Origin of the sequence: Emticicia sp. C21 (assembly GCF_003418935.1) — a bacterium.
Lineage (GTDB): Bacteria > Bacteroidota > Bacteroidia > Cytophagales > Spirosomataceae > Emticicia.
Genome location: NZ_QVMT01000001.1, coordinates 461374 through 692059, shown reverse-complemented (window position 1 = coordinate 692059; position 230686 = coordinate 461374). Strand labels below are relative to the sequence as shown.

The following is a 230686-nucleotide window of genomic DNA, read 5'->3' as shown; positions in this document are numbered from 1 at the left end:
CTATCTGGCTGATGAAAAAATACAGGCTCAATTGCTGGATTTCCAGAGTGAGAGCATAAAGAAGGTAACTTTGTTTATTCCGGCTATACATTGTAGTTCTTGTGTTTGGTTGCTTGAAAACTTCAATAAGATTCAGACAGGTATCTTTACGGCGAGGCTCAATTTCCTGCGTAAAGAATTATCATTAAGCTATGACCCTGCAAAAGTCAATTTACAAACTATCATAGAGCTACTGGCTACGCTAGGCTATGAGCCATTGATAAACCTGCAAAGCGCCGAGCATCAGCCTAAACAAAATAAAGTGCAAAGGCGATTGATTTTACAGATTGGGGTAGTGGGATTCTGTATGGGTAATATAATGCTCCTCAGTTTTCCCGAATATTTTAAATTAGACCTTAATAATCTGGTTGATGCTGCCTATCAGCGATTCTTCTTATATCTCAACTTTTTGCTATCACTCCCTGTCTTCTTCTTTGGTGCTTCTGACTATTTGAAAGGGGCGATTATTTCTGTTAAAGAAAACCTGAAACGTAAAACCAATGTCCTGAGCGTTGATATTCCTATTGCTTTGGGTATTACCGCATTATTTGTCAGAAGTAGTTTTGAAACCTTTGTCAATCATTCGGCTGGATACTGGGATAGTCTGGCCGGATTGGTTTTCTTCTTACTGACAGGAAAATGGGTGCAGCAGATGACTTATAATTATTTGTCTTTCGAGCGTAACTATAAATCTTATTTCCCATTGGCTGTGAAAGCCAGAGGTGGTTACAAGAATGTATCTGAACTACAAAAGGGTGATATAATAGATATACATAATCAGGAATTGATACCGGCTGACTCGCTTCTGATTTCAGATAGAGCTTATATTGATTATAGTTTTGTGACAGGTGAATCGGAACCTATTAAAAAAGAAAAAGGGGAGTTGATTTATGCAGGTGGCAGATTAATTGGCGAGAAAGTGTATCTGACCGTACAAAAACAGGTTTCGCAAAGCTATCTGACTGAGTTGTGGAATAATGATGCCTTTAAAAAAGAAAAGAGAACGCCTACCATAGATTTAGCCAATGCCTTTAGCAAGTACTTCACTTATACTGCATTATTGATTGCTTTAGCTACAGGTGTTTACTGGTATTTTGTTCAACCAGAATTGATCTGGAAAAGTGTAACTGCAGTATTGATGGTTGCCTGTCCATGCGCACTCACATTATCTATGCCTTTTACAATGAATACCACGATGGGTATTTTTGGCAGAAATAAGTTTTTTGTAAAAAATCAGATGGTTGTCCAGCTATTAACCGAGATAAACGAGGTGGTATTTGATAAAACCGGAACACTTACAGAAAATAAAAATGGACAATTGCATTTTGTAGACGGACAATTAAAAGAGCAGGAGAAAAGCTGGATCGGACAATTAGCTGCCCAATCGGTGCACCCACTTAGTAAAATGATATATCAATATTTAGGGGTTGGCAAAGGAATTATCAGCTATTATAATGAGATAAAAGGAATGGGGGTTGAGGGGATAGTTGATAGGAATTTCATCAGATTAGGTAATGCTGAGTTTCTAGGATTACCGATTAGTGGAGTGAGTGCCAGTCAAGTAAATGTCGAGATAAATCGCGAGTATAGGGGTTATTTTACTATAAAATCGGAATACCGGAAAAACTGGAAAGAGGTTTTACAACAGATACAGAAAAATTTCAAAATGGCTTTGGTATCTGGCGATAATGATGAAGAAAAAGAAAACCTGAGTCCGTTTTTTGATAAGTCGCGACTGTTGTTTAATCAGAAACCACAGGATAAACTTGATTATATTAAAAGAGAACAGGAAGAAGGTAAACATGTATTGATGATAGGAGACGGCCTGAACGATGCAGGAGCATTGCGCCAGAGCAATGTAGGCATAGCCCTGAGTGAAGATGTGCAGGCATTCTCGCCAGCCTGTGATGCTATACTGGACGCTTCGCAATTCAATAGATTAACAGATTTTCTGGGCTTTAGTAAAAAGGCTTTGCGGATTGTAAAGGCCAGTTTTTTATTATCAGTAATCTATAATTTTATAGGTATAGGTTGGGCGGTATCAGGTAAACTATCGCCAGTTATGGCAGCTATCTTTATGCCTTTGAGTTCGTTATCAGTAGTATTATTTGCGGTAGGGATGACCTATCTTTTTGCCAAACTTAAAAAATTGATCTAGCCATGGCAGTCATTATATTTTTAGTAATAGCAGCGTTATTGGTGGCCGGAGGCTTTCTAATCTCATTCTTCTGGGCTACCAATGATGGGCAGTTTGATGATACCTATACGCCATCAATCAGGATTTTATTTGACGAAGAAAAACCTGCCGAAAATCATAAGTCGGCATGAGGTAAGATAGATTTTAGTTGAGTAGAGCGCCTTAGCTTTGTTCATCTAATCAATCATCTATCATGAAGTCTAAATCGCATAGAAACATCTATCAGTATATTAAGAAGTCAGTCACTTTCGTACTCGAATCAAGTGCTTTTGTTGGTATTCTAATATTAGTAATTTTTTTCTTTATTGCCCAAAACTGCCATGCACAGGTTGATTTCTCGAAAATACCTGCCAATGAAAAGTTTATTAATAATAGAGCTTCTATTGCAGTAAAAAATGTATTGTTGGTTCAAAGAGATGAAGAATTAGATTGTACCTGGAAAACTTCTCATGCCCAGTTAAGTGGAATGTTGGATACACAAACACAGGATTTTCTGAATGATTGGTTATCAGGCATGACCTACTTCGGTAATTGTGAGGGAGATAAAGAGTGTTATGATTTTCAGTCGTACCATTATTATTATAAAGCAACCAGAGTAACCCATCTGCAAAACGACTTATTAGGTTTTTATCTGCACGAAGGTAATTGCAAGGATGAAAAGTCCTATTGCCTGGAAAATCAGGACTGGGAGATATATGACCTGAGAGGAAAAAGATTTTTGCAGGAGGGTGATATTATCAAACAGGATGAAAAATCACAGGCTGCCTTTTTTACCGCCATCGAAAAGAAGGTAAATAAACAAAAGCTCAATCTGGTGAATGACTGGAAGGCCTATACCCGTCAACTGGGTTTAGCTAATAATAATCTGGTGGTATACCTCAACAACGATATATTAAACAGCAGCAAAGGAATTGTATTAAAATTCAGGATAGATGAAGTTGAAAGTTTACTTGTGCCCTGCTTTGCCAATAGATTGAAGAATACAGCTTGCGAAGAGTTTAATCAACCCATTATCGGACATCATTTAATGAAAAAATAGAATTTTCTTAGAATAGAAAATTTAGGTTCGTGTTGACAGAAAAAGACGGGTACTGCCTGTCTTTTTTTCTGATATATATCATATTAGTATGTCTATCTGCTCATAAAATGCCTATGAAGGCTCCGTTAATTTTGTAGTATCAAATTAATCGAAACCAACATGAAAAAGATACTTCTTCCAACCGATTTCTCTGAGGCATCAGACAAAGCCATTGCCTATGCTTTCAACCTGTTTAGTCATACCCCTTGCGAGTTTACCCTTATGCACGCCTATGATACTTTCCCCGGAGGTGGCATTCCTGAATTGGCTTATGTGCTGATTGATGAAATGTATAACCGGGCGAAAAAGGAAATAGGAGAATATATAGAAGCTGCCAAACAATTGGACACCGAAGGAATACACACTTTCAAGGCTGAACTGGTTTCCGGTTCTCCGGCCAGTGCTATTCAGATTCTTAATCAGCAACATGATTATGATTTTGTCATAATAGGTGCTACAGGCACAGGTGAAGATATTTGGTTTGGTAGCACTGCTACAGATGTGGTGCGAAACGTACCTGCCAACACCATTATAATACCTGTAAAAACGCAACTAGAACCAATCAGAAATATCGTATTAGCTGTCGACTATAAAACTATCAACTCATTCACTGAATTCGATGGTTTAAAAGAACTATTGCTTAAAGAAAATGCTACGCTCACCTTATTGACCATACTGAAAGACGGACAGTTTCCCACCGAACTGGATGGTTTGTTGAAATATGAATATCACGATTATTTCAAGGGTGTAGGTATTATAGATTACCAATTGCATGCAGACAATGTGGAAGAAGGTATCGTTGAGTATCTGAGCTCCCATGAAGCCGATATGCTGGTAATGCTTACCCGCCATCATTCATTTTTCGATGTGCTCTTCAATCGCTCTGTTACACGTAGGTTTGCGTTCAATCCTATAGTCCCTTTGCTGAGCATATATGATTATGCTCAGGAAGAAGTACCGGAGAATGAATTGGTTACTTTTTAATTAGCCTTTCATATTGATAACCTAAAATTCTAAAACATGAACAAGTACTCTCAACTAAGCCATACGCATTTTCAATACAGTTTGTGGCGGAATGAATTAGAAATGATGCAGAAAGAAACAGATTTCTTCCTGAGCATTATTGAAGAGATTGCCGCGCTTGAAAAAACAACCGGAAAAACCGAACAGAACTGGTTCATTAATCAGTTTCATCATTTTCAGCGATTAATCAAACAGATACAGGAAGAATTAAGAAGTGTTGAGAAGGGTGTGGCTGAGGGAGTGCTTCATGATAATATTCTTGATAAAGAACAAAAGCTTGATTTTCAGTATCTGAAAGAAGAAATGGACTATTTTGAACAAGACTATCGGTCTGTAAAGTCTAAGTTCAGAACATTTATCGCTAATTCAGAGACAATCGGTATTGGCTAAACACGCCCCCAATCTCAAAGGAAATTATGACAAATGTCATATTTCCACAAAACTCTGGTCATGTTTTAGGCATGAAGCCAGAGGTAATTTTGCCCCATCAAAGTTTTTTAAAACTCTTTCAATTATGCAGTATATTACGCAGCCTGAACCAGTAGGGACATTAGAACGATTTGAATACGATAATAAAATCGTGAAAGCCTTTCTGATCGTAACAGTCATATTTGGTTTAGTTGGTATGTTAGCCGGACTAACCCTGGCCATACAGCTTTTCTGGCCCGGAGCCAATTTTGAAAACCCTCACGTGACCTTTGGGCGTCTCAGACCTTTACACACCAATGCCATTATTTTTGCTTTTGTAGGTAATGCCATGTTTGCGGGTATTTACTACTCATTGCCGAGACTATTAAAAACCGCCATGTATAGCCAGGCGCTTTCATGGATTCACTTCTGGGGCTGGCAATTAATTATTCTGGCAGCAGCTATTACCTTGCCTTTAGGGATGACTACCAGTAAAGAATATGCCGAATTGGAATGGCCAATTGATATTGCTATCACTGTAATATGGGTAGTTTTTGCCATTAATATGTTTGGTACGATCATCAAACGTCGCGAACGCCACATGTATGTAGCCGTTTGGTTCTATATAGGTACAGTGGTTACGGTAGCTTTATTACATATTGTCAACTCTTTGGAGTTACCGGTATCGTGGACAAAAAGTTATTCGTTATACGCAGGTGTACAGGATGCGCTGGTACAATGGTGGTATGGTCATAATGCCGTAGCATTCTTCCTGACAACTCCTTATCTGGGTTTGATGTACTACTTCTTACCGAAAGCAGCTAATCGCCCCGTATACTCCTATAAGTTATCAATTATTCACTTCTGGTCTTTGATATTTATTTATATCTGGGCCGGGCCTCACCACTTGTTATATACCTCATTACCTGACTGGGCACAAAGCCTGGGAACAGTGTTCTCAATTATGCTCATTGCACCATCCTGGGGAGGTATGTTAAACGGTCTGTTGACTCTACGTGGTGCCTGGGATAAAGTACGTGAAGACCCTGTTTTGAAATTCTTTGTGGTAGCTGTTACCGCCTACGGTATGGCTACATTCGAGGGCCCGATGCTATCGTTGAAAAACGTAAACGCCATCTCTCACTTTACTGACTGGACAATTGCCCACGTACACGTTGGGGCACTGGGTTGGAATGGTTTCATGATATTCGGTATCTTATATTATCTGATACCTCGCATGTATCAAACCAAACTTTACTCTAAAACTTTGACTAATACGCACTTCTGGCTAGGCACTTTAGGGATTATTTTCTATGCTTTGCCGATGTACTGGGCCGGGTTTGTTCAAAGTCTGATGTGGAAAGAGTTTACACAAGATGGCTTTCTGGCTTATCCAAACTTCCTGGAAACTGTAACACAAATTGTGCCTTTATATATGATGAGAGCGGTGGGTGGAACGATGTTCCTTTTGGGTACGCTGGTAATGATTTATAACCTGATTAAAACTGCGCAACAAGGTACATTTGTGCCTGCCGAATATGCTGAAGCCCCTGCACTTGAAAAACATGTGCGAGTAACAGGTGGCAACTGGCACTCAGTATTAGAACGCAAACCCGTAATATTTACTGGATTAGCCCTCATTGCTGTGATTATAGGTGGTGTAATAGAGTTTGTGCCAACTGCGCTGATAGACTCTAATATACCAACAATTGAAGCTGTAAAACCTTACACCCCTCTTGAGTTGACTGGCCGTGATATTTATATAAAAGAGGGATGTGTAGGGTGCCACTCGCAGATGGTTCGTCCTTTCCGTTCAGAAACCGAGCGTTATGGCGAATATTCAAAGGCCGGAGAATTTGTCTATGACCACCCGTTCTTATGGGGTTCAAAACGTACAGGTCCTGATTTGCACAGAGTCGGTAAAAAATATCCTGATAGCTGGCACTATAACCACATGATGGACCCGACTACCATGTCGCCCGGTTCAATTATGCCGCCTTACCCCTGGCTTTTGGAGAATGATTATGATAAGGAGCTGTTGCCTGCCAAGATAAAAGCGATGCGTACATTGGGTGTACCATACCCGGATGGTTATGAAGATATAGCTGTAGCAGAAGCAGAAAAACAAGCCAATGAAATCGCCAAAAGTCTGGCAGATGCAAAAATCAAGACTAATAGTGATAAGGAAATCATAGCTCTGATTGCTTACTTGCAAAGACTAGGTACAGACATTAAAACAACAAAGTAGGCCTGTAAACCTATTTTAAACAACACTACGACCATGTTTAAACATTATTTCGAGCAAATGGATGGGGTAAGTATTTACCCGATTTTCTCCCTACTGGTTTTCTTTTTCTTTTTTCTTGGTTTGGGTTGGCACGTGTTCAGATTCGATAAAAAGAAACAACAGCACATGGAAAATCTGCCATTAGATGAATAAAGCCTTTTAGGCTAAATAGAAGCATTCAAGAAATTTAAATCAATATCCATTCATGGGAACATTCATTAAATCAGGCGAAGAACTCATTCAACTCCTGATACTTATTATATTGATTCTTACGGCTGTTGTACTACTGTTTATAGTACTGAATATGTACAGTGTCATACATAAAATCATAGCCGAAAAAGAGGGGAAAATTGTTGAGCCTTTCAGTTTTAAAAAATGGTGGCAAAAAGAATCGGGTACAAGTGTTTCGGTAGAGAAAGAAGAAGCCATCTTATTACACCATAGTTATGATGGTATTCAGGAACTCGACAACCATTTGCCGCCTTGGTGGGTAAAAATGTTCTACGCGACTATTGTGTTTTCCGTGATTTACATAGGCATTTATCATATCTGGAATATCACACCTTTGCAGGATGAAGAGTACAGAATAGCAATAGAAGAGGGTAAAAAAGAAGTGGAACTGTACCAATCTAAAACTGCCAATAGTATCGACGAAAAAACGGTGAAACTATTGGTAACTGATAGTAAAACTGTGAGTGCAGGTAAAGATATTTTTACAGGTAAATGCGCAGCCTGCCACGGACAAGCCGGCGAGGGTGGGGTAGGACCTAACCTGACAGATGAATACTGGCTACATGGTGGAACAATCAACGATATTTTCAAGACCGTGAAATATGGCGTGCCTGAAAAAGGGATGATTGCCTGGCAGGCAACCTTAAAACCAAATGAAATACAAAGCGTAAGTAACTATATTTTGTCGATTCAGGGTACAAAACCTGCTAATGCTAAGGCTCCGCAAGGCGATAAAGCTACAGCTGGTGTTGATTCAACCAGTGCCAAACCCGTTGCAAGCTTATAAATATTACCATCTCGTTGACTGCTAACATGAGTGTATCAGATAGAAATTGGAGAATTAAAACGCAGCAAAAGTGAGCAATTTAGATTTTATAGATGAAGCCTATCGCGACAGTATCGCCACGGTAGACAGTGAGGGGAAGAGGGTATGGGTATATCCGAAAAAACCGAGTGGTCGTTACCATAACTACCGTGTGATAGCTACTATCATATTCTTAACCGTGTTTTTCGTGGGGCCATTCGTTAAAATCAACGGACAACCACTGTTAATGATTAACGTCTTTGAGCGTAAGTTTGTCTTATTTGGGCAATTATTCTTACCTCAGGATTCGGTCATTTTTAGTGTAGGTCTGCTTACTTTCTTTGTTTTCATTATCGTATTTACGGTAGTCTATGGGCGTTTTTGGTGTGGTTTTGCTTGTCCGCAAACAGTATTCATGGAAATGGTTTTCCGCAAAATTGAATACTGGATTGAGGGCGACCGCAAACAGCAGATAGCTCTCAACAAAGCCCCGTGGACTACCGAGAAGATACTGAAAAAAGGGGGTAAAAGACTGGTATTTCTTCTGATTTCTATTCTGATTGCTCATACTACGATGGCTTATCTGATAGGCCTGGAGGCAACCAAAGAAATTATTACCCAGTCTCCGACTGAACACATGACAGGCTTTATTGGTTTGGTGGCGTTTACTGGTATTTTCTATTACGTATTTACGGTGCTTCGCGAGCAGGTTTGTATCTCTATTTGTCCTTATGGCCGTTTACAAGGAGTGCTAATGGGTAGAAATACCGTTAACATTATTTATGACTGGATACGTGGGGAGCCTAGAGGAAAACTTAACAAACATGAACCTGCGGGCATTTCAATTCCTAAAGGCGACTGTATCGATTGTAAATTATGTGTGCAGGTTTGTCCGATGGGTATTGATATTCGAAATGGGGCACAATTGGAATGTACTAACTGTACAGCTTGCATCGATGCCTGCGACGATGTGATGATTAAAATCAATAAACCAACAGGCTTAATCAGATATGGGTCAGTAGAGAGTGTAGAGAAAAGGATACCTTTCAAGCTATCTTTCAGAGCCTATGCATATTCGGCAGTTTTATTACTCCTGGTTGGCATCGAAGCATTTTTATTATTGAGCCGCTCTGCGATAGAAACTACTGTGATGCGTGTACCGGGGCAAATGTATCAGGAACAAGCCAATAATAAAATCAGTAACCTCTACAATGCTCAGATTGTCAACAAGAGCAATAATGAAATGGTAGTGAGTCTGAAAGTGGAGGATAATAAAGGCTCTATCAGGTTGATTGACGGTAAAAAGACAATAAAAGTACGTAAAGAAGGCAAAGCAGATGTCGTATTCTTTTTAGAAATGGATAAAGCTGCTATTAAGAAAATAAAAACTAATTTGGCAATTGAAGTATGGCAAGGTGAGGATAAGTTGGAGACTATTAAAACGACATTTTTGGGAACAATTGAGTGAATTATAGAAATAATCAATCAATCCAAGAAACAGCTCATATACCTCACTGCTAAATTATTGTACAAAACGATTAATCACTCATTCACTAACTCACTCAATCACTAAATATTTAAACTCATGAACTTCGGACATAAAATCGGGATTTTTTATATGCTATTTGTAATCTTCATGGTTACATTGGTAACGCTCTGTGTCAAACAGAAAGATATCTCGCTGGTGAGTAATGACTATTACAAACAGGAGATTGACTATCAGGCTGAAATTGAGAAGCAAAACAATGCTGAGCAGTTGGCAACTCCTGTACAAATTACTTATGCAAGTGAAAAACAACTGGTAATTGTGAGTTTTCCGGAAGAGCAAAAAGGCGCTACTGGTAAAGTAAAATTCTATCGCCCATCAGATGCTAAAAAGGATTTTGCTGTTGATTTAGCTTTGAAAGAAACTGCCGGGCAGGAAATATCTGTGAATCATCTGACCAAAGGATTGTGGGTAGTTAAACTCGAATGGGAAAAGGCCGGAAAGACTTATCTGAAAGAACAAAAAATCATTTTATAATCATGTTGTATTCTGCATTGATATTAGGCCTGGCGGGGAGTTTGCATTGTATGGGAATGTGCGGGCCAATCTCTATGCTATTACCCGGTGACAAATCAAAACGTGGCAGATATATTGTAGGGAGATTGATTTATAATTTGGGTAGGATTGTCACATATAGTATTTTAGGGCTTTTAATAGGCTTACTTGGTGAACAAATCGTTCTTTTTACTTCTCAAAAAGTCCTTTTTATTATTGTCGGTACCCTGATATTACTTGCATTCGTTTTACCCAAAAGTTGGTTAAAATCTTTAGATGTATTGCCTTATGCAAGCCGACTCAACAATTTTATTAAATCTTCTTTATCTGTCTTCTACAAAAAACATACATTATTCGCACAATTAGTCTTTGGTATACTGAACGGAATATTACCTTGTGGTTTAGTTTATGCCGCCTTAAGCGGTGCTTTTCTGATGAGTGAAGTTTGGGAGAGTGCTTTATTTATGATATTGTTTGGATTGGGTACTTTGCCCATGATGCTTGGCTTTGCATTTTTAGGTAATAGTCTTCGTAAATGGATTAGCTTTAAACCTAAAGCTGTCTATACTTTCTCATATATTATCTTGGCCATCTGGCTTATATTCAAAGGCGTTAATTTACCCGCCAATAATTTGGGGCATCATGATGTGAATGGGATTACTGTTTGTCATGGGAGGTAAGATTTAGTGTGTATGACGATTTTTCAAATCGTCAAAATTCGGTAGAATTTTATCATTTTACTATGACATGAGAAGTTGGAATTATATCTCATAATCTATGAATAACGATTTGAAAAATCGTTTTACATTGGGTATAATCAATTAGTCTCTTTCAAATACTGTTTTTTATATTCCAAAGGTGTAATCCCCTTCACACTCTTAAAATGTCTGTAAAAATTAGAGAGATTATTAAAGCCACTTTCAAAACAGATAATTTCTATACTTAACCTGTTTTCAACTAATGCTCTACAGGCATGGCTTACTCTGATTTCGGTCAGGAAATCATTATAGGTCTTATGGGTCATTAACTTGAAATAACGGCAAAAAGAGGTGGTACTTAGATTGGCTATGGCTGCAATATCTTCTAATCTGATGTCTTTAGCGTAATTGGCTAAGGTATAACTACAAACATTATTCAGCCGTACTGTCTCCATTTCGTTTGATTGATAGAAAGTGTTAGCATCCGTAATCATTTCTGTTTCATCTGATTCTGTAAGCAGTTCCAGAATAGATAATAGGACTATCAGGCGTTGTAAGGGGCTTGCCAGCAAGGCTGACTGCATCAGATCTTTTAATTGCTGTGCTGATTCTCCTTTAATGATTAAACCTTTTTTCGCTTTTTCATATAGCTTTTTAATGGCATAGGCTTCACTCAGATTCAGAAATTCATTGCCCAAACAATCAGTTTTGAACTGCATCACAATAGCTTCTATCTGCAAGTCTGCATTGCCTTGAAAATATTCCTGGTTGCATCGCCAGGTATGCGGTAGGTTTTCACCTAAAAGCAATACTTCTCCTGCTGTAAAGTTGCTGACATTGTCACCGATAAACCGCACACCCTCGCCTCTGATTACATAGTGTAATTCCAATTCTGGATGGTAATGCCATATTGTACCAAAATTGGGTTTAATATCATGCCTGATGCTAAACGACTGCTCGGTATTACTTGGTACTTTATGAAAATGAGGTTTCATTACTAGAAATATTTATGATAATATCGTACAATGATTGGTAAATTGTCTATAAAAAGCTTGTGTTTTTATCTGTTATCTTTGTAAAGTTAAATAAAATATTCGCCTGATTATAGAAAATACACATTTGCTTAAAATTGAATGTATATTTTTAGCATTTTATGTGGCGTTTCACCGACTGAAGTCGGTGGCTAAAATAACAAAGGATTATTTAGTAGTGAATTCGGACTTAAGTCCGAATATGAAAGTAAAAATACCTTTGTTATCTTAGGCGGCGACTTCAGTCGCTGATACTTTATAATACTGTCGAACAGCTTATTTGTCCTATTGAATCTTTTGAAACCTAACACATGAATTTAAGATCGCTCCCGGTTATTGACTTAGCCATCATTTTTGCCTATCTGGCCGGAATGATTATCATAGGAGTTTATTTCTCAAGAAAGAACAAAAACGCTGACCAGTTTACCACCGCATCTGGTAAGATTCCAGGTTGGGCCATTGGTATATCAATTTATGCCACTTTTTTGAGCAGTAATACCTTTCTGGGAGTGCCAGGGAAAGCTTTTGGGAGTAACTGGAATTCATTTGTGTTTAGCTTGTCAATGCCCATTGCAGCGTGGGTGGCGTCTCGTTATTTCGTGCCGTTCTACCGGAATACCGGAGAGGTATCGGCCTATACCCATCTGGAGCATCGTTTCGGGCCTTGGGCAAGAACCTATGCCGTAGTGTGTTTTCTGCTCACGCAGCTGGCTCGTATGGGGTCAATTTTCTTCGGTATCGCTTTGAGCTTACAGGCTCTTACAGGCTATTCGATGGAAAGTGTTATGATTGTAGTTGGTGTATGTATTATTATATATACCGTAATGGGTGGCATGGAGGCCGTCATCTGGACGGAAGTAGTACAAGGGGTGGTTAAAACTCTTGGTGCATTAATTATACTGGTGCTGGTCGTTCAGGGAATGCCCGGAGGCGTCAGTCGTATTATAGAAATCGGTCAGGCAGATGATAAATTCAGCCTGGGCAGCCTTATTCCCGACTTTACTCAATCCACATTCTGGGTAGTGTTATTATATGGTTTCTTTATGAACCTTAATAATTTCGGTATGGACCAGAATTACGTGCAGAGGTACCATACTACTACCTCTGTCAAGGAAGCCACCCGTTCAATATGGCTATGTGTGTATTTGTATCTGCCAGTTTCGTTAATGTTTTTTGTCATTGGCTCATGCCTCTATGCTTATTACCAAAGCAATCCTGATTTACTGAACCAGGTAAGGATGCAGGTAGCTACCGAACGCCTGCCAGGCGGTAGTAGCGATGCTATTGGCCAATTAGCCTCAACTTTAAGTGCCGCCGATATTGGCGATAAAGTCATGCCGCATTTTATGGTAAATAAAATTCCGGCTGGTTTGTTGGGGTTAATTATAGCAGCTATTATGTCGGCGGCTATGAGTACCATTAGTTCTGGTATGAATGCTTCTGCTACGGTTTTCTCGGTAGATATCTACCAACGTTATATCAAACCGGATTTAACGGCTAAACAATCATTAAGACTTTTATACATTGCTACCACTATGTTTGGCGTATTAGGTATGCTTACCGGCGTAGCCATGATTGGAGTCAAGAGTGTATTAGACATCTGGTGGATGCTCTCAGGTATTTTTGCAGGAGGTATGTTAGGCTTATTCCTTTTAGGTATGATTGTTAAAAAAGCAAAGAATGCTGAAGCGATCATCGCAACAATCATAGGCGTACTGGTTATCTGCTGGATGACCTTCTCGAAACAAATACCAGATGAATTTGCGGCTTTACGTAGCCCTTTCCATCAGAATATGATTATGGTAATAGGTACCCTGAGTATCTTTCTCACAGGAGTACTGATAACCAGATTGAAAACAAAGTAAGATCCCCTCCAATTTTTTGAAAAGATAAGATTATGGCTTCCACCAATTCACTACCACAAGGCTTTATTCCTGTTATGCTCACGCCCTTTACAGAGTCAGGAGCAATTGATCATGCAGGACTTTCGGTTCTGACAGACTATTATATGCAGGCAGGCTCAGCCGGATTGTTTGCCAACTGTCTGTCGAGCGAAATGTATGAATTAACTAACGAAGAGCGTCTGACTATCACCAAACAGGTAGTTGACCAGGCAGCAGGACATATTCCAGTAGTATCTACAGGTACCTTGGGCGGAACGATAGCCCAACAGGCAGATTTTGTGAAAAGAATTTATGACACAGGCGTTCAAGCTGTCATCGTGATTACAAGCCAGATTGCAAAAGCTGACGAGTCGGATGATTTATTTGTTGAGCGAATGGAAGAACTCATGCATCTGACACCCAATATTCCTTTAGGTTTTTATGAGTGCCCGGTTCCTTATAAGCGTTTAATCAATTATGATACTTTAGCGAAATTATTGCCATCTAAACGCCTGATTTATCATAAAGATACTTGTCTGGATGCCGCTGAAGTAGAACGCAGACTGGCAGTAGCACAAGGCTATAATTTTGGATTATATGATGCCTATATGGTAAATGCCACTTCGTCTTTGAAAGCAGGTGCAGCAGGTTTATCATGTATACAAGGCAATATTTATCCTGAATTGATTGTATGGATTTGTGAGCATTTCAATGATAATTCTGCTGAATCACAAAAAGTACAGCAGTTTTTCAATGACTCTATGGAAATAGTCCACTCTGCTTATCCAACCATTGCCAAGTATAGCCTGATGAAAAGAGGCTTCCCGATTTCAACCTATACCCGCAGACAAGTTGAGCCATTGACGGATGATTTGAAAGTGAGAATGGATGAGCTTTTGGTTACCATAGATAATCTGCATGATGAACTAGGAATTAAACCTGTTTATCAACAATCTGCAGCTTTAGTTTCTTAATATTTGGATTACCTACCTCTTTTTTAATACGTTTTGTTTCTTAGCATAATCTCCGGTACCAAAGTGCCGGAGATTTTTTATTGGTATATTTTTGTATAGTAACTTCAGGTAACGAATTGGAATTAATTTGTGTTAGTAAGCAAAAGACCGAATGAAAAATGAGTAAACTGAAATTAGGAGTATTAGACCAATCGATAGTCACACAAGGGAAAACAGCTATACAGGCTGTAGAGGAAACAATTGCTACAGTAAAATTAGCCGAAAAATTAGGGTATGGCCGTTTCTGGGTATCCGAACATCATAATTCCACCTTTATTGCAGGTTCAACACCGGAAGTATTGATGGTTAAACTAGCCGATGAAACCAAGCACATCCGCATTGGTTCAGGTGGGATAATGCTGCCTAACCATAGCGCTTTAAAAGTAGCTGAGAATTTCAGAATGCTGGAAACACTCTTTCCCGGACGGATTGATTTAGGCATGGGCAGGGCACCGGGCGGAGATAGAATCACAGCTGCTTTGCTGAATCCGTCTAACGATTTCAATGAAGAGAGTTATCTGCAACAATTAGAATACCTGCAACACTTTTTCAGAGATACAGCTGCTACCAAATATGGACCGATTCTAGCTGTTCCGCAAGCGCCAACTATGCCTACGCAATGGATATTGAGTTCGAGTGGTGGCAGTAGTAAAATTGCCGCGCAGTTTGGTATGGGGCTGGCCATTGCCCGATTTATTAATGGATTTGCCCAGCCGGATATTGTAGAAACTTACCGCAAGAATTTTGAACCATCATCTCAATTCTCAAAACCCCATGCATTGATGTCAATCTCGGTTCTATGTGCTGAAACTGAGGAAGAAGCCCGAAAAATGAGGAAGTTTTTAGACTATGTTCTGGTACAATTTGAGCAAGGTAAATTTGATAACTTTGGTGATGATGCCTTTATACAGAAATACCAGTTTTCGTTGGCTGAACAGGAGCGTATCAATCGCAACAGAGGTAGAGTCATATCTGGTACAAAAGAGGAAGTAAAAGAAAAATTATTGGCACTTGCCAACGATTTTGGTGTGGATGAAGTCATAGTATCTACAATGGCTAATAACTCAGTAAATCGCAAACGTTCGTTTGAATTATTAGCAGAAGCCTTTGATTTAAAACCGCTGGCATAATTTTTTAGTTATATAGAATAGGGGATTGCACCATGAGAGCTGTCTTGAAATAAAGGCAGGTAAAAACGTTTAAAGGAATCGTTTAATAATACTTAAATTTCAAATTAGTTTTTAATTAAAAATGATGATTTAATACTGATTAGAAAAGTTTTCTGAGTAAATTCGAAAAGTCAAACGTGCTTTTGCCTGTGAATCGCTCAAATTCACACACTATAAAAAATCCTATTATGACATCCAAAATCCTTAAAGTAGTTCTTATTATTTCGGGAAGCTTTATTTTGCTCTTGGCTGGGGTGGGGTTTTGGGTATATTATAATCAGGGAAGTCTTTTTATACGGTTAAAAGACCTCATAAATGAAAAGATTGACGGGACACTTGAAGTAAGAGATTTTAAATTTACTCCCTTTCAGAATGGTGTCGGATTCACTTTCTCATTAATGGGAGTAAAACTCAAAGATAAATACTTTAATCAGCATAAAACTTATCTGGTTGATGCCGCCTCAATTAATGTTACATTAGAAACACAGTCTTTATTCAGAGGCAAGGTGCTGATACATAGTATGAAATTTGCTAATGGCAAACTGAATATCTTCAAGCGAAAAGACGGTTTTACAAATCTTTCTATTTTCTCTCCCGCTAAAAAAGATTCTGCTACAAGTACAAAAAAGACAGATACTGGTACCCTTAGAGATTTAGAAGAGGTATCTTTTACCGATTTTCAGGTGTATTATGCCGATTCGTTAAAAGAGAAGTTTTATGGTGCAGATTTTCATCAGTTTATCAGCAAAGTAGCGTATGAAGATGAAGTCTGGAATATGGATTCGAAAGGAAGTGTATTTTTTAAAGGGTTAATTTTTAATCCAGATAAGGGAGGTTTTCTGACCAATCAGGAAGTGGAACTTCGTTTATCTACACTTTATAAAGAAAAAGAGAAGAAATTGGTTATTGCTCCTTCTGAAATTGAATCAGCTACTAAAGATAGAATACAGCTATCAGGGGAGTTCGATTTTAGTCACGAAGATAGAGTTATCCGTTTAAATTTTAAAACAAAAGAACTCCGCTTAGCCAATGCCAGAAAATTATTGACAGAACATCTTTCGAATACATTAGACCGTATTAAAATAGATCCGCTTGTCAGTGCAGAAGTTCATCTTAACGGAAAACTAGGTGAGCGAATCCCGAAAATAGACATTAATTTCGATGCCCGTGATTTTGAATACCGGCTTCCGGTAGGATTGCTGAAAGAGCTAAGCACCCAAGGTACTTTTACTAACCATGCTGATAGCACTAAACCTGCAGAAGATGCTAATACAAGAATTACAGGTAACAATGTGAGAGGATTGTTTGAAACGATTCCGATACATGGGAAAATAGTCGTCAACGATTTAGAGCAGGCATTAGCAGATATTGATTGTACTTTAGATGCTAGCCCATCCTCTTTGAATGACTTACTTGATCCCGAACGCTATAAGGTGAGAAAAGGTAATGCGCAAATGAAACTTACCTATAAGGGTAATATCAAATCATTCTTTAACAAAGAAACTAAAAAACTCAATGGGTTGCTGTATGGAAGCGTTTCCTTAAACGATTTGGCAATTAGCTACTTACCCCAGAAAGTGACCATTGAGCAGATTAGGGGAGATATAGCTTTTACAGGCGAAGAGGTAAGAATACCTAATATTCAGATATTTGACGGACAGAATAACCTCTACGTTAATGGGCGCATTACCGGAGTATTTCCTTATCTCTATCTGGAAAATAGTCCGCTCAAAGCATTGGTTAATATCAAAATACCGGACTGGCAATTGAATTGGTTAAAAGTATTGTTGAATCTTGATCATTCCCGACCTAAACGGAGTGGCAATTCTAAGTTTACCTTATCGGCCCTATTAGATAAGGCCATTGATAATATTGAGGTAGATGCCACATTGGAAGCCAAACGATTCAGATATAATCGCCTGACTGCTCAGAATCTTAAGGGAAGAATGACTTTGAGCACAGATAAGATTCATTTGCGTAATTTTTCTATGAATGCTTTTGGTGGTACATTTCAGGTATCCGGCGATGTGAATCAGTTACGTTCGGGTAGACCTGTTCAGTTGAATGTGGATGCTAAGTTGACAAATACTGATGTAAAATCTGTTTTTTCTTCTTTCAATAATTTTGGTCAATATACTATGACTGACCGAAATATTCAGGGCAAACTCAGCAGCACTTTTAAGTTCAGTGCTGAATTGAAAAACGATGTTTCTTTAATTCAGAACTCCGTTGATGGAACCTTAACTGTCGATTTAAGAGAGGCAGAAATTATTGATTTTGATCCTTTGCTGAAAATGAAAAAACTGATTTTCAGAAAGCGTCCGTTAGAACATGTGCAATTTGCACCTATCGTGCATGACTTTGTGATTAAAGGAAAAGAGGTAGAAGTGAAAAAAATGCAGATAGAAAGTAATGTGATGACTTTCTTTGTAGATGGCATTTATAGCTTAGGTGATAAAACCGACCTGAATATCCAGATTCCTTTGAGTAATCTGCGTAAAAGGGATTCTACCTACCAGTTCAGAGACTATGACCCGGATAGTATTGGCTCAAATATCTTTTTGAGAGCCGTAGATGAAAACGGGAAAGTAAATATTAAGTACGTGATGAAAAAGAAAGCCCGAAAGATACCTTTCAGAGCTTTCCGATAAATATCTGCTTGGCTTTACCTATCAGTCGATTAAAAGCAATCGTTTTCCCATCGTGTGAAATCACTAAATTCGTTGGCGATGGAACGGTAGACTCTGTTAAGACTTTGTGGCGCTTTTCAAAACCTTCATCGCCCGTTTCACAACTTACGATACTACCATTCCAGACATAATAAATGGTTTTGCCAGATGGGTGCCATCGAAAAAATCCATCCACTTTGCTTGGGTGAAAAGTAAGTTGCGTCAGATTCCTACCCTCAGGGCTAATCGTAAATATTTGTAAATTACCCTTATCGTCTTTAGCTAAAAACGCTATTGATTGTCCATCAGGAGAGCTTCTGACTATACCTACACAACCAGGTTGGTTTGTATCGGCAGTATGCGTAAGGCGTCGTTGAATGGTATTCTTGGGGGGCATAGGCATTGTAGTAGCGGTGCCCTCTAATGGCCCGGATTCACCGGGTACATCAATGGCCTCTGGTATATCTACAATAAAAACCTCATCCACATTTTTACCGTTTTTGTCTTTTACAATTCCGATAAAGGCCCTTGCGATTTGTCTGTTTCCATCAGGTTTTGCGTATCCTTTTGTGCCTACCCAACTATCACCCGCCGCATGGCTGATTTCATCTGAACCGGGTGTAGGATTCGGTGTTACTTTTACTACCAGCGCACTATACCATTCACCCGAAATATTTTCGCCGTGTGCATCTTTCTCTACTACTACCGGATTGATTTTTTTTGATACACCAATAGTACGGAGATTGTGTTTTTCGCCCGTTGAGTCTTCTAAAGCTTTCATCACAGCATCGTTGTAGGTATAGCCAATCCATTGACCATCACCGCTCCATTCGTGACGGTGCGTACCACCTCTTAAAGCCCCTTTGGTATAAGGTGAGGTAATATCACGGGCATCCATAAAGATGCGCTTGCCAGCAATATTTTCATCAATAATTACCCCTGTGCGTCGCCATTGTTGATAAGGATTTTCTTTAGTAATGCTTGGCAAACCATGAATAAAAACTACTGCGTTCTCAAGAGGGGAGTAGCTAACCGCTCCAGCTCCCGGCCCCCAAAGCTGATTGTTTGGGATTTCGTAAATAATTTTCTTTTCGCCTGTTGAAATATTTACTTTTTCAATACGGCCAGATTCCGCAATGCCTCCATCATCTGTTCTTGTATCATACACTAACCATTGATTATCTGGTGAGAAATTATCATTCTGATCTAAATCATGCTGATAGGTGGCATCATCGGTTATTTGTTTCTCGGTCATATACTTCATAGTAGTGCTGCAAGCTGATAGTGAAAAAATAAAGGCCAAAAGTAAATATTTCATAGGTCGCTATTGAAATTTTCTGCAATTACTTCTCTGGTGCACTAATCACACCTTGATATCTCCCGAGCCAATAAGGCAATAACCAGATGTCTCCGGCACTATGCTCTGAAGTGCCGTTGCCACCTTTACGGTCTAGGTTGAACGTATTGCCATTATGACGTTGAATCGGGCTTTCGTCAGGGGGTAAAACTTCTTTAATGGTCTGATTACGGAAGTTAGGCGCAATTTTCTCAATATCTTTGCGGTTGCTGTTCACAATCACCCAATCAACTAAATCTAATGGGTATTCTCTTAAATACCAGGCAGCTTCATTTAAATCAAAGTTTTTAGTGCCTGTCAATGCCGTGAAGATATTCCATGCACCTTCTTTTTCAGGGCGTTCAGCTTCCCAGTGGTCAATAATAGCTCTTTTGTAAGCGGCTTTCAGGGTATCATTAAAGGCATAGCGATACAAACCCCAATAACCTACAAAATACATTTCGTCATCAGAGTGATTCCAACCGTCTGACATGTTTTTGGCATGTGCGTCAGCATCGTCTGCTGCTCTGCCAATAACACTCATCGGGCGCATCAGGTTTTCATAGTAGCCGTGTTTCTTCATCAACTCAAAAGCCTTTTGCTTATATTTCTCCTTTTTAGTGAAATGATAGGCTGTTTGTAGCATAGCTACTATATTCGACGAATTCAATTTTCTATCACCCACATTAATCGGGAAAGAATTAACATATTCAGGATTCCAACGACCCCATTGCGTAGGCTTGCCGTTATAGTCAATCATATACATATTGTTCTTAACGATATGGCTCATTAAGGTATCTATCAAAACAACCGCACGTTTTTTAATCGTTGGCTCTGATATTAATTCGGCCATGGCACCAAAAGCAAAAATATGTCCGATGGCTTCATCGCTACTGGTGGTTGCTTTCCAGTCCCATTCGGCCTCGGGTGAGTGTTGCCAACGCTCCGGGTCAGACAATTGTTCAATATAACCTCTTCTTTCAAATGAGCGCGACGGGAATCCGGGAATACCATTTACCGTATACAAACGTTCCATGGCATCCAATGACTCAATACAGTTTTGTAGCGCCTCGGGGTCTTTAGTAACAGCATATCTGAATATCTCACCTCCCAGATACATTGATGTCCAAAGTCCATCATTATCAGAATCAGACAAATAACCTGTACTTAAATTACCTCTTTCCATGCGGCTAAGGGAAGCATTGAAACCATTGCGAATATGGCGGCTACGCACTTGTTTATCGTAGAACATGGCTTTATCATGTAGCGTCATTTTTTTGAAGCAAATCTGTCCCAGGCCTTCGGTAGTTAATATCAATACCGAATTTTCAGGGCCTTCGGCAATATTAGTTACTATATTGCCCGGTAGCCAGCGCTCGCCATTATAATAATCAAACTTGCCATCGGTACGTAAGGCAAATGCGCCATTGGTTGAGCCAAACCAGAATTTATCTCCAATCGCTTTTACATCGGTGATTTCAGTCGATGGCAATTTCTGGTTTTTACTGCTGATTTGCTTTTTAGTAGCATCCAGTGTAATAATACCGTCATTCGTACCTATGATGAGCTTTTTACCATTGGTATCAAAAGAGGTAAAGCCAGTTCCTTCATAAACTCTGGTTAGTTTTAAACCTGCCAGGGTGGATAAAGACTTTTTGCCCAGAATCCAGAAAGTATCTGTATTAGCCTGATAGCGGATGCTCACTACTTCGTCACCACTTAAAGAACCTTTCCAAAGCGTAGTGACATCTTTTATTAATTGCAGAGACTTACCATCTGAAACAAGAAAGGTAAAGTCTTTGCCTCCTGCAAAGAGACTGGCGTTACCTAGTTCATGTTTGCTGAGTAATTTACCTGCCCAGGCATTGCTTAAAACTGTTTTGTTATCAAGCAATACAAACTGATTCTGGTAGCTGCTTAAGCCTTGTATTTTTTTGTCGCCAAGAGTACGATAGGTTTTATCAGCTACGATAGTGCCGGGATATAGGAATTGTCCATCATGAGGTTGTAGCAGTCCTTCCGACGAAAATATTTTGATAGAACCATTTCTATCGCTGGCCACCTCAATCAGTTTGGTATTATTTGACTTCAGGTAATATTTTATACTATAATCCTGCAAGAAAGGTTTATCACGATACACGGGTTGTGTTGTCTTTGGAGTCAGGTTTTGCGCATAGGAGGCAAAGCCTATCATCGATAATCCAATGAAAATGTAAGAAGAAAACTTCATAAGTATGTAAGGTAATTGATTAATGTGTGCGTTAACAGGACTATTTGATTTTCTGTGGGTCAACCACAGCATATTTAATTGATTTCTGATTCTTTTCTACATGATGCGAATATGTCATATGCAAAAGACCATCTTTTGTCTGAATCAATGATGGATAAGAGAATCCACCTTTTTTAGGGTCATGGTCTTCCATCCGTATTTTCCATTTCCAGGTTTTGCCCTCATCGTCTGATAAAAACAGACTCAGACGATAGCGCCCGTCATAAATATCATTACCTAAAAATGCCCATCTGCCATCCTTCAATACCAATAACTCTACACTGGCAGTATTTGGAATATCCATTTTAACCGATGCAGACCAGGTTTCACCTTTGTCACTCGATTCGCTATAATGTACTCGTGGTGGACTATCTCCACTGTCACGCATATAGGCTACCAGATTGCCATTTTTCTTTAGTACTATAGCGGGCTGAATTGGGCCACGACCTACCAAAGGCAGACTTGACCGCCAGGTTGTTCCATTATCTTCTGATATTGCCATCATCGACATATTGAAACCATCAGAGTAAAGGGGTAAAACAATGCGCCCGTTAGGCATCAATAACGGTTTAATTCTGGTCATCCACCCGATGCTGCGTTTGGTGGCATCTTTGCTGGCTTCAATAATCATATTATCATATTCAGGCGCATAGCCTGCCCATCCATGGTGAGTGTCGGGTAGGCTTTTCAGTTTAGCTGCTACTTCATTAGCAAAATCATCGTTTGGCTTTAACAGAATATTATCCTGCCAGTTCCATATAGGTGCATCACTTTGATTATAGTCAGTTGATGTTTTAAATCTGAGAATTGATTGTTCCCATTTATTGGCTTGTACGGCAATCCAAACCAGAAACAATTTATTCTCCTGATTGAGGAATAAGACGGGGTTACAATCAGGAATATTAGGCGTATCAGCCATCAAAAAAGGTTCACTCCAAGTTGTTGCGCCTTTCTTTAACCTTGCGCCCAGGATTCTGACATCATCAGCGGTTCGTTCGCCACTTCCCTGAAACCAGACTGCCAGAAAATCACCATTAGGTAAACCGACTATGCTGCTACCGTGTACGTGTTTTTCCTGTGGAGGGAAAATCAACATTGAATTGATAATTGCAGGGTTTTGTGCCTGTAATTGTTGAGAACAGACGATTATGAATAGGATGTATGAAAGCGTTTTTTTCATTAAAACATCAATACAATTAAAAATGGATTTATTTATTTCACCTTCTTACGTCTCTCCAACAATTCGCGGAAAGTAGTCAGAATAATGCCCTCTGATTCGATATAAGCCTTTAATTCTGGACTCATCATCGATAGCATATCTGCATATCTTGAGCCACCCGAACCACTGATTTGTTTAAACTCATCGGTAATATCGCTGCTATGGACAATTAACATGGCCACGCCAGGTTGCATGCTTTTAAGAGTCTCAATAAATTTCTGTGCTTTGTATCTCCCCCATTCTTCGGGCGTGGCATTACCTTCCGGTTTCCAGTCTCCGCTGAAAGTGTGTAGGTCGTCCAAGACTGGCAGACCGGCTTTCCATATCATTTCGCCAACTGGTTTAGTTTGTTTAAGCATGGCTGGTACGGGTAGTTCCATGCCCTCTTTCCATTGCCCTTTCGCTTTCAGACTTTTGATTAAAGGGGCATTCTGGCACTCAATCAATAATTTATTATTGCCTCCCGGAAACATGACCGGAATGCCATACTCAACACCGACTTTTATATAACGCTCCAAAAAGGCCTGACTGGCAAAGAGCGTACCCATGTGCGAATCCAGGTGTGTAGGTTTCAAACCGATTTTCAAGGCTCGTTCCACCTGAGCTCTGATTTCCTTTTCTACCTCGTCAGCCGAAGCATTTTTTACTACCTGCTCTACGGTGTGCCACATACAGGCTTCTTCATCTACCAGACCTGGGGCATGCTGGAATCCGGCTACAGGTGCCCAGCGATAATCTTTCCATTCTGAGGTCAATGTAAGGTGAAGTCCTGCATCCAGATTCGGATTTTTTTTCTGAATATAGTTTTTAATGAAGCTAGGTGCCCATCCGCAAGGCATCATGATGCTACAGGAGGTAGCTACTCCTTGCTCGATGGACTTAATAGCTCCCTGATTGGAAGAGTAAGACATTCCACAATCATCTACATGGAAAATCACTACTTTTTTACCTTTCGGAAAGCCGAGCTTTTCAGCATAAGTTTCCTGGGCTTGGGTATGTATAACTGATACCAACAAAAAGCAGAGTAATAATTGAATTTTTAGCTTAATCATGAGTGTAAAAATTATTTATTGAATCATATCTAAATATCGTCCCATCCAGTAAGGTAGTAACCAAAACACCGGTTCTCTTTCTACCTGTGGGTCGCCGCCTCTTGCATCCCACGGATTTTTATCCCAACGAACAGTTTTTCTGATACTGGCAGGTGGTAGCTTTGAAACCTGTAATTCATCCAGAACAATACTTCTTACCAGTTGAATGTCTTCGCGTTTGGTATGGTCTATATGCCAATCTACCAGGTCAAGCGGCGTATCCTTCAGAAATTCTACTGAATTCGCAATTTCTGTTTGTTTATTGCGTGAATAGCAATAGATGAAATTAATCAAAGGATTATGATCGGCTTTTCGTTTTTCAAACCATTGGTCTATATGTTTCTCAAAGAAAGCTTTACGCTCCGGGTCAGTTTCACATTTCAATAGTATAGGATAAAGGTAAGCCTGCAGAATAGTATCGAAATATATAAACCATGCCCTATTCTGATTGGGTACCTCGGCCATATTCTCCAGATAATGCTCTTCATTTATTAATCTCAGATAATGTTTCTGATACTTTTCGTCTTTGGTGATATAATGGGCGAATTTCAGAAAAGTCAGCATTTCCATTGAGTTCTGTGCCTTATCTGGTGCCCATTCAGGATCTCGATTCAACTGGTCTGGCGACCAAACAGACCAACGGGTTGGCTTGCCATCAATATCTATAAAATTGAAATTATGTTTAATCAGATAATCGACAATGTTTGACACATGCTTTCTGATAATTGCCTTTTCGGCTTCATCGGCTACTAATTCATAATAAAAGAAATAGCCAAACATATGTCCGCACATTTCGTCGCTGCTGGTATCACCCTTCCATAACCATTTTCCATCTTTAGATTTTCTCCATCGTACTTCAACAGGTTTAAAGCGCGGTTCTTTAACAGATTCATCTGCCAATTGGTGAGACGTAAAAGTTCGGTTGCCATCATGTACAAAATTCCAGGTGGATGGTACGATGGTACGGGCAAAGAAACCTTCAGTATCCGTAACTTCCTGCAGGAGTTTTAAGAAACTAAATGCTTTTCGGGCATTTTCTTTAGCTTCCGGACTTTTCGTAGCAGCATATCTGAAAGATTCCATTGCCAGATAATTACCAGTATATTCACCATCATTATCATCATCTTCCGGCTGCCATGACGTAGTATCACCTGGAATGCGTAAATGCGCTTGTCCCGCAATCCATGGGGCACGGATATGGCGCCTCATGGTCACATCCATGAAAAAATCATTCTTTTGTGCCAATGTCATTTGTCTTCTTTTAATGACACTTACACCCTTTGGTGTGGCAACCCAAGCATTACCATTCGCATCAAAAGCTATATCGTTTACATGATCATCTAACAACCATCTTCGGCTAAAAAGCATAGAATAAGTACTATCGGGCTTGTCACTATGCGGTTTATAACGTACAAGCCCCTGTTCTGTGCCGACCCATAAAGTGCCATCAGGGGCATTGTCTATACAGGTGACAAAAACTGTAGGCAGACCTTGCTGTGGTGTAATCTCTCTTAATTTAGTTTCATTTTGAATGATACTTACGCCACCTAAACCACCTGCCCAAAGATGCTGATTGCTATCTAATGCAACACCTTTGATATATCCGCTTATTACTTTGTCCTTATTACGGTAGTATTTGGTTTCTTTAGCAGAGGTATGATATAAACCTACATCACTGGCAATCCATAAACCACCTTCATTATCAGAAATAACATCTCTGATAGAGCGGGGTAGTTGGTAATCCTCTTTATTTGATTGAGGCTTGTTGAATGTTTTTCCATCAAATAGCCAGATGCCATTTGGGCTTAACGCATATACACCCTCTTTTGCTATACATATAGCTGAAACAGGAGCAGTTACACCTGTCAGCTTTTCTAATTTAGTGTCTTTATATCTATAAATGCCATTCCATGTACCTATCCATATATTTGATTCTGCATCTTCTTCTACTGAATAGGCCGGGCCTTTATCTTCTCCGGTTTGGATAGATGTCCAGATCAGTTCATTTGGTTTTTTCATAAAAATACCCGAAGCTGTGGCCGCCCAGACATTTTGCGCCTTGTCAACCGTTATGCTTCTTACCTCATTTTCTTCTGCATCAGTGCTTATCGGATAGGCTTCATGATACTCCTGCCAGAATGGTTGGTCTTTATAAGTTGTTTCTATGCTTTGTTTCTCTGATGATTTGCAGGCGTACATAGAAAAAGCTACTCCTATACTTAGAGTTAAGTAGAGAAGAGTTTTTTTACAGGTGTTTTTCAGAGAAATATGCATATTATTATTCAAAATTTATGTTTAACTACAGAGTGACACTAAGCGAACGTCGCCCGATTTGCACAAGTAGTAATTGAACAATCCCTAAATCACTCAATTATTTACTAAATGAATATGGCAGCGCGTCCCTGCCTATACCCCAGGATTTATTGGGTGTTGCTCCCATCTCAAAAACTAATTCACCCCCTGCCATAATCTCCGACTGGTCGATATAAGTACGGTTGAACGGCTTACCATTCAAAGTAGCCGACTGAATATAAATATTTTTGGCGCTATTGTTTTTGGCAACTATGCTGAATGTTTTATTGTCCTTTACTTTGATTTCTACTTCTTCGAATAATGGGCTGCCGATGACATATTGGCTACTACCAGGAGTAAATGGATAAATACCCATACTACTCAAGACAAACCAAGACGATAGTGAACCCATGTCCTCATTTCCACACAACCCACCCGGACCGGTGCGATAGAGTTTTTGCATGATTTCACGGGTACGCATCTGGGTTTTCCAAGGGGCAGAGGCATAGTTATAAAGATAAGCTACATGATGTGATGGTTGATTACCCTGCACATATTGTCCGATAGTTCCTACTACGCCCACATATTTAGGCTCACTGATAGAAGCATCCATTTCGAAAAAGGTATCCAGACGTTTGTTGAAAGCTTCCTCACCACCTAAAAGATTTACCAGACCTTTCGCATCATGCTGAACAGACCATAGGTATTGCCAGGCATTTGATTCGGTATAATGGCGCATCGGGCGACGACCAACCAATAGAGGGTCGAAATATTGGTAGTATCTGTGATTGCCAACAAACACGGTATCTTGTTCGTTATTGCCTTTTTCCGGTAGCCATGATCCATCTTTTTTACGTGGGCGCATGAATTGGGTGTCTGAGTCATACACATTTTTGTAGTTTTGTGCGCGCTTATAGAATAGCTCGGCATCTGCTTTTTTGCCCAAAGCTTCTGCCAATCGGGCAATGCACCAGTCGTTGTAGGCTAATTCTAAGGTGTTAGGGACTGATTCGGTGACCACATCACAAGGGGCATAGCCTACGCTCATATAATCAGTCAATCCCGAGCGGCCTGCTGATGCCGGGAATGGAGCAGGTGGAAGCTCCAATGCCTTGCGTTTCATAGCGTTGTAAAGACCTTCAATATCCCAATCTCTATATCCTTTTATATAGGCATCTACAATTACAGGCACCAGATGGTCGCCGACCATGCCTTGTCCGAATACATTTCTGAAATGCTGCGCCGGTAACCAACCGTATTCTGAAGTTTTAGCCGCAATAGATTTTACGAGGTCATTTACATGATTCGGAGCGATGATTGTCAACAAAGGGTGCTGGCTTCGATAAGTATCCCAGCAGGAGAAGTTGGGATAGAAGTCGTAGCCTTTGGCCGTATGCACTTTGTTATCCATACCCATATATTGCCCGTCTACATCTTGCCCGATGTACTGAGCTAAAATGCTACGATATACGGCTGTATAGAAAATTTGTTTCTGTGCCTCGTTATCGGTAGTAACCTCTACTCTCTGTAATTCTTCATTCCATGCTTTACGAGCATCATCTTTTACTTTGTCAAAATCCCAGTCGGGCAATTCAGTTTGCAGATTCTTTCTGGCACCTTCAAGATTGACGAATGAGATAGCCACTTTGACTAATATCTGTTCATTTTCTTTGGTTGTATAGCTGACAAACGCCCCTACATTCAAACCTTTTTCTTCATTCTTATAAGGCCAGAAACCCTCTGCCGATTCGGGTGTATTATAGTCTGAATCCCAGGTGCCATAGTAATCAAATGGTCGGCTGAATTTGGCTACAAAATAAATTATTGTCCCATTGGCATCTTTATAGCCCTCAATGGTTGAATCGCCAACGATTTTAAACATTGAATAGCCACTCTTATCATCATTCCCAATCTCATGACCCAGGTCCAGCAAAATATTAGAACGTCTTGCTTTCGGAAAAGTATAGCGGTGCATACCTACACGTTTGGTAGTTGTCAGTTCAGCTTTGATATGGTCGTCTTTGAGTAATACACTATAATATCCCGGGGAAGCACTTTCATCTGCCTTATTATATCTTGACCGATAGCCAGAATCAGGATTTTCTTTTGAACCCGGACTAGTCTGAATTTTATCATTTACGGTAGGCATTAACAAAATATCACCTCCTGATGTCATACCCACACCACTGAAATGCGTATGACTGAATCCCATAATCGAGCTATCGGCATAACTATAGCCGCTGCTGTAGGTCCAGCCTTGGGTATCATGGTCGGGGCTTAACTGCACCATCCCAAAAGGCGTAACTGCCCCGGGAAAAGTATGTCCGAAATAATCTGTACCTATAAATGGGTCTACATAATCAACGGTTTCTTTATCAGCTTCGCCAGAGCAGGATTGGATACTTAAAGCAACAGCGATACAGATAACAGAGAGCCATATAAAGCGTATTTTTTTTAGGATTGAATATTTTTTAGGACTGGTGTTCATACAAAGCAAGATAGCTTAGGTGGTTTGTTTTAGATTAATTACTTCAACAAGGCGATTCAAGACTATTGATTGAAGAAAAAAAACAATAATTCCGGCGTTTTGGAGTTGATAAAAAGAATTGAGCGATTTAGCGAATGAGCGATTGAGTGATTAAAATTGTAAGAATTACTGACTATATCTCTGTTAAGCCTCGTATACTATTCCCTTTTCTATTTTTTAAACTTAAGCTATGATTATTAAACGTATGCATCAAATATTTTTAAGCCTTGCTGTTGTTATGTTAGCTTCTACCCAAACATGGAGCAAAAACTTTGAGAATTTTTTCGGACAGGATACTACTTATATCCAACATCTGAATTTAAAATATGGTCCTGCTGAGGGTAATGGTAATTTATTAGACCTTTATCTCCCTAAGACTCATTCAGCCAATACAAAGCTGATAGTGTATGTACATGGTGGTTCCTGGAAGTGGGGAAGTAAGAATGATTTTCCGAAGATATTGGTTAGTACCCTTACTTCACAAGGCTATGGGGTGGCGGCTATCAATTATCGTTTGTTGAGAGAGGGGAAAAACCGTTTCCCTGCGCAAATTGAGGATGTAAAAAATGCGATTGCTTTCCTGACAGCCAAAGCATCTAACTATGGTTACAATGGTAAAGAGTTTGCTCTATTGGGTGTGAGTGCGGGGGCACACCTTTCCTTATTATATACTTATAAACATGATACCCAAAAGCAGATAAAGACGGTAATAGATATAGTAGGGCCAACGGATTTAACTGATAAGATTTTTAGAGACAATCCAACAGCTAGTAATACAATTAATCAATTCTTAGGTGATACTAATCCACAGGCAACTATTGCCATTGATGCCAGTCCTATTTATCACCTGAAAAAAGAAACGGGTGTACCCACCATAATTTTTCATGGCGAAAGTGATGAATTGGTAAATGTGAATCAATCGAAAGAATTGTATAAGAAATTACAATCATTAGGCATCAAATCACAATTGGAATTATATCCTGGTGAAACGCATGAAATGCGGAAGAGTTTGTTTAGTATTTATACGAAATTGGGAGCTTGGTTGCAGCAGGTCTATCAGGCGAAATAAAATTATATTATTTTGTAGAGACGTATTGCTATACGTCTCAAGGGCCTATGCAATCTAATAGATTGGATATGGATAGACGCGAAACCAGAAGATAATTCATTGTTACTGATATATCTTTGGAGACGTATTGCAATACGTCTCTACTATTTTTTCTCATCTAATCTATTATATTTCTTCATAATAACTTTCAGTCTATCATGAGGAATACCAAAATATTTATTACCATTAATGCCCTCCATATCTTCGGCGGCTACTAAGGCGTTGATGATAGCTTCTTCCGTGGCCTGAACAGTTGCTTCAAAAACAGGGTCAAGCTCCCATTTCGGTAGTACTTTCCAGGTTTCTGTCTTATCCTTATTATATATAGGCGTGGCAGTAGAAAAAGCCAGAAAAATTTCACCTGAACCATGATGCGAAAATGTACCCGTGCGGGCAATGCCATGTGTTACTCTTTTGGCTATCAGTTTTAATTGATTGGGTAGAAGCGGAGCATCTGTTCCAACAATGGCTATGATAGACCCATCTTTGCGGTTCTCACGATTGACAATGGGCTGTAAATCCTGAATTTCTTTGCCTACAGGTACGCCTGCTACAGTCAACTCATCCCGTCTGCCGAAGTTGGCTTGCACAAATACCCCTAATGTATATTGAATAGAATCAATAGTAAATACTCTTGAAGCCGTGCCATTACCACCTTTAAAGCTATAGAGCGCCATACCTGTGCCACCACCCACATTGCCTTCCGCTATTTTCCTGTCTTGGGCTTTATCTAAGGCTTCAAATACATGCTCCTTTTTTACATGAAAGCCGCTTATGTCATTCAATACCCCATCCCATGTTTCGCCTACGGTTGGGAGTCCGAACGAAAAATCGACAAAATCTCCTTTTGAGAACTTTTTATAACTCCATTCGCCAATCGCATCTTTTACGATACCCACGCTATTCGTGTTGGTAATGCCAATAGCTCCATAGCCAGTACCAAAATCATCAATATAGGGTAGACCAGTCAGTTCGCCATCACCATTCAATGAAAACCAAGCGGCCGGGTAGTTTGCATCTGTTTTGCCTTTGGGTAGAATAACTGTAACACCGGTTCGGACTGGGCCTTTTCCTACTTTTAATTCGCCGGAGCCACTGATTAATGTTTTATAGCCGACTTCAACACCAGGGACATCGGTAATAGCATTGTAGGGCCCGGTTATTCCATCGAACGGAATACCTAAATCTCTTGCTCTGGGTTTCTGAGCTAGTAATTGAGAGGAAAGAATAGATAGTAATAAAAAGAGTAAATATGATTTTTTCATAGTTCGTCGTGATACAGTTTTATAGTTTATGTATTAAAGATAACAGAAATGTTCTGAGCTGAAAAGATTAGGTAATTTCCTTTATTAGACGGCGTTAATTTTATCAAACTATTACCAAAATATCTTCCAATTTTAGGTAAAAGTTAATTATTGAGGGTCGTGCGCTTTTTGAGGATTATTTTACGTAATATGCGAATATAGTCTATCAAAAACCTAGTATATTTATTTCATAATTATTCAGCCTTAGTTTAGTAAAGCCAAACACAGAGTATCAACTGCCAATTTTACAGGTCTCTTAGTAAATAATCATTGTGTTTTTATAGCCTTTTAAAAATTTCGCATCTCATGCAATGGCAAATTTACGGTTGAATTGATTTAGTATTATTGTGAGATTATTTTGTATTTATTTGCGTTTACCTGAACACTCTTTTTATCAATATAATTTTAACACCTATCCTTAAATATAGCTTACGCATGGAAGCACTAGATCACATAATTATGAAAGTCGCCGAGGGTGACAGTACGGCCTTTACTAAATTATATAATCACTACAAAGAGCCGGGTATCCGATTTTCGATGGCTATTGTGAAAGATGAAGAGGAAGCAGAAAATATGCTGCATGAAGTTTTTATCAAAATCTGGAATCGCAGAGAACAGATTAATCCTGAGCTGAACTTCAATTCTTATATCTTTACCTGCTTACGCAACCTGGCTTTCGATTATCTGAAAAAAATGGAAAGAAGCCAGACCATGCAACATCAGTATCTACAAATGATGGAAGATGACCACCACAGAAACTCAGATACTGAAGAAGCAAAAATAGTTTTGCTGCGTAATGCTATGAATAGTCTTCCGGCTAAACGTAAGATGATTCTGAAACTAAATGTGGAAGACGGGAAGTCGTATCAGGAGATTGCCGAAATGATGCGAATCTCTAAGAATACCGTTAAGAATCAGCTGGTTAAGGCAAAGCAGTACCTGCGTGGCAGCGTAGATCTGGCTTTAGCTCTCTAATGTATTTCTTCTATTTAAAATTTATATAATCATTACACAAACCCAGTAGTACATTTTACCACTTAAACAGTAATTCAGTTAAATTCAAAAATAAACTTGAGTTACAATTCTATCTTCACTTTAAAAAATTATATTATGAAGTTAAACTTTACTCTCCGAAGCATGCTTAGGGGGCTGGTTTTTTTCGGTTTCCTGTTAGGAGCTTGCGCTCCGACAGTATGGGCTCAGACCCGGACTGTTACAGGTAAAGTAACATCCAAAGAGGATGGAGCTGCCATGCCCGGTGTAAACGTCCTGTTAAAAGGTACTCAAAAAGGTACAAGCACTAATGCTACCGGAAACTACTCTATCGAAGTAGGTAGCAATGCTGTTTTAGTTTTTTCATTTGTTGGTTATGAAGCCACAGAAATTCCGGTAGGAAACAGAAGCACTGTTGATCTAGCAATGGATTTAAGTGCTGAAAGTCTGAAAGAGGTGGTTGTAACTGCCTTGGGTATCAAACGTGAAGAAAAATCGCTTGGTTATTCTGTAGGTAAAGTAGATGGCAAAGATCTGAGCCGTATTTCTAACGAAAACGTGTTGAACGCTATGTCGGGTAAAGTTGCCGGAGTAGCTATCAACTCAACTGGTGCAACTGGTTCGTCGGTAAGTATGGTTATCAGAGGTGCCAAATCGTTGAGCAACGATAACCAACCATTATTTGTGATTGACGGTGTACCTATTATCAATACCCTGAACAACGTAAGCCAGATTGGTGGTGATAACCGTGTTGACTACGGTAATGCGATTTCTGACTTAAACCCTGAGAACGTTGAAAGTATCTCTATCCTGAAAGGGCCAAGTGCGGCTGCCCTTTATGGTTCAAGAGCGGGTAATGGTGTGGTAATCATTACTACTAAGAATGGCTCGAAAGCGAAGAAAATGACTGTAAACCTGACTACTAATACAGTTTTTGATAATCCGTACCGTTTCCTTGATTTACATTCTAAATATGCAACTGGTATTCTTCCTTTCACACCAGATAACAACCCTTATCCGGGTGGTGTGTTAATCATTGATGAAGGTTCAGCCGGTGGTGTGGGCCCTGAGTTGGACAAAGGCTATAAAGCTATTCAATGGAACAGCCCTAAAGATGCCAATGGTAAACAAATTCCAACTGAGTTGGTTTCTCACCCAAATAACATCAGAGATTTCGTTCAGACAGGTATCACTACTACTAATGGTATCTCAATTGCTAACAGCAATGATTTTGTAAACTACCGTGTGGCTTACTCAAACATGACTAACCGTGGTATTATTCCGGGTTCTGATTTGTTCAAAAACTCATTAGCCGTTGCTACTTCATTGAAATTAAGCAATAAATTAAGAATAAGCACTAATATTGATTTAAGTCGTAACAACTCTAACAACCGTCCGGCAGGTGAAAGAGGTGCTAACCCATTGCAATGGGCCTACGCAGTATCTCCGCATATCGACATCAATGAGTTGAAAGATTATTGGGTTCCAGGACAAGAGGGTTTGCAACAAAAATCACAATCACCTAAAAACTATAACAATCCGTGGTTCCTGGCGCATGAAGTAAGAAACGCTTTTGAAAGAAACCGTTTGTTTGGTAACATCAAAGCAGATTACCAGATTACTCCTGAGTTAAGCTTAATGGGTAGATACTCAGTAGATACTTATGGTGAAGAGCGTGAAACTAAAATTGGTAATAGCTATACTGCAGAGCCTCGTGGTGCTTATGGGGTTATTAATCTGAAACGTTTTGAAAGCAACGCCGATGTGTTGGCCACTTATAACAAAAACGTGAAAGATTTCTCATTTTCAATATCAGCAGGAGCCAACGCACGTAATACCAATTATCAGGATGTTACGAATAGAAGCCGTAATGGTACTGGTTTGATTATTCCGGGCTTGTATACTTTACAGAATATTTCTCCTGCTAACCTTGACTATTCAAGTTTTCTTTCAAGAAAAGTGGTTTATAGTGCTTATGGAATGGCAAATATCGGTTTCAAAGATATGTTATTCTTAGACCTGACCGGAAGAAACGATTGGTCGAGTACTTTGCCTGCTTCTAATCGTTCTTATTTCTACCCTGCGGCTTCATTGAGCTTATTAGTGAACGAATTGTTCCAGACTTCATCTCAGAATCTTAATATGTTGAAAGTAAGAGCGGGTGTAGCACAGGTAGGTAATGATACAAACCCTTATGCCTTGTTGAATACGCTGGCTAATAACGAAGCATGGAACGGTATTACCCGTTTGTCGAAATCAGGTACTATTCTATTACCTGACTTGAAACCTGAAATCTCTACTTCGTATGAAGTTGGTGCCGATTTAACTATGTTCAAAAACAAGTTGAGAGTATCTGGTACTTATTACATGGTTGAAAACAGAAACCAAATTATCCCAACCAAATTGCCTCCATCAACAGGTTATACTTCTAAAAACATCAACGCAGGTTTATTAGTAAGTAGAGGTACTGAGATCACAGTTGGAGGTACTCCATTTGAGAAAAATGGTTGGAGATTGGATCTGACTGCTAACTTCTACAGAAACAGAACGGTTATCAAAGAATTAAGCCCTGGTCTTGATTTTTATACACTTTGGACAGATGCTAAAGGTGGTGCATGGACATACGTAGGCGAAACTATCGGTGATATCTATGACTCTGAATTAGTAACAGTTAAAGACCCATCTTCTAAATATTTCGGTTATCCTATCTTAGATGAAAACGGTTCCTGGCAGGCAGTTAGTGCGAGCAATACCCGTAACAAAATCGGTAACTTCAACCCTGATTTTATCTTAGGCTTTCAGGCTTCACTGACTTATAAAAACTTCAGCCTGAATGCTACATTCGACTGGAGACAAGGTGGTGACTTCGTTTCTCAAACGTATCGTTATGGTGAGTCTGACCTGAAATCTCAACGTTTCCTGGATAACCTGATTAATCCAAACGGTTTAACAGGCGATGCGCTTCGTAACTATCTGGTTGATAACGATTTAGTAAGAGTAGTAGGTAACAAATTTAATATCGTAGGTGGCCCTACTGCTGCTTATGGTGGTTATCCTTTCGAATACGGTGGCAATACTTATATGTATGGTGTGTTTAACCCTGGCGTAATTGCTCAATACAACGAAGCTGGTCAAATCACTGGCTATACAGAAAACTTAGGTGGCCCTGGTACTAAAATTATTCCTTACGGAGATAACTATCCTTGGGATTTCACAAGAGCTGCCTTGTTTGATGCTTCTTATATCAAATTAAGAGAGATATCATTAGGCTACGAAATACCAAGCGGTTTCGTAAAGAGATTAGGTATGCAAAGTGCTAATATCTCGGTATATAGCCGTAACATCATGCTTTGGACAGCTGCTAAAATCGGTATCGATCCAGAAATGGCGTTCCAACCGCAAGCAGGTGCGCAGGCTGGTACTCAGTTCAAACAAGGTATCGAAAGATATAACGTTACTCCTTGGGTGATTCCGGTTGGATTTAAACTTGGTTTAACATTCTAAAAATCTTAAACATTGAAATAGATGAAAAGGAGTTATAAAAAAATTATTGCATTAGTCTTTCTGTTTACGAGTTTCTTCTCTTGCGAAGACCTGACAGAAGTGAACAATAACCCGAACGGGATTCAACCTGATTTGGTGAACCCGAACCTTGTGTTGCCAACTGTATTGACAGAAGCGGCAAAAGCCTATGTAAACCTTGGATATCAGGATATAGCAGGTGTAGTACAACACACACAAAAAGATGCATGGTCGTCTGGGCATAATGATTATGACTGGGGTGGCAATCAAAGCTGGAGCGGCTACTACGATATTTTGCGTAATAACCAACTGGTATACGACAGAGCGGTAGCTGAGAAGCTTGAGTTTCATCAAGGTGTAGCTTTAGTAATGAAATCTTTCATGTTTGGTTTAATTACCGACTTGTGGGGTGATGCACCTTATAACACTGCCTTAAAAGGTGAGTTAGGTAAAACTGAAGATATTCTACCTGCTTTCGATAGTCAAGAAGCTATCTACACAGGTATTCTGGCTGATCTGGAAAAAGCGAATACACTTCTATCAAAATCAAAAGCTGAGTATTCGAGTATTGTAGACAACGTAGATGTTTACTTTGCAGGTGACCCTACTAAATGGAGAAAAATGGCTAACTCTTTGGCATTACGTTATTATATGCGTATTTCAGCTAAAAAAGCAGATGTAGCTAAAGCAGGTATTGAGAAGATTGTTGGTAATGCCGCACAATACCCGATCATGACTGTAAACTCTGATGATGCAACGATGAGCTTCCCGGGTACAAGTGATGGTACTTCGTGGCCGGCTAATGCAGTTTATGATGCCAGTGGTAGCAATTACCGTCGTATCAAAATGGCAGGTACATTTGTTGAAACATTACAAGCTTTAAAAGACCCACGCTTAGCTATCTGGGCTAATAAAGTTGAGGTACCGTTAGTAGTAGATGCGAAATTGCCTGCAGGTACTGATAAAATCGAAGGTGGTAAAAGATATTTATCGCCTGATAAAGTGGGTAACACAGTAGTTGATACCGACCCTGAGTATGTAGGTATTCCTACCAGCTTCTCAGCGTTGCCATCAGCTTATAACCTGAACCCAACTCCTGGTCAAACTTCGTTTAACCCGCACGTATCATTCCTGAACGATATTTACAAAGCAGCTACAGGCCCATTATTAAAAGCCCGTTTGATATCGGCGGCTGAAGTAAACTTCATTCTTGCAGAAGCAGCGTTCAAAGGCTGGAATGCAGGTGATGCAAAAGCACGTTACGAAGCAGGTGTAAGAGCCTCATTAAATACCTGGACAGTAGGTGGCACAGCTAACGCTTATCTGGCTAATCCTGGTGTGGCTTATGATGGTACTTTAAAACAAATCATCGAACAAAAATGGATTGCAAGCTGGACAGCCGCTACTGAATCGTGGTTTGATTTCAGAAGAACAGGTTTACCTGCCTTGAAAGCCGGCCCTGCTGCCAAACGTCAGGCATTACCGGTTAGATTCTATTATATGCAAGACGAGCTGAATATTAATAAAACAAATACAAGCGCAGCTTTAGACAAACTAGAAGTAACCAACTTCTCGCAAGCTGACGGAAAAAATAGTGCATGGTCGAAACCTTGGATTGTTCAAGGTACCGGAAAACCTTGGTAATAGTAGATTGTTTTAAAATAAAGATTAGGGGCGGTACTTTGTGACCGCCTCTAATTTATTAAAGAGCAGGTTTTGAAATGCTCTGAACCTAAACCTCTGAAATATGAATTTTATCAGCAAAAAGATATTCACGATTTTTTGTTTTTTTATTTGTAGTAGTAGTTTCCACACAGCTTTTTCTCAATCCCATAGTCATCCTCATCCGCATGACCACGCTGCATCGCTGAACATGGACGTAAAAGTCCTGTTTCCGTCAGCCACACCAGACCGCATTATACTAAATCTGACCGCAACGCCTGAAACTTCGATAGGAGTGAACTGGCGTACAGATACCACTATTACCAAAGGCGAAATACAAGTAGCCATAGCCACAGACGGCACACAGTTTCTGAAAAATGTGCGTACCATTTATGCTACCTCAGAATACCTCAAAGTCAAATATCAGCAGGAACCCGAAGTGCAAGCCTATTACCATTCTGGCGTTATCGAAAATTTAGAACCGGGTGGTTTGTATGTGTATAGGGTGGGGTATGAGAAACAATGGAGCGAATGGTTCCAGTTTCGTATGCCATCGAAAGACCCAAATCGCGCAATTTCGTTTTTGTACTTTGGCGATGCCCAGAACGATGTAAAATCATTATGGTCAAGAGTTATCAGAGAGGCTTACAAAACTATGCCTGAAGTGAATTTTATGTTGCATGCCGGAGACCTCATTAACCGCAACGACCACGATGTAGAGTGGGGCGAGTGGTTCTATGCAGGTTCATATATCCATTCAACTGTACCAAGTGTGATGACACCGGGTAACCACGAATATGGCAAAGGTAAATTATCACCACAATGGAGACCGCAATTTACACTACCAACTAATGGACCAAAAGGTCTGGAAGAAACCTGCTACGAGGTGAATTATGCTGACCTGAAAGTGATTTCTCTGAATGCTGAAGAGATTGATGAATCAGAGCATTATGCTACTGCACAAGCTAAATGGTTAGACTCGGTATTGAGTCATAACCCGCGTAAATGGACTGCGATTACACTTCATTATCCATTTTATTCAACCAAACCTAATCGTGATAATATAGAATTACGTAAGCGATTCAAGCCAATTCTCGATAAACACAAGGTTGATATAGTATTGCAGGGCCACGACCATGCTTATGGGCGAGGAATGGTAAGTAATACGGTAAACGTACAAGGCAATAAAAATCAGGCATCAGGCACAGTATATGTTGTATCAGTTTCAGGGCCTAAGATGTATGATATATCTAATGACCCCTGGATGAGCCGCAAGGCAAGCAATACTCAATTGTTCCAGTTGCTTACGGTAAAAGGGAATGTATTGACTTACAAAGCTTTTACGGCTACCGGAGAATTGTATGATGCTTTTGATTTACAGAAGCAACCGGGTAAGGCTAATCTTTTAGTGAACAAAATTCCTAAAACGCCTGAGAAGAATTGATTTTAGCGAAGTTATGATTGGGGATAGGGGATAACTTCTATCCCTTTTTTATTCTAAATCCTTGAGGAGAGTTCAAACCCATTTATTTTTCTGAGCCAATTGTACTGCCTCTAATTTAGAATGCACATGCAATTTCTGGTAGATATTTTCAGTATGTTTCCGGATGGTTTTGGCAGAGACAAATAAGCGGTCGGCAATTTGGGTATAACTTAATCCATTGGCAATATTCTCCAGAATTTCAATTTCCCGTTTTGATAAATTAAATGATTCGGGTGTTACATATGCTTCTACTTTAGCTGCTACAATAGGCTCTTTACGAAGTATTTCCAATGTTTTAGCGGCTATAATTGGCGACATTGGTGCTCCTCCATCCATCAATTCTTCTATACTTTTCAGAATCTTGCCGGGTTTTTCATCTTTCAACAAATAGCCTGATGCTCCGGCTTTAATGGCTTCAAAGATTTTGTCTTCCCTGTCGAGTACTGTAAGCATCATAATTTTTTGTGAGGGATTCCTCTTTTTTATCTCACGTGTAGCTTCAATGCCATCCATCAAAGGCATTTCAATATCCATCAGAATAACATCCGGGTTATGTTTAGTGAGTTTCTCTAAAACATCTACTCCATTGATGGCCTTAAAGTCAATGCGTAATTCTTCAAAAACCGAGAGGTTATGACTGATATTGTTCAATAAAGCTGGATTGTCGTCTACTAGACCTACGCTGATTACACTCATACAAGCGAATAATATTCAATGCAAATAACTGATTTATTTATCACTTATTCAATAAGGCAATTGCCGTATAAATCGGGAGTTCTATGTAGATAGTAGTACCTTCATTGGCTATCGATTCAATTCTTAGCTCTCCTTTGATTTCGGCTATTCTATCACGCATATTCCTGATTCCATACGAGTCCGTACTTTTTGTCTCGATTTCTACCATGCCTCTGCCATTATCAGCAATAGCTATGCTTATTTTTTCCTCGGTTTGTTCGCAACTGATGTTGATTTGTGTGCCCTGCGCGTGTTTGAGTATATTCTGTGTCGCTTCCTGAATGACCCTGAAAAGATTGATGGCCTGCATAGAACTGATAGTAATAGCGGGATTAGTCGAAGCGAATTGGATTGATACCTCTAGTTTGTCGTCAACGGCATTCAGGATATAATTACGCAGGCGTTTATCAAAATTATCAAGACTAATGGTAGACTGATGCGTTGCCCAGATAGTATCCCGTAGATTCTGCACAGCTTCACGAACGTTTTCATTGATTTTTTCGAGTTTCTGAGGTTCCAGTTTTTGTTTATGTGCCAGATATGTAGCTGCATCAAGGCTGGTAGCAACTATAGTGAGTTGAGAACCTACACTATCGTGCAGGTCGCGGCTGATTCGCTCTTTCTCATATTGCAGGGTCAATTTATTTTCAAGAGCCAGGCGGGCTTGTTTTTCTTTTTCTTCGCGCAATTGTCTGTACCGAAGACCCAATCCAAACATCAGGACAATGATATCAAACACTACACAAATCACCTGTACTTTCTGGTCGAGCAGCCAGCTGTGCTCAATAAACTCAAAAGTACGAAAATAGGAGAGAGTACCAAAAATAAAGAAAGGCGTAATGCCTATCAGATAATTTTTGGCCAGTGAAGTGTTGATTTTGTTGATATAACTGTATACAACAAAGTAAAAAGTAAAGCTGATGGCCATTAAGAAGCTACAGACCATAGTTATCAATAGCATGTATGGTGCCAGCCCTTTGGTGACTTCAAAATAAATCACGGCTATCTTTTGGGGGACCATCAGGAGCAATGAGCCTATTGCCATTCTCCAGATTAGTAGATTTCTACGGTTTAAAGTATGTCCGCCCATCACATAATCTTTAATGAAAAGCATCAGAAAAACCAATGAAATCCAAAGCAGCCAGTTCCGGAGTTCTGAAGCTGAAATGATACCAAAACCTTGTTGGTAGAACGGTAGAAAAAAACCTATGCCCGTTAGTGTATAACCTAGTCCAAACAACACATAGAGCGCATAATAAAGGTAAACCCTGTCTTTATTAGTAAAAAAGACAGCCATTGAGAAGATAAAAACTATGGCTACAATGCCCGTAAAGAAGCTATAAAAGCTTGTGTCAAAAATGCGGTCAGAGAAAAATGCCTCTTCGTTTTCGATACTTACCTCTCCTTTAATCAACATTCGTCTTTTATAAAATCTGGCATAAACGGTAGTGTCGCTTTGTGGTTTTAACAAAACAGGGAGGATGAAGTACCGATGCGGGTAAAGCCTTTCCGGGAATGGTGTTTGCCACGTGAGGGCATTGATGAGTTTGAAATCTTGCTGATAGAAATAAACAGAGTCAAACCATACGAAGCCTATTTCAAAGAAGTATTTTTCGTAATGAGCACTATTATTCCGTATATGTACCTTAAGCCAGTGATTGGCACTATCCTCCCCGAAATTGATGTGATTATCCTCAAGTTTCTGAAATGGTTTGTCTGCAACTGCGCTGAGAGGCAACTGCCGACTAGCATCTCTGAAATAATCAATCCTGTTTTGGGCATGTATACTACCCGAAAAAATGGTAATAATCAGCACCCAATAAAGTACCAGTGACTTCATTTAGGGTTATTTATAGGTTTAAAACAGGGTAATTGCCTGAAGTTTAGAATCAATTTTTTTATTCAACTCTGTTTTTTCGCTGAAATGATTGGCATGATTTCAGAATTCAGGGGAAGTTAATAAATGGAGTGGGATTTTCAGGAATAAATCTGAAAAAACTTATGTCAACAATAGTACTATTATCAGTGCAGCTAGTATAAAGGATGCAAGCGATAGAGACAATTATGTGAAATCTAATCTGGAGTCAGTTGGATTGTGATTTTAAAAAGCGCAAACCTGATATTTAAACTACCTATGACACAAATGAAAAAGTATTCCTTAAGCATTACCCTTATTATTTGTTGCCTTTTTAACATTTCTATTGGTTATTCCCAGACCTTGAAGGTAGGAGCTGCGCTCAGAGTCATTACACCTAATCCCTTATTGCCTGCTTCTGGTGGTATTGGTACGCCTAAACCTACTAGTGAGAAAAAAGGTGACCTGTTTGCACGGGCAATGGTTTTTGAAAAGGGTTCTACCCGAATTGCTATTGTTAATGTGGATAATCTTGGTTGGACATCTATCTTAGGCAATAAATCAAGGGCTTTAATCAAAGGAATACCACCTGAAAATATTCTGATTGGGGCTACTCATACACATAGTGGTCCTGATGCCTATGCTTTTCCGGATGCAACCGGAAAATCTTCTGCCGATTTAAAATATCTTGATTGGTGCATTCAACAGATTGCTGATGCTGTCAACGAAGCCATTAGCAAACTAGAGCCTGCTTCCTTAAAAATTGCTGTTGACGAAGCTAAGGGTAAAATAGCTTATAACTACTATGCTCCTGCACTTTATGACCCTCGTTGTGGAATTATTCAGGCCATTGCTACTACTGGTAGCAAGCAGGGGAAAGCGATTGCTACGTTGGTAAATTATGCTGTTCATCCGGAAGTGATTGGTTCTGGCAGAAGCATTTTAAGTCCGGATTTGTGTGGGCCATTATATGACCGTATTGAATCAAAAGCAGGAGGAATAGCATTATTTATGAATGGGGCACAAGGCGGGATGGTAACAGCCGATACCCGACTGGAATATGGCAAAGAGGGAGCAGGGCAAAAAGAAGCCAATACCTGGGAGGAATGCATCAGAATCGGAGAATTATTAGCTGATGAAGCACTACGAATTGTAGAAAAGGCACCGGTATTGGAGAACCCGAATATCTATTGTGTGGCGCGTAAAATAGAGTTTCCGGTTGATTCAGAAATTATGCGATATATTCTGAAAAACTCGCCTTTAAAACATGATTTGAATAAAGAAAATACAGTAAGTACGCAATTAAACTTGTTGAATATAGGCCCTGCACAGATTCTGACTATACCAGGGGAGGCGTTGCCAAACATTGGCTATTATGTAAAACGTAATATGAATACCAAATTGCCGTTTTTATTCGGGTTAACGAATGATGCCTTTGGGTATATGCTTACTAAGGTAGATTTCAATAGTTTTAAACGATATGAATATGTCAGCCGCACAAGTTTAGGCGAAATGACCGGAGAAATTTATATCGAACAGGCCCTTAAATTGGTAAAAGATAGTCCAAAACCATAATAAATTTTCATCAAGTATTTACAGATTAAAAACCTCATCTATGAAAAGCACTTTAGTAAGATTGATTACGCTATGTACAGCCCTTGTCATGACATCGGTATGTATTTATGCACAGAATTCAATTACCCCCGAAACAGCCCTTAAAAGTTATATCAACAACGGAGACAAGTCCTTTAAATGGGAAGTAAAAGACTCATTGACCAAAGACAATGTAACGATGTATAATCTGGTATTGACATCGCAGAAATGGAGAGAATTTACCTGGAGACATCAATTGACTATCTTTGTGCCTAACAACAAGCAATATGATGGGGCTTTATTGTTTATTACAGGTGGCTCAAACAAAAACGAACAACCAAACTGGAGCAAAGACGATAAACTGTGGCCGTCGTTGGCGGGTATGGCAGAGAAAACCAAAGCTATCGTTGCCTTGATTAAGCAAGTACCTAATCAACCATTTTTTGGTGATCTGACGGAAGATGCGTTGATTTCGCATACACTTCATAACTTTAAAAAAGATAATGATTATTCATGGCCTTTACTTTTTCCGATGGTGAAATCGGCGGTGAAAGCGATGGATGCAGTGCAGGAGTTTGCTAAGAAAAACAATAATTTTACGGTAAACAGATTTGTGATTTCGGGTGCCTCTAAACGTGGTTGGACAACCTGGTTATCGAGTGCTATTGATGATAAACGTGTGGTAGCAATCGGGCCAATGGTCATTGATATGCTGAATATGCCTGCTACTCTTGATTATCAGTTTAAAACTTATGGTGAATACAGTATTCAGATTGAAGATTATACCAAACTGGGTATTCCACAGAGCACAGATACAAAAGAAGGGAGAACGCTTACAACCATGATAGACCCTTATTCGTATAGAGCTAAAATGAATATTCCGAAGATTATATTTATTGGTACAAATGACGAATATTGGACGGTGGATGCTATCAAACATTATTATGACCAGATTCCAGGTAAAAATATGATTCATTATACCCCAAATGCAGGCCATGATTTAGGGGGTGGCAAACAGGCGTTTGAGTCTCTGACAGCATTTTTTGGTTTGACCTTGCAGAATAAAGAATATCCGGCTAATACCTGGACAACAACCAATAACAAAGATGGTGTAGAGCTGGCAATTAATGCGCAACAAACTGATTTGGTAGGTGCTACCATCTGGCATACGACTTCATCAGACCGTGATTTTCGTAATAATTTATGGTTGAGTCATAACCTGAAATTAACCAAAGAACCGGTTGTAAAAGTAACAGTACCTTACCCAACCAAAGGCTTTGCTGCCTTTTATGTTGATTTGAAATACAAAGATCCTAATGGCGGTACTTATACTGTAAGTACTAGGGTATTTGTTACTGATGGAAATAAGGTGTTATAAGTGATATTATTTAACCACGGAGCTACACTAAGTTTCGCACGGAGTTACATGAAGTTTATATTTCATTACTCTGTGCTGTACTCGGTGTCACTCCGTGGTTAAACTTTCGCAATTGATGGAAAAGACAGAATATTCAGTACTCAACCTAAAAGCTACATGGAGCGCTCTCGTCCTGATTATTTAATGGATAAACTTATCAACAATCAACTCTCCAAGGAAGAATTGGCAGAGCTATTGGCTGATATAGGAGAAACCGAGATGTCGTCGGAGTACTCAATTATCCTTGAACGTTATTTTAATCAGCTTCTTTCCGAAGCATACCTTAATAAAAGTACAGTGTCTGGACAAGACCAATAAAACTGCTCATGAAATCGTTCACAAAGTCTATTACACTTTTCATTACAATTAGTATTTTCTACATCAGTGCTTTTATTCCTGCTTCTACCCTGAATAAACTTTCGCAAACAGGAGCAGACTCATCTAAAGCTTTAAAAGAGAAGTATCATCTGGGTTTATCGGCACACAGAGGTAGTTCAATATTAGCCCCTGAAAACACGCTGGCTACATTTAAGAAAGTGTTGGAAATGGGCGTTGATTACATCGAAATAGATGTTCGTACTACCAAAGACGGGCAATTAGCAATCTTACATGATGGTATGCTGAATCGGACAACCAATGGTGAAGGGCCAATGAAAAACTTTACTCTGGCTGAATTGAGAGTATTATCTGCAGGTAAAAACTACCCTGAGCAATACAAGGAAGAACGTATCCCGACTTTGCAGGAAACTACGGCTTTAGTAGCCCAATGGAATAAAACACACAATCATCAGACTAATCTATATGTTGATTGCAAAGATGTTGCGCCAGAACCTTTAGTGAAAGAACTAAAAGCAAGTAAGCTCCTAAAGGAGGCGGTTTTTTATGGTTCTGATGATTTTCTTCTGGCATTGAAAAAGGTTTATCCGAAGGCTAAACTTATGCCTTCATTAAATAAATCTAGTGAAATAGAAGACAAGGTTGCTAAACTCAATCCTTATGCGTTTGATGTACGCTGGACAATACTGAATGAGCAATTAGTGGCAGATATACACGAGCACAAGATAAAGGTATTTTCTGATGTTCTGGGGCTGTTAGATATACCTGCTAACTATAAGAAGGCCGCTGCAATGGGTGTTGACCTTATTCAGACTGACCATGTGAGGAAAGTCTATAAAACGCTTTTGGAAAATAACTAGAGACTGTTTAGATTTCGATGATACGTTTGAAGACATATTGTTGTCATATGTCTTCAAACATATACCTTATCCAGATTACTTTTTTGGGGTGGGATATGCCCTCGGAGACGTAATGCATCGCGCGTCGAACCGTTACATCTCTACGAAGAAAAACAATGCTATTTCGTCGCCCCCTCTTCCACCGGTTCCGCCCCGAATCTCTTCTGTGCACCTTTCAATTCATCGTGTGAACTGATAGCAATCATCGCCAGCAAAGCGATAAATACAGCTACCACTGCCATGCTCAAAGACCATTTTTTAAGACCAATGGTATGATCGGCAAACGATGGTTGGGTTTTATTGATTAATAGCAAAATCACAATCAGATTAAGGGTATAAAGGTATTGTTCAGGTCTATATCCACTGATAAAGGCCCCGGTAATGATATAACTAAAGACAATGTACAGGATTAAATGGCCTGTAAAGAATGCATGTACTTCTTTATAGCTATAGGTCACATTGTTTGGCTGGCTGACGTAATATTTATAAAACCAGATAAGAGTAAATAACAATATAAGTACTAAACCACTCCATTCTGTTAATCCGAATAATGGGCTACCTTCTGATACATTCAATTTGGTTAGCATTTCAAAAATACGCTTGGTTTCGAAGTTCTGTTGCCACATGGTGAATGGAATGATTAGCACCAGCATCAATAATGGGAATAGTTGCGAGCTTTTCTTTTGCGAACTTTCGGATTGTTCCCACGTTGAAGTCAATGTTCCATACGACATTCCTAATCCTCCAAAAAAGCCTAAGGTATATTCCATCACATTCCAGAAATTAAATTTAATGCCCGATACACTTCCTAATACCTGTAAGAAATTACCAAAGGCAAAACCAAATCCACCGCCTAAGCCTGAGAAAACAGCTACTCTTAAGGCAGAATTTCGTTCGTGTCTCACCATAAACCAAGTCATAGCAACAGCTGCCCCGAAACAAATCGCCCATGCTTCAGAACGTGGTGGAGTCATGAACCATTCAAATTCCATAATCATAAAATAATAGAATAAAATGGCTCCAGCAACCATCTCAACAATGAGATTAGCCCATTTGACAGGGTTTTTTGCCGTGCTTGAAAGCGCCAGACCAAACAGACCACCGCCGATATATCCGTATAGTCCACCAATCACAAATAGCATCATCAAGCCATAATAGGCATTTATAAAATCATCGGCCCGTCCATAGCCCACAACTACACCATAACTCATAATACCCCCCAGACCCCAGCCCAAAGCACCTGCCATCGTAACACTAAAAAACTTGGCATACCAATCGCTCCTTTTGGCTACTAATAATAAGCTCAGGCAACCGATGCCACCAGCCCATGCGGCTCCATGCTCATGTCCGAACTGTCCACGAATAGCCCATGCCGTTCCGAGCGAGAGAGCAACTACTAGCATACTCAAATATAACTGTCTGTTTTTCATTTGTTTAGGTGTGATAATTTGGGTCGAATAGAATTTATTAGTATACTTCGCGGGCATTAAAAAAGGCTATTAATGACTTTATATTTTGCATAGCAGTAGTCCAAAATATATTTTTATAAGTACTAAAAGACAAAGACAATAAATCAAGCATAAATAGATATGAATCAAAAATGGTGTTTACTTTTGAGCATACTAGGGAGTTTTTTCCTGCTTAGCTGTGGCTCAAAAGTAAAAGTGGAAGAACGTACCTTAAGCGATAACTGGACCATTGCCTCTACGAAAGAGATTAATGCCGATGCCAAAACACTTTCAACGCAACTCATTAATCCTGAAAAATGGGTGAAGGCTACCCTACCTACTACTGTTTTGGGAGCATTAGTAGAAGCTGGCGTATATAAAGATCCTTTTGTAGGTAAAAATCTTGAGAAAATACCTCGCGCACCTTTTGAAAATTCCTGGTGGTTTAGAAATACATTCGAATTAGAGGATGTAAATACGCAGGAAGAATATCTGGGTTTGATGGTTGATGGGGTAAATTATCGGGCTAATTTCTGGTTGAATGGGGTAAAAGTAGCCTCTCAGGATACGCTTTTCGGTGCTTTTCGTCAATTTGAAATTGATATTACCGAAGCAGCCAAAAGCGGTGAAAATGTGCTATTGGTAGAGGTGTTCCCACCACAGGTTCGGGACTTCTATATGGGCTTTGTGGATTGGGCACCAACCCCTCCTGATCACTATATGGGTATCTATCGCGATATCCGACTTAAACGTTCCGGAAAGGTTGCCAGTATGGTGGGAACCTTTATTGCTCCTGACCTTGATCCTAAAGATTTAACGCAGGCTTTGCTGACTATCAGTACAGAATTAACTAACCATAGTAACGCCTCAAAAACTGTAGAAGTAATCGGTACCATTGAAAACCTTACATTCAAAAAGAACTTTATTCTGGCACCTCATGAGCGTAGAGAAGTGAAGTTTACACCTGCTGATACCAAAGAGCTATTGATTAAGAACCCACGATTGTGGTGGCCGAATGGTTTGGGCAATCCTGAAATGTATACGTTGAATCTGGAAGTAAGAGAAAACGGAAGTCTATCTGATAAACAAAGCACCAGATTTGGTATCCGTAAGATAGAAACTTATCTGAATGATAAGGGTGTGCGAGGATATAAAGTGAATGGCAGAGATGTATTAATCAAAAGTGCCGGATGGGTGGATGATTTGTTTTTGCGCTATATGCCCGAAAAAGATGCGGCACAGATTCGGTATGTAAAAGAAATGAATCTGAATTCCTTAAGATTTGAGGGGGTTTGGGGTAATAATCATCATATCTATGATTTATGCGATGAGAATGGTATTCTGCTAATGGTGGGTTGGAGTTGCCAATGGGAATGGCCGGATTATCTGGGCATGGAACTGAAAATGAAACCGGGTGATGAAAACTTGCCGATTAATGAGGGAGTTGACTTGTATGCAGTAAAGCTGACACCTGATGAAGAGACCTTACTATCTAATTATTTGAGAGACCAGGTGAAGTGGCTGCGCAACCACCCGAGCATCTTTACCTGGGCAGGTGGAAGCGATGCCATGCCAAAACCTTCGCTCGAAAAAAGGTATCAGGCTACTTTGAAACAATATGACCCGACGCGACCATTTCTGGTGTCGTCCGGTGATTTTACCAGTGAATTGACTGGGAAGTCAGGTATGAAAATGAACGGTCCTTATGAATATGTACCGCCTGTATATTGGTTTGAAGATAAAAAACTAGGTGGGGCTTTTGGTTTTAATAGTGAAACAGGGCCGGGACCACAGATTCCGCCGATTGGGAGTATTAAAAAAATGATACCTGAAGCCGATTTATGGCCGCCTGACAATAAAGTGTGGAACTACCACTCGGGTCGTAAAGACTTTAATACGATGGGGGTTTACCTGAATGCGATGAATAAAAGATATGGTGCATCGAAGAATCTGGAAGAACTGGCTTTAAAATCACAATTGATGAACTATGAAGCCATTCGCCCCATGTTTGAAGCCTTTGTAATTAACCGACCGGTAGCGACCGGGGTAGTGCAGTGGATGCTCAATTCACCCTGGCCGGAGTTTTATTGGCAGTTGTATGATTATTACCTGATGCCTACAGGGGCTTATTATGGCACAAAGAAAGCAGCTCAGCCTGAAAATATTATTTATAATTATCATGATAATAGCATCTACTTAAGTAATGATACCCAAGATGAATGGAAGGATACAAGAGTAATAATCAGTGTTTTTGATAAGAACTCTAAAGAGATATTGAATGAAACAGAAGTTATAAATCTGGGTGCAAATACAATAAAGAAATGGCGAGAACTACCTGAATTAAAGGGTAAGAATGAAATATATTTTATTGCCCTCTCACTGACGGATTTAGACGGAGAACAAGAGTATGCTAATAATTTCTATTGGGTGTCTACCCAAAAAGATCAACTGGATTGGTCGAAGTATTTCTGGTTTTATACTCCTCAGAAACAATATGCTGATTTCAGCGGATTGAATACTTTGCCAAAAGTAGAAATTAAGGCAGAGAAGAGTATCAAAGAAATCAATAAGGATGAATACGAAGTAAGTCTGATACTGAGAAATAAGTCTGACAAATTAGCTTTCTTCATTGAAGCCGAACTGGCTGATGGGGCCACTGGTGCTGCTATTACTCCGGTTTTCTGGTCTGATAATTATATATCTATCCCTCCTGATGATGTTAAGGAAATCAAAGTAAAATATTACAAAAAAGATCTGAAAGGTACTCCGACTATCAGAATACAAGGCTATAATCTATTAAAACCTATGACTTTATAGACCCATGTTAAGAAAATCTATTTATCTGACTACCCTGTTTTTGCTTGGCTTCGCAGTGACTATTGCACAACCAATTACCATTAAGAGTGCCAATATTATTGCTTCTAATTCGATACCCTCACCAGTGAAGGAAACGACTGTAAAGATGTTGACGGAGGAGATTCAGAAGCGTACTTCTATCGTTTTAAAGTCTACTACCGGACAGCCTAAAAGCAATGAGTTTACCATTGCGCTTGTGCTGTCAGGTGATAAGGATTTATCAGGTAAAGCTATTCCTGCCAATACTGACAAAAACGGGCCTGAGTTTAAGGCTGAAGGCTATAGAATTGTATCAGAATTAACTGATAAAGGTGGTATTTTGTGGGTGATAGGTGCAGATGCCAGAGGGGTATTGTTTGGTGCAGGTTGGGTATTACGCAAAGCTACTTTGTTGCCTAAAACTATTCAGTTAGATGCTAAAACTAATATCGCTACCTCACCTGAATATGGTATCAGAGGACATCAGTTAGGATATCGTCATACGGCTAATTCTTACGATGCCTGGACGGTGGCACAATTTGACCAGTATATCAGAGAACTGGCTATTTTTGGTTCGAATGCTGTGGAGGGTATTCCTTTTCATGAAGATGAAAACCCGAGCCCACACTTTAAGATTCCGTCTCGCGAAATGAACGTGAAACTGAGTGAAATCTGTCAGGCTTATGACCAGGATTATTGGGTGTGGACACCTATCACCTTTGAATTACATGATGCCAAGAAACGTGCAGCAGAATTGAGTCTGCACGAAGACCTTTATAAAAGATGCCCTCGCCTTGACCATATTTTTGTGCCGGGCGGCGACCCGGGCGATAATCATCCGAAAGATGTCATGCCATTTCTGAAAGACCTGCATGAGCGTCTGGTTAAGTATCATCCTACAGCAAAAGTATGGCTTTCATTACAAGGCTTTAGTGTGGAGCAGGTTGATTATTTTTATCAGTACCTGAAAGAGAATAAGCCTACCTGGTTTGAGGGAGTAGTATCAGGCCCAAGTAGTCCGCCAATGGCTGAGACACGTTATAGACTACCTAAAAACTATAAACACAGAGAATACCCTGACCTGACACATAATGTGAGATGTGAGTTCCCTGTTCGTCAGTGGGATCAGGCTTATGCCTTGACTTTGGGTAGAGAGGCTTGTAACCCTCGTCCATATGAGTTTGCGGGCATACATAAAACCTATGCGGCTTTTACCGATGGTTTCTTATCATATTCTGATGGTTGTCATGATGATATTAATAAGGTAGTCTGGAGTATGAGGGCATGGGATACACAAACGGACGTAAGAGAAATATTGGTTGATTATGGTAATTTCTTTTTCGGAAAAAAACTGGCTGAAAATATTGCCGATGGCATCGCTGCCCTTGAAAATAACTGGAAAGGACCTCTAGTGCAAAATGGTGGGGTAGAAGCTACATTCGCTTTCTGGAAAGGCATGGAGGCTACAGCAACACCACAATTGAATGAAAACTGGCGCTGGCAGATTTTATTATTAAGAGCCTACTACGATACCTATACACGCCGCAGATTAATCTACGAACAAGACCTCGAAAAACAAGCGAATGCACTAATAGCCAAAGCTCCACAATCAGGTGCTAATAAAGCTATGGCCTCGGCTTGGGAGGTTTTAGAGAAGGCTGAGAAAATGCCGATTGGTTATGATTTAAGAAAGAAAATAGAGCAATTGTGCCAGGCTTTATATACTTCTATTGGTTTGCAAACGAGTGTGCCTAAACATCAAGCAAAAGGGTATGAAAGAGGTTGTTTGTTGGATTTTGTAGATTATCCCCTCAATAACCGTTGGTGGCTGGAAGATGAATTTAGGAAATTAAAGCCGATTGTAACTGATAGCAATGCCAAAGTAATGGCAAGGCTAAACGTTATCAGTACATGGGAGAATCCGGGGGCTGGTAGTTTTTATGACGATGTGTCAAGCACCAGTAAAGGGCCAAGAGTGAAAACAATTGTAGATGATGCTACGGATATAGCCTGGTGGGATAATGGTTTTAGTCGTGCCAGATTGTCAACGCAGACATTTCAGAATAACCCTGAGTTGGAATATGATAATCTACAGGCCGATGCCCGTTATATTATCAGAGTGGCAGGTATGGGTGAGGCACTTTTACGGGTTGATGGCAAGCGATTGAGTCCTGTGGTATATAATCGTGAAAATGAGACTTTTAAAGAGTGGATTGTACCTCTGAATCTGAGTATGGATGGGAAAATAAGGGTAACTTTTGATGAGCCGGAAGAATCCCATCTCAACTGGCGTAAGCATTCAAAAGTTTCTGATGTATGGCTTTTGAAACAATAATGAGATGAAAAAGCTATTTCCGCTGGAAGGCATTGTTACCGTACTGAATACTCCATTTGACGTGCAAGGGAATGTTGACTTACCTTCGCTCAGGCGAAATGTTCAATATGCTTTGAAAGCAGGCGTAGCAGGTTTTTTAGTGCCAGCTTTGGCCTCAGAGGTGGCAAGCTTAAGTATACCTGAGCGTTTGCAAATGGTAGAAACAGTCATTGAGGAGGTAGCAGGAAAGGTACCTGTTTTTGCCGGGGCAGGAGAACCAGACGTAGAAAGAAGAAGGCATATAGTAAAAGAGTATCTGGCAATGGGATGTCGAAATATCCTGTTCCAGATACCTTTTGAGAATGAAGACTCATTTAAAAGTCAGTTTTTCGAACTCGCCAATCTTGGCGTAGAAACTATCATGCTACAAGACTGGAGTGCCAATGGTTATGGCTTGCCGGATGATTTGATTTTAGAACTATTTCAGGAAGTAGAAGCCTTTCGGTGCCTGAAGGTAGAGACTGTTCCGGCAGGAGTAAAGTATAGCCAATTATTAGCGCTAACAGAAGGAAAACTCCATTTAAGCGGCGGCTGGGCAGTTACCCAGATGATTGAGGGCTTGAAAAGAGGTGTACACGCATTTATGCCTACAGGTATGCACAAAACTTATTGCCAGATTTATCAATATTTTAAGACAGGAGAATTAGAAAAAGCAGAACAATTATTTCATCAGATAATACCAGTTTTAGCTTTCTCTAATCAGCATTTAGATATTTCTATTCATTTCTTTAAGCGACTTTTATATCGCCAAGGAATTTATAAAACGCCAAATGTTAGAGCTTCTCTTTTGCCGTTTGATATTATTCATGAAGAGATAGCCGAGAAGTTGATAAAGAGAGCGATTGCATCAGAGAGAGAAGTGTAATTGTAGAATTTACTTCCCAGCCAGATACTTATTCCGATACTCAATAGGTGTACAGCCTTTTACTTGTCTGAATTGACGTGCGATATTTTTGCTATCGGTCAGACCCATATCCAGTGCAATTTCAAAAACGGTCAAATCCGTTTCACGGAGCTTTTGAGTCAGCTTTTCGATGCGCAGATTGAAAATGTATTTGTATATGGGTAAGCCTGTAATGTATTGGAAACGCTTCTCTAAAGCACGTCTCGATAGTGGTACTTGTTTTACTACATCATCCACCTGTAAATTCTTATCAATATTCTGATGAATATATTTTAGTGAAGTAGCGATATAATCGTCATTCGTAGCATAAATATCAGTCGATTGACGGGTAACAACTTGTGTGGGTTTTACAACAATATCATAATAGTCTGCTGTGCCGCTTTTAATCATTTGTTCAAGCAATCTGGCAGCGTCATAGCCTCCTTTTTCAGCATCCTGACCGATACTTGATAGAGGAGGGTCAGAAAACTCACAAATCATTTCGTCATTATCAACACCCAATACAGCTACCTCTTCCGGAATACGGATTTGTGAATGTCGGCAGGCTTCTGTAATATGCTGTCCCTGGTTATCATCGCAGGCCATCAAGGCTATTGGCTTGGGTAGAGATTTCAGCCATTGGCTTAGTGAACTGGGTTTGTAGTACCAGATTTCTGTAGAACGAGCCATCGCATGCTCAAAATAATGTACCTTATAGCCTGCTTTAGAGATACGCTCTTCAAAACCCTCTGCCCGCTCTCTCGACCATACAATATCTTTGAAACCATAAAAAGCAAAGTTTTTGAAGCCTTTCCGAAGAAAATACTCAGCGCCCATTTCGCCTGCTTCTTTGTGTGCACCTGTAATATTCGGAATGTCGCGGAATCGTTCTTTAAAATCCTGTGCAATAACCGGAATACCAGCCTCCACAAATTTCTCAACGGCAGGGTCATTATATAACTGCCCGATAATCCCATCAGCTCCCCATTCCAAAGCCCATTCAAGGATACCCTCCATCCCAATCGTTTCTCGCTGAAAAAGAGGCATCCTGCAGAAAATCCAAGGGCCATGCTCTTTCGAGTATTTGGCAATACCTTTCAAAAGAGCCTTGCTATACTCTTCAGCAAAGTCAATCAAAAGAATAATTTTATACATGTTATATTAGCTTTATGGTAGAGACGTATTGCAATACGTTTCATTGGTCTGTGGGGTCCAAATAATTGGTTGTTCTCTCAAATACTTCACCTAAATACATTTGTTGGATTGAATAGGCCAATGAAGACGTAATGCATTACGTCTCTACAATTATTTCAACAAGTCTTTCCAACTATTTACCGTAGCATTGTTCACTAACGGTTTTGCCCAGATACCGATGCTTAATATATAACCTAAGGTAAGCAACAAAAATAGCATGGCAAAACGTAATTCAAACAAATCACCCAATCCGCCTATAATTAGCGGTACAACAGCACCACCTGCAATACCAGTACACAAAATACCTGAGAAGGTACCATGATGATAAGGCACAGAATTAAGTGCCAATGAAACTACAATCGACCACATCACAGATGCAAAGAATCCTGCTGCCGGGAATGCAACTAATGCCACATTTAATGGCCCGAATAAACCTGATAAAAGAGAAACAATTGCTCCAATGGTAAACATCATTAAAACACGACGGCTATCGAAAAATTTCAATAATACCAACCCTAAGAAACAACCGATAGTTAGTAAACCCCAGAAATAGGATATAACCGATGCACCTTGAGTAGCAGGGTCAACATTATGATAAATTTGTAAAAACTTCGATGTCCAGTTGGCAATGCCTTGTTCAGTACCTACATAACAGAAAATACCCAGGAAAAATAACCAAACCGTTTTATTGCCTAATAAGTCCGAAAAAGCTTTACCCGTATCAATTCTCTCATCGTCTTTCAGAACTACTTCCGGGAAACGAACAAACCATATAATCACTACCATTAACGAGGCAATTATCGCGAATGTCCAATAAACTGATACCCATTTTAAATCGGCAGGTACTAGACCATTCAATGTAGAGATGATGAAATTCGGATCAGGGTCGGTATGAACGTTTGCCACAAAATAACTATATAACATAGGGCTCAAAAACGAAGCCCCTCCAAAAAACAATTGCCCCATTACCGAGTTAAAAGCAAAGTTTTCTTCCCCACCGGCTACTCTCAATAATGGATTAATTACTACCTGCAACATGGCCATTCCTAAACCAATAATAAACAAGGAAACTAAAGCAACCGTGAAAGTAGGGTTAAGAGCGAATAGAAGTGCTCCAATAAATGCCAGTGCAAAAGCCAACAATAGCACACGCTTCTCGCGATACTTTTCTACTAAAATACCTGATGGAATTGACGCAACTGCGTAAGATACAAAGAAAGCAAATGGCAGGAAGCCTGCCCAACCGAGACTCAAACTGAAACTATTAGAAATATCAGGGATAATTGGCCCGAGAATATTACTTAGAAAAGAAATAACAAAGAATATAAACAGAATAAGAATAACAATAAAAGTATTACTTTTCATAGAAAACCAGGGTTTGTTCGGTTGAGGTTTTTAAAGGTAAGGCATTTGTTGATAAAATCAAAAACGTAGTAGTTCAATATTACCGTAATTCCATTGTGGCAATTCTAGTGCGGCAATGAAATTGCGGTAGAACGTTCAATCTTTCAAAGCATACTTCTTCAACTCCTGTGGAATTAAAGCCGCTGCTCCTAAAAGCGCAATATTTTCATCTGTAGACTGGAAGATTTTAAGTCTTTTCAATGATTGAGGAAAAGAGAAGTCGTTTAATTCCTGGTACATACCTGCTTCAAAAAACGGATAGGCTTTAGCTAATGAACCACCCAGGACAATTGCCTCGGGGTCATATGTATACATAACGGCTTTTAATGCCACGCCTAAATGGATACCGAATTTTTCCCAAAGCCCAATGGCATGCATATCTCCGGCAACGGCCGCCTGATTGGCTTCTAAAGCTGTGATACCATGAACAGCCTCGAAAAAATTATTACTGGCATAATACTCAATATTCTTATCTAAATAGGGTAATAAACCTATTTCACCTGCGCCACAATTACTACCTGCATAGAGTTCGTCGTCGATAACTATTCCCGACCCCAGACCTGTACCTGTTGTTACTCCCACTATCGAACGAAACCCTTTTGCTACGCCGAAGCGGCTTTCGCCCAAAGCAAAACAATTGACATCATTATTGACAAAAACAGGTACATTAAATTCTTCCTGCAGAATGTCTTTCAATTCTACTTTTTTCCATGATGGAATGTTCGCCACATCATATACAATACCTTTTTCGGTATCAACTACCGAGGGTACACCAATGCCAATGCTACTTGCCGAATAAGCCATTAAAGGCCTGATTAAATCAATTAATTGTTGTAGTGTAGATGATAGAGAATCTTTTTCTCTCAGCAAAGTAGTTTCCTGTTTAATAACAGAGCCGTTTAATTCGACTCCCGCTTTAATTTTAGTTCCTCCCAAGTCAACCCCTATGTTCATAGTATTTAGATTTATTTTTCTATTGGTCTATAGGCTTTATGTTTATATAAAGTCTTTATCCAAATAGTTTATAGTTTTTGTATGGCGTAATTGATTAATTTCTGCTTAAAAATAATTCGCGGTCTGGACAGGGTTGCAGATCACGACCCCATCAATTAGGTTTTTATCTTCTTAACATTTACAATACTCCTTTTACCAGAAAAGATACCATCCTTAAAGAGGGGAATTTTAAATTTTTATTGCTCAGATTGTCTTAAACAACAAAGTCCGTCTCTCACAAATGGTTATTATCTTTAAGCCTGACTTATTAAATCTTATAAGATAAAAGCTCTCTGAGATGCGTGATTTGTAGAGACAGGGCATTGCCCTGTCTCTACTTTGCGCACTTTTGGTTATGTTTTATAAGAAATTAAACAATACATAGTATCTGAATCCTGAGACAAGTGATCGTGTAAATAGAGAAAACTCTGCAACGGAAGCCCTAATTAATTTAGGCTCCAATTTCATTCTCCAACTCTCAGATTTTTACTACATTTGAAAACTCTATTCAACTAAAAAATTAAACACAAGCACATGGTTTAAACAGCCTTTTGAGGGGCTTATAATTGTGTGGGCAGTATCTACATTACCCAATTAATAATGAAATCTAACCAACCCATACAGTTTAAACTCTTCACAGCTCTGGTAAGTGTTGCCTTTGTCGCCCTAAGTGCAACAAGTGATAATTTACCGGATACTGATTGGACAGAATACAACGGAGGGGCTGATAAAAATCATTTCTCGCCTCTCACACAAATCAATACCGCAAATGTAAACCAATTAAAACCTGCGTGGGTGTACGCATCAGGTGGAGCCGATACTATAAAGAATACTACACAAATGCAGTGTAACCCTATTATAATTAAGGGGATCCTATATGGAGTTTCAGCTGGTTCGCAGGCATTTGCTTTAGAAGCAGCTACGGGTAAGGAAATCTGGAAGACCAGATTAAATGACGATACTTTTAACATGACCAGCCGGGGAGTGACTTATTGGACTGATGGAAAGGAGTCAAGAATTTTCTTTGGCTATGGGGCTTTTATGTATGCTTTGAATGCAAAAGACGGCCAACCGATTATCAGCTTTGGTAAAAATGGAAAGATAAATTTGAAAGAAGGTATTACACGTCCCGGTGCTGATGAATATGTAGTGGCCAATACGCCACCAACCATATTTAAAAACGTGTTAATTGTGGGTACAAGAGTATCTGAGAGTGCCTCTGCTTTATTGGGCGATATTCGGGCTTATGATGTAAAAACAGGAAAGCAAATCTGGGCATTTCATACCATCCCTCATCCGGGTGAATATGGATATAATACATGGGAGAAACAGAATTATCGGAATGTTGGTGGGGCTAATAGCTGGATGGGCATGGCTATTGACAGACAAAGAGGGATAGTTTATGTACCTACAGGCTCTGCTGCTTTTGATTTTTATGGAGGAAACCGTAAAGGTGATAATCTTTTTGCCAATTGTTTAATTGCTCTTAATGCTACGACTGGCAAACGTCTCTGGCATTTCCAGACAGTACATCATGATATTTGGGATAGAGATATTCCGGCCCCGCCGAATTTATTTACCATTGTAAAGGATGGGAAGAAAATAGATGTGGTATCGGTGGTAAGTAAACAGGGCTTTACTTTTGTTTTTGACAGAGTAACAGGTAAGCCAGTTTTCCCGATTGAGGAACGCCCGTTTCCTGCCTCAGAAATTCCGGGAGAAAAAGCTTCTTTAACCCAACCGATTCCTGTATTACCCGAACCTTTTACCCGACAAAGTTTTACTGTGGCTGATGTAAATCCTATGGCTTCAAATAAAGAAGAAATTATTGAAGCTTTGAAAAAATCTAATACAGGTAGTCCTTTTATTCCCTTAGGTAGAGAGCGTACACTCTTTTTTCCCGGCAGTGATGGTGGCGCGCAATGGGGTGGTGCCGCAGTTGATGAAAATAGTATGATGTATGTGCCTGCTAAGGAAAATCCTGTGTTCAGTTCCATCGTAGATGCGCCAAATTACTCAGCCGGTAAAGCGTCTATCACGGGTAAACAATTGTATCAGACCTATTGTGCGTCCTGTCATGGGACTGATAGAGAGGGCAATCATGATGGTACAATCCCGGGTTTATTAAACATTACTAACAAATACAACAATATAGCCATTCTACAAATTATGGCCAAGGGTAGAGGAATGATGCCTGCCTTAACGCATATAAAAGATACCGATAAACAGGCTATCATAGATTTTCTGGGAGGAAAAAACACATCAACTCAAGCGAGTGTTAAATCAAACTTATCCACCTCGCCTTATACGCACACAGGTTATAATCGTTGGTATGATACCAATGGTTATCCGGTAAGCACACCTCCCTGGGGTACATTGACTGCCATAGACATGAATACAGGTAAACGCCAATGGCAAGTGCCTTTAGGAGAATACCCTGAATTAACGGCTAAAGGCGTACCTCCAACAGGAACAGATAATTATGGGTGTGGTGCCGTAACAGCCGGTGGATTGATATTCATTGCTTCGTCAAAAGATGAACAATTCAGGGCCTTTGACCGCAGAACAGGCAAGATATTGTGGCAATATAAATTACCTGCGGCCGGATATGCTTCGCCAAGTGTTTATGCTGCTAATGGTAAACAATATGTGGTGATTGCCTGTGGTGGAGGAAAACTCAAAAGTAAATCCGGCGATCGCTATTTGGCCTTTGCATTACCTTAGTATTTCAACCTTATACTAATACATTCTATGAAACCTATCTTGAAAGCCCTGTTACCATTATTACTGGTAACTTTAATTTTAACAGCGTGGAAACCTGTTGTAGAGGAAACCCATCAGATTCCTAAAATCAAAAGACTCCTCTATGTTGCCACTCCAGGTGTACGTGATTATCTGGGTTATGGTGGACATGGTATTCAGGTATTTGATATGGATAATCATTACAAATTTGTGAAGTTTATCCCAACTTCCGGCTTTCACCCGGATGGTACGCCTTCTAATGTAAAAGGCGTTTGTGTGAGTCTGGCTACTAATTGTATTTATATCAGTACTTTGGAGAGCCTGCAATGCATCGACCTGACCAATGAAAAACTGGTTTGGGAAAAGAAATTTGAGGGCGGTGCGGATAGAATGGCAGTTTCACCAGATGGAAAAACTATTTACCTACCTTCTTTAGAAAAAGAGTTCTGGAATGTGGTTGATGCCAGAACAGGTGATGTTATCACTAAGATTATAACCAATTCTGGCTCTCATAATACACTTTATGGTTTGTCAGGCAATTATGTCTATCTGGCCGGACTGAAATCTCCTTATCTTGCAGTGGCTGATGCCAAAACGCATACTATTGCTAAACAAATCGGGCCATTCAATGCAGAAGTACGCCCATTTACCATTAACGGCGCTGAAACATTGGCTTATGTAAATATCAATAGTTTATTAGGTTTTGAAATAGGAGATATAAAAACAGGTAAAAAATTATACAGAGTAGAGGTACAGGGTTTTAATAAAGGAGAAGTAAAACGCCACGGCTGTCCGACACATGGTATAGCCTTGACACCAGATGAAAAGGAAGTCTGGATATGTGATGGGGCCAATAATCGCATACACATATTTGATAATACCGTATTGCCGCCAAGACAGGTAAATACCATAACCGTAAAAGACATGCCGGGTTGGATAAGCTTTAGTCTGGATGGCAAACATGCTTTTTCGGCCACGGGTGATATTATTGATGTAAAAACCCGAAAAATAATCGTTAGCCTTGAAGACCAGAATTATAATAGTGTGCAAAGCGAAAAAATGGTAGAAATCCATTTCAACGGCAAAAAACCTGTTAAAGCCGGCGACCAGTTTGGGATGGGGAAGGTGGTTGGGAAATGAGTGGTTTAGTGAATGAGTAATTGAGTGATTAAATTGAGCTAAGTAAAGGACTCAGTTATTTGTAAGTTTAAAATACCGTTCAAAACACACTTTTTTCAGACAAGTAAAGGAATAACAATAATAATATGCTTGAATTGAGTTTTGAAAAATGAGGGGAGATAGTTGTAAGAAATGGTTACGAGTAAAGCAAAAGTCGCCCGGAAAGAAGGGAGATTTTCCTTACAGAATTTCTCCCGTATAAATAATAGATTAGTTATATCACTCTTTTACAAAAACATATTCGCCTACGGTATATGTTTTCAATATAAGTTTTTTACTACTCAACGAGCTAATTTCTACTAACTTGCCTTGTGTTGAAGACATGCACATAGCTCTAATTCTTATACCTTTTTCCTCTATCTCGTAATTTCCTCCACCGCACCCCAGAAAAGCATAATCAGCGGCAATCGTGTTCTTATAGGTTTCATTAAATAAACCCTTAGAAGAAAACTCTACATATACTGCTTTATTGTTGGGTATCACTACTGGTTGGCATCCTGAAACAAGTCCTCCTGACGGATAGCAATAAGATACTAACCGCCATTTGCCTATAATCCCAGTTGAAGGAGTGATATTCTTTTTGTCCTGACAAGCTGTCAATAGGCCAATCAAAACAAAGAGGTGAATTTTTTTCATGCAGATACCTTTGATATTTTTCGCTATAACTATTTGTTCTTTCTGAAAAGATAAGCTGGAGCATCAAACGCCATCCCATTATCAATCATCAACTCACCAGGACAAATTCTGATAGAGCCTTTGATATAGTTGTAAGAACCATCGTCAAACATATCTTTATCAGGCTTTATAGTAACCCACGAAAGTTTTTCGTGCTCATTTTGCTCTAAATCATAGGTCATGGTGTTTACTAACTTGCCGTCTCGATATATTTCGGCTAGTTGTTTGCCAGTCCCTTTTTGTGAAATCACTAACCTTATATCCGGCATATCCTCTGAAGAAGATGGCATCATAGTAATCATGCCTTTTAGCTGCCACTCGCCATAAATTTCTTTTTTAACATCGGCAATTTTTAAAGGTACATCTGCAGAATTGCGCAGACAATCAAAATCCAGAATAGATTCTGATTTAATCATATTCAATGCAGGTATTTCTTCGTCTGCAGTTTTACAAGCGTTTAGAGTTAGTAGAGAGAAAAGGCTACAGCCAATGAGCAACTTTTTCATATGAATTGGTTATAGGAACGTGGTAAAGGAACAAGTATTAAATATTAGTTAATAGAACAAGGTTAACGGAACAAGTATTTACGCAATAATCGATTTATTTCATTCTACTTTCTCCGTTATCCTGTCTCCATTTTCCAATATATATATTAATGATGCCGTGAAGTTAAAAATGGTTGGAAGCTCTTTCAAATTTTTAAGAAAGATTAACATTATTTAAACTGATACTCCTGGATTAAAATAATTGGAGCTATCAGGTAATTTGATGCCTTTGAGTTTTAATTGACAGTTAATGTTAAATGTCAATTTGTTACTTTTAGTTCTTGGGCCTGTAAGGGTTTCATTATCAAACCTGTTTAACACCTTGTCAGTGTGAAGTGATTTTTGTTCTTTATTAATTAAAGGCAAAGCGAGTCCTAACAGAACAGTCAGGATAATAAGAAAGTTTCTTTGGTACTTTTTCATGAGTAATTGCTTTTTCAAAAGGGGTGTGTTACAATAACAGTAGCACGGTAATAAGTAGATGCTATTATTCCTGAAATGGTTGTAATCGGTTTTTGAATTTTATAGAAATTTAAAGCAATACTTTTCCACAAGAGACTTTCACCCCATAAATCACCCATTTAACAGACGAATTAGACCTATTGACCTAAAATAATTCTCTCACTTATCGTCTGTGAGTACTTTTGAAATAAAATGAAAAAGCTATTATGACCACTATCCAGGTACGAAATGTATCACACCAGTTTTCTAATCAGGAATATGTATTAGACAATATCAATCTTAATGTGCCAGAGGGAAGTATTTATGGTTTTCTTGGTCCGAACGGTGCCGGGAAAACCACTACCCTTCGCCTTATTTTAGGACTGCTAAAGAAACAGAAAGGTGAAATTGAAATTTTCGGCAAGCCTTTCGACAGTAGTCGTATTGAAATTTTGAGTAAAATCGGTTCTCTTATTGAAAGCCCCTCACTCTATGGGCATCTGACAGCTGTAAATAACCTGAAAGTATGGCAAAAGATTTATCAATCGCCCGACAGCCGTATTGGCGAAGTATTAGCGTTAGTAGGCTTAGCTCATACGAAGAATAAAAAAGCCAGTCAGTTTTCGTTGGGTATGAAACAGCGATTGGGTATTGCTATAGCCTTGTTGCATAGTCCTTCACTATTAATTTTAGATGAGCCTACCAATGGACTTGACCCAGGTGGTATTGTAGAAATCAGGGAATTATTAAAGCAATTGAATCAACAACATGGCATCACCATTATTATTTCAAGCCATTTATTGGGTGAAATAGAAAAATTAGTAACCGATGTAGGTATCATTAACAAAGGTAAAATGCTATTTGAAAGCTCTTTGGTTGATTTATTGAAACGCCAGCATCAGGCTTCTACTATCTATTTCGATACCAACGATAATGCAACTGCACTCCAATTGATTCACCAACAAAAAATTGAGGCACAAATTGAGAAGGAGCGCATTGTAGTATCTCAATTATCGAAACAGGGTATTGCTCAACTCAACCAGACTTTGGTTGCCAATAACATTGAGGTTTATGGTATAAGAGCAGTAGAAAATGATCTTGAAAGTATTTTTATGAATTTAACCAACAATTGATTATGATTAGCTTTATACATAGTTTTCAGAGTGAATGGCTAAAGAAGAAAGGGACACTGGCCTTCTGGTTGGTATTTGTCGGAAGTTTTTTTATTCCATTAATCTTCCTGACAAGAGGTATTATTTATTCTGCCGATTTTCTGGCCGAAACTAAAAGCCCAATGTTCTGGGAGGTACTCATAAGCCGTAGCTGGCAATTTATGGCAATTCTACTCCTGCCATTAGGATTGGCCTTAGCTACAAGTTTGATCACGCAACTTGAATTCAGAAATAATACATGGAAACAGCTTAACACAACTCCACAGAGTTTATCGGTAATCTATTGGAGCAAATTTGCCGTGATTATTGTCATGCTCTTGCAATTCTTCCTGCTTTTCCATATTGGTATATACCTATCAGCTTTGATACCTGCCATCTTGCATGGCGCTTCTGACTTCTATCAACGTACTGTACCGTTTTCGTCTATACTGAAAACCGCTGCCTTATTCTTTGTCGATTGTTTGCCCATTGTAGCTATTCAATATCTGGTGAGTTTGCAATTCAAGAACTTTTTAGTGCCTTTAAGCTTTGGGATTGGGTTGCTGATAGCATCGTTAATTGCCGTGCAATGGAAATACGGTTATACCATTCCGTATACCTATTGCATGTATAATTTCTTTTCTGCAAAACAACCGAAGATGGTACCCGCCGGAGTTAATTTTCATTATTGGGCAGTAGGTTATTTTGTGGGTAGCGCTTTGTTGGGTTATTTTCTGTATTTTAACAAAAAAGAAAAGGGGTAATAGCAAATGAAAAAAGGGGTTGTCGTTTCGTTGCACATAGGATACTGGTTATTATACCTGTTTCTGCTGTTCATTATTATGTTATGCCTACAAATTGGGGCAGGATTGCAGACGAAACCAATTTTTTATGATTACCGCTTTGAACTTTTCTTTTCATTTTTTGCTATAGTGCCGGGTGTAATAGGTTTTTATGGCTTTTATTACCTGCTTTTTGATAAATTCCTGATTCGCCGAAATATTCCACTTTTATTTTTGTCTGGCATTCTGACTTGTGTTTTTATCAGCTTATTCAGTGGAGCTATTTTATCTATTATGCATTATTTTGGCATTGGTCCGGGGATATATGGCGAAAATCTTTATACCGTTGTTGCCCTTCTGACAATAATAGCCATCATAGCTATATTAAATGGTGGAATGGGTTTATTGACCAGAGGGTTTATCAGGTGGTATGCTGAATTAAAGTGGAAAGAAGAACTGATGCGCAAGAATTTTGAGATGGAACTGGCTCTGATAAAATCGCAGATTAGCCCGCATTTTTTGTTTAATACTTTGAATAATATCGATGTGCTGATTACCAAAAATGCCGAAAAGGCATCCTTATACCTTAATAAGTTATCAGATATTATGCGCTTTATGCTCTATGAAACAAAAAATGAAAAAATACCTCTTGCCAAAGAATTAGCTTATATTGAAAAGTATATCGACCTGCAGAAAATAAGAACAGCCAATCCGAATTTTGTTGATTTTAAAATAATAGGCAATACTGGAAATGTGCTGATTTCTCCCATGATTTTATTGCCTTTTATTGAAAATGCTTTTAAACATGCCGATAATAGGAAAAATGAAAATGTTATCAGGATAGACGTAGCTGTTGATAAAAAACAGTTGATATTTGAATGTGAGAATAAATATTCAAAATCAGAACTGGAGCAGGAATTTGGCGGCTTGGGAAATGAACTCATAAAAAGACGGCTAAAACTGCTTTATCCTCTGAACCATGCATTATTAATCAGTAAAAACGCAGATATTTATAGCGTAAAGTTAGCCATCAATATTCATGAAAATTAGTTGTATCATTGTAGAAGACGAACCTTTAGCAGCCGAACGCTTACACAATTACGTACAGAAACTGCCCTTTCTGAACCTGTTGGCTACATTTGATAATGCTATTGATGCACTGGTTTTCCTGAAAACTCAATCGGTTGATTTACTATTTCTGGATATAAATCTGGGAGATTTTTCGGGCATCAGATTATTAGAAACCGCCCATATCAAGAGTCAGGTAATCTTCACAACGGCCTACCATGAATATGCCATTAAAGGCTTTGATTTAAGAGTGACCGATTATCTGTTAAAACCTTTTACATTCGAGCGATTTGTGCAGGCAGTGGATAGGGTACAAGAATTTTATAGTAAAACTGAAATTACTCAACCCAAAAAATTTATCTTCGTCAAAACCGAATACAGGTTAGAAAAAATACTCTTTGACGAAATGCTTTTTATTGAAGGCAAAGGCGATTACAGGCGTATCCATACCATCAATAAAAAGATAATGACCTTACAGACGTTTACTGATTTTGAGCAGGAGATTCCATCAAACCTTGTTTGTCGGGTGCATAAGTCTTATATGGTGTCTATAGATAAAATAGATTCAATAGAAAAAGACCGAATCCGCATCAGTAATACACTTATACCGATTTCAGATAGTTATCGGCAGACATTTTATGAGGTGATAAATCAATCGGTAAGATAATTTGTTGGCTCAAAATGTCAGTATCTTGTCTGTTTCTATTCTGATTATTCTTCTAATTTTGTAGCTGAAAAAGAATTATGAATGGCTACAAAAATCGTTTTTCTCATATTACCCGAAATCCAGTTGCTCGATTTAGCTGGGGCAGATCAGGTATTTTATGAGGCCAGATGCTATGGTTCTGATCTTGAAATTGAGTATTGTTCGTTCGAAAACTCCATTAAAACCTCTACTTTACTACCTATTGGTAAAGTAAAAGATTTACAGGAAATTACTTTCAATCCAGGTGATTACCTGATTATACCAGGTGCTGAAACCCCATATCTCTTATCAGAAGAATTTAGCTCGAAGAAAGAAGTATTCGAATGGCTCAAAATGGCTTATAGCCAGAAAGTGATTTTATGCTCAGTTTGTACCGGTGCATTTGTTTTAGCCATAGCCGGATTATTAGATGGCCGGAAATGCACAACGCATTGGAAAAGAACTGCGCAATTGCAAATGCTTTTTCCGAAAACAGAAGTGATTGAGAATATTCTTTTTATAGAAGACGGGCATATATTAACCAGTGCGGGAGTAACTTCTGGTATTGATTTGGCCTTGCATATTCTCAGCCAATTAGAAGATGAGTTTTTTGCGTATAAGGTAGCTCGTGAACTGGTAATATACATGCGTCGGCAGGGTAACCATGCTCAGCAGAGTATTTTCCTGCAATATCGCAATCATATTCACTCGGGCATACATAAGGTTCAGGACTGGTTACAGGAAAATATTCATGAGAAATCTTCTTTGCCCGATTTAGCTGATATTGCCTGCATGAGCACAAGAAATTTTACGAGAGTATTCAAAAAAGAAACGGGCATTTCGGTCAATGACTTTACCACTTTGATTAGAAAGGAGAAGATAAAAGCATTGATTAAAAAACCGGATATAACCCGAAGCCAGATTGCCAGACAATGCGGATTGAAAAGTGAAAGACAGATTATACGGCTATTGAAGCAAATGTAGGCTACAGTTGACTGAGAACTATACGAATTATGAAAAAGCTACTTTATATTGATAAACTCATTTAATTGAAATTAATAATCAAACCAATGAAAAAATCAGACATTAATCCAATGCCGGAGTATTTCGATAGATATATCAATCTCGCAGACGATGTTGACCTCAAAGAAGCTCTGACCATCAGCGCAGAAGAACTGACTAATTTACCTTTAGAACGCTGGAAAGCCATAGGCGACAAAGTATATGCCCCCGGCAAATGGACTATTAAAGATATTTTGCAACATATGATAGACACCGAACGCATTTTTGGGTATCGTGCCTTATGTTTTGCCAGAGGTGAGGCTGCCCGAATGCCCTCATTTGATGAAGAAGAATACGGAAGAAACACCAATGCCAATCAGCGTACACTAGAAGCCCTTATAGATGAATTGAAAATTGTCCGTGTCTCTATTATAGCCTTATACAATTCTTTTACGGACGAAATGCTGTTGAAAACCGGATTGTCTTTCAAAGGCACCTATTCGGTATTGGCTATCGGTTTCATTACAGTTGGGCATCAACGTTGGCATTTGAATATAATTAATGAGAGATATGAGGGGTTAATTTAAAAGAACCCCACGCCAGCGGGTGACCGTCCAACCCTCCCCAACAATGGGGAGGGTAAAAAGTCTCTTTCCCCATTGTTGGGTCGGACTGCCGAAGCGGAAAGGGATTAGGGCGACCCGCGTAGGGCTAGGGGTCAAATCAACCCCCTTTCCAAAAACAATCGTTCCAAAGCAACCCAATCAACTATTGTGCCTTGTAATTCATTACGAAAGGTTAAAGTCATATTGGTTGCCATATCATCAATAAACATTTCCTGATGCAAGACAATACTTCCCATATTGAACGGTATAGGTATAGTTTTTGAGGGGTATATTCTTCTGGAATAATGCCTTATTCTTTCAATTATTCTAAAGTTTCTTCAAAAAAAAGCAAATGATTATTGGCACTCTTTCAAAATTCCGTACATCTGTAACATTTGAATGATATCATTGTCCCTCAGGGCCTTTTCGGCATGAGCCAGATGAATTTTTAATCTTTGTGCACTAATAATACCTACATTATTAGGTAGTGAATGGTAGAGGTCTAACAACTCTTTGACCCGATTTATCTCTCTCAGAAGATCATCGTGTAGGTCAGTAGACGATCGGTTTGGTGGTTGGATAATGGTTTTCAAGCAAAAGTTATTTTTAGTTAATAGAAAAGTTTTAAGTGGCTTACTGTACATAAGTCAGAAGAATTTGTCTGTAAATAAAGGTTTAATTGATTGTAAGAACAGATTAAAGGCCTTGGCATAGGCACAATCTGCTTATTTTGGGTCCACTTACTCAATATTTTACAGCAAATTTCAATCCAAAGTGTGCTAAACTAAGAATTGTTTTTTGTGCCTTTTACCGCTTAAACACGTGAAAACTCCATTAAAAATATTTCGTTGATAAGTTTTATAATATCCTCCTACTATTTCGTTATTGCTTGTAATTACAGCATTATGAAATAAAACGTATTAAAACCTATCCCAATAAATTGGCTGCCTTTGCTTATTCTTTTATATTTGAACCATCATTATGAAAAACTATTAGAGTTCGACTCTATTTAATTCAATTGCCTATAGCGGATATCTACTTTGTTTACTAATCAGACTGTCATAACCCCTTTTGTATGAAATATATCCTTCCGCTGATAATTAACAGAAGACGAACTAATTATCTCGATTTAAAAAGCAAAGCCTCACAGGAACACGAGTCTTTTGTGATAGAATTGCCGTTAATGGATAACCCTTTTACGATTTTAGCTATCGATAAAAGCAAGTCTATGCAGGCACTCATCAGCAATGCCAGCGACATCTCGCTTCACCATATCCATTTTTCCGCTTCTTTTGATGAATCTAGTCAAATTCTAAGCATCAGACTGTCAACCTCTGCTAATTCGACAGCGATAGAAGAAAATTCTGAAGAAGAAATCGATTGGAAAAATCCGTCAAGAACTCAGCCCAAACCAAAAAATGTAGCGGCACAACAGCAGAGCTCTTTTGTGTTGGGGCAGATCAAATATACCTGTCTAGACAGCACTTCTGAATTTAAAATTGATGGATCTTATGTTGACCATCTGCCGGATGAACCGCTCAAAGAAGATTTTATCAGATGTCAGTTTATATTTGAAGCGAATGCTAAAACTTATCAGAGCGAATTACATTTTTATCTGGCTCATGCCAGTTGTTTCCATCATTTCGGTCTTGATTTTGGCTCAGAATCTTCTCAATTGAAAGTGAGTGGTTATCAGTCGGTTGGGCATCATTATCATAAAAAAACGAAGTCGAAAAACCTGTTTGAAATGGTAAAAGATTTCAAAGGTATGACCGAAAGCAATCAGGATTTTATTCAGCATGAGCCAAATACTGATTTCATCAAGTCTATCTTCTTTCTCAAAAAGAGACTATCTGATTTCAGTCTGAAGGATAAATTTATTAAGAATGATGATGAGTTGAAATATCTGGTACAGAAAAACGAATTAAACAGTAGCCTTACCAATCAATTTCATCAACTCTCTAATCTGAAACTGGCACATAAGCATGGAGAGATTCTTCGCTTTATGGATTTTCAGTCTGTTCAGGGTGAGAGAGTTCGTTCGCTTAGCATGGATGATCTGAAAAATCAGGCTTATTCAACCATTCTCAAATCATTTATTGAGGCAACCTTGCAAAATGTATTAGACGACGAGTGCCAGAATAATTATATCCGTTTCACTATTCTGGTACCCAATATTTATAGTACGCATGAAGTAGCTAATACAAAAACAGTAATTAACGATATTTTCAGTAAGTTGCAACACACGGCTGCCTATGAGAGCAAGATAAGAGCCTGGGAGGTAGTAACTGTTTCAGAGAGTGATGCTGCGTTTCTGGGCTATTTTGACCAGGGAATGCACCATATCAATCCGAATAAATATTATATCATTATCGACTGCGGTAAGGGTACTACCGACTTTTCAATTATCCAGACGAGTAGTAATAATGCTAAGAAAATCAAGTCATTGTACCGCAATGGTTTTGCAGGCGCAGGTAATCTCATAAGCTATGCTTTCTTTGAGGCAATGATAGATTTTGTGATCAAAAATGCGTCAAATCCTGCTGCTACCAAAGCGTTTTTCGAGACCATAGAAAAGGCTGAAAAAGCACAAATGAATACGATTTTTGAGAAACTGGAAGCCTTGAAGTTTCAGTATAGTAATAAATCGAATATCGCTCAACGCACTGTAGAAAACAACTGGAATAATGCCCAAAGCGGTGACACTACACTGAAAAGCCTTGCCAATAGTGAAATTACAGCTACGGTACACAATCTTGCCTTACTTTTACAGAAAGTCGATGGTTTTTACGATTGGGGTGGCTACATTGAAAATGCATGCGAGGCTATCACCTCTAATATTGTAGAAAACATCAAAGGCGTTATCAATAATATCGACAAATCAATTGACTGTGATGGTATTTTGTTAACAGGTAGAGGATTTTTATTCAAACCTTTATTAGAGAAGCTAAAAGGACGACTAACAACTGAATTAAATTTCGCTCCGAATCTGATTAAAATGCCGGATGAAGCAAGCCAGTTGAAGGCTATCTGTCTGGATGGTATTTTTACTAGTGGTTATGTCATACACCCGGAATTAGTTGGTTTCCCGATTCATATTTCTACCAAAAAACAGGCTCCGGTTAATGATACAAGTAAACCGAAGTTTCCAAGATTTTTTGATTTCATCTTGAGATTGGCCAATATGCAGGATAACTATGATGAAACCAAAAATAGTTATCGTATAGATAACCTCGACTCTTTGAAATTCCTGATTGGTAATACCCTTTATACCGTTGCCGACAATATTTTTTATGATACCAAGTGGGTAGAATCAGTGGATCTGATATTTACAAAAGACGGTTTCTATGCCCGGAATATCAGTAAAGACAATAAGGTTATCGGGTACTCAAACCTGATCCAGAACTCAGCTATTGATAATGTTACGCTACAATACCTGATACCGTCTTTATTCCCAGCCAAGATAGATACCGATTATATTCAGGCTTTGAAGCAGGATGTGCCTGAGTCGATTGAAGAAGACAAAGAACTGGCAGATCTGATGAGCCTTTTACCGGATTGATTTTTCTGTACATAAAACCGAAACCGCATATACAGATGTTAAAAAACATTGTTATAATCATATTGTCTATTGTTCCCTTATTTTGTCGTGCTGAGGCTGATACACTTAAAATTATCAGTGCCGAGGCTGACTTTGTACCCCGAATAGCTTTTTTTGAAGTAAAACTAAACCAGACCCAGGGTAAGCTACAAAATGGTACTTTGAAGATTTCGACTAAAGATGATAGTATAGGTATTGTGCTGAATAGCAGAGTGGTGGCGAGTGATACTATCTTTACGATGCAGGATTCAAGTCAGAATGCACTCAGCCGGATTTACAGTCTTTTGGGTTGTCAGGAATCTGATTTGAAACAAAAGTATTATCTGGCCGATCCTCATTATGGAGGTATTGTGTTCAATCATCTGGTTAATCGTGTTTTTCATTTGCCCAAACACCAGTTGACGATTATTATTACTCCACAATTACCTGCTGTTGAACCAGCTACACTTGAAACCAATCAATTGGCCTGGATTCTTGTAGGAGTATTAGCTGTTAGTGTGCTTGTTCTAATCATTTTATATGCTATGGAAAAATCTAAAAAACCTGCCAGTGAAACCAAACTGGTAAAAGACAAAATTAAACGCTTTAAGGCTGAACTGATTGAAGAAAGACAAAACAAAGATATAAGTGATGCTGAGGTAATAGATATACTTTGTCAACGCTACTATGACCAGATAAGCCTTAGTAAAGACTACGGTAAACTCAGTGCTGAACTGGAAAGTGTAAAACAAAATTACCAGAGCTACCAGGCACAGCAAAATGCTGAAAGCGAGGAAGAAAGACAATACTTTAGACTGATTTCAGAGGCATATATCAAGCCATTTGTGCGTCATTTTAAAGATGATACGCCATATCCGGCCGATGCGGAAACGCAGGAGAAATTAATTGGCAATCTGATTCCGTTAGCTTTTCATTTTATGAGTTTTGTGAAATTGAAGAATAAAGAGGGAGTTGAATACGATAAAATGAATATGCAACAATTGCTGAATCCTGCGTTTGTTTCAAGCCAATTAAAGAAAGTAGATTTTTCGGCGAATGTAACCAATACGGATAACAAACTGGTATTGCATATAATCGAGCTACTGAAAGAATACCAGGTATCAGCACTGGAAAAAGTAAATATCAACGGTTATATCATAAAAAACGACAAGTCGAATGCCTAAGATAAAATCATTGATATTTCTGCTACTGGGCATTGGTCTGGTAGTGGCTTTGTATTTCTTCGTCAATCTGTTTTCGCTGTTTTTTTGTAGTGTTATTGTGTTTTGTTCGCTATGTTTTCTAGGGGTTATTATTGCTGAAAAAAACATTGATGGCGATGGTTTTAGAAAAAAATTCCCAAAGCTTGAAACTGCAGCGCTCAACGTTAAACGCCTGCAGGCATATCGATTCACTACTACTTTATTAGGTATCAGCTTATTGACAATCATCTATCTGATTTCAGTATTTGTACTGAAAAAGTTTCAACAACCGGATGAAGCCAGGCCATATTTCAACAATGCCGACCATCATGCGCTAAGCAATACAGGTGTAGCTTTTAATCAGGCTCTGGTACTTTCAACCAATGAAAAACAAGCCAATGCCAATGGATTATGGAGTAATGAAAGCGGAATCTTTAAAGCCAGAAAAAATAGCGAAGGACGTTTTGTTTTGAGTTTCGACAGATACTTTGAGCCTGTTTTTAGTCGTGCAAATAGTGAAGAAGATTTCAGACCTATCAATACTATTTTTCCAACGTCTGTAAAAAACAGTTTCGCCATCAGTAATGATAGCATCAGCCTTTCCTGCAAAAGTATTGAGACCAAAGACGAAGGCTTTTTGTTTAAAAAGAAACTACGTAAAGTCTATCATATCAGTATTAAATGTAGTGCAAAGAGTATTTTACGACAATTAAATATTCCAGGTACATATGAAGATGAAATTCAGGTAAAAGATTTGCCGATTGTCAAAGGCAAAAGCTTTTATTCATTGCTTATTGAAAACGATAATTTTGTTTCCAATAAAGCGCAATCGAAACAGGTGGTTGAGCGTATTTTGCAAACAACCGGCGAAATATATCTTTTAGCCAATCCGCACTCAGTAGGTAAAGAAAAGAATATTACTATCTTCCCGACGAATGATTTTTTCAAGAATCGATTCGTTTTAAGTATTGACGGACATCGTCAGCTTCCTGAATTACAAAAGACTGCCAGTATTAATGCCGGAGATAAGTTTTTTGTTGGATTTTATAATTCACGAAAGCAATACTTTTTCAGTAGTTTGGATAAAAACTTATATCCGAAATGCTCCAAAACAGCTGTACTGAATTTTGATTTTCCGCAGTATTTTAATCTGTCGTCGCAAAAGGATGGTGCAGAAATAGGTACAAAACAAATCCGCTTCCTTAATAATCATTATACTCAATTACTTAACTCCTCATTAAAAGAAGGTTTTCTGTTTCATGAAGATTTACGCAATTCACGCTCGAATGTATTTTCGGGTACGATGATTTATACTTTGAATCCGACGGGTGTAACTTTTTCAGGAGAAGTAACAGACAATTTTAAAAACGACCAGCAAAGCGAAACTTTTGGCAAAAATTTCTCTCTTCATTCACAGAATGCCGAGTATGATTGGCTTTTCCAAATCCGTGATTTTGCCGATAATGGCTTTGCTTTCTCTAGCAATCTGCTTTATCTATCAATCTTGTTTTTACTATTTGTTTTTACACTCTTATTCAATGCCAATCATGGACTAGAGCGTATTGAAGTAGTTATTTATGCGGTAGTTTATGCACTGCTTGCCTATCGTTTCATTTTGCTTTGGCGGGTAGCGACCTTTCCTCCACTCGAAAACATTAATAAATATGAATTAGAAACAACCCTTATCCGTTTCGATTTCTCATTGATTAATTTTATAATGGCGTTGCCATTGACTTTTATACTACCGGCTGTATTCATCGTTCTGCTGAATATCTATCGTTTTCAGAAAGATACATTCAGTCGTCTATTGGCTAAGGTTCAGTATTCGCAGCAAAAATATCTCTATTATCATTCTGAGGTTTTAATTGCCTGTGGTGCGCTTTTGATGCTTACAGGATATGACCTGATTACTCGTATTGCAGGCGTATTTATCCCTTTATTATCGTATCTGTTCTTTTCTGCAAAAGCCAATCAGCAGCATCAGGAACAAGCTTTTGGTGCTAGCAAGTTTCGTTCGAAATTCCTCAATTACCTGCATCAGTTTTATTATTACCTGACTGCCAATAATGAGTTTTACCTGACCCTTTCTACCTTTGCATTCTTCGCTATTTTTGACAGAGGTTTTGCGGTATTGTTCCTATTGTTCCTGCTTTTGAAGAATGTCTTTACCAATTTCTTACGAAAACCTTATCATGCTAAAGCAGGCAGCCGTTTTGCGATGTTCTGGAAACCCAATAATTATTGGATCTACGGCATCATTTCATTCATCATTTATGTCTTGTTTATAGGCTATAAGCCACTATTTCATAAAATCCTGATTTACAGAGATATAGTACTCATAATTGCTATTGTTTTGGTAGTATCATATGCCTACCTCGCACAGATTCAATATAAAAACAGATTTCTGATAGGCGGGGTAGTAATGATAGCTTTATTATTGATTCCATTTACCAGAACATACATCGATTCTTTTGTTGAAGACCAATTGAAAAACGTGGTACATCGTGCTTCTCTAATCTATCAACCTGTAGATGAATTGATAAGGGAAAATGATTATGATTCATTCAGAGAACGTAAAATTGTAGAGACCGCTGAGGGACAGTGGTTTATTAATAGTTACCTCAACAAGACTCGCAATGAATCGAAACGCATAGATTTCAAGCCGCATTTCAATAGGGGAGTCAATTATTCTACCCAAACCCGTGATGTAGTTGTACCTCGTTATATCATTGCAGAGTTTGGTAACTGGATAATTGTATGGATACTGGTTGTGTTGGCTATGCCTATGATTTTTTATCTGATAGCCTATCAGCTATATCAGAAAGATAGAAATGGAGAAGTGCGTTTTGCACCAAATTCTTATAATGGAAGCGTCGCGCTGATTCTGGTTTTCACTTTAGGCTTTTTTGTCTGGCTAGCTTCAACCAATCGTTTTGTGTTTTTCGGACAGGATTTTCCGTTTTTGAGTCTGACAAGTAAGCTGAGTCTATTATTGCCGCTTACTTTATTCTTTATTCCATTACTCAATCAACCCGTCGAAAGAAAAATTAAGACCATTTCACCAACCTTTGATTTTTCAAGAATGGGAATCTTTTTTGTCATTATTATTATCTTTCTCTTATTGAGTGGACGGTCTAATAATCTGCAGGAAACCAATTTTCAGATTTCTTTAAATAAGACTGAAGAAACGATTAATGATAAACTGAATGGGCTTCTGAATAATATACAGGATACCCTAAAAATCGATAATAGAGCCGCATTTAACCAAACAAGTATAATCCCACAGGATTTGTCTAAAATTTTGAGTATTCTTATAAACTCGAAAGATTATAAGGAACTTTACGACCAGTCAGACAAGTATTCCCAAAGTATTTTAGATATTCTAAAGACCAATCCCGCTACAGCTTTCAAACAGGATAGTCCGATTTATCTAAGATTTGATGATGACCGCTATCAGTCGGTTTATAATAAGCATCTTTATCTGGAATTACCACCTTATGAAGACCGTATCACCTGGAAAGGAAATCTATATCAGGAAAGTCTGGATTCTTTGCAATATCCTGTTTTAAGAATTTATAACCAACCTGTCACGGGTCGGGAGTTACCTTATTTTGCAGGCTCACAAGGTGGTACGCTGAAAGTCGCTGTTTTACCCAATACCTGGTTTGCCAATGTATCAGAACCTCTGGTATTGATGAATCTTGAAAATACAGTAAAACGGACACCTGCTACGATTGATATTGTTTCAAGCCAGAAAGAAGAAATACTCAATCAGAAGGTGAGTGGTTTTGTGAATAAACTGAGTCTGGATGAGATAGCTAAAGTAGGTGAGGGCAAAAGTCATTTTCTGGTGTCGTATGCCAAAGATAATAACCATGCCTTTATGGCAAGCTATTGGGTGAATGGCAAGCAACGTATGGTGTACCCAATGGCTGATAAATTATTCTGGGCGTATCATTATGCACATGCCCTGAAAACAGCGTATACTGCTGATACCCTTTTGCATAAAGATGCCAGTATTACCTTAGATTATAAACTGAATAAAGAAGTAGGGGATACCATTGTAAGGGCATTCAGCAATAAGTTTAATAAAACGCCTAACTTCAAATTTGCCGTAATAGCAGCCGATGGAGACGGGAAGATACGTCTGATGCAGGATTTTGTGAAAAATCGCACCATGATTGACCCTAATAATGGACTGGCTATTGATCAGATGAACCAGCGCTATTTCTTTTTCAGCAATAATAAAAATGAAAGAGATCAATGGGGTAATACAAACCTATTGCATTTGGCTTATGGGCCAGGTTCATCAATCAAACCCTTAGTTTTTGCTTCTTTAGCTTCAAGATTGAATGCAGGTTGGGAGAATTTGATTTTACAGGCATCTGACCAGTTTGAATTAAAACCTGGCAATAAAAAAGAATCTGTAGGACAGTATGCAGGTTATAAACTGCCTGAAAAGAAAGGCTGGATAGATGAACATGGCGAACATTTCGGTAATATAGATGCCGTAGAATACCTGCGTCAGTCGAGCAACTTCTATCATTCTGCCTTAATGTTTTTAGGCTCTTATACGCGCAATGATTTCAAACAGAATGAAACCTATCGCATACAAAATGTACTTTCAAGGCAATTGAATGACCCTGATAATCAGTTCCCTGCCCTGGAGGTTGGAGGAGTACCTTATCGATTGAAATCATTAAAAGACAAAGCCTGGCCAAGAAGCTCACGTGATGAAAGCACTTACTTTGGCAATGAAAAATCTTTATTAGCAGAAGGTTTAGATAAAAATTTAGGGTTGATAGTAGAAGATGTAGATAAAACCGACTTTAATATCAAAGACAGGAGTAGGGTAGACTATGCCGATACGATGGTGTATCAGACATTGTATAAACAGCAATTAGGGGGCTTTTTGTGGAGTTTTCCGGAACAATCGTTTTTTATTCAGGCCGAACGTAAGCATGCTAATAAACTTACGAACTTCTTTAATGGCTTGAAAAACCCGACCCTTGGTGGTACGCCTTATAGCATTACCCCATTAAAAATGACTGAAATGTATGGCAAGTTATTCAGTCAGAACAAAGATTATCAGTTATATCTGACTGAACGGAACACGCAACAATCTAACTGGAAAGTGGATAGTACAACCTGGAAAGCCGGTTTTAATGATTTCTTGCGGGATAATGTTATTAAGGGCATGGAGCAGGTTATGGTGAATGGCACGGCTGCAATCTTATTTGGAGGGAGCAATGTTTATAAAGGCTATTTCTTCTATGGAAAAACAGGAACTATTAAGGAAGGAGAGCAGAATGACTCCAAACGATTGGCCTTAGTGATTTCTAAAAATAACCTGATGGAAGTGCCTTTGAAGCAGAATAAATTCTATGCCATTTATTTTACAGCTAACGAAGCCAATAATCAGGAATGGGCTGCTTATAGAATCATTATCGACCAGATTTTAGCGTCGGAGTCGTTTAAAAACTATATGAAAGAATGAAAAATACCTCAAAAATCTATGTTTTTCTCGGACTTATAGCTTTGGTAGCGGGCATTATGTTATGGGTTTCCTTGAGCAAGCCCAAAGCTTTTGAAGTGGAAAAAGTAGATGTTGCAGAAGAGTTATCTGATAGGAATATTGTAAGTATTCAGGTCGATAGCCTTACTAATATTATCCGACAGGTATATGGTAATGATGCAACTGTATCAGCAAACGATTCGGAAAATTATGTGGTAAAAATACAGAATCAGGGTAACGAAATTAGTAATTTCTATAACGATAACCCTCGCTTGTTGGAAACAAAAGATGAGCGTTTTTCAATCAAGCGCATAGGAAGTAGGATAGAAGCTACTTTCAAAACCGAAAGCATCAAGCAGCAAAAATACGTTTTTGTACCTACTGACGTTGTTTATAAATTATCAGAATTAGCATATAATAAATAAGTATGTTTTATGACTAAGATTGAGCACAAGCATTTTATTGAATATCTGAATTTTTTAGGCACACGATACCATAAACTGGTTTTACCTCAGGAAAAACTGGATAAGTTGAGATTGCTTAACGACCAACAGATCAATCAATATCTGCAACTATTATATCAGAAATTTGAGTTGAATGGGGCGTATGAGGAAAGAAGTTTTCTGAACTCTATCAATCCAATCAAAGAAAATCCGGAAATAATTGAGGTAGAAGCCGAAGAATTACCTGTTATTGTACCTGATACACAAGAAGAGTTAACTCCTGTTCAGCTACCTGTTACTATTCCGGTTGAAGCAAGTCCTGAGTCTGAGCTGGAAACTAAACCTGTAGAACAGATATCGCCTGTAAGAGAGACCCCTTTGTCTGTCAAAATGATTACCCCGGCAGTAACGGAAAAACCAACAATAAATCCAATTCCTGTTAATCCTGCGCCTGCAAATATTCCCCCTAAGACTCCGGTAAGCAGAGAGTCGACTGCAATAAAGCCCCGCTATAAATATAATTACTGGCGCATTGGTATAGTTGTCTTTATAATATTTGCGTCTATCTATACTGTCTATAAATTTATAGCGTATCAGAAGTTGGGATTTGTTTATGTATTGACTGACGAGTTACTGGTTAGAACCTCTTCTGATAAAAATGCTAAAGTTTTGGGTAGCATGAATCTGTTTGGTAAGGCGAAAGGTAGAGACAATAAAGAAACTTTGACTTTTGCTGAGCTGAAACTCTATTCGAATGAAAAACAGGGGGCATTCTATAAGGTAATAATGAGCGATTTTCCGTTTGTAAGTTACCTGTTCAATCTTGATGATATAGGCTATGTATATGCCAAATATGTAACCACCAATAAGAGAGAGCAGGAAACCTACCAGAAGATTTTCAAGCCTATTAAAGAAGACTACTATGAACTAAAGAGCCTGGAATTTGCCTATCGGGCCATTATTGTTAATGCCATTACTACCCAACCTGCTTTGATGCAACTGGTTTTAAGTAAGCCTTGCGATAAACCCAATATGCATGTCCGGAATGCCCCTTTGCGCATAGGCCAATACCAGAATAGAGATAAAACCGTATTCTTCGTGCTTGTTCAGTTATCAGATGGAAATTACTATAGTATTGAAGGTGATGGTTTCTATAATGCCTTGCCAGCCAAACCTATTTATATGGGAGAAGATTTGATGTCAGCGGAAGGGAAATTTCAGCTAAAAGGTGATTATTTCGTATGGGAGAGTTGCGACAAAACCGTTTCTGCCAGAAGCAACAGAGGAGAATTTGATTATTTTGAGATAGAATAGGAGAGTCTCCCAACCTCAGTTATTGTTTGGTAACTTTTACGGAATAGGAACAAAGCGGAGGGTCAACTTTCTTGCCTGAATTATTCTGTATAGTAATTGTTACAATATTCGTTGCAGAGACTTCACCAGTTATGGATACACTGCCGATATTTGCTTTAGTAGAAACATCAACATTATCTCCAGGTCGTGCAGAATTAACATTTATCGTAAAGGTGGCTTTGGAATTACTTTCAATTGGAGGTAAATCATTAGTCGTGGTTTCTACCAATTCAAGACCTTTTACATATTCAGCGCCAATGTATTTGCCTCTATTCGAAAGGAAAGTATTGTTCTTGAAATAATTCGATCCCTTTCCATAAACCATCATGCTGTATTCTTTATTAGCATCTACATAATTATCCTGCACGGTGCCCGATTGTCCAGCATTTCTGATAATGATTCCAGCAGCGTTTGTAGAGCCTCTGTTTAATTTTTTAATCGTATTTTTTGTGATTACGTAATCTTCATTCCGGTTTTGGATATTAATACCAGACGCTGTGCTATTCGTAATAGTATTGGCATTTATCTTCAATTTTTTAGTCGAATAAAACATGATGGCGCCCTCAGAGTTATTGTCTATCCCATAGCCATCTACCTCATTGTTACTGACAACGATATTTTTAGCATAGGTATTAGAAGACCCTCCACTTCCAATTCCACGACCGGGCGTCTGAACTGTTCCTTTTCGGATGATATTATTGGCAATGGTGATATTCTCTGGTACCATCGATGAAGTAGCACTACACCGGCTCGCATTGATACCATAGGCACAATTCAATATGGTATTACCAATAATTTGAATGTCTTGCCCTGCGTGGGTGTCTATCCCCTCCCATAGAGGAACATTTACCACTGTATTATTTTTGACAACTATATCTCTGGATGGTAAGTCTACATCGCACAATCTGAGGCTTAGAATTATACCGTAAGTATTTCCAGCTGAACCTATATTAATATCTCTGACTATATTCTTACTAATTGTACCTTTTTCAGAAGAAAGTATTTCTATACCTGTACAATTAATATCGATGATGCGATTGCCACTCACTATGAAGTCTTTTCCATATTCAATACAAATGGCTGCGTGGCCAAGCGTAGAAATGCGGGTATTTACAATCCTGATGCCATCATGGATATCAGAAGAAGTACCCAAAATATGAATACCATATTCGTTCTGAACAAATTTTGATGTGCTTATACCTTTTATTTCTACATTAGCTATGTCTATATCAGAAGATTTACATTTGAATAAAGCTGTATTGGGCGAGCTGAAATTTTTAATTATTCTGGCTTTTTTCCCGCCTCTGATGGTTAGCTTTTTAGTGACCATCAATTCGTTACCAATAGTATAAACTCCATCCGGGAAATATAACTTTGCGTTGGCATTAATGGCATTTTGTAGAGCAAGTCTGTCATCAGTTTTGCCATCCCCTTTTGCGCCAAGCGATTTTACATTCACAAAACCCTCCAGATTGCTATCAGTCTCTTCTTCAGCTACAATTCTAATACCTGAACTATCAATATCAGCTCCCCTTGCCATAAGTACCAGATCATTACTAATTAATTTATCGCCTTTTTCTATCGCTTGTCCTGCGGCTATCTGAGTAATGAGCAATAATAAACAGATTAACTTTTTCATGATATGGCTTTCTGATTAATTATCAATTTTGGGTCTTTAGGTTTTAACGGATTATGTCTGGGATTTGTTTTTGATGGTAAGATAATTAAGTAGTGATTATTTGTTTCCACTTTTGAGCAAAATCTTTCTTAAATGCTAATTAGTATTTGCTTATTCAAGATTTTAAATCACTTAATTTTTTTTGATTGTGCACGTTTACCTGAAATAACCTCATCGATAATTTTTTTAAATTATTTAGTATTAGGTCTGATGTATCTGCTACAATTGCCTTATCAACTGCTTTTTTTTGACAAATTTAAGTCTTTATTGATTAAATAGGCCAATGCGAGATTACCAACCAGATATGCGTCTTTTTCCTCCAGGCTCAAAGCTTATAATGAAATTTCAACAGCTTTTTGTCCTTCCCTAATTCTAAATATTCATCCGCTAATTCTCTTGCTACATCCGGATTTTCCTTATTAATCCCATAGGACTTATCAAACTCATTATAAGCACGACCATTTTGCGTTAGTGTTTGATCTTAGCGAAAAAGACATTCAATGGGCCAGGAAAAGATACAATAAAACTTAAGGTACTTGTCTCTGTAGGAGATAATGACTTAAATCTAACAAATTATGTTAGTCTTCATTCAATTGTAACCCACACGATGCTTCATGAAATTCTTCTTATAGCTATTAGTTCAATGCATTCTAGTATAAAACTACAGAAATATATCTTAAACGCCTACCAATTAATATTCTGGATGATTATAATGAGAGGCTTATTATATAGCTAATGCATGAGAAATTTGTATGTATCTATTAAGTATGGCGCATAATTATATTTACAATTGAACTATTAGGTAGGTGCTTTTATTAAAACTTATTAAGGAATTGGAAAATATACTTTCTTCCAATTATGTAAACTGCGTTGATTTTGTGTTTCATTTGTGAAAGTCCAAATTGAGTATATAAGACTGAGCCCTACCTGAGTTAGCAAAAACCTGTAAAATGCCATTGCTTTTAAAAAATAAACAGGTACGGATGTCACCACTGAAATTAAGACCACTTTGTTCAAAAGTCATGGGTTGAAATCCTCCCTTTCCATTTCCTAGCAAAATAGTTCCTCTTGAAGCATCCTGCCTGCCTTGATGGGCTTCGTTGGCAAAGAAATTACCTCCCAGCAATAAATCAATATTTCCATCATGATTATAGTCTTCTGGTATTATTGAGAAAACAGGAGATTGTTGTGCCTGCCACGGAAGAGGCACAAGCTGAAAACTGCCTTTACCATCATTCATAGCAACGCAACTGCTTAGCTCATAAACATCTTTTTGCATAGCTCCTTTTTTGTCGTTTTCAGAAAATAAGTCCTTAAATAGTACACCTGAATAGTCTTTGAAATTCGTAAACCTTTTGCGAAAAGCATTGATTTGCAGATTCAGGTTTTCGCGTGGATGAACCGGAACTAATTGGCCGTTGTTATATTGACCCATTATCGGATCAATTCTGTTATTGTTATCAAAATCTTTCGCTAATAAAACTATAGGGTGCTCAGCATTTGCTTTATAAAAAGAGTTTAGTCCTTCGTTACCAAGTATCAAATCATCAAAACCATCTTTATTCAGGTCTGCTACTTCAACAGCGTTCCACCAACCCTCTGTTTTTTCTTTATGCGACAGCGTCAACCGACCCTTATTGTTTTTTAGAATAGTCAATGGCATCCATTCACCAACTATTGCCAAATCCTTATATCCATCTTTATCTATATCAATTGCTTTAGCATCACAAACCATCCCGAGTTTATTCAGAAATGGAGCGAGTTGAGCAGTTGCATCTATAAATTTCCCTCCGTCATTTCTAAGAATATAGCTTTGGGGTTCATTAGGATATTCATTGGGAATAACTCGCCCACCTATAAAAATATCCAGGTCATTATCATTATCTATATCAAGTGTTGTGATTGTATGGCTACTTACATGAATGGAAGGGAAATCTTTTGTGCTTGTAAAATTTCCTTTTCCACTATTGAGCCATAGTTGTGGTTGAAAAGCTTCTGATACATTTAATGGTCTCTCGCAACTTCCTCCGGCAAAGATTAAATCCTGATCTCCATCCTTATCCGCATCAAAAAAATGAATAGCACCGAGTTCCATATTTTTGCTCGTAGGTATTTCCGAAACCTTTTTAAATTTCCCTGTTTTATCCTGAGTAAAAATTTGTGTCTCACTTCCTCTGAATGACCCTCCTATAGCCAGGTCTTCTATACCATCACCATTAATGTCTGCTTTAGCAACAGCCGGACCTGGCTTCGAAAGCATTTTATGAAGAGTGGCCGTTTGATTAAAATCTACATAATTAAATTCCTTATGTTCAAAATCAAGTAGCCCATTGCTCACCTGAAAAAGCTTATTGAACCTATCAATAAGCTTTTTACTTTGAGTAGCCTCCCTATATTTTACAGTTAATTTTCCAATTTTGCTGTCAATCGCATATTTTTCCTGAACTTTACCATCGGGCCAGGTAATGAGTAACGAATCAATGATTTTGTTTTTGCCCAATCCTATTACAATAGGGTGAGGCATAGAAGAAAGATAACCTCTTACCGGATAGTTTTCAAATAAAAGCTGTTCATCACCAACCCAGGCTTCTACTCTAGCACCTATTCCTGACTTGTTATTAATATTTCCTTCAAAATCGATTGTTAGGCTACGGTTTTGATTCTGTAGTTCTGATGAATTTCTGAAAATAGAAGCTTCGCTATCTACATTGTTCACAATTAAATCCAGATCACCATCATTATCAAGATCAGTATATGCTGCACCGTTAGCATAAGAGAGTTCGTTTAATCCCCATTTTTCAGATACATCTTCAAACGCGAGATTACCTTTGTTTTGATACGCATAATTTTTCAGTGGTATTTCTGGTACTTTTTCAATCAGGTCCTTACGATTTTCTGCTCTCGCTTTATCCGAGCCAAACATATCTTTGTTGCGAAAATAGCTGATAAAATCAAGGTCCGTTACATTCTTCCTATAACCATTTGAAACAAAAACATCTTTCAGCCTATCATTATCAAAATCACAAAGTAAGGTTGACCAACTCCAGTCTGTTTTGGCGATTCCTGCTAAAAGACCGTTTTCACTGAATTGTGGGATACCATTTTCATTGCCAAGATTGACTTGCAACATATTTCTCATATACTGCAATTCATAGTTGTAGGGGGTGTTTATGCTCATTTGTTTTTTATCATAATCAGGTTTGCCCAGCATTTGCTTCTGCCTGGCATTATCTTCCGGTAGCATATCCAACTGGAAAATATCTACCTTGCCATCCTGATTAATATCCGCAGCATCTATACCCATACCTGATAGGGCAGTATGGGGCATAGCTTTTTTGATTATATTTTCAAATGTACCATTGCCCTTATTTAAATAAAGGACATCTGAGCTAAGAAAATCGTTAGAACAATAGATATCCGGCCAGCTATCATTATTGTAGTCTGATACAACTACACCTAGCCCTAAGCCTTCATAAATTATACCGGCCTCTTTTGATACATCTTTATAAATAGGATGACCATCTGTTATACTATAGTTTTGAAAGAGTTTACTGGTTGAGGGATGTGAACCATCATTAATGGCAGGCCTCAAATAACTTGGATTCTGTGTATCCGGCGAAGTATTTAATAAAAAGACATCAAGGTCACCATCAATATCATAATCAAAAAATACAGCCTGAGTAGTATATCCGGCATAATCAAGTCCATAAGCCGCTGCTGCCTCTTTAAAGGTTGGAACAGGCGTTTTCTGATTAATATATAAGAGATTATGAGTATCAGTCATAGAAGGATGGTACGCAACCGAAATATAAATATCATCCCAACCATCATTGTTAATATCAACTGCCGAAACCCCATTACACCATCTGTCTGTTGTTAATCCTGCTGCTTTTGTGATTTTTTCAAATCTCAATTCTCCCTTATTCATATATAACTCACAACTAACCTGATTTCCTGTAAAGAAGACATCATCAAGACCGTCGTTGTTAAAATCGCCAATCCCCACACCTCCTCCATTGTAAAAATTGGTAAAGGTAAAAGCATTCAGGTCTTCGTTAGCTTCCAGCTTATTGATAAAATCAACTCCTGTTTCAGAACCTGATAGTTTTTCAAAGAGTTTGTTCGGTTCTGTTTTGCAGCCGGATAAAAACAGTAGGCAGATTAAGATAGTTAAGATCGGTCTCATTGGTAAATAATAGAAATTGATTGTGATTTTAATGAAATATTTCAAGAGCAACTCAAACAATTGTTAAAATAATACTAGCGAATAAAAAAAAAATCATATTCAGTTTGTTTTTATATTATTATGTGTACATTTGACACATATTTATTTGTGTTAAATTGACACATATCAAAATTACACAAAAAAAAATAATAAAGTTTCTATTCTTACAATTTATTTTAACTTTTTAAAAATGAAGGTAAACAACTACAAAACGACCATCCAGCGAGGTTTATCACGGAAGTCGATAAGGCTGCTGCTGTTTTTTTCATTGTCTTTATTTTCTATGGGAACATTGCTGGCGCAGGTCAGAGGTGTGGTCAAAAATGAAAATGGCGAGGCATTTCAAGGAGTAAATGTTGTGATTAAAGGCGATACCAAAGGCACTATAACAGATGCCGGCGGGCGCTATGAGATAGCGGCGACTAATGGGTCGACCTTAGTATTTAGTTTTTTAGGGTATAAGTCTCTTGAAATACAGGTAGGTAATCAAAAAGAGATTAATGTTTCTTTAGAAGTAAATGCCGATATGATGGAGGAAATCATTGTAGTAGGGTATGGCACACAAAAGAAATCGTCTCTTACGGGTGCAGTATCATCCATTACCAATAAAGAACTTTCCACACAACCTGTTATTAGTGCTACCCAAGCCATGCAAGGTCGTGTACCGGGCGTATCAATTGTAAATAATAGTAGCCCCGGAGCTGAACCCACAGTTCGTATCAGAGGGGTAGGGTCTATCAGCTTAAATCCTAATCCTTTGTATGTAATTGATGGGGTTCCGGCAGGAGGGTTAAATACCATTTCACCGAATGATATCGAATCTATTGAAGTACTGAAAGATGCCAGCGCTTCGGCTATTTATGGTTCACGGGCAGCCAATGGAGTAGTGTTAATTACTACCAAAAAAGGTAAAGCAGGAAAATTGAGTATCAGCCTTGATTCTTACGTAGGTACACAATCAGCCTGGCGAAAACTTGATTTATTAAATAGTGCAGAATACATCAAATACGGTACAGCGCTATTGACTGCTTCTGGTCAACCGGTACCTGGTCGTTTTGCAGCTATGAATACGCCTATCTATGAGGGAGCTGCTACTACCTTTGCTCAAACAGACAATGATTGGCAGGATGTGATGTTTAAAAATGGTCCGATTCATAACAATCAGCTTTCATTAGCCGGTGGAACTGATAAATCGAAGTTCTATCTGTCTGTCGGAAACTTCAAGCAAGAAGGGATTCTGCCATTTACTGAATACGGCCGCCAGAGTATACGCTTGAATTCCGATCATAGTATCGCAAGATTTATTTCAATCGGGCAAACGATGATGGTATCAAGAGATAAGCGTATTGCTGAAAGAGATGCCGGAGGCAGAAGCATGGTGATGAACATTATGCGTATGACTCCTTACTGGCCAGTAAGCGACCCAACCAAATTAGGTGGGTACAGTACCACAGCTCAGGGGCTAGACGCAACTGACCCTGAAAACCCGATGCGTATTGCTGTGCAGGAGCAACAGAACCAGATTGACCGCTCATTTAAGATGCTCGGTACGGTATATGCCGAAGTTAAATTCTTTAACTGGCTAAAATACAAATTTACGGTGGGTGGCGATTATTCGAGTTCAATTTTTACAGGCTTTGTTCCAATCTATAACGATGGCAACCGTAGTCGCCAGACGGCTGAGCTTGCTCAGAACAGAGGACAATATTTCTCAACTATATTAACTAATCAGCTAACCTTTGATAAAACTTTCGGTAAACATTATATTAATGCGCTTGCCGTAGTCGAAAGACAGGATGCTTCTTTCAAATCAATTAATCTTACCGGGCAGCGACCTGATAATAATATCAAAGAGATTCAGGGAGCAGCCAATATCAATGGCAATACTTCAAGTTCAGAAAATACCTTATTGTCTTATGTAGGTCGTCTGAACTATGAGTACGATAATAAGTATCTCTTAAGTGGTTCGGTACGTCGCGATGGTTCGTCAAAATTCGCTCCGGGTAATAAATGGGGCACTTTCCCATCAGTATCCGTTGGTTGGAGAATCAGTGAAGAAGCATTCATGAAAGAGGTAGTGGCTATCAATGAATTGAAACTAAGAGGTAGTATTGGCGTAACAGGTTATAATGCTATCGGCGATTATGACTGGCAACCGCTCATTTCAGCAAATAACACCAATTACTCGTTTGGCAATGCTTCTCAATTAGGTTCGTATTTTAACAGCCTTGGCAATACGCAGTTGAGTTGGGAAGAAACCACCATGAAAAACATTGGCTTAGACCTTTCTTTATTCAGCAATAAAGTCACAATCTCAACAGAATTTTATTCACGCAAAACCGATGGTCTCTTATTAAGAGTACCACTTCCGGACTCAGAAGGATACTCAAATAGTCCGCTTGCCAACGTAGGAAGCATGGAAAACAAGGGCTTTGAGCTAGCATTGGGTTACCATATTGACTCAAAAGACTTTAAGTCAACCATTACAGGTACGTTCGATTTGGTCAGAAACAAAGTATTAAGTCTGGATACCCCAAATGCTACCATCAATGCGGGTAATAACGCCGATTTCGGCGGATTTGATATTACACGTACCGAAGCAGGTCATCCTTTACAGTCATTCTTTGGCTGGCAGGTAGAGAAGATTTTCCAGAACGAGGGTGAAATAGCTGCAGCTAACGGTGCCGATGGCAATGCAACTACACCTTATCAGAATGAAGGAACGAAACCCGGAGATATTAAATTCAGAGATTTGAATAACGATGGAAAAATTGATGCCAGTGATAGAACCTATCTGGGTAGCTATCTGCCTAAATTTTCTTACGGTCTGAACTATTCAGGAACTTATAAAAACTTCGATTTCAGTCTGTTCTTCCAGGGGGTATATGGCAATAAAATCTATAATGGAACAAAAGTTATCGGACAAGGAATGTTGAGATTATTTAATGCCACTACAGATGTATTGAATGCCTGGACACCTAGCAATACTAATACAGATGTGCCAAGAGCAGTAAGTGGTGACCCTAACCAGAATTCAAGAACTTCGGATAGATTTATTGAGGATGGTTCTTATTTAAGATTAAAAAACCTTACAATAGGCTATACTTTACCATCTGATAAGATTGCCAAACTGACCAATAATGTATTAACCAAAGCGAGAATTTATTTCACGAGCCAGAACCTGCTGACCTTTACCAAATATAGTGGCTATGACCCGGAGATTGCCTCACGAAATAATAATTTACTTACCAACGGCGTAGACTACGGAATGTATCCGCAGGCACGTACGCTTACGATTGGTTTGAACCTTGGTTTTAATTAAAAATTGCCAGAAAAGATTAAATACTTCGAAATGAAAAAAATAATATTTCTTACAGGCTTCATAGGTCTGGCCACCGTGATGAGTTGTGATGACTCTGTATTGGATAAGGTAAATCCAAACGGTGTGACTTTTGAAACATATTTTACGAATGATAATGAGCTCATTGCAGGGGTAAACTCGGCCTATGCTACCGTACAGGGCTTTGGTCTTGCAGCCAGAGAGTGGTTTTTTGTGCATGATTTAAGAGGAGATGAAATGGCTACCGGTGGCGGGCAGTTGGAAGCCCCACGTAATCAATTATTGATTGGGGTAAATGACCCTGCCAATTCTGTCGCAAACTCGGTCTTCACGGGTTGGTTCAGAACTATCCATAGAGCTAATGTGGTGCTTGAAAGCGCTAATAAAAAGGATGTTTCTTTTTCGGCTGATATAAAGAGCCGCGTTACCGGAGAAGCAAAGTTTTTGCGTGCATGGGCCTATTATGAATTAGGCACTTTATGGGGTGGTGTGCCTCTCTATACCGAATATGTTAAATCGGTTGAAGGGGCAAAGCCAAGATCAAGTCAGCAGGAAGTATATAAACAGGTAATTGAAGATTTGAAAGCAGCGGAGAGTTCCCTACCGGCTACCTATCCTGCCACGCAATATGGAAGGGCAACCAAAGCTGCTGCGCAGGTGCTTATGGCACGCACCTATCTTCAGATGGGTGATTACGCCAGTGCAAAAACTGAATTGGAAAAAGTAGTAAGTTCGGGTCTTTACAAGTTGGTTGATAATTATCTTGATCTGACCAACGAAGAGGGAGAGTTTAACGCAGAATCAATTTTTGAGATAGCGTTTTCGGCTTCTAACGGCGCCTTTAACTGGAGTGGTCCTGATGGTGATGGAACCAGTGCTCAGGAAGAAACCATCAGAACGCAGGAGTATTCTCCTATTGGATGGAGAAACCTGATTCCTTCCGATAAAATACTGGATAATTATGAAAGAACAGCTAAAGGAGATGCTAAAAACGACCCACGTTTTGATATGTCTTTCTGGAAAGACGGAGATAAATTCAATAATGGCAATGATGTAATCAAAGACGAAAATGTTCAAGGGAATTCATCAAAAATGGACGGTAAAACCTTTAAAATCAGTTGGAGGAAATATTCTGTACTGTATAAATCTAACGCGGGTTTTACAACAAGTGGTATCAATATGAGAGTGATGAGATATGCAGATGTATTGCTGATGCTGGCAGAATGTGAAAATGAATTGGGTAACTCTGCTAGAGCCATTCAACTCATGAATCAGGTGAGAGCCAGAGCATCAGTAAATATGCCCCCTTATCCAACCAAAAACTATCCGGTCGATTCGAAAGCCAGCGTATTTGCCGCAATTCAACACGAACGTAATATTGAACTGGCTGCTGAGCAGGTACGCAACTTTGATATTATCAGATGGAGAAAAAATAAAAAGGCAACTTCAGAGCCGATCTCTTATTTCGTGGCAAACAAACATGAATTGTTACCACTCCCACAAACAGAAATTGATAACAATCCGAAGATTGATCTTAAAGATCAGAATCCCGGGTATTGATAACCATTCAGGAATAGACCGTTGAATGACGGTCTATTCTTTTCAAAATTGAAATTGTAAAATTATTTCTTTTTTTCTTACAATTAATTTGGCTGACAGGCAATAATACATAAATTTGTGTATGTATGACACATATTTTATTTTGATAGAGTTTAACGAATACATGTGCAATTAATTCTTTGAGTACACATTAAACCCTAATGAAAATAATACTACTATTTATCCCCTTTATCTTAATAAATGGACTTTTGTAAGTGTCAATACCTTTGAAACTTTGTTATCGGCAATTATTTCAACCTAATTAACTATTAAATCTCTTGTTTTGAAAGAAACCCAATCATTTGATATAACCACACGAAAGAGACAAACCATAAGTCTCATGAGCATGTAAACCTAAACTATACAATCAGTAATGATAAACAGAATACCTAAATACTTATCCATCGCGCTTTTATGCTTAACCATGCATGTGGCTCATGCACAAACAACCTTGGTGAATCCGATCCTTACAGGCTTTTATCCTGACCCAAGCATTGTAAAAGTTGGGTCAGATTATTATATAGTCAACTCAACTTTTTCCTATTTTCCGGGTCTTCCGGTCATGCACAGCAAAGACCTTAAAAACTGGAAGCAAATCGGAAACGTAATAGACCGACCGTCTCAATTAGATTTCATGGGCGAACGCATGACACGCGGGCTTTTTGCACCAGCCATCAGCTACTATAAAGGAATCTATTATGTAACCTGCACCGATATTGACCACGACGGAAACTTTGTAGTAACTGCCAAAAATCCGGCAGGGCCGTGGAGCAATCCGGTGAAAATCCCACAGGTAAGAGGCATTGACCCATCTATTTATTTTGATGAAGAGACAGACAAGGCCTATATCATTTATAATAGTGATGCACCAGATAGAAAACCCTTATACTCCGGGCATCGGACCATTAGAATGTATGAATTTGATTACCAGAACCTGAAAGTGGTTGGCGAGGAAAAACAACTGGTGAACGGGGGGGTGGACCTTTCTAAAAAACCTGTGTGGATAGAAGGACCTCATATCCTGAAACGTAATGACTGGTATTATTTATATGCAGCCGAAGGAGGAACCTCAGTCAATCACTCAGAAGTAATCTTACGTAGTAAATCAGTATGGGGGCCTTATGTGCCTTATGAAGGAAATCCAATCTTAACCCAAAGAGAATTGCCTGCCGATAGGAAATACCCAATTACTTCAGCAGGGCATGCCCAGTTTGTGGATGGCCCCGATGGTAAAATGTATTGTATTTTCCTGGCAGTGCGTCCTTACGAAGGAGATTATTATAATACGGGTCGTGAAACATTTATTGCTCCGGTAACATGGAAAGATGAATGGCCGATGATTGAACACGGCGAAAAGGCCATTGAGTATAGCTATCAGACCAATATCAAAGAAATTAAACCCAAAGGGGGCTTGCCGCAATCAGGTAATTTTCAGTATACGCTTACTTTTGACAAGGGTCTTGACCCTTCCTTGCTATTCATGCGAACTGTGGATAGCAGTTCGTTCAAAACATCAAAAGCTGATGGGCTGACTTTGAAGCTAAAACCCGAAACCATTTCAGAGTTCAACAATCCATCCTTTGTGGGCAAACGCCAGCAACATTTAAACAGTACAGCAGAAATTGAACTGAATTTCTCACCGAAATCTGTGAGCGAAAAAGCAGGATTAGTAATTTTTCAGGACGAGCGACATTTTTACTTCATAGCCAAATCTAAAAATGAAGACAAAGAAGTAGTCCAGCTTTTCAAAAGTCAGCCCAAAGAAAAAACCATGGAATTGCTGACGGAGGTACCACTAACTGCCAATGTAAAAAAACTTACTTTCCGGATTAAATCCGAAGGAGCAGATTACAGTTTTTACTATTCGACCGATGCTAAAAACTGGCACCTGCTGAAAGATAAAATGGATGGTAAATTTTTGAGCACCAAAGAAGCCGGGAGTTTTATTGGCTGTGTGTACGGCATGTATGCCACTTCATCAGGTGAAAATTCGACCAATAGCGCCTCCTTTAAATTCCTGAAATACAGTGGCAACGACCCTATGCTGAAATGAAGAAAGTAGCGTTAATCATAGCGATAATTTTTATCAGTTGCCTCGGGCAAGTAGTTCGGGCGCAGGAAAGCAAGGCAAAAAATCCGGTCATTTTTGCTGATGTGCCTGATATGTCTATGATACGGGTGGGTAAGAATTACTATATGAGTAGTACAACCATGCATATGAGCCCAGGTGTGCCTATCATGAAATCCAACGATTTGGTCAACTGGCAAATGCTAGGCTATGTATATGATACGTTGGCTAATATTCCCTCACTCAATCTTACAGATGGGAAAGGCACTTATGGGCGAGGCTCATGGGCTAGTTGTATCAAATATCACAAGGGTCTTTACTACGTAACTACCTTTGCACAGACTACTGGCAAAACCCATATTTATACCACAAAAAATATAGAGAAAGGCCCCTGGAAAGCCGTTTCTTTTGCCCCCAGCCTGCACGACCATTCCTTGTTTTTTGACGATGATGGTAAAGTTTATATGATTTATGGCAATGGGAAAATAAAAATTATTGAGTTGAATACCGGGGTATCAGGCATCAAAAAAGATGGGCTTGACCAGACAATTATTGAGAATGCCAGTGATCCGGCCGGAACAAATATTATGTTGGGTGCCGAGGGGTCGCAGGTATTTAAAGTAAATGGTAAATATTATCTGTTTAATATTGCCTGGCCACGCGGAGGAATGCGTACAGTAATCATTCATCGGGCAGATAAAATCACAGGACCCTGGGAAGGTAGAGTAGCTTTACAGGACTTAGGCGTAGCGCAGGGAGGATTAATTGATACACCGGATGGACGCTGGTTTGCCTACCTGTTTCGTGATTTTGGAGGGGTAGGGCGGATACCCTATCTCCTACCTGTCAGGTGGGAGGATGGTTGGCCTGTTTTGGGAGAAAACGGCAAAGTACCTGAAACATTAGATTTACCTACAAGCAAAGGCCTGATTCCGGGCATAGTTCAGTCAGATGAATTTACCCGTAAAAAAGGAGACGCGTCTTTGCCATTGGTCTGGCAATGGAATCATAATCCTGATAATCGCTTATGGTCGGTTACAGAACGTAAAGGCTTTTTACGTTTAAAGACTGGCAGAATAGATACCTCTTTTGTATTAGCCCGAAATACACTCACGCAAAGGACCATTGGTCCTGAATCGTCAGGTGTGACATTACTGGATATATCAAATATGCAACAGGGAGACTTTGCCGGACTGGGATTATTACAGAAAAACTATGGCCTGGTAGGAGTGAAGGTAGTTAAGGGCAGCAAATCAATTGTGATGGTGAGTGCGAATACCGGCAAGCCCATAGAAATTGAACAAATACCTTTGCAACAAAACACAGTCTACCTGAGAGCCGAATGTGACTTCAGGAATAGAGCCGATATAGCTCATTTCTTTTATAGCCTTGATGGCAAATTGTGGCGTAGTATCGGAGAGCCTTTAAAAATGCCATATACCATTCCGCATTTCATGGGTTATCGTTTTGGTCTTTTTAATTATGCTACTCAACAGATTGGGGGCTATGCCGACTTTGATTATTTCAGAATTTCAGACACTATTTCATCAACCAGGTAAATAGTTTACAGCTATTTTAACACTATGAGAAAGAACCTTTTTCGTATTCTATCACTCCTTTTACTATTTCAGGGAACAGGAGCTTTTGCTCAAAATCCAAACTTTCATATTTACCTCTGCATCGGGCAGTCGAATATGGAGGGCGCGGGGAGAATCGAAGCGCAGGATACTGTTAATATCGACAGCCGTTTCAAAATACTGGAGGCCTTGGATTGTCCTGAACTGAATCGGGTTAAAGGCCAATGGTATACAGCCAAACCACCCTTATGCCGCTGCAAAACTGGCCTTTCACCTGCTGATTACTTCGGCCGGACCATGCTTGAAAACATGCCTCAACAACAATCGTTAGGTCTGGTACACGTAGCAGTAGCAGGAAGTAAACTAGAGATTTTTGATAAAGCAAAATATCAGGCTTATCTCGATTCATCGGCGAAAGAAAAGCCATGGATGATTAACATGGCCAATCAGTATGGTGGCAACCCCTACAAAAGATTGATAGAAATGGCCAGAATTGCCCAGAAATCAGGTGTAATCAAGGGTATTCTATTACATCAGGGAGAGTCAAATACAGGTGATAAAACCTGGCCAGCGCAGGTTAAAAAATTGTATAACGATATTCTGGCCGATTTAAATCTGGCTCCTAATTCCATTCCCTTACTGGCTGGGGAGGTTGTCGGCGCAGACCAGGGCGGTAAATGTACCAGTATGAATGAAATCATTGCTAGCCTACCCCAGACCTTACCCAAAGCCACTGTAGTATCTTCTAAAGGTTTACCTGCCGTGCCTGACAAACTCCATTTCAGCAGTGCCGGAGTCAGGATTTTTGGTAAACGCTATGCTGCGGCCTTATTGGCATCACAAGGTAAAAGAATCACTATTGACGAAAGCAGTATTGTGCCTTCAGAAAAAATGCTGCTCTATCCTGATGGTGTACCTAATTCAAAACCGGCTGTAATGAAAGAAACCGGCGCAGAGAATGGCGTTTACAAAGGAATTACCACGCCTACTTTGGAGTACTATAAAGCTGACCCTAATCTTTCGACTGGTACTGCGGTTATTGTTATTCCTGGCGGTGGCTACGGTGTTGTGGTATATAATGGTGAAGGGATTAATATAGCCAAAGCTTTGGCCGAAAAGGGAATTGCGGCCTTTATACTTAAATATAGACTCCCGAGTGATGAAATCATGCCGGATAAGAAAATAGGACCACTGCAGGATGCACAGCAAGCCTTGAAAATGGTGAGAGAGAATGCTGAAAAATGGGGTATTGACAAAAATAAAATTGGTATCATGGGCTTTTCTGCAGGTGGGCATCTGGCTAGTACAGCTGCCACTCATTTTGAGAAATCATGGATAAATAACCCAAATAATACAAGTCTGAGACCTGACTTTCAGATTCTGGTTTATCCGGTCATCAGTATGAAGGACAGCCTTGCCCACAAAGGTTCAAGAGAGAATCTACTTGGTAAAAATCCATCGCAGGAAGATATAGCCTATTTCTCTAATGATTTGCAAATAAAAGCTAATACGCCTCCAACCTGGCTGACCCATTCTGCTGACGACAAAGTAGTAGATGTGGATAATAGCATTTCCTATTTTGAGCGTTTGCGCAAAAATAAAGTAGAGGTAGAAATGCATATTTTCCCGAAAGGCGACCACGGATTTATATTCAGGCACCCAGGCTGGATGAATCCTCTCTTTGACTGGATGAAACGTAATGGTTGGACTAAATAATTCTGATATAATGAAAGTAAAACTAATTACTACCGTTTTTCTGACCGTCTGTGCTTTGATAGAAGGCTTTGCTCAACCCGTTGCAAGACCAGCAATTATTTCGCCGGAAGTGCATGCAGATCATTCCGTTACGTTTCGTTTGTATGCACCTGCCGCCAAAGAGGTAAAACTAAATGTCCAGTTTGAAAAAACACCTTTGGCTATGAGCAAAGACGAACGTGGTGTGTGGAGTGTTACTTCGGCTCCTGTAAAGCCGGATATGTATCCGTATGCGTTTAACGTAGATGGCATTCAGTTAGCTGACCCTAATAACTCGGCTATTTTTCCGAATGAAGGTTTTCAGAATAGTCTGGTAGAAATTACCGGAAACTCGCCTTTAGTGCATACAGTGCAGAATGTGCCGCATGGTACTATTTCCTATCGTTATTATCATTCTGCCGAATTAGGTACTCGTCCCGTTGTGATATACACTCCCCCAGGCTATGAAACGAGTGCTAAAGCTTCTTATCCTGTGCTCTATCTCTTACATGGTACCACCGATACAGAAGAAACCTGGACCAAAGTAGGAAGAGCCAATATTATTCTGGATAATCTGATTGCTCAGGGAAAAGCCAAACCCATGATTATTGTCATGCCCTATGGCCGTGCTTATCCGGTCATCAGCAAATCATCAGGAAGTCTTAGAAACTGGGATAATTTACAAGAGTTTAAGAAAGACTTCTTCAATCATCTGATACCTTTTGTCGAACAAAATTACCGAACCATCAAAGATAAAAATAGTCGGGCTATTGCGGGTTTTTCAGGCGGTGGAGGTACTACCTTATACTTTGGGCTGAACAATACTGACCAGTTTGGCTATGTATGCGGCTTTGCACCCGGCATGCTTAAAAATGAATTTGACAGAAACAATGAAGCAGCCTTTAAGAATCCTGAGTTGGTTAACAAAAATCTAAAATTATTCTGGATAGGCGTAGGCAAAGAAGACGGCTTATATGGCGTAAATCAGGAGTTTATGCAGGTGCTTGACCAGAAGAAAATTAAATACGAAAGCCTGATCTCTGATGGTGGTCATACCTGGATGAACTGCAAGCTCTACCTCACTACCATTGCGCAGAAATTATTCAAATAAGTCAATTATTTACCGAAAAACCATAACTATGAAAATTAAAGTAATCATTCAGCTTTTAGCGTTTTACGCCATACTGGCCATGCCCGGTATTGTCAGAAGCCAGCCACCACGAGGGCCATTAGTGATTTCTCCACAAGTCAATGCCGACAAATCAGTCACCTTTCGTTACCTGGCACCTTTGGCCAATGAGGTGAAACTGAGCGGGCAATTTTTAAGAGCCCCTGTAGCCATGACCAAAGATGCACAGGGTATCTGGAGTGTAACCACAGAGTCTATCAAACCTGATATTTATCCGTATAACTTTCAGGTAGATGGAGTAGGAGTGATGGATCCGGCCAATGTAGCCTTTTTCCCGAACGAACGTTTCAAGGCAAGCCTTGTTGATATTCCGGCAGATGCGCCTTCGGTCTATTCTTTAAGAGATGTACCTCACGGGACTGTCAGCTACGAATACTATCCTTCGGTGGAAGGTTCAACCGGAACTTTAGTTGTCTATACTCCTCCGGGTTATACCAAAGAAAAAGCGAAAAAATACCCTGTTTTTTATCTGATTAGTGGTACAACCGATACCGAAGAAACCTTTTATAAGGTAGGCAAAACCAATTTCATTCTTGATAACCTGATTGCCGATGGAAAAGCGAAACCTATGATTGTGGTAATGCCCTACGGAAATCCGGCGGCGCGCATTGCCGAGCAAAAAGGCTTATCCAAACCTGCTGATATTATAAATCGTGATAGTGAAGATGCAGTAAAGAGAGCCAAGTTTTTTGAAACAGACCTGATTACCAACATCATCCCTTATATAGAAAAAAATTACCGCACGCTCACTAATCGTGAGAACAGAGCTATTGCAGGTTTTTCCCGTGGCGGTGGGCAAACCCTGAGAGCTGCCTTTAATAATATGGACAAATTCGCATGGGTTTGCAGCTATGCTTCTTACATCTCACCAGCCGAAATGGATAAAGGATTCAGTCATATTGGCGGAGACGCTGCAAAAACCAACCAGCAGTTGAAACTACTCTGGTCGGGTATCGGAACCGAAGACTTTCTATATAAAGGCACCGTTGAATTTGAAGATTACCTGAAAGCAAAAAAAGTAAACTTCAAAAGCTATGTAACCGATGGTGGACATACGTGGATGAACGTAAAGAAGTATATGAATGAGACTCTACCCCTATTATTCCAATAAACTTGATACCCATGAAAAAATATACTCTTTTTGGTTCTTTAGTGTTGCTATCAAGCCTCTCGATAATGGCTCAGCAAAGACCACCGGCCATTAGTTCACCGGATGTTCACGCTGATAATAGCGTTACTTTCAGATATTTTTCAAAAAAAGCTCAGAAAGTAACACTTTCAGGCGAGTTTCTGAAATCACCCCTATCACTGGCCAAAGATACTTCCGGAATATGGTCGGTAACGGTTCCCAATATCAAGCCCGATATTTACCCATATAGTTTTTATGTGGATAGCGTGCAGATTGCAGACCCAAGCAATACCTACATTTTTGCCAATGAGCGATTCAAGCGTAGCATCGTTGATGTTCCGGGTAATACTCCCCTGGTACACTCTTTACAAAATGTGCCACATGGCAAAATTCATTATCAGTATTATAATGCCAAGACGTTAGGCCGTACACGTGATTTACTGGTGTATACCCCACCTAATTTTGATGCCAGCGGCAAAACAAAATACCCGGTGCTTTATCTGATTCATGGAGGCTCTGATACACAGGAAACCTGGACGAAAGTAGGCAGGGCAAATCTGATTGCTGATAATCTGATAGCACAAGGGAAGGCGAAACCAATGATTATTGTCATGCCGTATGGCAATGTTCGCCCAAGTCCGATGCCTGATTTTACCAAAGAGATTGTCAATGACATTATTCCATTTATTGAGGCCAATTATCCGGTAGCCACTGATAGTAAAAACCGTGCAGTGGCAGGGTTTTCAGTGGGCGGCGGTCAGACATTGAATATAGGTTTTACGAATACTGATAAATTCGGATATATCTGTTCTTATGCCCCTTATACCGCTACCGACGAATTCAAGAAGAATTTTACAGACTGGAACCCCAACGCTGAGCTGATAAACAAGCACGTAAAGAAATTTACCATTAGTGTGGGCACCGAAGATTTTCTCTACGAAAGCGTAAAACAGAACATTGCGATGTTTCAGGAAAAGAAAATCAAAGTAGAACCTCTGATTGTATCTGGCGGACATACCTGGATGAACTGTAAGTTATTCCTAACCCATTCATTGCAGGAAATTTTCAAATAATATTCAAATCTTCACAGTATAATCAACCCATCAGACAATGAAAAACAGATTTTTAAAAATAGCACTTTTTACCGCCTTTTCCCGTAGTGCCTGTCTGGCACAAACACAGCAACCTGCCATCATCGAAGACTTTAAACCTTCTTCTTTAAATCAACCCGGACAAGAATACCCGATGGTCAATTCACAGCGCTATGCCCGATTTAAAATAGTGGCACCTGCGGCAGATAGCGTAAGAGTAAGTCTGGGCCTTGGCGGGCGAGGCGGTACAAAACTGAGTAAAGCAGAAGATGGCACCTGGGTGGGTACTACCGAAGGCCCGATGGACGAGGGTTTCCACTACTACAATGTAAGAATAGACGGGGGTAAATTCAATGACCCGGGCACGCTTAATTATTATGGTTCTGTTCGTTGGGAGAGTGGTATTGAAATACCTGCCCATGACCAGGATTTCTATGCGCTGAAGAATGTACCTCATGGACATGTGCAACAAGTGCTTTTCCCGTCGCCGAGTACAAATACATCCAGAAGAGCATTTGTTTACACGCCTCCGGGGTATGAGAAAGATAAAAAAGCCAAGTATCCTGTCCTGTATCTGCAACACGGCTGGGGCGAAGATGAAACGGCCTGGAGCAATCAGGGCCATGCAAACCTGATTATGGATAATCTGATTGCCGACGGAAAAATTAAACCTTTCATTATTGTAATGACCTATGGCATGACTAACGATGTAAAACCGGGCGGTATCCGCAATTTCAAAATTGAGCCATTTCAAACAGTGCTTATCAATGAACTGATTCCTTATGTCGATGCCAACTTCCGTACTATTGCCAACAAGAACAGTCGCGCGATGGCCGGGCTCTCAATGGGTGGTATGGAAACCAAAACCATTACGCTGAATAACCCTGATGTATTTTCTTATTATGGCTTACTAAGCGGGGGCCTTTATGCTTCTGCTGATATTAAAGATAAATCTAAGGTGAAACTCATTTTCTTGAGCTGTGGTAGCAAAGAGCGCCCGGATGGCGTAAGAAAAGCGGCAGAAGAACTCAAAAATGCGGGCTTCAATGCAGTATCGTATATCTCGGAAGGTACGGCCCATGAGTTCCAGACCTGGCGCCGAAGCCTGTATCAATTAGCGCCATTGCTTTTTCAAAAATAGTTTCTTCTAAAACAACTTTGCAGAGTAGTACCCTTGAAATTACATATTTATAAATTGAAGATAAATTAATAGTACGCATGAAAAAACTCATATCACTTTTCGGCATTTTGAGCATAGTGATTTCTTCCTTTGCTCAAAACATCGAAAAAGAAGCACCCAAGGGATTTGATAAAGAACGCACAGGCATAACTAAAGGTAAACTGGATTCTGTATTATATGAATCAAAAACTGTGGGGGTCACTCGAAAAGCCTTGATTTATACTCCTCCGGGTTTTGATAAAAAGAAGAAATACCCGGTATTGTATCTTTTACATGGCATCGGCGGTGATGAAAAAGAATGGCTCAAAGGAGGTAATCCGCCTGTGATTCTTGATAATCTTTATGCTGATGGCAAGCTACAACCCATGATAGTAGTTATGCCAAACGGAAGAGCCATGAAAGATGACCGGGCTATTGGTAATGTATTTGACAAAGAAAAAGTAGAAGCTTTTGCCACGTTTGAGAAAGACTTACTGAACGACCTGATTCCGTTTATAGAAAAGAAATACCCTGTGCTTACCGACCGTGAAAACAGAGCTATTGCGGGGCTTTCGATGGGAGGCGGGCAGTCGCTCAATTTTGGTTTGGGCAATCTGGATAAATTTGCCTGGGTGGGAGGATTCTCTTCGGCACCTAATACCAAGCGCCCGGAAGAACTGGTTCCTAACCCTGATGAAGCCAGAAAAAAACTCAAATTGCTCTGGATTTCCTGTGGCGATAATGATGGCCTCATTACGTTCAGCAAGCGCACCCATGATTATCTGTACGAAAAGGATGTACCGCATATTTACTATGTGGAGCCGGGTGTACATGATTTTAAAGTCTGGAAAAATGGGCTATATATGTTTTCACAATTCCTGTTTAAACCGATAAGCACGAAAGATTTTACGAGGTACTCAGTATTGGGTACACCAGCGGCAAGCAATATCAGAAATGCAAAATATCCTCAGATTTTGCCTGATAACCGTGTGGTATTCAGGGTAAAAGCTCCGGAGGCACAAAAGGTACAGATTGATTTAGGAAAAAAATATGACATGGTAAAAGATACGAGTGGTTTCTGGATGGTTACTACCGATTCTATCAGCCGTGGATTTCATTATTATTCGCTTCTGATTGATGGCGTACCTGTGGCTGACCCCGCCAGCGAAAGTTTTTACGGCATGGGTCGTATGGCCAGTGGCATTGAAATTCCATACAAGGATGGTGGCTTTTACGCCTTGAAAGATGTACCGCATGGTGATATCCGTATCAAAAAATACTTTTCGAAAGCTTCTAATGCCTGGCGTGAAATGTATATCTATACGCCACCGGGATATGATGCCTCTACCAGCAAGTATCCGGTGCTATATCTTTTACACGGAGGTGGCGAAGACCAGCGCGGTTGGGCTACTCAGGGTAAAACCGATTTGATTCTGGATAACCTGATTGCTGAAAACAAAGCCAAACCTATGTTGATAGTAATGATGGATGGCAATATCGGCATGGGTGGAGGCGTAGCAGGTTTTGGTGAAAATGCCCTGAAAGCCTTTGAGAATGAATTGAAAAACGCAGTCATTCCTTTTGTGGAATCTAACTACCGGGTTTTAACTGATGGTAAAAACCGGGCTCTGGCCGGGCTTTCTATGGGTGGCTTGCAAACACTTCATGCAGGTGTCAGAAACTCTGACCTGTTTAATTACCTGGGTGTATTCAGTTCGGGTTGGTGGGCTAATAATACCAAATTATCAGACCCGCAGTATGAATTCATGAAGACTAACAGCGATAAAATCAATACCAATCTTAAAGAATTCTGGATTTCGCAAGGAGGTAAAGAAGACATTGCCCATGCCAATAATCAGATTATGATGAAAAAATTTGATGAGATGGGTATTAAGTATAAATATAGCGAATATGCCGGAGGTCATACCTGGCCGGTCTGGCGACATGATTTAATGATGTTTGCCCAATTACTTTTCAAATAGTAATATTGCCCTAAAGAATTTACAACCATAACTATCAGTAAAGTGAAAAAAGCCTTTCTTTCATTCATTATAGGGTGCGTAGTTTTTACAACTACCGCCCAGACCAGAATTACCTTGAATACCGATTTAGCCAAAACGCAAATCAATAAACATATCTATGGACATTTTGCCGAACATCTTGGGAGATGTATCTACGGAGGCATCTATGTAGGTGAAGGGAATACCAAAATACCGAATACTGCGGGTGTTCGGAACGATATAATCAAGGCATTGAAAGACCTGAAAATTCCTAACCTTCGTTGGCCGGGCGGTTGCTTTGCCGATACCTACCAATGGAAAGATGGCATTGGCCCTAAAGCCAATCGCCCTAAAATGGTGAATGTCTGGTGGGGCGGTGTAACTGAAGACAATAGCTTTGGTACGCATGATTTCCTCGACCTTTGTGAGCGGATTGGCGCAGAGCCTTATCTGGCCGGAAATGTCGGTAGCGGTTCTGTCAAAGATCTTTCGGATTGGGTAACTTATGTAAGTCATCCCGGTGGAAGTCCGATGTCTGAACTCCGCAAGCAAAATGGCCGTGAAAAACCCTGGAATGTTAAACTATGGGGCGTAGGTAATGAAGCATGGGGCTGTGGAGGTAATATGACAGCCGAATACTATGCCAATATCTATCGCCAATATGCTACATTCATGACTGACTGGGATAATAGCTCGCAGATTTTCAGGATTGCTTCCGGTGCAAGTGACGGAGATTATGCTTGGACAGAAACATTGATGAAAAATATTCCGCATAAAATGCTGGCAGGTGTAGCATTGCACCATTATTCAGTAATCAGCTGGACTGATAAAGGACCTTCTGTTGATTTTAATGAAGGTCATTATTTCAAGATTATGGAAGAGGCATGGCAAATGGACGAGTTCATTAAAGGACATAGTACCATTATGGATAAATATGATCCTCAGAAAAAAGTAGCTTTGATTGTAGACGAATGGGGTGGATGGTATAGCGTAGAGCCTGGCACAAATCCGGGTTTCTTATATCAGCAGAATACCATGCGTGATGCCATGATTGCAGGATTAACGCTTAATATTTTTAATAATCATGCCGACCGTGTGCGTGGAGCAAACCTGGCGCAGATTGTAAATGTATTACAATCAGTAATCCTGACCAATGAAGAAAAGATGCTGTTAACGCCTACTTATCATGTTATGAAAATGTACAATGTGCATCAGGATGCTATGCTTGTGCCTATCAGCATTGAGTCGCCATCGTATGATTATCAGGGCAAAAAACTGACAGCCGTTTCGGCATCAGCTTCAAAAGATGCTTCAGGCGCATTGAATATTTCGCTGACGAATATAGATTATAGTAAGTCACATGAGGTTACGATTAACCTGAGAGGGGAAGATTTTTCAAAAATTTCCGGGCAGATTCTGAGTTCAGCAAAAATTAACGACCATAATACATTTGAACAACCCAATAAGGTAGCCGTAAAAGACTTTAGTGGCGCAAAGCTCGAAAAAGGTGTATTAAAGCTGACCATACCTGCTTATTCGGTCATTGTTCTGAATGTGAAAAAGTAAATTTTTAAATACTTTAATACAATTTTTTGATTAAGAATAAATTGTGTTATATTTACACAATTCGATTGTGGATTGAATACTGAAATATGTTAGGTTAACATTTGATTTGATTCGTGAAAATCGTTGATTTTCACGAATTTTATTGATTTTGAGCATTGTAATATTAAAATTTGTGCAAACATTAGGCAGCACATTAAATAATGAATAAATACCCGCATTCAACCAGAATACTGGTTGCCCTTGATTGTTTAGTCTTTGGTTTTGATGGCGAAGAACTTAAGTTATTGTTGATTAAACGGAATTTCGAACCCGAAAAAGGAAAGTGGTCTTTGATGGGTGGTTTCTTAGAAGCCGAAGAAGACCTTGAAGTGGCAGCTAACCGTATTTTGTATGATTTGACGGGCTTAAAGGATATCTATTTTGAGGAGATTAAAACCTTTGGAAAAGTAGGAAGAGACCCGGTAGAACGGACAATCTCTATTTGTTTTTTTGCCCTCATAAACATCCATGACCATAATCAGGATCAGGCAAAAGCGCAAAATGCCTATTGGATAGATTTGAAAAACAGACCAGGTCTGATTTTTGATCATAACGAGATGGTAAATATGGCTTTAGAACAATTGCGTTACAAAGCTGCTTTACACCCGATAGGTTTTGAATTGTTACCCGAAAAATTTACTATTCCACAGCTTCAGAAATTATACGAGGCTATTTATGATACACCGCTTGACAGACGTAATTTTAGCCGTAAGATTCTGTCTACAAAACTTTTAATTGATACCGGAGAAAAAAACCAGAACTCCACTACTAAAAAGGCTATTCTTTACAGGTTAGACAAAGAGAAATACCAGAGCCAGTTCAACGCATTTCATAATTTCATGTCAGATGCGATGATATAGAAATGAGAGTTTATTGAATAAATGAGAGAAAGGTAATTAGAGAATTTCTGCTAAAATAAAATGTGTCAATTTAACACTTTTTAGTTTTGAAGTGCCTGTAAAAAATCACAATTAGCGGGAAAAAGAATATTCAGTTTAGGAAATTACTTATTATAAATTAAAAATGTGTCAATGTAACACATAAGAGATGAGTCAGAAATTTACATTAGGAATTGATTTTGGAACTGATTCTGTCCGGGCTTTATTAGTCAATACTTCTAACGGGCAATGTGTGAGCACGGCCGTCGAATATTATAAGCGATGGGCGACCGGAAAGTATTGTGACCCCTCAATTGCTCAGTTCAGACAACATCCGTTGGACTATCTGGAAGCGGTTGAAAGCGTCATTAAAGATACATTGACTAACGCTCTGGAAGATACTAAACAAAATATTGTAGGTATTTCCATTGATACTACCGGGTCTACACCAGTAGCGGTTGATGAAAACGGGACACCTTTAGCAATGTTACCGGAATTTTCCGATAACCCTAATGGCATGTTCATTCTCTGGAAAGACCATACAGCCAATGCGGAAGCAGAAGAGATTAACCATCTGGCACATCGGTGGGATACCGATTATACCAAATACGTCGGCGGCATTTATTCATCTGAATGGTTCTGGGCAAAGATACTTCATACGCTGAGGACTGATGCAAGCATACGCGAAAAAGCATTTTCGTGGGTAGAACATTGCGACTGGATTTCGGCAGTGCTGACAGGCAATACCAACCCACTTACCATGAAACGTTCCCGTTGTGCGGCAGGCCATAAAGCTATGTGGCACGAAGAATTCGAAGGGCTTCCGTGGGAAGAATTCCTCTATAAACTCGATCCTCTTTTGTCAGGATTACGGGAAAGACTTTTTAGAAATACCTATACTTCTGATGAACCCATGGGCCAGATTTCTGCTGAATGGGCTGAAAAATTTGGTCTTTCAACAAATGTAGTAATAGGTGTTGGGGCTTTTGATTGCCATATGGGAGCCGTGGGAGCAGAGATTGAACCCTACGACTTTGTGCGTGTAATGGGTACCTCAACCTGCGATATGCTCATTGCACCTAATGAAGAAATCGGGCATCTGCTGATTAAAGGTATTTGTGGGCAGGTCGACGGCTCCATTATTCCGGGTATGCTTGGCATGGAAGCCGGGCAATCAGCCTATGGCGATTATTACGCATGGTTTCAAAGAATCATTACTGAACCAGTCCGTGAACTATTAGGTGAAAAAGCAGCAGATGAATTAGCACAGAAACTCATTCCTCATCTATCAGAGAAAGCTTCTCTTTTACCCATTGCTGAAAATGACCCGGTAGCCACTGACTGGATTAATGGCCGACGCACACCGGATGCTAATCATTTACTGAAAGCCGCGTTCGTGGGTATGAATTTAGGAACAGATGCTGCAAAACTTTTCAAAATGGTTGTTGAGGCAACAGCTTATGGCTCAAAGGCCATTGTCGATAGATTCATAGAAGAGGGTGTACCCATTAAGCAGGTAATTGCTATCGGTGGCGTAGCTAAAAAATCACCATTTGTGATGCAAACCCTTGCTAATGTACTGAATATGCCTATAAAAGTAGCCAGTTCAGACCAGGCCTGTGCCTTGGGTGCTGCCATGAATGCCGCAGTAGCAGCGGGAGTGCATGCCAGTTTATTTGAGGCACAAAAAGCAATGGGTTCAGGGTTTGATGCCCGGTATGAGCCCCGGCCTGAGTGTGTAGAAGTATATCAGAAATTATATAAAAAATATCAGCGTTTAGGAAAATTCACAGAAAACAATGCTTAATCTAAAATCCTTTGAAGTTTGGTTTGTAACAGGTAGTCAGCATTTATACGGAGAGGAAACCCTCCGTCAGGTTGATGAACATTCTCAAATGATAGCCCAATCTCTGGATAGTGCATCAGCCATTCCTGTAAAAGTCATATTCAAACCCGTAGTAAAAACACCGGATGAGATACTTGCTATTTGCAAAGAAGCCAATTACACACCCAACTGTGTAGGTATCATCACTTGGATGCATACCTTTTCGCCTGCCAAAATGTGGATTCGTGGACTGAATGCCTTACAGATTCCAATTCTGCACCTGCATACGCAATTCAATAGGGATATTCCTTTTGATACCATTGATATGGATTTCATGAACCTTAACCAGTCAGCACATGGTGACCGGGAGTTTGGCCATATCATGTCAAAGATGCGACTAAACCGCAAAGTAGTAGTCGGGCATTGGCAGGATCATTCGGTACATGAAAAAATCAATATCTGGGCTCGCGTGGCGGTTGGCAAATACCAGATGCAACACATGAAACTCGTGCGCTTTGGCGACAATATGCGTCAGGTAGCTGTAACAGATGGCGATAAAGTATCTGCTGAAATGAAATTTGGTTTTTCAGTCAATACACATGCAGTAGGCGATTTAGTGGAAGTAATCAACCAGATCTCAGAAGCAGAAATTGCGCAACTTGTACAGGAATACGAAGATACTTATGAGCTGATGCCATCATTGGCTAAGAATGGAGAAAGACGTAGCGCCTTAATTGAAGCAGCCCGTATAGAATCAGGCTTGAAGGTTTTCCTGAAAGAGGGTAGCTATTCAGCTTATACCAATACTTTTGAAGATTTACACGGCATGCGCCAGTTGCCGGGCATTGGCTCACAACGCATGATGGCTGCCGGATATGGGTATGGCGGTGAAGGAGACTGGAAAACTTCTGCGATGGTACACGTTATAAAACTGATGGCCAGCGGCATGAAAGGTGGCAATACTTTTATGGAAGATTATACCTATCATTTTAATCCGAATAATGCTATGGTATTAGGTTCTCACATGCTTGAAATATGCCCGTCTATTGCAGCCGGTAAAGTAAAATGCGAGGTACATCCTTTAGGAATTGGTGGAAAAGAAGACCCCGTTCGTCTGGTATTCAATGCGTCTGCTGGCCCTGCTTTAAATGTATCATTGGTTGACTTAGGAAACCGTTTCCGACTGATTGTCAATGAGGTGGAAGCAGTAGAGGTCACAGAATCTTTCCCCAAGTTACCCACTGCCCGCGCTTTATGGAAGCCTCAGCCAAATATGAAAGTAGGCCTCGAAGCATGGATTATGGCAGGCGGCGCACATCACACGGTATATAGTCAGAACCTCACTGTTGAGTACATGGAAGACTTGGCAGAGATGCTGAACATAGAACTGGTAGTGATTGATCAGGAGACCACCATCAGAGCAATGAAAAACGAACTGAAAGTTAACGAAGTATTCTACCGATGAGCACCTATCAATCATTAAAAGAAGAATGCTACGAAGCCAATATGCTGCTTCCGAAGCTGGGGCTGGTTTTATTCACTTTTGGTAATGTGAGTACTGTAGACCGTGCCAAAGCCGTGTTTGCCATCAAACCTAGTGGTGTGCCTTATGAAATACTCAAAGCAGAAGATATAGTTATTGTGGACTATGATGCCAGACTTGTTGAGGGCAAACTTCGGCCGTCGTCAGATACAAAAACGCATGCCCAGCTTTATAAAAAATGGGATGATATTGGGGGCATTACCCATACCCATAGCACCTATGCTGTGGCTTGGGCGCAAGCAGGTTTAGATATTCCGATTTTTGGTACTACCCATGCCGACCATACGCATCAGGACATTCCCTGTGCGCCAGTATTGACCGATGAAATGATTGAGAGAGACTACGAATTTGAAACCGGGAATCAGATATTCGATGTGTTTAAGATAAAAGGCTTATCACATCACGAAGTAGAGATGGTTTTGCTACAGAATCATGGCCCGTTTACCTGGGGGAAAAACGCAGAGAAATCGGTCTACAATGCCGCAGTGCTGGAAGAAGTAGCGCGCATGGCTATGCTTACCTTACAGATTAATCCGGATACACCCCGGATAAAAGATACGTTGCGAATGAAACACTATGAGCGCAAACACGGTAAAAATGCCTACTACGGGCAAGGATGCTAATCAGGTTCCATATTTATTTTACTTTTAAACGTTAAGCAAATGCAATTCTTTATTGATACAGCCAATCTGGCTGAAATTCAGGAAGCGAATGATTTAGGTGTACTGGATGGGGTAACGACTAATCCGTCTCTCATGGCCAAAGAAGGAATATCAGGACATGAGAATATTCTGAACCACTATAGAGCCATCTGCGAAATTGTAAACGGACCTATCTCAGCAGAGGTGATTGCCACTGATTTTGCTGGCATTATCAGAGAGGGAGAGGAGTTAGCGGAAATCCATCCGAATATCGTGGTAAAAGTGCCAATGGTAAAAGATGGAATCAAGGCCATTAAGTATTTCAGTGAAAAGGGAATTCGAACCAACTGTACGCTCATATTTTCAGCAGGGCAGGCATTATTAGCCGCCAAAGCCGGAGCCAGTTATGTTTCGCCTTTTATTGGCAGATTAGATGATATTTCGGTAGATGGTGTGGAATTAATCCGCCAGATTCGTCTGATTTTTGATAACTATGGCTATAAAACCGAGATTTTAGCTGCCTCTGTCCGTCACCCAATGCATATCATTAAGTGTGCCGAGCTTGGTTCTGATGTCATGACCGGTCCATTGAGTGCTATTACAGCCTTACTGAAGCATCCGCTAACTGATATAGGGTTAGAGAAATTTTTAGCCGATTATAAAAAAGTTAATAGTTAAAATGCTATTTTACTACATCAATCATATTCAACCTAATAGTTTTACTTAAATGACTCTCGGACTCGACAACCTCGATTATCTCATCTTTTTGGTATACTTTATTATTGTTTCTTCTTACGGATATTGGATATACAAAAACAAAGGCAGGCAATCAGCCGATAGCAAAGATTTTTTTCTGGCTGAAGGTTCACTAACATGGTGGGCTATCGGTGCTTCAATCATTGCTTCCAATATTTCGGCAGAACAATTTATCGGGATGAGCGGGCAGGCGTTTCAGTTAGGTATTGCTATTTCGGTTTATGAATTACTGGGCGGCGTTTCGTTATTAATTGTGGCGGTTTACTTCCTGCCCATGTATCTTAATAACAAGATTTTTACAATGCCACAATTCCTTGCCAAGCGTTATGACGGGCGTTTGTCAACAATCATGGCAGTTTTCTGGCTTTTTCTTTATATTTTCGTAAATCTCACTTCCATTATCTATCTTGGTGGATTGAGTTTAGAGAAAATGACAGGCTTTAGCTTTATGTCCTGTGCCATTTTCCTGACGATTTTTGCCGTAATCATTACCTTGGGAGGTATGAAAGTAATCGGTTATACAGATGTTATTCAAGTGGTTTGCCTGATTTTTGGAGGATTAGCTACTACGTATCTGGCACTTGGTTTACTGTCTGATAAAGTAGGTACCGGTGCAGGTGTATGGGAAGGTATGAACCTGATTGCACAAAAAGCTGAGGGTCATTTACACATGATTTTCAAGCCTGATCAATATCAGGTACATGATGGGAAAGGCGGGTTTATAGATGCCTATCGTCAGGTGCCGGGTATTATGATGTTTATTATCGGTGGTCAATGGGTAAATAACCTGAACTATTTTGGCTGTAACCAATACATTACCCAACGAGCATTAGGAGCGGATATTTCTACTGCCCGAAAGGGTGTTTTGTTTGCAGCATTCATGAAAATGCTGATGCCGATTATTGTGGTGTTACCTGGTCTGGCTGCTTATGTTATCTTTCAGGAAAGTGCTGATGCTACAATAGTTAATGGAATTACCCAGAATGGAATTGTAAAGCCCGATAATGCTTATCCGGTATTATTGAATCTGCTACCGGTTGGCTTGAAAGGCCTGGCTTTTGCGGCACTCACGGCAGCTATTGTGGCCTCTTTAGCCGGAAAAGCTAACAGTATTTCAACGATTTATATGTTGGATATTCACAAGAAATTCTTCAATAAGAACCTTACCGAGAAACAAACTGTCTGGACAGGCCGGGTAGTAATTGTCATTGCCTTTATTATTGCCCTGATTGTGAGTCCGCTTCTAGCTAATTTCGGACAGGCATTTGAGTATATTCAGGTGTATACGGGCTATGTTTCGCCGGGTATTCTGAGTATCTTTCTGCTCGGCTTCTTCTGGAAAAAGGCTACCGCTAATGGAGCCTTGTCTGCCGCTGTGCTAAGTATTGTTTTATCGGCTATTATAGAAAGCCTATATCCTGAATTCCCGTTCATGAATCGTATGGGCGTGGTGTTCTGGATTTGTTCGCTGGTGCATATCGCCATCAGTTTGATTGAAGGAAAAGGCAAAAATCAGGAGAATGCATTTGAAGTAAAAAGAGAATGGTTTAAGGTTGAAACCCCTTTTGCTATCGGCGCGTTGCTCGTGATAGCCATATTTACAGTTGTTTATACAGTTTTCTGGTAAAATGGGTTAATATAAATCTGGAATTACCATCTATTTTCCATCTGATTATTAAAAATTTAGTATACACTTAACATTTAAAACTATGTTTACCCGACGTGATGCCATTAGATCTTTAGCAGTCGGAAGTGCTGCTACCTTATTTTCTCCTCATACTTTGTTAGCCGGTTTGGCCAAAAAGAAAGACAAGCTGGGTATTGCACTGGTTGGCCTGGGTTATTACAGTACCGACTTATTGGCTCCAGCCTTACAGATGACACAAAATTGTTACCTGGCTGGTATTGTAACAGGTACACCTGCCAAAGCCGAACAATGGAAAAAGAAATATAATATACCTGATAAAAACATTTATAATTATCAGAATTTTGATTCTATAGCTAATAACCCTGATATCGATGTGGTGTATGTGGTGCTTCCACCAAGTATGCACCGCGAATATGTAGTAAGGGCGGCAAAAGCAGGTAAACATGTATTCTGCGAAAAACCAATGGCTACCAGTGTGGCCGATTGCAAAGCAATGATTAAAGCTTGTGCAGATAACAAAGTGAAATTAGCCATTGGCTACCGATGCCAGCATGACCCCAATACACAGGAATATATGCGTATCGGCAGAGAAAAGGTATATGGTAAACCCATGATGATTGCCTGTGGCGCAGGCTATGTAGATGGCCGCACAACGCATTGGAAACAAAAAAAAGCTTTAGGCGGTGGTTGTATGCCTGACATGGGTGTTTATGCCTTGCAGGGCGCAAGACTGGCTACGGGTGAAGAGCCTATCAGTGTTACTGCTCAGGCGCATGTGATTCGCCCTGAGATATACAAAGAAGTAGAAGAAACTATGCTGTTTCAGTTACAGTTTCCGAGTGGCGCTGTGGCAGCTTGTCATACCAGTTTTGGCATTAATATGAACTACCTGCAAGTCAATTATGAGAAAGGCTGGTTAAAAATGGAGCCTTTTTCGGCGTATGGGGGTAATAAAGGAAGCCATTCAGGTGGAGTGATTGATTTTCCAATCAAAAGCCAGCAAGCTAAACAGTTGGATGAAGATTGCCTGGCATTAATGAATAATACACAATTGATAGCGCCCGGTGAAGAAGGATTGAGAGATATAAGAGTAGTAGAAGCTATCTATCAGGCAGCTAAGAGCGGAGGAACAGTGAAGATTTCTTCATAAATTGATGTCCCATTATTATAGCAAAAGACCATCCCCTCTAGTGAAAATTACTGAGAAGATGGTCTTTTTTATTTTATTCTTTCACTCTCTTTAATTTCATTTCGCCTCTTTCGTTTTTAACCACAATTTCATTCTCATTAATGAGCTCGCCTGTGCTATTGATCTTCATGTCATTAAACGAAATGCTATAAGAGATTTTTTTGCCATCTACTTTACCGTTTTCAATTTTGGCTTCTCCAAACTGTGTTTTCCAAGTACCTTTCAATTCGTTTCCTTCCACTTTGAATGTGTAGTTGACTTCAAAAGTACCGTTATCGGTTTCGCGCGTTCCCTTCCAATTGCCATCAATCGGATTTTGTGCAAAGGCCGTAAAGGTGCCTAAGAATAGAAGTAATACTAAAAACTGTTTCATAATGAATAAATTTTGGTTGAATAATTAAGTAAATACTTATACAATTTAAGTCTTAAGTTCCTTATTTGCAATAACTTAGGTAAGAATAAATCTTGCGCTCATCCTTACTCTTTTAGCCCTATCACTTTAAAATAAGCGGGCTTGGGTTGGTTATTTCTATCAAAGAGTAGCGGATAGTTGGTTCGGCCGCGAATAGGCCAATTATTCAGCCAGCTATCGCCATCATTTACTCCCCAGAAAGTAACTCTTGTAACCTTATCTTTATGTTTCAGAAATAGTTTGAAAAGCGCTTCATAATCATCCGCCAGTTGTTTTTGCATTTCATCGGGTAGTCCGTTCGGATAGGGATTCGATTCCGCATTGTTAGTCATGCGTTGACCTACATCTGCTCCCTGAAAATTGCGTGGCAATATTTCAATATCTAATTCAGTAATCATAACTTTCAGTCCTAATGCCGCATATTGAATAATGCTCTCTTCAATGTCTTTGAATGGTATTTTCCCAAGATGCCAATGCCCCTGAATACCCACACCATCAATCCGGACACCCGCTTGCTGAATCTTTTTAATCAGCCTGATACATCCGGCTCTTTTAGCAGGCTGTTCGTTATTATAATCGTTATAATATAACTCGGTGTTGGGTGATGCCTCTTGCGTGAGGCGAAAGGCCTCTGTAACATAGTTTTCTCCCAGTTTTTGAAGAAATACAGAGTTTCTTAATGTTCCATCTTCGTTCAGGGCTTCGTTTACCACATCCCAGGAAAATACTTTCCCTTTGTAGTGGGAGGCAACGGTTTTAATATGGTCTGTAAAAAAGGTTTTCACTGAATCGCTGCTTTGGATACGACGCATAAAACCGGGTAACTGGCTATGCCAGATAAGGGTATGTCCGTTGATTCTTATATTATGTTTATTGCCGAATGCTATCAGTTTATCAGCCATCGTAAAGTCAAAAGTATCCCATTTAGGGTGTAATAGGGCTGATTTCATGACATTTTCAGGAGTAGCAGCATTAAACTGTTGTACAATCAGGTCATTAGCTACCTGATTTCGTTCTTCAATCTGCGATGAATTAAGGGCAGTTCCAATCATAAAATCATTTTTAAAGGCTTTCTTTAAAGATTGTAATTTGTAATGATTGACCTGATTAGTGAAGTTTGAGAATAATAGAATGCCCCAAACAAGGAGAATGCATATTTTAATTTTCATAAACTAGTTGCTAATGGTAGAATGAATAACTGAAAATACTGAATGAGAACTTTGAAACAAAATCTAACGCCTGTAATATACAGACGTTAGACCAACCTTAGCGAAACAAAACTATCGTTTTTAATTAACCTATGATGCTTATCTAATAAAAATAATCTATTCCACCGTATTCGTTAAAGTGCCGATTCCCTCTATCATAATATGTATGGTATCTCCCTTTAGCAGGGTAAAACTATCCGGTGGAACAATACCTGTGCCTGTCATCAGAAAACAGCCATTGGCAAAAGTGCAATCGAAAGTCAGATATCTGACCAGTTCATCAAACGCTCTTTTCATCTGACTTAACTGAGTAGTTTGTGAGAAAATAGTAGCTCCGTTTCTTTCGATTTCAAGTTTAATTTCTGTCTCTTTTGCAATCGGTTGTTCTAAAACCAATATGCAAGGGCCAATGGCTGCACTTTTGTCATAAGATTTAGCCTGCGGCAGATACAATGGGTTTTCCCCTTCAATATCTCTCGAACTCATATCATTGCCAATGGTGTAGCCAGCAATCTCTCCACGCGAATTGACAAAGAGTGTCAACTCTGGCTCCGGTACATTCCATTTAGAGTCGCGTCGTATTTTTACACCCTGTTGATGGCCTACTGTACGGGCAGCAGTTGCTTTAAAGAATATCTCAGGACGCTCGGCAACATACACACGGTCATAAAAATCTCCGCCACCTGCATCTTTCGACTCTTCCATTCTGGCATTTTTACTACGCAGATAAGTAACACCCGATGCCCAGACTTCCTGAGAAACTATAGGAGGAAGTAGTACTTCCTCCAGGTTGAAATGCTGTTCAGGCGTTTTGTTAGCTATTGTTTGATTAAGAAACTCGTAAAGATCCGGTTGATTGATTAGTGAATCAAAAGTATACTCTATATATGTATAAAAACTTTCGTTGTGTTCAAGATAGGGGCCAAGTGTTGTATTGTAAATTTTCATCAGGTAATAAAAGAGTTGGTTTATATGTAAGCAAATAATTATTCAAAGAAAGGTACACCCGGCGTAGCATACTTTTTCATGCCTTCTTCATTGATTTCTACACCTATACCCGGCTCATCTCTTACTCTGATGAATCCATTTTTTTCAACCATCTCACCATTGAATGTTACAATTTCTTTAAACATAGGGTCTTTATGGAAATATATCTGCCATTCCATAATCATGAAATTAGGCACAGAGGCACAAACATGGGCACAAGCCATAGCTCCCAGATAAGAAGCAACCATGTGTGGAGCAAACGGCACATAATACAGGTTGGCCAGATTAGCAATGCGTTGACCTTCGCCTAAGCCACCGCATTTTTGTAAATCAGGCATAATAATATCTACCGCGCCGCTTTCAAGTAATGGTCTGAAGCCATAAGTAAGATAGTGATTTTCGCCCGCACAAATAGGCGTCGAGGTAGAGGCCGTTATTTTTTTATACGCATCCGTATTTTCGGCGGGGATTGGTTCTTCCAACCACATTAATCCAAGTGGTTCAAGTAATTTTGCTGCTCTTTCGCCTGTGGTAGCGTCATAGCGGCCATGCATATCGGCACAAATATCAATCTTAGTACCTACCTCTTTCCTGGCTGCGGCCATCTGGTCATACATTCGTTGAAGTTCGGCCGGACTAGCTGTCCAGTTAAAACGGTCATATTTATTAGGGTCATTGCCTTGGTCTAAATCAAACTTAACAGCCGTGAAACCCATATCAACGGCCTCACGGGCAGCCTTGGCAAAATCTTCTGGTTTGGGCAACTGATTCTGATAAAGAGCGGTATCCATATATACTCTTACTGTATCTCTGAATTTTCCACCCAAAAGCTGATAAACCGGTACTCCCAAAGCCTTTCCGGCAATATCCCAAAGCGCAGTTTCAACAGCTGTCAGTACTGCCACAAACATACCCGATTGGGCGCCTTCAAAAAAACCTGATTTTCTGATGGTTTCAAACAACCGATGTACGTTCAGAGGATTTTGCCCCTGAATCCTTCTGCCCATTGATTTAACCAGATGATAGGTGCCGGGGGTGGCATCTACTCCCTCACCATGCCCGATAATCCCTTGATTGGTGTAAATTTTTACAAATAAACTATGTCCGCCACGAATATATCCTGCCTTAATATCGGTTATTTTTAAATCAGATGGCGCCGAACTTTTAGGGGCTCTATCAATGGCGTTTATATATTCATTCCCGAAAGTTGAAAATGAAGTGGCAGCCAAGGCAGAGCTTACGGCTGCTTTCTGGAAAAAGTTTCTTCTGTTCACTGAAGTATAAAGGTTTTAGAGGGTCTGTCCTCAGGTTGAATACAAATGCATTAAAAATGGAAGTCTCAATTACCAGGTTCTTTGTTTCAGAATTTCCTGAATCTGAGCCGGGTCAACCGGTAATTTATTAATATGCTCGCGGAGCCATTGAGAGAAGTCTTTCTCAATTTCATCCGACCATCGGGTATCAATCTGCCCCGGAGTATATTTTTGTTCACGGAGCCTTTGATGCCCAAACATATCACGGAGCCTGACTACCTCAGAGACTTTAACTACTTCTTCGGCTAAATGCGGAGGAATAAACACAACTCCGCCTTCTCTCCCCAATACAATATCGCCGGGCATTACTGTGGCATTACCAATACGTGTAGGTTGATTGATACCCACTAGGGTAGTATTTAAAGCTCTTTTAGCTTCATTTAGATGATGGGAGGGATGATAGCTTCTGTAAAAAGAAGTAAAGCCGCCTATTTCTTTCAACCCACTTAAATCCCTGACGGCTCCATCGTATACAATTCCATTGCCCGTTTTGGCATAGATAGAGTTACCCAGATTATCACCAATAGTAGGTCCGTCTTCGTACGCATTAAACTGGTCAACTACATACACATCTCCTTTCACCAGCAAATCAATAGGCCAGGCATTCTGCGACTTGATACGGCCGTCTTTATCATGGCCTTTATCATCAATGGCCGTTTGTATATCTGGTCGTCCGGGGGTAAAAATGGCTGTTACGGCTCTACCAACCAGTACAGAATCAGGATTGATGGTTTGCCAGTTGCCTTCAAACTGGTATCTGTAATTATGATTTCTCAATACCGCCCAGGCCTCTTCCAGGGTTACTTTTTTCATACGTTTCAAAAGCTTATCATCCACTTTAGGCCTGCCATCAGGAAATCTTTCGCCTTTCCATTCACGGGTAAGGTGTAGCAGGTATTCTTTTGAAATTTGCTGGGCATGAAGGCTTGATATGCCTAAAAAAAGGAAAATACCTAAATAAATTTTTTTCATAGCTATCAGGGAGAATAGGGTTTTAAATTGGTTTCAATCATTTGTCTGTTTTTGAGATTGCTCATTCGGTGGGCGTTTACTCCAGAAATTTGCCAACATTGAGCCTGTAATATTCATTACCGGCCCGAAAATTGCCGCAGCCAGACCGACCGTAGCAATGCGCCCCATTTCATTGGCTAAAGCAGATGCCAGACCGGCATTCTGCATACCTACCTCAAAAGAAATAGCACGTGCATCTGATTCTGTGAATTTCAGCAATCGGGAGAAAAAATAACCAAGTGTATAGCCAAAAAGATTATGAATGATTACTACAATGACCAGCAATAACCCGACTGTTCTGAGAGAATTGGCACCACTGGCAGTCACCACAAGTATCACATAGGCAATACCTAACATGGAAAAAACAGGCAGAATTTTATTGAATCTGGCCATTACCTTGGGCATTATTTTATAAAGTGCCAGCCCCAGAATGATGGGTAAAATCACCATTTGAGACATATCCCAGAACATGGCCCAAAATTCTACTTCAATTAAGCCTCCTCCCAAAGCTTTCATCAGAAAAGGAGTCATAATCGGTGCCATCAGGGTAGATAAAGTAGTAATAGTAACTGACAGTGCGACGTTTGCTCTGGCCATAAGTGCCATTACATTGGAGGCAAGCCCACTGGGGCTACTGCCTATTAGAATAATTCCGGCTGCAATTTCAGGCGGGAAACTGAAAATTTTTGATAATGCCAGCCCTGAAAAAGGCATAATAGTAAAATGACAAACCAGGCCTATCAGTACTTTAAGCGGAGATTTAAAAACTTCCGCAAAATCATCAATGGTCATGGTTGCCCCCATTCCCAGCATAATAACCTGTAAAACGGGTTTAATAAATGTGTTAAGTTTAACTCCGAAAAGACTACTGAAGGTATCCGGAAAATTATAGCCAAGTATAACGAGCAGAATAATGCTCAATGTGTACCAATAGTCTTTTAATTTCATTAGTGGTAATAGAAAAGTGGTTAAATGATGAGGTAGTCTTAAAAATAATCAGAGTAGAATAGTATTTGACCTACCTGATAATCGGAAACTCAGATTGTATATAGAAAAAATAAAAGGGGGCTAAAAAATATTTTGCATACCTTGACTTTTTAGACCCCCTCTGTAGATTAAGTGCATCTAAATACCTTCAAACTATTGAATAGCTTAATTCGCAAAAGAAATACAGCTGGCAATTCATCTTTTTGATGATGTATTAGTTGATTATTTATCCCACCATACTCTGGAATCCAGATCATCATTTCCTTGTCTGCCAATGGCTTCCTTCACATTAACAGAATTAACTGAAATCTCAGAATTCGGATAGGTTAATCTTCTGATAAATTCTCCTTTAATACTTTTTCCCGGAAAAGGATTGGGCATTAGCTTAGGAAAACCACTTCTTCTGAAATTCGCAAATGCTTCCGGTCCATTTAAAAAAGAAGCAACCCAATACTGCGTGTTGATTTGCTCCAAAGCATTGGCAGTATCAAAAGGGTTGTTTTTCAGGTAAGTATCTATGGCCTCTGTGGCAATGGTAGAATTGGCATCATAAGCAGCCAGTTGCTCCATATGAGCCCTGACACCATTTTTATAATAATCCTCTATCGAACCAGTTGCCCAGCCCCTTTGCACGGCTTCGGCCAGTAACAATTGGGTTTGTGCATAAGTAACCAAAAACATGGGACTGGCTACTTTGGTCATACGGGTTCTGTCAACCTGGCTATATTCATAAAAGCTCGCCAGCCCTGCAGCAGCAGCAGGCGCTTTAACAGTATTATTATCATACCCTAAAGGCATACCTATCTGGATGGCAGGGTCGGTAGATGCTCTGGAAGCTACCTGGTCAGAACCTGAACCTGCCCCAACATACCTTACAGCAATAGCCTTCAATCTCGGGTCATTGGTTTTCTTCAGGTAATCTACAAATGGAGCGGCCAGAAAGAAGTTGGCAGCTTCGGTAGAATTAAGCATCTGACCCACACCATTCACATAATTGGCGTCATGTTTAATAAAAGCGTTATCAGCATTCGAACTGAATACGCCTCCCTGAATGGCCTTTTGCACCGTTTCTTTTGCCAGATTCGCATCAACTTTGCTTAGTCTCATGCCTACACGCAACAACAAAGAGTAGCCTAGTTTCTTCCATTTAGCAATATCTCCACCATATAAAATATCTGCTGTTTCACGCGTTTTGGCTGCATCGAGTGCGGCTGATGCTTCAGTGAGTTCTTTGATAATATCTGTATAAATGGCTTGCTGCGTATCATATTTTGGCAGCACTATCTGATCTGTAAAACCTTTACCGGCCTGAGCGTAAGGCACATCACCATACGTATCAGTCAGGATAGTAAAAGCATAAGCTTTCCAGATACGGGCCATGTTAAGCAGGTTACTTCTGGCAGGGACATCTTTTACTGTTTTGATGACATCGGTTGTATACAATACGACTGTTCTGTAATACCGTTGCCATGTTTGCTGCGTGGCATCTCTATTATCCTGGTTAAAATTGGCTCCGGCAACAACTCCCGAATTGGGTGTTACCATTTGTTGAACAATCCCCATTTCATATTGCACAATCCCTGCCGGAAAAGAAGCATTAATCAACGCATTATTGAATGTAAATACCGGATTAATGGCTGTGGCTGCTGTTTTATTGATATTCAGCTCATCAAAACCTTTGTCGCACGAAGAAGCCAATACAATAAAAAAGCTTATCAATAAATAACTATATATTTTTTTCATTTTTGATAGCATTAAAATTTAACATTTAAATTGACTCCTAGACTTCGGGTTGTAGGAAGACCAGTAGACTCCAGGCCGACAAGGTTGTCAGAAGAGTAGCCAAAAGACTCCGGATCTATATTAGGCACCCATTTCTTTAACATCAATACATTATTTGCCACAAAGCTTAGTTTCACTGCTTTTATTGGAGAATTCTGAGGTAAAAATCTAGTAAAATCGTACCCGGCAGTAATCTGGCGTAGTTTCCAGTAACCCCCATTATAAATGACCGGTTCAACCAAAGCAGCAGTTCTTACTATTTCCCAATAGGGTTGTATATTGGCTTTTACTGTATTTGGTTCTCCCTTTTCGTTGACTCCGTCACCTATGATACCATCTCTGCCTTGTAAAGTAATTTTATGCAAACCCTCTCTGATCAGGTTGAAATTAGTGCCTGACAACATCTTATTACCCAATTTGAAATCGATCAGGAATGAAAGATTGACGCCCTTGTAATTAAATGAATTATTGATGCCACCTACCCATTTTGGTAAAGCGCTTCCAAACGATATAAGGTCTGGTGTACGGATAGGAAGCCCACCCGTGCCGAATATTTTTCTGCCTTGTTCGTCTCTCTTATAACCAAATCCATAAATCTGAGCCATTTCCTGGCCCACTATCTGTCTTAATTCTCCATTGAATACGTGCGTACCTACCGTGATTCTTTCACCTGGTTTATCGGTCAGTAAGCTTAAGACTTTAGTAATATTATAAGAACCATTAAATGTCAGATCCCACTGAAAATTTCTGGTTCTTAAAGGCACCAAATTAAGCAGGAACTCAACGCCTTTGTTTTCGCTTTTGCCACTATTAATCAATGTATTAATAAAACCGGAGGCATCAGAAATCTGCGCAGAAACAATCTGATCATTGGTTATTTTTCTGTAAGCAGCAAAATCAAGACCCACACGATTCTTAAATAATTTCAGCTCTAGTCCAATTTCAGACTCAGCCGTTTGCATAGGTCTTAAACCAGCATTTGGTACTGTTGTGCCCTGCGAACCACCTACTGGTTGAGCGGCACCCGACGGATTAGGAAACAAGTTGGCATTGATCCCATAAAACAGATTGTTTGAATAAGGAGCTACATCTGTATCACTACCCACTTCGGCATAGGCCACTCGCAATTTTCCGAAGTTCAACCAGCTCGGTGCGGATTTAAATGCCTGAGAGAATACAAAACTACCTGAGACTGAAGGATAAAGAATACTTCTGTTTTCGGGAGAAAGCGTCGAAAACCAGTCGTTTCTGGCAGTAACATTTACAAAAAGAAAGTCTTTATAAGATAACTCCCCTGACCCATAGATTGAGTTAACAGCTCTCTCAGATAAACCATAAATCGGGTCTTTTACCCGGCCATTCATGACTGTATACAAGCCTCTTACGACAAAATCCTGAACGAGTACACTGTTCAGATCTGAACGACGATACATCTGATTACCCCCAGCATTAATATCCACACCAAAGTCACCGAACTTTCTACTTGCTGAAATCAATACATCAGCATTGGTCTCTCTGAATCTTCTCGATTCCTGTGTAAATGTCCCATTCACAAACCCGGCAGGTGCAGGGCTTAATGAAGCATGTCCCGTCGGGAAATTATTGAATTCCTGGTCACGCGACCAGAAATCCTGCCCGATACGTCCCTGAATGAACAACCACGGTAAAATGTTATATTTGGCAGTAATATTTCCAAAAATTCTGTCGCGGCGAATGTTCTGAAACTGTTCTGCCAGTACCCAGTAAGGATTGGTACGATTCTTAAATCTTGAATAAACAAACTCGTTTCCGTCTGCATCATATTTCTTCTGGTCCAGCAAATCTAAAGGCATAGAGTTGGCCATATTATAAAGCGCTGTCGGAATAGAGTTATCCTGATTGGCTATATTCGGAGGATTTTTGTTGAACTCGTTCGAATAATTTACATTGCCCGAAAAGCTCAGTTTTTTAGATAAATCATAAGCAAAACCAAGGTTAACCGTTTTGCGGCTGAAAGTATTATTGGGTACAATCCCTTTACTATCCATATTGGCAAACGAAAGGTTAAAGCCACCTTTGTCGCCACCGGCAGATAAACTGATTGTATTGGTAAAATTCGAGCCATTTCTAAAGAATTTCCTGATTCTGTTATATACAGGCTCATACGGAACCGTAACCCCATCAAATAATACCTGTGTCATACCGGGCTGAAATTTCTCACCAAAAGACCATTGGCCGGAAGTAGGATTAGGCGTAGTAGGCCGGACACCATTTTCTCCCTGACCATATTCGTACTGGAAATCTGTAAAATCCAGAGGTGTTTCGTTGGTGTAATTTGAATTGAAACTTACGCCAATCCCACGTCCACTGCCTTTGGTTTTAGTAGTAATCATAATTACACCATCTTTTGCACGCGAACCATACAACGCCGCTGCGGTGGCTCCTTTGAGCACAGTCATACTTTCAATATCATCAGGATTTACACTCGATAAACCATCACCACCATCAGAAGTATTTCCGCCACCTCTCACAGCAATCGAATTATCAGCACCCGCATTGTTGGGATTTGTACCAAAGTTGGTATTATCAATAGGAACCCCATTAATAACAATCAGCGGGTTATTCTGGCCTGCAAAGGAAGATTGCCCGCGTATCCTGATTTTTGATGTGCCATTAGGGCCTGTACCTAAGCCGGAAATATTTACACCGGCTATTTTGCCCTGCAGGGTATTCATAAAATTAGGAGAACGATTTTCTGTAATGGCCTCTGCCGAAATCGTAGAAGTAGCATAGCCCAGTTTTTTAGCATCTTTTTTGATACCTAAGGCCGTTACCACCACCTCTTCCAATGCCTGGGTATCCTCCAGTAAGTTTACTTCAATTGTCGACCTGTTGCCAACTTTAATTTCCTGGGCTAAATAACCGATAAAACTAAAAACCAGGGTTTCTTCGGAAGAAGCATCAATCTTAAAGTTTCCTGATGCATCTGTGGTAGTTCCCCGTTGAGTACCTTTAATCGTAATACCAACTCCCGGCATAGGGTCTTTGGAAGCTCCACCTATTACACGCCCGCTTATTGACCTGGTCTGTGCTAAAATCATTAAAGGGCTAAAGAATAGTAGTAATAATAAGATTTTCTGTTTAAAACTATGAGTTCTTAATGGGTAATTCTGTTTCATTTTTGTAGAAGTTTTATTTGATAAGTACAATTTTTTATGCTTGGAATACTAAAAAATCAGGTTGATTGAAAAAATAAGATTATCGAAACTATACGCAGGAATTTGATTTCCAAATAAACAGTGTCAATTTGACACCAACTTTTGAACGCCAACTATCAGAAACGTTTGTGATAAGCGTTTTTTTTAAGTTTTTTGTAATGAATTAGTGAGATAAAAGGAATATTAATTGTTATAAAGAAATTTTTGCGTAATTTGATTATTGATAAGTAATCTTAAAAAAGTGCAACACCAGGTATGCAAAAATGTATTAAATGTAATTCAGTAGATGGGGTAATAAGATCAGGTTTTTTAAGAGGAAAACAGCGCTTTTTTTGTAAACTGTGTAATTTCCATTTCATTTTGGAAAATGAAAACGCCAAATTGCCTCAGAAAGCTAACCAGGCTACTATTGTAGATCTGGCGAAGCACTTGGGTATTGCTGCTTCTACTGTTTCAAGAGCGTTGAATGGCAAAGCTGATATAAGTCCCTTTACTAGACAAGCGGTTATGCAAGCGGCTATTGACTTGGATTACAGACCTAATTTGTTAGCTCAGAGTCTGAATAAAGGTAAGACTAATACTATTGGTGTGGTGATTCCGAATGTGGAGCTTCCTTTTTTTGCAACAGCTTTAGCAAGTATGCAGCAAGTGGCTATTGATACAGGTTACAGAATTATGGTTTGTCATTCCAGCGAATCTCAATCTGTCGAAAAACTAAATATAGAGACACTCATTGCCTGCCGTGTAGATGGATTATTAGTAAGCCATTCTAAAGAAACTACTTCCTTTGAACATATTGAGCATGTGTTAGCGAAAAGTATTCCTATAGTACATTTTGACAGAGTTTGCAATGAAATAGACACACCCAAGGTAATTCATGAAGATTTTAAAGGAAGTTTTGACTTGGTAGAACATTTAATTGTTCAGGGGTGTCAGAAAATAGGAGTTATGCTTGGTCCAGAGAAGTTTTATATCTCTCAGATTCGCCTTGAAGGCTATAAAGCGGCACTTCAAAAATATGGTATTGAAGTAGACGAGAAATATATCTATTATTCAGAAATGAATAAAAATGATGGATCAAAAGCATTTGAGTATTTCATAAATATGCAGCAGCCACCAGATGGAGTCTTTGCTATGCTCTCAAGAAATGCCATAGAAATGATGGTAGAAGCTAAAAAAAGACAGGTTAAAATTCCGGAAGAAATGGCATTTGTTGGTTTTGGAGATGATATACTATGCGAATTATTTGAACCGTCTCTTACTGTCTTTAATCATTTCCCAAACAAAGTAGGCGAAGCTGCGATTAATTTACTTATTGAAAATATTAACAGTAAAAATACTCCCAATACTACTACTCAATCGGTTCGGGGAGAGTTAATCGTTAGAGCCTCCTCAATAAATATATTTGTTAAGCATTAGTGAATTCTATAAGGATTATGTTAAATATTAGAAACTTAATAGACTTGAGAAAGTTTATTTTGATATACTATGCTATAACCCTCACTTAGATAATCGCATTCTTCATTAATCTATTTAATTTATGAACTTGGTTAAAATTATCGTATAAGAAAATAGATGCTCAGGAAAAGGTAGTTTTGTTTTGTGAAGCAAATATCTGAATCAAATGAGCATCTGATTCGGTGGTTCGATTGAGCAAAGATAGAATTAGAACATTTTAAGCAAAGACAGATACAAGAGAGTTACATGGAATTATTAAAGTTATTACTACTAGCTATTATTATTGAGAATTTTGAGCTTACTTCTTATAAGGCTACGTCAGAAGTAATGCATTTATATCTGCAAGAGATTAATCAGATACCTAAAGAGTTTGAAGATCAGAAGTTAGAATCAAAGTCTACGCGGCTCGAGGCTTCTTTGATGAGATTACGATTCAGGACTTTCCAATCAGAGGGCATAAAGTTTTTCTACATATCAAGCGATGCAGGTGGTATAGTCATACTCTTGAAAAAGTAGTGTATCGTAATTGGGATTTAGTGGCAGATGGGACGCGGATAACTAAGGATTTCGCAGCTTTTTTTAAAGAACTCAATCGATTCTAGTACAGATGCTACACAATCTATTGCAGGCCATTATGGAGTGAATGGTAAACGCCTGCAAGAGCAATATAAAGATTATTTAAGCAATTTTAAGAGTTGGTCTCAGCGAAGTCATGCGAAGAAATGGCTTCTTTTTCCAGAGAATACAGGTAAATATTTATCTATCGATGCCACTAGCTTGTCTGATGGAGAACTCTGCACAATTTTGACTAAATAAGTTATCTAAGGGGAAAAAAGGCAGCCTTGTAGCTATTGTCGCAGGTACTAGGAGACCCTCATTGATGTTTTACGGAAAATACCTATTAATCTTCGTAAGAAAGTCAAAGAAATTACTCTGGATATGGCTTCTAATATAGAGTTAATTGACAAAAGAGCATTCCCTAATGCTATAAGAGTAACAGACAGATTCCACGTCTAAAAGCTAGCCACAGAAGCTTTACAAGAAATCAGAATCAAACACAGATGAGAAGCATTGGATGCTAAAAATGATGCGATTGAGTTAGCTAAGAAGACGGATACAGACTATGTCACTAAAGTACTTCCGAATGGAGATACGATCAAACAACTCTTACCTAGAAGCAGATATGTCCTCTATAAAAAAGAAAAAGTCTGGACAGAAAATCAGAAGCAAAGAGCGGCTTTACTATTCGAATTATATCCAGACATCAAACAATCATACGATTTAACGATGAGTCTCTCTTATATCTTTGAAAATACAACTGATAAACTGTATGGATTAACCAGGTTAGCTAAATGGCACGAGAGAGTAAGACAGGCTAGGTTTAAAGCTTTTAACACCGTAGCCCGTTCAATTTAAAATCATTATAAAACCATTGTCAACTTCTTTGAGAACAGAAGCACTAATGCTTCGGCTGAATCTTTTAATGCTGAAGTTGTTTAGTATTAATAAAAGATTTCCAAATTAAGATGAATTTTGTGGTGCGAATCATAAAATTATCAAAAAGTGGAAATCTTAAACGGTTCGCCGCAGCGATAAAAGTACAATAGAGCGATACATATTACCAAATTTAAGTATTGGTTTACGAGGCAAAGAATGTGAAGCTGAATTATTAACAGAAATAGTTTCGGCGATATTATATCGGTTGAAGACAGGTTGCCAATGGAGATTTTTACCGGTAAATCAGTTTTTCAGTAGCCGTATTTTGACTTGGCAAGGGGTGTATTATCATTTCAGTAAGTGGGTCAAGAACGGCTCATGGAAAAAGGTTTGGCTTAATGTTTTAGCCTCAAACCGTTGCTTTTTGGACTTATCCTCTATTCAACTTGACGGGAGTCATACCCCTGCCAAACGAGGAGGAGAAGCAGTAAGCTATCAAGGGAGAAAATCTTCAGAAACAACCAATACTTTGTATTTAGCTGATAATCAGGGGCAAATGATAGCTTGTGCAAGCCCTCAGGCAGGAGGGCATCATGATTTATACAAGATAAATGAATTATTTGGAGAACTTTGCCAAATGCTTAAGAATGCAGGAATAAATATAAAAGGGTTGTTTCTAAATACTGATTCCGGATTCGATAGTAAAGAGTTTCGCCAAATTTGTAGACACAAAGGAATAGAAGCCAATATTGATACAAATTCGAGAAACTCAAAAAATGAATTATACGACGATAGCTATCAATACTTTGATGAAAAACTTTATAAGAGACGGAGTGTTATTGAACAGGCAAACGCTTGTTAGATAGTTTTAAAGCATTATTGATCAGATTTGAAACCAAAGCCGCAAATTGGATAGCTCTAACTTTAATCTCATTTACTGTGCGATTTTTACGTAAAATCCAAACAAAAATATAATACTAAACAAGTTCAAAATAATAAAAAGTAAAAAACGAGAAAATAATAAATTTAGAACAGAATTGTCGGGATATGGAATTCTAAAAATACTAGCAGAATCCTTTTACTTTAATGAACCTTTTCCAGAAGATTGGAGATGTTTATTTGATATATTTTGAATTAATAAAAATAGAAATTTCAAATTAAATCAAATGATGTTATGCAAAATGTTATGCAACTAAAACAAAAAAGCACTTAACATTACTGCTAAGTGCTTGATTATCAGGGCTCCCGAAGCTGGGCTCGAACCAGCGACCCTCTGATTAACAGTCAGATGCTCTAACCGACTGAGCTATTCGGGATCATTTTGCCGCGACTCCTTTGTCTGAAATCGTGGTGCAAAATTAGACTTTTCAGGTATATGTGTCAACTAAAAATTAAAAAATATTTTAAAATTTCTCTGGGCTTATTATTGTACTACACCTGAAGAGTCTTATGGTCAAGACTTTAGATGGTTAAGAAAATGTTAAATTTTTTTCTTTAAACGCCTACAAAAACTACATTTCCTTCCACTTTTACCGGATAGGTCATGATCTGGTAATCTTCATCACCCATACATTTTCCGGTTTCCAGCGAAAAAGTCTTTTTATGAAACGGACAAGCCACCTTTGGTTCTCCACCTTGTGTGCCTATCATGCCTCTCGACAAAACCATTTGCTGCTTGTGCGGACAAAGATTTTGTGTGGCAAACCATTCGTTGCGTCTCGAAAAATTGTAGATGGCTATTTGTTCGCCGTCTATTAATACACAAGCGCCTCCGTTTTCGGGTATGTCTTCAATTCTGCAGGCTTGTTTCCAACTAATCGCTATGGCTGTATCTGTAAGTACCATGTTTGTTCTATGTTTTGATGTTGATAAAGATTATGCTGTTACTTTGTTCCAATCGGTGGCCATTATCTGGTCTCTCAATGGTTCATATTTCACATTCGGGTCTTTTACCTCCGGAGCATTCACAAAATGTACAAAGCGCTTGCGGATTTCAGGCGTTTCAACAGCTTCTTTCCATTCGCATAGATAGTTATCTATCAAACCTTGCATTTCTTTTTCTAAATCATCACAAATACCTAAGGTATCATCTATAATCACTGATTTCAGATAGGCAATTCCACCTTCCATTTTGTTCAACCAGGTGGCTGTGCGGGTAAGTGGCTCGGCTGTTTTAATATAGAACATCAGGAAGCGGTCAATCAATTTCAAACACATTTCACTACTCAGATCAGTAGCCAATAAGAGGGCGTGCTGAGGTTTGGAACCACCATTGCCGCATACATATAAGTTCCAGCCTTTTTCGGTAGCTATAATACCAAAGTCTTTGCTTTGGGCCTCAGCACATTCACGAATACAACCGGAAACGGCAGATTTTAATTTATGTGGAGAACGAAGTCCCTTATACCGATTCTCTACTTCTATCGCGAAACTCACAGAATCCTGTACACCAAAGCGGCACCAGGTTGTGCCTACGCAGCTTTTTACGGTACGCAGCGATTTTCCATAGGCGTGTCCGCTTTCAAAACCTGCGGCTATCAGTTCTTCCCATATTTGAGGTAAATCACCTACATGGGCACCAAACAGGTCAATACGTTGTCCACCAGTAATCTTAGTATATAAGCCATATTTTTGCGCCACTTGTCCGATTACAATCAGCTTTTCTGGGGTTATTTCTCCACCTGGTATACGAGGGACAACTGAATAGGTTCCCCCACGCTGAATATTGGCTAAGAATCGGTCGTTTGAATCCTGTGCAGTGGCGTTATCTTTTTGCAGAATCATTTCGTTCCACAAACTGGCAAGAATAGAAGCAATGGCAGGTTTACAAACTTCACAACCATCGTCTTTACCAAATTTATCCAATACCTCATCGTAGGTTTTGAGGTTATTGATTTTTACCAGATTGAATAATTCCTGACGGGTATAATCAAAATGCTCACATAAGATATTTCTGATATAGATACCCTGTGCTTTCATGGTGCCTTGAACAAGGTCTTTTACCAAAGGCATACAACCTCCGCAACCTGTGCCAGCTTTGGTGCATTTTTTTATACCATCAGCTGTGGTAACCTTATTTTCAACAATTTCGTGGCAGATACGTCCTTTAGAAATAGCTTCGCACGAACAGATAAGTGCTTCGTCGGGCAAGGCCATTACACCTGCACCCCCGTCAGATTCTCCACCTCTGCTGCCTAAAATCAAGTCTTCAGGATCTTTTGGTATCACCAGATTATTGATGGTAGTCTGCAATAGCATATTGTATTGCTCTGCATCGCCTATCAGGATACCGCCAAGCAGACTTTTCCCATCAATAGAGATATTAATTCTTTTATAAACGCCTTTCGATTTGTTTTCATAAACAATAGTCTGGCAATCCGGCTCCTGAATGAATGGATTCCCGAAACTGGCCACGTCAACCCCGATAAGCTTTAATTTGGTTGACATGTCGAATGAAATAAACGATTTGCCTTCTGAGTTGGTAACTTTGCTGAGATTTTTTGCCACCACATCAGCCATATCATAACCGGGAGCAACCAGTCCATATATCATATGATTATGCAAGGCACATTCACCGATGGCAAAAATATCAGGGTCAGACGTTTGTAAGTGATTATTAACCACAATTCCACCACGGCTGCCAACTTCCAAACCCGCCAATCTTGCTACTTCGTCTCTCGGTTTGATACCTGCCGAAATCACCAGCATATCTACATCAAGTTTTGAGCCGTCGGCAAAACTCATGCCTTTAATAGCATCATCACCTATAATTTCCTGCGTATTCTTCGATAAATGAATTTTTAGTCCTAATGATTCCAGTTTGTTTTTAAGCATATCAGAACCCAGCTGGTCAATCTGGCGAGGCATCAATTTAGGAGCAAACTCTATGACATGTATCTCTTCTAATCCTAAATCTATCAATGCCTTGCCTGCCTCTAAGCCCAATAGTCCTCCACCTATTACAGCACCTTTTCTGGCTTTTGCTGCATGGCTCTGCATCATTTCCAGATCTTCTATGGTGCGATAAACAAAGACACCCTCTTTCTCTATACCCGGAATCGACGGCACAAAAGGTGCAGAACCCGTAGCAAGTATCAGGTAATCGTAAGGTACAGAAAGTCCATGATGTGATAAGACAGTTTTGTTTTCACGGTCGATATGCGTAACCGGGTCGGAGAGGTGAATCTGGATATTATTGTCGAAATACCAGTCTAATGGAGCGAGTGTGAGATCTTCGGCGGTTTTGCCTGCAAAATATTCACTCAGATGTACACGGTCGTAAGCAGGTCGCGGTTCTTCACCAAATACGGTGATATGGAAGAAATCAGGCGCTTTGGCTATGAGTTTTTCGCAAAACTTATAGCCCACCATACCGTTGCCCACCACAACGACACGGCGTTTAGTTCCGTTTGTCATTTTGAATTATGTTTACCTACGTTTGCCCGTTTTTAGCCCGAAATTTCCCCCAAGTCAGTCTAAAAACAGTGTTAATTGATTAATCAGAAAATGAGTATAAATACTTATTTCTACTCAAATATAGTCATGCAATTTTAATTTGCAAATTTTTATTTGGCAAAATTCGAAAATTTTATGTTTCTGTTTTGAGAATTGTACTTAATGCAGAATAAATAGGAATAAATAATAGGTCTGGCCTAAATGCCAATAAAATTTACAAGATTTCTCTCAACCGTTTTGCTAATTCTGCTGTCAATATAGAAAACTACGCTTGACTATATGAAAAAACGTTTTACTACTATTTTGCTAATCTTATGGGTTTGTTTAAAGGTTTCAGGGCAAGAACAACTGACTACTATAAGGAATACTTATGATATTGGCTATTATAATGTATTCAACCTGAATAAGAGAATTGTTTGGACATCTACCGAACAAAATGGCGTTAATCTTTACACATCAGACGGCACTAAAGAAGGAACAAAACTTCTGACTAATCTTTCTACAAGCATTCCCACAGTTCCAAACAGTTTTGATGAATGGTCTATAGCTGGAGATGAATTGCTTTATAGGCTAGCCACTGGTTCAGACAAAGCAGAGATGTATAAAAATTTTTCATTGCTTCAATTTGTCACTAACGGAAGTGATAAAACGATAAAACTCTTTGAGACGAAAGATTTCATTGAAGGGTCGAGTGCCTTAAAAGTCGGGAATGATTATTATTATATCTATGGACAAAAAGATAACAATGTACTTCTCTTGAAAATATTCAAAGTTTATCCTGACTCACGCCAGGAATTGATAAAAATTATAGATTTATCAAAAGAAGATGCTTCTATAATAGATGTAAGATGGATTGAGAATGCCGGGAATCTTTATTGTAAAGTGACTATAGCACCCGATTTTCTGCTTAGTAGTCAAAGGTACCTGATAATAAATCCAGTTAATGGGGAGATTGTTAATAAAAATCAGGAAGCTTACCTTACTAGCTTTCACGGAAAAGTTTTCTTTTCTAAATATGATGAATCTGGTAAAAAATATGCCACTTATGTAACCAGTGAAGCAGGTTTGGTGAAATTATTTGAATCGGATGATGAAACTAAATTTTTCCCTCCATTAGCTGATGAGGAGGAAATTATTTTTTTTGACAAGGAGAACTGGTGGATTACGGATGGTACTATTGCTAATACAAAATTTGTAAAGAGTTTGTATCCGGATTTAGACCCGGGTATGAGAAAGAAGATAAACAATAGTTATTTATTTTATGACATGAATTTCAGAAAATGGCAGATTTATGACAATGGGGTTATGAAAAAACCCGGCATAAGCATTGTTCCGCATATAGATTTTGATAATTATCCCAAGAGTTTTGTGTATGAAAATAAATTCTACTTTAATGCACTTAAACAGGTGGATGATAAATCAAGATTATGCGTATATGTTTTTGATGGCAATGATGTTGCCCTTGCAGCAGATTTAAGTGACTATGAGAGGAATGGCCCCGGAGCAGCCATAGTTATGAAAAACGGCGGAATGTTATTTCCAATTACCCCAATCGCCAGTAGCCGGGATAAGACTTTATTTTATTGGCATCCGACTCTGACAGATCCGGTAGTAATAGCTACTGGCCCCGAGATATACGTTTATCCATTTGAAACCAATAAAGTTATCATTGCAATAATGGATAAGAGAGGTACTATTTATGAGAGTATTAATTTTAGGTTTTACGTCTCTGATTTAAAATCTCCGGCTAGATTATTTTTTCCAATTGTTTTTTTGAGTGAAGCGCAAATTCCGGGACAAGAGAACCTTCGTGTACCAGATGCTGGTGTTTTAGGTGATAAACTCTATTTTTCAGCCTATACCCCTGATACCGGTTATGAACCATGGGTAACCGACGGTACTGCAGAAGGGACAAAAATGGTGGCCGATTTATGGCAAGGTCCGCAAAGTTCTCTGCCAGGCTTTTTTAGAATGGTAAATGGTATACCGGTTTGTCAGGCTTCAACACCTGACCTTGGGCGACAACTATTTTCTCTACTACCAAAACTTGATTCACCAGTATTGGTTGTACCTAATACACAATCCTGTGAGGGAGACACTATCGTGCTGACTGCTTCCAAAGGTTTTGATTCCTATAAATGGATAATTGATGACGGAAACGAAATAATTACCACTGATAATAAACTAAGCATAACAAAATCGGGCACTTATAAAGTGATTGTGAGCAAAAACAAGGCTACTAGTTTCCCTTCTAACGCCGTAAGTATTCATTTTATCCCTCTACCTGCCAAACCTTCAATTAAGCAGGAAAACAATCAGTTAGTTGTTACTGCCACCGGACAATTGCAATGGTATTTCAACGGAACTGCCATAGTCGGAGCTATCACGAATACTTTGACTTATGCCGGTGCTGGTGACTATACCGTGAAAGTAACAGAAAATACCTGTTCAGTTGTGTCTGATAAATTATTGGTAGCCATTACTTCAACCGAAGAACTCTGGGAGGAAAAGATATATCCAAACCCGGCTAGTCATAAACTGATAGTAAAAACAAATCAACAACAACCTGTGCATCTGGAGTTAATAACAATAGAAGGAAAGACACTTTTGCAACAAACCTTATCAGAGGCACAGAATGAAATCAATCTGAAAGGATTCAATAAAGGGGTATATATTCTTAAACTTAATCAGCATACAAGGAAAATAATTATTGAGTAAGATTTAAACCACATTCTGTCCTTTTGTGTCATCATTAAAAAAGACTTTGCTTTCATGTTTCGAAAGGTAAAAATATTCTTATTCCAGAAATTGGTTAACCAGATGCTCCTGAGCATTTGTTTGGTTGGGTTTCTTATGGGTGCTTGCGATAACGTAAATCTTGCCACTAATCCAGGTGCGGGGGTTGAGGAGAACCCTAATGATATTTTTTATACGACAAAAGACCCTATAACGATTAATCCGACGACTTTAGACGGACTCGAAAACGCAAGCCAGATTAGTATTGCAAAGAATCCATTATACGGGGAAGCAAAATTTACCGACAATGGGTTGGTGTATTATCGGTTTACGAGTACTACTACTGCTAATAAAGATAATCTCATCTTGAGAGGCAGAACCCAATCTGGTAGTATGATAGATAAAGAAGTACAATTTAATATTTTTCCTTCTGCACAAGATCTTCCCTGTTTTGCTGGGGCCATTGGCGACAGAATAGTGGTGGAGGCTTCATCAACCTCCACTCTCAACGTTACAGGCAATGATAAGACCTGTTCTACTATCAGTTCAATACAAATTGAAATTCCGCCAAAGCATGGTACAGTAAGTTTGCAGGACCAGAAGATTGTCTACACAGCAGAGAAAGACTTCGTAGGAGAAGATACTTTCCTTTATCGGATAGGGATACCCAATACCAAAAATCCGGTTGCTCCGGTTGAACTGACTATTATTGAGCCAAAGGCCTGCAAAGACGGTATTAAAGAGGATGTATTGAATCTATCAAATTACGTATTGGGTTCAAAGATAGCCATTGATATTTTGCAGAACGATGTCATCTGCTCCTTGTACAGCAATGCAACACTCAGAATTGTAGCTCAACCGCAAAATGGCAAGATAAGTATTGATACAACCAGCTTTGATAAACCGGGTATTTTATATCAGGCAGATAAGAGTTTTTCGGGGTATGACACTTTTAATTATGGTTTGTATCGTGATGAAACACATTTTGTGCAGGCAAAGGTATCGGTGTCAATTAAGCCTTAAACCAATACATAGCTATCTTAAACGTATAAGAATATTTAAATTTGCTTACTGACGAGGAGGTATTCAGAGGTTGTTTGAAAAACGACCGCAAAGCGCAGGCGACTTTTTATCAGCGATATAAAAGTCGTTTTTTTGGCGTTTGCTGGCGTTATGCTAATAGTCGTGAAGATGCTGAAGATATTTTTCAGGAAGCCTTAATTAAAGTATTCAAACATATAAAAGAAGTAAGGGATGCGAAGGATGTTTCGGCATGGGTCAGGAGAATAATTGTCAACACGGCCATCAATCATTACCGCAAACAAGTAGAGTTTGATGATATAGATGATTTAAGTGATGATGTATTATTGCCATTTGATAACAATGACGACATTCTGATGCAATTGAATAATAAGGAATTGATGGAGGTATTAAACTCAGTATTGTCAGAACTCCCCAACGGTGCAAGAATTGTATTTAATATGTATGTGATGGAGGGTTACACTCACCCTGAAATTGCTGCACAATTGCAAATTGCAGAAGGCACTTCGAAATCGCAATTGTTTTTTGCGAAGAAGTATTTACAGGAAAAATTAAAAAAAAAGGGATATAGTGCAGCAGATTCGATAAAAATGGCACAAGTATAAAGCAATGAACAAGCCTAAAGATAAAATAGAAGAACTTTTTCAGAGTCATATCGATGACTTTGATAAAATGCCTGATGATAACCTGTGGGCTGATATAGAGGCGAATCTTCCGCCAGTGCAGAGGCCTATGTACAGACTCAAAAGATGGACACTGGTAGCAGCCTTATTGCTGTTTTCGCTGATAGGCTATGTAGCTTATCAATCACTTGGTACACGCCAAAAAACTGATATAGTTGGATTAAAAGAAAATAAGTCAAAACCTGATAGTAAGTCTCCGGAAATAATTAGTAAAAAAGGCACAAAAGCAGCATCAGAAGCGAATGAAAGTAATTTAAGAGAAGAAGGCTCAATAAACAGCGTAATAGTAGGCAAAGATGCTAAAAATGATAAAGAAGCAGCAATTGAAAATAAAAATCAAAAAGATAAAGCGGAGAATAATAATAAAGTAAAAAGAAAGTCGGAGAATAAAATTTTCATTGCCTCTGATTCCGATACTAAATCGAATCAATTAATTACGAAAAAAGAAAGAATTTCGGATGTTGGTAAGAATAAAACAGTAAAAGGAAAAGAATCTGAAAAACAGGTAGTAGCTGCTGTAACCGAGGATAATCCAGGAAAAGAATTTCAATCAATAAATAGGGTAGAACAAGAAAACGGTAATCAGCAAAGTGCAATTGCTAAAACAGTAGATAGTGAGAGGCTTTCGGAGTTAGATTATTTATCCAGTAAACGTGATATTGCAGCCAATGAAATTCCATTAAATACGCATATTGCGTATGAAGCTGAGTATCATCCAAAAGAGCAGGAAGAAAGCTTTTTTAAAGTTCCAAGTGAGGTATATGTTTCAATAACTCCTTCGTTGAATTATTATCGGGTGTTTTCCAATACAGTTATTAATCAATTCAATGGAGCGAATAATGGTGGGAGAGTAGGTTGGGCCTTGCAGGCGGGAGCGGTTTATCCACTAAAATTCAAAAGAGTAAGTTATAGAGTAGGCTTGAGCTATTTTTCAGCACAGTCTAATTTCAGGTATAATGTAGTGAACAGAACTCAAATGCCTGTTCGCCTGAATAATAATACGTTCGAGTACGTAAATGTAGAAAGCTTACAATCTGAATCTAGAAAATGGCAGGTGCTCGAAATCCAGAACGACCTGATGTATAAAGTAAGACCCATGCAGGATTTCATTCTGGGCTTTAAGGCGGGTAGCAGTTTTACTGAGAAGCCTGTTTTTGATGCCTATACAGGTTACCGTTTTAGCAAGCAAGTCAGCAATCGCCAGATTTTGTGGATTGAAGCTGCTTATGCCTATGCCATCAATTCCCAGAAATCAAGCACGCATACGTTTTCTTATCATATGGATAAGTATAGTTTGAAGGTTGGTGTGAATTTCAGGTAGGGTTTATTCCACCGCCAATCGCACCAACTCTGCCGTATTCTTCACCTGCGTCTTCCGCAAAATATTTGCCCGATGATTTGAAACGGTGCGGACGCTCAGCTTGAGCTTCTCAGATATTTCCTGACTATTTAATCCTTCCACTATATAGTTCAGTATTACTTTCTCTTGTTTGGAAAGCGCATTGACAATGGCTGAAGTTTCTTTTTTTGTAGTTGAACTTCCACTTTTCTTTTGATTCAATAACCCATCAATAATCATAGCCGAAACAGTAGGCGGGAAGTACTTATTGCCATTGGCTACAGTATCTAATGCTTTCAGTATTTCTTCTTTGCTCGTATCTTTCAGTAAATATCCCATCGCTCCGTTCTCTACTGCCTGCACCATATATTCCTGATTGTTGTGCATTGAAAAAATAATAGACCGTACTGCTGAATGCTTTTGTGAGATAATTTTGGCTACCTCAAAACCTGTCATTCTGGGCATAGATAAATCGAGTAAAACAATATTGGGTTTTAGCTCTTTGATGCCTTCCAGCGCTTCTACGCCATCAGGGGCTTCACCGACAATTTCAATATTTTCCTCATCTTCTAATAGGTTAATAATTCCCTTACGAACCACTGCGTGGTCGTCTACAATCATTAGTTTAATTTTATTTGCCATGTTAATTCGGGATTTTCACGGTTATCCGGGTTCCTTTTGCGGATTTCGCTTGTATGTCCATTTGTCCACCCAATAAGCGCACACGGGTTTGCATATTGGGTAGTCCGTTATTGATGATAGTTTCTTTTTTTACATATTTCTCGTCAAATCCCACACCATTATCGCTGATATTCAATTCTATGTCAGCTTTGTTTTTCTTTAAAACTACTTTCGCTTCGGTGGCTTTTGAATGTTTTATCATATTATTCAAGGCCTCCTGTGCTATTCTGTAAAGGTTGACTTCCAGATTACTATTCAGCCTCGTTTGTCCGTAGTTACTCTCATAGCTTACCTGTATATTACTGGTCTGGCTTGTATATTCTGTTAATAAGCGAATGGCTGCACCAAGACCAAAATCTGTCAGAATAGGTGGCATCAGGTTGAACGATACCATTCGTGTAGCCTCTATCGTTTCTTCGATCAGTTTGCTATGTTCTTCAAAAGTCTTTCTTTGCTTATCATTGGCAAAGGGCAGGCTTTTCAGCTTTTCGCTATGGAGTCTTAGTCCAGTAAGCATTTGCCCAATTCCATCATGCAATTCTCTTGATAATCTCCGGCGTTCTTCTTCCTGCCCCTCCATTAATGCACTTGAACGTACATTGTCTTCCTTTCGCACTAATTCATATTTTTCTTCTGTAATCTTCACCAAATCTCTTTGCATTTCAGTCAATTTCTGATTAGAAATACTCAATTCCTGGTTCTTTTGTTGTAGTGCTTCTTCTGAATTTATTAACTTACTAATAACCTCTTTAATATAGGCGGCCAGTGGTTTAAATATCAATAATCCCTCTAATAGTAATATAGAAATAGTAAGAACAAACAAAAACAACTCGATGTTACGTACTCTGTTAACCCGTTCGTGCGACTCTAAATCGTATTGAAACACAATAAGGTCCATCTTATTCAGAAAAAGCCGCTCATTTGTCAGTATTTCCTCTAAAACTTTTTTCTTATCAGAAGCCTGATGATTCAGAATCAACTCTAATTGTGTTTTAATTTTCAGAAAGACCGGATTCAACTCATGGAGCATCTGATTAATTTTCGAAGAGTTTTTTACGCCCACTTCCCTTTCAACTTCCAGTTTCCCTTTCAGAAACCCTTCGTGGCATTTGCTCCAGAGCGCCAATGTCTCGCCAAAGTCTTTCTGATAAAATCTGGCCTCTTCCGAAAATCTATCCGTGTTGGTTAGCAAGATAGCCATCTTTGATAATCGCTGGCTCAACATACGTTGCCTTCCGGCTATATTTACTACATGCGCATCGTTGAGGGTATCTTCTAAAGACTCCTGTATGAGTACCTGTCCGGCTATCGAAAGTATGGCTACCGCTGTCAGGGCAAGAATATATAATCTGGTCAGACGTTGGGTAACCTGTTGTTCGAGTGTAAGCATTTTTATGGGTACTTTAGCTTAGATTTCATAGAAAATTAACTTAAAAAATTTCCTTTTCCAATCGTCATTTGTAGATTCTTGATAGTTTTTTATTATTTATCAGAAAAGTACCATTCATAAAATTGAGTATTTTTACTTATTTGTATTTTTCTTATTTTAATTTTGAATTATTCGAGTTTGTACAAATATTATTCTGAAATTATTTGTATTGATAGAATTATCTTCTACTTTTATTCATTATTAATAATTAGATAATCTGCCTTGTAAGAGGCATCTGATTAGACGACTAAATATAAATAACTAAAAATGCAAGCGAAACTGACACTCGTGGGGGCGGGTCCAGGCGATGCCGAACTCATTACACTCAAAGGTATCAAGGCCTTACAAAAGGCCGATGTGGTTTTATACGATGCTTTGGCCAATCATTCTTTACTGGAATATGTTTCTGACAACGCCATTGTTGTGAATGTAGGCAAACGCAAAGGGCAACATTCTTATGCCCAGTTTGAAATCAATGAAATGATTGTTGAGTATGCTCTTAAGTTCGGACATGTAGTGCGTCTGAAAGGGGGCGACCCTTTTGTGTTTGGCAGGGGTTATGAAGAACTGGAATATGCCCGTGCCTTTGGTATTGAAACCGAAGTAATACCGGGTGTATCAAGCAGTGTAGGAGTAGCAGGCGTGAATCAGATTCCGATTACGCACCGTGATATTGCCCGAAGTTTCTGGGTAGTAACAGGCCATACCAGCGATGGCTTATTGCCCAATGATTTAAAATTGGCAGCCCAATCTTCAGCTACTGTGGTGATATTGATGGGTATGAGTAAACTAGACGAAATTGTAGCCATTTTTAGTGAAAATGGTAAAAAAGATACACCTATTGCCATTATTCAACATGGTACTACACAAAAACAAAAATCTATATACGGACAGGTAAATGATATTCAGGCTAAAGTGAATGAGTCGGGCATAAGTAATCCGGCTGTCATTATCATAGGTGAAGTGGTAAGTCTGCATCCACAATATGTAGAGGCTTATGTAGAAAATTTAGTGATTGAGTGATTGAGCGAATGAGTGATTATTATTTCTTAATTGCTTTTGAATTTTAAATGTAAATACCTTATCAATCGTAATACTTTATTGATTGATTTTAATAGAATAGGTCGCGTATATTTGTCAGGAAAAATGCTTAGCTATTTTTGAGTAGTAATCAGCAAATATTTAGCTGAATTACTCTTTTCTTCTCTTTATTCTTTGTCGGAATTTGCATCTGAATATCTACCCATTTTTTGTTGTCGAATTGTATTTTTCTTATATGTATCTATTGGTATTGAAAAATAAGAAAATATTGAAAATTCAATTTTTTAGTTTAAAAATTGGTCATTTTGTAAAATAAAAATTGTATTTTTCTAAAAACAAGTTTCAGATTTAGAAGAATATTCATTAAAAATGGTAAAAATACCAAAAATATGTATAAAATGATTTTGAGTATAAAATATTATTTTTTACATTTGAATAAGTAAAGAAAATTATGGTATAAATAAGTATTTTTACTTACATAATATTTGGATAGTGGGGGCTATTAAAATATTATATTTCACAACCATTTCAAACAATTAACAATTTAAATGAACAAGCAAACGTAGGAAACAAAGCAACAAAAGCACAAATCAGGTTGATTATCGGGGTGGGGGCTCTGATTTTCGGCCAACAAAAAAGCCGATCTGACATGGGGGTGTCAGAATCGGCAACGAATCGCAAAACGTAGGTATTTATTCACAATTCAACATCAAAGCAAATGAAAAAAAATTTATTACGCAAATTTGCACTTGCACTTTTCTTCTTTGTTTTCTTTGCCGGGGTTTCGTATTCACAATTTTCACTCACAGGTCAACTTAGAACTCGTACCGAAATCAGAGACGGATTAGGTAATCTGGCTTTGATTGGTTCTAAACCTGCTGCTTTCACATCGCAACGAACCCGCCTGACTTTCGGCTACAAATGGGATAGAGTAAATCTGGGCGTGTCGGTACAAGACATCCGGGTATGGGGGCAGGATGCCTCCTCTATTTCAAACAGCGATGGTGCCAGATTAGCCGTGCATGAAGCCTGGGCAGAAATTGTTCTGGCCAATGCAGCCGACACCAGTTTCAAATTCAAAGCCTTACAGAATCTTTCTCTAAAAATCGGTCGTCAGGAATTGGTTTATGACGATGTACGTCTTTTGGGTAATCTGGATTGGCTGCAACAAGGTCGTCGGTTTGATGCTGCTTTACTCAAAGCTCAACATAAAGGCTGGGCATTGGATTTAGGCGGCGGATTTAATCAGAATTCTGATGCTTTCGGAGCAAACGGTACTTATTATGTTGGCGGAAACGTGCCGGCATCGGCATTATCTAACAAAGGTGTAAGCCTGGCAATTCCGACAGGGTTCCTGCCAACTGCTACTAAAGGTGGTAGCCCTGCATTACTCAATGCTGTGAGCACCAATGGACAGAATCAGATGTTTAAATCTTTTCAGATGGCTTATCTGGCACGCAAGTTCCAACAAACCAGATTATCGGTTCTGTTTTTCAAAGATGATTTTTCGAAATTTCGTATAGATAGTATCGGTAATGCAACCAGTGGCTATATATATGGCCGCCGATACGATGTGACAGGCGTTAATTCCCGCCTAACTTATGGAGCTATGCTCACGGGAACAAATAGCCTGAGCAAATTGCATAAAGTACAATGGCAACTATTTGGTTATCTTCAATCGGGCAAAGACCGTGATGGATTGGCAATTAAAGGTGCTTATCATTATGGCGGTAATTTCATGATTCAACGTGGAGCACTCAGCTTTGGGCCGGGTTATGAAGTGCTTTCCGGTAATGATGGCTTTAAGCTAAAAGCTGGTGAAACACGCCGTTTTGATCCATTATATGGTACGCCGCATAAGCATTGGGGTTATATGGATTATTTCTATGTTGGTACTGGCTCACCTGCCGGTGGATTGCAGGATGCTTTCTTTAAATTTAAGCATGTGAATAAGCGTCTGACTAGTACTTTAGACATTCATTATTTCGCTCTTGCTGCTGCTACGCCTAATAAAACATCTGATGCTCCCACAGGCGCTAAAGTTAGTCCGATGCTAGGTTTAGAATATGATTTAGTACTCAACTACACCCTCAATAAGTTTACAAACATTGAGGCAGGCTACGCCCTGATGCAAGGCAGCAATAGCCTTGAATATGTGAAACAAAGTTCGATGGATAAAACCCGCAAGACGGGTCAATGGGGCTACCTGATGCTCAATATCCGTCCTGAATTTTTTGCTTCTGCCAAAAAGTAGGCAATTGAAACAATCTCTCATTCTCTAAACGAACGAAATATCATGAAATCGACTATAAATAAACCATTAGAAAAACTAAATATTTTTGATTTTTCAAGCGTACAAATGCGTACTTTCCATGTTACCTGGCTTACTTTTTTCATGTGCTTTTTTGGCTGGTTTGGTCTGGCGCCTTTGATGCCAACTATCAGAGAAGATTTAGGATTAAGCAAGGCGCAGGTAGGAAATACTTTGATTGCAGCAGTATCTGCCACCATCATTGCCCGATTAATCATTGGTCGCCTTTGCGATACCTGGGGGCCTCGTAAAACTTATACGGCCTTATTGGTACTTTGCTCTATTCCGGTTTATCTGGTAGGTTTATCACATAGCTATGAGACCTTTTTATTGTTCCGTCTGGCTATTGGGGTTATCGGTGCTTCTTTTGTGATTACCCAATATCATACTTCGATGATGTTTGCCCCAAGCATTAAGGGTACCGCCAATGCAGTAGCAGGAGGTTGGGGAAATCTGGGAGGAGGTATCACCAATATGTTGATGCCTTTGATTTTTGCAGGTATTGTAGGTTTGGGCTACACCAAAGGTGAAGCATGGCGTTTAGCGATGATTGTACCGGGTACTTTATTATTAGTTTGTGCCTTTTTATACTACAAATTTACACAAGATACTCCTGCCGGGAACTATGAAGATATTCGCAGAGAAGTAGCTCAAAAAGAAAAACCAAATACCTGGGAAGTAGTAAAAGACTGGCGTGTATGGGCTTTGGCTATTTCGTATTCAATCTGTTTCGGTATGGAGATTACTTTTGATAACGTAGCGGCGCTACACTTTGTAGATAATTTCGGAGTTGACCAGAAATTAGCAGGACTACTAGCTGGTCTGTTTGGCTTCATGAATATTTTCGCCCGTGCTTTAGGGGGAATCTGGGCTGATAAAATCGGTAAAAAGAATGGTTTGACCGGAAAGGGTCGTTTATTGGCTATATTGATTGCTATTGAGGGTATTGGTCTTGTATTTTTTGCCAGTTCAGCTACATTACCCCTTGCTATTGCTTCTATGGTATTGTTTGCCCTATTCCTGAAAATGGCTAATGGTGCTACTTATGCGCTTACGCCTTTCATCAATGCAAAAAATGTAGGAATGGTAGCAGGTATTGTAGGCGCAGGCGGAAATATCGGTGGTATGTTGATGGGCTTCTTATTCAAATCAGAAAACCTTACTTATGCAGATGCTTTCAGATATATTGGTATAGCAGCTGTTGGAGCGGCTTTATTGATTGCTGTTACAAAATTCGGAAAGAAGGAAAAAGTAGGGAAAGCCGAGTTGGTGGAGGATTTGGTTTAACGTTTTTGTGTTCACGTAGAGACGCAATGCTTGCGTCTTCTGGGCTATGAAAACCAGAAATCTTTCTACTGGGAATATTACTTTCTCAATAAGAGCAAATTGGACAGGATATGCCCCTTGAGACGCAAGTATTGCGTCTCTACGAAAGCCATTTACTATAGAAATATTCGCTCGCAATAGAAATTAACGGAGAAAACATTTATTAATTCCTCTCTAGTCATGCAAACCTTAAAGAAATATAAAACCACTTGCTGTTATTGCGGCGTAGGTTGCGGGATTGTGGTAACAGATAATGGCAATGGCAAGATTCATGTAGAGGGCGATAAAGACCACCCGGTTAACAGAGGTATGCTTTGCTCAAAAGGCATGAATCTGCATTATACAGCCAATGATAAGTCTGACCGCCTGTTGTATCCTCAGATGCGTATGAATAGAAGCATGCCTATGCAGCAAGTAAGCTGGGATGCTGCTTTGGATCGTACAGCGGCTATTTTCAAGACTTTTATTGCCAAATATGGACCCGATTCGGTAGGGTTTTATGTTTCAGGGCAATGCCTGACAGAGGAGTATTATTTATGGAATAAATTAATGAAAGGCTTTATTGGATCTAATAATATAGATACCAATTCCCGCCTGTGCATGTCGTCGGCTGTGGTGGCTTATAAACTATCATTGGGTGAAGATGCTGTTCCGGTTTGTTATGATGATATTGAATTATCAGATTGTATTCTGGTTGAAGGGGCAAATCCGGCCTGGTGTCATCCGATATTATGGCGTAGGATTGAAACGCACAGAGCAGCTAATCCGGATTTAAAGATTATCACGGTTGACCCACGTCGTACACAAACGGCTACTTCATCAGACCTGCATTTACAGATTAATCCGGGTACAGATGTGACGCTTAACCATGCTATTGCAAGGGTTTTAATTGAGAATGGGGGAATAGATGATGAATTTATAGTCAATCACACAGATGGTTTCGACGAGTTCAGAATGAAAGTTTTTGAACGTACATTAGAAGAATCTGCATTGATATGTGGTGTTTCGGTAAAGGATATACAAAAGACCGCCTACTGGATTGCGAAAGCGAAAGGTTTTCTGTCTATGTGGACAATGGGCTTGAACCAATCGGTAATAGGCGTAAATAAAAACCTGTCTTTAATAAACCTGAGCTTAATTACAGGTAAGATTGGTAAGCCAGGTAACGGTCCGTTCTCATTAACAGGGCAACCTAATGCCATGGGTGGCAGAGAAGTAGGTGGATTAGCCAATATGCTGGCATCGCACCGTGATATTCTGAACCCAGATCATAGGGCGGAAATGGAAAACTTCTGGGGTGGTACTAAAATCTCAGATAAGATGGGATTAACCGCAACCGAAATGTTCAAAGGCTTAGAAAGCGGTAAATTGAAAGCTATCTGGATAGCCTGTACAAACCCAATGGTGAGTTTACCTGATGCGAAAATGGCAGAGCTGGCCTTGAAAAATGCAAAGTTTGTAGTGGTACAGGATATTTCAAACAGAGCAGATACTATCGGTTTTGCAGACGTGGTTTTACCCGCTGCTGCCTGGACAGAAAAAGAGGGTACTATGACCAATGCAGAGCGCAGAATATCTTATCTGCATAAAATAAGCGAAGCACCTGGTGAAACTTTACCCGACGCCGAAATTATCTGCCGCTTTGCCAAAAAAATGGGTTGGGGAGACAAGTTTAACTACAAAAACTTTGGTGAGATATATGAAGAATATACCCGTACCACGCAAGGAACCAATATTGATGTAACAGGTGTCAACTACGACTTATTAAAACAAAATACCGTGCAATGGCCATATCCGGCTAAGAATGGGCAAGCTAAAGGTACAGCTCGATTATTTGAAAATCATGAGTTTTATACAGCCAACCAAAGAGCAAAGATTCATGCAGTGCCGGATGAAAACGAATCAGAGCAAACCAATGAAGATTTTCCTTTGATTTTGTTGACAGGCAGAATCAGAGACCAGTGGCATACCATGACCAAAACAGGGCGGGTGAATAAATTGAAACAACATATTCCATCCCCATTTTTGGAGATTCATCCGAATGATGCTGCAAAAAGAGGGATTGAGAATGATACGGTGGTAGAAATACTAGGCAAGCGGGGAAGTGTAAAAGTAAAAGCCAAACTCACTGATGAAGTAAAAGAGGGCAATTGTTTTTTACCGATGCACTGGGGACGAATATTGGGTAGCGATTTTGGCAGAGCCAATAATCTGACAAACAATCTGGTAGACCCAAAATCAAAAGAACCTGATTTTAAATATGCGGCCGTTGAGGTAGTAAAATATCAGAAACCTAAAGAGAAAATTATTGTAATAGGGGCAGGTTCTGCCGGATTAGGTTTTATTTCTACTTACCGTGGCTTGAATCAGGTTGATGAAATTGAAGTTTTTTCAAAAGAACTCTATCCGTTTTACAACCGTGTAATGCTACCAGATTATATCAGTGGTACACAAACCTGGGAGCAGTTGGTAAAATTAAGAGAAGACCAGTTTGCAGAAAACAATATCAAGGTTCATAAAGGAATAGGCATTGAACACATCGACCGTAAAAACAAGGTTGTGGTTGATAGCAATGGAAATGAGCACCACTACGATAAACTGTTTTTAGGTACGGGCAGCCGTGCTTTTATGCCTAAGAATTTCCCAAGAATAGGAGGGGTATTTAATATGAGAAGCAGGCTTGATGCAGATGCGCTGATGCCCTATGTGCAAGCTAAAAGCCATGCTATAATAGTGGGCGGTGGGTTATTGGGTTTAGAAATGGCGGCATCTTTAAGAGAAATTGATGTAAACGTTACGGTTATCCAGAGAATTGGCCGATTTATGGACAGACAATTAGACCCGATAGGAAGCGATATTCTTCATGAAGAAATCATAGCCTTAGGCATTGATGTCTATTATAACGATGAGGTTGAACAGGTATATGGCAGCGAAAAAATTACAGGAATAAGATTGAAATCGGGGGTAAGACTCAACTGTGATGCCATGATTGTGGCGGCTGGTACTATTCCGAATATTGAGTTGGTGAAGGAAGCAGGCCTGGCCTGTAACAGGGGGGTAGTAGTAAACGACTATCTGCAAACCTCTGACCCTGATATTTTTGCTTGTGGAGAAATTGCCGAATGGCAGAAACAAATGTGGGGGATTACGGCAGCTGCTGAACAACAAGCGGGCATTGTAGCAAAATTCCTGGCAGGAGACCTGGCTACTTATTATACTGGCAGCCTATCGATGAATATTCTTAAAATGCAGGGTATTAATCTTTGTTCGTTGGGTATGATAGAAATACCTGCCGGAAGCACCGATTATGAAGAAATTATTTTTATCGATAAAGCCAAGCATTATTATAAAAAGTGTATTGTACATAACGACCGACTGGTTGGGGCAATTCTCATAGGTGATAAGTCAGAGTTTTTAGAGTTCAAAGATTTGATTATCAATGGTATTGAACTATCAGAGAAACGATTGGCATTGCTTCGCTCAGGCAAACCTGCTGAGCCGGTAATTGGTAAACTGGTATGTTCTTGTAATAATGTCGGCAAAGGCAACCTCGAAAATACTATTGCAAGAGGTTGCGGAGATTTAGCTCAACTATGCCAGCAAACAGGTGCAGGAATGGGATGTGGTTCTTGTAGGCCGGAAGTAAAATCGATTTTAGAAAATGTATTGGCAAAAAGTATGGCAATGGCAGAATGATTAAAAAAAGCTTAAAGGTGAATGCGATTCTAAACAAATGCCTGATAAACAAGGTATTTATGATTGTCTAATCATCCACCTTTAATTAAATGAAAAAGCTTTTGTTTTTGATGACTCTGGTGATGCCAATGTTTTTGTTGGCTCAGGAGAAAAAAAATATAAAAACCAGAAAGCAGACTGTTAATTTGTCCAGACCTGTTTCGCTAAAGCCTGACATTAAAATACGCCTTTTCAAAAAACTAAAGCATTTACCGGTTCGGATTGTACATGATGGTGCCACTAATACTTTTTACACATGTAATATAGACGGATGGGTCTTTAAGATTCGGATAGTTAAAGGAGTAGCACAGGATGAGATACCTTTTTTATCTCCGGAAGAGCACCATATCAATTACTTGCAGGGAATGGCTTTTTATGAAAATACATTTTTTCTGGTGGGTAATCATAATAATATTACAAATTCCAATGGTTATGGAGTAGTTGAAAAATGTACTATTTTACCTGATGGGAGTCGTAAATGGACAACCATGCTGACAACAGAAGTTTATCCTTCATCAGGAACACTTTTCGACCATGCTTTTTCAGGCGTTTGTTTATCGGCCGATAAAGATTCATTGTATGTAGCAAGTGGCTCAAGGACAGATCATGGTGAGGTGAAAAATTCTGGTGAATATAAGGGATTAAGAGAAATGCCATTAACAGCCCGGATTTTCAGAATACCAATTAATGCAGATAAGATTTATCTGCCTAACGATGAAGCCAAACTGGATGCAAGCGGATTTGTTTTTGCCAAAGGCGTAAGAAATGAATTTGATATGGCTTTAAATTCGGAGAAACGTTTATTTGGCATTGAAAACTCAGGAGATAGGGACGACCCCGAAGAATTGAACTGGCTGAGGCAGAATCATCATTATGGGTTTCCGTGGCGTATAGGGGGAAATGATACACCCATGCAATACACGCCTTATAAAGCCAATGAAGATAAACTGATTCCGGTAGAGGCCTTAAAAAGAAATATCTTTTTCAATGATCCTGATTACCCGAAAAGGCCAGATAATGTAACTTTTACTGAACCCATCAAAAACATTGGTCCTCATGCCAATTGGCTAAGAGATACGGCTACGGGCAAGATGTATCAAGCACATGAGATAAGTACTTTTACAGGGCATCGTGCTCCTGTTGGATTGGTTTTCGATGCAGATAGTACTTTATCGAAGGCATACAGAGGTTCGGGGTTTATGCTGGCTTATGCACCAGATGGGGAGGGCGGTTATTTACCCAAAGAGGATACAGGAGGTGATTTGTGCCAGTTAAAGCTAAAATATGATAATACTCCACAAAACTATCAGGTAAGTGTAATCAGACTCGTAAAAGGTTTTCAGCGATTGAGTGATGCAGAAAAAGTGAAGAATGACATTTATATTACCGACCTTCTGGGGAATATCTGGAAAGTTACGTTTTCAGGGAAAGGGTCAAAAATCAAGAAGTAATTTACCTCTCAATATAGGATTTTATGCGTGATTATTATTTAATACGAATTAATTTCAAGGGCGGTATTGCATCGCCTGCCGAAATGAAAGATATATTGACCGCTGCTGCACAGGCACAGGTGGAGAGTGTACGTTTTGGCCTGCGTCAGCAGATGTTGCTTTATGTGCCCCATAGTTTTGGTAAACAATTTGGCAAAGCTATGAAAGCCTTAGAAGTTGATTTTCAGGTAGATAATAATGAGTACCCTAATATTGTGAGCTCTTATGTAGCAGAAGAGGTATTTCAGAAAGGTAATTGGCTGACTGAGGGTATCTATAAGGATATTCTGGATACTTTTGAGCATCGGTCAAAACTGAAGATTAATATTTCTGATGCCGACCAAAGCTTCAGCCCTTTTTTCTCAGGTCATCTCAACTTTATAGCTTCTCCTACACCTAATTTCTGGTATCTATATGTCAGAATCCCGAAAAGCAATTCTTTAGTTAGTTTCAAAAGATTGGTTTTTTCAAACGAAATTGCCAAAATTTCACAATATTTAGAAGAGCAATTCCTTACGAATGAAAAAACGGAAGGCAAAGAAATAGAGACTTTACTGGAGAATCTCCCGATTGCCATTTCAGCACCTATCGAAGCCGAATTAGTGCCTGCTCGTTTTACTTTGCCTTATTATGAGGGATTTAACCGCTATGGAAAAAAAACCTGGTTGGGTATTTATCGCCGGAACGAATCGTTTTCAGTGGAATTCCTGATAAAAATCTGTAGGTTATGTCAGGAAACCAAAATAGGGGAGATATGTCTCACTCCGTTCAAATCTTTAATTATTAAAGGTATACAAGAAGTTGACAGATGGAAATGGAGTAATGTATTGTCAGAATTTAATATCAATGTCCGCCATGCAGCTAATGAGCTGAATTGGCAGATTGAAGATGATTCTGATGAGGCTCTGCAATTAAAATCGGCTTTGGTACGCGGTTTTGATGATATTGATTTAAGAACTTTTGGCTTATGTTTTGGTATTAAAACCCGCCCACGCACAGAGGTATATGCTTCTATTATGTTGATGAAAAGGAGTGTGAAACTCTTCAATCTAATTCCCTTATATTCGGTCTATGATATATCTTATACTGAAGATTTTAACCCCAATGGACGTACAAAGAAGTATTTTACCAAGGGAGTGTGGCGTTTTAATGTAGATGAGCAATTGAGAAGATGCGTATTAAAATACAATAAACTGATAGCAGACAATCAGGTGAAAGCAGCAGGTCTGAAAGATGACCATAAATCCAATGAGCTACAAGCGCCTGCTACTAAAACAGTGCATCAATGCCCATGTTGTTTCACTATTTATGACAAAGATTTCGGCGATTTATTGAATAATATTCCGGCTGGTGTGCCATTTGAAAACCTGCCTGATTCTTATACTTGTCCGACCTGTGAAACTGATAAGAAAGATTTTAAGGTATTGGAGGTAGACGTAAATCTGGTATAGAACGACATTTTTTTATTTTTTCTCAATCTTTGGCATAGATTTTCGTTAATTTGTTATTGAAGTTGTTTAGGATTGTTCCTTTCATTTAAAAATGTGTTGTTTTGGCTACGCCTGCATCAAATAATTTCAACGATAGCGATGCTATCCTTTTATTATTTGATTTGGCTCGCTCAAAACACCTCTATTTTTAAAAAGTAACGAAAATCCTAAACAACTTCATTGAATTTTGAGTGATAAGGACTTCACAATCTAACATGCTGGAGCTATGCTAAAGAAATTACTTTTATTTGTACTTATCCCCATTCTGTCTTCTGCACAAACTATCAGCTTCTCAAAAAGCGATAGTGTGGATATATTTTTGGAATCAGGCGAAACCGAATTGATTAATCAGTTGAAAGGCTTGATGCAAGCACCTGAAAGCCAGACTTTTATGGCTGAGTTTAGAAAGAAATTTCCTGAATCGTTTGAGAAAGAGATTCGCTACAAACAGTTATTATCGGCCAATGTCGATGATTGGGAAATGGGTTTATACGATGAACGCAAAAATCAATTGGATTTTCTGAAAAACTATCCTGCAAAAGACAAACTTTCTACCGATTTTCAGAAATTAGTTGAGAGCAATATCCGCTGGAACTACTGGCATTTATTATTGGCCTATTCTATCACGCGCAGCAATCTGGACACCAAACTTACCCGTGTGGTATCACTACCATCGGTGATGATTGAAAGTCTTGACCCGCAAAAAGTTCAGGATGAAAGCCTGCTGATTTCGGAGAGCTATCGTAATTTTCTGCCTTTTTTTATTACTTATTTTAATTCTCAGGAACAAAAGTTTGTTAAATATTCCGATCAGGTAAAAGCTATTTCAGATAAAAACAATTATGCCTTGAAATACCTGAAAGGCAAAGTTCTGGATTTTACCTTGTCTAAAGTGATCTATGATAACTGTGGACGTATCACTGCTTCGGGTGCTAAATATTGGATTAGTCAAGTATCATCAGAGAGCTATCGCAAATTGCTGATTAACCATTGCCAAGAGACGTTAAACAAGAAAGAAGAGATTGCGAAGAAGAAAGAAGAGAAAACACAATCGCAGAAAGAGTTATTAAATACAAGCGACTATCCTATATTAACTGATCTGAATGGCAAGCAGTTCAATTTTGCTAAGTATAAAGGCAAAGTAATTTACGTAGATTTCTGGGCTAGCTGGTGTGGCCCTTGTCGTCAGGAGTTCCCATTTTCCAAGAAAATTCATGCTGCGCTTACTGAAAAGCAGAAAAAGAATATAGTATTCTTATATATTTCTATTGATGAAGACCCTGTTAGCTGGAAAAATGCAGTTGAAAGATTACAACTGGATAATGGCGAGCACGGATATTCAGAGGGCGGCTGGGCATCGGAAGTAGTGAAGAAATACCAAATTAACGGTATTCCTCGTTATATGATAATAGATAAAAATGGTACAATTGTTCAGCCTGATGCCGTTCGACCAAGTGGCCCAACTACGTTAGATACTTTACTAAAACTGATTGGGGTTTCTTAGGCACCGTCTGCAGGGAATTAATTTTTAGTTTTGATTGTATTACATCTGTGAAAACAAATTACATTTGTACAATTATTTAGTTGTATTATTAAATTTCCCATCCGGGAATAAAGGTCATGTTTAAATACATTCTCATATTCACCCTACTGATTATCTTTGTTCCGGTATTCAGAAACTTCCTGTTCAATTTATTAGTAGGCAAACAAATTGCAAAAGAACAAAAGCGTTATAACGACATAGTGGAGAAGCAACGAGGAAAAGAGGGAGACATCAAAGTAAAGTCGACTGAATCAACCAGCAAAAAAGGTGGATACGAAGGTGGGCAGTACGTTGATTTTGAAGAAGTAAAATAACCTATTATATAATGCTTAAAAAGTTTCTTAAACCCATAACTTTAACAAATCAGGTAAGTTTAGCGATTTTTCTTCTAAGGTTAGGCTTTGCTGGCCTGTTAGCTACGCATGGTTACGATAAACTCCAAAGTTTTTTGGCCGGAGACCATGACTTTCCCGATCCTTTGAATGTCTCACCTGTAGTTTCGCATGGATTGACTGTTTTTGCAGAATTTTTCTGTTCTTTATTGTTAATTATGGGCTTATTTACCCGATTGGCATCTGCGGTTTTAATTATTTGTATGTTGGTAATTGCTTTTATAGTTCATGGTGCAGACCCCCTTGGCGATAAAGAACAGGCCTTGCTATATTTTATTGGTTTTCTTGTTATATTCCTCACCGGTCCGGGGAAGTATTCATTGGATGCCCGCTTTTATAAATAGTTTCTATGCTGAAAATAGCTTACGATTCTATCTATACCCACCCACTACCTGAGGGTCATCGATTCCCGATGCTCAAATATGAGTTAATTCATGAACAATTACTGTACGAAGGAACTTGTACAAAAGATAACTTTTTTGCACCTGCGCCAGTAGAATCGAAATGGGTGCTGGGTGTACACGATAAACAATATTTTGAAGATTTATTAAACCTACAGATTGATGCCAGGATGGAGCGCCGCATTGGCCTCCCTGTTTCTGATATGCTCGTAAATCGTGAACTAGTCATTACCCAAGGTACGATAGATTGTTGTCAATTTGCATTCGAATCAGGAATTTCGATGAATATTGCTGGTGGTACCCATCATGCCTATGCTGATAAGGGAGAAGGATTTTGTTTGTTGAATGATGTGGCAGTAGCCTCACATTACCTGCTTGCTAATAAACTGGTTGAACAGATTCTGGTAGTTGATTTAGATGTGCATCAGGGTAACGGAACAGCCTTGATTTTTGAAAATGATTCGAGAGTTTTCACTTTTTCTATGCACGGCAAAGAGAACTATCCATTAAAAAAAGAAAAGTCAGATTTAGATATAGAATTGCCAACCTATTGCGAGGATGATGAATATCTGAATATACTTTATCGTACATTACCTAAGCTAATTGAAGAAGAAAAACCACAATTTATTTTCTACATTTCGGGTGTAGATATTCTTGCTTCTGATAAATTGGGTAAATTGAAAGTGTCTATGGAGGGCTGCAAGCAACGGGATAAGTTTGTGTTTGAGCAAGTTATTAAAAACAAAATACCAATCGTAGTTTCAATGGGTGGTGGGTACTCTCCGCGTATTGCAGATATTGTAGAAGCCCATTGTAATACTTTTCGGTTGGCTGATAGGATGTTTTTTTAATTTTGTAGAAACGCTTTGAATGTCGTCTTATGCCTATCTAATCAAGAAAGTATATTTTAAAAGATAGTTAAAAAACCAGATCCGACGACAGGAGACGCCAGCATGTCGTCTCTACGAAAACTCAAAAACAATGCAAAACCTCGCCCAATACATAGACCATACTTTACTGAAACCAACAGCTACAGAAATGGATTTCCGAAAATTGTGTGAAGAAATCTATACGCATAATTTTTATTCTGCTTGTGTGCCACCACATTATGTCAATTTTGTGAAAGATATACTGGTTTATAGTCAGGCAAAGGTTTGTACGGTGATTGGTTTTCCTCTAGGTTATCAGACTACTAGCACAAAGCTGGCGGAAGCCGAAAGAGCACTAAAAGATGGGGCAGATGAGCTTGATGTGGTGATGAATATTAATGCATTTAAATCAATGGCTTATCTGACTGTAAAACAGGAGATAAGAGAAATGGCAGAATTAGTACATAGCAAAGAAGCCTTATTAAAGGTAATCGTTGAAACTGCTTATCTGGATAATTTTGATTTAAGCATTGCCTGCGAGATTTGTGAAGAAGCAGGTGCAGATTTTGTAAAGACTTCCACAGGTTTTGCCCCTAAAGGAGCTAATTTAGAACAGGTAAAGTTGATGAGGCATAATTTGCCTTCTACGGTTAGAATAAAGGCGTCAGGTGGTATACAAACTTATGAGCAAGCTATCGCTTTTATAGAAGCTGGAGCAGAGCGCCTTGGCACCTCATCCGGCGTTGCTATTTTGAAAGGTGGTGAGGGAGTGGCACAGTACTGAGAGGAGTTTTTACTTCTCTGGCAAATGCACTTCTGCCATCATACATCTGGCAGAGCCGCCACCACAGGTTTCAATGATATTCAAATCAAAGTGCATGATATCAGCATATTCACCTAATTGGTTCCTCTGTGCTTGAGTTAAAGACTCATAAGCTCGCGATGACATGACTAAAATAAGATGCCCTTTCTGATTAGTAATTAATAACATATTGCCAGCAAAGGCATTCATTTGTTCCAGACTTATTTCAATCACATTCTTACCTGTACTTTCCAGACTTTCTTTTACAGCTAATCTCTCATCAAGGTCTTTGATTGATTGAAGACAAACCACTGCAAAAGTATCTCCAATACACATCATCACATTGGTATGATAAATCTCTTTATCATGGGTATCAACCGCTCCGAATTTTACTATTTTGTAGCCATTCATCTGTTTCTCCCAAGCCTCCAAAACTTCTTCGTTGGTACGTGGTGAAATGCAGGCATAGGCAATGCGATGCATTCTATCCAGTACAAGACTTCCGGTTCCTTCCAGGAATTTGTTTTCATCCTCAAAAGCAGTCAAATCAATCACAGTCTCTACATGAAAATTCTTTCTTAAACCTTCAATAATATCAGGTCTTCGTTCTAAACGGCGGTTTTCAGCTTGCATAGGATACAAGCAAACTTTACCACTATGATGGAAAGACACCCAGTTGTTCGGAAAGATGCTATCGGGCGTATAAGGCTTTGGGGTATCTTCATACACCATTACATTCACACCAATGGCACGTAGTTGACTCACCATGATATCAAACTCTCTTAAGGCATTTTCTTGCGTAAGCTCAATAGCTAATGCTTGAGAATCAGTGTCCTGAAACGCATTGCTTTCAGCAGTTTGCAGATTAAAAGCAAAGTTCACCGGACGAATCATTAAGATATTTGAAGTAGCTTGGTCTTGCATGAAGTGTAAATTTTATTGAGTGAATGAGCGGCCTCTTTATATAATTGAGTGATTTAGTGAATGAGTGATTGAGTGAATAAAATAGAATATCTTAGCTAATCAAGCACATAGAAACAGAAGATGTTTACGCAACAGTTAATTAAAAAATAATAATAATCACTCATTCACTAAATCACACAATCACTCAATGATCCCTACGCCATTTCCATTTCATCTACTCTGATCCGATGGCCGTCTAAAAAGAAACGGATACGATTTGAGGCTGTTTCCAGTTCTTCAGCTGATGGCAGGAATACGATACGGAAATGGTCGTTTTTGACATAGTTAAAACCTGTTCCAGAAACGACCAGCACTTTTTGCTCTGATAACAGGTCAAAAACAAATTGCTCGTCATCTTTGAATGAGAATTTCCTCAAATCAATTTTCGGAAATAGGTATAAGGCACCTTTAGGCTTCACACAGGTGATACCCGGAATATCAGTTATTTTATAATGAATCAAATCACGTTGCTTGCATAATCTGCCTTCGGGTGCTACCAGGTCGTTAATACTCTGGTATCCACCTAAAGCTGTTTGAATAGCATATTGCGTTGGTACATTGGCACACAAACGCATACTTGCTAATAGGTTAAAGCCCTCTACAAAAGATTTTGCCTTTTGTACAGCTCCGCTCAGAATTACCCAACCTCCACGAAAACCTGCGGCACGGTAATTTTTAGATAAGCCGCCGTAGGTCATGATAAATACATCGTCACTCAAAGTAGCGATTGGCACGTGTTTGTTCCCGTCGTAAAGGATTTTATCGTAAATCTCATCAGAGAAGATAATCAGATTATGCTCTGCTGCCAGTTTTACAATGCCCTCCAAAACCTCTTTGCTATAAACCGCGCCCGTTGGATTGTTTGGATTAATAACAACAATCCCTTTGGTTTTGCGGTTGATTTTACGGCGAATATCATCTAAATCAGGATTCCAGTCAGATTCTTCATCGCAGATATAATGAACTGGTTTGCCACCTGACAGGGCCACAGAGGTTGTCCAGAGTGGATAGTCAGGGGAGGGGAGTAGAATTTCATCGCCCTCATTTAATAAAGCCTGCATAGTCATCACGATTAACTCGCTTACTCCATTGCCAATAAAAATATCGTCAATAGTTACGCCATGAATGCCAATTTGCTGGGTATAATGCATGATAGCCTTACGGGCGGGAAAAATACCCAAATGATGTGAATACCCTTGCGCATTGCGGATATTCATAATCATGTCATATATAATTTCGTCGGGAACGTCAAAACCAAATGGTGCAGGATTACCAATATTCAGATTGATAATTTTTTGCCCCATTGCTTCCAGTTGTTGGGCTTTCTCGAAAACAGGTCCACGGATAGCATAACTCAGGTTATTCAGGCGATTGCTTTTATTGATTGGCTGTTGCATACGCTTATGGGATAAAAATTCATACAAAATTAATAAAAATTTATGCGGCGTAAGACAAAAGAACACAAAAAAGGTCGGGAAGCAAGTACTTCCCGACCTTTTTATAATGATTATACAGATTTTACATCCTTTTTATACTATTCGCGTAACTTCTCTATCAATTTTTTGTTGAAACTCTGCTCAGTGCGTTTCAACTCTGCATACTGTTTAGGCGTAATTATTTTAAGCAATTTTGCCATATATTCTTCATCCAATTCTATCTCTTTTTTTCTGATAGCTAGCGCCTGACGTTGCGATGCAACGATTTTATCGTCACTTGTCCCGTTAGTTTCATCTAAGGTATTTTTGATACTTCTTCTGAGATCAAATTTCTTACCCTGGTATTCATTATATACCGACCAGAACTGCGGTGCCTGTTCTGTAGTAAGATTTAAATTTTCAGTAATCAGTCCAATCTTAGCAGTTTGTATCTTCTCGAATCTTTCGCCTCTTGACCCCTGGCGGTTTTGAGAGAAGGAAAACATTGGTATGGCTAAAATGATAATTATTAATTGTTTCATAACTGTTGGTTTTATCTTGTGTGTAATGGGTCACAGTACACTATATATCTTCTTCTAAATCCTGACTTTCAAGGTGCTCTAAAATATCTTTTTTATTAATATTCAGGTCATCTATAATTTTGGTTTCTGCTTCTTTTGGTAAAATAGAAGTGTTAGTTGTAATGGCCTCGTACTCAAGTAAACCTAAATCCTGGGTTGCCAGATAGCTGCTAATTTCGTCTTTACTCAATGACTCCATAGCCGATTCAGAATCTGACTTGCTAAATAGCGGAACAGATAAACCTAACCCAATTATCAATACGATACTCGCAGCCGCTGCCCACATGGTTCTTCCTTTCTGCCACCAGTTTACTTTAATTACTTTTGTTTCTTCTTGCGTTTTACTTAAAATACGACCTGGTAATTCGTGAAAGTAACTGGCAGGTACTTCAAAAATATTCTTGCGTTCAATGCTCTCAACTCTTACAGTTGCCCTGATGCTTTCTTCGGCATTTTCAAAATAGCCTTGCGGCACTTTAAAAACATTCACTTTGGGCAAATTCTCCAATCTGATTTCCTGTTTTTCAAGGTCTGCAATCCGATTCATAATTCTTGACGAAAGTGTATCGAAGTAATTATCAGGAACAGCAAAGTTTTGTTTTTTACCAAAATTCACTACAGGCTCCTCAGAGAATGCGATTCTTTCCTGAATAGACGTATACAAAGTATCGAAGTAACCTTCGGGTACTTTGAATATGTTCATTTTAGGAAGTTCTTCTATTTTGATTATCTCTTTCATACTATTACTTAGAGCCTGGTAGTGTTATCCTGCTCTTTTTAAGCCTTTTTAAAATTTCTTATTAATTGTTTTTTTGACAAGTTAATTTCTAAAAGGTTTAAAGAACTAGGTTTCTTTATTTAAAAAATCTTCAATTTTTTTCACAGCTAAGTGATATGATGCTTTCAATGCACCCACAGAAGTGCCTGTTATCTCGGCAATATCTTCATATTTCATGTCTTCATAGTATTTCATATTAAATACTAAGCGCTGCTTATCCGGTAATTGTAGTAGCGCTTTCTGGAGTTTTATCTGAATTTCATCGCCTGATATATAATCCTGTGAAATTGAACTCTCTAGCGTATTCAGTAAATCCATGCTATCTTCTGATTCAGTTTCGATAGGCACATGGTTACGGCGACGCTTCTTTTGTAGAAAATTTAATGATTCGTTGGTAGCTATGCGGTATACCCAGGTATACAATTGCGCATCGCCTCTGAAATTCTGTAGTCCCTGCCATACCTTAATAAAAGTTTCCTGCACCACATCGTCGGCATCGTCGTGGTCTATCACCATTTTGCGGATATGCCAGTAGATTTTCTGCTGATACTTTTTTATCAGCAACTCAAACGCATTCCGACGTTTATCCGGGTCTAATATTAAATTAACTAACTCTTGGTCTGAAATCTGCATTTTACAGAAAAATTGGTTGACTTATGTGAATTTGTTTCGTTATAACGACATTCGCCTCATTCTTAATATTTCCGTGTTAAAATAGCGGAAACTTCGAATGAGGCGGACGTCGCGCGGTAAAGTCCTCAAATTTATAAAACAACCTATATATTTTATTGTTTTCTTTGAATCACTTTTAATGATTTTTCAACAATATTTTTTGCTGAAAGGCCATATTTCTCCATCAATTGTGCAGGTGTACCTGATTCGCCGAATGAATTTTCTACAGCTATATACTCTTGTGGTGCTAAGAAATTCTTGGCTAAAGTTTGCGCCACTGCATCACCTAAGCCACCATTTGCCTGATGTTCTTCACAAGAAACCACACATCTGGTTTTACGAACGCTCTTTAAGATAGCTTTTTCGTCTAAAGGTTTAATGGTATGAATATTTAGGATTTCGGCACTAATGCCTTGTGCTTCTAAAATTTCAGCAGCCTGAATAGCTTCCCATACCAGGTGGCCGGTTGCAACGATAGTTACGTCTTTGCCTTCGTTTACCATCCATGCTTTACCAATTTCAAACTTCTGGTCTGGGGCTGTGAAAACAGGCACTACCGGACGGCCAAAACGTAAGTAGATTGGCCCTTTCCAGTTAGCAGCAGCAATTGTAGCTGCTTTGGTCTGATTGAAATCACAAGGGTTTATAACTGTCATATTTGGCATGGCACGCATCATAGCCAGATCTTCCAGAATCTGGTGCGTAGCACCGTCTTCCCCTAAAGTCAGACCTGCGTGAGATACCGCTATTTTTACATTTTTATCTGAATAAGCTACTGACTGACGGATCTGGTCGTAAACTCTACCTGAACCGAAATTGGCAAAAGTAGTAGCAAAAGGAATTTTACCTCCAATAGTTAGCCCTGCAGCTACACCAATCATGTTGGCTTCAGCAATACCACATTGGATAAATCTTTCAGGATTTTCTTTAATGAATGTATCTATTTTCAAAGAACCCACAAGGTCTGCGCAAAGTGTCACTACATTAGGGTTTGTTCTGCCCAATTCGGTCATACCCGCACCAAAGCCTGAACGTGTATCTTTTTTCTCGGTGAATGTGTATTTTGTCATAAACGCTGATTAGTCTGAATGTTAAATAATTTGCCTTGGTGCATTGATTAATAATCCCCAATAGTACCAGTAGTAACCAATTGATTCAATGCCGTTTGTAATTGTTCGTCATTAGGCGCAACACCATGCCATTTGTGGCTACCCATCATATAATCTACTCCTGCTCCCATTTCGGTTTTCATGAGTATCATAATTGGTTGGCCTTTACCTGTCAGACGTTTGGCTTTACGTAATCCTGCAACAACCTGGTCCATATCGTTACCATCTTTGATTTCCATTACATTCCAGCCGAAAGCTTTGTATTTAGCTTTCAAATCGCGGTTGTTCATGACCTTTTCAGTTGGGCCATCAATCTGCTGACCATTCAAATCTATTATGGCAATCAGATTATCTGTTTTGTGGTGAGGTGCTGCCTGAGCGGCTTCCCATACTTGTCCTTCTTGTTGTTCACCATCACCCATCAGGCAATACACCAGGTTTTTATCTCCATTCAGGCGTTTAGCTAAGGCTGCTCCGATAGCAACCGAAAGCCCTTGACCTAATGAACCTGACGCCACACGGATACCTGGAAGGTGCTCATGCGTAGTTGGGTGTCCTTGTAATCTTGAATCAATTTTACGGAATGTTGATAATTCTTTTACATCAAAATATCCTCTACGAGCTAGGGTTGAATAAAATACAGGCGAAATATGTCCGTTTGAAAGAAAAAATAAGTCTTCACCTTTTCCGTCCATATTAAAAGAGAGATAGGTGTCTTTACCTTTTCGGTTGTTAATTTTCATTTGTTGAAAATAGAGTGCAACAAATAAATCGGTACAACCTAAAGAGCCTCCCGGGTGTCCGGACTGGCAGGCATGCACCATTCTAACAATATCCCGGCGTACTTGTACCGCAATTGCTCGTAGTTCCTGGTTTTGCATTTAAAAAGATTTATTAAGTGTCAAAAAAACAATTAATACAAAGGTAGTTCAGAAATTGATTAAATTGTGGTTTTGTATTAATTTTTGCAAAAGTACATAATACATCTTGCTTTTTAAATAAAGAGTTGCTTTAAACTTGTGGTTTATAGGTAGAAATGGCCGTTTTTGCCAGTATTTCATTAAAAGTTGAGGTAATCGTTTATATGGGATAAATCTGTTGTAAAAGAATTTGTGGCGCTAACTAGAAGTTAGCGCCACAAAAAAAGAATAAAATATCTTTAGGAAAAAGGCAGTGTATTTTATTTCAACACTTGCTCAGCGTGGGTTTTCGATTTAACTTTTGTGATAATTTCCTCAATAATTCCGTTTTCATCAATAATAAAGGTGGTACGGAGCACGCCCATGTGTACATGACCCCACATTTTTTTTTCTGTCCATAAACCAAATTTTTCTAATACTATATGATCAGGATCACTTAATAAATCAAAGGGTAAGTTATATTTTTTTATAAATTTCTGATGCTTCGCTTCATCGTCAGGACTAATCCCCAATACTTTATAGCCCTTAGCTAATAGCGCCTCGTAATTATCTCTTAAATTACAGGCTGTTGCAGTGCAAGTGGGAGAGCCATCTTGTGGATAAAAGAATAGTACTATTTTTTGACCTTTATAATCGCTCAGGTCAATTTCAACGCCGTCTTGATTTTTTGCTTTTACTTCTGGAACCGGATTTCCTACTTGCAGGTGCATGTTTTTTCTTCGATTTTTTTACTTGTTTATGCTGTCTTTGATACTCCTCAATGTTTACCTGATAAGTACCTATGTTGCCTACATTATCTACGATTTCTAATTTTAAATCTCCACTGAACATTCTGTCTTCATCAAGCTTGATAGACCAGATTCTGCCATTTTTGTATTCATAATCCATCAGTACCCATTCGCCATCCACATAACAATTAAAAGCCTTTATACCTGATAAATTATCAGAAATCACAAAGCTCAGATAAGTGGAATCGATACGAGCCGGACGAATAGAGGGTGCTTCGCTGTCATTAATTAGCATAAAATCACCTAAGTACCGGGTTTTAAACTGTATCGCACTCCCAACCCATACACCACCCAGATAAGAACGCCCTTTACTGATATCATAAACTCCTGTTTTAGGAGACATAGAAATCCCGGATGGGGTCCATAGTACTGTTATCATATCTTTCAATGGAATCTTTTCAGTATTGAGTCTTAAACGATTTCCACTTAACCCGGTTGTAAGATAAAGCGTATCATATAACGCATTATTGAAATCTATCCGCAGATTAGGTTCTGTATAAAATTGTCCTATTTGAGGCAAGATTTCTCTTTTGATTCCTATTAAAGCCGAACTATTATCGACCTGAGCGAAATCGGCTACTCCTTTATTTAAATCATGGAGATAAACAGCTTCTTTATTATTTATGTAAGATAGAGGTACTTTAGTTGGTACGCCTTTGTTCTGTAAAACTGCAAAGGGTGTTCTGGTATTTTTAGCTCTGATAGCCAGTGTGTTTTCTGTAATGGAAGTGGAGATATTACCAGTAAAGTTACTTTCTTCAGCTAATTCTACTGCTCCTTCATTCTCCTGCAATGCAGATGCTTCACCTTGAATGGAAAATGTGAGAACAGAAGTGTTACCATAGGTATCTTTCACTTTTACATATACACTATGCAATTGATTATCACCAATATATATTTTGCCTTTGTTTTTATCAGTTTCATAAACAGAAATACGGTTGCCATCCGCCACATAGCATTTCTGGATACGTACCCCATCAGAACGAGAAATGTCGTAATCTATATGAACATTGATGTCTTTAGAAACATCAAAAGGCATTTTCTCCAGATTCAGTTTGTAAGTGCTTTTGCCATCTACTTCTACCTCTAATGCGGTGATTCCCATGCGGAATGGAGAGGTTTGGCTACGGTCGTAAGTATTGAGCTCTAAACCGATAATGCCCTGGGCTTTTACAATATTAGGTAAAATATAATCTCCTGATGCGGAGCGTTTAGGAGCCATTGATACTCGCCCAAATTCACCATTCACACGTGAATAGGCATTCAGAGTTTTCAGAATGACTCTTTCTATGACTGGTGCCTGTGAATCCTGAATTTCCGGAAAACCAAACTTCATAGGATTGATGGCATTTTCTAAAGCATCACGAATTTCGAAATGCAGGTGGGGGCCACCCGATGCACCCGTATTACCTGAAATAGCTACAATCTCACCTTTACGGACTTTCAATTCGTTAGGACCTGGTGTAAGTTCTATCTCCCAGGTTTTCTGGCTGTATTCGCGTCGGCGAAGATAGTCTTCAATTACAGGATTATAGTTTTTCAAGTGTCCATATACAGTGGTGAATCCATTAGGGTGGGTAATATATAAAACATTGCCATAACCGCCACGCATAACTCTTATACGCGACACATAGCCATCGGCTGCAGCATACACATTATAGCCCTCCACGGCACCTGTACGGATATCAAGTCCTGCATGAAAGTGATTAGTACGTAAATCGCCGAAACCTCCTGAAAGAGATGCCTGTTTACCCGGTTGTATCGGAAACATAAAATATCCTTTCGGATAGGGGTCTCTGGCTTGACCGGCATCTTTCTGGGCATAAGTGAGATTCAGACAAGTATCAGAGATTAAGTAGACAATCAATAAGATAGCACTTAAAACTCTTGTAATAATCATAGCCTTATTATTCTTCACGTAATTTAGTAAGGGTTTGGGTGGATATGGGCAGCAATGCCTTATTGAATCAATAAACTTTATTCTGCATAGATTGTTATCACAAAAAGAAAAGACGAGTCACTTAAAAAATGAAAAATGTAGCATCAACCTCCACAGTCTTGCGATTTCACAAGGGTATTATTATGGCAGAAGTCTATCAGACAAATAGATGTCTGTTTATTTAATTTGATACATTTCTGCTAATTTATATTTTGCGAACAATCGTTAAACGAATTTATTGCGTTACTTCACTTCAAACTCAAGCATTTGGGTGCCTTCAATAAAGGCTGTTAGTTTATCGCCTACTTTTACTGGGCCTACACCTGCCGGTGTACCAGTAAAAATAATATCACCAGTTTTTAAAGTAAAGTATCTGGATACAAATGCAATGATAGAATCAAATGAAAAAAGCATCATTGATGTATTACCCTGCTGACGAGTTTGTGTCTCACCGTTAGCGTCTGTTATATCTAAATGAAAGTTTATATTCTTGAGGTCTTCAAATTTTGATTTGGCAACGAAATCTGAAATAGGAGCCGAACCATTGAATCCTTTAGCTAAATCCCAGGGTAGACCTTTGGATTTCAACTTTGATTGAATGTCTCTTGCCGTAAAATCTATACCGATACCCACTTCGTCATAATATTTGTGGGCAAATTTTTCCTCAATATTTTTGCCCATTTTGTTGATTTTAAGCAATATTTCTACCTCGTGGTGAATATCCTGCGAAAAATCAGGATAGTAAAATGGTTCACCGTCTTTCAGAATAGCGGTATCTGGTTTGGTAAATATAACAGGCTCGTCAGGACGTTCATTGTTTAATTCCTTGATATGTTCTGCATAATTGCGGCCAATTGCGATGATTTTCATACGATAAAAGCAGTATCTAAAGTTCAGATTTCGATTTGAGTTATTTAATTTTTATGTACTTTTGAAACGCTCAAAAGTCGAGAAATTTCACAAAAATAGGTAATTTCTATCCTTCACTCACAGATAATGGTCTGATTTTTTAGACATTATCTGAAAAATAAATATTTGTGATTCTGTTATATTCCCAACTATTTACGTCTAAAAAAATCGAGAACTTAATTTAACATACAATGAAAACCTTATTAAAATCTTCTGTTGCTGCTTGTTTATTGTTCGCCACAATCTGGTCTTGTCAGAAAGTACCACTTACCGGACGCAACCAATTTGTAGGTTTGGTTTCGAATGAGCAAATGATTCAAATGAGCTTTGCCGAATACAAAGGCTTTATGGATACTTCAAAAGTAGTATCTGCTGGTAGTAGTGATGCCCAAATGATCGCAAGGGTAGGGAATAGAATTAAGACAGCGGTAGAGAATTATCTGGTTCAGAATAATCTGGGCGATATTATTAATGGTTACCAATGGGAATTTAAACTGGTGCAAAGCAAGGAAGTAAATGCCTGGTGTATGCCGGGTGGTAAGGTTTGTTTTTATACAGGAATTTTGCCAATTTGTAAAGACGAAGCAGGGGTTGCTGTAGTAATGGGCCACGAGGTAGCACACGCTATCGCAAGCCACGGACGTGAACGTATGAGTCAAGCAATGGCCGCACAGGGAATTACTCAATTAGGTGCTGTAGGAGCAGGTTTATACACAGGAAACCAACAAACGATGGAACTGGTTGGACAAGTTTTAGGCGTAGGTACAACCCTTGGTTATGTATTACCTAATAGCCGTAAACAAGAATCGGAAGCTGATGAATTAGGTTTGATTTTTATGGCTATGGCAGGTTATGATCCACAAAATGCGGTAGCATTCTGGCAGAGAATGGCTGAGGCAGGTAAAAATTCATCGAAACCTCCGAAATTATTGTCAACTCACCCTACGGATTCAGATAGAATCGCCGATTTACAAAAGAAATTACCAAAAGCACAAAAATATTATAATACTTACGCTAGCAATAGCAATAGTAGAAGAAAATAAGCAATTCTTTAACTTCGAAAACAAAAGAGGCACTGATTATCAAATCAGTGCCTCTTTTGTTTTTGGGCCATCAGAAATAGGGGTAATATAAGGGCTATTTTATTAGATTTAAAAAAACGTACTACAAAAAATTTGTAAAGATTTTTTCTCTTGCTTACATTTGCTTGTATAGACAAGTTGGTGGGAAAATTTGCAAAACTTGTATAGAAGCGCATGCTAAAAAATAAGAAAATAGTCATTATCGGAGGAACAACGGGACTGGGCTTATCGGCTGCTAAAGCGTTTGTGAAAAATGGAGCAAAAGTAGTGGTAGTAGGCCGTAATCCTGAAAGTTGCGTAGCCGCGGAAATAGAATTGGGCGAGAATGCTCATGCCATGAGTGGTGATGCGGCTAATCCTGACACCGCCACTAAAGCAATTGACTTAGCTATTAATGATTTTGGAGGATTTGATGGGTTATATCACGTAGCTGGTGGCAGTGGACGTAAGTATGGCGATGGCCCATTGCACGAATTAACATTAGAGGGCTGGAACAAAACCTTTGAATTGAATCTGACAAGTCTGATGCTATCTAATCAGGCGGCTATCCGAAAATTTCTAGAATTAGGAAAAGGGGGTACTATCCTGAATATGGGTTCTGTATTAGGTGTTTCTCCTTCACCTAAATATTTTTCAACGCATGCTTATGCCGCTACTAAATCCGCCATCATTGGCTTTTCTAAATCTATTGCGGCTTATTATGCGTCTGATAATATCAGGATAAATGTTTTAGCACCTGCTTTGGTAGAAACTCCTATGTCTCAACGTGCTTCTAAAGATGAGGTAATTATGGATTTTGTTAAGACTAAGCAGCCTTTAGATGGCGGGCGTAATGGAGAGGCGAGTGATTTAGATGGTGCTGCGGTTTATTTCATGTCAGATAGTTCTAAATTTACAACCGGGCAAGCTTTATTTGTTGATGGCGGCTGGGGAGTAAGTGAGGGCCAGTATTAGTGTATTACGATTTTTTTTAAATCGTCTGAAGGCCGCTAAAAGATCATAAGACTATATTATACAGAGTTTCAAAAATCCGTGGTACGTTATCTCAGAAGTATTGATTTCAAAATTAATATTAACGAGTGTGGTTTATGAAATTCTATCGAATTTCGGCGATTTACAAAATCGCCATACATTACGCAATTGAAAATCGACAATAAAAATGTCTTACGTAATTGGTATAGACCTTGGGGGTACAAATATAAAAGGGCTAATCATCAACCAGAATGGTGATGTGTTGAAACAACATTATATTCCGACCAAAGACACAGAAGATGGTTCATGGCGAGAGAATGTAAAAGAGATGGTAGATTATCTGAAAAACTACCTGCAGCAACCTATTCTAGGCATCGGCATGTCAGCTCCAGGCTTGCCGAATGAGCAAAACCAGTGTATTGCCTACCTGCCTAATCGCCTGAAAGGGCTAGAGAATTTTATGTGGGGTGAATATCTGGGCGATGCTACCTATGTACTCAATGATGCCCACGCAGCCCTGATGGCAGAAGCAAAATTTGGTGTGGCCAGAGACAAGCGTAATGTGGTATTACTAACCCTGGGGACTGGAGTAGGAGGAGGGGTATTAATTAACGGACAATTGTATCAGGGGCTTTCGCAGATGGCAGGGCATTTAGGTCATATTTCACTTAATACCCATGAAGAGACCCAAAGTATTGTGGGTATGGTTGGGAGTTTAGAATATGCCATTGGGAACTATTCAATAGAAAAAAGAAGTCATAGTAAATATACTTCAACCTGGGAATTAGTAGAAGCTTTTCGTAAGGGAGATTATTTTGCTACTTATCTCTGGCTTTCATCGGTAAGGAAGTTGTCGATTGCTATTAGTTCTATCGCTAACCTTTTATCGCCTGAAATGGTGGTACTGGCAGGAGGAATTACCTTAGCTGAAAATTCTCTTTTTGAGCCTTTGGCCTCTTTTATGGAATTGTATGAATGGCGTCCGGGCAATAAAAAAACAGAAATTGTACAAGCCTATTTTGGCGATATGGCAGGTGCCATTGGTGCTGCCAGTTTTGTCTTATCTAAAACTAATTAAACAGAAATACTTTAATCAAGATGAGTGTTATACAAGATTACCTGAATAAGTGTACGAAAATTGTAGAAACAGTAAAGCAACAGGAAAACGAGATACAAACGGCTGCCCGATGGTTTGCTGATTCAATACTGGCGGGTCGAATGGTGCATGTGTTTGGGTCGGGGCATAGTCGGATTATGGTAGAAGAAATGTGGCCTCGTTATGGCTCTTTTCCGGGTTTTAATCCAATTGTAGAACTTTCATTGACTTTTCATAATCTGGTAGTGGGAGCCAACGGACAACGCCAGGCCATGTTTTTGGAGAATGTGAGTGGATTGGCTGACCGCATTTTACGAAACTTTGATTTATCTTCTGTTGATACTGCTTTAGTGATTTCGTCATCGGGTACTAATATAGTGCCAGTAGAAATGGCTGAGATTTTTCAGAAAAAAGGCATTAAAGTGGTAGCATTAGTAACGAAAGATCATCTGGAAGCCAGTACTACGAAACGTCCTGATGGACGAAAACTAAACGATTTTGCCGATTTGGTACTGGATACAGGCGCACCAGTCGGGGATTCAATGGTTTATGTGCCTAATCTTGATACGCCGGTATCCCCGGGCTCGACAGTAGGAGGGGCCATGTTAATCAATAGTATTAAAGCACAGGTGGCTGATTATCTAACGCAAGCCGGACATCCGCCTAAAGTATTAACTGCCAATGCATTGGTGGGTACAGAAAAAGCAACCGGATTATTTGAAGCCGCTTACGACGAACATGCCCATCGTATAGCTCATATGTATGCCAAAGTGGGTGTACCAAGCTATGTTTCTGACGATAAAACTCTTTAAACCATCTATTCAACTCAATAAATATATTTTAACCTATGAAAAAAATTATATTTCAGATTGCTCTGGCAGCCATCAGCCTGAGTGGATTTGCACAAAATTTCAAAGTACCAGAAACTACCGAAGTATGGGAGCCCAAACCCAAACTGGTTGTACCTGCCAAAACTCACGGAGGTGCGCCTTCTGATGCCATAATACTTTTTGATGGTACCAGCCTCAATGCCTGGCAACAGTCCAAAGATAAAGCTCCGGCTAAATGGCCTCTGAAAGATGGTGCTATGATTGCTAAGAATGGCACAGGTGAAATCAGGACTAAAGAGGAGTTCGGTAGTTTTCAGCTGCATGTAGAATTCAGTACGCCATTAGATTCTAAAAAAGCGGGCTACCCGAATGGAGGTAATAGTGGGGTGTTTCTTCATGGTAAATATGAGATTCAGATTTTTGACTCTTATAATAATGAAGTACCTATCTATGCTAATGGACAGGCAGGAAGCGTCTACAAGCAAGTAATACCTTTAGCCAATTCCATGCTGAAACCCGGCGAATGGAATGCCTATGATATTTTCTTCACAGCCCCCAAATTCAGATATAACGGTTCGGTTGAAACACCTGCCTATGTAACGGTATTGATGAATGGTGTTTTGATATTGAACCATTTTGAAATTCAGGGAACAATCCAGTATATCGGCATTCCATCGTATGAGTATTATTCAGGAAAAGGGCCGATTGCTTTGCAGGAGCATGGTTCAGAGGTATCGTTCCGAAATATCTGGATAAGAGAGTTATAAGCATTTTGATTGACCTTAAACAAATACAAGCGGATGAAACGTGGGCATTGCGTCACAAGGTCATGTGGCCTGATAAACCCCTTGACTTTGTGATTTTGCCCAATGATGCAGACGGATTACACTATGGATTGTTCGAAAATGGACAACTGGTATCTGTAATTTCCTTGTTTATCAAGGGCGATCATGCGCAGTTCAGAAAGTTTGCAACTGATACGGCATATCAGGGCAAGGGTTATGGTTCACAGCTATTGGAATTTCTGATTGATACGGCTAAAGGCTTAGATATCAAAGAATTGACCTGCGATGCGAGGGTTACAGCCATTAGATTTTACAAGAAATTCGGGATGAGAACAGATTCTGAAATATTTCAGAAAAGCGGCAAAGATTATGTTCGAATGAGTCTTAGAATTTAGCAACTGGACAATCTGACGCTTTAAAGAAAATGTGCGATTTGGCTACATTAATGAAACACAAAAATTCTGTTTTATGAAAAATACCGACCTATGGAAAAAAATATGCGAATTTAAATTAGACGATCCTGATGCCGAAGTTAAGTTTTCTGACAAGTTGTGTAAAGAAGAAAGTTGGTCAAAAACATTGGCAATCCTCGCCATCAGTGAATATAAGAAGTTTATCTATTTATGCTTAACACAGCCCAATGGAGCATCGCCCTCTGAAGATATTGATAAAGTATGGCATTTGCACCTGACGTATACAGATAATTACTGGAACGAATTCTGTAAAAAAACATTGGGGACAGAAGTACACCATTACCCTAGTAAAGGTGGTAAAGGAGAAAATATAAAGCATGTAAAATGGTATGACGAAACCATTATTGCTTATATAGAAGAGTTTGGAGAGATTCCGCCAGAGTCAATCTGGCCACTTCCAAAGAGCTTTGATTTAGAAAAATATCTTCCTCAAAATTCGCCTTTTAAACGTCCTGTTTATGACCCAATCGGAACTCCGTTCGATTTACCCTTTGTGAATCGAACCTTATTAGCTTGTGGTTTCAGCTTTGCGGTTCTTCTGTTTTTTACTAAAAATCCCTATCAATTGAGTGGTCTTGAATTTCTGGGATTCTATGCTTTCCTTATGGTTATCGGATTTGTTCTGGCCTATTGCAATAAACTATTTAAAGAACTCAATACCCTTAATCTAGTTAAGCAGCTTCACCCATTACATTTTTCAGCTATTTTTAAAGGTCTGGAAACTACTATGCGGATGCTGACTGTCAATTTTGTTGAAAAGGGTTATTTACGCTATAATGGCGAAGAGTTTGAACATAGATTTGATAAAAACGAGCCACTTTTTTATAGTATACAGGCACACGAAAACGAAAAAATCGGCATAAAATCAGTAAGACTCATCTTGCTCAATCACGCAGATTATTTTATAAAGCTAACCAGACCAATAAAGGAAGCGATTCAATCAAAAGGGCATTATTTTCTGATTTTTCATTTTATTATCATTTTAATGGGTGTAATTCGTATCATTCAGGGTTATGGTAACAAGAAACCTGTGGGTTTTCTGGTAGTGATGGTAATACTCTATATTCCAATTGCTTACTTTTTGAATGAATTTTCGATAAACAGCAAAGACAGTATAAAAGCAGCAGTAGAAGAAAACGCAAGTAGTTTTAATCTTGCTACGGTTGCCGGTGTTTTCCTCTTTACTAATTTTTATATGTTAAATGACGAAAATGGCATTTCTACTACATTTGAACCACATTATAGAGAAACAGGAAGAAACACCGGAGATTCTGGCAGTAGTAGTGCCTGTAGCAGCGACGGAGGAGGTGGTGGAGATGGTTGTGGCGGAGGCTGTGGTGGCTGCGGAGGTGGAGATTGAGGAATTAAAAAATATACATATGCTTACGAAAGAACTAATCAAATTATTCGACAGAGATTTACAAAAACTTAAAACTGAAATAGAAGCCTATAAAAGTGAAGAACTGATATGGGAGATAAGAGGAGAAATCAGTAATTCGGCAGGGAATTTATGCCTGCACCTAATGGGGAATCTGAATCATTATTTTGGTGCACAACTGGGTAATACAGGCTATGTGCGGAATAGGCCTCTGGAGTTTTCGGATAAAAATGTTCCCAGAGCAACCTTGATTCAAAAAATTGAAGAGGCAAGACAAATGTTTAAAGGTGTATTAGAAAATCTTACAGAGGAAGATTTAGCCCGTAATCATACAGAAGAATTCTACGGTGGGCATGATAGCAACGAATTTTTTCTGATTCACCTGTATGGACATTTTAATTATCATTTAGGACAAATCAATTACCATAGGAGACTTATTAATAATTGAGTGATTTAGTGATTGTGTGAATGAGTGATTAATAAATTGGGTTTTTAATAACAATTAACTATCTCAAAAGCATCTTCTAATTCACTAAATCACTCATTCACTAAATCACTAAATAGAAACAAATATGCAACCAAAACCTATTAGAACAACCGTTGTGGGTAGTTATCCTTTTCCGGGGTGGCTTGAATTTTCTTCTATGAACCTTGATAAATTTGGTGCAGCAGATATAGAAGAAATGATTGAAGATGCCGTGATTGCAGCCATTCACGACCAGACCACTGCTGGGCTTGATGTAATTACCGATGGCGAACAAACCCGCCTTGATTTTAATTTGTCTTTCTACGGCTTCATTAAAGGGCTTGAACCAAACCATTCGGAAACGCGTAAGTTTGGCCCTCCGGCGCACGACCAGCGGGGTAAACATTCTATTATTGAGCCATTGACTGCGCCTAAAGGGCTGGGAGCAGTTAAAGAATACCAACGTCTAGCTAAATTAGCACCACAGGGATATACCCTTAAAGCATCTGTACCTGGGCCTTATACACTCTCAGGGCGAATGTTGCCTGATGGGAAAATCTACAAAGACCGCTTTGAAGTAACCGAAGGACTTCTGCCTTATGTAAAAAAGGAATTAGAAGATTTGGTAGCTGCGGGTTGCACTGAAATTACGGTCGATGAACCATCGATGTCTTGTTATGCCTATAAAGAAGATACCAAAAGGTTTGTCGATATTTTCAATCGTACCATTGCAGGTGTAGTTGGTAAGGCCCGTGTTTCTACCCATTTATGCTTTGGTAATTTCAAGGGGCGTCCGGTAGGGTATCGTAAACTGCACCCGATGTTACCCGATTTTCTGGATATGAATGTTGATGAAATACACATCGAAATGGCCAACCGTGAGTTTGATGAAGTAGAGTTATTGGCTGAATTTGCCCAGAAAATGGATGTAGCAGTGGGTATAATTGATGTAAAGAACTATTACTGTGAATCGGTAAAGGACGTTATGGAACGCATTGAACTTTGCCTGAAGTATGTTCCTGCAGAAAAACTGGCCGTTGCCCCTGATTGCGGTTTAAGCCAAACTGCCCGTTGGGCATCACGCCAGAAATTGAAAGCCATGTGTGATGGGGCGAAAGCAATGAGGGAGAGGTTGGGGCTGGTTTAAGAATTGAGTGATTTAGTGATTGAGTGATTAGTCTTGAACTTTGATTTACCTGATTCAATGATTAAAATGATTTAGAATCAGATAAACCGCCACAATCAATTAAAACAGTATGTCGCTGTAGCATAGTTCCTGCAATTTAATCACTAAATCACTAAATCGCTCAATCACTCATTCACTAAATTACTCAATAAATTCTTCGCCAATTTCTTAGATATTTCAACCACACTCCCATGTCTCATGCCTTTGGGGAAGCTCATTTGTGCAGAAACTTCCTGCCAATCGTTGAGGTCTTTTGAGCGGTAAGCACCATAGTAATGGGGTTTGGTGTAGTGGTCGAAATAGACATAATAATAGTCTCCGATTTTAATGGCTGATGGACCTTCCACCCAACTGATAGTAAAAGCCGGAGAATCCTTAAATGGGCCTGTTGGGGTATCTCCGACAGCGAGTCTTAAATTCTTCTTTATCGGTTTTAGTCGCTCATCTTTCATAAAGAGATAAAACTTTCCCTTATCTTCCAGTAGAGTGGCGTCTATGCAATTGAAACCGGGGTCATAAAAAAGCCTGGTTTCACTGAAATGCTGAAAGTCTTTCGTACGAACATAATAAAAGCGATGATTATATTTACTCTCGCTCAGATTGGTAGTATCCTCTTCAAATTTACCCGTAATAGTTGACGACCAATAGATAATCCAGTCCTTCTGTTTTTTATCGTAAAATAGTTCCGGTGCCCATACATTTCTTACTTCATTTTCATGTTCCATAACCGAAATCGCCTTTTGGCTTGTCCAGTTAATGAGGTCTTTTGAGCTTGAATAACCAATGATTTTTCCGTTATCACCATTCCACGATACTGTCCAGACCATATGAAAAGTGCCATCAGGCCCTTGCTTAATAGCAGGGTCACGCATCAGATTATCAGGATGGTTAATCTGTGGTTTCAGAAACGACTGGTCATTTTTGAGGGGTTTCCAGATATAGCCATCTTCACTCAATGCCAGATGTAGGCCATCTTGTCCATTATCCCGGAATGATGTAAAGATGTAATAAGATTTTTTCTGTGCGACAATATGCGTGGTGCAAAGGAGTAGAAGAAACAGGAGTTTGGTTTTCATCAGGTGTGTCAGGTAATAAAAGGGAGAGAAGTATACGATAAGTCTCTCCCCAGAATAGAAATAATCAAATGGCACTATCTCTCAGAATCGGTAAGCTCATACAATGCGAGCCCCCTCTGGCTCTTGAAAGCTCTGCTGAGGGTAGCATAATAATAGTATCCGTTAGCTTTTCAGGAGATAACTCGTCATTCTCGAATTTTTCAAGTAATTCAATGGCATTAATGGTTTTAAAACCGGCATTTCTGAATGCCTCCGCTGTATGGTCATTTCGGTCATATCCAATGGCTACGCCTGATTTCAGGGCTAATAAATTACATGAATCAGTCCACTGCTCTCTTGCACCATAAGGAAACTGATTATTACCTGAATAAATGAACTTGATTTCATCATAGCAATTCAAATCATCTTTGGTAATTGAACTTAACAAGTCTTCTAAGTTCGCAAAATCTTTAACTTTCACCCCATCAGATTTATCTATGAATTGTTTGATAATTAAGGTCTCATAGCTAGGCTTTTGTCCGAGTTGCTCCCAGGTTTGTTGCTTTTCGGCTTCTTCCTGCACTCTGCCTAAGGAGCCAAGCAATACCCATACATTGCACTTGATTTGCGTAAAAATGGTATCAATATGCATATAATCCCGTTTTTGCGGAATTTTAATAATAGTTACCTTTTTTACTACTTTTTTAGCAAATAATAACTCAATGGCTTGACGTGCCGCTTCAACCGTAGTACGCTCACTGACACCTATCAGCAAATGGTTTGGCGCTACCATCATTACATCTCCGCCCTCCAGGGTATTCAAACGGTCTTCTTGTTCATCTTCAGCTAATAGAAAATGGTTTTCATCTTCTGTAATCTCAACAATCTTGCTTCTTAAATCAGCAAAAATTTCATGATTGAAGAATATATACTTAGCTAATAGAGACTCGCGCGTGCGGGCATATTTGGCAGGTTTATTCAGCAATAGATGGTCGTTTACTACAATACCAATATCACGGGTAAAAATCAGATTCGGAATCGGTGGGAAAAGCATTTTATTGCTCGGCATGGTGCCTGTTATTAGTACTTTTACCAAATCGCTTACCGATAATTTTGCCAGTTCTTTCTGAAACTGAAACGAACATTCTTCTACCGCACATACTGCCGCAGTTAGCTCAGTTCGCACTTCAGGCATCTGCAGAATATCTGCCAGTAGGGTTTCAAACTCTATGACTTTATCCGATTTGAAGTACTTTTCTTTTTCGGGTTTATAAAAATCACGGCTTGCATCAGCGTCAATTTCTTTCAGTTTCCCCTTTACTTTTTCTTTATCAAGAAAATATAACAAAATCTTTACATAGTAATCATATTCATCACGACGCATGGTTTCAAGATGTACAATGTCTTCAAACAACCAGTCCTGCGCTTTAGAGGGTACTACTTTGCCCAAACCACTATCAGGGCTATGAATAATGAGGCGACGCAATGTGCCTACCTCTGAGGAAACAAATATATTTTGCATGTTTTTTACAAATGAGTGTTTGAGCCTACGCGGCCCGGTGAATTAGTGATTGAGTGATTAGTCTTGACCTATCATTTGTACGCGCAGTATTTGCTGATTTGATTTTATTTCATTTACCTCATTATAAAATCAGTTAAATCAAAATAATCAGCCGCGACGGCGATCCGTTAAATAATAGTTCAGGCAAATCATCTCATTAGTAAAACCCGAATTGCGCCATGAAGAAGAGTAACTGGAAAAACGCTACTAAAATAGGCTGTGGCTGACGGAAATGGCGGTTATTTATGGCAAAGCCAAAGGCATAATCAGTTCGATAATGTCCGTTTTTTAAGAGTGCGATATTTTCGTTGAAAAATGCCATTTTAGTTTGCAATAATACAAGTTATCTAAAAGATTTCAAAATAGCCGGTTTTGTTGTGCTTCTTTCTTAGGGTCAAATTCGGAAACTTAACAAATCTTTAAAAAAACATTCCTAAATTGCGTTGTCCATTCTAAAATGCAAATGGTTGAAACTAAAAGTATGAGTGGGATAACCCAGACAGAAGAACGCCCGAGAGAATCAAGACTGCTTATATTATTTTTCCTACACAATTTCTTTATTAGTATAGGAACCGTTTTAGTATACGTTTCAGCGAATCTAATCTTACTCGAACACCATCCCGAAGTTTCATTACCTATTGCCTATATAGTTTCTACACTTGCCATGATGGGTGTAGGAAAGATTTATGAATATTATGAACATCATCTGGTTTTAAAGAAACTCAGTGTAAGGGTTTTGCTGGCAGTATTGGTGCTTTCTATTATTATAGGCACGATCCTGTTTTTCAATCATTCCACCATTGTTGCCATTGGTATTATGGTTGGATTTAGAGTAATTTACTTACTCGTAAACCTTGAATTCTGGGGGGTATCTGCTTTGGTTTTTGATGTGCGGCAAAGTAAACGATTATTTAGTGTAATCGGCTCCGGTGATGTACCAGCCAAGGCAATCGGGGCTATTCTGGCAGCAATTATTCACTCTACTTCAGTATTGGCTATTCTGGTGCTTGTGGCCTTTGTTATGTTTCTTCTAGCCTTTTTTACACAAAAACGTACGTTTGAGCTGACAGAAATTCCAAGCCATCACCAGAATAAAATCCGTCGCCATACTGAATCTAAAATGGTAGAAACACTTTTCGGGGGTAGCCAGTTAGTATTTGAAATGTGTGTGGGGCTGGTTGCTATTGCCGCCTCTGCTACCTGGGTAGAATATAATTTCTTCGTAAATGTCAAATACAAGTTTCATAGCCAGCATGATGTCATTCAGTTTGTCGGGTATTTATTAGCCATTACTTATGCTATTTCTACGGTTGTAAAACTGGCATTCTCAAGTAAAGTAATTGATAAATTTGGTTTGAAAAATGCGCTACTGCTATTGCCGATAGGTACTTTATTAATGTCAGTATTGCTGGTTGGTATGTCTTCTTATAACCATGATGAAAGTTCGCTCTTATTCGATTTCAGTGCGGCTTATCTCTGCTTTGAGGTACTAAGAAGAACTGCTTTTGACCCTGTTTTCCTGGTAATGTTTCAGCCGCTATCAACTCAGCAAAGATTGAAGGGGCATACATTGGCCAAAGGTTTTTATGAACCATTAGGTATGGGCGTGGCAGGAGTACTTTTATTGATTTCTTATTTTGTACATTCATCAGAAATCTGGATAGCCTTTGCTTTTACGGTTATTTTGTCGCTAGTGGCGTTGTTTTTCCTGAATAAAGCCTATAAGCGCTATATTATAGAGCTAAAAAATGCGCTAAGCAAGCGCTTTCTTAAAAGCAATGAATTAGTGGTGCAAGGTGATGCTTTGGGAATTATTCTTAAAAACCTGACGAGTGATAAGCCCGAAGAAGTAATCAGCGCGATTGACTGGATGGTAAAGTTTGAACCTAAAGTAATTCAGAATCAGGTATCAGTATTGTTGAAGAATAAATCAGATAAAGTTCGTTTACATATCTTGTCGGTTGTCAGAAACCTGCATTTAAACTTAGAACCACAGTTTTTGCAGATTTTCAACGAAAACGAAACCAGTCCGCTTGCGCGACGGATTTCGGCAGAAATAGCATGCGCATCAGCTACCACTCCCGAACAACGTTCGGTGTATCTGAACTCTAAGAATATTTATACAGTTCAGGGTGCTATTATCGCCTGTTGGAAGTTGCAAAGAGTAGAGGCAAAAGAAAAATTAGATGAGTTATGCGAAAGTACAAATCTTAGGGATACCCTTGTAGCCTTAGAAATCATAGAGTTTTTGCGTTTGAAAGAGTACGAAACTTTTGTGAGAATATGCCTTGAGAAAGGAACGGGTGAGATTAAAGAAAAAGCCATAGAAGTAGCAGGTTCCATTGATTCATCTGTTTTAATAAAAAGCCTTGTACATTTGTTGGAAGACCGTATCTGGGGTAAAAAAGCCATCAATAGTCTGATAAAATCAGGTGGACGTGGATTTGAAGAAGTAGAAGCATTAACCAAAGGTGGAGATATTGCCTTATTGCAGAAAGTAGTTTTGTTCAGTGAGAAATACCAAAGCCTTTCAAGCGAAAGATTATTGATACGCTTAGCCCAGAATGAATCACTCAATGTTCGTCAACTAGCCTTAAAGGTTTTAGGGAAACGCTCGACTACCGAAGACTATGAAGCCATGTTTGAAAAATTGCTTAATGAAGAATTGGCTCATGCTTATCAATTGTTACATGGCTTCGGCGTACTAGAAGATACATTATTGCAATACGAATTAGGGCAATCTTCTAACCGTATTTTCTATCTCCTGATGTTACTATATGATAGAGACATGGTGCAGGATGCTATGTTGGGGGTAGAACATTCGTCGAAGGAAAAAAGGGCAAATGCTTTGGAGATTCTGGATAATATCATTCCTAGAGATATTTATAAATGTTTACATGCCATACTTGATGAATCAGGTGTAGACAAGAAAATAACCATTTTTGAAGCCTATTTTGACAAAGACATTAAAGTAGTACCAATCGTACAGTACGTGCTGGAAAAAGGAAATCTGGCTTTTGGAGACTGGACCATTGTAGCTGCCTTACGCAAATGGGAGTTTAAATCGAACAAGAATCAGCTTTTTGAAAAATATATAGGTTTTCCGAAAAAGCTTTTTCATGAGGCTACCAAAGAAATAATATTCAAACAACCCAATTTAACGGAAAAATATAAAGATATTTTAGCTATGCAACATGGACATCATAACGAAAACGAAATATCTGAACTGGAGCGGGTAATTGTATTGAAAAATACACCCTTGTTCTCTGAAACCCCTGAAAACGTACTGACCTCTATTGTACCCATCATGAACGAAGTAACCTATCATGAAGGGCAGGAGATTTTCCAGAAAGGAGCAATAGGCAATTGCATGTATGTAATTTACTCAGGCGAAATCGGGATTGTTGATCATGATGTAATTTTTGCCACAATGGGTAAAGGAGATATTTTTGGAGAATTGGCGCTATTGGATTCAGAACCTCGTTCGGCCACAGCACTGGCTAAAAGCGACGTATTGCTATTCAGAATAGATCAGGACGATTTCTATGATTTGATGGAGGAGCGTGATGAATTGTTGCGGAGTGTATTAAGAATCTTATGCCAACGTATCCGTGCACAGAATGATAAGTTGAAGAGATTGTCGGGGCACTAGGAATCTATTGAGTGAATTAGTGATTTAGTGAATGAGTGATTATAACAATTAACTAATTCTAATCACTCAATCGCTCATTCACTAAATCATTCAATTATTTTTCTCAACTCCTCAATACGTTTCAACTTCGCGGGGTTGCGCCATTGTTTGGCGGTTTCTGTCCAGTATTGATGGTTTTCTAAGAAGCTTATCTGTATTTTATTCCAGCTATCTATATCTGTTACCATTTCTCGCGCATGCAATTCTTCATAAAGTGAACGGGAAATAGTCCAGAAATCCTCTCTTCCTAAATAATCAAGGTCGGCATCGGCAATGATTCTTTCTAAATGATTGGTTGGATTTTGAGGGATTTTAGTGGCCATTATCAAACCACATATTTTCTCAATCTGTTCGTCGGAATATTCAAAATCAGGTAAGGAGATTTTTGCTAATCGGCAACTTTCTTCTTCATGACCCTGATAAGTACTAATGAAACCCAGGTCGTGATAAAACGCGGCGGTTTGCAGGATATGCAATGTTTCTGTGTCGTGTATTCCCTCAGCTATGGCTATCTGTAAAACTGCATTGCTTACATCAATGGTATGATGTGGCCCATGATAAAACAAGGTATCAGATAAACTCTCATCGAGTTTGTCGAAAACATACTCTTCTGCCTTTTCAATATCCATTTGCGTGTAATTTTGGCTATTAGGAAAACTCAACTGATGCTTATAGGTTTCAGATTGCAAATATTACCACAAATTTTATTCAAATAATCCTAACATGTATCTTTTTTATCAGGAAAATCAGCATCTCTGCTTTGCTGATTCGATAAAATTGTATTTTGCAGGATTCTTCGTTATTTTTGGTTGAGAATGATTATTCGAATTAAATCATCTATTATTGCATAGCCGAATTAATTTAAGCATTTACCCCCGACTTACTCCTACAGCACTATGAAAGTTGACTACAGCGATATGGTGGAGAAAGGCATATTTACATTTTTTGTAATACGCTTTTTACGCAACTATTATGATACGCCTAACCGATTCCCGGAATATGATAAGATATTAAAAAAGACCTGGGTGTTTGTAGTGCCACTGTTTCTATTGGCAAGCTTGCCCGGTATGAAGTTTATCAGAGACTGGTACTACGAGGTTTTTATATTAATTGGGGCATTTCTCATTTACCGGGCTAGATATAATCGAAATACACGCACGCTGTTTACAGCAGTGTTACCGGTTGTCATCATGATTTTCATTAATGCCTTTTTTGAATTTATATTTCCATCGTTCTATAAAGAGTATGATGAAATATTTGGCACTGCCTATGGTTTTGCTTTTTTCTGGATGATTGGTTTCGGTATTTATGCGCATAGACAAAATAAAGAAGAACAAACGCAAAGGCAAAAAGCCGAAGACGAGAGGCTAAGAAATGAAGCTAAAAAGCAAGAACTGGAATATCAGGTAGCAGAACGAACGGCTGAACTGACAAAACAGAAAAATGAGTTAGAAGAAACCATTGCTGAACTAAAAGCTACTCAGAACCAGCTGGTGCAGGCTGAAAAAATGGCCTCATTGGGGGAACTAACTGCAGGTATTGCTCATGAAATACAAAACCCTCTGAACTTTGTCAATAATTTCTCAGAACTAAGTGTAGAATTAGCTAAAGAGTTACAGGAAGAATTAGACAGAGAAGACCAGGATAAAGATCTAATTGTGGACTTAGTAAGTGATCTTGTACAGAATCAGGAGAAAATCAACCATCATGGTAAGCGTGCTGCAAGCATTGTAAGAGGAATGTTGCAACACTCCCGGACAAGCACTGGGCAAAAAGAAGAAACGGATATGAATGATCTGGCTGATGAATACCTACGTCTTTCTTATCATGGTTTAAGAGCTAAGGACAAAACCTTCAATGCTGACTTTAAAACGCATCTGGATCCTAAAGTGCCCAAAGTAAAGATAATACCGCAGGATTTTGGTCGGGTATTGCTGAATCTTTTTAACAATGGCTTCTATGCAGTTCAGCAAAAAGCCAAAATGGGTATTGATGGCTATAAACCAATAGTAGAAGTGAGTACCGAATTTGTAGAAAAAGATAACGAGATTGTAATTAAAGTAACTGATAATGGCACGGGTATACCTGAAAGTGTAAAGAACAAGATTTTCCAACCATTCTTTACTACCAAACCAACAGGACAGGGCACAGGCTTAGGTTTATCTTTAGCTTTTGATATTATTACCAAAGGCCACGGAGGAGTATTAGAAGTAAATTCCAAAGAGGGCGAAGGAACTGAATTTGTGATTACGATACCTGTGAATTAAGAATTTAGTGAATGAGCGGCCGCCGCTGCGGTGATTGAGTGAGTAATTAGAATTATTTTCTTAGCTTAATCATTTCAATTAGCTAAAACGGTATGCCGTCGCGGCAAAGTTCAAGATAAATCAATTAATCAATAAATCACCGCAGCGGCGGCCGCTCATTCACACAATCACTCAATAATAATATTTTAAACACTACATGAAGCATTTTTATCTGTTTTTTATACTGCTTTTGAGCATAGAGGCGATTGGACAAAAACAAAAGAAATTTACACCACTTGATTCGATTCCAATTTATGGATTTACCCTTAGTAATCATTGGAAATGGCATGTGGGAGATAATCCGATTTGGTCGCAGTTAAATTTCGATGATAGTAAGTGGGAAAAACTGCCCGTAAGTGAATCTATCGAAGAGTTTCCCGAATTAAGGAATGCTGAAATAGCCTGGTTCAGAAGACCTATACAGGTTAAACAAAAATTGGTTAACCAACCGCTTTCTATTAGTGTCAAACAGATGGGGGCTTCTGAAATTTATCTCGATGGTAAACTCTTACATAAATTAGGGGTGGTAAGTAAAAGTCCGGATAAGGAAAAGACAGACGTCTACACTACCTCACTACCGATTATTTTTTCAGATACCAATAAGCATGTTTTAGCAGTAAGATATTCATTTACAAAGGATAATTTTTACTATCCGGGTACAAACTCTGAGACCTTTCATTTAAGGATTCATAATGCAAAAGATGTAGGCGAGTTTTTAGAAAGTCAAACTACTCGTACTGCCGGATTCTATTACTTTTTTACGGGTATTTTCCTGATTTTTGCCATTCTTCATTTCTCTTTTTATGCCTCAAATAGAGCCAGAAAAGTAAGTTTAAGTCTAGGGTTAACCATGTTTTTATTGACATTAGCCTTTTTCTTACGAAGTCTGGAAAGTTATCAGGAGGAAATTTCATCGAAGGAAGTATTTGGATTATTCTCTGTCATTACTACTTATTTAGGTATTTTCTTTATCAACGTATCTTTATACCAATACCTGAATCAGAAATTTGGTATCATATTTTACATACTGGGTTTTATGGTAATAGGTGGTATGTTCTGTTATATTTTTAACTGGAACCTGCCCTGGGCTATTGAATCATGGCCGCCTTTTCTCTTATTATTTGTCGATTTTATCAGAGTGAGCATCATAGCCGACCGTCGGAAAGATTCTAATGCCAAAGTGCCTATTTACTCATTGATTGTAGTGGCTGTCTGTGCTGCTATTGCCATCATATTTTTAATGATTGAAGGATCAACTGGTACCGGAACAGATAGCCTTATCCTGAATCTGGGTATATTTCTTATCATTATTATGTTCTTTAGTATTCCAATCGGTTTATCACTGTCATTGGTAAGAGAATATACCAGAACTCACCAGGCTTTGAGCAATAAACTCATTGAAATAGAAAAATTATCTGCTAAAAACCTGGCACATGAGCAAGAAAAACAACAGATACTGGCCGCGCAAAACGAGGTACTGGAGAAACAGGTAGCAGAACGCACGGCAGAATTAGCAAAATCTTTAGAAGAATTAAAAGCCACTCAAACGCAGTTGATTCAGAGCGAGAAACTAGCTTCATTAGGTGAACTGACAGCAGGTATTGCCCATGAAATACAGAATCCACTCAATTTTGTAAATAATTTCTCTGAATTAAGTAAAGAACTGATTGAAGAATTGGAAGAAGAAAGAAGCAAAGAAAAAGCCGAGCGGGATGAAGGACTGGAAGAAGAATTATTGGGCGATATTGCGCAGAACCTTGAAAAAATCAATCATCATGGCAAACGGGCGAGTAGTATTGTAAAAGGTATGCTCGAACATTCAAGGGCAAGTTCAGGTAAAAAAGAGCCTACCGATGTAAATGCTTTAGCCGATGAATACCTGCGTCTGGCTTACCATGGCATCAGAGCCAAAGACAAAAGTTTTAATGCCGACTTTAAAGCTAATTTAGATGAAAGCTTACCCAAGATTCCTCTAATTACTCAAGATTTTGGTAGAGTCTTACTCAATCTTATCAATAATGCCTTTTATGCCGTAAAAGATATGCAGGGCAAAGGACAGGTGATGGTTAGCACGAAGAAACTTTCTGACCAAGTTGAAATAAAAGTGTCCGATAATGGGACGGGTATTCCGGATCATGTGAAAGCCAAGATTTTCCAGCCCTTTTTTACGACTAAACCAACCGGACAAGGTACCGGATTGGGGCTTTCGTTGGCCTATGATATTGTTACCAAAGGCCATGGTGGCACTCTTGATGTAGAAACAAAAGAGGGAGAGGGAACGACGTTTATCATCAAATTGCCTTATCTTTGAAATATATTTATCGCTTAACCCAGAATTTATGAAAATATTAGTAGTTGACGACGAAGAAGATGTAAGAACTTTATTTGAACAGCGTTTTCGTCGGGAAATCAGAGCAGGCGAATTTGATTTTGCTTTTAGTGGCTCAGGTGAAGAGGCTTTAACCTATCTGTCAGGACAAGATTCGCAAGCGGTTTTGATTTTATCAGATATTAATATGCCAGGCATGAGTGGATTGGAACTGCTGAAACATATCCGTACTGCTTCGCCGAGTGCCCCGCCCATCATTATGATGATTACGGCTTATGGAGACGAAGAAAGCCATGCGCAAGCCCTTAATTTAGGGGCTAATGATTTCCTGACTAAGCCTTTAGATTTTTCAGAACTCAAACAAAAACTTAAAAGTTCTATATGAACGCCAAGATAATGGTTGTGGACGATGAGGCCGATTTAGAAACGCTCATCAAACAGAAATTCCGCCGACAGATTCGAGAGAAAACATATGAATTCAGCTTCGCACAAAATGGTGCTGAAGCCTTAAAAATATTACAGGAGTTTCCAGATATTGATATGGTATTGAGTGATATCAATATGCCAGAAATGGATGGACTGACTCTATTAAGTAAGATTTCTGACAATCATCCGCTATTAAAAGCTGTGATTGTATCGGCTTATGGCGATATGGACAATATCAGAGTTGCCATGAATCGTGGGGCATTCGATTTTTTAACTAAACCAATCAATTTCGAAGATTTAGAAGTAACGGTTGAGAAAACCATTAAGCACGTAACGCAGTTACGGCAGACCTTACAGGCTATCAAAGAGAATAATATCCTGAAAATGTATGTCGATGAAACGGTGCTCAAATTTATGAATAGTCATGAGTTTGAAAAATCGCTTACAGCTAACGAAACCATTGAAGCCACCGCGGTTTTCATTGATATTTGTGGTTTTACCTCAATTTCAGAAAAAGAATCACCTGATACGGTTGTAAACCTGATTAATAAGTATTTTGACGTGATGGTAAAAGGGATTATAGACCAGGGCGGACATGTAGATAAATTTATGGGCGATGCAGTTATGGCCGTTTTCAAAGGCGAATATCATATCGATCGTGCCATTGAAGCGTCTTTAGCTGTACGCTCGGCAATTGATAAGATTGAAGAGGTATTGCCTAATCATGCTACCTATCTACCTAAAGTATCAATAGGCATCAATACTGGTGAAATGATTTCGGGTAATATCGGTTCAGCCTCCTTGAAGCGTCTGGATTATACAGTTATAGGTGATGCTGTTAATACTGCCCAACGCTTGCAGTCGGCAGCCAAACCAAGCCAGATTATTATCAGTGAAGCCACCTATGAGAAAGTAAAAGAATCATTTAATTGTAAGGAAGTAGGAGAGGTGACATTGAAAAATAAAGCTAAGACTGTGAAATTGTATGAGGTTGTGGCGTGATGTTTAGAGACGTACGGTTCGCCACGCGATTGCAATAGATCTTCGAGGGATTATCCAATCCAACAAATGCAGTTTGAGATGTAAAAATCAAAGACATTCTTTTATATTCACAGACCTTTGGAGACGCCATGCATGTCGTCCTACAAATAATTAATCTCTTTTACGTACGTATATATCAAATTTTATAGGCTGAAAGGAACGCGCTACAACGATTTAGGGTTATTATAATTGAATAAGAATAGCATCTTGGCTATTTTGGTTGTATCTTTGCAGCCTAATTTTTTAGTATCTATCAGAGTATTTGACAATCAATAGTCAAGAATCATTTAAAATAAAGCTTAAAAATGCTCACTATCAGTAATTTACACGCGCGGATTGAGGAGAAAGAGATATTACGAGGAATAAATTTTGAAGTAAAACCGGGCGAAGTTCATGCCATTATGGGCCCAAACGGCTCTGGAAAAAGTACACTTGCTTCAGTTCTGGCAGGTAGAGAAGACTATGAAATAACTAATGGTACAGTTGATTTCAACGGTAAAGATTTATTAGATATGTCTCCGGAAGAAAGAGCCGCGGAAGGTATCTTTCTGGCATTTCAATATCCAGTGGAAATCCCTGGTGTAACCACCGTTAATTTCCTTAAAACTGCAATAAACGAAATCCGTAAGTATAACGGACAAGAGTCTTTAGACGCTGCGCAATTCCTGAAAAGAATGAAGGAAAAGGCGAAGTTGGTGAAGATTGACGATACTTTGTTGAGACGCTCATTGAATGAAGGGTTCTCTGGTGGAGAAAAGAAACGTAACGAGATTTTCCAGATGGCTATGTTAGAGCCACAATTATGTATTCTTGACGAAACTGATTCCGGTCTTGATATTGATGCCCTTAGAGTTGTAGCTGAAGGCGTAAACAAACTAAGAGACGAAAACCGCTCGTTCATCGTTGTAACCCACTACCAACGTTTGTTAGACTATATTGTACCTGACTTTGTACACGTATTATATAAAGGAAGAATTGTGAAATCGGGTACTAAAGAATTAGCACTTGAGTTGGAAGAAAAAGGTTATGACTGGATCAAAGCAGAAGTTGATTCGCTTGAAGTAGCTTAACCCATCTATCTATGACAATCATTCAGGTTCCTGACAGTCCAAAACCCGTAGGTCATTATTCGCACGCAATTGTGAGCAATGGTCAGGTGTTTACCTCAGGTATACTACCCATCAGAATAAAAACCTCTGAAAAATTAACTATTGATACTTCTATTGAAGAGCAACTGTCTGTGGTTTTTGATAACCTCACACAGATTCTGGCAGAAGCAGGTAGTAGCCTAGATAAAGTGGTTAAAACAACCGCTTATATCGTAGACGGGGAGCATTGGGGAATCGTTAATCAAATGTATGCCAGTTATTTCGGGAATCATAGACCAGCACGGTCAATCATTCCGGTAAAAGAATTACACTTTGGCTATAAAATAGAATTAGAAGCAGTAGCAGAATTATAAGATGAGTTCTATACATAATACAGACTTAAAAAGTCAATTAATTGCTGATTTTCAGACTTTGCAATTACAACTGAATGGCAAGAGTTTATTGCCTATCAATCAGTTGCGTAGCGAGGCCATGAATAATTTTGAGAAACTGGGTTTCCCGACAATTCGCCATGAAGAATGGAAGTACAGCAATGTTTCGGCTTTAGCCAAGCAAAATTTCAATTTTCAGGCAGGTTCCGATTTCAGCAATAAAGATTTAAAAGAAATACATCTGCCACACCTGAAAGGTAATGTATTATACTTTATTAATGGTGTATTTCATGCAGAATTATCGCATATCGAAAGTCCGGGTGACTATCTGAAAGTAGTGCCTTTTGCTGAAGCACAAGAGCAAATGCCAGAGGTAATCGATCAGTATTTTGCTCGATATGCCGACTACAAAAACGATGCTTTCACTGCTTTGAATACGGCTATGGCGAAGGATGGCGTCGTGGTACACATTGCTGATAATAAAACTCTGGAAGAACCTGTTATCCTTCGTTTCATTGGTGATACCCGTAAAGAAGATGTGGGCTCACAAGTAAGAAACCTGATTGTAGTTGGCAAAAATGCAGAAGTGAAAATAGCAGAAGCTTACCGCACTATTGGAGATAATAAGTATTTTATCAATACAGTTACAGAGTTTGTATTGTTTGAAGATGCCAGAGCAGATTATTATAAAGTACAGAACGAAAGCGATAAGACACACCATATCGGTACTACACAGGTGTACCAGAAAGACAGAAGCTATTTCTATGCGGCAACCGTCACAGTGAATGGTGGTTTTGTCAGAAATAACCTGAATATTGTTTTGGATGGTGAGCATATTGAAAGCCATATGTACGGTTTATATGTACCAACGGGTAAGCAACACATAGACAACCATACCCTGGTAGACCACAGAAAACCTAATTGTCAAAGCAATGAGCTATATAAAGGTATTCTGATGGATAAGTCGACAGGGGTTTTCAATGGCAAAATATTTGTGCAACAGGATGCGCAAAAAACCAATGCCTATCAGAACTGCCGCAATGTAGTAACCACTGATGAGGCAACCATGAATACCAAACCTCAGCTGGAAATCTGGGCTGATGACGTAAAATGTTCTCACGGTACTACCACTGGTAAACTGAACGACGAAGCGATTTTCTATATGCAATCGCGTGGTATTCCAAAAAAAGAAGCTATTCGTTTGCAATTATTAGCCTTTGCCGAAGATGTAGTATCCCAAATCAAAATTGATTCTATCAAAGAATATCTGGAAGGATTGATTGTTGATAAATTAGGAAGTTTAGGAAAGTAACTGATAGATATACTATATTGAAATCCTCATAGTTACTATGAGGATTTTTTTGTTGGTATATTGAATTAAGGAGGATTTTGCTATATTGTTATTCAAACTATAAAAATATATTTAAGCTACAATGGGCGCAAATTTACATGTTGAGGTTCATCTCAAATTAGCAGACAATACCGAAGAAAATTTCGATATTGATTCTGAAAATATTTATTATCTGTTTAATGGTGGTACTACTCATAGACATTACAATAAAGGTATCCATATATATTGGCCTTATACACTGACAAAACAGGAAATAAATACAATTAAGGTGCTAGAACTAACTGAAGATGATTATGAAGATTATAAAGGCATACCAGATCGGTTCTCGGATAGGTGGGCATCACCTGAAGAGTATGAAGCAATATTATATAAAGTTAGATTAACTTTATATAGTGAAGTTAAAAAGTATAAAGAAGAAAGCAGAGAGAATTATTCCAAAATTCCGCCTGAATTACAGAAAGCAGCACATGAATATTATTTAAGCCTTAATCGACTATTTTATGAATTGGCAGCTGTAGAACATTATGTAAATATGGCAAAGGAAAAGCAAGCAAAAATTATTCTTACAATAGAAGAGTCTTAATATTATATAGGAATTCATTCTTGATCAGAAAATTAGGACGAATTATTGTTATTTGTACAAATTCTCATGGTTAAGGCTATGGGAATTTTTTGTAAAGGAGATTGAATGTACTATCCATTTAATAAATAACCCATAACATAAGCCCAGCATTTTCGTTTGATAGAAAACTTCGATTAATTTCGCACAAAAAACAATCATATACCATGAAGAGCATCCTGTTTGTTGTATTAATAGCTTTACTCAATTTTTCAGCCAATGCCCAAAGTGCCGCCGACATTATTAACGGCATGAAAAGTGGTAAAAAAGTAAAACCCAAGCCTGAGTACAATTTTGCAGGTTCGCTTAAATTTCAGGTAACGGCAACCAATGATGGTAAGACTTCTAAGGGGCAACAAATGTGGTATTTTCCAGTAGGCAGTGAGAATATTTTCGGTATTGCAATGAATATGGGACAAGGCGGTAATATGCGTGGAGTATTTGATTATACCGGTAAATCAATGATAATGTTTATTGAAGACCAGAAAATGGTTATGGGTATCCCGCTTGATTTAGATAAAACCATGAAAGATATTCAGAATGACCCTAAAACAAAGGTTTCAACTCCAAAGAAAACGGGCAAAACAAAAACGGTTTTAGGCTATAAGTGCGAGGAGTGGATTACCGAAAATGCTGACTTTACCAGCTCAGTATGGATAAGTGATAAATTACCTATTAAATCAGGAAGCTTTTATAAAATTATGGCACAACAACTAGCCAAAAGCACAGGCACACCTATGCCCGCTGATATGAAAGGCGTGCCTCTTGAGATTCAGGCAACAAATAAGAAAGAAGGAGATAAATACAGTATGATTTGTACTGAAATAAGCACCAAACCGACCAAATTCTCAACTGCAGGTTATAAAACCATGTGAGACTGGCGTTGCAGGTAATTTTCAATTTTACCCAATATTTCTTTCTGACGGTAAGGTTTTGGCAGATAATCGTCAAAACCTGCCTCTTCCAAAGCAGTAGAATCTTTTAAGAACACGTCGGCTGTCAGGGCAATAATAAAAGGTTGGTCGGTATCCTGATAGGTTTCTCTGATGAGTTTTGAAGTCATGATACCATTGATGCCCGGCAATTGAATATCCATAAAAATCAAATCATATTTCTTATTCTTAGATTCTGCCACGGCTTTTTCCCCGGTATCTACTATATCAAATTCATCCATCACTCCCTCCAGAATTCGTTTCAATATTTTCTGATTAAACTCATTATCTTCTACCACTAAAACACTATGATCAGCTAAAATTTTCTGAGGCTTGTTCTCTTCAACCTGCTGAACCGGCTGATGCACCACAGTCTTGAATACCCATTTTTCAACCATTTTCATTAAATTCTTCAACTTCAATGGTTTAATCATCATGTCACTGTATCCAAATCTGGCGTATTCTTTGGTCTCCTTTTCATGGCTATATCCCATTACCACAATAGGCGTCTGCTCAGATATGCCATTTTCTCTGAATACTCTGATTGTTTTTTCTAATTCACCTTTTACCTGTATCGAATCAACCAATATGATTGATGGAGGTGTTTGAGGGACTTCAAAGAATTTTTCAGGTGAGCTAAGCGCAACTAATTCCAGTTTTTTGTCTTTAAAGTACTGGTCAAATGTCTCAACTGCTTCTCTTGAATCTATTGTCCAGATGCAAGCTTCTGTGTTAGCATATTTTGTGAATAAATCACCCAAAAGAATAGGCTTTGAGTCAGTATTTTCAAAAGGCACTTCGAAGAAAAACTCTGCGCCTTCGTTAACCTTACTCTTTACACCAATTACGCCCCCCATCATCTCGGTCAAACGCTTACAGATAGCCAACCCTAAGCCTGTTCCACCTGAATGCTTATTGGTTACTTGTTTGAAACGGTCAAATATCATCTCCTGCTCGTTGGCTTCAATACCTTTACCTTGATCTATTACCTTGCAGGATAGGGTAGGTTTGCCATCAATATTTCTTGCTGAAACCTTGATAGTTACCCAACTACCATTAGGCGAGAATTTAACCGCATTAGAAACGAAGTTCAGTATAATCTGGCGCAATCGGTTTCTGTCAGCTTTGATATACACCGGCAGATTAGGATTGAGCATGACCCTTAACTGAATAGATTTTTCGAGAGCTGTTGCATAGAATACATCCACACAATCATCAAATAACTCAACCGAAGAGAATACCTCAGGTTGAATCATCAATTCACCTGCTTCAATTTTCGAGTAATCTAAGATATCATTAATCAAGGAAATAAGGCTTTCGCCACTTTTCTTGATAATATTTACCAATTCAAATTGTTCGTTTGATAAAACCGTATTTTCCAGTAAGCTCACCGCACCAATTACTCCATTCATAGGTGTGCGAATCTCGTGGCTCATATTAGCAAGAAAAGTGGTCTTCATTACATTATCCCTTCTTTCCTTTTCAGCCAGATGAATCAACTGGTGATTGATTACCTGTAAACGTTCTTCGACCTGTTCTTCAATTGTTACATCTTCAAAAATCCAGATTCTACCTGTATAACTATTTACATGAATTAATTGTGTGATAACATTATACGTACGGTTGATCGGCAGCCCAAATTTCCATCTCCACCGGTCAATAGAATTTGAGAACATCAACTCCTGCATGCGGCCTTGAACTTCCTCCTTATTTTGTAATTTGTTAATAAGGTTACTGAAACCCTCAGCAATTTTTTGTGAAGTAACTGGTTCATCTGAAGAAAATCCGAATAAATCATAAGCCTTGGTATTCATAAACACCCCATTGGCGCTTTCATCAACAAATACCATTGGTATCGGACTTTTACTAAGGATAGATTCAAATCTAATGTTGAGTTCTGTTAAATCGGTAGTAGTCTGATACGTTGAAACAATTTCTTCAAACCTGATTTTGCAAAGCAATGAGAAGTAGCGATAAGCACTATGAATATTGGCATCTTCGGCACAAATCTTCACCAGAAGTCCTGTAGAATGGTCAGTTTTGATGGCTTGTACGATAACTTTCCTGGCTGATTTATCAAAACTAAAGTTAGCTGTCTCTTCTTCTATTACTTTGAAAGTACTCTCGGTAAGGTCTTGTGTCTTCAGAAATGGGATTTTCAGACCTACCAGCGATGCATCAGTGCTATAAGCTATCTCGGCTACATCAGAGGGCAGAAAATGTACATAGTATATTTTTTCGGCAATATCTAATTTTTTCAGCGACTGGAGCAATACACCCATCATGTGGTCGATGGTATTATGGATTCCTATAGTAGATTTGAAAAACCTGACATACTTATTCGACCAGATTGTTTGTTCATCTGTATCTATCATCTGTGTATTGCTCTGAAGGATCATAGTGGGTATCGTTGCCTGAAAATTTGAGACATCCTATTACCCGAAATAAAGCAAAAATCAAGCCAAGCAAATGATATAAACACGATGCTACCGCTTAATAATTATTTTTTTTAATAAGATTAAATTCAAATAAAAAACTGAAAAATATCGAAGAAAAGCACCCGGATTTTAGGCAATCGAGGTGCTTGTAAGGTTTTATATATAGTAGAAAAATTACTTAACTCAATTGATTATATTCTTCCTGAATGATACCAATAAAGGCATCTATTTCATTAACCAGTGCATTAGATTCTTGGTTTGTAATGTCAAAATCGGGGTCAGTTTTTGCTTTTACCTCAAATTTTTTCATACGATCTGATAACTCAATACCGCCTACAAAGCCTACAGCTGAGCTTATGGCATGAATTTTCTTTACTACTGTATCCTTATCTTTTTCAGCTTGTGCTGTCTTAATTTCCTCAATTTCTTCAGGCATAAGTGCTAAAAAATCGCCTAGAACTTCAACCAGATACTCAGTCGTATCATAATTTTCCATGAGAAATTCTTTGTCAAGAACCGGATTAAACTGATGTGTTTCGAACATAATAGATTGGTAAAGGACTTGGTCTATCCTATTTTAATTTTTGCAAAAAAATAAAACTCATTTTTTAGCATAAGCAAAAATTGTCTGTAAGTGTCAGGTATAACTAGGTCAAAAACTATACCATGTAAAGAATATGGTGGAGAAACTTGTGCAAAGTTATAAAAATTAATTTTAAGTATTGTTGTCATATCTTCTCAAATAAGCACTTGGTGTCATTTTAGTGCGGTTTTTGAACTGGCGGTTAAAATTGGACACGTTGTTAAATCCATTGGCAAAACAAACTTCCAGCACGCTATTATCGCTACTTTGCAACATACGGCAGGCATGACCAATACGAATATCATTCAAAAATTCTGAGAAAGTCTTTCGGGTTCTTAGTTTGAAAAAACGACAGAAAGCATTAGGAGTCATATTAGCGATTCCCGCTACTTCTTCCAGATTTACTTCACGCTCATAATTCCGCATCAAAAACTCAAATACATCATTTATCCGTTGATTATCAGTCTCTTTTTGCGTGCTTTGATATGTGATGCTTGAAAGATATTCTTTATCAGGGGATACTGAAAGTGCATTCAGTATTTCAAGAAAAGTCAGGAGTTTTTCAAATCCTTTTTTATGAATAATAGATTCAACTAAGGTTGTCAGTTCATTAGCTTCTTTATTTCTGATTCTGAATCCTCTTGATGCTTCGTTCAGCAGACTTTTTAGGTGAAGCGTTTCTGGAATATCAAAGAAGTTTTCGCCTAAAATATCACCTCTGAAATAGATTGATATAGAATAAGCCCTTAAATTATCATTATAATATTCAGCATCACTCCGAAAAACATGGGGTAAATTGCTACCTAAGAAATATATATCATAGGGCTGAAAACGTTCTACATTATCACCTACAAACTGTGTTCCTGTACCCTCCAGTATAAGCGTTATCTGCCATTCAGGATGAAAATGCAACGTATCATAAAAATAGGGCAAATCATCAATCTGCACACGAAACGATTCTGTTTCTGTTTTGGGGATTCGGAAGAGTAGAGGTTTCATGAAATTTTTGTAGAGACGTGGTAAACTTTAATTGACAAATACTAATTTACCCCAATATAAATTATGAAACAACTATTCGGGATAAAAAAGTATAACTAATAGTGAAACAAACATAGGTTTTTGTGATTTGTAAACTATAGCTTTGTATCATCAAATAGAATCATTTATTATCTTATACTACTCAATATGAAACCTTCCTGGACAGGCGTTTATCCGGCAGTAACTACTAATTTTTTTCAGGACGAAAGTCTTGATTTAAAAACTTTCTCTTTTAACATCGATGAACAAATCAAAGCAGGTGTGCATGGCATTATCATCTGTGGCTCTTTAGGTGAAAATGGTACTTTAACTAAAGAGGAGAAACTGACATTGCTTGAAACTGCTAAGAATACTATTGCGGGCAGAGTGCCTTTAGTGATTTGTATTGCTGAATGTGTTACCCGTGAGGCAATTGCTTTTGCCAAAGAATGTGAGCAAACGGGTGCAGAGGGTTTTATGTTGCTGCCACCGATGCGCTACCCATCTGACGATAGAGAGACTTTACATTATTTGCATAAAGTAGCTGATTCAACAGATTTACCGGTAATGGCTTATAACAACCCACTGGCCTATAAGACTTTTATCTCTATTCCGATGTTTCATGAACTGGCGGCAAATCCGCACTTTGAAGCCATGAAAGAGTCGACAGGTGATATTCGGTACATGACTGATATTATCAATTCATTAGGAGATAGATTCAAGATTCTCTCGGGTGTAGATGATTTAGCCTTTGAAAGTCTGGTAATGGGTGCTGATGGTTGGGTAGCAGGTTTAGTAGATGCTTTTCCGCGTGAAACTGTGGCGATTTATGAATTAGTAAAACAAGGCCGTATTGAAGAAGCCAGAGCGATTTATCGTTGGCATTTCCCATTGATGCATTTAGATGTTTCTACTAAATTTGTACAAAACATCAAATTAGCGGAGGTAGCAACAGGATTAGGCACAGAATGGGTGCGCGAGCCACGATTGCCATTAGTGGGTGAAGAACGCGAACGTGTATTGAAAGTTATTAACGATTCTTTGGCAACAAGACCTGTATTACCTCAATTCTGATTAAAGATATGGTAAAGAGCTTTTTTTGTATAGATGCCCATACCTGTGGAAATCCGGTGAGATTGGTTGCCGGAGGAGGGCCGATATTGGAAGGCAAAAATATGTCTGAAAAAAGACAGCATTTTTTGCGTGAATACGACTGGATACGCAAGGGATTAATGTTTGAACCTCGCGGACACGACATGATGTCGGGAAGTATCCTTTACCCACCTCATGACCCCGCAAACGACGTAGCTGTGTTGTTTATTGAAACCAGTGGCTGTTTACCAATGTGTGGACACGGCACAATTGGTACTATAACCATTGCCATTGAGCATGGATTGATTCAGCCTAAAAAGCCTGGGTTTGTGAGAATGGAAGCTCCGGCAGGTTTGGTCATGATTGAGTATAAGCAAGAAGGGAGTAAGGTAAAATCAGTAAAACTAACCAATGTAGCATCGTTTTTAGCTGCTGAAGCTATTGAAGTAGAATGCCCTGATTTGGGTACCTTGAAAGTGGATGTAGCCTATGGTGGAAACTACTATGCCATTGTTGATGTCCAGGAGAATTTCCCGGGCTTGGAATATTTCAAAGCAGATCAGCTAATTGCCTGGGCAAGAGTATTAAGAGACCGTATCAACGAAAAACATACGTTTGTGCACCCTGAAAATCCAACCATTAATGGCTTAAGCCATATTGAGTGGACAGGTAAAGTAATTGACCCGACTTCAACGGCTCGCAATGCGGTTTTTTATGGCGATAAAGCCATTGACCGCTCACCTTGTGGCACTGGTACATCAGCCCGTATGGCGCAATGGGCAGCCAAAGGTAAATTGAAAGCGGGGGATGAATTTGTGCATGAAAGTATTATTGGTAGTAAATTTATTGGGCGTATTGAGGGTACAACCAAAGTTGGTGATTTCGATGCCATTTACCCAAGTGTTGAGGGTTGGGCAAGAATCTATGGTAATAATACCATTATGATTGACGACCAGGACGACCCTTATGCCTTCGGTTTTCAGGTGATATAAGATATTTATAATAGACATATTCATGGCTACAAAAGCAAATGCTCCGCAGGTTATTGCGCCCCAGGTTGTCATCATAGGTAGTGGGATTATAGGGTTGTACTCAGCTTATTATCTACAACAAAAAGGACATAAGGTAACCATTATTGAGCGTACTGATGGCGCTGATGGTTGTTCATATGGCAATGCAGGTATGATAGTGCCCAGCCACTTCATTCCGCTGGCAGTACCGGGTATGATAGAGAAAGGTATTCGCTGGATGTTTAATTCAGAAAGCCCTTTCTATGTAAAACCCCGCTTGAATTGGGATTTAATTTCATGGGGACTTAAGTTTTCCAAGGCAGCTAATGCTAAGCAGGTAGAAAAAGCGATGCCTGCTCTGCGAGATATAAGCCTATTGGCTAAAAAACTCTACCAGGATTTTGCCAAAGATGAGAAAAACGACTTTTCATTTGAGGAGAAGGGCTTGATGATGCTTTGCAAAACCGAGCATAATTTTCATGAAGAAGCAGAAGTAGCCGAAACTGCTAATAAACTAGGTATTGAAGCAAGAGTCTTAGACAGAGCAGCTTTGAATCAGCTAGAGCCTGAAGTAAAACCAGATGTAGCAGGAGCAGTATATTATCCGGGTGATGCCAGTCTATACCCAAATGCTTTGGTAAAGAAACTGAAAGACTTATTGCAAAAACAAGGGGTTGAATTTCTGTATAATACTGAAGTAATAGCTTTTGAATCAGAAAATGGTACTATTAAAAGCATCAAAACGCAATCAGATAAAACGATTGCAGTTGGAGAGTTAATTATTGCAACTGGCTCTTGGTCACAGACATTGGCCAAGCAATTGAATATTAACTTACCTATGCAGGCAGGGAAGGGTTATAGTACTACGCTTCAACAACAGAAAGGTAAAAAACTAAATATTCCCTCTATTTTATTAGAAGCAAGAGTAGCCATTACCCCAATGGCTGATAACCTGATTCGCTTTGGCGGTACAATGGAAATCGGAGGCATCAATCAGGATATTAATATGAATCGGGTGAGGGGAATTATCAAAGCCGTTCCTGAGTTCTTTCCTGATTATTCCATAGAAGTACCTAAACAGGAGAAAGTCTGGTCTGGGCTAAGACCTTGTTCACCCGATGGATTACCTTATATCGGGCGTACTAAAAAATACAAAAACCTGATTATTGCTTCGGGTCATGCTATGATGGGATTGAGCCTTGCACCCGGCACTGGGAAATTAGTGCAGGAAATTGTTGATAATGAGCAAACAAGCATAGATATTTCGCTGTATAAGCCGGAAAGATATGACTAACCAGAAACATTTATTTGTATTAGAAGAAGGTATCACCTATCTCAACGGGGCTGCTTATGCTCCAATGCTTAAAACCTCGATAGAAAAGGGTAATGAGGGAATGCTCATGAAAGCAAGCCGACCTTTCATGATTGACCCCAAAAGCCACTTTGAACCCGCTGAAAGAGTGCAAAAACTATTTGCGAGGTTGCTTAATATAAAGAATCCACAACGGGTAGCGATTATTTCAGCGGTATCTTATGGGATGGCTGTAGTGGCTAGTAACCTGCATCGTCTGCCTGATATTTCAGCTAAAAAGCATATTATATTGATCCAGGACGAGTTTCCAAATAATGTATATGCTTTCGAGAGATTGAGTCAACAGTTGTCCTTAAGTTATAACACTATTGCCAAACCGGATACTTTAGAAAATCGTGGACAGCTATGGAATGAAAGGATATTGAATGAAATCACGCATGAAACCGCAATGGTAGTCGTACCGAATATCCATTGGATATATGGTGTAAAGTTCAATCTGGTAGAAATTTCCAAGCGTTGTAAAGAAGTAGGTGCTTTAATGATTGTGGATGCCACGCAATCGGTTGGAGCAATGGATTTTGATGTGCAAAGCATTCAACCGGATGCAGTAATTTGTGCCGGATATAAATGGTTGTTAGGGCCTTACAGTATTGGTTTGGCTTATTTCGGTGAGTTTTTTGATGAGGGTGTTCCAGTAGAAGAATCATGGTTGAACCGTGTAAACAGCGACAAATTTGCCCAATTAATCAACTATCAAAAAGATTATCGCCCTTTTGCACAACGATACAATGCCGGAGAGTATTCGCAATTCATTCAATTGCCGATGTTGGAAGATGCCCTTTCTTACATTGTTGATTTGGGTGTAGATAATATCCAGCAGTATTGCCAAACCATCACACAAAAACCTTTAGAAGCCTTAGTGAGCCTAGGTTGTAGCCTTGAAACTAAAGCTTATAGAGGACATCATTTGTTGGGCATCAGCTTACCACAAGGAGTAGATAATCAAAGTTTCACAGAGCAGTTATTAAGCAATAAAATCATTATTTCTAATAGAGGAGTAGCTATTCGGATATCTCTCAATGTTTATAATTCAGAAGAAGATATGTGGAATTTGGTTGAGGTACTAGATAAAAGTTTGAAATAAGTCTAACAAAAAATTCCATCGTCAAGATGGAATTTTTTGCTTATGATAAGTACGTAGTTTCTATATTATGCTGGCTGGGATGGCCCTAATTCATTCTCCCACTTGGCAACAATAGCAGTGGCAACGGCATTACCCGCAACTGATGTAGCAGAACGGCCCATATCTAATAACCAGTCAACAGCAAATAAAAGTATCAATCCCTCAGCAGGCAGGTTAAATAAAGACATTGTGCCAGCAATAACCACCAATGAGGCACGAGGTACTCCGGCGATACCTTTACTTGTTATCAATAAGGTAAGTAGCATTGTCACCTGCTGACCAATCGACAAATCAATGCTATAAGCTTGCGCAATAAATCCGGTAGCAAAAGTCATGTACATCATTGAGCCATCCAGATTGAAAGAATAACCTAATGGTAAGACAAAACTCACGATTCTTTCAGATACCCCGAATTTTTTCAATTGCTCAATCTGCAATGGCATTGATGCCTCTGAACTAGCTGTACTGAATGATAAAAACAAGGCATCTTTTACATACTTTAATAATTTCCAATACTGCACTTTCGTGAACAGACAAATAAGCGGTAAGACGACCAGTATAAAGAATGCCAGCGTAGCAAAGAAACAAATAATCAGATATAAATAACCCCCTAAAATACCTAAGCCTTTTTGTGCAATTACGGCTGCTACTGCACCAAAAACGGCATAGGGAGCAAAGCCCATTACGTAGCCTACAATTTTAAACATCACCTCGGCAACGGCGTCCAGACCTTTGATAATCACTTTGCCATGGTTGCCGATGGCGGCAGTGGCAATACCAAAAAAGATAGAGAATACTACTATCTGTAAGATTTCGTTCGTAGCTAATGCTTCAAAGAAACTTTGTGGGAAGAGATGCGTGAAGAAGTTTTCTAGAGTCATCTTTTTTGATTCAATTCCTGTTTCAGCTCCTGATTCCGGCAATGGTATTTCCATCATTTTGCCCGGTTTTAAGATATTAACTGCAATCAAGCCTGTTAACAAGGATAAAATGGTAGCAAAGTAGAAATAACCCAAAGTTTTTACTCCGATACGCCCTACCGTTTTAAAATCTCCTAATTTGGCAATACCTACGGTAAGTATCGAGAAAATCAAGGGCCCGATAATCATTTTTATCAAGCGTAAGAAGATTTTGCTTAACAGGTTTAAGTATACACTCCATGAGGCAAGTTCTTCGGGGTTAGATTTTAAATAGGTATTCATGAAGTATCCTACAATGATACCCAGGGTCATACCTATAAAAATTTTCCAGGTAATATTTAGTTTCATAATGAAGTTGTTTTCCCTGTCCCCACAGAGAAGCAATGTTTAGGTTAAGGCTCAGAATCTGGCACTCTATAGGGAGTAGAGCATAATCCGGAAATTTTATTTATTACAATAATGGTTAAAAAATATAAGTAGTCAAAATAGTGGTAGGTTGAATGTTGATTTATTTAATGATTTTCTCTCAAATTTTCAATTTTCAGGTTAAGTAGAAGGTGTAAAACCAGAAAATTTATTATTAAATGGTAATATGCAACCGTACAATAAAATTTTTCGTATATTCTGTATCATTCATAGAAATTTTACGTCTTAGTAGTAGTAATTTTGAATCCAGAGAATGGGAGTTTGCTTCTATGATCTTTATGTTTAGGTGTTTCGTACTAGCCTATTTTTTTTCAGAATATCTACTTTTTATTACATTCTGAAAAAGTTTTTGAAAAATACCGTAGAACACGTATAAAGATCAGGGGTTTTTACGCTAAAATATTCCAGGAGAGTTTCAGAACTTTGTATCGTTCATTCAACTTGATAATATATAAGAAAATGTTTACGCTTTTAGAAATTGGAAATAGTCTCAACAAAATAGCCATGATTTACCCGCTACAAATCCTTTTAGTTGGTGTATTGTTGTTGCTAGGTATATATGTACTGTATCACTCTACCGGATTAAGTGGAGGGTTTGGTCAACGTAAAAGATATTAAAGTAGAATTTTGTTTCATCATAGTGGTTAGGGTTGTAGCAAAAAGCCATCTTTATTAAGATGGCTTTTTTGTTTGTGCTTGTTGATACTTTCTGTCTACCCCTCCAAAAGTCTGATTATTCCAAAAAACTTCTCAAACGATTTGAAAAAACAAGCCAAAGTTGGAAATTTAGTAAACGCTCAGACGTGGCTGCCTGGTCTTGGATAACAACTAGCGGTCCACAACTAGCCATCCACATAATAAATATTTCAATGGAGGCAGAGAAAAGAAAGAACGCAACCGCAATGCAGGATTTAGCCACTAAAAAGGCATCAGAAACAGTAGCCAATATGGTGGGTGCTTTTTGAACGAAGACAGTGAGATTTTCCAAATACCAACCACTATATTGCTACCAATATGGTAGGAACCTTTTTGAACAAGGATTGCACCGGAAGCTTATTTAAAAGAGCGATTGGTTATACTTACCAGCGGGTATTCTCGGAGTTGGTGAAAGTACCAGCCACTTATGTAGCATTGAAAAAGGTTACCAATATGGTGGGAACCTTTTTGAACGTGGTTTGCACCGGAGACTTGTACAAAAGAGCGACTGGTTATAATTATCAGCAGGAAGTTTCGGAATTTGTTAGAGTTTCAGCCACTCAAACGGAATCGAAAAAGGTTACCTATATGGTGGGAACCTTTTTGATTAAGGATATTTACTGCTAAGACAGGTGGTTGTGAGAATTGATGCAGACGTCTAGTTATAGATGATACTAATGGTCTCATAGAATAATCTTCTGATTATCAGCGTTATCAATTGAGTTAGGAGTAGTTTTTTGAAATAAAAAGTTTTAGTATGTTAAATGACGTGGAAGGATTTTTCTGTTAAATGGTTGTATATTGTTAATGATTGTTAACGATATAAAGCAGATTAAACCATTTATGTAATATTAGCATCTATAAGCTATAATTAAGGAGAAAATGAAAGAAATGGAAAAAATCGCTATACAACCTGCGCTCTTATCGATGAAGAGGGGAGGTATTGCTGCATCACTCTTGTTGATGGCAGGTTTGAGTCTTAGCACTATCGATACCTTTGCTCAAGGCAGGAGAGGAGATAGAGAAGGCGGAAATGGGGGGAACGGTGGCGGTGGTAGAAGTGAAAGGAGCGAAAGAAGTGGTGGCTTTGAAAGAGGCTCCTCTGACCGAGGTAATAGAGGCAATGACAGAATCTCAATGAGTCGAGGTGGCAACGAAGGTGGTGGCTTTGGAAACAGAGGAGGTGAAAGCCGCGGAAGCAGAGTGGAAACACCAAGAGAATCACCAAGGTCAGAAAGCAGAGGTTCTTTTCCAGATAGAGGTTCAGTAGGAAGAGAAGATAGAGGAGGTATCAGCCTGAATCGTCCTGACAGAATTCAGACTCGCCCTGATGTTCATACGGAGGGTAGAAGAGTGGAGTCGCCAAGACCTGATAGTGACCGTGTTGGTAGAGGAAATGACAATATAGGTGATGATAACAACCGAAACGGTAGAGGCGGAAGAGATAACGATGGTGACAGGAACAGAACCTATGCTGACCGTAGTGGAAGAGATAACAACGATAGAAACCGTTGGGATAACAATACCAGAGGTAGTAGAGATAACAACGACAGAAGCAGAGTTTATACTGGCAGAGACAACAATTATGGCAGTAGAGGCGGCTGGGATAATAGAGGCGGAAGAGATAATAACAGATACGACCGCAGAGGATACGATGATAGACGTTATAGATATGATAACGATAGCAGAAGATTTAATGGTCGATATGGTAGCCCAAGCTGGAGATATTATAACCTGCCGCGTCGCAATAGTTATGTAAGAGTCTTGCCAACGTCTTGTTTACCAGTCTATTATGGTGGTATTAACTACAGTTACTACAATGGTATCTATTACAGACCTTATAGAGATACCTATGTTGTTTCGCTCCCACCAATTGGTTTAAGAATTGGTATGTTACCAATAGAGTGTCAGATATATACTTTCTTTGGTCGCCCTTATCATTATTACAATGGCACCTATTACAGACCAATCGGTAATGAGTATGAGGTAGTGCCACCGCCAGTAGGGGCTTTGGTTGAAAGTATTCCTGATGGATATGAACAAGTAATAATTGACGGAGAAACCTATTATATAGTAGATGGTGTGCAATATAAAGCAGTAGTGTATCAAGGAGAGATCTGGTACGAAGTAATCAAAATAGATTATAATTACTAAGCTACTTTGCATCTAAAACACGGGGAAATGCCGATTGGCGTTTCCCTATTTTTTTATCCAGGGTTCAAGTACTTTCAGCCAACCTTTCTTAATTTTCTGATAATCCTCTATACAACGGCTGGTCATTGACATAGGCAACATTTTCCTGCGAACCAAGGCCCTATTCTGTGTAGGATTAGAACCATACAACATACAAATAATATGATAAAAGCGCTGATGGTCAAGCGAATGTTCATCCCATAATTCCAGATTTTTCAACGGAATATTCTTTTCTGATTCACCCATCAGATAAAAGGCTATTGCGCCATCCAATACTGCTAAAGAGCCTTTTCTACTACCATCGGCCAACAGAAAGATAGAAAAGTTATCGACCGTATCTTCTTCCTTTCCGGTTACTGGCAAATCCATCAAATCTATCAAAGCATGCCCCATTTCGTGGTAGAAAATAAAAAGAGTGGTATTAATCACCATCTCTCTCAACTGTACCGGGTCTTGTGTTTTGGTTTTGAATAGTTCGTAGAGATAAGAAACCATTTCATAGCAAATGGTTACTTTTTTGCTGCTTTCATCATAAAAAGCATTACTACTCTGACACTCGTCAAAAGTAATGTACAAGTCTTCAGGCAAAGCCAGATAACCGTTGATGTCACTGGCGATGGCGTCTAATATTTTAGTGCGTTTGATGCCCTCCTGAAAATCTCTGAAAACAGAATCTTTGATATGGTTATTCCAGACTACCTTCACATCGCCATAGTCATTCATTTTAGCATGTTGAGCATTAGCAGTGAAAAAGCAGCAATAAATAAAAATAACAATCCAGAATTTCATAAACAAAATGTGGTGCGAGTCAAGTGACAGTTGTGTCCAACTCGCTTTTTTACATTTGATTTAATATAAAACATGCCTAATCTTCAAAACGTAAAAAAACATAATACTAACATTATGAACAAAGATATTTTGATTAAAGAACTGTTAAAATAAGTTAATCAAAGCAGATAATGACTATGATAACCACTCGTCGCATAAAATAGTTGTATAGACGAATTTTAACAATCGATTCAAAACCAACAAATCTAATCAATAAAGAAAAATAGTATATTTGTCTAAATCAATTCATTTAAAAAAAGTAAATCCCACCAACTATAAAAGATTACCAAGACTGAACTAATCAAACAATATAGCTGAAAATAACGACTTATTTAACCAATAAACCTACTATGAAAAAAATCCTCCTTTGTATTATGCTATTATCCATCTATCAATCAGCCCGTCCACAAGACCGTGTTTACGGGGGTGTCAAGGCCACTCGCTCCGAAGTAATTGCTCAGAATGGGGTAGCCTGTACCTCTCACCCCCTCAGCACACAAGCCGCTATCGAAGTTCTGAGAGCAGGAGGTACAGCCATTGATGCAGCTATCGCTGCCAATGCCATGGAGGGAGTAGTAGAACCGCATATGAATGGTATCGGTGGTGATTTATTTGCCATTGTGTGGGATGCCAAAACACAGAAATTATATGGGCTTAATGCATCTGGCCGCTCACCTTATAACCTTACCTTAGCAGAACTTAAAAAACGTGGATTAACACATTTACCCTCTACTGGTCCTCTACCAATTAACGTACCTGGTTGTGTAGATGGTTGGTTTGAATTGCATAAGAAATTCGGCAAACTGCCAATGGAGAAAATTCTATCTCACGCCATTTCTTACGGTAGAAATGGTTTTCCTGTACATGGGGAATTAGCTAGTTCGTTAGTGGCTGTACCACGTTTATATGGTAAGTTCCCGAATGTAAAAGAGCATTATTATCCGAATGGTGAAGTACCTAAAAAAGGCGATATATTCAGAAATCCTAATTTGGCCAATACCTTGGAGAAAATTGCCAAAGGTGGTCGTGATGCTTTTTACAAAGGTGAGATACCGCAAGGTATTGAAGCATTCATGAAGAAGAATGGTGGTTTTCTGACAGCCAAAGACTTCGCCGACCATACATCCACTTGGGTAGACCCAGTATCGACCAATTACCGAGGCTATGATGTTTGGGAACTACCACCAAATGGACAAGGTATCTGCGTACTTCAAATGCTGAATATTTTAGAGGGTTATGATTTTTCAAAAATACCATATGGCAGTACTGAACATGTGCATTTGTTTACGGAGGCCAAGAAATTAGCGTTTGAAGACCGTGCTAAATACTATGCCGACCCAGAGTATGCCAAAATTCCGGTTAAACAATTGATTTCAAAAGAGTATGCAGCTGAGAGACGTAAACTACTTAATCCGAATAAAGCCGCAGCTAATTATGAAGCGGGAAACCCTGCATTGAAAGATGGGGATACAATTTTCCTGACAGTAGCCGATAAAGAAGGCAATATGGTAGCATTGATTCAGAGTAATTATAGAGGTTTTGGCTCAGGTATGATGGCGGACGGTTTAGGTTTTATGTTTCAGGATAGAGGCGAAATGTATAGTTTGACAGAAGGAGAGAACAATACCTATGCACCGCACAAACGCCCTTTCCATACCATTATTCCAGCGTTTATTACAAAGGATGGCAAACCTTATATGAGTTTTGGTGTAATGGGAGGCGCTTTTCAACCACAAGGACATGTACAGATTGTAATGAATATCATAGACTTCGGTATGAATGTACAGGAAGCTGGTGATGCTCCTCGTTTGAATCACGAGGGCTCATCAGAGCCAACCGGAGAAAAAATGATTGATGGGGGCATGATTACCATGGAATCAGGATTCCCTTATTCCACCGTAAGAGGCCTTATGGAAAAAGGACATAAAGTTGGATATATTTTAGGCTTGTATGGGGGCTATCAGGCTATCCGCTATGACCCAGAACGAAAAACCTTTACCGGAGCATCTGACCCACGCAAAGACGGCCATGCCGCAGGGTTCTAGATAAGAATCTAAAAGAATCCTACCCCAGTAATAACTTCGGGATAGGATTCTTTTTTATAAGCTAATTTGAAGAATTAGTAATCAATAAGAATATCCCCGTTGCTAGACTCAATATACCCCAGATAAGTAGAAATTTCCTGCGCTCTTTCCTTTTCTCTTGCCCGGTCATAGTAGAGATAGGTTTCACAGGTTTATTAAACGCCTTAATCAGGAAGTAAAGCCCTCCGGAAAAGACACCCAGACTTGTTATAAAGACTAACAACGCTAGTACTCCATAGCCACTACATAAAATACCACAAGTTAGATATAAGCCCACATAAGTAAGTACCAAACTCAACAAAAATAATAATACATATCCAATTCGACGATTACTATAGGGGTCGTCATCAGCCGTTTTATTAGCAAATAAACGAAACTTATATTTGGCAGTCTGTTTCTTCTCTTTTGCCACTGTGGTTGTAGTTAGCACGCTATCAGCAGACATACTAACAGCAGCATTAGTCGCAAAAGGACTATTAATAGAATAACCTAATTCTTTAAAATGATTACCTGCCAGAATTGAAAGCAAAAGACTGCTTAAAAATAAAATACCAGTACTCCTTAACCGAAGTTGCCGATGTGCTTCTTTATTAAGATTTTGTATTTGATACTTATAATTGGCTTGAACAAATGTGATGAGAAAAACCAGACCTAAAACAGCTAATTCAATAAAGCCGGATGAGAAAGTAGGCAAGAAATTATGACCAATGTCAAACCCGATTATGCTTTTGACAAATTCAATAATAATAATAAATGTGATGGCCTTTTTGGTGTTACGGCTTGCCCATATAGAGATACGATTCATAAGATACAGTTTTCAGTGAGTGGACTTTATGCCTAAAAACTAAAAAGCCCATGCTTTTGTTTACCACAGGCTTTGTATCATTGATTCTCTCTTCTAATTTTCTTGTTCTTTCACCAGGTCAGTCAGTAAATCAATCCATTCTTTCGAATCATTCAGGCTTTCTACTAATTGCCAGTGCTCTCCACCATGTTCCTCAAACATTTCCCTATATTCTTCTGCTACTTCAATGGTTGTTTCTAAACAATCGGCCACAAAAGCAGGAGAGTAAGCTAATACTCTCTTTATTCCCTTTTGCGCTAATTCTTTCACTATATTATCAGTATATGGCTGAATCCAAGGTTCTTTACCTAAACGCGATTGGAAACTGGTTGTATATGTCCCCTCTTTCAAACCTAATTCTTTCACCAGTAATCGTGTTGTTTCATAACAAGAGGCACGATAACAATGCTGATTAAAGGCATGAATGGTATCGCAGCAGCTATTAAGCTTGCAGGTATTGCCTGTGCAATCAGCTTTAATCATCTGTCTTTCAGGCAAACCATGATAGCTAAAAACTACATATTCATAATTGCCCTTCTCCAGATGTCTCCTGCCATTATCAGCAAAGGCTTTGATGAATTTCGGATGATTATAGAAGTAGTTGACAAATTTGAGCTGTGGAATGACCTGCCATTGTCCAATAATCCGCATCACTTCCTCATAAACAGACCCAGTTGAAGCAGAGGCATACTGAGGGAAAAATGGCACGACAATAATTTTGCTTAAACCCATCAACTGCAATTCTTTCAGCCCTTTTTCTATACTGGGGTTCTGGTAGCGCATGGCTAATTTTACCACATATTCGTCGCCCAATGCTTCCTGCAATTGTTTTTCGTTTCTTTCACCATAAATTTTTAATGGCGAACCTTGCTCAGTCCATAACTCACGATATACCTTAGCAGATTTAGGCGAACGAAAAGGGGCAATAATTAGATTAATCAGAAACCAGCGGTTTGTATAAGGAATATCTATTACCCGACCATCCATTAAAAATTCACGTAGATATTTTCTTACATCAGGTACATTCGGAGTGTCAGGTGTACCTAAATTTACTATTAATACTCCGGTTTTTCCAAGCATATTTGAGATAACAAATTTTTGAAAAGCGCAGTGTCTTTTCTAAAGATTCAATAATTAATCGTAAATAAAATCAGTACGCAAAGGTAACTACAATTTTTAATAAATTGTGGAGCGAACTTCCAGTTCGCTGAAATTCGGAGAATTTCATAATAAACTAAGCAACTTCCGATTGAGATTTTACTTTATTCGTAAACTTTTATAAAACTCTCCGAGTTTTGACGAACTGGAAGTTCGTCCCAAAGCTATTACAAAGGAATATTCCCATGTTTCTTCCTCGGCAAACTATCTACTTTGTTTTCAAGCATCTTAAAAGCTTTCAACAACTTTTCTCTTGTATCTTCCGGTTTAATCACCTCGTCAATATAACCTCTGTGTGCAGCTTTATATGGGTTGGCGAATTTCTCGGTATATTCATCCACTTTATTCTGCAATTCTTCCTTCGGGTCTGATGCTTCGCTAATCTCTTTCCGGAAAATGATTTCTGCTGCCCCGGCTGCACCCATTACAGCAATTTCAGCCGATGTCCAGGCATAATTCATATCAGCGCCAATATGCTTAGAGTTCATCACACAGTATGCACCACCATAAGCCTTACGGGTAATAACTGTGATACGCGGAACAGTAGCCTCACAGAAAGCATAAAGCAGTTTCGCCCCATGCATAATAATGCCGTTCCATTCCTGGTCTGTACCGGGTAAAAATCCGGGTACGTCTTCCAGAACCAACAATGGAATATTAAAGCAATCGCAGAAACGAACGAATCTTGCCCCTTTGATACTCGCATCAATATCCAAAACCCCAGCTAATACAGAGGGTTGATTACCAACAATACCTATACTGCGTCCACCCATATGTGCAAAGCCTACCACAATATTTTCAGCAAAGCTTTTGTGTACTTCAAAAAAACTATCAGTATCAACTAATTCCTCAATTAATTCTCTGATGTCATAAGGCTGATTGGGGTTTTCAGGTAATAAGTTAGCCAACTTAAGGCGCTTTTCAATACCATCAGGCTCATACGGCACAAAAGGCGGCTGATCTTCGCAATTGGATGGAATATAACTGAATAATCTTTTGATGTCATTGATACATTGCACCTCGTTTGCTGCCACAAAATGTGTAACACCCGATTTAGTAGCATGGGTAATAGCCCCACCCAGTTCTTCTGATGTTACATCTTCATGCGTAACGGTTTTTACCACGTTTGGCCCTGTTACAAACATATATGAGGTATTTTCCACCATGAATATATAATCTGTCAAAGCAGGAGAATAAACAGCTCCACCGGCACAAGGTCCCATAATGGCCGAAATCTGAGGGATAACTCCCGATGCTAAGGTATTGCGGTAAAAAATATCTGCATAACCGGCCAATGAATTAACGCCCTCCTGAATCCTTGCTCCACCTGAATCATTTAAACCAATCACAGGTGCGCCATTTTTCATGGCCATATCCATAATTTTGCAGATTTTTTCGGCATAGGTTTCTGATAATGAGCCACCGAATACCGTAAAGTCCTGAGCAAAAACATAGACCAGGCGGCCTGCTATAGTACCATAACCTGTCACAACTCCATCACCTAGATAGTACTCTTTATCAAGCCCAAAATCTTTGCTTCGATGCATGACAAACTTGCCTATTTCCTCAAAAGAGCCCTCATCTAATAGCAATTCGATTCTTTCACGGGCAGTGAGTTTTCCTTTAGCGTGCTGACTTTCTATTCTTTTCTTTCCTCCACCTTGTTCGGCTTCAGCATTTTTACGGTCAAGTATTTGTAGCTTTTCGAGATTTGATTTTGATGGCATACCTGGTTCAGAGTCTTATGAATTGAGCAAAACTAAGAAAACTGAAATGAAAATGTCTCTTTTTGATATATTTTTATTTAGGTTTTCTCGGACGATTAATAATTATAATCTATAATTTCATGATAAAATGATGATTATATTAATTCTTCACCAACTTCTTCAACATATCATCAATATCATTTTTGGTTAACCAGCGCCCGTCAAGCATAACACCCTGTACCGAGCCAACAGCTGTTACGTCTTTCAAAGGATTCTCATTAAGTAAAACCAAATCAGCTAACGCTCCTTTTTTAATTACCCCAAGGTTATCATTCTTGAAAAACTTACCAATATTAACAGTTCCCGTTTGCAAAGCCTGATAATGTGTCAAACCTGATTGCACCAGATAATCTAATTCATGTTTTAAAGAAAACCCCGGCACACTAAATACCTGAGGAGCATCTGAACCCAATAATAACCCAACTCCCTGACGCTGACATTCGCGAATAATTCTACGTCTCACATCAATAAATTTCAATACCGACTCTGGTTTATATTGAGCATTTTTCATGGTACTATTCTTCGATCTTTCCCAACCATCAAGTGTCGGTTTGTCCATATATTTCATTTCTGGCCATGATAATAAGTCTTTAGATGTACGGTTAGGAGATTGCCAATGTTCTGCCAGTGTTTGGGTTGGCACTATCCATACATTATTATCTTTGATAGTTTTCAGAACCTTATCTAATCTTGATACATCCGCATTATGCCCTACATATAAGCCAAATAAACCTGCTTCTGCCTCTGTCAGGGTATCTAGTCGAGGCATCATGGCTTCTATAATACCATCCAGATGGTCGATAGTGGCATAACCTGCCTCAGCCGAGCGCCAGACACCTACACCAAAAGATACGTGGCCTGCAAAAGGTATATTTTCTTCTTTAGCGGTTTTCACAATCGCTTCAAAATTATTTTTGGTAATGCCCGGGTGCATTTTCATAAAGTCATAGCCAGCTTTTTTCTGGTTTCTTACTTTTTCAATGCCCTCTTCCGGAGTTTTTACACTTTGGCCACTGAAAGACGGGCCAGAAGTATACAAACGAGGCCCCAATATTTCTCCTGATTTTATCTGACTCCGCACCTCCAGATGAAGCGGATGCCCCAACATACTTCTGATGCTCGTAACCCCATTAGCTGCGAAGAGCAAAAGCACGTCTTTTATGGCCTTGATATCATCCGTAGGTGGCACGTGAGCGTGCATTTCGGCTAAGCCAGGCATCAGATATTTACCTTTGGCATCAATAACCAAGGCATTTTTATCATAACTGACCTTTGAACCTATGTTAGCTATCACACCATCTTTCACCACCACAGTCTGGTTGTTCAAAACGGTTTCAGAAGTCATAGGAATCACCGAAACATTGGTAAATACTATCTCTTTTTGGCGCGAATCAATCGGCTGTTGTGCCTGGCTGATAAATGAAACAAATAGAATGAATAGTAAGAGTTGTTTTTTCATGTTAATAGATGTTAGAGAATCATAAATGTAGAGTGGAGTAAGTTTCTTTTTTAGAAAATGTATTGCAATATAGAGAAAAATTAATGGCTATAAATCTATTCTTACTCCAAAATTGATTAACTTTTTTAATCTACCTAATATAAAATCACTTCTCATATTCCTGAAATCTCAATTGTTGTGACAACCGTCATTCAAAAAGGTTCCCTCCATATTGGTAACCTTTTTCGATGACATTTTAGTGGTTGGTATTCGGAAACCATTGCTGCCCTCGCTCAAAAAGGTTCCCACCATATTGGTAACCTTTTCTGATTCCAATTGAGTAGGTGGTATCTTAAAAGACTGCGGAACTACCCGTTTAAATCTATATTCCTTTATATCTCTATTAACTCTATTCTCTTCGTGCATGGCAATAATTGTTAACCAATAAATTTCGGCTTTCAGCTTCTGTTTTCAAAGCGTTTAGGGATGTTTTTGGTATAATCATACTGTTGTACTCAATCAAAACTTTAGTCGAAATTTGAAATTTTAAAGGTTTTGGCTTAATTTTCCCGCCTCAATCAACTTTATATCCCCACATGAAATCTAACAAATCCTACTTCTTGAAGTTCTTCGAGATCTTTTTTATGCTACTGGTTATCATTGGTCTTACCCAGTATTTCGATTTCGCTACCGGGATACAAATGCAGGTTGTTACCAATGCTAAACTCATCTGGATTGTTTGCGGAGTATTGCTTGCTTTGAGTGCGGGACTGGCTTATGTTTGGCATAAATTCATTAAGAAAACAGATTTACACCAATGGTTTCAGCCGATTATTGCCTTTTATGCGGCACATCAGATAGCCACTTACGGAGCAGCTAAGATATTAAAAACACAATTTCAGGCACCTAATTTTATTCTGGAAAGTCCGGTAGGAGAGTTAAACGGTTTCTGGCTTACCTGGACATACTTTGGCTATTCACCTACTTTTGCTTTTATTCTGGGAGCCATGCAGGTGGCTGGTGCCATTCTTCTGATTTTTCGTAAAACGCGGTTATTGGCAACCTTTATCTTATTGCCGATTCTGGTAAATATTGATTTTATAGATCATTTCTACCAGATTTCTCCGCTGGCTTATTATAATTCATTGCATTATACTTTTATCCTGATTTTCCTGATGTTTCTGGATGTAGATAAACTGGTCTATGCCTTTTTGTCTTACAAAGAGTACTTCTATTTCAATAAAAAGACGGTTGTTTTGAATCTAATTAGGGTAATTGTCATAGGTGGCGCTTTTTTACATATCTATCTGCTTAGGGGAAGTATTCAGCCTAAATCTGCTATTCATGGCGTATGGAAAGTAGATGAAATCACGATGCACAATAAAACAATGATTCCATCAATAGCAACAAGTGATTCAACTTGGTCTAAGATTTATTTTGAATGGCGGTATGGTTGCCTGATTAAATTCAATCCTTATCAATTCAATGATGCAAAAGATTTGCATGGCCAATACGAAGTAGATGAACCTAAACATCTGGTTAAAATTGGCCTTCAGAATGCCAACAACAAGGTTGATTCTATGAAACTCAATTATCAGATAAAAGACAGCACCATGGTAATGCGGGGAATGTACCAGAAAGATTCTTTGATTATGAAGCTAACACGGTTGAAATAGCCTTACAACATTTCAATCATATCCATAATGAGGTCAGGCTTAATAAACAGGTATACAAGGAGTACAATAAAAATAAGCAGGAAAACTCTCTTGGGTATATCCAGGCTGTAACGTCTGGCGCCACCTTTTGGGTCTTTGAAAATCATGTAGAAAGGTATTCTCAAATAATAGAATACCGAAATGGCTGTATTTAATAAACTGATAATTAAGATTATTAACAAAAGCTGATTACCTGAATCCTGATAGGAATCCCATAGCGCGGTAAATATCAGGAGCTTTCCTGTAAATCCAACAGTAGGAGGGAAGCCTACCAAAGCAATCATAATAACTACTGCAGATAAACCCAAAAAAATATTTTCTTGTCCTAATCCTTTCAGGCTTTCTAATTCATAACTCTCGGTTTTGAGTGCCAGTAAATCAACCAGAAGAAAGGCTGATAGAGTGATGAATAAATAAGTAGTTACATAAAAAATAGCTGATTGTACCCCAAACTGGCTAAGCGCTAAAAGCCCTACAAGCATAAACCCTGCATGTGCAATGGTAGAATAACCCAACATTCTTTTGGTATTATTCTGCCATAAAGCAGATAGGTTTCCAATAAATAAAGAGCCAATAATAACAATAGATAGAATCAATCTGAAATCAATACTCAATCCGCTTAGGAAACGAACCATCACAATGATAACTCCTACCTTAGGGGCTATTGAAAGAAAGGCCACAATAGGAGTAGGTGTGGCTTCGTAAACATCGGGTGTCCAGCTATGAAATGGCGCGGCAGATAATTTGAATAGCAAACCGCCAATAGTCATAAATGCGGCAACATTGGCTACCCATGAGGGATTCTGACCTAGAAAAGTAGCAAATTCCTGACTACCAAAATTCAACGTGCCTGTCATGCCATAGAGCAACGAAATTCCATATAACATAACTGCCGAACTCGTAGCACCTGTCAATAAGTACTTGATTCCCGCTTCCGAATTAGATTTCGACTTATTAATAGCTACCAGAATATAAGAGCAGATAGACACCATTTCTAAAGCTACGTAAAGCATCAGGAAGTGGGTAGTCATACTCATAACAAAAAGCCCCAGAATTAACGCCAGAAAAATAGCATAAAACTCACCAACCACTTTATAGCCAATAATCCATAAATGCAGTATTACTGCAATGGCCGAAACAGTAATGATGAGTTTAAAGAAAATGCTTAGCTTATCAAGGTAGATAAGGTTGTGAAACAACACTACCCCCGAATCAAAATACTGCTCTAAAAAACTCAGAAACACATAAAAAACAAAGCCAATTGTTATCAGAATGCTGATAGTAAGGGTATTGTACAGGTTATGACTATGGTAGGATTTTTTCGTAAAAGCAACAATCGTGACAATGATTAGAAATACCCCTGCAAAGACCAATTCCGGCAGCAACAGCCTTGTACTGAATAAAATATGTGAAAGTTTTTCGAGCATTACCTGTATTATCTACCAATACTAGCGCATGAGGCTACATTTTCTTTTAAAATTTTTGTAAAAATAGTTTGACGGTTTCGCCGCTAATATCAAAAATCAGATTCGGGAAAATACCAAATATCACAGCCAAGGCCGCTAAACCATAAAGCATTACCATTTCTCTGATATCCAGATCTTTCATATGGTTTTCATGATTGCGGTTGACCCAGAATTTCCCGAAGAACATCTTTTGTAATGTCCACAGAAAATAGCCTGCTGATAGCACTAAGCCTAAGGTAGCTAACATAGGTACCCAGTCAGGCAATACTTTTGATTGGAACCCACCCATCAGCGTAAAAAACTCACCCACAAAACCCGGTAGAGACGGTAGACCTAAAGCCCCAAAGAAACCGACTGTAACGGCCACTGTATAAAGAGGCATTCTGGAAGAAAGTCCTCTGAAATTATCTATCAAACGATTATGGGTACGGTCATAAATTACGCCGGCAATCAGAAATAGCATGGCAGATAAGATACCGTGCCCGAACATCTGATAAATAGCTCCATTGACACCCTCGGCTGTCATAGAAGATAAACCCAGCAATACAAAACCCATATGAGAGACCGATGAATAGGCTATCATTTTCTTTAAATCTTCTTGTGCCAAGGCATTAAAGGCTCCATAAATGATTGATAATACACCTGCGCCTGCCACAACATAGGTACATTCAAAAGCCATATCAGGAAAGAACCCATAAGCAATTCTTATAAAACCATAGGCACCGATTTTCAATAATACACCTGCCAGAATCACAGATACAGGAGTAGGAGCTTCTACGTGTGCATCAGGTAGCCATGTATGCAACGGTACTGTTGGCAACTTAATACCAAATCCTATCAGCAACAGAATAAAGGCAAACATACGTGCTGGAATGCCAAAAATCAGCTGTATGCTATCTGGCGAAAGCAATGAGCCTGAAATATAGTTTTTGAAATCTCCTAAAAATCTGAAATCGAAAGTATGAACAACCGTCCCTAATTCCTGTGAGAAGAAAGTATCGTTAACAGACATGGCCAGGCCAATCATTACAATCAGAATGAAAATTGAACCAACGAATGTATAAATGAAAAACTTAATGGCTGAATACTCCCTGCGTTCTCCACCCCATATTCCTATCAGAAAATACATCGGTAATAGCATGAACTCAAAGAAAATAAAGAACAAAAAGAAATCAAGTGCTACAAAACAACCAATTACAGTGCCCGATAGAAGAAGAAACAAGGAGTGATAAGCCTTAGGGCGATGCTCAATATTAAACGAAGCGACAGCACCCACCAGAAACACAATACCTGATAGTAATACCATCGACAGGTTGATACCATCTACACCCAGAATATAATTAATAGATATTATCCCCAGATTCCCCAGACCCATTCTTATCCATTCATATTGTTCCAGAAATTGAAAGGTAGAGAGTGAGCGGTTGAAAGTATTATATAGGGTGAAAATGTTTAAAAGATTGATAATGCTTACTAATATAGAAATCCATTTAAACGAATCTTTGTAAGCATTAGGCAATAACAACACCAAAGCTGCCGCAATTATCGGAAGAAAAATAAGTGTTGAAAGTAAAATATTATTCATGCCACGATTCTCAGAAAGAGAATTTGTTTTAGGTTATATAATTAATAAGACTATGATTAAAACCAGACAAACAAAAATCGTAATGATGTAGGTCTGTGCTTTCCCGTTCTGTATCTGTCTTGTATAATTTCCTGATTTCCCGGTCATATTCGCAAGGAAGTTGACAAAAGCATCCACAATATTCTCTTCAATCCAACGAACTATTACAGAAATGCCCACAAATATCTTAGCCATCAGATTCACAAATCCATCAATAATGATGCCGTCAAATTTGTGTAAAATAGGGCTGATCCACACCATAGGATTCACAAATATAGCCTGATAGAGTTGGCTTAGATAAAAGTTATGAAATACCAGCCTTGCAATAAATCCATCCGGCTGGGTTTTATATTTATCTAATCTATAGCTTTCTTCTTTGGTATAAATATAGCCTAGCAAAACTCCATTGAGCGATACAAGAATAGCCACATAGGCTATCCAGTGATAATTTTTAGATTCATGCGGGAAGGTCTCGAAAAACCAACTGCTCTCAGCATAAAAAGGGTTTATCGAAAAAACAAAGCCGATAGACGCAATAGCCATCACAATTACAGATAATTCCATGGGACCTATTACAGAAATTGCTTCATAAAATGACTCTATTGTAAGTTTGTCATCTTCATTAGTCTCATCCTCAACTTTTACAATTCCTTCAATGCGTTTAGCGATGTTTCTATAGAAATGTACTGCTCCTGATGAAATTAATTCTAATGGATTGTCTTCTCTTTCCAGAAAAACCAGATAAATCTGACGCATCATATAATAGGCACTCATACCTGATACAATCAGACAAACCGCGGGAATAATAAAATAGAGTTGCGAGGGTTGATTAGCTGCCCACTCAAAAGATGCTACAATGATTGCGTCTTTTGACAGGAAACCAGAAAATAACGGAATCCCAGCCAGAGCCGCTGCGCAGATAGTATAACAATAGAAAATGATGGGTATTTGCTTACGCATATTTCCCATATGTCTCATATCTTGCTGATGATGCGCATAATGAATGACAGCTCCTGCTGATAAAAACAAACCTGCTTTAAAAAACGCATGCGTCACCAGATGGAAAAGTGCCGCATTGACTGCGCCTATACCCAGACTAATTACCATCAATCCCAATTGAGAGATGGTAGAGTAGGCAAGAAGTTTTTTAATATCATATTGGTTAAGTGCTGAGCAAGCACCAAAAAATGCCGTGAGCGTTCCTACTATTGCCATCACCAGAAGTGCATCAGGCGTAAGAATCGGGAAAACCCTTGCCATCAAAAAAATCCCCGCAGCCACCATAGTAGCGGCATGAATCAATGCTGAAACAGGTGTTGGACCTTCCATAGCATCGGGCAACCATACTTGTAAAGGCAATTGGGCTGATTTGGCCACACAACCACAGAAAATCAATAAGCCTATAGTAGTTAAATAAGGATTATTGAATGAAGCCTGCGGAATTAACTTGGCTTTTTCAACAATCAAGCTAATATCAAAAGTGCCGAAATAACGGTAAATCAGAAATATACCAATCAGAAAGCCAATATCACCCACACGATTCACCAGAAAGGCTTTTTTTGCTGCATTGGTAGCTGATTGTTTTTCGTACCAGAAGCCAATCAGTAAATACGAACAAACTCCCACCAACTCCCAGAACATATAAATCATGAGCAGATTCCCCGATACAACTATACCTACCATTGCCAGAATAAACAGGTTGATATAGGCATAGTATCGCCCGAAGCTTGGGTCGCCCGACATATATTTCAATGAGAAAACCTGTACCCAAAGTGCTATAAACTGCACCAGAAAGTACATCAGAAAAGTTAGGTCGTTGAAGATAATATCAATACTGAAGAGCGTATCGCCGATATAAAACCAGTCGTAGTGTATTACGTCGCCCATAATATCACTCAGGCGAATACCCATCGAGAAAAGTACACCTATAACATTGAGCGTTACCGAAAGCAAACCAACAGATTGTTCACTTAAAGTGTTTCGTTTGAATAATAAAAACGAAAATCCTACTAAGTATAACAATAAGTTTATGAGTATAACTTGTTCGGCAGACATTAAGAGTAAATAGGTATTTTTGCAAATATCTTACCTAATGAGTTATAAAGCAACCGATGAAGCTAAAATTGTCTTTATTTTATCAACCCATAGCACTAAATCTATGGAACCGATGTTATCAATTTGACTAAAAACACTTCTATAATGGATACACAAAAAACGCTCGTCAAAGTTTTAGAATTATTCAAAACTTTAGCAATACTCTTTGGTCTTTCTTGGGTAATTTTCGCAGCCACCGCCTTCTATTATATCAATAATCAATCTCCTGAACCGCTACCTGGTTGTGCAACTGTCACAAATGAACCAAATATTAATGAACCATTATCTTCAATTGCTATTAAAGGTAAAGCCTTATTTAAAGATAATTGTGCCCAATGCCACGCACCAACTAATGAACAAATTGTAGGGCCGGGTTTAGCAGATATAGAAAGTAGAAGAGATATTGGTTGGCTAAGAAAATGGATAAGAAACCCGCAGAAAGTATTAGATAGCAAAGACAAATATGCTAATGCGCTTTACGAAAAGTTTAATAGAACCCAGATGACAGCTTTTCCCAATTTTACAGATGAAGACATCGATGCGATTCTGAAATATTTGGCTGAGAGCGATAAGGCTATGCCTTTGGCTTTACCGTAGGTAATCACTTATTTATTTAATAATTCGATAAGTAAATTTATCGGAATAGATTCCTATTTTTGAATTCTGAATTATGTTTTAATTATAGTTACACGAATCATTAATTCACTCATTCTCTCATTCAGTCAATCAAGAAAAACATGAACTCTCCATTATTAGGTCTAAGAACCACCATTTACAGAGTAAGCGATATCGACCAAGCCAAAGCCTGGTATAGCGAAGTATTTGGCATTGAACCTTATTTTGATGAACCATTCTACGTAGGTTTCAATGTAGGTGGCTACGAATTAGGTTTACAACCAGATGCCAAAAGCGATAGCAAAACAGATGGCGTAATAACCTATTGGGGTGTTGAAAATGTAGAAGAGATTTACAAAAAAGTAATAGACAATGGCGCAACATCTTTCGAAGAACCCACTGAGGTTGGTGGAGGCATTATAGTAAGTGCTGTAAAAGATTTATGGGGAAATGTAATCGGATTTATTTATAATCCTCACTTTTCGCTAGCGGGATAGAAATTCTTAAAGGTCTTAATAACACCCATAAAAGTAGCATATTGTGCAAAGTCGTAGATGATTTTAATAATAACAGAGCCGTAAGGAATCTTGAAAATAAAGGTAAAATAGACTTTGCAAACGGTAAGTACAGCAAACCCCAAAGCACCTGATAAAAACCATTGATAACTGCTTTTGTTGGTTTTTCGTAAAAGAGCCGAAGTATATAATAAAGCCAGAAAAACCATATAAAGCATAGAAGCAAAAAAATAATCAGAGGGAATTGCTGAAAAGGCCAATAATATCGGAGAAATGATAAGCAGCATATTAACAACTACTTTTAAAACCTCTCTGGAAGAAGCCGTAAAGACGGTTTCTTTCCGAACAGTAGCAATGTAGAATGAATAGCTTAGCATATAAAAGACTAAGGCCAATACATTAGCCGTAACACTATTGAATTCAATAATAATATCGGCTACAATAGCTAATACAAGGCCAATTGTGTACGTATAATCTTTTAATTTGTATTCACCTTTGCGTCTTAAAGTATAAAAATTAAGTAAGCAAATCGGAGGCAATGCGCCAAGAAAGACGACCCAGTCCTGGTGAAAAGCGAAAGCAATGGCATCAATTAAGCAACAAAGTATATATATCAGTTTTAGTTTGAGAGGCATTTCAGGACATCAAGCAATTGTTAAACAAAAATAGTATTTTTTTGTGAAATGTAAAAAATCGTTCCAAACTTCTGGTTAAGAATTGCTTATGACTTGTTAATGATTACAAGCTATTTATTGAGATGTTTTTTTAATATAAAGACAATTTCTTTTGAAGAATTAATTGAAATAATAGGATTATTTCAATAATAGTGGTGAAAGATCCACAAATGAGATATGTGTAGAATTATCTGAAATCTTCATCTCTTACTGAAAATGCAGGAGAGTGCTTATAGGCTTTAATAACACCTACAAAAATAGCGTATTGAGCAAACTGATAAAGTAGTTTATTAATAAGGTCGGCGTAAGGGACTTTTATAACAAAAGCAAAATAAATGTCAGTAACAGATACTGAAACAAAAGCTAAGACACCTACCAAAAACCATATATAGCTTTTTTTGCTAGTTTTGCGTAATAGCGCATTTACATATAATAATGATAAAAATACCATATAAATGATAGAGGAAAAGAAGTAATCGGTAGGTATTTTTGAAAAGACAAGGAAAAAAGGAGACAAGATAAGCAAAAGATGCAGAATCATTTTTAATAACTCCTTTGAAGTGCCAGTAAAAACAGCTTCTTTGCGGATAGTAGCAGTAAAGAACGAAAAAGTAAATACATAGAGAATCATGGCTATCACTTTAGCGGTCATAGTTCTGAACTCGAATACTATATCTGCCATGGCTGCTGCTACAAGTGCAAAGGTATAAGTATAATCTTTCAATTTATATTCTCCTTTGCGTCTTAAAAAATAGAATGTAATTAAACACAGCACTGGTAAAGCGCCAAAAGGAATGAGCCATTTTTGATGAAATGAGAAAGCTAAAGCATCAATCAAACAACAGAGTAAATAGATTAGTTTTAGTCTAATAGGCATTTTAAATTCAGTCAAGTAGAATAATTGTTAATCGAAAATACCTTTTTTTTGCTAATTGTAAAAATTTCAGACTAAACTTCTTAGCTATTAGTCTAAAAACAGAAAAATAATTAGCAATAACTTTAAGCTAATTCTGATTGTTCAACCGACAAAAGTCTTACTTTTGCATCGCAAATTTTGTACATCTAAAAATTCAACAAAATGAAAAGAAACGCTACAGCCGTTTGGCAAGGAACAGGTAAAGAAGGCAACGGACACCTGACTACACAAAGTACAGTTTTAAATCAGACTCAATACTCGTTCAATTCCCGTTTTGCAGAAGGAGTTGGTACCAACCCTGAAGAATTAGTGGCAGCGGCTCATGCTGGTTGTTTTACCATGAAATTGAGCTTCAACCTTTCAGGTGCAGGCTTTACTCCTGAAAACCTGGAAACTAAATGTGAGATTACTTTTGAAAACGGAGAAATCACTCTTTCCCACCTTACTTTAACTGCTAAAGTTGCTGATATTTCGAAAGAAAAATTTGATGAATTGGTAGCGGATGCTGAAGCAAATTGCCCAATCTCTAAATTGTTGAATACCAAAATAACTGTTGATGCTACTTTGGCTTAAGCAGTAATCCTGATAGAGCCCGCAATACCAAAAGAGTATTGCGGGCTTTTTTTATTCTGCCAAAGGCAATTTCAATAAATACCCTGCCAGATCAGATAAATCTTTTTCTTTCAGTCCCATTGATGAGGGTTCAGGCATCAGGCTGTTTTTCAATTGCTTACGACTGGCTATATTAGCTTTTTTGATACTGGTAAGTTGCCCTGCCACGTCTTTTAGGGTAAGTGTTTCTCCATCACCTACCAGAAAACCATAATAGGTGTTTTTATCTTTAGTCGTTACAATCAATGGCTCATAGCCAAAAGCCATACTAGCCGATGGATTCACGATGGCATCCAACAAACCTGCTTTATCAAATTTCTTTCCTATCTGGGTTAATTCCGGACCTATTTCAGCCCCTTCTTTATCGAATTTATGGCAGGTTGCACAGTTTTTTCTGAAAACCTCATAACCTTTCTTCATATCCGATGGCATTTCAAGGGCTAGGTTTACTGAAATTTCTTTTCCACTTGGGCGTAAGAAATAATCGCTGGCCATCATACGTATAGATTTATCAGGATTATTAAAAATGTTTGCTGCTACAACGTTTCTTACTTCTTTTGGCAGGCGATTTTCTCCTGCCAAACTCAACAGCATTTTCCCGCCAATTCCATCATTTGCCAATTTCTCTGCCGCTTTTTCTCTGGTTGCCTGTGGCTGCTTTTTATCCAACATTTGTTTTTCTAAGCCTAGCATCTGTTTTTGCTGTGCCGACATTTGGGTATTTGCTGCCTTCTCCCAGTCCATTAAATCTGCCCAATCATTAGTCTTTCTGAAATTTACCCACCAGAAAGCTTGTTCCGATACATCTTTGAATGGATTTTTAGTTAAATCTAGCATCGCCATCACTGCACGTTTATCTTTGATAAAGGCTAAAGCTGTGAGCGCCTGCTTTCTTTGGGCTTCATTTAGATTACGGGCACTTGCTCTTAGTTTTAAATCATTGATGGCTTCTACCGGATGCAAACGCCAGATTAATGTAGCTGTAGGCTCATTCCAGGTGGTTGGGTCTTTTGATAAAGTAGGTTTGATAGATTGATAATAGGCATTTTCTTTACCATCTAATGCTTGTCCGATAGCTTCTATCTCAAAACGGTCTGTTCCATTATATGCCTTTACCAGATTATTAACAATTCCTTTGATAGAAGCCAGAGGTAAGTCACGTAAGGCAATAGCCACTTCACGTCTGACAGCCACATTTTTATCAGTCGATAATTTTTCAGCAATAGGTAAAATGTCTGTTTTTACTTGTCGCAATGCTCTGAAAGCAGTTATTTTTAGATTGATATCTTGATTATCCAATACTTTCTCTACTTCTTTTACACCCTCTTCATCCATTTTCGATAATAGCCATACGGCTCTTGCCTGTATATAAGGATTAGAATCTTTAAGTAATCTTTTAACCTCTGCTACATGACCACCTTTACGAAGTGCCTCAAATCCTAAATTGCGTACATTTATGGCAGGATTCTTTAAAGTTTCTATTTGTCCTCGTACGGTTGTTAAATCAATAGTTGGGGGAGTCAGTTTTTTGCCTTTAGGAGTGATTCTAAAAATACGACCGTGAGCCTTTTTATCGTGCATGGCATGGCCACCTACTACGGGGTCATACCAATCGGCTACATAAATGGCACCATCAGTACCCGCTACTACATCACTTGGGCGAAACCATTTTCTTACATCTTCACTGGTATCATGCCATATATAGTGGTCGTGAGTTTTAGGGAAAGAGCTAATCATATTATGGCGTTCCATCTTGAATCCACCACCCTGAATGGTAGGTTGGTAAGAGAAGACCACATTTCTACCCGCTTCACAACTCAATAAAGTACCTCTGTAGTTTTCACCAAGAGCATCACTCTCATAAAAAGCTATACCTGTTGGCGAACCTGCACCTGAATTATCAATCGCAGGTTGTACACCCGGGTCCTCCTGATGCCAATGGGCTGTAAACATCTCTTGTCCCGGTCGACGGTCCGCCTGCCAGAAACGTGTACCATCAGCGCTGAAATAGCCTGCATTACCTCCTTCCATTAAGTAACTCACGCGGCAGGTAATCACCTGATCATCGTTATCATTCTGCCACATATTGCCATAAGAGTCTAGGCCAACTTCATAGCTATTTCTGAAATTATGCCCCATTACTTTCAGATTTTTGCCTTCGGTATCCATTCTTAAAGCCAGACCTCCCACCCAAACTCTGCCATCATCTGATTTCTGATTTCCTTGATTAGACTTATTGTAAGGTGTACCGCCATAATAAGAGCTACCTGAGCGGAGTGTCCAACCGCCTTTATCGGTTACATTGTGCGGCCCCGCATTCCCTGTATTAAAATGCCAGTTACCATCCGGCCCTGCAGTAACCGAGTGTAAAGAATGGTCATGGTCGACACCTCCAAAACCTTTTAACAGGATTTCTTTTTTGTCAGGTACATCATCACCATTTTCATCGGTAAATACTATCAGATTAGGGGCGGCCGAAACAATAACCTTTTTACCAATTACGGCAATACCCAAAGGAGCTACCAAATCTTTATCCTGTACAAAAACCTTTGATTTATCTGCTTTTCCATCTCCATCTGTATCTTCCAGAATTACCACACGGTCACCCTGTTGTTCATTATTAATACGCTCTCCTGGCTTGGTATTAAAGTTTCGATAATCTACAGCCTCAGTAATCCAGATACGACCTTTGTAATCTACATCCATATTTGTCGGGTTATGTAGCATGGGTGTTTCGGCCCAAAGGGTGGCTTCAAGGTCGTCAGGTACATAGAGTTTGTTTTTGTCGTCGTCAGGGGTAGGCGCAAAGGCGGTAGCCAGTACTAAGGCAGCGCTAACCGAGAAGATAGCAGGGGCTTTCTTAGAGAAATACATAATTTATCAGCGGGGTTGAATGTGTACTTGTCTATACAAGTTACGAAATTAGGAAATTTGCTGATAAATACTAATATGCTGTTCTGTAAATTTTTTCCAGGAGAATTTTTGGGCTTGTAGGGAAGACTTTTTGCTTAAAATATTTCGTAAGCTTTTATCGGCGTAGAGCTGCAACATCGCTTCGGCAATGGCATTTTCGTCGGTTGGTTCAACCAATAGCCCGGCGTCTTCAACTACTTCAGGCAATGAACTTTTATTTGAGGTAATTACAGGTGTACCACATTGCATGGCTTCTAATGGTGGCAAACCAAAGCCCTCATAGAGAGATGGATACACAAAAGCCAAGGCAGCAGAATATAAAGCAGCTAAATCTTCATCAGCCACGAAACCTGTAACAATTATTTTCTCTTTTAAGACTGGATTAGCTTTTATTTCATCAAAAATAGTTTCAAAATCCCAGCCTTTGGAACCTACCAGTACTAGATTCAAATCCTCTATTTTTTCTTGTTGAATCAGTTTCAGAAAAGCCCTGATGGTACGCTCAATATTTTTGCGCGGTTCAAGCGTAGCAATTGATAATAAGTAGCGCTTATGAATATTAATATTATATTTCTGTAAAATACACTCAATTTCTTCGTTGTCACGCATCTGATAGAACTTATCTTCTGATGCTGCCAGCGGTACTACGAATACTCTGTCAGGCGAAATACCTGTTACCTCGCATAAATCATTCTTGGTTGCTTCTGAGACACAGATAGGATAGGTGTGATTATCTTCTAAGGAATCCAGAATCTTCTTCATCATATTTACATTCCATTCACCAAAATAAGACGGAAATAAATGCGGAATCAAATCATGAATTGTAATTACTTTAGTTGGCCTTGAAATCCCTCTTAACTCTTTCGGGATAGGCAGAAAAGGAGAATGATAAATATCATGCTTGCCCAGCGTATTGACATTAAAACTATAAAAAGGCTTAAATTTAGCACGCAGACGCGTAAAAATCTCTCGGACAACCTTTTGTGGCAAAGATTTGTAGGCAAAAGATGAAACAATTTTTTTTTCGAAACTGGCTAATCGAATATCTTTAGGCTTATTGACAATCGGAAAGTTGCAGTTCAGATGATGCTTTTCAAGATAAGCAATTGTTTCAGGCAGATGTTCAGTACTGGCTATAGCTACTTCAGCACGATTACCTTTCGATAATCCTTTAACCAGATTTTCGGCTACGCGATAAATGCCCGTACGGGATTGCTCATGGAAGAATCCCAGCCCTAAAACAGAGCCATCAATTACAACTTTATTCATGTACAATTACAGCGCTTACTCGATTTAAAATCAATTCTTTTACTTCAGGGGTTTCTAAATCTTCCTGATAGACTAATTCAACATTATCACGGTCGAAAGGCATGCCTACACTTGACAGATGGTTATGTATCAGATAAACCGGAAAATTCGCCAAAGGGAAAAACGGATAACCAGTACCTTTATAGACGGAAACAGTTTTGCAGAAGATGCAACACAAATGCTCCGGGAACGAATCAAGCGTAAGCGCAAAACTAGCTTTCTGTGATAAGAGCGCTATTTCATGAATACTGATTTTGCCCGAAGTATCAATTACTCTATTGAAAGTAGGTACTGTAACTAAATCCCAGATTTTCTTCGAAAGCCCGGTTTGGCCGCATAATAGAATATAATAACTCGTCTTTTCCAAAATCTCAGTCAGAATAGAAGCCCAGAATTGTGGTGAGAGTTGTTTATGTTCACCACCCGATTCCGGAAAAACCATCAGATAAGGCAATTTAGAAAAACCAGTTTTAGTCTTAATCTTTTCAAATGTTGCACCCGGAGAAATCGGAAAATAGGGTTCAATATCGGATAATTTGGCTTCTACGCCTATTTCTCGCAAAAGCATGAAATACATATCAAAATGATGAAACTCACCCTGCGGTACATCAAATTCTTTGTCTAATAATCCTCCTAAACCCCGTCGCGCAAACCCAAAAGCTTTACCGACCTCAATATAAGGCAAAACAAAATGCGCAACCGCATCACTGTAGCGAATGTCAATATAATAATCGTAAGACTCCTGCTTTAATAGTGGCAAAGCCTCCTTCAATGTCTTGTAATGCTCCTTTATTTTCTCCCAACGCGAAATCTTTTTTCGGTTGGTCTGATAATGATTGATGTAAATAGTACGATCTATATAAGGATTGTATTGATTAACTGCCTCACACCACTTAGGTGCCAGCAAATCAATTTTTACATCAGGGTATTTTTTCTTAATCAATGGAAATATATAAGTTACCGTCAAAGCATCGCCTAAATGCCCTAAAGAAGCAATCAGGATACGCTTAGGAGCAACTGAATCAAATTTTCTCGCACGTCTTTTAAAAAAAAGCTTGGCATAAATATCCACAAAGAAGTCCATTACGGTGAATGGAATAGTCTCCCGTGGAGTCCCACAATATTTCCTCATAAACAATTTCTTTAAATAAGAATTGAGCGACCGACGCCCGGCGAATGAGTGAGTTAGTGATTGAGTGATTAATTTAAAAGTAATACTCCTTCACCGCGCTATTCATTCAATAACAATTATCTAAATTTTAATCACTCATTCATTAAATCGCTCAATCACTCAATGGTTCAAATCTCATATCCAAATGCACGAATATGTTTTTTCCAGAAGTCTGTTTCGTAAATATCCCAGGCATGGCAACCAAAAGGTAATCCATTATTCAATTGATATGCTTTTTCAGGCATGTGTTCCACAGCAAATTTTAATGCCGTTCGCCAATCAGGAATATTCAGTTTCGGAAAATAACGATTCAACTCAATGCACCAGAACATATCTTCATTGTATGCCGGGTGAGTCTTGGCTAATTCTAAATATTTCTCAATTTTCTCCCGTTTTTTCGGAATCAGATTCAACAGCTTTTGGGTTTTTCTTAAAGAAAATCCACCATTACCAACCCCACGTTTCATAATTATCTCCTTAGGGCCATATTTACCATAACGCTCTTCTTTCAGATCAAACCAGATAGCTACTTTCTTTTTCAAATTCCATACCCATTCCTGCCATTTCGCATTAAAATCTATTTCAATCCGCCAGGGAGCGCCTATATAATCATAACACTGGCTACACCAGTAAGACAGTTCATCTTTAAACACAAAGGCATCCAGCTGATAAATCAGCATATATTCATAAGCAAGAAAACGCTCATAAAATTCTTCCGATAGCAAAAGTTTATTGTAGGTCAATGTGCTTTTAAAATAAGCATCATCAAAGTTCTGGGTTTGCAGTTGCGGATATTTTTCTAAAAGATGGTCTACATTGAGCGAAGCCGGTTTTACCAATATAATAGGATATTTCCCTAAAACTCTTACGCCTTGTTCAAGCGAAATGGCTTCGTAATTACTTAATTGCTTCTGGTAAATAGGTATTAGTACACAAACACTGGTCTTTTCCAAAACGAATAAGGGTTAATCTCAATAGTATTTTTATCTTATATAATCGTTCCGCCATCAATCGAAAACAATCCTCCGGTAGTATAGGCAGAAGCCGATGAAGCCAGATATAATGCCATCGGCGAAATTTCTTCAACTGACCCCATACGCGCAATTGGCAGGCGTTTGGTAAAATGCGCCAGTGTTTTCTCATTATCCCACAAAGCCTGACTGAATTTGGTCTTAATCAAACCCGGACAAATCGCATTCACTCTGATACCATCTTCACCCCATTCTTTAGCTAACACTTTAGTCAGCATATTTAATGAGGCCTTGCTCACACTATATATACCCAAGCCAGGGTCAGGCGTATGCCCTGCAATACTACTTATATTAATAACGCTACCACCGCCACGAGATTTCATAATAGGATGAACCATTTTTGCTAATTCAAAAGGCGCTTTCACATTTACCTGCATGATTTTATCAAAGGCACTTTCAGAGCAATCCAATGATGGCCCATAAACCGGATTAGTAGCGGCATTATTTACTAAAATATCAATGCCTCCATAAATCTCAACTGTTTTCTCCACCAATAGTTTCAGTTGAGCTATTTCTCCTGCATGAGCTGCTATGCCTGTGCACTCACCACCCAATGCTTTTATGTCATTGGCCAACTCGTCGAGGTCGGCTTGTTTTCTACTGCTGATTACTACTTTAGCGCCGTATTCGGCAAATATCCTCGCAATCGCTTCTCCAATTCCTTTACTTGCTCCGGTAATAAGGGCTACTTTATCGGTTAAATCAAAAACGTTTTTCATAAAATCTTATATAGAATAGGGTAGAAGTATTTTATTGCAAAATCAGGCCGCCATCAGCAATGACACTTTGTCCCGTTATAAACGATGCTTCATCTGCCGCCAGATATAAAATAGCACTGGCAATTTCTTCAGGCTTACCAAAGCGTTTCATAGGGGTTGCATATTGCAAAGCCTCCAGATAAGCTGCATCAGTATCTGCTCCCTCCAACATGGGTGTTTGTGTAAAACCCGGACAAACGGCATTGATTCTGATACCATGTTTGGCAAACTCAATAGCTGCAGTTTTGGTCATACCTACCACGGCATGTTTACTAGCCGCATAAGCAATATGACCTACCATACCCAGATGCCCTGCCACCGAGGCAATATTGACAATATTTCCACTGCGTTGTTCCACCAGATAGCGAAGCGCCACTTTCATGCAATGCCAGAGCCCTTTCACATTTACATCAATGATTTTATCAAAATCCTCTTCCGGATATTTTTCTGTACGAATACGTGGCCCTAAAACCCCAGCTGAATTAACTAATATATCAAACTTTCCCCAAAGACTGATAGTCTGCTCAATCATGTTTTCAATATCAGTCAGTTTTGTAACATTTACTTTAACAAAACTTACTTCTCCTTCAGATTGGCTTACAGCATAATCTAATTCAGTATCTAGTGAATCAGCTAAATCAGCCACCATTACCTTAGCACCCTCCTGAGCAAATAATAGAGCAGCAGCCTTGCCAATACCTGAATTACCACCTGTAATAATGACGATCTTATCTTTAAATTTCATAGAGTTGAATTATTTAGTGATTTAGTGAATGTGTGATTGAGTGAATAAAATTTAGCTGTTAGTGACATTAGCTCTTTCCTTTAAATCTAATCGATTAGGAAATTTTGTAAGAGAATGAGAAGTTGGCTTTTTTTTAATCACTCAATCGCTCATTCACTAAATCACTAAATAGCTTTACTTCTCACAAAAATAAATAATCTCTCCAGCCGGAAGGGCATATCTTTCTACTAATTCTTTAGGCATTGTCAGAACAAAATCATCTTCTTTTACTTTGAAACCTGCTTTTTCCAGTTCTCTGCCATAATCTCTTCCGAATAAACGTAAATGGTCGTTTTGCCAGAATATACGTTCACGTTCACGCGGGTCGGTGATGGTCGGGTCTTCAAAGGTATGTTCTTTTGTCCAGTCCTGTGGTGATTGAATGATTCCCCAGCCACCTGGTTTTAAAACTCTGTGTAATTCTGACATAGCTTTGTGGTAATCTTCTACGTGTTCCATCACGTGGTTACAGAAAACCACATCGAACGTATTAACTTCAAATGGTATTTGGTGAATATCCATTTTTACCTTTGCCAACGGCGATTCAATATCGGCCGTAATATAGTCCAGATTTTTCATGGCTTCAAAGCGGTCGATAAAACAATATTCGGGTGCTACGTGTAATACTTTTAATTGAGCGGCAGTGAAGAAATTAGTTTTCTCACGTAGATATAAAGCCATCAGGCGATGACGTTCTAAAGCCAGACAATTGGGACAAAGAGCATTCTTACGTGAAGATAAACGTCCATATGGAAGAAACTTGTCTAACTTAACCTCACAAACTGGACACTCAACAGTATTTCCTTTTAATAGAACAGTATAGACTTTCAGGGGAATATGGCTAAATAATTGCAGGTATTTTCTTGGTATGAAACGAAGTAAGAAACTAATAATTTTGCCCATGCTTTAAACTTATGAGTGTATATCGTTGTTATTTAAGCCCAAAATTAACTATTTTTGTCTTTGCATTTACACCAATATACATAAAGATTCGATAAATATGGAAATAAAAAAACAGAAGCCTCCGGGAAAAAGGTTAATTAAAAATATGCCTCTGCGTGTTAAGTGGTTTTTATCAGCTACCGTTGGTATGATGCTGGTAGGCTATGGACTAAGCGTTCTGAGTGAAGCCGGGCATCTGAAGCACACCAATGCGCCTTTTCTGAGATGGTTTTTGTTAGGTACGTATAGCCTTATCATGGTTAATTCAGGATTAGCTTTATTCGGACAAGCCATTATTTTCAGAATGAGAATTGAGAACCGCAAACTCATTAAAAATATTCTTAAAGACAGAGACAGAAAGCCAAAAAAGGTTTTGACTATCACAAAAATAGAGCCGCCAAAGGCAGAATAATATTTGGCGCCTATTGTGCTATTTTAACATTTTATTGAAGATAATTAACAAGTTTTGGATATTTTAGTATTCAAAACTTTTATTTTGAGTATTTATCGCTAGGTTTGTGGCGAAAATGATTAAAATCTGAACTGATACAATTTTATCAATTAAGATTAAGTGAAGTTTGCTACTAATGAAATTACCTCAATCTGAATTACCAGAGATTCAGCCAAGAAAAACGCTTGTTGCAATAGACTTAGGTGAATATTCTGAAAAAATTATTTCGTATTT

178 protein-coding genes, 1 tRNA gene and 3 pseudogenes (2 of these 182 running past the window's edge) are annotated in these 230686 nt (G+C 38.9%); 113 read left to right on the top strand and 69 right to left on the bottom strand.

The genetic code is table 11. The annotated features are described in order from the left end of the window. From D0T08_RS02840 to D0T08_RS02790, 11 genes are all read left to right on the top strand, one after another. Positions 1–2197: the 3' portion of a heavy metal translocating P-type ATPase metal-binding domain-containing protein gene (locus tag D0T08_RS02840; protein ID WP_116981045.1), read on the top strand. The gene continues 209 nt to the left of window position 1, outside the view; 2197 of the gene's 2406 nt are visible here — the last part of the coding sequence; its start codon lies beyond the left edge, outside the window; it ends in the stop codon at positions 2195–2197. A gap of 2 nt (positions 2198–2199) precedes the next feature. After that, the gene (gene ccoS / locus D0T08_RS02835) at positions 2200–2367 is read left to right on the top strand and encodes a cbb3-type cytochrome oxidase assembly protein CcoS (RefSeq protein WP_116981044.1); all 168 of its coding nucleotides are present in this window, start codon (positions 2200–2202) and stop codon (positions 2365–2367) included. A gap of 62 nt (positions 2368–2429) precedes the next feature. Further along, a complete protein-coding gene (locus tag D0T08_RS02830) occupies positions 2430–3275 on the top strand; it encodes a hypothetical protein (RefSeq protein ID WP_116981043.1) in 846 nt (281 codons plus the stop codon). Positions 3276–3434: 159 nt separating this feature from the next. Next, positions 3435–4298, top strand: a complete 864-nt coding sequence (locus tag D0T08_RS02825; RefSeq protein ID WP_116981042.1) for a universal stress protein — start codon at positions 3435–3437, stop codon at positions 4296–4298. A gap of 36 nt (positions 4299–4334) precedes the next feature. After that, the gene (locus D0T08_RS02820) at positions 4335–4727 is read left to right on the top strand and encodes a hypothetical protein (RefSeq protein WP_147322691.1); all 393 of its coding nucleotides are present in this window, start codon (positions 4335–4337) and stop codon (positions 4725–4727) included. Positions 4728–4851: 124 nt separating this feature from the next. Then, positions 4852–6993: a cytochrome-c oxidase, cbb3-type subunit I gene (gene ccoN, locus D0T08_RS02815; RefSeq protein ID WP_116981040.1), complete on the top strand. Its 2142-nt coding sequence runs from the start codon at positions 4852–4854 to the stop codon at positions 6991–6993. A 33-nt stretch (positions 6994–7026) separates the two neighbouring features. After that, a complete protein-coding gene (locus tag D0T08_RS02810; RefSeq protein WP_116981039.1) occupies positions 7027–7185 on the top strand; it encodes a CcoQ/FixQ family Cbb3-type cytochrome c oxidase assembly chaperone in 159 nt (52 codons plus the stop codon). A 52-nt stretch (positions 7186–7237) separates the two neighbouring features. Further along, positions 7238–8050, top strand: a complete 813-nt coding sequence (locus tag D0T08_RS02805) for a cbb3-type cytochrome c oxidase N-terminal domain-containing protein (protein WP_116981038.1) — start codon at positions 7238–7240, stop codon at positions 8048–8050. A 70-nt stretch (positions 8051–8120) separates the two neighbouring features. Continuing rightward, on the top strand, positions 8121–9536 hold the full coding sequence (ccoG, locus tag D0T08_RS02800; protein WP_116981037.1) for a cytochrome c oxidase accessory protein CcoG: 1416 nt from the start codon (positions 8121–8123) through the stop codon (positions 9534–9536). 117 nt (positions 9537–9653) lie between these two features. Continuing rightward, entirely contained in the window at positions 9654–10091 is a 438-nt protein-coding gene (locus D0T08_RS02795; RefSeq protein ID WP_116981036.1) for a FixH family protein, read from the top strand. A 2-nt stretch (positions 10092–10093) separates the two neighbouring features. Beyond that, complete coding sequence (locus D0T08_RS02790; RefSeq protein ID WP_158561178.1) at positions 10094–10789, top strand: sulfite exporter TauE/SafE family protein; 696 nt, start codon at positions 10094–10096, stop codon at positions 10787–10789. Positions 10790–10926: 137 nt separating this feature from the next. Here the strand turns inward: D0T08_RS02790 and D0T08_RS02785 are convergent, their stop codons facing one another. Then, positions 10927–11802, bottom strand: coding sequence for an AraC family transcriptional regulator (locus D0T08_RS02785; protein ID WP_116981034.1), 876 nt, complete (start codon positions 11800–11802; stop codon positions 10927–10929). 347 nt (positions 11803–12149) lie between these two features. On the opposite strand from D0T08_RS02785, the gene D0T08_RS02780 reads away from it, so the two are divergent. From D0T08_RS02780 to D0T08_RS02765, 4 genes are all read left to right on the top strand, one after another. Then, entirely contained in the window at positions 12150–13703 is a 1554-nt protein-coding gene (locus D0T08_RS02780; protein WP_116981033.1) for a sodium:solute symporter, read from the top strand. Between the two features lie 32 nt (positions 13704–13735). Then, positions 13736–14695, top strand: a complete 960-nt coding sequence (locus D0T08_RS02775; RefSeq protein WP_116981032.1) for a dihydrodipicolinate synthase family protein — start codon at positions 13736–13738, stop codon at positions 14693–14695. Positions 14696–14853: 158 nt separating this feature from the next. Beyond that, positions 14854–15864 carry an LLM class flavin-dependent oxidoreductase gene (locus D0T08_RS02770; protein WP_116981031.1) on the top strand — a complete coding sequence of 337 codons (1011 nt, stop codon included), beginning with the start codon at positions 14854–14856 and terminating at the stop codon, positions 15862–15864. 227 nt (positions 15865–16091) lie between these two features. Then, positions 16092–18554 (top strand): AsmA-like C-terminal region-containing protein, encoded by a 2463-nt coding sequence (locus D0T08_RS02765; protein ID WP_116981030.1) that lies wholly within the window; start codon positions 16092–16094, stop codon positions 18552–18554. On the opposite strand, the gene D0T08_RS02760 is transcribed toward D0T08_RS02765, so the two are convergent. The 6 genes from D0T08_RS02760 to D0T08_RS02735 all read right to left on the bottom strand — a co-directional run bounded on the left by D0T08_RS02760 (position 18538) and on the right by D0T08_RS02735 (position 29267). Further along, positions 18538–19890: a DUF3748 domain-containing protein gene (locus D0T08_RS02760; RefSeq protein WP_116981029.1), complete on the bottom strand. Its 1353-nt coding sequence runs from the start codon at positions 19888–19890 to the stop codon at positions 18538–18540. The genes D0T08_RS02765 and D0T08_RS02760 overlap by 17 nt on opposite strands. Before the next feature lie 25 nt (positions 19891–19915). Then, positions 19916–22138 carry a hypothetical protein gene (locus D0T08_RS02755; protein WP_116981028.1) on the bottom strand — a complete coding sequence of 741 codons (2223 nt, stop codon included), beginning with the start codon at positions 22136–22138 and terminating at the stop codon, positions 19916–19918. Between the two features lie 40 nt (positions 22139–22178). Beyond that, entirely contained in the window at positions 22179–23357 is a 1179-nt protein-coding gene (locus D0T08_RS02750; protein WP_116981027.1) for an exo-alpha-sialidase, read from the bottom strand. Between the two features lie 32 nt (positions 23358–23389). Then, positions 23390–24448, bottom strand: a complete 1059-nt coding sequence (locus D0T08_RS02745; protein ID WP_116981026.1) for a polysaccharide deacetylase family protein — start codon at positions 24446–24448, stop codon at positions 23390–23392. 15 nt (positions 24449–24463) lie between these two features. Further along, positions 24464–26761: a two-component regulator propeller domain-containing protein gene (locus D0T08_RS02740; protein WP_116981025.1), complete on the bottom strand. Its 2298-nt coding sequence runs from the start codon at positions 26759–26761 to the stop codon at positions 24464–24466. A 97-nt stretch (positions 26762–26858) separates the two neighbouring features. Then, positions 26859–29267, bottom strand: a complete 2409-nt coding sequence (locus D0T08_RS02735; RefSeq protein ID WP_116981024.1) for a GH92 family glycosyl hydrolase — start codon at positions 29265–29267, stop codon at positions 26859–26861. 244 nt (positions 29268–29511) lie between these two features. Between D0T08_RS02735 and D0T08_RS02730 the strand changes: the two genes are divergently transcribed. Beyond that, a complete protein-coding gene (locus D0T08_RS02730; protein WP_158561177.1) occupies positions 29512–30375 on the top strand; it encodes an alpha/beta hydrolase in 864 nt (287 codons plus the stop codon). 143 nt (positions 30376–30518) lie between these two features. Here D0T08_RS02730 and D0T08_RS02725 read toward each other — a convergent pair whose 3' ends face one another. Further along, positions 30519–31679, bottom strand: a complete 1161-nt coding sequence (locus D0T08_RS02725) for a P1 family peptidase (RefSeq protein ID WP_116981022.1) — start codon at positions 31677–31679, stop codon at positions 30519–30521. A 474-nt stretch (positions 31680–32153) separates the two neighbouring features. On the opposite strand from D0T08_RS02725, the gene D0T08_RS02720 reads away from it, so the two are divergent. The 4 genes from D0T08_RS02720 (at position 32154) to D0T08_RS02705 (ending at position 39339) form a co-directional block, all read left to right on the top strand. After that, positions 32154–32693, top strand: coding sequence for an RNA polymerase sigma factor (locus D0T08_RS02720; protein WP_116981021.1), 540 nt, complete (start codon positions 32154–32156; stop codon positions 32691–32693). 135 nt (positions 32694–32828) lie between these two features. Further along, on the top strand, positions 32829–36215 hold the full coding sequence (locus D0T08_RS02715; protein WP_116981020.1) for a SusC/RagA family TonB-linked outer membrane protein: 3387 nt from the start codon (positions 32829–32831) through the stop codon (positions 36213–36215). A 21-nt stretch (positions 36216–36236) separates the two neighbouring features. Next, the gene (locus tag D0T08_RS02710) at positions 36237–37877 is read left to right on the top strand and encodes a SusD/RagB family nutrient-binding outer membrane lipoprotein (RefSeq protein WP_116981019.1); all 1641 of its coding nucleotides are present in this window, start codon (positions 36237–36239) and stop codon (positions 37875–37877) included. A 103-nt stretch (positions 37878–37980) separates the two neighbouring features. Continuing rightward, positions 37981–39339, top strand: a complete 1359-nt coding sequence (locus D0T08_RS02705) for a metallophosphoesterase family protein (protein WP_116981018.1) — start codon at positions 37981–37983, stop codon at positions 39337–39339. A gap of 72 nt (positions 39340–39411) precedes the next feature. On the opposite strand, the gene D0T08_RS02700 is transcribed toward D0T08_RS02705, so the two are convergent. Further along, a complete protein-coding gene (locus D0T08_RS02700) occupies positions 39412–40074 on the bottom strand; it encodes a response regulator transcription factor (RefSeq protein WP_116981017.1) in 663 nt (220 codons plus the stop codon). Positions 40075–40114: 40 nt separating this feature from the next. After that, the gene (locus tag D0T08_RS02695; protein ID WP_116981016.1) at positions 40115–41953 is read right to left on the bottom strand and encodes a 7TM-DISM domain-containing protein; all 1839 of its coding nucleotides are present in this window, start codon (positions 41951–41953) and stop codon (positions 40115–40117) included. A 303-nt stretch (positions 41954–42256) separates the two neighbouring features. Between D0T08_RS02695 and D0T08_RS02690 the strand changes: the two genes are divergently transcribed. From D0T08_RS02690 to D0T08_RS02675, 4 genes are all read left to right on the top strand, one after another. After that, positions 42257–43543, top strand: coding sequence for a hypothetical protein (locus tag D0T08_RS02690; protein WP_116981487.1), 1287 nt, complete (start codon positions 42257–42259; stop codon positions 43541–43543). 40 nt (positions 43544–43583) lie between these two features. Then, entirely contained in the window at positions 43584–44939 is a 1356-nt protein-coding gene (locus tag D0T08_RS02685) for a PhoPQ-activated pathogenicity-related family protein (protein WP_116981015.1), read from the top strand. A gap of 156 nt (positions 44940–45095) precedes the next feature. Next, complete coding sequence (locus D0T08_RS02680) at positions 45096–45296, top strand: hypothetical protein (protein WP_116981014.1); 201 nt, start codon at positions 45096–45098, stop codon at positions 45294–45296. Between the two features lie 8 nt (positions 45297–45304). Beyond that, complete coding sequence (locus D0T08_RS02675; RefSeq protein WP_116981013.1) at positions 45305–46174, top strand: glycerophosphodiester phosphodiesterase family protein; 870 nt, start codon at positions 45305–45307, stop codon at positions 46172–46174. Positions 46175–46332: 158 nt separating this feature from the next. Here D0T08_RS02675 and D0T08_RS02670 read toward each other — a convergent pair whose 3' ends face one another. Then, positions 46333–47643 carry a photosystem II biosynthesis protein gene (locus D0T08_RS02670; protein WP_116981486.1) on the bottom strand — a complete coding sequence of 437 codons (1311 nt, stop codon included), beginning with the start codon at positions 47641–47643 and terminating at the stop codon, positions 46333–46335. 159 nt (positions 47644–47802) lie between these two features. On the opposite strand from D0T08_RS02670, the gene D0T08_RS02665 reads away from it, so the two are divergent. From D0T08_RS02665 to D0T08_RS02655, 3 genes are read left to right on the top strand one after another with little or no spacing between them, the layout of a single operon-like run. Beyond that, positions 47803–50478, top strand: coding sequence for a glycosyl hydrolase 2 galactose-binding domain-containing protein (locus tag D0T08_RS02665; protein ID WP_116981012.1), 2676 nt, complete (start codon positions 47803–47805; stop codon positions 50476–50478). 4 nt (positions 50479–50482) lie between these two features. After that, complete coding sequence (locus D0T08_RS02660; RefSeq protein ID WP_229238885.1) at positions 50483–52831, top strand: hypothetical protein; 2349 nt, start codon at positions 50483–50485, stop codon at positions 52829–52831. A 4-nt stretch (positions 52832–52835) separates the two neighbouring features. After that, on the top strand, positions 52836–53735 hold the full coding sequence (locus tag D0T08_RS02655; RefSeq protein WP_116981011.1) for a dihydrodipicolinate synthase family protein: 900 nt from the start codon (positions 52836–52838) through the stop codon (positions 53733–53735). A gap of 9 nt (positions 53736–53744) precedes the next feature. Here the strand turns inward: D0T08_RS02655 and D0T08_RS02650 are convergent, their stop codons facing one another. From D0T08_RS02650 to D0T08_RS02640, 3 genes are all read right to left on the bottom strand, one after another. After that, the gene (locus tag D0T08_RS02650; RefSeq protein WP_116981010.1) at positions 53745–54908 is read right to left on the bottom strand and encodes a DNA-binding transcriptional regulator; all 1164 of its coding nucleotides are present in this window, start codon (positions 54906–54908) and stop codon (positions 53745–53747) included. 150 nt (positions 54909–55058) lie between these two features. Then, positions 55059–56312 (bottom strand): sugar MFS transporter, encoded by a 1254-nt coding sequence (locus tag D0T08_RS02645; protein WP_116981009.1) that lies wholly within the window; start codon positions 56310–56312, stop codon positions 55059–55061. A 135-nt stretch (positions 56313–56447) separates the two neighbouring features. After that, a complete protein-coding gene (locus D0T08_RS02640) occupies positions 56448–57305 on the bottom strand; it encodes an ROK family protein (RefSeq protein WP_116981008.1) in 858 nt (285 codons plus the stop codon). Between the two features lie 639 nt (positions 57306–57944). Between D0T08_RS02640 and D0T08_RS02635 the strand changes: the two genes are divergently transcribed. Then, positions 57945–60068 (top strand): PQQ-binding-like beta-propeller repeat protein, encoded by a 2124-nt coding sequence (locus D0T08_RS02635; RefSeq protein WP_116981007.1) that lies wholly within the window; start codon positions 57945–57947, stop codon positions 60066–60068. A 27-nt stretch (positions 60069–60095) separates the two neighbouring features. Next, on the top strand, positions 60096–61226 hold the full coding sequence (locus D0T08_RS02630) for a YncE family protein (RefSeq protein WP_116981006.1): 1131 nt from the start codon (positions 60096–60098) through the stop codon (positions 61224–61226). 258 nt (positions 61227–61484) lie between these two features. On the opposite strand, the gene D0T08_RS02625 is transcribed toward D0T08_RS02630, so the two are convergent. The 3 genes from D0T08_RS02625 to D0T08_RS02615 form a co-directional block, all read right to left on the bottom strand. Further along, on the bottom strand, positions 61485–61901 hold the full coding sequence (locus D0T08_RS02625; RefSeq protein ID WP_116981005.1) for a lipocalin family protein: 417 nt from the start codon (positions 61899–61901) through the stop codon (positions 61485–61487). A 29-nt stretch (positions 61902–61930) separates the two neighbouring features. Then, positions 61931–62446 (bottom strand): hypothetical protein, encoded by a 516-nt coding sequence (locus D0T08_RS02620; protein WP_116981004.1) that lies wholly within the window; start codon positions 62444–62446, stop codon positions 61931–61933. A gap of 213 nt (positions 62447–62659) precedes the next feature. Beyond that, positions 62660–62908: a hypothetical protein gene (locus D0T08_RS02615; protein ID WP_116981003.1), complete on the bottom strand. Its 249-nt coding sequence runs from the start codon at positions 62906–62908 to the stop codon at positions 62660–62662. Between the two features lie 245 nt (positions 62909–63153). Here D0T08_RS02615 and D0T08_RS02610 point away from each other — a divergent pair, with 245 nt between their 5' ends. From D0T08_RS02610 to D0T08_RS02585, 6 genes are all read left to right on the top strand, one after another. Beyond that, positions 63154–64059, top strand: a complete 906-nt coding sequence (locus D0T08_RS02610) for an ABC transporter ATP-binding protein (protein WP_116981002.1) — start codon at positions 63154–63156, stop codon at positions 64057–64059. Between the two features lie 2 nt (positions 64060–64061). Beyond that, on the top strand, positions 64062–64841 hold the full coding sequence (locus tag D0T08_RS02605; protein ID WP_116981001.1) for an ABC transporter permease: 780 nt from the start codon (positions 64062–64064) through the stop codon (positions 64839–64841). Positions 64842–64946: 105 nt separating this feature from the next. After that, complete coding sequence (locus D0T08_RS02600; RefSeq protein WP_158561176.1) at positions 64947–65909, top strand: sensor histidine kinase; 963 nt, start codon at positions 64947–64949, stop codon at positions 65907–65909. Further along, a complete protein-coding gene (locus tag D0T08_RS02595; protein WP_116980999.1) occupies positions 65899–66594 on the top strand; it encodes a LytTR family DNA-binding domain-containing protein in 696 nt (231 codons plus the stop codon). Before D0T08_RS02600 ends, D0T08_RS02595 begins: the two co-directional genes overlap by 11 nt. A gap of 81 nt (positions 66595–66675) precedes the next feature. Next, complete coding sequence (locus D0T08_RS02590; protein ID WP_116980998.1) at positions 66676–67596, top strand: GlxA family transcriptional regulator; 921 nt, start codon at positions 66676–66678, stop codon at positions 67594–67596. 86 nt (positions 67597–67682) lie between these two features. Further along, a complete protein-coding gene (locus D0T08_RS02585) occupies positions 67683–68201 on the top strand; it encodes a DinB family protein (protein ID WP_116980997.1) in 519 nt (172 codons plus the stop codon). Between the two features lie 131 nt (positions 68202–68332). Here the strand turns inward: D0T08_RS02585 and D0T08_RS27510 are convergent, their stop codons facing one another. Further along, on the bottom strand, positions 68333–68476 hold the full coding sequence (locus D0T08_RS27510; RefSeq protein ID WP_158561175.1) for a hypothetical protein: 144 nt from the start codon (positions 68474–68476) through the stop codon (positions 68333–68335). An 818-nt stretch (positions 68477–69294) separates the two neighbouring features. On the opposite strand from D0T08_RS27510, the gene D0T08_RS02575 reads away from it, so the two are divergent. The 5 genes from D0T08_RS02575 to D0T08_RS02555 are packed head-to-tail and all read left to right on the top strand — an operon-like array spanning position 69295 to position 80273. Beyond that, a complete protein-coding gene (locus D0T08_RS02575) occupies positions 69295–71781 on the top strand; it encodes a hypothetical protein (protein ID WP_116980995.1) in 2487 nt (828 codons plus the stop codon). 35 nt (positions 71782–71816) lie between these two features. Continuing rightward, positions 71817–72983 (top strand): hypothetical protein, encoded by a 1167-nt coding sequence (locus D0T08_RS02570; RefSeq protein ID WP_116980994.1) that lies wholly within the window; start codon positions 71817–71819, stop codon positions 72981–72983. Continuing rightward, positions 72976–78498 carry a hypothetical protein gene (locus D0T08_RS02565; RefSeq protein WP_116980993.1) on the top strand — a complete coding sequence of 1841 codons (5523 nt, stop codon included), beginning with the start codon at positions 72976–72978 and terminating at the stop codon, positions 78496–78498. Before D0T08_RS02570 ends, D0T08_RS02565 begins: the two co-directional genes overlap by 8 nt. Next, complete coding sequence (locus tag D0T08_RS02560) at positions 78495–78941, top strand: hypothetical protein (RefSeq protein WP_116980992.1); 447 nt, start codon at positions 78495–78497, stop codon at positions 78939–78941. The genes D0T08_RS02565 and D0T08_RS02560 overlap by 4 nt, the downstream gene beginning before the upstream one ends. Positions 78942–78950: 9 nt before the next feature. Beyond that, the gene (locus D0T08_RS02555) at positions 78951–80273 is read left to right on the top strand and encodes a hypothetical protein (protein ID WP_116980991.1); all 1323 of its coding nucleotides are present in this window, start codon (positions 78951–78953) and stop codon (positions 80271–80273) included. 19 nt (positions 80274–80292) lie between these two features. Here the strand turns inward: D0T08_RS02555 and D0T08_RS02550 are convergent, their stop codons facing one another. Further along, positions 80293–81951: a right-handed parallel beta-helix repeat-containing protein gene (locus D0T08_RS02550; protein ID WP_116980990.1), complete on the bottom strand. Its 1659-nt coding sequence runs from the start codon at positions 81949–81951 to the stop codon at positions 80293–80295. Positions 81952–82873: 922 nt separating this feature from the next. After that, the gene (locus D0T08_RS02545; RefSeq protein ID WP_116980989.1) at positions 82874–86176 is read right to left on the bottom strand and encodes a VCBS repeat-containing protein; all 3303 of its coding nucleotides are present in this window, start codon (positions 86174–86176) and stop codon (positions 82874–82876) included. A 322-nt stretch (positions 86177–86498) separates the two neighbouring features. Here D0T08_RS02545 and D0T08_RS02540 point away from each other — a divergent pair, with 322 nt between their 5' ends. The 19 genes and pseudogenes from D0T08_RS02540 (at position 86499) to D0T08_RS02455 (ending at position 113147) form a co-directional block, all read left to right on the top strand. After that, positions 86499–89537: a TonB-dependent receptor gene (locus tag D0T08_RS02540; protein WP_229238884.1), complete on the top strand. Its 3039-nt coding sequence runs from the start codon at positions 86499–86501 to the stop codon at positions 89535–89537. Positions 89538–89567: 30 nt separating this feature from the next. Then, entirely contained in the window at positions 89568–91115 is a 1548-nt protein-coding gene (locus tag D0T08_RS02535; protein WP_116980987.1) for a RagB/SusD family nutrient uptake outer membrane protein, read from the top strand. A gap of 463 nt (positions 91116–91578) precedes the next feature. Continuing rightward, positions 91579–93207: a glycoside hydrolase family 43 protein gene (locus D0T08_RS02530; protein WP_229238899.1), complete on the top strand. Its 1629-nt coding sequence runs from the start codon at positions 91579–91581 to the stop codon at positions 93205–93207. Next, positions 93204–94781, top strand: coding sequence for a glycoside hydrolase 43 family protein (locus D0T08_RS02525; protein WP_116980985.1), 1578 nt, complete (start codon positions 93204–93206; stop codon positions 94779–94781). Before D0T08_RS02530 ends, D0T08_RS02525 begins: the two co-directional genes overlap by 4 nt. A 24-nt stretch (positions 94782–94805) precedes the next feature. Continuing rightward, positions 94806–95621 (top strand): annotated as a pseudogene (locus tag D0T08_RS27740) (sialate O-acetylesterase); the annotation flags it as partial. Positions 95622–95690: 69 nt separating this feature from the next. Continuing rightward, entirely contained in the window at positions 95691–96515 is an 825-nt protein-coding gene (locus D0T08_RS27735; protein ID WP_199538119.1) for an alpha/beta hydrolase, read from the top strand. A gap of 10 nt (positions 96516–96525) precedes the next feature. Then, positions 96526–97644 carry an esterase gene (locus tag D0T08_RS02515; protein ID WP_116981484.1) on the top strand — a complete coding sequence of 373 codons (1119 nt, stop codon included), beginning with the start codon at positions 96526–96528 and terminating at the stop codon, positions 97642–97644. A 28-nt stretch (positions 97645–97672) separates the two neighbouring features. Continuing rightward, positions 97673–98833 (top strand): esterase family protein, encoded by a 1161-nt coding sequence (locus D0T08_RS02510; RefSeq protein WP_116980983.1) that lies wholly within the window; start codon positions 97673–97675, stop codon positions 98831–98833. Between the two features lie 11 nt (positions 98834–98844). Further along, entirely contained in the window at positions 98845–99924 is a 1080-nt protein-coding gene (locus D0T08_RS02505; RefSeq protein WP_116980982.1) for an esterase, read from the top strand. Positions 99925–99961: 37 nt separating this feature from the next. Continuing rightward, complete coding sequence (locus D0T08_RS02500; protein ID WP_116980981.1) at positions 99962–101083, top strand: esterase family protein; 1122 nt, start codon at positions 99962–99964, stop codon at positions 101081–101083. Between the two features lie 77 nt (positions 101084–101160). After that, positions 101161–103083, top strand: a complete 1923-nt coding sequence (locus tag D0T08_RS02495) for an alpha/beta hydrolase-fold protein (protein ID WP_116980980.1) — start codon at positions 101161–101163, stop codon at positions 103081–103083. Between the two features lie 42 nt (positions 103084–103125). Then, positions 103126–104667 (top strand): alpha-N-arabinofuranosidase, encoded by a 1542-nt coding sequence (locus tag D0T08_RS02490; RefSeq protein WP_116980979.1) that lies wholly within the window; start codon positions 103126–103128, stop codon positions 104665–104667. A gap of 200 nt (positions 104668–104867) precedes the next feature. Further along, positions 104868–105566 carry an NrtR DNA-binding winged helix domain-containing protein gene (locus D0T08_RS02485; RefSeq protein ID WP_116980978.1) on the top strand — a complete coding sequence of 233 codons (699 nt, stop codon included), beginning with the start codon at positions 104868–104870 and terminating at the stop codon, positions 105564–105566. A gap of 187 nt (positions 105567–105753) precedes the next feature. Then, on the top strand, positions 105754–107391 hold the full coding sequence (locus D0T08_RS02480; RefSeq protein ID WP_116980977.1) for a ribulokinase: 1638 nt from the start codon (positions 105754–105756) through the stop codon (positions 107389–107391). Then, positions 107384–108874 (top strand): L-arabinose isomerase, encoded by a 1491-nt coding sequence (gene araA, locus D0T08_RS02475; RefSeq protein ID WP_116980976.1) that lies wholly within the window; start codon positions 107384–107386, stop codon positions 108872–108874. Before D0T08_RS02480 ends, araA begins: the two co-directional genes overlap by 8 nt. Next, positions 108871–109575 carry an L-ribulose-5-phosphate 4-epimerase gene (locus D0T08_RS02470; protein WP_116980975.1) on the top strand — a complete coding sequence of 235 codons (705 nt, stop codon included), beginning with the start codon at positions 108871–108873 and terminating at the stop codon, positions 109573–109575. Before araA ends, D0T08_RS02470 begins: the two co-directional genes overlap by 4 nt. Positions 109576–109614: 39 nt before the next feature. Further along, positions 109615–110271 carry a fructose-6-phosphate aldolase gene (gene fsa, locus D0T08_RS02465; RefSeq protein ID WP_116980974.1) on the top strand — a complete coding sequence of 219 codons (657 nt, stop codon included), beginning with the start codon at positions 109615–109617 and terminating at the stop codon, positions 110269–110271. A gap of 49 nt (positions 110272–110320) precedes the next feature. Next, complete coding sequence (locus tag D0T08_RS02460) at positions 110321–111976, top strand: sodium/sugar symporter (RefSeq protein WP_116980973.1); 1656 nt, start codon at positions 110321–110323, stop codon at positions 111974–111976. 82 nt (positions 111977–112058) lie between these two features. Beyond that, a complete protein-coding gene (locus tag D0T08_RS02455) occupies positions 112059–113147 on the top strand; it encodes a Gfo/Idh/MocA family protein (protein ID WP_116980972.1) in 1089 nt (362 codons plus the stop codon). A gap of 73 nt (positions 113148–113220) precedes the next feature. Here D0T08_RS02455 and D0T08_RS02450 read toward each other — a convergent pair whose 3' ends face one another. The 8 genes from D0T08_RS02450 to D0T08_RS02415 all read right to left on the bottom strand — a co-directional run bounded on the left by D0T08_RS02450 (position 113221) and on the right by D0T08_RS02415 (position 124044). Further along, the gene (locus D0T08_RS02450; protein WP_116980971.1) at positions 113221–113559 is read right to left on the bottom strand and encodes a hypothetical protein; all 339 of its coding nucleotides are present in this window, start codon (positions 113557–113559) and stop codon (positions 113221–113223) included. A gap of 104 nt (positions 113560–113663) precedes the next feature. After that, the gene (locus tag D0T08_RS02445) at positions 113664–114767 is read right to left on the bottom strand and encodes an endo-1,4-beta-xylanase (protein ID WP_116980970.1); all 1104 of its coding nucleotides are present in this window, start codon (positions 114765–114767) and stop codon (positions 113664–113666) included. A 156-nt stretch (positions 114768–114923) separates the two neighbouring features. Beyond that, the gene (locus D0T08_RS02440; RefSeq protein ID WP_116980969.1) at positions 114924–115754 is read right to left on the bottom strand and encodes a fumarylacetoacetate hydrolase family protein; all 831 of its coding nucleotides are present in this window, start codon (positions 115752–115754) and stop codon (positions 114924–114926) included. 38 nt (positions 115755–115792) lie between these two features. After that, positions 115793–117067, bottom strand: a complete 1275-nt coding sequence (locus D0T08_RS02435) for a mandelate racemase/muconate lactonizing enzyme family protein (RefSeq protein ID WP_116980968.1) — start codon at positions 117065–117067, stop codon at positions 115793–115795. Between the two features lie 69 nt (positions 117068–117136). After that, positions 117137–118078, bottom strand: coding sequence for an RraA family protein (locus tag D0T08_RS02430; protein ID WP_116980967.1), 942 nt, complete (start codon positions 118076–118078; stop codon positions 117137–117139). A 33-nt stretch (positions 118079–118111) separates the two neighbouring features. Then, positions 118112–119065 carry a bile acid:sodium symporter family protein gene (locus D0T08_RS02425; RefSeq protein WP_116980966.1) on the bottom strand — a complete coding sequence of 318 codons (954 nt, stop codon included), beginning with the start codon at positions 119063–119065 and terminating at the stop codon, positions 118112–118114. 261 nt (positions 119066–119326) lie between these two features. Further along, complete coding sequence (locus tag D0T08_RS02420; RefSeq protein ID WP_116981483.1) at positions 119327–120847, bottom strand: SusD/RagB family nutrient-binding outer membrane lipoprotein; 1521 nt, start codon at positions 120845–120847, stop codon at positions 119327–119329. Positions 120848–120858: 11 nt separating this feature from the next. Beyond that, positions 120859–124044, bottom strand: coding sequence for a SusC/RagA family TonB-linked outer membrane protein (locus D0T08_RS02415; protein WP_116980965.1), 3186 nt, complete (start codon positions 124042–124044; stop codon positions 120859–120861). Positions 124045–124338: 294 nt separating this feature from the next. Here D0T08_RS02415 and D0T08_RS02410 point away from each other — a divergent pair, with 294 nt between their 5' ends. The 5 genes and pseudogenes from D0T08_RS02410 (at position 124339) to D0T08_RS27880 (ending at position 127840) form a co-directional block, all read left to right on the top strand. Beyond that, the gene (locus tag D0T08_RS02410) at positions 124339–125502 is read left to right on the top strand and encodes a LacI family DNA-binding transcriptional regulator (RefSeq protein WP_116980964.1); all 1164 of its coding nucleotides are present in this window, start codon (positions 124339–124341) and stop codon (positions 125500–125502) included. 285 nt (positions 125503–125787) lie between these two features. Next, entirely contained in the window at positions 125788–126057 is a 270-nt protein-coding gene (locus D0T08_RS02405; protein WP_229238883.1) for a hypothetical protein, read from the top strand. Between the two features lie 360 nt (positions 126058–126417). Continuing rightward, positions 126418–126957, top strand: a pseudogene (locus tag D0T08_RS02395) (transposase). Positions 126958–127243: 286 nt separating this feature from the next. Beyond that, positions 127244–127312 (top strand): annotated as a pseudogene (locus tag D0T08_RS27885) (hypothetical protein); the annotation flags it as partial. 90 nt (positions 127313–127402) lie between these two features. After that, on the top strand, positions 127403–127840 hold the full coding sequence (locus D0T08_RS27880; RefSeq protein WP_229238897.1) for a transposase family protein: 438 nt from the start codon (positions 127403–127405) through the stop codon (positions 127838–127840). A 380-nt stretch (positions 127841–128220) separates the two neighbouring features. Here D0T08_RS27880 and D0T08_RS02380 read toward each other — a convergent pair. The 3 genes from D0T08_RS02380 to nirB form a co-directional block, all read right to left on the bottom strand. Beyond that, positions 128221–128294, bottom strand: a tRNA-Asn gene (locus D0T08_RS02380). A 178-nt stretch (positions 128295–128472) separates the two neighbouring features. Next, complete coding sequence (gene nirD, locus D0T08_RS02375) at positions 128473–128823, bottom strand: nitrite reductase small subunit NirD (RefSeq protein WP_116980962.1); 351 nt, start codon at positions 128821–128823, stop codon at positions 128473–128475. A gap of 30 nt (positions 128824–128853) precedes the next feature. Continuing rightward, complete coding sequence (nirB, locus tag D0T08_RS02370; RefSeq protein WP_116980961.1) at positions 128854–131394, bottom strand: nitrite reductase large subunit NirB; 2541 nt, start codon at positions 131392–131394, stop codon at positions 128854–128856. Positions 131395–131712: 318 nt separating this feature from the next. Between nirB and D0T08_RS02365 the strand changes: the two genes are divergently transcribed. The 4 genes from D0T08_RS02365 to D0T08_RS02350 are packed head-to-tail and all read left to right on the top strand — an operon-like array spanning position 131713 to position 137214. Further along, the gene (locus tag D0T08_RS02365) at positions 131713–134151 is read left to right on the top strand and encodes a T9SS type A sorting domain-containing protein (RefSeq protein WP_116980960.1); all 2439 of its coding nucleotides are present in this window, start codon (positions 131713–131715) and stop codon (positions 134149–134151) included. Positions 134152–134205: 54 nt separating this feature from the next. Continuing rightward, entirely contained in the window at positions 134206–135192 is a 987-nt protein-coding gene (locus D0T08_RS02360) for an Ig-like domain-containing protein (protein WP_116980959.1), read from the top strand. A gap of 41 nt (positions 135193–135233) precedes the next feature. Further along, the gene (locus D0T08_RS02355) at positions 135234–135815 is read left to right on the top strand and encodes an RNA polymerase sigma factor (RefSeq protein WP_116980958.1); all 582 of its coding nucleotides are present in this window, start codon (positions 135234–135236) and stop codon (positions 135813–135815) included. Between the two features lie 4 nt (positions 135816–135819). Continuing rightward, on the top strand, positions 135820–137214 hold the full coding sequence (locus D0T08_RS02350) for a hypothetical protein (protein WP_116980957.1): 1395 nt from the start codon (positions 135820–135822) through the stop codon (positions 137212–137214). Positions 137215–137217: 3 nt separating this feature from the next. On the opposite strand, the gene D0T08_RS02345 is transcribed toward D0T08_RS02350, so the two are convergent. Together D0T08_RS02345 and D0T08_RS02340 are read right to left on the bottom strand one after the other, a co-directional pair. Continuing rightward, on the bottom strand, positions 137218–137874 hold the full coding sequence (locus tag D0T08_RS02345) for a response regulator transcription factor (RefSeq protein ID WP_116980956.1): 657 nt from the start codon (positions 137872–137874) through the stop codon (positions 137218–137220). A gap of 1 nt (position 137875) precedes the next feature. Further along, a complete protein-coding gene (locus tag D0T08_RS02340) occupies positions 137876–139303 on the bottom strand; it encodes an ATP-binding protein (RefSeq protein ID WP_116980955.1) in 1428 nt (475 codons plus the stop codon). A 306-nt stretch (positions 139304–139609) separates the two neighbouring features. On the opposite strand from D0T08_RS02340, the gene cobA reads away from it, so the two are divergent. The 11 genes from cobA to deoC all read left to right on the top strand — a co-directional run bounded on the left by cobA (position 139610) and on the right by deoC (position 154724). After that, a complete protein-coding gene (gene cobA, locus D0T08_RS02335) occupies positions 139610–140365 on the top strand; it encodes a uroporphyrinogen-III C-methyltransferase (protein WP_116980954.1) in 756 nt (251 codons plus the stop codon). A gap of 736 nt (positions 140366–141101) precedes the next feature. Continuing rightward, entirely contained in the window at positions 141102–142637 is a 1536-nt protein-coding gene (locus tag D0T08_RS02330) for an alginate export family protein (RefSeq protein WP_116980953.1), read from the top strand. Between the two features lie 42 nt (positions 142638–142679). Further along, the gene (locus D0T08_RS02325; RefSeq protein WP_116980952.1) at positions 142680–143981 is read left to right on the top strand and encodes a NarK family nitrate/nitrite MFS transporter; all 1302 of its coding nucleotides are present in this window, start codon (positions 142680–142682) and stop codon (positions 143979–143981) included. A gap of 219 nt (positions 143982–144200) precedes the next feature. Next, on the top strand, positions 144201–147716 hold the full coding sequence (locus D0T08_RS02320; RefSeq protein ID WP_116980951.1) for a nitrate reductase: 3516 nt from the start codon (positions 144201–144203) through the stop codon (positions 147714–147716). Positions 147717–147805: 89 nt separating this feature from the next. Beyond that, a complete protein-coding gene (locus tag D0T08_RS02315) occupies positions 147806–149206 on the top strand; it encodes a PQQ-dependent sugar dehydrogenase (RefSeq protein ID WP_147322690.1) in 1401 nt (466 codons plus the stop codon). A 23-nt stretch (positions 149207–149229) separates the two neighbouring features. Continuing rightward, the gene (locus D0T08_RS02310; protein ID WP_116980949.1) at positions 149230–150696 is read left to right on the top strand and encodes a rubredoxin; all 1467 of its coding nucleotides are present in this window, start codon (positions 149230–149232) and stop codon (positions 150694–150696) included. A gap of 265 nt (positions 150697–150961) precedes the next feature. After that, the gene (locus D0T08_RS02305; RefSeq protein ID WP_116980948.1) at positions 150962–152239 is read left to right on the top strand and encodes a TlpA disulfide reductase family protein; all 1278 of its coding nucleotides are present in this window, start codon (positions 150962–150964) and stop codon (positions 152237–152239) included. Positions 152240–152355: 116 nt separating this feature from the next. After that, the gene (locus D0T08_RS02300; RefSeq protein ID WP_116980947.1) at positions 152356–152592 is read left to right on the top strand and encodes a DUF3139 domain-containing protein; all 237 of its coding nucleotides are present in this window, start codon (positions 152356–152358) and stop codon (positions 152590–152592) included. An 11-nt stretch (positions 152593–152603) separates the two neighbouring features. Next, a complete protein-coding gene (locus D0T08_RS02295; RefSeq protein ID WP_116980946.1) occupies positions 152604–153014 on the top strand; it encodes a DoxX family protein in 411 nt (136 codons plus the stop codon). A gap of 5 nt (positions 153015–153019) precedes the next feature. Then, complete coding sequence (locus D0T08_RS02290; protein ID WP_116980945.1) at positions 153020–153922, top strand: histone deacetylase; 903 nt, start codon at positions 153020–153022, stop codon at positions 153920–153922. A gap of 130 nt (positions 153923–154052) precedes the next feature. Further along, entirely contained in the window at positions 154053–154724 is a 672-nt protein-coding gene (gene deoC, locus D0T08_RS02285; protein ID WP_116980944.1) for a deoxyribose-phosphate aldolase, read from the top strand. 9 nt (positions 154725–154733) lie between these two features. Here deoC and ctlX read toward each other — a convergent pair whose 3' ends face one another. From ctlX to D0T08_RS02235, 10 genes are all read right to left on the bottom strand, one after another. After that, positions 154734–155666, bottom strand: coding sequence for a citrulline utilization hydrolase CtlX (gene ctlX, locus D0T08_RS02280; protein ID WP_116980943.1), 933 nt, complete (start codon positions 155664–155666; stop codon positions 154734–154736). A gap of 194 nt (positions 155667–155860) precedes the next feature. Beyond that, the gene (locus D0T08_RS02275; protein ID WP_116980942.1) at positions 155861–157102 is read right to left on the bottom strand and encodes a pyridoxal phosphate-dependent aminotransferase; all 1242 of its coding nucleotides are present in this window, start codon (positions 157100–157102) and stop codon (positions 155861–155863) included. Positions 157103–157239: 137 nt separating this feature from the next. Beyond that, complete coding sequence (locus D0T08_RS02270) at positions 157240–157662, bottom strand: hypothetical protein (protein ID WP_116980941.1); 423 nt, start codon at positions 157660–157662, stop codon at positions 157240–157242. A 40-nt stretch (positions 157663–157702) separates the two neighbouring features. Continuing rightward, on the bottom strand, positions 157703–158440 hold the full coding sequence (locus tag D0T08_RS02265; protein WP_116980940.1) for a hypothetical protein: 738 nt from the start codon (positions 158438–158440) through the stop codon (positions 157703–157705). A gap of 105 nt (positions 158441–158545) precedes the next feature. After that, positions 158546–159112 (bottom strand): RNA polymerase sigma factor, encoded by a 567-nt coding sequence (locus tag D0T08_RS02260; RefSeq protein ID WP_409012896.1) that lies wholly within the window; start codon positions 159110–159112, stop codon positions 158546–158548. 152 nt (positions 159113–159264) lie between these two features. Next, positions 159265–160221 carry a transketolase family protein gene (locus D0T08_RS02255; RefSeq protein ID WP_116980939.1) on the bottom strand — a complete coding sequence of 319 codons (957 nt, stop codon included), beginning with the start codon at positions 160219–160221 and terminating at the stop codon, positions 159265–159267. A gap of 47 nt (positions 160222–160268) precedes the next feature. Beyond that, positions 160269–161141: a transketolase gene (locus D0T08_RS02250; protein ID WP_116980938.1), complete on the bottom strand. Its 873-nt coding sequence runs from the start codon at positions 161139–161141 to the stop codon at positions 160269–160271. Positions 161142–161440: 299 nt separating this feature from the next. Beyond that, positions 161441–161890 (bottom strand): thioredoxin-dependent thiol peroxidase, encoded by a 450-nt coding sequence (gene bcp, locus D0T08_RS02245; protein WP_116980937.1) that lies wholly within the window; start codon positions 161888–161890, stop codon positions 161441–161443. Further along, positions 161829–163886, bottom strand: a complete 2058-nt coding sequence (locus D0T08_RS02240; protein WP_116980936.1) for a M23 family metallopeptidase — start codon at positions 163884–163886, stop codon at positions 161829–161831. The genes bcp and D0T08_RS02240 overlap by 62 nt, the downstream gene beginning before the upstream one ends. Positions 163887–164150: 264 nt before the next feature. Next, positions 164151–164777: a fumarylacetoacetate hydrolase family protein gene (locus D0T08_RS02235; RefSeq protein WP_116980935.1), complete on the bottom strand. Its 627-nt coding sequence runs from the start codon at positions 164775–164777 to the stop codon at positions 164151–164153. Between the two features lie 230 nt (positions 164778–165007). Here D0T08_RS02235 and D0T08_RS02230 point away from each other — a divergent pair, with 230 nt between their 5' ends. From D0T08_RS02230 to D0T08_RS02190, 9 genes are all read left to right on the top strand, one after another. Then, a complete protein-coding gene (locus D0T08_RS02230; RefSeq protein WP_116980934.1) occupies positions 165008–165859 on the top strand; it encodes a M48 family metallopeptidase in 852 nt (283 codons plus the stop codon). Between the two features lie 213 nt (positions 165860–166072). Further along, positions 166073–166852 carry an SDR family NAD(P)-dependent oxidoreductase gene (locus D0T08_RS02225; RefSeq protein WP_116980933.1) on the top strand — a complete coding sequence of 260 codons (780 nt, stop codon included), beginning with the start codon at positions 166073–166075 and terminating at the stop codon, positions 166850–166852. 205 nt (positions 166853–167057) lie between these two features. Then, on the top strand, positions 167058–167948 hold the full coding sequence (locus D0T08_RS02220; protein ID WP_116980932.1) for an ROK family protein: 891 nt from the start codon (positions 167058–167060) through the stop codon (positions 167946–167948). Positions 167949–167968: 20 nt separating this feature from the next. Then, positions 167969–168778 carry a sugar isomerase domain-containing protein gene (locus D0T08_RS02215; RefSeq protein WP_116980931.1) on the top strand — a complete coding sequence of 270 codons (810 nt, stop codon included), beginning with the start codon at positions 167969–167971 and terminating at the stop codon, positions 168776–168778. Between the two features lie 35 nt (positions 168779–168813). Continuing rightward, complete coding sequence (locus D0T08_RS02210) at positions 168814–169563, top strand: DUF1080 domain-containing protein (protein WP_116980930.1); 750 nt, start codon at positions 168814–168816, stop codon at positions 169561–169563. Between the two features lie 5 nt (positions 169564–169568). Then, the gene (locus D0T08_RS02205; protein WP_116980929.1) at positions 169569–169976 is read left to right on the top strand and encodes a GNAT family N-acetyltransferase; all 408 of its coding nucleotides are present in this window, start codon (positions 169569–169571) and stop codon (positions 169974–169976) included. A gap of 73 nt (positions 169977–170049) precedes the next feature. Beyond that, the gene (locus tag D0T08_RS02200) at positions 170050–171414 is read left to right on the top strand and encodes a hypothetical protein (RefSeq protein ID WP_116980928.1); all 1365 of its coding nucleotides are present in this window, start codon (positions 170050–170052) and stop codon (positions 171412–171414) included. Further along, positions 171371–171880, top strand: a complete 510-nt coding sequence (locus D0T08_RS02195; protein ID WP_310586252.1) for a DUF1572 family protein — start codon at positions 171371–171373, stop codon at positions 171878–171880. The genes D0T08_RS02200 and D0T08_RS02195 overlap by 44 nt, the downstream gene beginning before the upstream one ends. Before the next feature lie 124 nt (positions 171881–172004). Then, the gene (locus D0T08_RS02190) at positions 172005–173045 is read left to right on the top strand and encodes a cobalamin-independent methionine synthase II family protein (protein ID WP_116980926.1); all 1041 of its coding nucleotides are present in this window, start codon (positions 172005–172007) and stop codon (positions 173043–173045) included. Positions 173046–173209: 164 nt separating this feature from the next. Here the strand turns inward: D0T08_RS02190 and D0T08_RS02185 are convergent, their stop codons facing one another. From D0T08_RS02185 to D0T08_RS27505, 3 genes are all read right to left on the bottom strand, one after another. Further along, complete coding sequence (locus D0T08_RS02185; RefSeq protein WP_116980925.1) at positions 173210–174160, bottom strand: glycoside hydrolase family 43 protein; 951 nt, start codon at positions 174158–174160, stop codon at positions 173210–173212. A gap of 64 nt (positions 174161–174224) precedes the next feature. Then, entirely contained in the window at positions 174225–175661 is a 1437-nt protein-coding gene (locus D0T08_RS02180) for an arginine deiminase family protein (RefSeq protein WP_116980924.1), read from the bottom strand. Positions 175662–175857: 196 nt separating this feature from the next. Next, the gene (locus D0T08_RS27505; RefSeq protein WP_158561174.1) at positions 175858–176022 is read right to left on the bottom strand and encodes a hypothetical protein; all 165 of its coding nucleotides are present in this window, start codon (positions 176020–176022) and stop codon (positions 175858–175860) included. A 141-nt stretch (positions 176023–176163) separates the two neighbouring features. Between D0T08_RS27505 and D0T08_RS02175 the strand changes: the two genes are divergently transcribed. Continuing rightward, entirely contained in the window at positions 176164–179352 is a 3189-nt protein-coding gene (locus D0T08_RS02175; RefSeq protein WP_158561173.1) for a cyclic nucleotide-binding domain-containing protein, read from the top strand. An 86-nt stretch (positions 179353–179438) separates the two neighbouring features. Here the strand turns inward: D0T08_RS02175 and D0T08_RS02170 are convergent, their stop codons facing one another. Continuing rightward, positions 179439–180020, bottom strand: a complete 582-nt coding sequence (locus tag D0T08_RS02170; RefSeq protein WP_116980922.1) for an HD domain-containing protein — start codon at positions 180018–180020, stop codon at positions 179439–179441. Positions 180021–180287: 267 nt separating this feature from the next. Between D0T08_RS02170 and D0T08_RS02165 the strand changes: the two genes are divergently transcribed. From D0T08_RS02165 to D0T08_RS02125, 9 genes are all read left to right on the top strand, one after another. Continuing rightward, a complete protein-coding gene (locus tag D0T08_RS02165; RefSeq protein WP_116980921.1) occupies positions 180288–181658 on the top strand; it encodes a sensor histidine kinase in 1371 nt (456 codons plus the stop codon). Positions 181659–181854: 196 nt separating this feature from the next. Next, positions 181855–184008 (top strand): ATP-binding protein, encoded by a 2154-nt coding sequence (locus tag D0T08_RS27875; protein WP_229238882.1) that lies wholly within the window; start codon positions 181855–181857, stop codon positions 184006–184008. A 28-nt stretch (positions 184009–184036) separates the two neighbouring features. Beyond that, positions 184037–184411, top strand: coding sequence for a response regulator (locus tag D0T08_RS02155; protein WP_116980920.1), 375 nt, complete (start codon positions 184037–184039; stop codon positions 184409–184411). Next, entirely contained in the window at positions 184408–185454 is a 1047-nt protein-coding gene (locus D0T08_RS02150) for an adenylate/guanylate cyclase domain-containing protein (RefSeq protein WP_116980919.1), read from the top strand. Before D0T08_RS02155 ends, D0T08_RS02150 begins: the two co-directional genes overlap by 4 nt. A gap of 344 nt (positions 185455–185798) precedes the next feature. Beyond that, positions 185799–186563: a Fe-S cluster assembly ATPase SufC gene (sufC, locus tag D0T08_RS02145; RefSeq protein ID WP_116980918.1), complete on the top strand. Its 765-nt coding sequence runs from the start codon at positions 185799–185801 to the stop codon at positions 186561–186563. Positions 186564–186574: 11 nt separating this feature from the next. Next, the gene (locus tag D0T08_RS02140) at positions 186575–186955 is read left to right on the top strand and encodes a RidA family protein (protein ID WP_116980917.1); all 381 of its coding nucleotides are present in this window, start codon (positions 186575–186577) and stop codon (positions 186953–186955) included. Between the two features lies 1 nt (position 186956). After that, a complete protein-coding gene (gene sufD / locus D0T08_RS02135) occupies positions 186957–188285 on the top strand; it encodes a Fe-S cluster assembly protein SufD (protein ID WP_116980916.1) in 1329 nt (442 codons plus the stop codon). Between the two features lie 121 nt (positions 188286–188406). Beyond that, entirely contained in the window at positions 188407–188907 is a 501-nt protein-coding gene (locus D0T08_RS02130; protein ID WP_116980915.1) for a hypothetical protein, read from the top strand. 203 nt (positions 188908–189110) lie between these two features. Continuing rightward, positions 189111–189818: a DUF4412 domain-containing protein gene (locus tag D0T08_RS02125; RefSeq protein WP_116980914.1), complete on the top strand. Its 708-nt coding sequence runs from the start codon at positions 189111–189113 to the stop codon at positions 189816–189818. On the opposite strand, the gene D0T08_RS02120 is transcribed toward D0T08_RS02125, so the two are convergent. From D0T08_RS02120 to D0T08_RS02110, 3 genes are all read right to left on the bottom strand, one after another. Then, positions 189803–192250, bottom strand: a complete 2448-nt coding sequence (locus D0T08_RS02120; protein WP_158561172.1) for an ATP-binding protein — start codon at positions 192248–192250, stop codon at positions 189803–189805. The two genes, D0T08_RS02125 and D0T08_RS02120, sit on opposite strands and share 16 nt — an antisense overlap. 241 nt (positions 192251–192491) lie before the next feature. Continuing rightward, complete coding sequence (locus tag D0T08_RS02115) at positions 192492–192857, bottom strand: Hpt domain-containing protein (RefSeq protein WP_116980912.1); 366 nt, start codon at positions 192855–192857, stop codon at positions 192492–192494. A 171-nt stretch (positions 192858–193028) separates the two neighbouring features. Continuing rightward, positions 193029–193895, bottom strand: a complete 867-nt coding sequence (locus tag D0T08_RS02110) for an AraC family transcriptional regulator (protein WP_116980911.1) — start codon at positions 193893–193895, stop codon at positions 193029–193031. A gap of 186 nt (positions 193896–194081) precedes the next feature. On the opposite strand from D0T08_RS02110, the gene D0T08_RS02105 reads away from it, so the two are divergent. Genes D0T08_RS02105 through D0T08_RS02090 form a run of 4 tightly spaced genes read left to right on the top strand, consistent with a single transcriptional unit; the run spans position 194082 to position 198471 of the window. Further along, on the top strand, positions 194082–194987 hold the full coding sequence (locus D0T08_RS02105) for a dihydrodipicolinate synthase family protein (protein ID WP_116980910.1): 906 nt from the start codon (positions 194082–194084) through the stop codon (positions 194985–194987). Between the two features lie 8 nt (positions 194988–194995). Continuing rightward, positions 194996–195997 carry a 4-hydroxyproline epimerase gene (locus tag D0T08_RS02100; protein ID WP_116980909.1) on the top strand — a complete coding sequence of 334 codons (1002 nt, stop codon included), beginning with the start codon at positions 194996–194998 and terminating at the stop codon, positions 195995–195997. Positions 195998–196019: 22 nt separating this feature from the next. Then, positions 196020–197309, top strand: coding sequence for an FAD-binding oxidoreductase (locus D0T08_RS02095; protein ID WP_116980908.1), 1290 nt, complete (start codon positions 196020–196022; stop codon positions 197307–197309). Continuing rightward, positions 197302–198471 carry an aminotransferase class V-fold PLP-dependent enzyme gene (locus D0T08_RS02090; RefSeq protein ID WP_116980907.1) on the top strand — a complete coding sequence of 390 codons (1170 nt, stop codon included), beginning with the start codon at positions 197302–197304 and terminating at the stop codon, positions 198469–198471. The genes D0T08_RS02095 and D0T08_RS02090 overlap by 8 nt, the downstream gene beginning before the upstream one ends. A 65-nt stretch (positions 198472–198536) precedes the next feature. Here the strand turns inward: D0T08_RS02090 and D0T08_RS02085 are convergent, their stop codons facing one another. Beyond that, the gene (locus D0T08_RS02085) at positions 198537–199778 is read right to left on the bottom strand and encodes a dicarboxylate/amino acid:cation symporter (protein ID WP_116980906.1); all 1242 of its coding nucleotides are present in this window, start codon (positions 199776–199778) and stop codon (positions 198537–198539) included. A 537-nt stretch (positions 199779–200315) separates the two neighbouring features. Between D0T08_RS02085 and D0T08_RS27500 the strand changes: the two genes are divergently transcribed. The 4 genes from D0T08_RS27500 to D0T08_RS02070 all read left to right on the top strand — a co-directional run bounded on the left by D0T08_RS27500 (position 200316) and on the right by D0T08_RS02070 (position 202706). Further along, the gene (locus tag D0T08_RS27500; RefSeq protein ID WP_158561171.1) at positions 200316–200474 is read left to right on the top strand and encodes a hypothetical protein; all 159 of its coding nucleotides are present in this window, start codon (positions 200316–200318) and stop codon (positions 200472–200474) included. A gap of 59 nt (positions 200475–200533) precedes the next feature. Further along, a complete protein-coding gene (locus tag D0T08_RS27495; protein WP_116980905.1) occupies positions 200534–200821 on the top strand; it encodes a hypothetical protein in 288 nt (95 codons plus the stop codon). Between the two features lie 49 nt (positions 200822–200870). Further along, positions 200871–201179 carry a hypothetical protein gene (locus tag D0T08_RS02075; RefSeq protein ID WP_116980904.1) on the top strand — a complete coding sequence of 103 codons (309 nt, stop codon included), beginning with the start codon at positions 200871–200873 and terminating at the stop codon, positions 201177–201179. A gap of 264 nt (positions 201180–201443) precedes the next feature. Then, positions 201444–202706 carry a DUF6515 family protein gene (locus D0T08_RS02070; RefSeq protein WP_147322689.1) on the top strand — a complete coding sequence of 421 codons (1263 nt, stop codon included), beginning with the start codon at positions 201444–201446 and terminating at the stop codon, positions 202704–202706. Positions 202707–202751: 45 nt separating this feature from the next. Here the strand turns inward: D0T08_RS02070 and D0T08_RS02065 are convergent, their stop codons facing one another. Then, positions 202752–203534, bottom strand: coding sequence for a DUF4344 domain-containing metallopeptidase (locus D0T08_RS02065; protein ID WP_116980902.1), 783 nt, complete (start codon positions 203532–203534; stop codon positions 202752–202754). Positions 203535–203923: 389 nt separating this feature from the next. Here D0T08_RS02065 and ggt point away from each other — a divergent pair, with 389 nt between their 5' ends. Further along, positions 203924–205618 carry a gamma-glutamyltransferase gene (gene ggt / locus D0T08_RS02060; protein ID WP_116980901.1) on the top strand — a complete coding sequence of 565 codons (1695 nt, stop codon included), beginning with the start codon at positions 203924–203926 and terminating at the stop codon, positions 205616–205618. Positions 205619–205679: 61 nt separating this feature from the next. On the opposite strand, the gene D0T08_RS02055 is transcribed toward ggt, so the two are convergent. The 5 genes from D0T08_RS02055 to D0T08_RS02035 form a co-directional block, all read right to left on the bottom strand. Then, the gene (locus D0T08_RS02055) at positions 205680–206462 is read right to left on the bottom strand and encodes a hypothetical protein (RefSeq protein ID WP_116980900.1); all 783 of its coding nucleotides are present in this window, start codon (positions 206460–206462) and stop codon (positions 205680–205682) included. A gap of 93 nt (positions 206463–206555) precedes the next feature. Next, positions 206556–207581 (bottom strand): ferrochelatase, encoded by a 1026-nt coding sequence (gene hemH / locus D0T08_RS02050; RefSeq protein ID WP_116980899.1) that lies wholly within the window; start codon positions 207579–207581, stop codon positions 206556–206558. Positions 207582–207826: 245 nt separating this feature from the next. Continuing rightward, on the bottom strand, positions 207827–209386 hold the full coding sequence (locus tag D0T08_RS02045; RefSeq protein ID WP_116980898.1) for an acyl-CoA carboxylase subunit beta: 1560 nt from the start codon (positions 209384–209386) through the stop codon (positions 207827–207829). Positions 209387–209525: 139 nt separating this feature from the next. After that, complete coding sequence (locus tag D0T08_RS02040; RefSeq protein WP_116980897.1) at positions 209526–210884, bottom strand: amidohydrolase family protein; 1359 nt, start codon at positions 210882–210884, stop codon at positions 209526–209528. A gap of 168 nt (positions 210885–211052) precedes the next feature. Then, positions 211053–211289 (bottom strand): hypothetical protein, encoded by a 237-nt coding sequence (locus D0T08_RS02035; protein WP_116980896.1) that lies wholly within the window; start codon positions 211287–211289, stop codon positions 211053–211055. Positions 211290–211459: 170 nt separating this feature from the next. Between D0T08_RS02035 and D0T08_RS02030 the strand changes: the two genes are divergently transcribed. Further along, positions 211460–212539, top strand: a complete 1080-nt coding sequence (locus tag D0T08_RS02030; RefSeq protein WP_116980895.1) for a hypothetical protein — start codon at positions 211460–211462, stop codon at positions 212537–212539. A 2-nt stretch (positions 212540–212541) separates the two neighbouring features. On the opposite strand, the gene D0T08_RS02025 is transcribed toward D0T08_RS02030, so the two are convergent. From D0T08_RS02025 to nuoL, 3 genes are read right to left on the bottom strand one after another with little or no spacing between them, the layout of a single operon-like run. Beyond that, positions 212542–214005, bottom strand: a complete 1464-nt coding sequence (locus tag D0T08_RS02025) for an NADH-quinone oxidoreductase subunit N (protein WP_116980894.1) — start codon at positions 214003–214005, stop codon at positions 212542–212544. A gap of 46 nt (positions 214006–214051) precedes the next feature. Continuing rightward, positions 214052–215629, bottom strand: coding sequence for a NuoM family protein (locus D0T08_RS02020; RefSeq protein ID WP_116980893.1), 1578 nt, complete (start codon positions 215627–215629; stop codon positions 214052–214054). A gap of 33 nt (positions 215630–215662) precedes the next feature. Then, entirely contained in the window at positions 215663–217723 is a 2061-nt protein-coding gene (gene nuoL / locus D0T08_RS02015) for an NADH-quinone oxidoreductase subunit L (RefSeq protein ID WP_116980892.1), read from the bottom strand. A 144-nt stretch (positions 217724–217867) separates the two neighbouring features. On the opposite strand from nuoL, the gene D0T08_RS02010 reads away from it, so the two are divergent. Both D0T08_RS02010 and D0T08_RS02005 read left to right on the top strand, forming a co-directional pair. Beyond that, positions 217868–218359 (top strand): cytochrome c, encoded by a 492-nt coding sequence (locus D0T08_RS02010; protein ID WP_116980891.1) that lies wholly within the window; start codon positions 217868–217870, stop codon positions 218357–218359. 140 nt (positions 218360–218499) lie between these two features. After that, positions 218500–218874 (top strand): VOC family protein, encoded by a 375-nt coding sequence (locus D0T08_RS02005; RefSeq protein ID WP_116980890.1) that lies wholly within the window; start codon positions 218500–218502, stop codon positions 218872–218874. Here D0T08_RS02005 and D0T08_RS02000 read toward each other — a convergent pair. Further along, complete coding sequence (locus tag D0T08_RS02000) at positions 218853–219527, bottom strand: hypothetical protein (RefSeq protein ID WP_116980889.1); 675 nt, start codon at positions 219525–219527, stop codon at positions 218853–218855. The genes D0T08_RS02005 and D0T08_RS02000 overlap by 22 nt on opposite strands. A 226-nt stretch (positions 219528–219753) precedes the next feature. Beyond that, positions 219754–220443: a hypothetical protein gene (locus D0T08_RS01995; protein WP_147322688.1), complete on the bottom strand. Its 690-nt coding sequence runs from the start codon at positions 220441–220443 to the stop codon at positions 219754–219756. A gap of 201 nt (positions 220444–220644) precedes the next feature. On the opposite strand from D0T08_RS01995, the gene D0T08_RS01990 reads away from it, so the two are divergent. Further along, a complete protein-coding gene (locus tag D0T08_RS01990) occupies positions 220645–221055 on the top strand; it encodes an OsmC family protein (protein WP_116980887.1) in 411 nt (136 codons plus the stop codon). A 51-nt stretch (positions 221056–221106) separates the two neighbouring features. Here the strand turns inward: D0T08_RS01990 and D0T08_RS01985 are convergent, their stop codons facing one another. The 7 genes from D0T08_RS01985 to D0T08_RS01955 form a co-directional block, all read right to left on the bottom strand. Continuing rightward, positions 221107–223968 (bottom strand): PVC-type heme-binding CxxCH protein, encoded by a 2862-nt coding sequence (locus D0T08_RS01985; protein ID WP_116980886.1) that lies wholly within the window; start codon positions 223966–223968, stop codon positions 221107–221109. A gap of 48 nt (positions 223969–224016) precedes the next feature. Continuing rightward, positions 224017–225276 (bottom strand): glycosyltransferase family 1 protein, encoded by a 1260-nt coding sequence (locus tag D0T08_RS01980; RefSeq protein ID WP_116980885.1) that lies wholly within the window; start codon positions 225274–225276, stop codon positions 224017–224019. Then, entirely contained in the window at positions 225269–226447 is a 1179-nt protein-coding gene (locus D0T08_RS01975; RefSeq protein WP_116980884.1) for a glycosyltransferase family 9 protein, read from the bottom strand. The genes D0T08_RS01980 and D0T08_RS01975 overlap by 8 nt, the downstream gene beginning before the upstream one ends. A gap of 167 nt (positions 226448–226614) precedes the next feature. Next, positions 226615–227439 carry a DUF5672 family protein gene (locus D0T08_RS01970; RefSeq protein ID WP_116980883.1) on the bottom strand — a complete coding sequence of 275 codons (825 nt, stop codon included), beginning with the start codon at positions 227437–227439 and terminating at the stop codon, positions 226615–226617. Positions 227440–227474: 35 nt separating this feature from the next. Then, positions 227475–228236, bottom strand: a complete 762-nt coding sequence (locus tag D0T08_RS01965) for an SDR family NAD(P)-dependent oxidoreductase (protein ID WP_116980882.1) — start codon at positions 228234–228236, stop codon at positions 227475–227477. Between the two features lie 31 nt (positions 228237–228267). Next, the gene (locus D0T08_RS01960) at positions 228268–229020 is read right to left on the bottom strand and encodes an SDR family NAD(P)-dependent oxidoreductase (RefSeq protein ID WP_116980881.1); all 753 of its coding nucleotides are present in this window, start codon (positions 229018–229020) and stop codon (positions 228268–228270) included. Positions 229021–229194: 174 nt separating this feature from the next. After that, the gene (locus tag D0T08_RS01955; RefSeq protein ID WP_116980880.1) at positions 229195–229962 is read right to left on the bottom strand and encodes a class I SAM-dependent methyltransferase; all 768 of its coding nucleotides are present in this window, start codon (positions 229960–229962) and stop codon (positions 229195–229197) included. Positions 229963–230059: 97 nt separating this feature from the next. Between D0T08_RS01955 and D0T08_RS01950 the strand changes: the two genes are divergently transcribed. Continuing rightward, positions 230060–230413 (top strand): hypothetical protein, encoded by a 354-nt coding sequence (locus tag D0T08_RS01950; protein WP_116980879.1) that lies wholly within the window; start codon positions 230060–230062, stop codon positions 230411–230413. A 175-nt stretch (positions 230414–230588) separates the two neighbouring features. Continuing rightward, on the top strand, positions 230589–230686 hold the 5' end (the start) of the coding sequence (locus D0T08_RS01945) for a hypothetical protein (protein WP_116980878.1). The gene runs 754 nt beyond the window's last position; only the first 98 of its 852 coding nucleotides appear in the window; it begins with the start codon at positions 230589–230591; its stop codon lies beyond the right edge, outside the window.

Excerpts from the sequence above, each read along its gene's own strand:
- D0T08_RS02325 (WP_116980952.1), top strand. The coding sequence starts at position 142,680 with ATGAAATCGACTATAAATAAACCATTAGAAAAACTAAATATTTTTGAT.
- hemH (WP_116980899.1), bottom strand. The coding sequence starts at position 207,581 with ATGCTTGGAAAAACCGGAGTATTAATAGTAAATTTAGGTACACCTGAC.
- D0T08_RS01975 (WP_116980884.1), bottom strand. The coding sequence starts at position 226,447 with ATGAGGAAATATTGTGGGACTCCACGGGAGACTATTCCATTCACCGTA.
- D0T08_RS02040 (WP_116980897.1), bottom strand. The coding sequence starts at position 210,884 with ATGAAAAAACAACTCTTACTATTCATTCTATTTGTTTCATTTATCAGC.
- D0T08_RS02560 (WP_116980992.1), top strand. The coding sequence starts at position 78,495 with ATGAAAAATACCTCAAAAATCTATGTTTTTCTCGGACTTATAGCTTTG.
- D0T08_RS02225 (WP_116980933.1), top strand. The coding sequence starts at position 166,073 with ATGCTAAAAAATAAGAAAATAGTCATTATCGGAGGAACAACGGGACTG.
- D0T08_RS02455 (WP_116980972.1), top strand. The coding sequence starts at position 112,059 with ATGTTTACCCGACGTGATGCCATTAGATCTTTAGCAGTCGGAAGTGCT.
- D0T08_RS02575 (WP_116980995.1), top strand. The coding sequence starts at position 69,295 with ATGAAATATATCCTTCCGCTGATAATTAACAGAAGACGAACTAATTAT.
- D0T08_RS02070 (WP_147322689.1), top strand. The coding sequence starts at position 201,444 with ATGGAAAAAATCGCTATACAACCTGCGCTCTTATCGATGAAGAGGGGA.
- D0T08_RS02295 (WP_116980946.1), top strand. The coding sequence starts at position 152,604 with ATGCTTAAAAAGTTTCTTAAACCCATAACTTTAACAAATCAGGTAAGT.
- D0T08_RS02230 (WP_116980934.1), top strand. The coding sequence starts at position 165,008 with ATGAAAACCTTATTAAAATCTTCTGTTGCTGCTTGTTTATTGTTCGCC.
- D0T08_RS02300 (WP_116980947.1), top strand. The coding sequence starts at position 152,356 with ATGTTTAAATACATTCTCATATTCACCCTACTGATTATCTTTGTTCCG.
- D0T08_RS02215 (WP_116980931.1), top strand. The coding sequence starts at position 167,969 with ATGAGTGTTATACAAGATTACCTGAATAAGTGTACGAAAATTGTAGAA.
- D0T08_RS02010 (WP_116980891.1), top strand. The coding sequence starts at position 217,868 with ATGGATACACAAAAAACGCTCGTCAAAGTTTTAGAATTATTCAAAACT.
- D0T08_RS27495 (WP_116980905.1), top strand. The coding sequence starts at position 200,534 with ATGGCTTTTTTGTTTGTGCTTGTTGATACTTTCTGTCTACCCCTCCAA.
- D0T08_RS02065 (WP_116980902.1), bottom strand. The coding sequence starts at position 203,534 with ATGAAATTCTGGATTGTTATTTTTATTTATTGCTGCTTTTTCACTGCT.
- D0T08_RS02045 (WP_116980898.1), bottom strand. The coding sequence starts at position 209,386 with ATGCCATCAAAATCAAATCTCGAAAAGCTACAAATACTTGACCGTAAA.
- D0T08_RS02785 (WP_116981034.1), bottom strand. The coding sequence starts at position 11,802 with ATGAAACCTCATTTTCATAAAGTACCAAGTAATACCGAGCAGTCGTTT.
- D0T08_RS02735 (WP_116981024.1), bottom strand. The coding sequence starts at position 29,267 with ATGAACACCAGTCCTAAAAAATATTCAATCCTAAAAAAAATACGCTTT.
- D0T08_RS02265 (WP_116980940.1), bottom strand. The coding sequence starts at position 158,440 with ATGAAAGAGATAATCAAAATAGAAGAACTTCCTAAAATGAACATATTC.
- D0T08_RS02485 (WP_116980978.1), top strand. The coding sequence starts at position 104,868 with ATGAATAAATACCCGCATTCAACCAGAATACTGGTTGCCCTTGATTGT.
- D0T08_RS02590 (WP_116980998.1), top strand. The coding sequence starts at position 66,676 with ATGGCTACAAAAATCGTTTTTCTCATATTACCCGAAATCCAGTTGCTC.
- D0T08_RS02460 (WP_116980973.1), top strand. The coding sequence starts at position 110,321 with ATGACTCTCGGACTCGACAACCTCGATTATCTCATCTTTTTGGTATAC.
- D0T08_RS02825 (WP_116981042.1), top strand. The coding sequence starts at position 3,435 with ATGAAAAAGATACTTCTTCCAACCGATTTCTCTGAGGCATCAGACAAA.
- D0T08_RS02340 (WP_116980955.1), bottom strand. The coding sequence starts at position 139,303 with ATGCTTACACTCGAACAACAGGTTACCCAACGTCTGACCAGATTATAT.
- D0T08_RS02410 (WP_116980964.1), top strand. The coding sequence starts at position 124,339 with ATGCAAAAATGTATTAAATGTAATTCAGTAGATGGGGTAATAAGATCA.
- D0T08_RS02090 (WP_116980907.1), top strand. The coding sequence starts at position 197,302 with ATGACTAACCAGAAACATTTATTTGTATTAGAAGAAGGTATCACCTAT.
- D0T08_RS02270 (WP_116980941.1), bottom strand. The coding sequence starts at position 157,662 with ATGAAACAATTAATAATTATCATTTTAGCCATACCAATGTTTTCCTTC.
- D0T08_RS02675 (WP_116981013.1), top strand. The coding sequence starts at position 45,305 with ATGAAATCGTTCACAAAGTCTATTACACTTTTCATTACAATTAGTATT.
- D0T08_RS02530 (WP_229238899.1), top strand. The coding sequence starts at position 91,579 with ATGCATGTGGCTCATGCACAAACAACCTTGGTGAATCCGATCCTTACA.
- D0T08_RS27510 (WP_158561175.1), bottom strand. The coding sequence starts at position 68,476 with ATGGGAAGTATTGTCTTGCATCAGGAAATGTTTATTGATGATATGGCA.
- D0T08_RS02515 (WP_116981484.1), top strand. The coding sequence starts at position 96,526 with ATGAAAGTAAAACTAATTACTACCGTTTTTCTGACCGTCTGTGCTTTG.
- D0T08_RS02710 (WP_116981019.1), top strand. The coding sequence starts at position 36,237 with ATGAAAAGGAGTTATAAAAAAATTATTGCATTAGTCTTTCTGTTTACG.
- D0T08_RS02695 (WP_116981016.1), bottom strand. The coding sequence starts at position 41,953 with ATGAAGTCACTGGTACTTTATTGGGTGCTGATTATTACCATTTTTTCG.
- D0T08_RS27505 (WP_158561174.1), bottom strand. The coding sequence starts at position 176,022 with ATGGCATTTTTCAACGAAAATATCGCACTCTTAAAAAACGGACATTAT.
- D0T08_RS02450 (WP_116980971.1), bottom strand. The coding sequence starts at position 113,559 with ATGAAACAGTTTTTAGTATTACTTCTATTCTTAGGCACCTTTACGGCC.
- D0T08_RS02730 (WP_158561177.1), top strand. The coding sequence starts at position 29,512 with ATGCATCAAATATTTTTAAGCCTTGCTGTTGTTATGTTAGCTTCTACC.
- D0T08_RS02420 (WP_116981483.1), bottom strand. The coding sequence starts at position 120,847 with ATGAAAAAAATATATAGTTATTTATTGATAAGCTTTTTTATTGTATTG.
- D0T08_RS02615 (WP_116981003.1), bottom strand. The coding sequence starts at position 62,908 with ATGAAAAAGTACCAAAGAAACTTTCTTATTATCCTGACTGTTCTGTTA.
- bcp (WP_116980937.1), bottom strand. The coding sequence starts at position 161,890 with ATGCACCTGCAAGTAGGAAATCCGGTTCCAGAAGTAAAAGCAAAAAAT.
- D0T08_RS02540 (WP_229238884.1), top strand. The coding sequence starts at position 86,499 with ATGGGAACATTGCTGGCGCAGGTCAGAGGTGTGGTCAAAAATGAAAAT.
- D0T08_RS02620 (WP_116981004.1), bottom strand. The coding sequence starts at position 62,446 with ATGAAAAAGTTGCTCATTGGCTGTAGCCTTTTCTCTCTACTAACTCTA.
- D0T08_RS02250 (WP_116980938.1), bottom strand. The coding sequence starts at position 161,141 with ATGCAAAACCAGGAACTACGAGCAATTGCGGTACAAGTACGCCGGGAT.
- D0T08_RS27875 (WP_229238882.1), top strand. The coding sequence starts at position 181,855 with ATGAAGCATTTTTATCTGTTTTTTATACTGCTTTTGAGCATAGAGGCG.
- D0T08_RS02690 (WP_116981487.1), top strand. The coding sequence starts at position 42,257 with ATGAAAAAGTATTCCTTAAGCATTACCCTTATTATTTGTTGCCTTTTT.
- D0T08_RS02830 (WP_116981043.1), top strand. The coding sequence starts at position 2,430 with ATGAAGTCTAAATCGCATAGAAACATCTATCAGTATATTAAGAAGTCA.
- D0T08_RS02155 (WP_116980920.1), top strand. The coding sequence starts at position 184,037 with ATGAAAATATTAGTAGTTGACGACGAAGAAGATGTAAGAACTTTATTT.
- D0T08_RS02430 (WP_116980967.1), bottom strand. The coding sequence starts at position 118,078 with ATGAAAAAAATTTATTTAGGTATTTTCCTTTTTTTAGGCATATCAAGC.
- sufC (WP_116980918.1), top strand. The coding sequence starts at position 185,799 with ATGCTCACTATCAGTAATTTACACGCGCGGATTGAGGAGAAAGAGATA.
- D0T08_RS02110 (WP_116980911.1), bottom strand. The coding sequence starts at position 193,895 with ATGAAACCTCTACTCTTCCGAATCCCCAAAACAGAAACAGAATCGTTT.
- D0T08_RS01990 (WP_116980887.1), top strand. The coding sequence starts at position 220,645 with ATGAAAAGAAACGCTACAGCCGTTTGGCAAGGAACAGGTAAAGAAGGC.
- D0T08_RS02260 (WP_409012896.1), bottom strand. The coding sequence starts at position 159,112 with ATGCAGATTTCAGACCAAGAGTTAGTTAATTTAATATTAGACCCGGAT.
- nirB (WP_116980961.1), bottom strand. The coding sequence starts at position 131,394 with ATGACAAACGGAACTAAACGCCGTGTCGTTGTGGTGGGCAACGGTATG.
- ctlX (WP_116980943.1), bottom strand. The coding sequence starts at position 155,666 with ATGCAAGACCAAGCTACTTCAAATATCTTAATGATTCGTCCGGTGAAC.
- D0T08_RS02610 (WP_116981002.1), top strand. The coding sequence starts at position 63,154 with ATGACCACTATCCAGGTACGAAATGTATCACACCAGTTTTCTAATCAG.
- D0T08_RS02330 (WP_116980953.1), top strand. The coding sequence starts at position 141,102 with ATGAAAAAAAATTTATTACGCAAATTTGCACTTGCACTTTTCTTCTTT.
- D0T08_RS02000 (WP_116980889.1), bottom strand. The coding sequence starts at position 219,527 with ATGCCTCTCAAACTAAAACTGATATATATACTTTGTTGCTTAATTGAT.
- sufD (WP_116980916.1), top strand. The coding sequence starts at position 186,957 with ATGAGTTCTATACATAATACAGACTTAAAAAGTCAATTAATTGCTGAT.
- D0T08_RS02020 (WP_116980893.1), bottom strand. The coding sequence starts at position 215,629 with ATGAATAATATTTTACTTTCAACACTTATTTTTCTTCCGATAATTGCG.
- nirD (WP_116980962.1), bottom strand. The coding sequence starts at position 128,823 with ATGGTACTTACAGATACAGCCATAGCGATTAGTTGGAAACAAGCCTGC.
- D0T08_RS02095 (WP_116980908.1), top strand. The coding sequence starts at position 196,020 with ATGGCTACAAAAGCAAATGCTCCGCAGGTTATTGCGCCCCAGGTTGTC.
- D0T08_RS01985 (WP_116980886.1), bottom strand. The coding sequence starts at position 223,968 with ATGTATTTCTCTAAGAAAGCCCCTGCTATCTTCTCGGTTAGCGCTGCC.
- D0T08_RS02125 (WP_116980914.1), top strand. The coding sequence starts at position 189,111 with ATGAAGAGCATCCTGTTTGTTGTATTAATAGCTTTACTCAATTTTTCA.
- D0T08_RS02305 (WP_116980948.1), top strand. The coding sequence starts at position 150,962 with ATGCTAAAGAAATTACTTTTATTTGTACTTATCCCCATTCTGTCTTCT.
- D0T08_RS02495 (WP_116980980.1), top strand. The coding sequence starts at position 101,161 with ATGAAAAAACTCATATCACTTTTCGGCATTTTGAGCATAGTGATTTCT.
- D0T08_RS01965 (WP_116980882.1), bottom strand. The coding sequence starts at position 228,236 with ATGAAAAACGTTTTTGATTTAACCGATAAAGTAGCCCTTATTACCGGA.
- D0T08_RS02075 (WP_116980904.1), top strand. The coding sequence starts at position 200,871 with ATGGTAGGAACCTTTTTGAACAAGGATTGCACCGGAAGCTTATTTAAA.
- D0T08_RS02030 (WP_116980895.1), top strand. The coding sequence starts at position 211,460 with ATGAAATCTAACAAATCCTACTTCTTGAAGTTCTTCGAGATCTTTTTT.
- D0T08_RS02805 (WP_116981038.1), top strand. The coding sequence starts at position 7,238 with ATGGGAACATTCATTAAATCAGGCGAAGAACTCATTCAACTCCTGATA.
- D0T08_RS02275 (WP_116980942.1), bottom strand. The coding sequence starts at position 157,102 with ATGCAACAGCCAATCAATAAAAGCAATCGCCTGAATAACCTGAGTTAT.
- D0T08_RS02315 (WP_147322690.1), top strand. The coding sequence starts at position 147,806 with ATGAAAAAGCTTTTGTTTTTGATGACTCTGGTGATGCCAATGTTTTTG.
- D0T08_RS02200 (WP_116980928.1), top strand. The coding sequence starts at position 170,050 with ATGAAAAATACCGACCTATGGAAAAAAATATGCGAATTTAAATTAGAC.
- D0T08_RS02605 (WP_116981001.1), top strand. The coding sequence starts at position 64,062 with ATGATTAGCTTTATACATAGTTTTCAGAGTGAATGGCTAAAGAAGAAA.
- fsa (WP_116980974.1), top strand. The coding sequence starts at position 109,615 with ATGCAATTCTTTATTGATACAGCCAATCTGGCTGAAATTCAGGAAGCG.
- D0T08_RS02360 (WP_116980959.1), top strand. The coding sequence starts at position 134,206 with ATGTTTCGAAAGGTAAAAATATTCTTATTCCAGAAATTGGTTAACCAG.
- D0T08_RS02555 (WP_116980991.1), top strand. The coding sequence starts at position 78,951 with ATGACTAAGATTGAGCACAAGCATTTTATTGAATATCTGAATTTTTTA.
- D0T08_RS02480 (WP_116980977.1), top strand. The coding sequence starts at position 105,754 with ATGAGTCAGAAATTTACATTAGGAATTGATTTTGGAACTGATTCTGTC.
- D0T08_RS02165 (WP_116980921.1), top strand. The coding sequence starts at position 180,288 with ATGAAAGTTGACTACAGCGATATGGTGGAGAAAGGCATATTTACATTT.
- D0T08_RS27735 (WP_199538119.1), top strand. The coding sequence starts at position 95,691 with ATGCTGCTCTATCCTGATGGTGTACCTAATTCAAAACCGGCTGTAATG.
- D0T08_RS02795 (WP_116981036.1), top strand. The coding sequence starts at position 9,654 with ATGAACTTCGGACATAAAATCGGGATTTTTTATATGCTATTTGTAATC.
- D0T08_RS02550 (WP_116980990.1), bottom strand. The coding sequence starts at position 81,951 with ATGAAAAAGTTAATCTGTTTATTATTGCTCATTACTCAGATAGCCGCA.
- D0T08_RS02035 (WP_116980896.1), bottom strand. The coding sequence starts at position 211,289 with ATGCACGAAGAGAATAGAGTTAATAGAGATATAAAGGAATATAGATTT.
- D0T08_RS02725 (WP_116981022.1), bottom strand. The coding sequence starts at position 31,679 with ATGAAAAAATCATATTTACTCTTTTTATTACTATCTATTCTTTCCTCT.
- D0T08_RS02350 (WP_116980957.1), top strand. The coding sequence starts at position 135,820 with ATGAACAAGCCTAAAGATAAAATAGAAGAACTTTTTCAGAGTCATATC.
- D0T08_RS01950 (WP_116980879.1), top strand. The coding sequence starts at position 230,060 with ATGGAAATAAAAAAACAGAAGCCTCCGGGAAAAAGGTTAATTAAAAAT.
- D0T08_RS02660 (WP_229238885.1), top strand. The coding sequence starts at position 50,483 with ATGTTAAGAAAATCTATTTATCTGACTACCCTGTTTTTGCTTGGCTTC.
- cobA (WP_116980954.1), top strand. The coding sequence starts at position 139,610 with ATGCAAGCGAAACTGACACTCGTGGGGGCGGGTCCAGGCGATGCCGAA.
- D0T08_RS02595 (WP_116980999.1), top strand. The coding sequence starts at position 65,899 with ATGAAAATTAGTTGTATCATTGTAGAAGACGAACCTTTAGCAGCCGAA.
- D0T08_RS02255 (WP_116980939.1), bottom strand. The coding sequence starts at position 160,221 with ATGACAAAATACACATTCACCGAGAAAAAAGATACACGTTCAGGCTTT.
- D0T08_RS02170 (WP_116980922.1), bottom strand. The coding sequence starts at position 180,020 with ATGGATATTGAAAAGGCAGAAGAGTATGTTTTCGACAAACTCGATGAG.
- D0T08_RS02195 (WP_310586252.1), top strand. The coding sequence starts at position 171,371 with ATGGTTGTGGCGGAGGCTGTGGTGGCTGCGGAGGTGGAGATTGAGGAA.
- D0T08_RS02685 (WP_116981015.1), top strand. The coding sequence starts at position 43,584 with ATGAAAAGCACTTTAGTAAGATTGATTACGCTATGTACAGCCCTTGTC.
- D0T08_RS01960 (WP_116980881.1), bottom strand. The coding sequence starts at position 229,020 with ATGAAATTTAAAGATAAGATCGTCATTATTACAGGTGGTAATTCAGGT.
- D0T08_RS02365 (WP_116980960.1), top strand. The coding sequence starts at position 131,713 with ATGAAAAAACGTTTTACTACTATTTTGCTAATCTTATGGGTTTGTTTA.
- D0T08_RS02185 (WP_116980925.1), bottom strand. The coding sequence starts at position 174,160 with ATGAAAACCAAACTCCTGTTTCTTCTACTCCTTTGCACCACGCATATT.
- D0T08_RS02415 (WP_116980965.1), bottom strand. The coding sequence starts at position 124,044 with ATGAAACAGAATTACCCATTAAGAACTCATAGTTTTAAACAGAAAATC.
- D0T08_RS02505 (WP_116980982.1), top strand. The coding sequence starts at position 98,845 with ATGAAAAAATATACTCTTTTTGGTTCTTTAGTGTTGCTATCAAGCCTC.
- D0T08_RS02105 (WP_116980910.1), top strand. The coding sequence starts at position 194,082 with ATGAAACCTTCCTGGACAGGCGTTTATCCGGCAGTAACTACTAATTTT.
- D0T08_RS02180 (WP_116980924.1), bottom strand. The coding sequence starts at position 175,661 with ATGCAAAATATATTTGTTTCCTCAGAGGTAGGCACATTGCGTCGCCTC.
- D0T08_RS02585 (WP_116980997.1), top strand. The coding sequence starts at position 67,683 with ATGAAAAAATCAGACATTAATCCAATGCCGGAGTATTTCGATAGATAT.
- D0T08_RS02500 (WP_116980981.1), top strand. The coding sequence starts at position 99,962 with ATGAAAAACAGATTTTTAAAAATAGCACTTTTTACCGCCTTTTCCCGT.
- D0T08_RS02025 (WP_116980894.1), bottom strand. The coding sequence starts at position 214,005 with ATGCTCGAAAAACTTTCACATATTTTATTCAGTACAAGGCTGTTGCTG.
- ccoS (WP_116981044.1), top strand. The coding sequence starts at position 2,200 with ATGGCAGTCATTATATTTTTAGTAATAGCAGCGTTATTGGTGGCCGGA.
- D0T08_RS02810 (WP_116981039.1), top strand. The coding sequence starts at position 7,027 with ATGTTTAAACATTATTTCGAGCAAATGGATGGGGTAAGTATTTACCCG.
- D0T08_RS02780 (WP_116981033.1), top strand. The coding sequence starts at position 12,150 with ATGAATTTAAGATCGCTCCCGGTTATTGACTTAGCCATCATTTTTGCC.
- D0T08_RS02510 (WP_116980983.1), top strand. The coding sequence starts at position 97,673 with ATGAAAATTAAAGTAATCATTCAGCTTTTAGCGTTTTACGCCATACTG.
- D0T08_RS02100 (WP_116980909.1), top strand. The coding sequence starts at position 194,996 with ATGGTAAAGAGCTTTTTTTGTATAGATGCCCATACCTGTGGAAATCCG.
- D0T08_RS02755 (WP_116981028.1), bottom strand. The coding sequence starts at position 22,138 with ATGAAGTTTTCTTCTTACATTTTCATTGGATTATCGATGATAGGCTTT.
- nuoL (WP_116980892.1), bottom strand. The coding sequence starts at position 217,723 with ATGTCTGCCGAACAAGTTATACTCATAAACTTATTGTTATACTTAGTA.
- D0T08_RS02570 (WP_116980994.1), top strand. The coding sequence starts at position 71,817 with ATGTTAAAAAACATTGTTATAATCATATTGTCTATTGTTCCCTTATTT.
- D0T08_RS01995 (WP_147322688.1), bottom strand. The coding sequence starts at position 220,443 with ATGCCTATTAGACTAAAACTAATCTATTTACTCTGTTGTTTGATTGAT.
- ggt (WP_116980901.1), top strand. The coding sequence starts at position 203,924 with ATGAAAAAAATCCTCCTTTGTATTATGCTATTATCCATCTATCAATCA.
- D0T08_RS02190 (WP_116980926.1), top strand. The coding sequence starts at position 172,005 with ATGCAACCAAAACCTATTAGAACAACCGTTGTGGGTAGTTATCCTTTT.
- D0T08_RS02115 (WP_116980912.1), bottom strand. The coding sequence starts at position 192,857 with ATGTTCGAAACACATCAGTTTAATCCGGTTCTTGACAAAGAATTTCTC.
- D0T08_RS02130 (WP_116980915.1), top strand. The coding sequence starts at position 188,407 with ATGGGCGCAAATTTACATGTTGAGGTTCATCTCAAATTAGCAGACAAT.
- D0T08_RS02405 (WP_229238883.1), top strand. The coding sequence starts at position 125,788 with ATGGAATTATTAAAGTTATTACTACTAGCTATTATTATTGAGAATTTT.
- D0T08_RS02640 (WP_116981008.1), bottom strand. The coding sequence starts at position 57,305 with ATGAACATAGGGGTTGACTTGGGAGGAACTAAAATTAAAGCGGGAGTC.
- D0T08_RS02470 (WP_116980975.1), top strand. The coding sequence starts at position 108,871 with ATGAGCACCTATCAATCATTAAAAGAAGAATGCTACGAAGCCAATATG.
- deoC (WP_116980944.1), top strand. The coding sequence starts at position 154,053 with ATGCAAAACCTCGCCCAATACATAGACCATACTTTACTGAAACCAACA.
- D0T08_RS01980 (WP_116980885.1), bottom strand. The coding sequence starts at position 225,276 with ATGAATAAAGTTGTAATTGATGGCTCTGTTTTAGGGCTGGGATTCTTC.
- D0T08_RS02055 (WP_116980900.1), bottom strand. The coding sequence starts at position 206,462 with ATGAATCGTATCTCTATATGGGCAAGCCGTAACACCAAAAAGGCCATC.
- D0T08_RS27500 (WP_158561171.1), top strand. The coding sequence starts at position 200,316 with ATGTTTACGCTTTTAGAAATTGGAAATAGTCTCAACAAAATAGCCATG.
- D0T08_RS02210 (WP_116980930.1), top strand. The coding sequence starts at position 168,814 with ATGAAAAAAATTATATTTCAGATTGCTCTGGCAGCCATCAGCCTGAGT.
- D0T08_RS02680 (WP_116981014.1), top strand. The coding sequence starts at position 45,096 with ATGGAGCGCTCTCGTCCTGATTATTTAATGGATAAACTTATCAACAAT.
- D0T08_RS02650 (WP_116981010.1), bottom strand. The coding sequence starts at position 54,908 with ATGTATAAAATTATTCTTTTGATTGACTTTGCTGAAGAGTATAGCAAG.
- D0T08_RS02235 (WP_116980935.1), bottom strand. The coding sequence starts at position 164,777 with ATGAAAATCATCGCAATTGGCCGCAATTATGCAGAACATATCAAGGAA.
- D0T08_RS02820 (WP_147322691.1), top strand. The coding sequence starts at position 4,335 with ATGAACAAGTACTCTCAACTAAGCCATACGCATTTTCAATACAGTTTG.
- D0T08_RS02700 (WP_116981017.1), bottom strand. The coding sequence starts at position 40,074 with ATGAGTGTAATCAGCGTAGGTCTAGTAGACGACAATCCAGCTTTATTG.
- D0T08_RS02670 (WP_116981486.1), bottom strand. The coding sequence starts at position 47,643 with ATGAAAAACAGACAGTTATATTTGAGTATGCTAGTAGTTGCTCTCTCG.
- D0T08_RS02745 (WP_116981026.1), bottom strand. The coding sequence starts at position 24,448 with ATGATTAAGCTAAAAATTCAATTATTACTCTGCTTTTTGTTGGTATCA.
- D0T08_RS02625 (WP_116981005.1), bottom strand. The coding sequence starts at position 61,901 with ATGAAAAAAATTCACCTCTTTGTTTTGATTGGCCTATTGACAGCTTGT.
- D0T08_RS02645 (WP_116981009.1), bottom strand. The coding sequence starts at position 56,312 with ATGAAAAGTAATACTTTTATTGTTATTCTTATTCTGTTTATATTCTTT.
- D0T08_RS02720 (WP_116981021.1), top strand. The coding sequence starts at position 32,154 with ATGGAAGCACTAGATCACATAATTATGAAAGTCGCCGAGGGTGACAGT.
- D0T08_RS02740 (WP_116981025.1), bottom strand. The coding sequence starts at position 26,761 with ATGCATATTTCTCTGAAAAACACCTGTAAAAAAACTCTTCTCTACTTA.
- D0T08_RS02445 (WP_116980970.1), bottom strand. The coding sequence starts at position 114,767 with ATGAAAATTAAAATATGCATTCTCCTTGTTTGGGGCATTCTATTATTC.
- D0T08_RS02665 (WP_116981012.1), top strand. The coding sequence starts at position 47,803 with ATGAATCAAAAATGGTGTTTACTTTTGAGCATACTAGGGAGTTTTTTC.
- D0T08_RS01955 (WP_116980880.1), bottom strand. The coding sequence starts at position 229,962 with ATGGGCAAAATTATTAGTTTCTTACTTCGTTTCATACCAAGAAAATAC.
- D0T08_RS02635 (WP_116981007.1), top strand. The coding sequence starts at position 57,945 with ATGAAATCTAACCAACCCATACAGTTTAAACTCTTCACAGCTCTGGTA.
- D0T08_RS02085 (WP_116980906.1), bottom strand. The coding sequence starts at position 199,778 with ATGAAACTAAATATTACCTGGAAAATTTTTATAGGTATGACCCTGGGT.
- D0T08_RS02320 (WP_116980951.1), top strand. The coding sequence starts at position 144,201 with ATGCAAACCTTAAAGAAATATAAAACCACTTGCTGTTATTGCGGCGTA.
- D0T08_RS02535 (WP_116980987.1), top strand. The coding sequence starts at position 89,568 with ATGAAAAAAATAATATTTCTTACAGGCTTCATAGGTCTGGCCACCGTG.
- D0T08_RS02655 (WP_116981011.1), top strand. The coding sequence starts at position 52,836 with ATGAAAAAGCTATTTCCGCTGGAAGGCATTGTTACCGTACTGAATACT.
- D0T08_RS02770 (WP_116981031.1), top strand. The coding sequence starts at position 14,854 with ATGAGTAAACTGAAATTAGGAGTATTAGACCAATCGATAGTCACACAA.
- D0T08_RS02790 (WP_158561178.1), top strand. The coding sequence starts at position 10,094 with ATGTTGTATTCTGCATTGATATTAGGCCTGGCGGGGAGTTTGCATTGT.
- D0T08_RS02750 (WP_116981027.1), bottom strand. The coding sequence starts at position 23,357 with ATGAAAAAAACGCTTTCATACATCCTATTCATAATCGTCTGTTCTCAA.
- D0T08_RS02345 (WP_116980956.1), bottom strand. The coding sequence starts at position 137,874 with ATGGCAAATAAAATTAAACTAATGATTGTAGACGACCACGCAGTGGTT.
- D0T08_RS02545 (WP_116980989.1), bottom strand. The coding sequence starts at position 86,176 with ATGAGACCGATCTTAACTATCTTAATCTGCCTACTGTTTTTATCCGGC.
- D0T08_RS02175 (WP_158561173.1), top strand. The coding sequence starts at position 176,164 with ATGGTTGAAACTAAAAGTATGAGTGGGATAACCCAGACAGAAGAACGC.
- araA (WP_116980976.1), top strand. The coding sequence starts at position 107,384 with ATGCTTAATCTAAAATCCTTTGAAGTTTGGTTTGTAACAGGTAGTCAG.
- D0T08_RS02220 (WP_116980932.1), top strand. The coding sequence starts at position 167,058 with ATGTCTTACGTAATTGGTATAGACCTTGGGGGTACAAATATAAAAGGG.
- D0T08_RS02765 (WP_116981030.1), top strand. The coding sequence starts at position 16,092 with ATGACATCCAAAATCCTTAAAGTAGTTCTTATTATTTCGGGAAGCTTT.
- D0T08_RS02565 (WP_116980993.1), top strand. The coding sequence starts at position 72,976 with ATGCCTAAGATAAAATCATTGATATTTCTGCTACTGGGCATTGGTCTG.
- D0T08_RS02630 (WP_116981006.1), top strand. The coding sequence starts at position 60,096 with ATGAAACCTATCTTGAAAGCCCTGTTACCATTATTACTGGTAACTTTA.
- D0T08_RS02150 (WP_116980919.1), top strand. The coding sequence starts at position 184,408 with ATGAACGCCAAGATAATGGTTGTGGACGATGAGGCCGATTTAGAAACG.
- D0T08_RS02760 (WP_116981029.1), bottom strand. The coding sequence starts at position 19,890 with ATGAAATATTTACTTTTGGCCTTTATTTTTTCACTATCAGCTTGCAGC.
- D0T08_RS02525 (WP_116980985.1), top strand. The coding sequence starts at position 93,204 with ATGAAGAAAGTAGCGTTAATCATAGCGATAATTTTTATCAGTTGCCTC.
- D0T08_RS02140 (WP_116980917.1), top strand. The coding sequence starts at position 186,575 with ATGACAATCATTCAGGTTCCTGACAGTCCAAAACCCGTAGGTCATTAT.
- D0T08_RS02290 (WP_116980945.1), top strand. The coding sequence starts at position 153,020 with ATGCTGAAAATAGCTTACGATTCTATCTATACCCACCCACTACCTGAG.
- D0T08_RS02705 (WP_116981018.1), top strand. The coding sequence starts at position 37,981 with ATGAATTTTATCAGCAAAAAGATATTCACGATTTTTTGTTTTTTTATT.
- D0T08_RS02120 (WP_158561172.1), bottom strand. The coding sequence starts at position 192,250 with ATGATAGATACAGATGAACAAACAATCTGGTCGAATAAGTATGTCAGG.
- ccoN (WP_116981040.1), top strand. The coding sequence starts at position 4,852 with ATGCAGTATATTACGCAGCCTGAACCAGTAGGGACATTAGAACGATTT.
- D0T08_RS02775 (WP_116981032.1), top strand. The coding sequence starts at position 13,736 with ATGGCTTCCACCAATTCACTACCACAAGGCTTTATTCCTGTTATGCTC.
- D0T08_RS02715 (WP_116981020.1), top strand. The coding sequence starts at position 32,829 with ATGAAGTTAAACTTTACTCTCCGAAGCATGCTTAGGGGGCTGGTTTTT.
- D0T08_RS02425 (WP_116980966.1), bottom strand. The coding sequence starts at position 119,065 with ATGAAATTAAAAGACTATTGGTACACATTGAGCATTATTCTGCTCGTT.
- D0T08_RS02440 (WP_116980969.1), bottom strand. The coding sequence starts at position 115,754 with ATGAAAATTTACAATACAACACTTGGCCCCTATCTTGAACACAACGAA.
- D0T08_RS02310 (WP_116980949.1), top strand. The coding sequence starts at position 149,230 with ATGCGTGATTATTATTTAATACGAATTAATTTCAAGGGCGGTATTGCA.
- D0T08_RS02005 (WP_116980890.1), top strand. The coding sequence starts at position 218,500 with ATGAACTCTCCATTATTAGGTCTAAGAACCACCATTTACAGAGTAAGC.